Annotated in this window: 225 protein-coding genes, 6 pseudogenes and 1 riboswitch (1 of these 232 cut by a window edge); of the genes and pseudogenes, 98 read left to right on the top strand and 133 right to left on the bottom strand. The window is 66.5% G+C overall.

The window, feature by feature from the left end; all coding sequences use genetic code 11:
* Together AWC06_RS14280 and AWC06_RS14270 are read left to right on the top strand one after the other, a co-directional pair.
* Positions 1–1,547, top strand: the 3' portion of a protein-coding gene (locus AWC06_RS14280; protein WP_085198610.1) for an acetyl/propionyl/methylcrotonyl-CoA carboxylase subunit alpha. 244 nt of this gene lie to the left of the window's left edge; 1,547 of the gene's 1,791 nt are visible here — the last part of the coding sequence; its start codon lies off the left edge, out of view; the stop codon is at positions 1,545–1,547.
* Positions 1,548–1,928: 381 nt separating this feature from the next.
* Positions 1,929–2,384, top strand: coding sequence for an STAS domain-containing protein (locus AWC06_RS14270; RefSeq protein WP_085198606.1), 456 nt, complete (start codon positions 1,929–1,931; stop codon positions 2,382–2,384).
* Here the strand turns inward: AWC06_RS14270 and AWC06_RS14265 are convergent.
* Together AWC06_RS14265 and AWC06_RS14260 are read right to left on the bottom strand one after the other, a co-directional pair.
* Positions 2,355–3,143: an RNA polymerase sigma factor SigF gene (locus tag AWC06_RS14265; protein WP_085198603.1), complete on the bottom strand. Its 789-nt coding sequence runs from the start codon at positions 3,141–3,143 to the stop codon at positions 2,355–2,357. The two genes, AWC06_RS14270 and AWC06_RS14265, sit on opposite strands and share 30 nt — an antisense overlap.
* Positions 3,140–3,580, bottom strand: a complete 441-nt coding sequence (locus AWC06_RS14260; RefSeq protein WP_085198601.1) for an anti-sigma factor — start codon at positions 3,578–3,580, stop codon at positions 3,140–3,142. The genes AWC06_RS14265 and AWC06_RS14260 overlap by 4 nt, the downstream gene beginning before the upstream one ends.
* 336 nt (positions 3,581–3,916) lie before the next feature.
* Here AWC06_RS14260 and AWC06_RS14255 point away from each other — a divergent pair, with 336 nt between their 5' ends.
* The 3 genes from AWC06_RS14255 (at position 3,917) to usfY (ending at position 4,890) form a co-directional block, all read left to right on the top strand.
* Positions 3,917–4,114, top strand: a complete 198-nt coding sequence (locus tag AWC06_RS14255; protein ID WP_085198673.1) for a hypothetical protein — start codon at positions 3,917–3,919, stop codon at positions 4,112–4,114.
* Between the two features lie 9 nt (positions 4,115–4,123).
* Positions 4,124–4,513, top strand: a complete 390-nt coding sequence (locus AWC06_RS14250) for a phage holin family protein (protein WP_085198599.1) — start codon at positions 4,124–4,126, stop codon at positions 4,511–4,513.
* Positions 4,514–4,578: 65 nt separating this feature from the next.
* Complete coding sequence (usfY, locus tag AWC06_RS14245) at positions 4,579–4,890, top strand: protein UsfY (RefSeq protein WP_211281967.1); 312 nt, start codon at positions 4,579–4,581, stop codon at positions 4,888–4,890.
* A gap of 19 nt (positions 4,891–4,909) precedes the next feature.
* On the opposite strand, the gene AWC06_RS14240 is transcribed toward usfY, so the two are convergent.
* The 3 genes from AWC06_RS14240 to AWC06_RS14230 form a co-directional block, all read right to left on the bottom strand.
* Positions 4,910–5,296: a hypothetical protein gene (locus tag AWC06_RS14240; protein ID WP_085198597.1), complete on the bottom strand. Its 387-nt coding sequence runs from the start codon at positions 5,294–5,296 to the stop codon at positions 4,910–4,912.
* A gap of 78 nt (positions 5,297–5,374) precedes the next feature.
* Positions 5,375–6,715, bottom strand: coding sequence for an L-lysine 6-transaminase (gene lat / locus AWC06_RS14235; RefSeq protein WP_085198595.1), 1,341 nt, complete (start codon positions 6,713–6,715; stop codon positions 5,375–5,377).
* 51 nt (positions 6,716–6,766) lie between these two features.
* Positions 6,767–7,219 carry an Lrp/AsnC family transcriptional regulator gene (locus tag AWC06_RS14230; RefSeq protein ID WP_085198593.1) on the bottom strand — a complete coding sequence of 151 codons (453 nt, stop codon included), beginning with the start codon at positions 7,217–7,219 and terminating at the stop codon, positions 6,767–6,769.
* A gap of 30 nt (positions 7,220–7,249) precedes the next feature.
* Here AWC06_RS14230 and hglS point away from each other — a divergent pair, with 30 nt between their 5' ends.
* Both hglS and amaB read left to right on the top strand, forming a co-directional pair.
* Complete coding sequence (hglS, locus tag AWC06_RS14225) at positions 7,250–8,491, top strand: 2-oxoadipate dioxygenase/decarboxylase (RefSeq protein WP_085198591.1); 1,242 nt, start codon at positions 7,250–7,252, stop codon at positions 8,489–8,491.
* Positions 8,488–10,008, top strand: coding sequence for an L-piperidine-6-carboxylate dehydrogenase (amaB, locus tag AWC06_RS14220; RefSeq protein ID WP_085198589.1), 1,521 nt, complete (start codon positions 8,488–8,490; stop codon positions 10,006–10,008). Before hglS ends, amaB begins: the two co-directional genes overlap by 4 nt.
* Before the next feature lie 9 nt (positions 10,009–10,017).
* Here the strand turns inward: amaB and AWC06_RS14215 are convergent, their stop codons facing one another.
* On the bottom strand, positions 10,018–10,695 hold the full coding sequence (locus AWC06_RS14215) for a phosphodiesterase (RefSeq protein ID WP_211281966.1): 678 nt from the start codon (positions 10,693–10,695) through the stop codon (positions 10,018–10,020).
* A gap of 148 nt (positions 10,696–10,843) precedes the next feature.
* Between AWC06_RS14215 and AWC06_RS14210 the strand changes: the two genes are divergently transcribed.
* The 4 genes from AWC06_RS14210 to AWC06_RS14195 are packed head-to-tail and all read left to right on the top strand — an operon-like array spanning position 10,844 to position 17,190.
* The gene (locus tag AWC06_RS14210; RefSeq protein ID WP_085198587.1) at positions 10,844–11,503 is read left to right on the top strand and encodes a TetR/AcrR family transcriptional regulator; all 660 of its coding nucleotides are present in this window, start codon (positions 10,844–10,846) and stop codon (positions 11,501–11,503) included.
* A 34-nt stretch (positions 11,504–11,537) separates the two neighbouring features.
* Complete coding sequence (locus AWC06_RS14205; RefSeq protein WP_085198585.1) at positions 11,538–16,061, top strand: ATP-dependent helicase; 4,524 nt, start codon at positions 11,538–11,540, stop codon at positions 16,059–16,061.
* A gap of 4 nt (positions 16,062–16,065) precedes the next feature.
* Positions 16,066–16,815 (top strand): endonuclease VIII Nei2, encoded by a 750-nt coding sequence (gene nei2, locus AWC06_RS14200; protein ID WP_085198670.1) that lies wholly within the window; start codon positions 16,066–16,068, stop codon positions 16,813–16,815.
* Between the two features lie 45 nt (positions 16,816–16,860).
* Entirely contained in the window at positions 16,861–17,190 is a 330-nt protein-coding gene (locus AWC06_RS14195; protein WP_227370977.1) for a DUF732 domain-containing protein, read from the top strand.
* 360 nt (positions 17,191–17,550) lie between these two features.
* On the opposite strand, the gene AWC06_RS14190 is transcribed toward AWC06_RS14195, so the two are convergent.
* On the bottom strand, positions 17,551–17,940 hold the full coding sequence (locus AWC06_RS14190; RefSeq protein WP_085198581.1) for a hypothetical protein: 390 nt from the start codon (positions 17,938–17,940) through the stop codon (positions 17,551–17,553).
* A gap of 101 nt (positions 17,941–18,041) precedes the next feature.
* Here AWC06_RS14190 and AWC06_RS14185 point away from each other — a divergent pair, with 101 nt between their 5' ends.
* Positions 18,042–18,569, top strand: a complete 528-nt coding sequence (locus AWC06_RS14185; RefSeq protein ID WP_085198579.1) for a hypothetical protein — start codon at positions 18,042–18,044, stop codon at positions 18,567–18,569.
* A 14-nt stretch (positions 18,570–18,583) separates the two neighbouring features.
* On the opposite strand, the gene AWC06_RS14180 is transcribed toward AWC06_RS14185, so the two are convergent.
* The 6 genes from AWC06_RS14180 to AWC06_RS14155 all read right to left on the bottom strand — a co-directional run bounded on the left by AWC06_RS14180 (position 18,584) and on the right by AWC06_RS14155 (position 25,824).
* The gene (locus tag AWC06_RS14180; protein ID WP_244899092.1) at positions 18,584–18,865 is read right to left on the bottom strand and encodes a three-helix bundle dimerization domain-containing protein; all 282 of its coding nucleotides are present in this window, start codon (positions 18,863–18,865) and stop codon (positions 18,584–18,586) included.
* 63 nt (positions 18,866–18,928) lie between these two features.
* Positions 18,929–20,068, bottom strand: a complete 1,140-nt coding sequence (locus AWC06_RS14175; RefSeq protein ID WP_085198669.1) for a PPE family protein — start codon at positions 20,066–20,068, stop codon at positions 18,929–18,931.
* A 109-nt stretch (positions 20,069–20,177) separates the two neighbouring features.
* Entirely contained in the window at positions 20,178–21,290 is a 1,113-nt protein-coding gene (pstS, locus tag AWC06_RS14170; protein ID WP_085198577.1) for a phosphate ABC transporter substrate-binding protein PstS, read from the bottom strand.
* A gap of 462 nt (positions 21,291–21,752) precedes the next feature.
* Complete coding sequence (locus AWC06_RS14165) at positions 21,753–22,634, bottom strand: pseudouridine synthase (protein ID WP_227370982.1); 882 nt, start codon at positions 22,632–22,634, stop codon at positions 21,753–21,755.
* On the bottom strand, positions 22,630–24,363 hold the full coding sequence (locus AWC06_RS14160; protein WP_085198573.1) for a glycerol-3-phosphate dehydrogenase/oxidase: 1,734 nt from the start codon (positions 24,361–24,363) through the stop codon (positions 22,630–22,632). The genes AWC06_RS14165 and AWC06_RS14160 overlap by 5 nt, the downstream gene beginning before the upstream one ends.
* A 54-nt stretch (positions 24,364–24,417) precedes the next feature.
* The gene (locus AWC06_RS14155; protein ID WP_085198571.1) at positions 24,418–25,824 is read right to left on the bottom strand and encodes an NAD(P)H-quinone dehydrogenase; all 1,407 of its coding nucleotides are present in this window, start codon (positions 25,822–25,824) and stop codon (positions 24,418–24,420) included.
* A 65-nt stretch (positions 25,825–25,889) separates the two neighbouring features.
* On the opposite strand from AWC06_RS14155, the gene AWC06_RS14150 reads away from it, so the two are divergent.
* Positions 25,890–26,363: a gamma-glutamylcyclotransferase family protein gene (locus AWC06_RS14150; RefSeq protein ID WP_085198569.1), complete on the top strand. Its 474-nt coding sequence runs from the start codon at positions 25,890–25,892 to the stop codon at positions 26,361–26,363.
* Here the strand turns inward: AWC06_RS14150 and AWC06_RS14145 are convergent.
* The gene (locus tag AWC06_RS14145; protein ID WP_085198567.1) at positions 26,360–27,535 is read right to left on the bottom strand and encodes an amidohydrolase; all 1,176 of its coding nucleotides are present in this window, start codon (positions 27,533–27,535) and stop codon (positions 26,360–26,362) included. The genes AWC06_RS14150 and AWC06_RS14145 overlap by 4 nt on opposite strands.
* Positions 27,532–28,716 (bottom strand): M20 family metallopeptidase, encoded by a 1,185-nt coding sequence (locus AWC06_RS14140; RefSeq protein ID WP_085198565.1) that lies wholly within the window; start codon positions 28,714–28,716, stop codon positions 27,532–27,534. The genes AWC06_RS14145 and AWC06_RS14140 overlap by 4 nt, the downstream gene beginning before the upstream one ends.
* 34 nt (positions 28,717–28,750) lie before the next feature.
* On the opposite strand from AWC06_RS14140, the gene AWC06_RS14135 reads away from it, so the two are divergent.
* A complete protein-coding gene (locus AWC06_RS14135; RefSeq protein ID WP_085198563.1) occupies positions 28,751–29,554 on the top strand; it encodes a purine-nucleoside phosphorylase in 804 nt (267 codons plus the stop codon).
* Positions 29,551–31,122: a phospho-sugar mutase gene (locus tag AWC06_RS14130; protein WP_085198561.1), complete on the top strand. Its 1,572-nt coding sequence runs from the start codon at positions 29,551–29,553 to the stop codon at positions 31,120–31,122. The genes AWC06_RS14135 and AWC06_RS14130 overlap by 4 nt, the downstream gene beginning before the upstream one ends.
* A 1-nt stretch (position 31,123) precedes the next feature.
* Here AWC06_RS14130 and upp read toward each other — a convergent pair whose 3' ends face one another.
* The gene (gene upp / locus AWC06_RS14125; RefSeq protein WP_085198559.1) at positions 31,124–31,747 is read right to left on the bottom strand and encodes a uracil phosphoribosyltransferase; all 624 of its coding nucleotides are present in this window, start codon (positions 31,745–31,747) and stop codon (positions 31,124–31,126) included.
* Between the two features lie 93 nt (positions 31,748–31,840).
* On the opposite strand from upp, the gene AWC06_RS14120 reads away from it, so the two are divergent.
* Entirely contained in the window at positions 31,841–32,764 is a 924-nt protein-coding gene (locus AWC06_RS14120; RefSeq protein WP_169715357.1) for an alkaline phosphatase family protein, read from the top strand.
* A 49-nt stretch (positions 32,765–32,813) separates the two neighbouring features.
* Positions 32,814–34,067 (top strand): protein export chaperone SatS, encoded by a 1,254-nt coding sequence (satS, locus tag AWC06_RS14115; protein ID WP_085198555.1) that lies wholly within the window; start codon positions 32,814–32,816, stop codon positions 34,065–34,067.
* Here the strand turns inward: satS and AWC06_RS14110 are convergent.
* Together AWC06_RS14110 and AWC06_RS14105 are read right to left on the bottom strand one after the other, a co-directional pair.
* Positions 34,053–34,823: an ABC transporter permease gene (locus AWC06_RS14110; protein ID WP_085198553.1), complete on the bottom strand. Its 771-nt coding sequence runs from the start codon at positions 34,821–34,823 to the stop codon at positions 34,053–34,055. The genes satS and AWC06_RS14110 overlap by 15 nt on opposite strands.
* Positions 34,820–35,479, bottom strand: coding sequence for an ABC transporter ATP-binding protein (locus AWC06_RS14105; protein WP_085198668.1), 660 nt, complete (start codon positions 35,477–35,479; stop codon positions 34,820–34,822). Before AWC06_RS14105 ends, AWC06_RS14110 begins: the two co-directional genes overlap by 4 nt.
* Positions 35,480–35,534: 55 nt before the next feature.
* On the opposite strand from AWC06_RS14105, the gene AWC06_RS14100 reads away from it, so the two are divergent.
* Positions 35,535–37,004, top strand: coding sequence for a multicopper oxidase family protein (locus AWC06_RS14100; protein WP_085198551.1), 1,470 nt, complete (start codon positions 35,535–35,537; stop codon positions 37,002–37,004).
* Positions 37,005–37,026: 22 nt separating this feature from the next.
* On the opposite strand, the gene AWC06_RS14095 is transcribed toward AWC06_RS14100, so the two are convergent.
* Genes AWC06_RS14095 through AWC06_RS14085 form a run of 3 tightly spaced genes read right to left on the bottom strand, consistent with a single transcriptional unit; the run spans position 37,027 to position 39,778 of the window.
* Positions 37,027–38,115 (bottom strand): adenosine deaminase, encoded by a 1,089-nt coding sequence (locus AWC06_RS14095; RefSeq protein WP_085198549.1) that lies wholly within the window; start codon positions 38,113–38,115, stop codon positions 37,027–37,029.
* The gene (locus AWC06_RS14090; protein WP_085198547.1) at positions 38,112–39,389 is read right to left on the bottom strand and encodes a thymidine phosphorylase; all 1,278 of its coding nucleotides are present in this window, start codon (positions 39,387–39,389) and stop codon (positions 38,112–38,114) included. Before AWC06_RS14090 ends, AWC06_RS14095 begins: the two co-directional genes overlap by 4 nt.
* The gene (locus tag AWC06_RS14085; protein WP_085198545.1) at positions 39,386–39,778 is read right to left on the bottom strand and encodes a cytidine deaminase; all 393 of its coding nucleotides are present in this window, start codon (positions 39,776–39,778) and stop codon (positions 39,386–39,388) included. The genes AWC06_RS14090 and AWC06_RS14085 overlap by 4 nt, the downstream gene beginning before the upstream one ends.
* A gap of 186 nt (positions 39,779–39,964) precedes the next feature.
* On the opposite strand from AWC06_RS14085, the gene sdhC reads away from it, so the two are divergent.
* The 5 genes and pseudogenes from sdhC to AWC06_RS14060 all read left to right on the top strand — a co-directional run.
* Positions 39,965–40,378, top strand: a complete 414-nt coding sequence (gene sdhC, locus AWC06_RS14080) for a succinate dehydrogenase, cytochrome b556 subunit (RefSeq protein ID WP_085198667.1) — start codon at positions 39,965–39,967, stop codon at positions 40,376–40,378.
* Positions 40,375–40,815 carry a succinate dehydrogenase hydrophobic membrane anchor subunit gene (locus AWC06_RS14075; RefSeq protein ID WP_085198543.1) on the top strand — a complete coding sequence of 147 codons (441 nt, stop codon included), beginning with the start codon at positions 40,375–40,377 and terminating at the stop codon, positions 40,813–40,815. The genes sdhC and AWC06_RS14075 overlap by 4 nt, the downstream gene beginning before the upstream one ends.
* Positions 40,812–42,566, top strand: a complete 1,755-nt coding sequence (gene sdhA / locus AWC06_RS14070) for a succinate dehydrogenase flavoprotein subunit (RefSeq protein ID WP_085198541.1) — start codon at positions 40,812–40,814, stop codon at positions 42,564–42,566. Before AWC06_RS14075 ends, sdhA begins: the two co-directional genes overlap by 4 nt.
* Positions 42,566–43,336 (top strand): succinate dehydrogenase iron-sulfur subunit, encoded by a 771-nt coding sequence (locus AWC06_RS14065; RefSeq protein WP_085198539.1) that lies wholly within the window; start codon positions 42,566–42,568, stop codon positions 43,334–43,336. Before sdhA ends, AWC06_RS14065 begins: the two co-directional genes overlap by 1 nt.
* A pseudogene (locus AWC06_RS14060) lies at positions 43,332–43,997 on the top strand (carboxymuconolactone decarboxylase family protein); the annotation flags it as partial. The gene AWC06_RS14065 and the pseudogene AWC06_RS14060, both read left to right, overlap by 5 nt.
* On the opposite strand, the gene AWC06_RS14055 reads toward AWC06_RS14060, so the two are convergent.
* Positions 43,969–44,877 carry a sigma-70 family RNA polymerase sigma factor gene (locus AWC06_RS14055; RefSeq protein WP_085198535.1) on the bottom strand — a complete coding sequence of 303 codons (909 nt, stop codon included), beginning with the start codon at positions 44,875–44,877 and terminating at the stop codon, positions 43,969–43,971. The pseudogene AWC06_RS14060 and the gene AWC06_RS14055 sit on opposite strands and share 29 nt — an antisense overlap.
* Here AWC06_RS14055 and AWC06_RS14050 point away from each other — a divergent pair.
* The 6 genes from AWC06_RS14050 (at position 44,860) to nagA (ending at position 51,883) form a co-directional block, all read left to right on the top strand.
* Entirely contained in the window at positions 44,860–46,239 is a 1,380-nt protein-coding gene (locus AWC06_RS14050) for an aspartate aminotransferase family protein (RefSeq protein WP_227370981.1), read from the top strand. The two genes, AWC06_RS14055 and AWC06_RS14050, sit on opposite strands and share 18 nt — an antisense overlap.
* Positions 46,236–47,237, top strand: coding sequence for an SMP-30/gluconolactonase/LRE family protein (locus tag AWC06_RS14045; protein WP_085198531.1), 1,002 nt, complete (start codon positions 46,236–46,238; stop codon positions 47,235–47,237). The genes AWC06_RS14050 and AWC06_RS14045 overlap by 4 nt, the downstream gene beginning before the upstream one ends.
* An 83-nt stretch (positions 47,238–47,320) precedes the next feature.
* Positions 47,321–48,535, top strand: a complete 1,215-nt coding sequence (dacB1, locus tag AWC06_RS14040; RefSeq protein ID WP_085198529.1) for a D-alanyl-D-alanine carboxypeptidase DacB1 — start codon at positions 47,321–47,323, stop codon at positions 48,533–48,535.
* Positions 48,536–48,554: 19 nt separating this feature from the next.
* Positions 48,555–49,376, top strand: coding sequence for a DUF1707 SHOCT-like domain-containing protein (locus AWC06_RS14035; RefSeq protein WP_227370975.1), 822 nt, complete (start codon positions 48,555–48,557; stop codon positions 49,374–49,376).
* A 9-nt stretch (positions 49,377–49,385) separates the two neighbouring features.
* Positions 49,386–50,750, top strand: a complete 1,365-nt coding sequence (locus AWC06_RS14030; protein ID WP_085198525.1) for a sugar porter family MFS transporter — start codon at positions 49,386–49,388, stop codon at positions 50,748–50,750.
* Positions 50,747–51,883, top strand: coding sequence for an N-acetylglucosamine-6-phosphate deacetylase (gene nagA, locus AWC06_RS14025; RefSeq protein ID WP_085198523.1), 1,137 nt, complete (start codon positions 50,747–50,749; stop codon positions 51,881–51,883). Before AWC06_RS14030 ends, nagA begins: the two co-directional genes overlap by 4 nt.
* Here nagA and AWC06_RS14020 read toward each other — a convergent pair.
* Entirely contained in the window at positions 51,839–52,411 is a 573-nt protein-coding gene (locus tag AWC06_RS14020; RefSeq protein ID WP_085198521.1) for a methyltransferase family protein, read from the bottom strand. The two genes, nagA and AWC06_RS14020, sit on opposite strands and share 45 nt — an antisense overlap.
* A 95-nt stretch (positions 52,412–52,506) precedes the next feature.
* Here AWC06_RS14020 and AWC06_RS14015 point away from each other — a divergent pair, with 95 nt between their 5' ends.
* Positions 52,507–53,100 carry a TetR/AcrR family transcriptional regulator gene (locus AWC06_RS14015; RefSeq protein ID WP_085198519.1) on the top strand — a complete coding sequence of 198 codons (594 nt, stop codon included), beginning with the start codon at positions 52,507–52,509 and terminating at the stop codon, positions 53,098–53,100.
* Between the two features lie 74 nt (positions 53,101–53,174).
* The gene (locus tag AWC06_RS14010) at positions 53,175–53,558 is read left to right on the top strand and encodes a nuclear transport factor 2 family protein (RefSeq protein WP_085198517.1); all 384 of its coding nucleotides are present in this window, start codon (positions 53,175–53,177) and stop codon (positions 53,556–53,558) included.
* A gap of 42 nt (positions 53,559–53,600) precedes the next feature.
* Here AWC06_RS14010 and yhjD read toward each other — a convergent pair whose 3' ends face one another.
* Both yhjD and trpS read right to left on the bottom strand, forming a co-directional pair.
* Positions 53,601–54,629: an inner membrane protein YhjD gene (gene yhjD / locus AWC06_RS14005; RefSeq protein WP_085198515.1), complete on the bottom strand. Its 1,029-nt coding sequence runs from the start codon at positions 54,627–54,629 to the stop codon at positions 53,601–53,603.
* Positions 54,626–55,642 (bottom strand): tryptophan--tRNA ligase, encoded by a 1,017-nt coding sequence (gene trpS / locus AWC06_RS14000; protein ID WP_085198513.1) that lies wholly within the window; start codon positions 55,640–55,642, stop codon positions 54,626–54,628. Before trpS ends, yhjD begins: the two co-directional genes overlap by 4 nt.
* Positions 55,643–55,715: 73 nt before the next feature.
* On the opposite strand from trpS, the gene AWC06_RS13995 reads away from it, so the two are divergent.
* Complete coding sequence (locus AWC06_RS13995) at positions 55,716–56,558, top strand: alpha/beta fold hydrolase (RefSeq protein WP_139820056.1); 843 nt, start codon at positions 55,716–55,718, stop codon at positions 56,556–56,558.
* Here AWC06_RS13995 and AWC06_RS13990 read toward each other — a convergent pair.
* The 3 genes from AWC06_RS13990 to AWC06_RS13980 all read right to left on the bottom strand — a co-directional run bounded on the left by AWC06_RS13990 (position 56,555) and on the right by AWC06_RS13980 (position 60,850).
* Entirely contained in the window at positions 56,555–57,781 is a 1,227-nt protein-coding gene (locus tag AWC06_RS13990) for an NADP-dependent isocitrate dehydrogenase (protein ID WP_085198511.1), read from the bottom strand. The genes AWC06_RS13995 and AWC06_RS13990 overlap by 4 nt on opposite strands.
* A gap of 71 nt (positions 57,782–57,852) precedes the next feature.
* Complete coding sequence (locus AWC06_RS23030; RefSeq protein ID WP_139820055.1) at positions 57,853–58,476, bottom strand: hypothetical protein; 624 nt, start codon at positions 58,474–58,476, stop codon at positions 57,853–57,855.
* A 136-nt stretch (positions 58,477–58,612) separates the two neighbouring features.
* The gene (locus AWC06_RS13980; RefSeq protein WP_085198507.1) at positions 58,613–60,850 is read right to left on the bottom strand and encodes an NADP-dependent isocitrate dehydrogenase; all 2,238 of its coding nucleotides are present in this window, start codon (positions 60,848–60,850) and stop codon (positions 58,613–58,615) included.
* An 83-nt stretch (positions 60,851–60,933) separates the two neighbouring features.
* A riboswitch (SAM riboswitch) is annotated at positions 60,934–61,053 on the top strand.
* A gap of 223 nt (positions 61,054–61,276) precedes the next feature.
* Here AWC06_RS13980 and metX point away from each other — a divergent pair.
* Both metX and AWC06_RS13970 read left to right on the top strand, forming a co-directional pair.
* Positions 61,277–62,416, top strand: a complete 1,140-nt coding sequence (metX, locus tag AWC06_RS13975) for a homoserine O-acetyltransferase MetX (protein ID WP_085198505.1) — start codon at positions 61,277–61,279, stop codon at positions 62,414–62,416.
* Positions 62,413–63,144: a class I SAM-dependent methyltransferase gene (locus AWC06_RS13970; protein ID WP_085198503.1), complete on the top strand. Its 732-nt coding sequence runs from the start codon at positions 62,413–62,415 to the stop codon at positions 63,142–63,144. The genes metX and AWC06_RS13970 overlap by 4 nt, the downstream gene beginning before the upstream one ends.
* A 68-nt stretch (positions 63,145–63,212) precedes the next feature.
* On the opposite strand, the gene AWC06_RS13965 is transcribed toward AWC06_RS13970, so the two are convergent.
* The gene (locus AWC06_RS13965) at positions 63,213–64,652 is read right to left on the bottom strand and encodes an FAD-binding oxidoreductase (RefSeq protein WP_085198501.1); all 1,440 of its coding nucleotides are present in this window, start codon (positions 64,650–64,652) and stop codon (positions 63,213–63,215) included.
* A 134-nt stretch (positions 64,653–64,786) separates the two neighbouring features.
* On the opposite strand from AWC06_RS13965, the gene AWC06_RS13960 reads away from it, so the two are divergent.
* Positions 64,787–65,167, top strand: a complete 381-nt coding sequence (locus tag AWC06_RS13960) for a DUF732 domain-containing protein (RefSeq protein ID WP_085198499.1) — start codon at positions 64,787–64,789, stop codon at positions 65,165–65,167.
* 51 nt (positions 65,168–65,218) lie between these two features.
* Here AWC06_RS13960 and AWC06_RS13955 read toward each other — a convergent pair whose 3' ends face one another.
* Together AWC06_RS13955 and AWC06_RS13950 are read right to left on the bottom strand one after the other, a co-directional pair.
* Positions 65,219–65,512, bottom strand: coding sequence for a DUF3017 domain-containing protein (locus tag AWC06_RS13955; RefSeq protein WP_085198497.1), 294 nt, complete (start codon positions 65,510–65,512; stop codon positions 65,219–65,221).
* Positions 65,509–66,357 carry a bifunctional methylenetetrahydrofolate dehydrogenase/methenyltetrahydrofolate cyclohydrolase gene (locus tag AWC06_RS13950; protein ID WP_085198495.1) on the bottom strand — a complete coding sequence of 283 codons (849 nt, stop codon included), beginning with the start codon at positions 66,355–66,357 and terminating at the stop codon, positions 65,509–65,511. The genes AWC06_RS13955 and AWC06_RS13950 overlap by 4 nt, the downstream gene beginning before the upstream one ends.
* A gap of 37 nt (positions 66,358–66,394) precedes the next feature.
* On the opposite strand from AWC06_RS13950, the gene AWC06_RS13945 reads away from it, so the two are divergent.
* Together AWC06_RS13945 and AWC06_RS13940 are read left to right on the top strand one after the other, a co-directional pair.
* Positions 66,395–67,594, top strand: coding sequence for an NADH:flavin oxidoreductase (locus AWC06_RS13945; protein WP_085198493.1), 1,200 nt, complete (start codon positions 66,395–66,397; stop codon positions 67,592–67,594).
* Between the two features lie 59 nt (positions 67,595–67,653).
* On the top strand, positions 67,654–70,272 hold the full coding sequence (locus AWC06_RS13940) for an FHA domain-containing protein (RefSeq protein WP_085198492.1): 2,619 nt from the start codon (positions 67,654–67,656) through the stop codon (positions 70,270–70,272).
* 13 nt (positions 70,273–70,285) lie between these two features.
* Here the strand turns inward: AWC06_RS13940 and AWC06_RS13935 are convergent, their stop codons facing one another.
* Genes AWC06_RS13935 through AWC06_RS13920 form a run of 4 tightly spaced genes read right to left on the bottom strand, consistent with a single transcriptional unit; the run spans position 70,286 to position 74,479 of the window.
* Complete coding sequence (locus AWC06_RS13935; RefSeq protein WP_085198490.1) at positions 70,286–70,891, bottom strand: GTP-binding protein; 606 nt, start codon at positions 70,889–70,891, stop codon at positions 70,286–70,288.
* Positions 70,872–71,246: a DUF742 domain-containing protein gene (locus tag AWC06_RS13930; RefSeq protein ID WP_085198488.1), complete on the bottom strand. Its 375-nt coding sequence runs from the start codon at positions 71,244–71,246 to the stop codon at positions 70,872–70,874. The genes AWC06_RS13935 and AWC06_RS13930 overlap by 20 nt, the downstream gene beginning before the upstream one ends.
* A gap of 6 nt (positions 71,247–71,252) precedes the next feature.
* On the bottom strand, positions 71,253–71,672 hold the full coding sequence (locus AWC06_RS13925; RefSeq protein WP_085198486.1) for a roadblock/LC7 domain-containing protein: 420 nt from the start codon (positions 71,670–71,672) through the stop codon (positions 71,253–71,255).
* Positions 71,669–74,479, bottom strand: coding sequence for a sensor histidine kinase (locus tag AWC06_RS13920; RefSeq protein WP_085198484.1), 2,811 nt, complete (start codon positions 74,477–74,479; stop codon positions 71,669–71,671). Before AWC06_RS13920 ends, AWC06_RS13925 begins: the two co-directional genes overlap by 4 nt.
* Before the next feature lie 265 nt (positions 74,480–74,744).
* Here AWC06_RS13920 and AWC06_RS13915 point away from each other — a divergent pair, with 265 nt between their 5' ends.
* Positions 74,745–75,209, top strand: coding sequence for a tRNA (cytidine(34)-2'-O)-methyltransferase (locus AWC06_RS13915; RefSeq protein ID WP_085198482.1), 465 nt, complete (start codon positions 74,745–74,747; stop codon positions 75,207–75,209).
* Between the two features lie 38 nt (positions 75,210–75,247).
* Here AWC06_RS13915 and AWC06_RS13910 read toward each other — a convergent pair whose 3' ends face one another.
* Entirely contained in the window at positions 75,248–75,889 is a 642-nt protein-coding gene (locus tag AWC06_RS13910) for a nitroreductase family protein (protein WP_085198480.1), read from the bottom strand.
* A gap of 23 nt (positions 75,890–75,912) precedes the next feature.
* Between AWC06_RS13910 and AWC06_RS13905 the strand changes: the two genes are divergently transcribed.
* The gene (locus AWC06_RS13905) at positions 75,913–76,323 is read left to right on the top strand and encodes a TIGR03667 family PPOX class F420-dependent oxidoreductase (RefSeq protein ID WP_085198479.1); all 411 of its coding nucleotides are present in this window, start codon (positions 75,913–75,915) and stop codon (positions 76,321–76,323) included.
* Between the two features lie 37 nt (positions 76,324–76,360).
* Here AWC06_RS13905 and AWC06_RS13900 read toward each other — a convergent pair whose 3' ends face one another.
* Positions 76,361–76,834 carry a winged helix-turn-helix transcriptional regulator gene (locus AWC06_RS13900; protein ID WP_139820061.1) on the bottom strand — a complete coding sequence of 158 codons (474 nt, stop codon included), beginning with the start codon at positions 76,832–76,834 and terminating at the stop codon, positions 76,361–76,363.
* A gap of 96 nt (positions 76,835–76,930) precedes the next feature.
* Between AWC06_RS13900 and AWC06_RS13895 the strand changes: the two genes are divergently transcribed.
* Positions 76,931–77,632 carry an SDR family oxidoreductase gene (locus AWC06_RS13895; protein ID WP_085198475.1) on the top strand — a complete coding sequence of 234 codons (702 nt, stop codon included), beginning with the start codon at positions 76,931–76,933 and terminating at the stop codon, positions 77,630–77,632.
* A gap of 20 nt (positions 77,633–77,652) precedes the next feature.
* A complete protein-coding gene (locus AWC06_RS13890) occupies positions 77,653–78,078 on the top strand; it encodes a tautomerase family protein (RefSeq protein ID WP_085198473.1) in 426 nt (141 codons plus the stop codon).
* Positions 78,079–78,090: 12 nt separating this feature from the next.
* Here the strand turns inward: AWC06_RS13890 and AWC06_RS13885 are convergent, their stop codons facing one another.
* Positions 78,091–81,381, bottom strand: a complete 3,291-nt coding sequence (locus AWC06_RS13885) for an error-prone DNA polymerase (protein ID WP_085198471.1) — start codon at positions 81,379–81,381, stop codon at positions 78,091–78,093.
* 200 nt (positions 81,382–81,581) lie between these two features.
* On the opposite strand from AWC06_RS13885, the gene AWC06_RS13880 reads away from it, so the two are divergent.
* The gene (locus AWC06_RS13880; protein ID WP_085198469.1) at positions 81,582–82,970 is read left to right on the top strand and encodes a WS/DGAT/MGAT family O-acyltransferase; all 1,389 of its coding nucleotides are present in this window, start codon (positions 81,582–81,584) and stop codon (positions 82,968–82,970) included.
* An 89-nt stretch (positions 82,971–83,059) separates the two neighbouring features.
* Here the strand turns inward: AWC06_RS13880 and AWC06_RS13875 are convergent, their stop codons facing one another.
* Complete coding sequence (locus AWC06_RS13875; protein WP_085198467.1) at positions 83,060–83,947, bottom strand: universal stress protein; 888 nt, start codon at positions 83,945–83,947, stop codon at positions 83,060–83,062.
* 58 nt (positions 83,948–84,005) lie between these two features.
* On the opposite strand from AWC06_RS13875, the gene otsB reads away from it, so the two are divergent.
* Positions 84,006–85,121: a trehalose-phosphatase gene (gene otsB, locus AWC06_RS13870; protein WP_085198664.1), complete on the top strand. Its 1,116-nt coding sequence runs from the start codon at positions 84,006–84,008 to the stop codon at positions 85,119–85,121.
* 11 nt (positions 85,122–85,132) lie between these two features.
* On the opposite strand, the gene AWC06_RS13865 is transcribed toward otsB, so the two are convergent.
* Together AWC06_RS13865 and AWC06_RS13860 are read right to left on the bottom strand one after the other, a co-directional pair.
* Positions 85,133–85,438: a hypothetical protein gene (locus AWC06_RS13865; protein WP_085198465.1), complete on the bottom strand. Its 306-nt coding sequence runs from the start codon at positions 85,436–85,438 to the stop codon at positions 85,133–85,135.
* 29 nt (positions 85,439–85,467) lie between these two features.
* Positions 85,468–86,340 carry a MaoC/PaaZ C-terminal domain-containing protein gene (locus tag AWC06_RS13860; protein ID WP_085198662.1) on the bottom strand — a complete coding sequence of 291 codons (873 nt, stop codon included), beginning with the start codon at positions 86,338–86,340 and terminating at the stop codon, positions 85,468–85,470.
* Between the two features lie 131 nt (positions 86,341–86,471).
* Between AWC06_RS13860 and AWC06_RS13855 the strand changes: the two genes are divergently transcribed.
* Genes AWC06_RS13855 through AWC06_RS13840 form a run of 4 tightly spaced genes read left to right on the top strand, consistent with a single transcriptional unit; the run spans position 86,472 to position 90,913 of the window.
* Complete coding sequence (locus AWC06_RS13855; RefSeq protein WP_085198463.1) at positions 86,472–87,182, top strand: histidine phosphatase family protein; 711 nt, start codon at positions 86,472–86,474, stop codon at positions 87,180–87,182.
* A gap of 59 nt (positions 87,183–87,241) precedes the next feature.
* Entirely contained in the window at positions 87,242–89,263 is a 2,022-nt protein-coding gene (locus AWC06_RS13850) for an SDR family oxidoreductase (RefSeq protein WP_085198659.1), read from the top strand.
* 49 nt (positions 89,264–89,312) lie between these two features.
* Positions 89,313–89,957: a 2OG-Fe dioxygenase family protein gene (locus AWC06_RS13845; RefSeq protein ID WP_085198661.1), complete on the top strand. Its 645-nt coding sequence runs from the start codon at positions 89,313–89,315 to the stop codon at positions 89,955–89,957.
* Complete coding sequence (locus AWC06_RS13840) at positions 89,954–90,913, top strand: nucleoside hydrolase (RefSeq protein WP_085198461.1); 960 nt, start codon at positions 89,954–89,956, stop codon at positions 90,911–90,913. The genes AWC06_RS13845 and AWC06_RS13840 overlap by 4 nt, the downstream gene beginning before the upstream one ends.
* 74 nt (positions 90,914–90,987) lie before the next feature.
* Here the strand turns inward: AWC06_RS13840 and AWC06_RS13835 are convergent, their stop codons facing one another.
* From AWC06_RS13835 to AWC06_RS13810, 6 genes are all read right to left on the bottom strand, one after another.
* Positions 90,988–92,523, bottom strand: a complete 1,536-nt coding sequence (locus AWC06_RS13835) for a Y-family DNA polymerase (RefSeq protein WP_085198459.1) — start codon at positions 92,521–92,523, stop codon at positions 90,988–90,990.
* Positions 92,524–92,556: 33 nt separating this feature from the next.
* The gene (locus tag AWC06_RS13830) at positions 92,557–93,189 is read right to left on the bottom strand and encodes a hypothetical protein (RefSeq protein ID WP_085198457.1); all 633 of its coding nucleotides are present in this window, start codon (positions 93,187–93,189) and stop codon (positions 92,557–92,559) included.
* A 206-nt stretch (positions 93,190–93,395) separates the two neighbouring features.
* Entirely contained in the window at positions 93,396–94,982 is a 1,587-nt protein-coding gene (guaA, locus tag AWC06_RS13825; RefSeq protein ID WP_085198455.1) for a glutamine-hydrolyzing GMP synthase, read from the bottom strand.
* A gap of 5 nt (positions 94,983–94,987) precedes the next feature.
* Positions 94,988–95,368: an SRPBCC family protein gene (locus AWC06_RS13820; RefSeq protein WP_085198453.1), complete on the bottom strand. Its 381-nt coding sequence runs from the start codon at positions 95,366–95,368 to the stop codon at positions 94,988–94,990.
* The gene (locus tag AWC06_RS13815) at positions 95,365–98,202 is read right to left on the bottom strand and encodes an MMPL/RND family transporter (RefSeq protein ID WP_085198451.1); all 2,838 of its coding nucleotides are present in this window, start codon (positions 98,200–98,202) and stop codon (positions 95,365–95,367) included. The genes AWC06_RS13820 and AWC06_RS13815 overlap by 4 nt, the downstream gene beginning before the upstream one ends.
* Positions 98,202–98,630, bottom strand: coding sequence for an MmpS family transport accessory protein (locus tag AWC06_RS13810; protein WP_085198449.1), 429 nt, complete (start codon positions 98,628–98,630; stop codon positions 98,202–98,204). Before AWC06_RS13810 ends, AWC06_RS13815 begins: the two co-directional genes overlap by 1 nt.
* 261 nt (positions 98,631–98,891) lie before the next feature.
* Between AWC06_RS13810 and AWC06_RS13805 the strand changes: the two genes are divergently transcribed.
* Genes AWC06_RS13805 through AWC06_RS13795 form a run of 3 tightly spaced genes read left to right on the top strand, consistent with a single transcriptional unit; the run spans position 98,892 to position 101,161 of the window.
* Positions 98,892–99,695: an SDR family NAD(P)-dependent oxidoreductase gene (locus tag AWC06_RS13805; protein WP_169715354.1), complete on the top strand. Its 804-nt coding sequence runs from the start codon at positions 98,892–98,894 to the stop codon at positions 99,693–99,695.
* A 14-nt stretch (positions 99,696–99,709) separates the two neighbouring features.
* Positions 99,710–100,549 carry an SDR family oxidoreductase gene (locus AWC06_RS13800; RefSeq protein WP_085198445.1) on the top strand — a complete coding sequence of 280 codons (840 nt, stop codon included), beginning with the start codon at positions 99,710–99,712 and terminating at the stop codon, positions 100,547–100,549.
* A 12-nt stretch (positions 100,550–100,561) separates the two neighbouring features.
* Positions 100,562–101,161, top strand: coding sequence for a TetR/AcrR family transcriptional regulator (locus AWC06_RS13795; RefSeq protein ID WP_085198443.1), 600 nt, complete (start codon positions 100,562–100,564; stop codon positions 101,159–101,161).
* A gap of 10 nt (positions 101,162–101,171) precedes the next feature.
* On the opposite strand, the gene AWC06_RS13790 is transcribed toward AWC06_RS13795, so the two are convergent.
* On the bottom strand, positions 101,172–101,729 hold the full coding sequence (locus tag AWC06_RS13790; protein WP_085198441.1) for a TetR/AcrR family transcriptional regulator: 558 nt from the start codon (positions 101,727–101,729) through the stop codon (positions 101,172–101,174).
* Between the two features lie 18 nt (positions 101,730–101,747).
* On the opposite strand from AWC06_RS13790, the gene AWC06_RS13785 reads away from it, so the two are divergent.
* The 3 genes and pseudogenes from AWC06_RS13785 (at position 101,748) to AWC06_RS13775 (ending at position 105,877) form a co-directional block, all read left to right on the top strand.
* Positions 101,748–102,644: a TauD/TfdA dioxygenase family protein gene (locus AWC06_RS13785; RefSeq protein ID WP_085198439.1), complete on the top strand. Its 897-nt coding sequence runs from the start codon at positions 101,748–101,750 to the stop codon at positions 102,642–102,644.
* 60 nt (positions 102,645–102,704) lie between these two features.
* Positions 102,705–103,480, top strand: a pseudogene (locus AWC06_RS13780) (beta-phosphoglucomutase family hydrolase); the annotation flags it as partial.
* A gap of 9 nt (positions 103,481–103,489) precedes the next feature.
* A complete protein-coding gene (locus AWC06_RS13775) occupies positions 103,490–105,877 on the top strand; it encodes a glycoside hydrolase family 65 protein (protein WP_085198435.1) in 2,388 nt (795 codons plus the stop codon).
* A gap of 8 nt (positions 105,878–105,885) precedes the next feature.
* Here AWC06_RS13775 and AWC06_RS13770 read toward each other — a convergent pair whose 3' ends face one another.
* The 4 genes from AWC06_RS13770 to guaB form a co-directional block, all read right to left on the bottom strand.
* Positions 105,886–106,197, bottom strand: a complete 312-nt coding sequence (locus AWC06_RS13770) for a hypothetical protein (RefSeq protein WP_085198433.1) — start codon at positions 106,195–106,197, stop codon at positions 105,886–105,888.
* Positions 106,198–106,242: 45 nt separating this feature from the next.
* A complete protein-coding gene (locus tag AWC06_RS13765; RefSeq protein WP_085198430.1) occupies positions 106,243–107,979 on the bottom strand; it encodes a GMC oxidoreductase in 1,737 nt (578 codons plus the stop codon).
* Between the two features lie 16 nt (positions 107,980–107,995).
* Positions 107,996–109,123, bottom strand: a complete 1,128-nt coding sequence (locus AWC06_RS13760; RefSeq protein ID WP_211281969.1) for a GuaB3 family IMP dehydrogenase-related protein — start codon at positions 109,121–109,123, stop codon at positions 107,996–107,998.
* 131 nt (positions 109,124–109,254) lie between these two features.
* Positions 109,255–110,844, bottom strand: coding sequence for an IMP dehydrogenase (guaB, locus tag AWC06_RS13755; protein ID WP_085198424.1), 1,590 nt, complete (start codon positions 110,842–110,844; stop codon positions 109,255–109,257).
* A gap of 144 nt (positions 110,845–110,988) precedes the next feature.
* Here guaB and AWC06_RS13750 point away from each other — a divergent pair, with 144 nt between their 5' ends.
* Complete coding sequence (locus AWC06_RS13750) at positions 110,989–111,402, top strand: DUF5319 domain-containing protein (protein WP_045384891.1); 414 nt, start codon at positions 110,989–110,991, stop codon at positions 111,400–111,402.
* Between the two features lie 12 nt (positions 111,403–111,414).
* Here the strand turns inward: AWC06_RS13750 and AWC06_RS13745 are convergent, their stop codons facing one another.
* On the bottom strand, positions 111,415–112,239 hold the full coding sequence (locus tag AWC06_RS13745; RefSeq protein WP_085198421.1) for a hypothetical protein: 825 nt from the start codon (positions 112,237–112,239) through the stop codon (positions 111,415–111,417).
* A 341-nt stretch (positions 112,240–112,580) separates the two neighbouring features.
* On the opposite strand from AWC06_RS13745, the gene AWC06_RS13740 reads away from it, so the two are divergent.
* A complete protein-coding gene (locus AWC06_RS13740) occupies positions 112,581–112,889 on the top strand; it encodes a WhiB family transcriptional regulator (RefSeq protein WP_085198418.1) in 309 nt (102 codons plus the stop codon).
* A gap of 132 nt (positions 112,890–113,021) precedes the next feature.
* Here AWC06_RS13740 and AWC06_RS13735 read toward each other — a convergent pair whose 3' ends face one another.
* The 9 genes and pseudogenes from AWC06_RS13735 to AWC06_RS13700 form a co-directional block, all read right to left on the bottom strand.
* Positions 113,022–113,630 (bottom strand): Rv1733c family protein, encoded by a 609-nt coding sequence (locus AWC06_RS13735; RefSeq protein ID WP_085198416.1) that lies wholly within the window; start codon positions 113,628–113,630, stop codon positions 113,022–113,024.
* A gap of 118 nt (positions 113,631–113,748) precedes the next feature.
* Positions 113,749–115,272 carry a PucR family transcriptional regulator gene (locus AWC06_RS13730; protein ID WP_085198413.1) on the bottom strand — a complete coding sequence of 508 codons (1,524 nt, stop codon included), beginning with the start codon at positions 115,270–115,272 and terminating at the stop codon, positions 113,749–113,751.
* Positions 115,273–115,307: 35 nt separating this feature from the next.
* Positions 115,308–115,556, bottom strand: coding sequence for a CBS domain-containing protein (locus tag AWC06_RS23025; protein ID WP_139820054.1), 249 nt, complete (start codon positions 115,554–115,556; stop codon positions 115,308–115,310).
* 133 nt (positions 115,557–115,689) lie between these two features.
* Positions 115,690–116,070: pseudogene (locus tag AWC06_RS23660) on the bottom strand (DUF5994 family protein); the annotation flags it as partial.
* 473 nt (positions 116,071–116,543) lie between these two features.
* Complete coding sequence (locus tag AWC06_RS13720; RefSeq protein ID WP_085198410.1) at positions 116,544–117,023, bottom strand: STAS domain-containing protein; 480 nt, start codon at positions 117,021–117,023, stop codon at positions 116,544–116,546.
* Between the two features lie 58 nt (positions 117,024–117,081).
* Positions 117,082–117,549 (bottom strand): GreA/GreB family elongation factor, encoded by a 468-nt coding sequence (locus AWC06_RS13715; protein WP_085198407.1) that lies wholly within the window; start codon positions 117,547–117,549, stop codon positions 117,082–117,084.
* 14 nt (positions 117,550–117,563) lie between these two features.
* Positions 117,564–118,046: a GreA/GreB family elongation factor gene (locus AWC06_RS13710; protein WP_227370973.1), complete on the bottom strand. Its 483-nt coding sequence runs from the start codon at positions 118,044–118,046 to the stop codon at positions 117,564–117,566.
* Between the two features lie 99 nt (positions 118,047–118,145).
* On the bottom strand, positions 118,146–119,390 hold the full coding sequence (locus AWC06_RS13705; RefSeq protein WP_085198402.1) for an NAD(P)/FAD-dependent oxidoreductase: 1,245 nt from the start codon (positions 119,388–119,390) through the stop codon (positions 118,146–118,148).
* Positions 119,391–119,538: 148 nt separating this feature from the next.
* Positions 119,539–120,624, bottom strand: coding sequence for a calcium:cation antiporter (locus AWC06_RS13700; RefSeq protein WP_085198657.1), 1,086 nt, complete (start codon positions 120,622–120,624; stop codon positions 119,539–119,541).
* A 119-nt stretch (positions 120,625–120,743) separates the two neighbouring features.
* Here AWC06_RS13700 and AWC06_RS13695 point away from each other — a divergent pair, with 119 nt between their 5' ends.
* From AWC06_RS13695 to AWC06_RS13680, 4 genes are all read left to right on the top strand, one after another.
* The gene (locus AWC06_RS13695) at positions 120,744–121,604 is read left to right on the top strand and encodes a class I SAM-dependent methyltransferase (protein ID WP_169715353.1); all 861 of its coding nucleotides are present in this window, start codon (positions 120,744–120,746) and stop codon (positions 121,602–121,604) included.
* A gap of 49 nt (positions 121,605–121,653) precedes the next feature.
* Positions 121,654–122,415, top strand: a complete 762-nt coding sequence (locus AWC06_RS13690) for a superoxide dismutase family protein (protein WP_085198397.1) — start codon at positions 121,654–121,656, stop codon at positions 122,413–122,415.
* A 58-nt stretch (positions 122,416–122,473) separates the two neighbouring features.
* On the top strand, positions 122,474–123,109 hold the full coding sequence (locus AWC06_RS13685; RefSeq protein ID WP_085198394.1) for a DUF1345 domain-containing protein: 636 nt from the start codon (positions 122,474–122,476) through the stop codon (positions 123,107–123,109).
* 105 nt (positions 123,110–123,214) lie between these two features.
* Positions 123,215–124,735, top strand: coding sequence for an adenylate/guanylate cyclase domain-containing protein (locus AWC06_RS13680; protein ID WP_085198391.1), 1,521 nt, complete (start codon positions 123,215–123,217; stop codon positions 124,733–124,735).
* A gap of 159 nt (positions 124,736–124,894) precedes the next feature.
* Here the strand turns inward: AWC06_RS13680 and AWC06_RS23980 are convergent.
* From AWC06_RS23980 to groES, 4 genes and pseudogenes are all read right to left on the bottom strand, one after another.
* Positions 124,895–124,990: pseudogene (locus AWC06_RS23980) on the bottom strand (hypothetical protein); the annotation flags it as partial.
* Between the two features lie 17 nt (positions 124,991–125,007).
* Positions 125,008–126,537, bottom strand: coding sequence for an adenylate/guanylate cyclase domain-containing protein (locus AWC06_RS13675; protein WP_085198388.1), 1,530 nt, complete (start codon positions 126,535–126,537; stop codon positions 125,008–125,010).
* A 60-nt stretch (positions 126,538–126,597) separates the two neighbouring features.
* On the bottom strand, positions 126,598–128,217 hold the full coding sequence (gene groL, locus AWC06_RS13670) for a chaperonin GroEL (protein ID WP_085198385.1): 1,620 nt from the start codon (positions 128,215–128,217) through the stop codon (positions 126,598–126,600).
* 83 nt (positions 128,218–128,300) lie between these two features.
* Positions 128,301–128,603, bottom strand: coding sequence for a co-chaperone GroES (gene groES / locus AWC06_RS13665; protein WP_045384501.1), 303 nt, complete (start codon positions 128,601–128,603; stop codon positions 128,301–128,303).
* Between the two features lie 294 nt (positions 128,604–128,897).
* Between groES and AWC06_RS13660 the strand changes: the two genes are divergently transcribed.
* A complete protein-coding gene (locus AWC06_RS13660) occupies positions 128,898–129,539 on the top strand; it encodes a C39 family peptidase (protein WP_085198655.1) in 642 nt (213 codons plus the stop codon).
* Here AWC06_RS13660 and tsaD read toward each other — a convergent pair.
* The 8 genes and pseudogenes from tsaD to AWC06_RS13625 form a co-directional block, all read right to left on the bottom strand.
* A complete protein-coding gene (tsaD, locus tag AWC06_RS13655; RefSeq protein WP_085198382.1) occupies positions 129,536–130,564 on the bottom strand; it encodes a tRNA (adenosine(37)-N6)-threonylcarbamoyltransferase complex transferase subunit TsaD in 1,029 nt (342 codons plus the stop codon). The genes AWC06_RS13660 and tsaD overlap by 4 nt on opposite strands.
* Positions 130,561–130,992 (bottom strand): ribosomal protein S18-alanine N-acetyltransferase, encoded by a 432-nt coding sequence (gene rimI, locus AWC06_RS23655; protein ID WP_227370980.1) that lies wholly within the window; start codon positions 130,990–130,992, stop codon positions 130,561–130,563. Before rimI ends, tsaD begins: the two co-directional genes overlap by 4 nt.
* A gap of 21 nt (positions 130,993–131,013) precedes the next feature.
* A pseudogene (gene tsaB / locus AWC06_RS23650) lies at positions 131,014–131,619 on the bottom strand (tRNA (adenosine(37)-N6)-threonylcarbamoyltransferase complex dimerization subunit type 1 TsaB); the annotation flags it as partial.
* A complete protein-coding gene (gene tsaE, locus AWC06_RS13645) occupies positions 131,613–132,083 on the bottom strand; it encodes a tRNA (adenosine(37)-N6)-threonylcarbamoyltransferase complex ATPase subunit type 1 TsaE (RefSeq protein ID WP_085198377.1) in 471 nt (156 codons plus the stop codon). The gene tsaE and the pseudogene tsaB, both read right to left, overlap by 7 nt.
* Positions 132,076–133,188 (bottom strand): alpha/beta fold hydrolase, encoded by a 1,113-nt coding sequence (locus tag AWC06_RS13640; protein ID WP_085198374.1) that lies wholly within the window; start codon positions 133,186–133,188, stop codon positions 132,076–132,078. The genes tsaE and AWC06_RS13640 overlap by 8 nt, the downstream gene beginning before the upstream one ends.
* On the bottom strand, positions 133,185–134,348 hold the full coding sequence (alr, locus tag AWC06_RS13635) for an alanine racemase (RefSeq protein ID WP_085198371.1): 1,164 nt from the start codon (positions 134,346–134,348) through the stop codon (positions 133,185–133,187). Before alr ends, AWC06_RS13640 begins: the two co-directional genes overlap by 4 nt.
* A gap of 106 nt (positions 134,349–134,454) precedes the next feature.
* Positions 134,455–135,837: a glutamate decarboxylase gene (gene gad, locus AWC06_RS13630; RefSeq protein WP_085198369.1), complete on the bottom strand. Its 1,383-nt coding sequence runs from the start codon at positions 135,835–135,837 to the stop codon at positions 134,455–134,457.
* 28 nt (positions 135,838–135,865) lie between these two features.
* Positions 135,866–137,287 (bottom strand): NAD(P)H-hydrate dehydratase, encoded by a 1,422-nt coding sequence (locus AWC06_RS13625; protein ID WP_085198366.1) that lies wholly within the window; start codon positions 137,285–137,287, stop codon positions 135,866–135,868.
* A gap of 78 nt (positions 137,288–137,365) precedes the next feature.
* On the opposite strand from AWC06_RS13625, the gene AWC06_RS13620 reads away from it, so the two are divergent.
* Positions 137,366–138,292 carry a class I SAM-dependent methyltransferase gene (locus AWC06_RS13620; protein WP_085198363.1) on the top strand — a complete coding sequence of 309 codons (927 nt, stop codon included), beginning with the start codon at positions 137,366–137,368 and terminating at the stop codon, positions 138,290–138,292.
* An 86-nt stretch (positions 138,293–138,378) separates the two neighbouring features.
* Entirely contained in the window at positions 138,379–140,316 is a 1,938-nt protein-coding gene (locus AWC06_RS13615; RefSeq protein WP_085198360.1) for a flavin-containing monooxygenase, read from the top strand.
* Here AWC06_RS13615 and AWC06_RS13610 read toward each other — a convergent pair.
* From AWC06_RS13610 to AWC06_RS13600, 3 genes are all read right to left on the bottom strand, one after another.
* Entirely contained in the window at positions 140,291–140,917 is a 627-nt protein-coding gene (locus tag AWC06_RS13610) for a rhomboid-like protein (protein WP_085198653.1), read from the bottom strand. The genes AWC06_RS13615 and AWC06_RS13610 overlap by 26 nt on opposite strands.
* Before the next feature lie 93 nt (positions 140,918–141,010).
* Complete coding sequence (gene glmS, locus AWC06_RS13605; protein WP_085198357.1) at positions 141,011–142,876, bottom strand: glutamine--fructose-6-phosphate transaminase (isomerizing); 1,866 nt, start codon at positions 142,874–142,876, stop codon at positions 141,011–141,013.
* Between the two features lie 68 nt (positions 142,877–142,944).
* Positions 142,945–143,238 carry an Mtp family mycobacterial-type pilin gene (locus AWC06_RS13600; RefSeq protein ID WP_085198354.1) on the bottom strand — a complete coding sequence of 98 codons (294 nt, stop codon included), beginning with the start codon at positions 143,236–143,238 and terminating at the stop codon, positions 142,945–142,947.
* An 82-nt stretch (positions 143,239–143,320) separates the two neighbouring features.
* Here AWC06_RS13600 and AWC06_RS13595 point away from each other — a divergent pair, with 82 nt between their 5' ends.
* A complete protein-coding gene (locus AWC06_RS13595) occupies positions 143,321–144,163 on the top strand; it encodes a dienelactone hydrolase family protein (protein WP_085198352.1) in 843 nt (280 codons plus the stop codon).
* A gap of 37 nt (positions 144,164–144,200) precedes the next feature.
* Positions 144,201–145,244 carry an LLM class F420-dependent oxidoreductase gene (locus AWC06_RS13590; RefSeq protein WP_085198349.1) on the top strand — a complete coding sequence of 348 codons (1,044 nt, stop codon included), beginning with the start codon at positions 144,201–144,203 and terminating at the stop codon, positions 145,242–145,244.
* 6 nt (positions 145,245–145,250) lie between these two features.
* Here the strand turns inward: AWC06_RS13590 and AWC06_RS13585 are convergent, their stop codons facing one another.
* From AWC06_RS13585 to eccCa, 10 genes are all read right to left on the bottom strand, one after another.
* Positions 145,251–146,630 carry a hypothetical protein gene (locus AWC06_RS13585; RefSeq protein WP_085198347.1) on the bottom strand — a complete coding sequence of 460 codons (1,380 nt, stop codon included), beginning with the start codon at positions 146,628–146,630 and terminating at the stop codon, positions 145,251–145,253.
* Positions 146,631–146,633: 3 nt separating this feature from the next.
* Complete coding sequence (locus AWC06_RS13580) at positions 146,634–146,936, bottom strand: type VII secretion target (RefSeq protein ID WP_085198345.1); 303 nt, start codon at positions 146,934–146,936, stop codon at positions 146,634–146,636.
* A gap of 36 nt (positions 146,937–146,972) precedes the next feature.
* Positions 146,973–148,310, bottom strand: coding sequence for a phosphoglucosamine mutase (gene glmM, locus AWC06_RS13575; protein WP_085198651.1), 1,338 nt, complete (start codon positions 148,308–148,310; stop codon positions 146,973–146,975).
* A 130-nt stretch (positions 148,311–148,440) separates the two neighbouring features.
* Positions 148,441–148,959 carry a 30S ribosomal protein S9 gene (gene rpsI / locus AWC06_RS13570; protein ID WP_085198342.1) on the bottom strand — a complete coding sequence of 173 codons (519 nt, stop codon included), beginning with the start codon at positions 148,957–148,959 and terminating at the stop codon, positions 148,441–148,443.
* Positions 148,956–149,399, bottom strand: a complete 444-nt coding sequence (rplM, locus tag AWC06_RS13565) for a 50S ribosomal protein L13 (RefSeq protein WP_085198339.1) — start codon at positions 149,397–149,399, stop codon at positions 148,956–148,958. Before rplM ends, rpsI begins: the two co-directional genes overlap by 4 nt.
* Before the next feature lie 205 nt (positions 149,400–149,604).
* The gene (locus tag AWC06_RS23645; RefSeq protein ID WP_227370971.1) at positions 149,605–149,988 is read right to left on the bottom strand and encodes a hypothetical protein; all 384 of its coding nucleotides are present in this window, start codon (positions 149,986–149,988) and stop codon (positions 149,605–149,607) included.
* A gap of 446 nt (positions 149,989–150,434) precedes the next feature.
* On the bottom strand, positions 150,435–150,737 hold the full coding sequence (locus AWC06_RS13550; protein WP_139820058.1) for a WXG100 family type VII secretion target: 303 nt from the start codon (positions 150,735–150,737) through the stop codon (positions 150,435–150,437).
* A gap of 4 nt (positions 150,738–150,741) precedes the next feature.
* Positions 150,742–151,068 carry a WXG100 family type VII secretion target gene (locus AWC06_RS13545; protein ID WP_085198333.1) on the bottom strand — a complete coding sequence of 109 codons (327 nt, stop codon included), beginning with the start codon at positions 151,066–151,068 and terminating at the stop codon, positions 150,742–150,744.
* A 57-nt stretch (positions 151,069–151,125) separates the two neighbouring features.
* Positions 151,126–152,331 (bottom strand): type VII secretion-associated protein, encoded by a 1,206-nt coding sequence (locus tag AWC06_RS13540; protein WP_085198330.1) that lies wholly within the window; start codon positions 152,329–152,331, stop codon positions 151,126–151,128.
* On the bottom strand, positions 152,328–156,107 hold the full coding sequence (gene eccCa / locus AWC06_RS13535; protein WP_280522670.1) for a type VII secretion protein EccCa: 3,780 nt from the start codon (positions 156,105–156,107) through the stop codon (positions 152,328–152,330). The genes AWC06_RS13540 and eccCa overlap by 4 nt, the downstream gene beginning before the upstream one ends.
* 121 nt (positions 156,108–156,228) lie before the next feature.
* Between eccCa and eccD the strand changes: the two genes are divergently transcribed.
* Together eccD and mycP are read left to right on the top strand one after the other, a co-directional pair.
* A complete protein-coding gene (gene eccD, locus AWC06_RS23640) occupies positions 156,229–157,626 on the top strand; it encodes a type VII secretion integral membrane protein EccD (protein ID WP_227370970.1) in 1,398 nt (465 codons plus the stop codon).
* Positions 157,623–158,990 carry a type VII secretion-associated serine protease mycosin gene (gene mycP, locus AWC06_RS13525; RefSeq protein WP_280522669.1) on the top strand — a complete coding sequence of 456 codons (1,368 nt, stop codon included), beginning with the start codon at positions 157,623–157,625 and terminating at the stop codon, positions 158,988–158,990. The genes eccD and mycP overlap by 4 nt, the downstream gene beginning before the upstream one ends.
* On the opposite strand, the pseudogene eccB reads toward mycP, so the two are convergent.
* Positions 158,970–160,358, bottom strand: a pseudogene (eccB, locus tag AWC06_RS13520) (type VII secretion protein EccB); the annotation flags it as partial. The gene mycP and the pseudogene eccB overlap by 21 nt on opposite strands.
* Positions 160,359–160,535: 177 nt before the next feature.
* Here eccB and AWC06_RS13515 point away from each other — a divergent pair.
* Genes AWC06_RS13515 through AWC06_RS13505 form a run of 3 tightly spaced genes read left to right on the top strand, consistent with a single transcriptional unit; the run spans position 160,536 to position 162,688 of the window.
* A complete protein-coding gene (locus AWC06_RS13515; RefSeq protein ID WP_085198647.1) occupies positions 160,536–161,291 on the top strand; it encodes a cutinase family protein in 756 nt (251 codons plus the stop codon).
* 30 nt (positions 161,292–161,321) lie between these two features.
* The gene (locus tag AWC06_RS13510; RefSeq protein ID WP_085198322.1) at positions 161,322–162,056 is read left to right on the top strand and encodes a cutinase family protein; all 735 of its coding nucleotides are present in this window, start codon (positions 161,322–161,324) and stop codon (positions 162,054–162,056) included.
* Positions 162,057–162,064: 8 nt separating this feature from the next.
* A complete protein-coding gene (locus tag AWC06_RS13505) occupies positions 162,065–162,688 on the top strand; it encodes a cutinase family protein (protein ID WP_227370969.1) in 624 nt (207 codons plus the stop codon).
* A gap of 1 nt (position 162,689) precedes the next feature.
* Here the strand turns inward: AWC06_RS13505 and truA are convergent, their stop codons facing one another.
* The 8 genes from truA to infA form a co-directional block, all read right to left on the bottom strand.
* The gene (gene truA / locus AWC06_RS13500) at positions 162,690–163,544 is read right to left on the bottom strand and encodes a tRNA pseudouridine(38-40) synthase TruA (protein WP_085198316.1); all 855 of its coding nucleotides are present in this window, start codon (positions 163,542–163,544) and stop codon (positions 162,690–162,692) included.
* Positions 163,525–164,100: a 50S ribosomal protein L17 gene (gene rplQ / locus AWC06_RS13495; protein ID WP_085198313.1), complete on the bottom strand. Its 576-nt coding sequence runs from the start codon at positions 164,098–164,100 to the stop codon at positions 163,525–163,527. The genes truA and rplQ overlap by 20 nt, the downstream gene beginning before the upstream one ends.
* A gap of 27 nt (positions 164,101–164,127) precedes the next feature.
* Positions 164,128–165,171, bottom strand: a complete 1,044-nt coding sequence (locus tag AWC06_RS13490; protein ID WP_085198310.1) for a DNA-directed RNA polymerase subunit alpha — start codon at positions 165,169–165,171, stop codon at positions 164,128–164,130.
* Between the two features lie 72 nt (positions 165,172–165,243).
* Positions 165,244–165,849: a 30S ribosomal protein S4 gene (gene rpsD, locus AWC06_RS13485; protein ID WP_085198307.1), complete on the bottom strand. Its 606-nt coding sequence runs from the start codon at positions 165,847–165,849 to the stop codon at positions 165,244–165,246.
* Positions 165,850–165,858: 9 nt separating this feature from the next.
* Complete coding sequence (gene rpsK, locus AWC06_RS13480; protein ID WP_085198305.1) at positions 165,859–166,275, bottom strand: 30S ribosomal protein S11; 417 nt, start codon at positions 166,273–166,275, stop codon at positions 165,859–165,861.
* 3 nt (positions 166,276–166,278) lie between these two features.
* On the bottom strand, positions 166,279–166,653 hold the full coding sequence (gene rpsM / locus AWC06_RS13475) for a 30S ribosomal protein S13 (RefSeq protein ID WP_085198302.1): 375 nt from the start codon (positions 166,651–166,653) through the stop codon (positions 166,279–166,281).
* Between the two features lie 166 nt (positions 166,654–166,819).
* Positions 166,820–166,933, bottom strand: a complete 114-nt coding sequence (gene rpmJ, locus AWC06_RS13470) for a 50S ribosomal protein L36 (protein ID WP_003879483.1) — start codon at positions 166,931–166,933, stop codon at positions 166,820–166,822.
* Between the two features lie 25 nt (positions 166,934–166,958).
* Complete coding sequence (gene infA, locus AWC06_RS13465) at positions 166,959–167,180, bottom strand: translation initiation factor IF-1 (protein ID WP_003418601.1); 222 nt, start codon at positions 167,178–167,180, stop codon at positions 166,959–166,961.
* 280 nt (positions 167,181–167,460) lie between these two features.
* Here infA and AWC06_RS13460 point away from each other — a divergent pair, with 280 nt between their 5' ends.
* The 10 genes from AWC06_RS13460 (at position 167,461) to AWC06_RS13415 (ending at position 174,820) form a co-directional block, all read left to right on the top strand.
* Positions 167,461–168,318 (top strand): LLM class F420-dependent oxidoreductase, encoded by an 858-nt coding sequence (locus AWC06_RS13460; RefSeq protein ID WP_085198300.1) that lies wholly within the window; start codon positions 167,461–167,463, stop codon positions 168,316–168,318.
* Entirely contained in the window at positions 168,315–169,181 is an 867-nt protein-coding gene (locus tag AWC06_RS13455; RefSeq protein ID WP_085198297.1) for an LLM class F420-dependent oxidoreductase, read from the top strand. Before AWC06_RS13460 ends, AWC06_RS13455 begins: the two co-directional genes overlap by 4 nt.
* Positions 169,182–169,314: 133 nt before the next feature.
* On the top strand, positions 169,315–170,310 hold the full coding sequence (gene rfbB / locus AWC06_RS13450; RefSeq protein WP_085198294.1) for a dTDP-glucose 4,6-dehydratase: 996 nt from the start codon (positions 169,315–169,317) through the stop codon (positions 170,308–170,310).
* A 1-nt stretch (position 170,311) separates the two neighbouring features.
* Positions 170,312–170,914, top strand: coding sequence for a dTDP-4-dehydrorhamnose 3,5-epimerase (gene rfbC / locus AWC06_RS13445; RefSeq protein WP_085198291.1), 603 nt, complete (start codon positions 170,312–170,314; stop codon positions 170,912–170,914).
* 181 nt (positions 170,915–171,095) lie between these two features.
* Positions 171,096–171,656, top strand: coding sequence for an MPT63 family protein (locus AWC06_RS13440; protein WP_085198289.1), 561 nt, complete (start codon positions 171,096–171,098; stop codon positions 171,654–171,656).
* A 93-nt stretch (positions 171,657–171,749) separates the two neighbouring features.
* Positions 171,750–172,109, top strand: a complete 360-nt coding sequence (locus tag AWC06_RS13435; protein WP_085198286.1) for a hypothetical protein — start codon at positions 171,750–171,752, stop codon at positions 172,107–172,109.
* A gap of 47 nt (positions 172,110–172,156) precedes the next feature.
* Entirely contained in the window at positions 172,157–172,636 is a 480-nt protein-coding gene (locus AWC06_RS13430) for a hypothetical protein (RefSeq protein WP_139820051.1), read from the top strand.
* A gap of 36 nt (positions 172,637–172,672) precedes the next feature.
* The gene (locus AWC06_RS13425; RefSeq protein WP_085198282.1) at positions 172,673–173,578 is read left to right on the top strand and encodes an RNA polymerase sigma-70 factor; all 906 of its coding nucleotides are present in this window, start codon (positions 172,673–172,675) and stop codon (positions 173,576–173,578) included.
* A 4-nt stretch (positions 173,579–173,582) separates the two neighbouring features.
* Positions 173,583–174,389 carry an SDR family oxidoreductase gene (locus AWC06_RS13420; RefSeq protein ID WP_085198280.1) on the top strand — a complete coding sequence of 269 codons (807 nt, stop codon included), beginning with the start codon at positions 173,583–173,585 and terminating at the stop codon, positions 174,387–174,389.
* On the top strand, positions 174,386–174,820 hold the full coding sequence (locus AWC06_RS13415; RefSeq protein ID WP_085198277.1) for a hypothetical protein: 435 nt from the start codon (positions 174,386–174,388) through the stop codon (positions 174,818–174,820). The genes AWC06_RS13420 and AWC06_RS13415 overlap by 4 nt, the downstream gene beginning before the upstream one ends.
* Here AWC06_RS13415 and AWC06_RS13410 read toward each other — a convergent pair.
* From AWC06_RS13410 to AWC06_RS13390, 5 genes are all read right to left on the bottom strand, one after another.
* Entirely contained in the window at positions 174,813–175,259 is a 447-nt protein-coding gene (locus AWC06_RS13410) for a Rieske (2Fe-2S) protein (protein ID WP_085198275.1), read from the bottom strand. The genes AWC06_RS13415 and AWC06_RS13410 overlap by 8 nt on opposite strands.
* Positions 175,256–175,672 (bottom strand): hypothetical protein, encoded by a 417-nt coding sequence (locus tag AWC06_RS13405; protein ID WP_085198273.1) that lies wholly within the window; start codon positions 175,670–175,672, stop codon positions 175,256–175,258. Before AWC06_RS13405 ends, AWC06_RS13410 begins: the two co-directional genes overlap by 4 nt.
* On the bottom strand, positions 175,669–176,607 hold the full coding sequence (locus AWC06_RS13400; RefSeq protein ID WP_085198271.1) for a metallophosphoesterase family protein: 939 nt from the start codon (positions 176,605–176,607) through the stop codon (positions 175,669–175,671). The genes AWC06_RS13405 and AWC06_RS13400 overlap by 4 nt, the downstream gene beginning before the upstream one ends.
* Before the next feature lie 95 nt (positions 176,608–176,702).
* Complete coding sequence (locus AWC06_RS13395) at positions 176,703–177,395, bottom strand: Rieske (2Fe-2S) protein (protein ID WP_085198268.1); 693 nt, start codon at positions 177,393–177,395, stop codon at positions 176,703–176,705.
* The gene (locus AWC06_RS13390) at positions 177,392–177,934 is read right to left on the bottom strand and encodes an RNA polymerase sigma factor (RefSeq protein ID WP_085198266.1); all 543 of its coding nucleotides are present in this window, start codon (positions 177,932–177,934) and stop codon (positions 177,392–177,394) included. Before AWC06_RS13390 ends, AWC06_RS13395 begins: the two co-directional genes overlap by 4 nt.
* A 161-nt stretch (positions 177,935–178,095) precedes the next feature.
* Here AWC06_RS13390 and AWC06_RS13385 point away from each other — a divergent pair, with 161 nt between their 5' ends.
* The 4 genes from AWC06_RS13385 to mmsB all read left to right on the top strand — a co-directional run bounded on the left by AWC06_RS13385 (position 178,096) and on the right by mmsB (position 182,014).
* Complete coding sequence (locus tag AWC06_RS13385; RefSeq protein ID WP_085198264.1) at positions 178,096–178,323, top strand: deoxyribodipyrimidine photolyase; 228 nt, start codon at positions 178,096–178,098, stop codon at positions 178,321–178,323.
* An 89-nt stretch (positions 178,324–178,412) separates the two neighbouring features.
* Positions 178,413–179,945, top strand: coding sequence for a CoA-acylating methylmalonate-semialdehyde dehydrogenase (locus tag AWC06_RS13380; protein ID WP_085198261.1), 1,533 nt, complete (start codon positions 178,413–178,415; stop codon positions 179,943–179,945).
* Positions 179,946–179,952: 7 nt separating this feature from the next.
* The gene (locus AWC06_RS13375; protein WP_085198260.1) at positions 179,953–181,119 is read left to right on the top strand and encodes an acyl-CoA dehydrogenase family protein; all 1,167 of its coding nucleotides are present in this window, start codon (positions 179,953–179,955) and stop codon (positions 181,117–181,119) included.
* 10 nt (positions 181,120–181,129) lie between these two features.
* Positions 181,130–182,014: a 3-hydroxyisobutyrate dehydrogenase gene (gene mmsB / locus AWC06_RS13370; RefSeq protein WP_085198257.1), complete on the top strand. Its 885-nt coding sequence runs from the start codon at positions 181,130–181,132 to the stop codon at positions 182,012–182,014.
* Here the strand turns inward: mmsB and AWC06_RS13365 are convergent.
* Positions 182,011–182,541, bottom strand: a complete 531-nt coding sequence (locus AWC06_RS13365) for an HAD family hydrolase (protein ID WP_085198255.1) — start codon at positions 182,539–182,541, stop codon at positions 182,011–182,013. The genes mmsB and AWC06_RS13365 overlap by 4 nt on opposite strands.
* Positions 182,542–182,625: 84 nt before the next feature.
* Between AWC06_RS13365 and AWC06_RS13360 the strand changes: the two genes are divergently transcribed.
* Both AWC06_RS13360 and AWC06_RS13355 read left to right on the top strand, forming a co-directional pair.
* The gene (locus AWC06_RS13360; RefSeq protein ID WP_085198252.1) at positions 182,626–183,282 is read left to right on the top strand and encodes a response regulator; all 657 of its coding nucleotides are present in this window, start codon (positions 182,626–182,628) and stop codon (positions 183,280–183,282) included.
* Complete coding sequence (locus tag AWC06_RS13355) at positions 183,279–184,499, top strand: GAF domain-containing sensor histidine kinase (protein WP_085198250.1); 1,221 nt, start codon at positions 183,279–183,281, stop codon at positions 184,497–184,499. Before AWC06_RS13360 ends, AWC06_RS13355 begins: the two co-directional genes overlap by 4 nt.
* A 95-nt stretch (positions 184,500–184,594) precedes the next feature.
* On the opposite strand, the gene AWC06_RS13350 is transcribed toward AWC06_RS13355, so the two are convergent.
* From AWC06_RS13350 to AWC06_RS13330, 5 genes are read right to left on the bottom strand one after another with little or no spacing between them, the layout of a single operon-like run.
* Positions 184,595–185,101 carry a MarR family transcriptional regulator gene (locus tag AWC06_RS13350; protein ID WP_085198247.1) on the bottom strand — a complete coding sequence of 169 codons (507 nt, stop codon included), beginning with the start codon at positions 185,099–185,101 and terminating at the stop codon, positions 184,595–184,597.
* A gap of 45 nt (positions 185,102–185,146) precedes the next feature.
* Positions 185,147–186,217: a pyridoxal phosphate-dependent aminotransferase gene (locus tag AWC06_RS13345; RefSeq protein ID WP_085198244.1), complete on the bottom strand. Its 1,071-nt coding sequence runs from the start codon at positions 186,215–186,217 to the stop codon at positions 185,147–185,149.
* The gene (locus tag AWC06_RS13340) at positions 186,217–187,236 is read right to left on the bottom strand and encodes a 3-oxoacyl-ACP synthase III family protein (protein ID WP_085198241.1); all 1,020 of its coding nucleotides are present in this window, start codon (positions 187,234–187,236) and stop codon (positions 186,217–186,219) included. The genes AWC06_RS13345 and AWC06_RS13340 overlap by 1 nt, the downstream gene beginning before the upstream one ends.
* A gap of 7 nt (positions 187,237–187,243) precedes the next feature.
* Positions 187,244–187,909 carry an SRPBCC family protein gene (locus AWC06_RS13335; RefSeq protein WP_085198238.1) on the bottom strand — a complete coding sequence of 222 codons (666 nt, stop codon included), beginning with the start codon at positions 187,907–187,909 and terminating at the stop codon, positions 187,244–187,246.
* Complete coding sequence (locus AWC06_RS13330; RefSeq protein WP_085198236.1) at positions 187,890–189,641, bottom strand: thiamine pyrophosphate-binding protein; 1,752 nt, start codon at positions 189,639–189,641, stop codon at positions 187,890–187,892. Before AWC06_RS13330 ends, AWC06_RS13335 begins: the two co-directional genes overlap by 20 nt.
* 168 nt (positions 189,642–189,809) lie before the next feature.
* Here AWC06_RS13330 and AWC06_RS13325 point away from each other — a divergent pair, with 168 nt between their 5' ends.
* Both AWC06_RS13325 and AWC06_RS13320 read left to right on the top strand, forming a co-directional pair.
* The gene (locus AWC06_RS13325) at positions 189,810–191,018 is read left to right on the top strand and encodes a flavin-containing monooxygenase (protein WP_085198233.1); all 1,209 of its coding nucleotides are present in this window, start codon (positions 189,810–189,812) and stop codon (positions 191,016–191,018) included.
* Positions 190,978–192,318 carry an FAD-binding oxidoreductase gene (locus tag AWC06_RS13320; protein ID WP_085198230.1) on the top strand — a complete coding sequence of 447 codons (1,341 nt, stop codon included), beginning with the start codon at positions 190,978–190,980 and terminating at the stop codon, positions 192,316–192,318. The genes AWC06_RS13325 and AWC06_RS13320 overlap by 41 nt, the downstream gene beginning before the upstream one ends.
* Before the next feature lie 24 nt (positions 192,319–192,342).
* On the opposite strand, the gene AWC06_RS13315 is transcribed toward AWC06_RS13320, so the two are convergent.
* From AWC06_RS13315 to secY, 8 genes are all read right to left on the bottom strand, one after another.
* The gene (locus AWC06_RS13315; protein ID WP_085198228.1) at positions 192,343–193,083 is read right to left on the bottom strand and encodes an anti-sigma factor family protein; all 741 of its coding nucleotides are present in this window, start codon (positions 193,081–193,083) and stop codon (positions 192,343–192,345) included.
* On the bottom strand, positions 193,080–193,229 hold the full coding sequence (locus tag AWC06_RS23305) for a hypothetical protein (protein WP_169715352.1): 150 nt from the start codon (positions 193,227–193,229) through the stop codon (positions 193,080–193,082). Before AWC06_RS23305 ends, AWC06_RS13315 begins: the two co-directional genes overlap by 4 nt.
* A complete protein-coding gene (locus tag AWC06_RS13310; RefSeq protein ID WP_085198225.1) occupies positions 193,226–193,759 on the bottom strand; it encodes a sigma-70 family RNA polymerase sigma factor in 534 nt (177 codons plus the stop codon). Before AWC06_RS13310 ends, AWC06_RS23305 begins: the two co-directional genes overlap by 4 nt.
* 73 nt (positions 193,760–193,832) lie before the next feature.
* Positions 193,833–195,419 (bottom strand): carotenoid oxygenase family protein, encoded by a 1,587-nt coding sequence (locus tag AWC06_RS13305; protein WP_085198223.1) that lies wholly within the window; start codon positions 195,417–195,419, stop codon positions 193,833–193,835.
* Positions 195,416–195,895: a sigma factor-like helix-turn-helix DNA-binding protein gene (locus AWC06_RS13300; RefSeq protein ID WP_085198221.1), complete on the bottom strand. Its 480-nt coding sequence runs from the start codon at positions 195,893–195,895 to the stop codon at positions 195,416–195,418. The genes AWC06_RS13305 and AWC06_RS13300 overlap by 4 nt, the downstream gene beginning before the upstream one ends.
* Positions 195,896–195,961: 66 nt before the next feature.
* Complete coding sequence (map, locus tag AWC06_RS13295) at positions 195,962–196,762, bottom strand: type I methionyl aminopeptidase (RefSeq protein ID WP_085198218.1); 801 nt, start codon at positions 196,760–196,762, stop codon at positions 195,962–195,964.
* A 2-nt stretch (positions 196,763–196,764) separates the two neighbouring features.
* A complete protein-coding gene (locus AWC06_RS13290; protein WP_085198216.1) occupies positions 196,765–197,310 on the bottom strand; it encodes an adenylate kinase in 546 nt (181 codons plus the stop codon).
* On the bottom strand, positions 197,307–198,632 hold the full coding sequence (gene secY / locus AWC06_RS13285; protein ID WP_085198212.1) for a preprotein translocase subunit SecY: 1,326 nt from the start codon (positions 198,630–198,632) through the stop codon (positions 197,307–197,309). Before secY ends, AWC06_RS13290 begins: the two co-directional genes overlap by 4 nt.
* 199 nt (positions 198,633–198,831) lie before the next feature.
* Here secY and AWC06_RS13280 point away from each other — a divergent pair, with 199 nt between their 5' ends.
* Complete coding sequence (locus tag AWC06_RS13280; protein ID WP_085198210.1) at positions 198,832–199,737, top strand: class I SAM-dependent methyltransferase; 906 nt, start codon at positions 198,832–198,834, stop codon at positions 199,735–199,737.
* Here the strand turns inward: AWC06_RS13280 and AWC06_RS13275 are convergent.
* On the bottom strand, positions 199,721–201,070 hold the full coding sequence (locus tag AWC06_RS13275; protein ID WP_085198207.1) for a xylulokinase: 1,350 nt from the start codon (positions 201,068–201,070) through the stop codon (positions 199,721–199,723). The genes AWC06_RS13280 and AWC06_RS13275 overlap by 17 nt on opposite strands.
* A gap of 21 nt (positions 201,071–201,091) precedes the next feature.
* Here AWC06_RS13275 and AWC06_RS13270 point away from each other — a divergent pair, with 21 nt between their 5' ends.
* A complete protein-coding gene (locus tag AWC06_RS13270) occupies positions 201,092–202,072 on the top strand; it encodes an NAD(P)-dependent oxidoreductase (protein WP_139820050.1) in 981 nt (326 codons plus the stop codon).
* On the top strand, positions 202,069–202,725 hold the full coding sequence (locus tag AWC06_RS13265; protein ID WP_085198205.1) for an L-fuculose-phosphate aldolase: 657 nt from the start codon (positions 202,069–202,071) through the stop codon (positions 202,723–202,725). The genes AWC06_RS13270 and AWC06_RS13265 overlap by 4 nt, the downstream gene beginning before the upstream one ends.
* 20 nt (positions 202,726–202,745) lie before the next feature.
* Here the strand turns inward: AWC06_RS13265 and AWC06_RS13260 are convergent, their stop codons facing one another.
* The 3 genes from AWC06_RS13260 to AWC06_RS13250 all read right to left on the bottom strand — a co-directional run bounded on the left by AWC06_RS13260 (position 202,746) and on the right by AWC06_RS13250 (position 206,515).
* A complete protein-coding gene (locus AWC06_RS13260) occupies positions 202,746–203,135 on the bottom strand; it encodes a type II toxin-antitoxin system VapC family toxin (protein ID WP_085198203.1) in 390 nt (129 codons plus the stop codon).
* Positions 203,120–203,359 (bottom strand): hypothetical protein, encoded by a 240-nt coding sequence (locus AWC06_RS13255; protein WP_085198200.1) that lies wholly within the window; start codon positions 203,357–203,359, stop codon positions 203,120–203,122. Before AWC06_RS13255 ends, AWC06_RS13260 begins: the two co-directional genes overlap by 16 nt.
* 63 nt (positions 203,360–203,422) lie before the next feature.
* Positions 203,423–206,515, bottom strand: coding sequence for an ATP-binding protein (locus AWC06_RS13250; protein WP_372457999.1), 3,093 nt, complete (start codon positions 206,513–206,515; stop codon positions 203,423–203,425).
* Between the two features lie 133 nt (positions 206,516–206,648).
* Here AWC06_RS13250 and AWC06_RS13245 point away from each other — a divergent pair, with 133 nt between their 5' ends.
* From AWC06_RS13245 to AWC06_RS13235, 3 genes are read left to right on the top strand one after another with little or no spacing between them, the layout of a single operon-like run.
* A complete protein-coding gene (locus AWC06_RS13245; RefSeq protein WP_085198194.1) occupies positions 206,649–208,916 on the top strand; it encodes a winged helix-turn-helix domain-containing protein in 2,268 nt (755 codons plus the stop codon).
* Entirely contained in the window at positions 208,898–209,509 is a 612-nt protein-coding gene (locus AWC06_RS13240) for a hypothetical protein (RefSeq protein ID WP_085198191.1), read from the top strand. Before AWC06_RS13245 ends, AWC06_RS13240 begins: the two co-directional genes overlap by 19 nt.
* Before the next feature lie 17 nt (positions 209,510–209,526).
* On the top strand, positions 209,527–210,561 hold the full coding sequence (locus AWC06_RS13235; protein ID WP_085198188.1) for an NAD(P)H-dependent amine dehydrogenase family protein: 1,035 nt from the start codon (positions 209,527–209,529) through the stop codon (positions 210,559–210,561).
* Here AWC06_RS13235 and AWC06_RS13230 read toward each other — a convergent pair.
* On the bottom strand, positions 210,558–211,772 hold the full coding sequence (locus AWC06_RS13230; protein WP_085198184.1) for a zinc-dependent alcohol dehydrogenase: 1,215 nt from the start codon (positions 211,770–211,772) through the stop codon (positions 210,558–210,560). The genes AWC06_RS13235 and AWC06_RS13230 overlap by 4 nt on opposite strands.
* Entirely contained in the window at positions 211,769–212,545 is a 777-nt protein-coding gene (locus AWC06_RS13225) for an SDR family NAD(P)-dependent oxidoreductase (RefSeq protein ID WP_085198181.1), read from the bottom strand. The genes AWC06_RS13230 and AWC06_RS13225 overlap by 4 nt, the downstream gene beginning before the upstream one ends.
* Before the next feature lie 113 nt (positions 212,546–212,658).
* On the opposite strand from AWC06_RS13225, the gene AWC06_RS13220 reads away from it, so the two are divergent.
* From AWC06_RS13220 to AWC06_RS13210, 3 genes are read left to right on the top strand one after another with little or no spacing between them, the layout of a single operon-like run.
* Positions 212,659–213,594: a class I SAM-dependent methyltransferase gene (locus tag AWC06_RS13220; RefSeq protein ID WP_085198179.1), complete on the top strand. Its 936-nt coding sequence runs from the start codon at positions 212,659–212,661 to the stop codon at positions 213,592–213,594.
* A 12-nt stretch (positions 213,595–213,606) separates the two neighbouring features.
* Entirely contained in the window at positions 213,607–214,509 is a 903-nt protein-coding gene (locus AWC06_RS13215; RefSeq protein ID WP_169715351.1) for a class I SAM-dependent methyltransferase, read from the top strand.
* 7 nt (positions 214,510–214,516) lie between these two features.
* A complete protein-coding gene (locus AWC06_RS13210; protein ID WP_085198176.1) occupies positions 214,517–215,431 on the top strand; it encodes a class I SAM-dependent methyltransferase in 915 nt (304 codons plus the stop codon).
* On the opposite strand, the gene sppA is transcribed toward AWC06_RS13210, so the two are convergent.
* Entirely contained in the window at positions 215,428–217,221 is a 1,794-nt protein-coding gene (gene sppA, locus AWC06_RS13205; protein ID WP_085198641.1) for a signal peptide peptidase SppA, read from the bottom strand. The two genes, AWC06_RS13210 and sppA, sit on opposite strands and share 4 nt — an antisense overlap.
* Positions 217,222–217,285: 64 nt before the next feature.
* On the opposite strand from sppA, the gene AWC06_RS13200 reads away from it, so the two are divergent.
* Both AWC06_RS13200 and AWC06_RS13195 read left to right on the top strand, forming a co-directional pair.
* Positions 217,286–218,215: an LLM class flavin-dependent oxidoreductase gene (locus AWC06_RS13200; RefSeq protein ID WP_085198173.1), complete on the top strand. Its 930-nt coding sequence runs from the start codon at positions 217,286–217,288 to the stop codon at positions 218,213–218,215.
* 75 nt (positions 218,216–218,290) lie between these two features.
* The gene (locus AWC06_RS13195) at positions 218,291–219,490 is read left to right on the top strand and encodes a serine hydrolase domain-containing protein (protein WP_085198170.1); all 1,200 of its coding nucleotides are present in this window, start codon (positions 218,291–218,293) and stop codon (positions 219,488–219,490) included.
* Here AWC06_RS13195 and rplO read toward each other — a convergent pair.
* The 11 genes from rplO to AWC06_RS13140 form a co-directional block, all read right to left on the bottom strand.
* On the bottom strand, positions 219,487–219,927 hold the full coding sequence (gene rplO, locus AWC06_RS13190) for a 50S ribosomal protein L15 (protein WP_085198168.1): 441 nt from the start codon (positions 219,925–219,927) through the stop codon (positions 219,487–219,489). The two genes, AWC06_RS13195 and rplO, sit on opposite strands and share 4 nt — an antisense overlap.
* Positions 219,924–220,106, bottom strand: coding sequence for a 50S ribosomal protein L30 (rpmD, locus tag AWC06_RS13185; RefSeq protein ID WP_085198165.1), 183 nt, complete (start codon positions 220,104–220,106; stop codon positions 219,924–219,926). The genes rplO and rpmD overlap by 4 nt, the downstream gene beginning before the upstream one ends.
* 2 nt (positions 220,107–220,108) lie before the next feature.
* Positions 220,109–220,807, bottom strand: a complete 699-nt coding sequence (gene rpsE / locus AWC06_RS13180) for a 30S ribosomal protein S5 (protein ID WP_085198162.1) — start codon at positions 220,805–220,807, stop codon at positions 220,109–220,111.
* Between the two features lie 25 nt (positions 220,808–220,832).
* Complete coding sequence (gene rplR, locus AWC06_RS13175) at positions 220,833–221,204, bottom strand: 50S ribosomal protein L18 (protein ID WP_085198159.1); 372 nt, start codon at positions 221,202–221,204, stop codon at positions 220,833–220,835.
* Between the two features lie 2 nt (positions 221,205–221,206).
* Positions 221,207–221,746: a 50S ribosomal protein L6 gene (rplF, locus tag AWC06_RS13170; RefSeq protein ID WP_085198156.1), complete on the bottom strand. Its 540-nt coding sequence runs from the start codon at positions 221,744–221,746 to the stop codon at positions 221,207–221,209.
* 16 nt (positions 221,747–221,762) lie between these two features.
* Complete coding sequence (gene rpsH, locus AWC06_RS13165; RefSeq protein WP_085198153.1) at positions 221,763–222,161, bottom strand: 30S ribosomal protein S8; 399 nt, start codon at positions 222,159–222,161, stop codon at positions 221,763–221,765.
* A 20-nt stretch (positions 222,162–222,181) separates the two neighbouring features.
* The gene (locus tag AWC06_RS13160) at positions 222,182–222,367 is read right to left on the bottom strand and encodes a type Z 30S ribosomal protein S14 (RefSeq protein WP_085198151.1); all 186 of its coding nucleotides are present in this window, start codon (positions 222,365–222,367) and stop codon (positions 222,182–222,184) included.
* A 4-nt stretch (positions 222,368–222,371) separates the two neighbouring features.
* A complete protein-coding gene (gene rplE, locus AWC06_RS13155) occupies positions 222,372–222,935 on the bottom strand; it encodes a 50S ribosomal protein L5 (RefSeq protein WP_085198148.1) in 564 nt (187 codons plus the stop codon).
* 4 nt (positions 222,936–222,939) lie between these two features.
* Positions 222,940–223,257: a 50S ribosomal protein L24 gene (rplX, locus tag AWC06_RS13150; protein WP_085198145.1), complete on the bottom strand. Its 318-nt coding sequence runs from the start codon at positions 223,255–223,257 to the stop codon at positions 222,940–222,942.
* Positions 223,258–223,626, bottom strand: coding sequence for a 50S ribosomal protein L14 (gene rplN / locus AWC06_RS13145; protein WP_085198142.1), 369 nt, complete (start codon positions 223,624–223,626; stop codon positions 223,258–223,260).
* A 189-nt stretch (positions 223,627–223,815) separates the two neighbouring features.
* Positions 223,816–224,355, bottom strand: coding sequence for a DinB family protein (locus AWC06_RS13140; RefSeq protein WP_085198639.1), 540 nt, complete (start codon positions 224,353–224,355; stop codon positions 223,816–223,818).
* Positions 224,356–224,554: the final 199 nt, after the last annotated feature.

The raw sequence follows: 224,554 nt of genomic DNA, 5'->3' as shown, positions 1-224,554 counted from the left end.
CCAACGCCATTCACCCCGGCTACGGCTTTCTGTCCGAGAATGCCGACTTCGCCCAGGCGGTGATCGACGCCGGCTTGATCTGGATCGGGCCGAGTCCGCAGTCGATCCGCGACCTCGGCGACAAGGTCACCGCCCGCCATATCGCCGCCCGCGCGCAGGCCCCGCTGGTACCCGGTACGCCCGACCCGGTCAAGGGCGCCGACGAGGTGGTGGCCTTCGCCAAGGAATACGGCGTGCCGATCGCCATCAAGGCCGCGTTCGGCGGCGGCGGCAAAGGCATGAAAGTCGCCCGGACCCTCGAGGAGATCCCCGAGCTCTACGAGTCGGCGGTGCGCGAGGCGACTGCGGCGTTCGGCCGCGGCGAATGTTTTGTGGAGCGCTACCTGGACAAGCCCCGCCACGTCGAGGCTCAAGTGATCGCCGACCAGCACGGCAACGTCGTCGTCGCCGGCACCCGCGACTGCTCGCTGCAGCGGCGCTACCAGAAGCTGGTCGAGGAGGCGCCGGCGCCGTTCTTGACCGACGCGCAGCGCAAGGAGATCCACGAGTCGGCCAAGCGGATCTGCAAGGAAGCGCACTATTACGGCGCCGGCACCGTGGAGTTCCTGGTGGGCCAGGACGGGTTGATCTCGTTCCTCGAGGTGAACACCCGGTTGCAGGTGGAGCACCCGGTGACCGAGGAGACCGCGGGCGTCGACCTGGTGTTGCAGCAGTTCAGGATCGCCAACGGCGAGAAGCTGGACATCACTGAAGATCCCACGCCGCGCGGGCATGCCATCGAATTCCGGATCAACGGCGAGGATGCCGGACGCGGCTTCCTGCCGGCGCCGGGCCCGGTGAACAAATTCCACCCGCCGTCGGGCCCGGGGGTTCGGCTGGATGCCGGCGTGGAGACGGGCTCCGTGATCGGTGGTCAGTTCGACTCGATGCTGGCCAAGCTGATCGTGTATGGCGGCACCCGCCAGGAGGCGCTGGCGCGGGCCCGTCGCGCGCTGGAAGAGTTCGAGGTCGAGGGCCTGGCCACAGTCATCCCCTTCCACCGGGCCATCGTGCGCGACCCGGCGTTCATCGGCGACGAAAAGGGCTTCTCGGTGCACACCCGCTGGATCGAGACCGAGTGGAACAACACCATCGAGCCGTTCACCGGGGGTGAGCCGCTCGACGAGGACGCCCGGCCCCGGCAGAAGGTCGTCGTGGAAGTCGGTGGTCGACGGCTCGAGGTGTCCCTGCCGGCCGATCTCGCGTTGTCCAACGGCGGCGGCGACGCGGCCGGTGTCATCCGCAAAAAGCCCAAGCCACGCAAGCGCGGCGCGCTGGCCGGCGCGGCCGCCTCGGGTGACGCGGTGACCGCGCCCATGCAGGGCACTGTCGTGAAGGTCGCCGTCGAAGAGGGCCAAGAGGTCACCGCGGGGGACCTGGTGGTGGTCCTGGAGGCGATGAAGATGGAGAACCCGGTCACCGCGCACAAAGACGGCACCATCACCGGGCTCGCGGTCGAGTCCGGTGCGGCGATAACGCAGGGCACGGTGCTCGCCGAGATCAAGTAATTGGATCCCGTACAGATCAATGCGGGTGCGTGGTATTTACTCCCGCGCGACTGGTCATCCGAGCACGCCTACACCTGGGCGGTCTGCGAGGCAACGACGGGCGAGCAGGTCGGGAAGGTGACCCTCGATCCGGCAACCGGCGCCATAACCACGCAGGTCCGCGTGGGTCACGACCGTGCCGCGAGCGCCGCCGCGGCGTCCGTGCAGCGCTTCGCCGCAGTTGTCGGCCCAGCGGGGTCGGAGTAATGTTCACAGCAGGTTGAGTTCACAGCCGTCCGGATCATGCTCACTGACGTCGCGGAGGCTGTTGCTCCCGGCGCCCGGCTCTAGCCGCTGACGTGATCCTTCGCAACAACGCTCGTTGATTGATGGAGTCAGCTCATGTCTGGCAAGACACATTCAGAGTTTGCTTGCGCGGCCTTCGGAACAGACGCCGCAACTCCGCCCCAGCCGTGGGAGAGTCCGACTGTCCGATTCACTGCGCGCTGGGAATCGTCGGCCGCCGTAGTTAGCGCCCACGGCGAAATAGACGCATCCAACGCCAATCAGCTCGCCGAGTACGTGCAGCGCTGCACTGCTCACTCGGGGCCGGTGATCTTGGATTTGCGCGGGGTGGAATTCTTTGGGACTTCAGGCTTTTCGGCCCTGCACACCATCAACGTCCGGTGCGCCGGCGGTGGCGTGCAGTGGTCCGTGGTGCCGAGCAAGGCGGTTTCGCGGTTGCTCCGGATCTGCGATCCGGACAACACGCTGCCCATCGCTGAGTCGGTGGCGGCGGTCCGCGGCGAGGACCGCGAGCGGGCCCCGCTACTCCAGCTGGTCTCGCAGTCGCGCTAGCGACTTGGCGAGCAGACGCGACACGTGCATCTGTGAAATTCCGACCCGTTCGGCGATCTGCGTTTGCGTCATCGATTCGAAGAACCTGAGTACCAACACGGTTCTTTCGCGCTCCGGCAACGCATTGAGCAGCGGTCGTAACGCCTCGCGATTCTCGATCCGCTCGAGACTCGCGTCCACATCGCCCAGCGTGTCCGCGATGGCGCGTGCGTCGTCGTCACCGCTGCCGCCGCCGCTGTCGATGGACAGCGTGTTGTAAGAGCTGCCGGCCACCAGACCCTCGATCACCTCGACGCGGTCCATATCGAGTTCATCGGCCAGCTCGGTCGCGGTGGGTGCGCGGCCAAGCCGTTGCGAGAGATCGGCTGTCGCGGTGCCCAGCCGTAGATGCAGTTCTTTCAAACGCCGCGGGACCTTGACTGACCAGCTGTTGTCGCGGAAATGCCGACGGACCTCACCCATGATGGTGGGCACCGCAAAGGAGACGAAGTCCGAGCCAGCGTCGACGTCGAAGCGGGCGACCGCATTGACCAGTCCCACGCGGGCAACCTGCACCAGGTCGTCGCGTGGCTCGCCACGGCCCTCGAAGCGGCGGGCGATGTGATCGGCCAACGGCAGGCAGCGCTCGGTTATCTTGTCCCGCTGGCGCTGGAATTCCGGGGAGCCGCGGTCGAGACTCGCCAGCTCCCGAAACATGTCCGGAACGTCGGCATATTCGTTGGGACGTGACGCAGAACCGCCGACAGCACGAGCTGTCACCTGGCGGAGCTCCCCCGCCGGGTGGTCAAGGTGATGCCGAAGAGGCCGCCGAGCCCGTCGCCCGGGTCGCGACCGTCGTGGAACGTCTGTACATCGTCGGCCAGCGAAGTCAGCACGTGCCAACTGAAGCTGCCGGGCGTCACCACGTCGTAGTTCTCGCACATCGTTGACGCCTCTACAACAAGCTCGTCGTCTCGCGGATCGACGACGATCGCGAGCGCGGCATCCGGGGCGGCGGAGCGAATCAACCGGGTACACACCTCGTCCACCGCCAGGCGAAGATCAGCCACCGCGTCGAAATCAAGATCCTCGAAAGTGCCGACCGCGCCGACCAAGGTGCGCAGCATCGCCAGATTCTCCAACCGTGCGGCAACCCTGAGTTCGACCGCGCGGTCACCGCGCTGCAGGATTTTTCCTGGCTGTTCAGCAGCGGTCATGTGGCCTCCCAGCAATATTGGACCGAGACTACCCCTGCGCTCGACTGGGTTAGTCATGATGGCGACCGGGTATGCCACCCGCCATGGGTGGGAGTGAAACAACGGATGTCCAGCGCACGCGCCGAGTTCGGCGCACCGCGCTGATCGCCGTCACCACCCTGGTCGTCTTGGTCTTGGTCGCAGTAGGCGTCTATGTTATTGCCTTTGTGATTCTTTCCCCGATGCTCGGGTAGCGCGGCATAGTCGGCCGCCGTGAAACTCATCATGGTCTAGAGCAAGTACCCGCTAGCCTCGGCGGGTAAAACCCGGGGCCTGATCCAGGGGCAGGTGAGCATCATGCACGAGCGCGACAATATCTCCGATGAGATTCCCATTGCCGACGCCGTCGAGCAAGAGCAGGAAACCACGCCGGGAGAACCGTCGGTGGACCCGGTTGACCTGCCGGTCGAGCCTCCGATGGAGGCCAACGCGCCGGATTGGCGTGAACAGCGGCAAGAAGTCGCCGACGACGACCGCGACGAGTACCGGGAGTAACTTGTTGCCATGAACAGCGCCATCACACACGTTCTGCTGCGAGCAGTTGTGCTCATGGGATCGTGGGCGATCGGACTGCTGGTGGCGGCGTGGGTCGTTCCCCGCGTTTCGATGTCGCTCTCCGGGTTCATCGTCGCAGTCGTGGTGTTCTCGCTGGCACAAGCCATCCTGTCGCTGTTGATCCTGAGACTGCCTCATGCATATGCATCGCTGGTCTTCGGCGCCACCGGCCTGGCACTAACCGTCGTCGCATTGGGTCTCGCCGAGGGCTTGACAGACGGGTTCGACATCGACGGCGTTGCATCCTGGGTCGCCGCAACGGTTGTGGTGTGGCTGGTGACCACGATCGGGGCGGTTGTGCCCGCAATACTCGCCCACGATGAGGTCGGTTCGACCTGACGCGCCGAGTAGCATTTTGTTATCTCGGCCCGGGCACGGACGGACACGACACGGAGGGAGAAGTCGTGGGCGACAGGCATCAGGATCCGACCGATCATTTCCGGACGACGCAACCGCACGCCGGTATCACGATGAAGGACAACCTCTTTTGGCCCGGGTTCATCCTGCTGGCCGTCGCAGCGTCCGGCATGATCAGCACCGCGGCGGCCGCCGCCTATCAGCATTACGAGTGGCTTGCCACAACCGTGCTCGTCGCGGCGCTCGGCACGGCCGCCGGAGCGCTATGGCTGTTCGTGGAGCGGCGCCGGGTGATCCGGATCGACGAGCAGTGGCGCGCCGCGCATCCGGACAGTCGGCAGCGCCAGGACATTTCCTGATCGGTTAGACCGGCAGCCCTCAACCGGTCAGCGCGGGGCCGGCGATTGCCGGTGCCCCCATGGTGAGCGTCAGCAGCATCAGCATCAACAGAAACCAGCCGGCGCCTTGCCATGCCCACCAGGTGCCGTGGTCGCGCCAGACGCGATAGGTGCGCACGAATGCCCAACACCCCGCCGCCAGCAAGATCAGCGGGGCGCCCAGCGCCAGCATGGTTCGTTGGGGCGTCCCGCAGGCCACGGTGTCGAGGGCCATCGCGCCCTTGCAGGTGCTGGCCCACAACGCGGCCACAATCAGGAATGTCACCCCGGCGACGGCGGCCAGAACTGCGAACCGGACGGCGGCGTGGACCTCGTTGTCGTCCTGCCCGAGGCGATCGCCGCCTGAACGCTGACGTGATGTTTGCATCCTCAAAACCTCTATCCTGCGGTCTCCAGCCGCAGAGCCTCGACATTGTCGCGCGCCGCCGACGCGCGCGAGTCCCGGTTACCCCGTGGTCAGCGACGGTAAACCAACCTCCCGAACTGCGGCAACCGCCTCGTCGATCTCGGCGCGCGTGACGGTCAGCGCCGGCCGGAACCGCACACTGTCGTCGCCGCCGGCCAGCACGATCACCCCGCGTTGCCACAGCCGGCGGATCAACTCGTCACGCTCGGCGGTGGTCGGCAAGCTGAACGCGCACATCAGGCCGCGGCCGCGCACGTCGAGCACCACCGTGGGGAAATCGGCGGCGAGCTCGTCGAGCCGCGCACGTAGATAGCGACCCTTCACAGCGGCGTTGTCGAACAACTCCTCGACTTCGATGACCTCCAGGATGCGGCGGGCGCGGACCATATCGGTGAGGTTGCCGCCCCAGGTGGAGTTCAGCCGAGAAACCGTCGTGAACACATTGTCGGCGATCTCGTCGACCCGCCGTCCGGCCATCACCCCGCATACTTGCGTCTTCTTGCCGAACGCCACGACATCGGGTGCGACCCCCAATTGCTGGTAGGCCCAAGGGGTTCCGGTCAACCCGCAGCCGGTCTGAACTTCGTCGAAGATCATCAGCGCGTCGTATTCGTCGCACAGCGCTCGCATCGCGGCGAAGAACTGGGGCCGGAAGTGGCGGTCGCCGCCCTCGCCCTGGATGGGTTCGGCGACGAAGCAGGCGATGTCGTGCGGATGGGCCTCGAACGCTGCTCGCGCCTGGCGCAGCGACTCGGCCTCCAGCGCGTCGATGTCCGCACCGGGCCGCAGGTAAGGCGCGTCGATGCGTGGCCAGTCGAACTTCGGGAAGCGCTCAACGGCAACGGGATTGCTGTTGGTCAGCGATAGCGTGTAGCCGCTGCGCCCGTGAAAAGCCCCGCGCAGATGCAGCACGCGGGTGCCCAGCGTCGAGTCGATACCGTGCGCCTGGTTGTACCGGCTCCTCCAGTCGAATGCGACCTTCAGCGCGTTCTCCACCGCCAGCGCACCGCCGTCGACGAAGAACAAATGGGGCAGCGCCGGATCGCCCAGGACGCGGGCGAACGTCTCGACGAAGCGGGCCATCGGCACCGAGTACACGTCGGAGTTGCTGGGCTTGTTGACCGCGGCGTCGGTGAGCTCTTCGCGGAACGCGTCGTCATAGGCCAACGCCGGGTGGTTCATGCCCAGCGCCGACGACGCGAAGAACGTGAACATGTCGAGGTAGCGCCGGCCGTCGCGGGCGTCGACCAGATATGAGCCGGCCGAGCGATTCAGGTCGAGCACCAGATCCAGGCCGTCGATCAGCATGCTGCGGGCCAGCACCTCGTGGACCCGGTCCGGTTCGAGGCGCCGATCGGCGGCTGTCAGGGCGCTAGTCATGGGACAACAGTACCATAATTTTTATGGTATCTTGAATGCAATCAGTAATTATTACGGTATATACCGTCTATCGTCGTAAAAGGTCTGTAAGATAATCGTGCTGCGAGTCCGCACGTTGGCGGCGGTGCGGATCCGTTGCAGCAGCTCTTCGAGAGCTCGCGGCGACTCGACCCGCACCAGCAGGATGTAGCTCTCCTCACCGGCCACGGAGTGACACGACTCGATTGCCTCGATGTGTTGCAGGCGAGCCGGCGCATCATCGGGTTGAGACAGATCGAGAGGGGTGATGGCCACGAACGCCGACAGCAGGTGTCCGACCGCCTCGGGGTTGACCCGGGCCGAGTATCCGGTCACCACACCGCGGGATTCCAGCCTGCGCACCCGCGACTGCACCGCCGAGACGGACAAGCCGGCGCTCGCGGCCAACTCCGACAGCGTCGCGCGCCCGTCGGCGACCAGCTCACGCAACAAGATCCGGTCGATATCGTCGAGAGTGTCAGCCATGGCCGGAGACTATCGCAGCGGTGAGCACTGTTGAGCCGCGCGAAAAAGTTGCCGACCTGGCGGCTGCGGGAGCGATTTGCCGCGGGGCTGTCCGCCATGTACGCCCGCGAAGTACCGGCTTACAGCACGCTGCTCGAGGTAAGCGCGCAGGTCAATCGCGAGTATGCCGCGCGCAATCGGGATACTGCTCGGTTGGGGTCGTTGTCGCGGGTGAGTGCCGAACGGCACGGCGCGATCCGGGTCGGCACACCGGCGGAGCTCAACGCCGTGGCCGACCTGTTCTCGGCATTCGGCATGGTCCCGGTTGGCTACTACGACCTGCGAGACGCGGCTTCGCCGGTTCCGGTGATGTCGACCGCATTCCGGCCCGTCGATGCACAAGAGTTGGCGCGCAATCCCTTTCGAGTTTTCACCTCGATGCTGGCGCTTCGCGATCCGCGGTTTTTCGACACCGATCTGCGGGCCCGGGTGCAGACGTTCCTACAGCGCCGCCAGCTGTTCGATCCGGAATTGATCGCCCGCGCCCAGATGATCGCGGCCGATCAGGGCTGCGATGCCGACGAGGCCGACGACTTCGTCGGGCGTGCCGTGGCGGCGTTCGCGCTGTCCCGCGAACCGATCGAGAAGTCCTGGTACGAAGAGCTTTCAAAGGTGTCCGCGGTGGCAGCCGACATCGCCGGCGTCGGCTCCACCCACATCAACCACCTGACGCCGCGAGTGCTCGACATCGATGAGCTGTATCGCCGGATGGCCGCGCGCGGCATCACGATGATCGACACCATCCAGGGACCGCCCCGCTGGGAAGGACCCCAGGTGTTGTTGCGGCAGACGTCGTTTCGCGCACTCGCCGAACCGCGCCGGTTCCGCGACGACGACGGGAGGATCAGCGAGGGCACGCTGCGGGTACGCTTCGGCGAAGTCGAGGCCCGCGGTGTGGCGCTGACGCCGAAGGGCCGTGAGCGGTACGAGGCCGCGATGGCCGCCCCTGACCCGTCGACGGTCTGGGGCCGGTACTTTCCACGGACCGACGACGAGATGGCCGCGCAGGGCCTGGCCTACTACCGCGGCGGCGACGCGGCCAAACCCGTTGTCTACGAGGACTTCTTACCGGCATCGGCGGCCGGCATCTTTCGCTCCAACCTCGATCGCGACGCCGAGACCGGCGCGGAAGCCGACGACTCCGGTTACAGCGTGGAATGGATGGCGCAGGCAATCGGGCGCCACATCCACGACCCGTACGCACTCTACGAAGCCCAGGAGGCGATTGCATGAGACTGCCCACCGCCGAGGAACTGCGCTCCACGGTGAACACGGCGTTAGCGGCAATCGGCGCGTCGGTCACGTTGGGCGAGCCCGGTGAGCCCGGCCTACCGGCGAGCACACCGGTCACCGGTGACGTGCTGTTCACCGTCGAGCAGACCATGCCCGAGGACGTCGATCGAACCATCGCCCATGCCGCCCAAGCGTTTTCGCAGTGGCGGAACACACCCGCCCCGGTGCGCGGCGGATTGGTGGACCGGCTGGGCGAGCTGCTCGACGAGCACAAGCAAGACCTGGCCACGCTGGTCACCATCGAGGCCGGCAAAATCACCTCCGAGGCGCTGGGCGAAGTCCAGGAGATGATCGACGTCTGCCAGTTCGCCGTAGGCCTGTCGCGCCAGCTGTACGGGCGCACGATCGCCTCGGAGCGGCCGGGGCATCGATTGATGGAAACCTGGCATCCACTCGGTGTCGCGGGCGTGATCACCGCGTTCAACTTCCCGGTCGCGGTGTGGGCGTGGAACGCCGCGGTGGCGCTGGTCTGTGGGGACACCGTCGTGTGGAAACCCTCGGAGCTGACCCCGTTGACCGCGCTGGCCTGTCAGGCGCTGATCGATCGGGCCGCCTGTGATGTCAGTGCGCCGCGCGCGGTCAGTGGGCTGATCATCGGTGATCGCGAGGTCGGCGAGCTGCTCGTAGACGACGAGCGGATCGCACTGTTGTCCGCCACCGGCTCGGTGCGCATGGGCCTCGACGTCGGCCCCCGGGTGGCCCGGCGCTTCGGCCGGGCCCTGCTGGAACTCGGCGGCAACAACGCCGCCGTGGTGACACCGTCGGCCGACCTGGAGTTGGCGGTGCGCGCGATCGTGTTCGCCGCCGCCGGAACCGCGGGCCAGCGCTGCACCAGCCTGCGCCGGTTGATCGTGCATCGCTCGATCGCCGACGACGTGATGGGACGGGTCGCCGCGGCGTACAACCAGTTGCCGATCGGTGATCCGTCAGCCGAAGGCACACTGGTGGGGCCCCTCATCCACGAGACGGCCTACCGCGACATGGTGGGCGCATTGGAGCAGGCGCGTGCCGACGGTGGCGAAGTGATCGGCGGTGAGCGCCACGACGTCGGCCACCCCAGCGCCTACTACGTCGCGCCGGCGGTGGTGCGGATGCCGTCGCAGACAGCAATCGTGCACACCGAAACGTTTGCGCCGATCCTCTACCTGATGCCCTACGACGACCTCGATGACGCCATCGCCCTGAATAATGCTGTGCCGCAGGGTCTTTCGTCGGCGATCTTCACCACCGACATGCGGGAGGCGGAGCGCTTCATCGACGGCTCCGATTGCGGCATCGCCAACGTCAACATCGGCACCTCGGGAGCTGAGATCGGCGGCGCGTTCGGCGGCGAGAAACAGACCGGCGGCGGCCGGGAATCCGGCTCGGACGCCTGGAAGGCCTACATGCGACGCGCCACCAACACGATCAACTACTCCAGCGAGTTGCCGCTGGCCCAGGGCGTGCACTTCGGGTGAACGAGCCCGCTACCGGGCGTCGCGGTTTTGGCGGCTTCGGTAGTACGCCCGTCGACGTATATCCGTCAACCAGCCCGGCTCCAGCTGCACGTCGTCCGGTGTGCGGATGGTCGGGTCGAATGCAATGTCGTGCGACGCGTCGCCCGGCAGTGACCGGTTCAGAGTCAGCTGTGCGAGTAGTTCGAACGGCCCTGTGCCGCAAGCCTGATCGATGGCAAATTGAATTCCGCCGTCGTCGATGCGGTTTCTGATGCTGTCCAGCGACAGACCGGGGCCGGGTATCTCCGTGACGAACCGTGCCCGTATCCACCAGTGGTGCTCACCAAACCGATACGGCATCAGACTCGATAAGGAGGCACCGGACCAGGACGTGACCGGACGGATGGCGAACCGGGACAGCAGCCCGGAGCCGGCGGACGCCAACAGCAGATCCCATTCGTCGGCCGAGGACGCTGTGGGCGGCATCTTCCAGGCCAGCCCGATGATGTCAGGCAGCCGACCGGCGGTTCCGACGCCTTTGGAGACTCGACCCACCACCTCACCCGAGGCGATCGGTAGCCCCTGAGCCCTCGGCGCGAGCCTCTCGATCCAGCCTTCGGCAAGTACGCCGACGGGATGGAACACGCGGCGGCGGCGCAATGCAGATCCCCAGCCGATTGGCACCGCGACAATGTCCGAAAGCTTCACGGGCCGCCGTATTCCCCGCAGAGCGCGGAGGGAAACGGCCGCGTCGTGACGGGGCCACGTTATTGACGTTCGCGTAGCTGATAGCAAATTTACATGTACTTGCTGCACATTGGACCCGCGCCAAACATCGGCAAGTAACATCGGGTCCATGCGAACGCCCAGGCGTCGGCTGTCCCCTGACGATCGGCGCGCAGAGTTACTGGCTCTGGGCGCCGAAGTCTTCGGCAAACGACCCTACGACGAGGTCCGTATCGACGAGATCGCCGAGCGGGCCGGGGTGTCGCGCGCGCTGATGTATCACTACTTTCCCGACAAGCGGGCTTTCTTCGCCGCGGTGGTCAAGGGTCAGGCCGATCAGCTCTACGAGACCACCAGCAATCTGCCTGAAACCGGAGGGGAGTCGCTGTTCCGGGAGGTCCGGGCCGGGGTGCTGGCATATATGCAGTATCACAAGCAGCACCCGCACGCCGCATGGGCCGCCTATGTCGGTCTCGGTCGTTCCGACCCGGTGCTTCTCGGCATCGACGACGAAGCCAAAGACCGCCAGATGGAACACATCATGACCCGCATCAAGGAAGTCGATGGCCCCGAGCACGATCTCGATCCCGACGTCGAACGGGAGCTGCGGATCATGGTCCACGGCTGGCTGGCGCTGACCTTCGAGCTATGTCGGCAGCGGATCATGCACCCCTCGATGGACGCGAATCAGCTCGCCGATGGCTGCGCGAACGCGCTGCTGGACATCATCGCCCGGGTTCCCGGGATTCCTGAGCGACTGGCCAAAGCGGTGGCTCCCGAGCAGCGGTGAGCCGCTTGTCGGTGTCCGCATGCACGATGGGTAGGTGACTACCGCTCCCGCTGATCCCCTCGGCCGCTTCAGCACCGTCACCCGCGACTGGTTCGCCGGTACTTTCGCTGCGCCGACGCCAGCGCAGGCCGACGCCTGGGCGGCCATCGCCGATGGCCACAACACGCTGGTCATCGCGCCCACCGGCTCCGGTAAGACACTGGCGGCGTTTCTGTGGGCCATCGACAATCTGCTCGGTAACCACGGGGCCGGCACCAGGGTGCTCTACGTATCGCCGCTGAAGGCGCTGGCGGTCGACGTCGAGCGCAACCTGCGCACCCCGCTGGCCGGGATCGCCCGGATCACTCAGCGCCAGGGCCTGCCCGCGCCGGAGATCAGCGTCGGGGTGCGCTCCGGCGACACTCCCCCGGCGCGGCGTCGACAGCTCATCACCAGTCCGCCCGACGTGTTGATCACCACGCCGGAGTCGTTGTTCTTGATGCTGACCTCGGCGGCTCGCCAGACCCTGACCGGTGTGCAGACGGTGATAGTCGACGAGGTGCATGCCATCGCCGGGACCAAGCGCGGCGCTCATCTGGCGCTGTCGCTGGAGCGGCTTGACGATTTGTTGCCGCGGCCGGCGCAGCGGATAGGGTTGTCGGCCACCGTGCGCCCGCCCGAGGAAGTGGCCCGGTTTTTGTCCGGCAGCGCCCCGACAACGATCGTCGCTCCTCCGGCGGCCAAGACCTTCGAGCTGACCGTGCAGGTGCCGGTGCCGGATATGGCCAATCTGGCGAACAACACCATTTGGCCCGACGTGGAGGCGCAGCTGGTCGACCTGATCGAAGCCCATAATTCGACCATCGTGTTCGCCAACTCACGACGGTTGGCGGAACGGCTTACCGCCCGGCTCAATGAGATCCACGCCGAACGCTGCGGCGTCGAACTGGCGACGGAGGCCAATCCACAGGTCGCCGGCGGCGTCCCGGCACAGTTACTGGCCAGCGGCCAAACGTATTGCGCCCCAACACTGTTGGCTCGCGCCCACCACGGTTCGGTCAGTAAGGAACAGCGCGCCGTGGTCGAAGAAGAACTGAAGAGCGGACGGCTGAAGGCGGTGGTGGCGACCTCAAGCCTCGAGCTTGGCATCGACATGGGCGCGGTCGATCTGGTGATCCAGGTGGAGGCGCCGCCGTCGGTGGCCAGCGGTCTGCAACGCATCGGCCGGGCCGGGCACCAGGTCGGCGAGATTTCCCAGGGGGTGCTCTTTCCCAAGCACCGCACCGACCTGATCGGCTGCGCGGTTGCCGTGCAACGCATGCTCAGCGGTCAGATCGAGACGATGCGGGTGCCCGCCAACCCGCTCGACATCCTCGCGCAGCACACTGTGGCCGCGGCCGCGCTGGAGCCGCTGGACGCCGACCGCTGGTTTGACACCGTGCGGCGCAGTGCCCCGTTTGCGACGCTGCCGCACAGCGCATTCGAGGCAACCCTGGATCTGCTGTCGGGAAAGTATCCCTCCACCGAGTTCGCCGAGCTGCGACCGCGGCTGGTCTACGACCGCGACGCCGGCACCTTGACCGCGCGGCCGGGCGCGCAGCGGCTGGCGGTCACGTCGGGCGGCGCCATCCCGGACCGCGGCCTGTTCACGGTCTACCTGGCGACGGATTCCGAAAAGCCTTCCCGGGTAGGCGAACTCGACGAGGAGATGGTCTACGAGTCCCGCCCCGGCGACGTCATTTCGCTGGGCGCGACCAGTTGGCGGATCACCGACATCACCCATGACCGGGTGCTGGTGCTCCCCGCGCCCGGGCAGCCGGCCCGGTTGCCGTTCTGGCGCGGCGACGATGCCGGACGTCCTGCCGAGCTGGGCCGCGCGGTTGGCGCTTTCACCGGCGAACTCGCCGGCCTGGACCGCGATGCGTTCGAAAAGCGTTGTGCGAGCCTGGGTTTGAACGATTACGCAACGGACAACCTGTGGCGGCTGCTGGACGACCAGCGCGCCGCCACGGCGGTGGTCCCCACCGATACCACGTTGTTGGTGGAACGGTTCCGCGACGAGCTGGGCGACTGGAGGGTGATCCTGCACTCCCCCTACGGGCTGCGGGTGCACGGTCCGCTGGCGCTGGCGGTGAGCCGGCGGCTGCGGGAGCGCTACGGCATCGACGAGAAACCGACCGCCTCCGACGACGGCATCGTGGTGCGGCTGCCGGATGTCGACGCGGCGGACAAGCCTCCCGGCGCGGAGCTGTTCGTGTTCGACGCTGAGGAGATCGACCCGATCGTCACCGCCGAGGTCGGCGGCTCCGCGCTGTTCGCGTCACGGTTCCGGGAATGCTCCGCCCGTGCGCTGCTGCTGCCGCGGCGGCACCCCGGCCGCCGCTCGCCGCTGTGGCACCAGCGTCAGCGCGCCGCCCAACTGCTTGACGTGGCCCGTAAGTACCCGGATTTCCCCATCGTGCTGGAAGCCATCCGGGAGTGCCTGCAGGACGTCTACGACGTGCCGACGCTGGCCGGGCTGATGGGCGACATCGCTGCGCGCAAAGTGCGTGTGCTGGAAGCCGAGACCGCGACACCGTCGCCGTTCGCGGCGTCGCTGCTGTTCGGTTACGTCGGGGCGTTCATGTACGAGGGCGACAGTCCGCTGGCCGAGCGCCGCGCCGCCGCGCTGTCGCTGGACGCCACACTGCTGGCCGAACTGCTCGGCCGCGTGGAGCTGCGCGAACTGCTCGACCCCGACGTCGTTGCCGCCACCGGCCGGCAGCTGCAGCACCTGACGCCCGACCGGGCGGCCCGTGACGCCGAGGCAGTCGCGGATCTGCTGCGACTGCTGGGTCCGCTGACCGAAGACGAGGTCGCCGCTCGAGCCGGCGGAGCCGATGTCGGCGGCTGGCTGGAAGGTCTGCGCGCCGCCAAACGTGCGCTGACGGTCTCCTTCGCCGGACGGAGTTGGTGGGTGGCGGCCGAGGACATCGGGCGCCTGCGCGACGGTGTCGGGGTGGCCGTGCCGGTCGGTGTGCCGGCCAGCTTCACCGCGACCGTCACCGATCCGCTGGGTGAGCTGGTCGGCCGGTATGCCCGCACCCACGCGCCGTTCACCACCGACGATGTGGCCGCCCGGTTCGGGCTGGGCTTGCGGGTAGCCGCCGACGTGCTGGGCCGGCTGGCCGCCGACGGGCGGCTGGTGCGCGGCGATTTCAGCGCGGAGGCGGCCGGCGACCAGTGGTGCGACGCCGACGTGCTGCGGATGCTGCGCCGCCGGTCGCTGGCGGCGCTGCGTGCGCAGGTCGAGCCGGTCAGCACCGCCGCGTATGCGCGGTTCCTGCCGGCGTGGCATCAAGTCGGCTCTCCCACCAACGCGGGGCTCGACGGGTTGGCGTCCGCCATCGATCAGCTCGCCGGCGTGCTGCTGCCGGCCTCGGCGATCGAGCCGTTGGTGCTGGCGCCGCGGGTGCGCGACTACTCGCCGGCCATGCTCGACGAGCTGTTGGCCTCCGGCGAGGTCATCTGGTCGGGAGCCGGTTCGATATCCGGAGCTGACGGCTGGGTGGCCTTTCACACTGCCGACTCCGCGCCGTTGACGCAGGCCGCCCCCGCAGAGATCGAGTTCACCGAGGCCCACCGCGCGATCTTGGACACGCTGGCCGGCGGCGGAGCGTTTTTCTTCCGCCAACTCGCCCACGGCCAGATCACCGAGGCGGCGCTGAAAGCCGCGCTGTGGGAGCTGATTTGGGCCGGCTGGGTCACCGGCGACACGTTTGCGCCGGTACGCGCGATGATCAGCGGCGGCCCGGGTGCACGCGGCCGCGCCACTCCGGCGCATCGACTGGGTCGTGGGGCCCGACGGCCCCCTAGGCTCAGCCGCTACAGCGTCGCGCACGCCCAGACCCGGACCAGCGACCCGACTGTGGCCGGTCGCTGGTCTGCGCTGCCCGCACCCGAACCTGACTCCACACTGCGCGCCCACTATCAGGCCGAACTGCTGCTGAACCGGCACGGTGTGCTGACCCGCGGCGCGGTCGCGGCGGAAGGGGTGCCGGGCGGCTTCGCCACCCTGTACAAGGTGCTGACCGCATTCGAGGACGCCGGGCGCTGCCAACGCGGCTACTTCGTCGAGTCGCTGGGCGGTGCCCAGTTCGCAGTGGCATCAACGGTGGATCGGCTGCGCGGCTACCTCGACGATGTGGACCGGCAGCGACCGGAATACCGGGCGGTGGTGCTGGCCGCGGCCGACCCGGCCAACCCGTACGGCGCGGCACTGCCGTGGCCGTCGGCCGGCGAGGACTCCAGCCATCGGCCCGGCCGTAAGGCCGGCGCGCTCGTCGTCCTGGTGGACGGCGCGCTGGTTTGGTTCCTCGAGCGCGGCGGCCGGTCGCTGCTCAGTTTCACCGACGACTCGGACGCCAACCACGCCGCGGCCGTCGCACTGGCCGACCTGGTTGCGGCAGGGCGCGTCGATTCGCTGCTGGTGGAGCGGGTCAACGGGGTGCCGGCGCTGCAGCTGCACGATTCGCCGGTGCACGCCGCCCTGACCGACGCCGGCTTCGCCCGCACGCCGCGTGGGCTGCGGCTGCGGTAACACCATGCCCGAAGGCGATACCGTCTTTCACACCGCCGCCACGCTGCGCCGGGCGCTGGCCGGAAAGACGCTCACCCGCTGCGATGTCCGGGTGCCCCGGTTCGCCACCGTCGACCTCACCGGGCAAGTCGTCGACGACGTGCTCAGCCGCGGCAAGCACCTGTTCATCCGAGTCCGAGCCGCCAGCATCCACTCGCACCTGAAGATGGACGGCAGCTGGCGGGTGAGCAGCCGATCTGCCGATCACCGGACACGGATCATCCTGGAAGCCGGTGATGTGCGTGTCGTCGGCGTCGACCTCGGCCTGCTGGAAATCCTCGACCGCGCCGACGACCTCAGCGTGGTCGCCCACCTGGGACCCGACCTACTGGGCGACGACTGGGATGCCGGCGTCGCAACCAGAAACCTTTCCGCCGATCCCGACCGCCCCATCGGCGAGGCGCTGCTGGATCAGCGGGTGATGGCCGGGATTGGCAATGTCTATTGCAACGAATTGTGTTTTGTCAGCGGGTATCTCCCGACTACGCCGGTCGGCAAGGTCGGTGATCCGCTGCGGCTCGTCAGCCGCGCCCGGGATATGTTGTGGGCCAACAAATCCCGCTGGAACAGGTGCACCACCGGCGACACCCGGCCCGGCCGGCAATTGTGGGTCTATGGACGCGCCGGGCAAGCGTGCCGTCGCTGCGGCACCCTGATCGCGTCGGACAACACCGGTGAGCGGGTGGCGTACTGGTGCCCGGCCTGCCAACGCTGAGTTAACGACCGCATTGCGCGGACCTCGGCATGCAATGATCGCAATGTGCGGTCGGCCAGCCCTGTGCGATCACCGCTGACCGGCCTTGTCCTGGCGGTCGCGCTATTTGGCCTTGTGGAAGTAGCAGCCCCGAGCGCGGACGCCGACGCGGTCGACAACAATTTCTTGGCAGCGCTGAAATCCAAAGGCATCAACTTCGCGTCCGGGCAATCCGCGATCATTGCCGGCCATGAGGTCTGCGACGAACTCGATCTCGGTAGGCAACCGTCCGACGTCGCATCCGATGTGACGAAAAACAGCAATCTGGACGACTACCACGCCGGCTTCTTCGTCGGGGTCAGCATTGCTGCGTTCTGCCCGAGGCACAGCTCCTAGACATGCCGAATTATCTTCGAGTGGCCCGCGGGAGTCCCGATGCCTGGCTATTCGATGACGTTGCTGGTTTGGGACTGGTCTGGGATCCGACGAGCGGTGCGATTGACCAGGCCTCGGCTACGGCGAGTTTTCGACAAGACGATTTTAGGCTTCGCGTGTAAAACCGCATGGCCGATTTCCCGCACTTGAATCCGTAACAGCACAAGCGATCTCGCGAGCTCAAACATCAAACGTCACAAGATGAATGATGTCACAAAAACTCAGGGGGACCCAATTACACCCGCGGTTACCACCGCAACGTTGCGGTAACGACTGAGCGAAATATCAGTGCGACAGGTATCGGGTTGGTAGCGCCGCCGGTTATGCGTCACCCCGCCAGACGAATTCGCACGGCAACCAGTGCGGCTCCGTGAAAGGACCGGTGTCGTCGCGGGCGATGGGCAGCCGCAAGTTGGGCGGATACTCGGAAGGTCTGAGATGTATGGCCCGCTCGATTCGGACATTGGGATGACGGCGCAACCGCTCGGCGACCATCCAGAACAAACTCGACATGCCGACCCACGCGATTAAACATGTGTTCTGCCTGTAGATGTATGGCAGCTCTCCGGAGGTCGGGTAGCCATGGGATTTGAGCACGCCAGCCAAGTCGTCGAACGCGAGATAGCGGCGCTCCTTGAGCAACCGCAGAGCCAGGTTGAAGGCGGCAGGAAGGTCGTCGGACGGCGGCGGTGTTGTGGTGGACTCACTCATCCGTTGTTCTCCGCTGGCTAAGCAGCCGAAGCGTACGACAGTTGTGCGAACGCCCGGTGAACTCGCGAACGCTATCGGTCGGCCTTCTTAGCGTTGGTTGCGTGCAGATCACCGAGGATCAGTTTCAGAAATTCAGCAGCCACCTTGTCACCTGGCATGGGGCGCGGGCGCCGCAGGTTCTCATCTTCACCGTGGCCGCGCTGTTGGCGGACCCGGACGGCATCAAAGAGTCGCTGTGCTCCTACCAGCCAGGCCCTGACAGGACGGTGTGGATTGCTCACCTGCTGACCGGCGGGGCGCTGATCGTGGTCCACCTCGAGGTCGACGCTGAGCAGTATGACCGTCAGGCGGAATACCGGTACCAAGTGGGCGGCAATGCGCAGAATGCGCCCGGCTGCCAGATCAAGCAGGCATGGGCCCGACCGCTGGCCGATGTCACGTCCTACCAAGTCGACATCCAAGCGGTGCTCGGCTCCGATTGGTTCGGTGCTCGCGTGCAGCTGACGTTCTCCAACGCCCACGAGCCGGTCTCGCTACCGGCTCAACCATTCGACGGCGATCAGGAGGAGCGGGAGCGGTCGGACAACTTCCTAGAGGTGTTGCGCGATTCGATTAGCTGGCTGGGGTAATCCGGGTGGCTGACCTAGTCGACGGAAATGCGCCGCTTCGTCCGCAAGGCGGCCATCTGAGCTGTGGCCGCGCCCGCTGCGTGTCGTCTGCGGGCGTTCTCCCCCGTTGACCTAGCCAACTCCTCCCCCGCGCGGCGCTCTACCAGCGATGGAACGAACTCGCGCACCGTGCTCCGTTTGAACCGCGCATACACGCGCTGGACTACCGCTGCGACGTGATCGTGCGGAAATTCCGCGTACTTTTGGGCGAGCCGACGCTGTACCGCATCGATCTGTGCCCGCTCTTCTTGAGGCACGCCCGCCACCATAATCACGGCGCGGGGTACGTGCTGGCGTTATGTGATATTGCTGGCTGGTGCTCATCCCGCCGATGGCGGTCGGGGCATCACCGTCCCCTTGAGCTCGGCGCCGATTGCAATGTCGTCGTACTTCTGTTGCTTCCGTTTGCGCCACCCGCTGCCTGCCGAAATCGGCGGCGGCATTATCGGCGGCAAAAAGGGCAATCCGGATTCGCTCGCGGGGAGCGGCGACGCCGCGGACGCAAGTTGCACGGGCGCTTGCGAAGCGGGCAATAGTCCCACTACAGCAGGGGGTGCGGTCAGCTTGCCCATCGATACTCCAACACCTATTGCCGCCGTGGGCTCTGCTGAGAGTCCGGCAGCACCTAACGCACCCAACCCTCCGGGCGGTGCCAGGGCCGCCTCCCCCTCCGCCAAGCCCTGGCCGATTTGGCTGCCCACAGTCTGGAGTGCCTGGGCCGAAGAGTTCTGCGCCAGATAGCTGAGAAGGTTGATGGGAAATCCTGACGAGACGAACTGGTTGGCATAGGTGTTTGCCAGTCCAAACCAGCCGCTGTTCGGATCGAAGCTCGACATCGCCGCCAATGTCGAAGCCGCCGAAGAGGACCCCGCGGCAGCTGGCACCGCGGTCGTGGTGGCGGCGGACACCGCGCTGGCTTGCGCGGCCAGCCCTGTGGGATTGGTAACTAAGGGCGGCGACACGAACTGAGGCAGCGTCGTGGCTTGTGCCGAGGCAGCCTGGTAGCGACTCATCGCCGCCGAGTTGTTCGCCCACATGTCCTGGTATTGGTCTTCGGTTTCAGCGATAGCCGGAAGGTTGCTCCAGAACCGGTTGGTGGCCAACAACTGCGCCAGTCGTGCCCTATTGGCGGTCACTTGTGCGGTGGGAACCACGGCGGCACGGACGGAATTGAACGCCGCGGTGGCGGCTTGTGCCGAAGACGCCATCTGCTGACACTGCTGCGCAGTGCTGCGCAGCCAAGACAGATAGGGCTCAGCAGCCTGGGCCATCGCCACCGACGACGGACCATGCCACGCCTCGGTCAGTGACGACAATTCGGCGACATAGTTTTCAGCAGATTCTTCCAGGGTGGTGCCGAGCTGTTGCCATGCCTCGGAGGCCTCGATCAGTGATTCCGCACCGGGTCCCGAGTGGATCAGCGCAGAGGTTACCTCGGGGGCCACGGTAATGAACTCCATGACGCCGAACATCGACTACCGTGGGAAAACCTTTGGAACACCGCGTTGACTAAGTTGAAAAAAGCCCTGGAACATTGAGCATCGACGCTGCCATCGGGCCGACCTCAGCTCACGAGATGGCGTTGACCGCGGTCGTCAATCGCGACTTGAACTCGTCCGGAATGGGGATGTATCCGTGTTCGGCCAGACCGTTCTGGCCGGCACCAATCGAGCTTTGCAGGAACGCCTTTACGGCCATACCAACCTGCGAATCGGGATACCTCGAGCACACGATTTCGTAGGTCGCGAGCACGATCGGGTAGGAACCGGGCTGATTTGGCCGGTAAAACGAGATGGTGTCGAGGGCGAGGTCGTTGCCCTGCCTCATAAACCAGGCAGCGGAAATCGTCTTTCCCACCGACTCCGGGCTGATCGCTACCGGGTCTGGACCGGCCGACGTGACGACCTTGGCCATGCTCAGGTGTTGCTTTTGCGCAAACGACCATTCGAGATAGGTGATCGACCCTTCGGTGTTTTTGACGGCCGCGGCTGCGCCGTCGTTGCCGAGGGCGCCCTCACCAACACCGCCGTTGAACGTCTTCCCGGCCCCATTGCCCCACGCGCCGTTCGACGCGGTATCGAGATACCTCTGGAAATTGTCTGTGGTTCCGGACTCGTCGCTGCGGAACACAACACGAATCGGCTCAGCAGGCAAGGTGACACCTAAGTTCAGGACCTGGATCGCGGCATCGTTCCAGCTAGTAATTTGGCCGTTGAAGATCTGGGCTGCCGCCGGACCGTCGAGGTTCAACGAGGTCAGACCGTTAACGTGGTAGGCGAGGCCGATGGGGCCGAACACCAGCGGCAGGTTCCACACGGGCGAGCCGCACCGCTGGTCCGCCTTGGTGTACTCGTCCTTGCTCAGCGGTGAGTCGGAGCCACCGAAATCGGATTGCTTCCCCACAAATTGGCTAATCCCCGCGCCGGAACCAGCGGCCGTGTAATTCAAGGACTGCCCGGGGCAGGCTTGTTCGAAAACCTTTACAAATCGAGTCATTGCGTTTTCCTGGGCGGTGGAACCACTGGCCTTCAGAGTCGGCTTGCCCCCACAGGTCACCTTCGCCGAGGCTGCGCCGGTCGTTGTGCTTCCTCCAGTGACATTGTTGTCACCGCTACACGCCGACAACATCGCTGCAGCGGTGGCCAGAATACTCAGCGCAGCCCCAAATCGATTGATTTTCAATCCGATTCCCTTAACGCTAGGTCGCTGCCGACGTTGCCATGATGCATGTTAAGTGCGGCCAGACATCGCTGGACATCGCTGGATTCACAATTTCAGCCACAGTTTCCGACCCGTTCACGGTCGCGGTGTTCCAGGCAAGGTGCCGTGTCGTGCCAGCGCTAGGCACCGTGGGACACGTACCGTGGAATAGCAGCGACCCCCCGGTTGTTGGCAGGGCTAGTGATCTGGGTCGCATTTTCGGTGCGGATTGAGCCGACGACGGCCTCCCGATCGTTCAATGAATAAGGCCCGGACTAGCGAAGGACGGACAACGTGGAAGCTCTGCAGGACTTTGTCAGCACGCGGCTCGCCGATCTGCCCACCGTTGGCCGCCTGAACGATCACGCACGTCACGCTCTTCGCGCGGTCACCCGCGCCGCGGGGTCACGGCGAAGCACGCCGAGGGCTCGCCAGGATCTGCCGCTAATCCAGCCGGGCGTCGAGCGCTGCTGACGACAGCTGCCGGCGACTCACGAATTGCCGGCGGGCCCCGCTCACCGGATCGTCGAACTCGATGCTGTGCGCGAGCAGCTGCAACGGCGTGCTGAAGTCATCGACGGGCACGTCGATCACGTTGGGATACAACGGGTCTCCCTGAATCGGCAGGCCCAGCGCAGCCATGTGGACCCGCAGCTGGTGAGTGCGTCCGGTCCGTGGTGTCAGCCGGTACAGTCCGTCTGCCGACGCCAGCTCTACCAATGTCTCGGCGTTGGGTTCGCCCGGCTCACAGACGGCCTGCAATCGGCCGCGGCGCTTGACGATGCGGCTGCGCACCACGCGCGGCAATACCAAATCCGGTGTGACCGCGGCCCGCGCCAGATACGTTTTGTGCACCGCGCCACGGGCGAACAGGGTCTGGTAGGCCCCACGCAGCTCGCGGCGGGTGGTGAACAGCAGCACCCCCGCGGTCAACCGGTCCAGCCGATGCGCCGGCGAGAGCTCGGGCAGCCCGAGGTCTCGGCGCAGGCGCACCAGCGCGGTCTGCGCGACGTGCCGGCCCCGCGGCATGGTGGCCAAAAAGTGCGGCTTGTCGGCAACCACGATGTCGTCGTCGCGATAGAGCACCGGGATGTCGAACGGCACCGGCACCTCGTCGGGCAGGTCGCGGTAGAGGTAGACACACGAACCGGCCGGCAGCGCTGTCGTCTCGTCAACCGGCGTGCCGTCGGCCACGACGACCTCCCGGGCCTGCATGCCGAACCGGGCGTTCAACTCGGCCAGCACCGGTCCGCCGCGCACCCGCAGCCGCGCCGGGCCCAGTCCGTCGCGCACCGGCAAGGGCGCCGGTCTCACGGCTCGCTCAATTCAGTGGCACCGGCTCGAGGATCTCGGCGCGCGCCTCCGGGGCGCTGGCCCGAAGCGCGTCCGCCGACGCGTCGTCGGGCTGGGTCTGCGACAGCACTTCGGCCTCCACCCGCGCGGTGTAGGTCTTGACCTCCCGATCGATGTCGGCGGCGGTCCAGCCCAGCACCGGCGCGACGACTTCGGCCACCTCGCGTGCGCAGTCGACGCCTCGGTGCGGATACTCGATCGAGATCCGCATCCGGCGAGCCAGGATGTCCTCGAGATGCAGGGCGCCCTCGGCGGCCGCGGCGTACGCGGCTTCCACCTTCAGGTAGACCGGTGCCGCAGTGATCGGGTTCAGCAGGTCCGGACGGTCGTCGGCCAGCGCCAGCACCTCGCTGATCAGCGAGCCGTAGCGGTCCAGCAGGTGACGCACCCGGTAGGGATGCAGGCCTCGCGTCGCCCCGACGTGTTCGGTCTGGTTGATCAACGCGAAATAGCCGTCGGCGCCCAGCAGCCGCACCTTCTCGGTAATGGACGGCGCCACTCGAGCTGGAACGTATTGTGCCGCACTGTCTATCGCATCGGCCGCCATCACCCGGTAGGTGGTGTACTTGCCGCCGGCGATGGCGACCAATCCCGGGGCGGGCACCGCCACCGCGTGTTCCCGCGACAGCTTCGAGGTTTCGTCGCTCTCTCCGGCCAGCAGCGGACGCAGCCCGGCGTACACCCCGTCGATATCGGCGTGGGTCAGCGGGGTGGTCAGCACGGTGTTGACGGTGCCGAGGATGTAGTCGATGTCGGCCTTGGTGGCGGCGGGATGGGCCAGGTCGAGGTTCCAGTCGGTGTCGGTGGTCCCGATGATCCAGTGGCTGCCCCACGGGATGACGAACATCACCGACTTCTCGGTCCGCAGGATGATCGCGACGTCGCTGACGATGCGGTCACGCGGCACGACCACGTGCACGCCTTTGGAGGCGCGCACTTGAAACCGCCCGCGCTGCTTGGACAATGCCTGGATCTCGTCGGTCCACACCCCGGTCGCGTTGACCACGACATGGCCGTGCACGTCGGTGACGGTGCCGTCCTCGGAATCGCGGACTTGCACGCCGGTCACCCGGTCGCCTTCACGCAGCAGCGAGATCACCTGGGTGGACGAGCGCACCACCGCGCCGTAATGGGCGGCGGTCCGCGCGACGGTCATGGTGTGCCGGGCGTCGTCGACAACGGTGTCGTAGTAACGGATGCCACCGATCAGCGAAGTGCGCTTCAGGCCGGGGCAGAGCCGCAGCGCACCAGCGCGGGTGAAATGCCGTTGTGCCGGAACGGATTTCGCGCCACCAAGCTGGTCGTAAAGGAAGATGCCGGCTGCGACGTACGGCCGTTCCCACCACCGCTTGGTCAGCGGGTAGAGAAAGGGCAACGGCTTGACCAGATGCGGCGCCAACGTGGTCAGCGACAGTTCGCGCTCGTAGAGCGCCTCGCGCACGAGGCCGAATTCCAGCTGCTCGAGATAGCGCAGCCCGCCGTGGAACATCTTCGACGAGCGGCTCGAGGTGCCGGAGGCGAAGTCGCGCGCCTCGACCATCGCCACCTTCAACCCGCGGGTGGCGGCATCCAGCGCGCAACCGGAGCCCACCACGCCACCACCGATGACCACCACGTCGAACTGCTCGGCGCCGAGTCGCTCCCAGGCCGAGGCGCGTTGCTGTGGCCCCAGCGATGAGGCCGGCCAGAACTGATCGTTCACGGCGCTGGACTCCTGTTACTCGTCGGTAGGCACTGGCCCTAAGGCTACCGGCAGTTAATCCAGATCATCGTGTGCCATCAGGCGGCGGGCCGCCTCGGTGATCGAACCCGACAACGACGGGTAGACCACCAGCGTTTGCGCCAACTGGTTCACGGTGATGCGGTTCTGCACCGCCACCGCGATCGGCAGGATCAATTCCGAGGCGATGGGGGCGACCACCACGCCGCCGATGACCACCCCGGTGGCCTGCCGACAGAAGATTTTCACGAAGCCGTGGCGCAGCCCGGACATCTTGGCCCGCGCGTTGGTCCGCAAAGGCAGCATGATCGTGCGCGCCAGCACGGATCCGTTGTCAATGGCCGATTGCGGCACCCCGACTGCGGCGATCTCCGGCCGGGTGAACACCGCCGCGGCGACAGTGCGCAGCCGGATCGGTGTGACGGCCTCGCCCAGCGCGTGCCACATCGCGATCCGGCCCTGCATTGCGGCGACCGACGCCAGCGGCAGCAGCCCGGTGCAGTCGCCGGCGGCATAGATGCCGGGCACCGATGTTCGCGACACCCGGTCCACGGTCAGGTAGTTGCCGCGGCCCGGCTCGATGCCCACCCGCTCCAGTCCCAGGCCGCCGGTGTTGGGAATCGACCCGATCGTCATCAGGGCGTGGCTGCCCTCCACCGTGCGGCCATCGGTCATGGTGACCAGAACCCCGTCGTCAGTGCGGGTGACCGACTCGGCGCGCGCGTTTTTGACCAGCTTGACGCCGCGTTCGGCGAACGAATCTTCTAGCACCAGCGCGGCATCGGCGTCTTCGTACGGCAGCACCCGGTCGCGGCTGGCCACCACGGTGACGGCGACGCCGAGTTCGGTGTAGGCGTGGACGAATTCGGCCCCGGTGACGCCGGAACCCACCACGATGAGGTGGTCGGGCAGGGTGTCCAGATCGTAGAGCTGGCGCCAGGTCAGGATCCGTTCGCCGTCGGGCTGTGCAGAGGGCAGGATCCGCGGGCTGGCGCCGGTGGCGATCAGCACGACGTCGGCGTCGAGTTCGCTGGTGGCGCCGTCGCGGGCGGTTACCTTGATGCAGTGACGGGCCAGGCCGGGGCTGGTGTCGACCAGCTCGCCTTTGCCGGCGATCACCTCGACACCCATGCTGCGCAGCTGCGCGGTGATGTCTTCGGATTGTGCGGCGGCCAGCCTCTTGACCCGCTGGTGGATTTCCGGCAAGGAGATCTTGGCGTCGTCGATGTCGATGTCGAAACCCAGGTGCGGCGCCCGGCGCAGTTCGGTGCGCACACCGGTGGAGGCAATGAACGTCTTCGATGGCACGCAGTCGTAGAGTACGGCCGCGCCACCGATGCCATCGGAGTCGACGACGGTGACGTCAGCATCGCGGGCGGCGGCGACGAGTGCCGCCTCATACCCGGCCGGCCCTCCCCCGATGATCACGATGCGGGTTGCCACAGCCCCTAACCTATCCCGGCGTTTAGATCACTGCTCAGCCAGCAACTGTTGTCTAAGCTTTCTGCGTGCCGCTCTACGCCGCCTACGGCTCGAACATGCATCCCGAGCAGATGATGCAGCGCGCACCCCATTCGCCGATGGCCGGGACGGGCTGGCTACACGGCTGGCGGCTGACCTTCGCGGGCGAGGACATCGGTTGGGAGGGTGCACTGGCGACGCTCGTCGAGGATCCGGCATCGAAGGTGTTCGTCGTGCTCTACGACGTGACGCCGGCCGACGAGGTGAACCTGGACCGCTGGGAGGGGGCGGAGCTGGGCATTCACAAGAAGATTCGCTGTCGGGTTGAGCGGTTGTCGTCGGACACCACAACCGATCCGGTGTTGGCGTGGCTGTACGTGGTGGACGCCTGGGAAGGTGGTCTGCCGTCGGCGCGCTATCTCGGTGTGATGGCCGACGCCGCCGAAATCGCAGGCGCGCCAGCCGAATATGTGCACAACCTGCGCACCCGTCCGGCACGCAACGTCGGCCCGGGGCATTAGATTGCGGCGGTCGCGGCCTGCTCGACGATGTTGACCAGCAGCCGCACCCCGATGGCCAACGCGCGCTCGTCGAGGTCGAACGTCGGCTGATGGAGGTCGAGCTGGGGCCCGTGACCCGACCAAACCCCGAGCCGCGCCATGGCGCCGGGTACTTCCTCCAGATACCAGGAGAAGTCCTCGCCGCCGCCGGATTGTCGCGTGTCGGCCAGCACATCCGGGCCGATCGCCTCGATGGCGTGCACGATGATCCGAGTCGAGACTTCCTCGTTGACCACCGGCGGAACACCGCGGCTATATAGCAGCGTGTGCTCGACGCCCAACGGAGACAGCAGCGCGGCCACCGCCTGGCGCACGATGTCCTCGAGGCTGACCCACGTTTCCCGGCTGGCCGTGCGGATAGTGCCGGCCAACGTCCCGGTTTGCGGGATCGCGTTGGCGGCCGCACCCGAATTGACTGCGCCCCACACCATTACGGTGCCGTTGCGCGGGTCGACACGGCGGGACAGGACACCGGGCAGCCCGGTGATCAGGGTGCCCAGCCCATAGACGAGGTCGGCGGTCAGGTGTGGCCGCGACGTGTGTCCGCCCGGCGAATACAGCGTGATCTCCAACCGGTCGGCAGCCGAGGTGATCGGCCCGGCTTTCACCGCGACCTTGCCGACCGCCAGTCGGGGATCGCAGTGCAGCGCGAAGATCCGGCTGACCCCGGAGAGCGCACCGGCGGCGATCGCATCGATCGCGCCGCCGGGCATCAGCTCCTCGGCCGGCTGGAAGATCAGCCGTAAGGCGATCGGCAGCTCGGGCACCGCCGCCAACGCCAGCGCGGTGCCCAGCAGGATCGCGGTATGCGCGTCGTGACCGCAGGCGTGCGCGACGTTGGGCATCGTCGATTCGTAGAGGGCGCCGGTGCGCTCCGCCATCGGCAACGCATCCATGTCGGCCCGCAGCGCGATCCGGGATTCCTGTTCGGGACCGAAATCGCAGGTCAGGCCGGTTCCACCGGGTAGCACCTTCGGGTTGAGCCCGGCGTCGGCCAGCCGCTCGGCGACGAACTGTGTGGTGGCGTATTCCTGGCGGCCCAGCTCCGGGTAGCGGTGGATGTGGCGCCGCCATTCGATCAGCTCGTCGTAGTGTGCGGTCAGCCACGATTCGGCACTGTCCACGAGGCTCATGATGCCGCCCGCTGGTCACGAGCGACGAGCACCCGGTCACGCTCATCCGGTGCTTCCGCAAGGTGAACGACAGTGCGCGCCAACATGATTGCGCCGTCGACTACTGCGCTGTCGGCGCTGGGACCGGCGGCCGCGGTGGTGAATTCGGGCTGGTGCAGTGACGCGCCGCCGGCGTCGACGGCGACCATCGGATGGATCCCGGGCAGAACTTGGGTGATGTTGCCCATGTCGGTGCTGCCCAGCGGATACCTTGCCTCGAACTCGGTGTCGACGGGTATGCGGCCGAGACGCACCATCTCGGCGCGCACAGTGTCGGCCAGCCACGGGTCGGGCTTGAGCGGGTCATAGGTCGGTTCGGTGTACTCCACGCTGTAGTCACAGCCGGTGGCGATCGCACCGGCCAAAAAACAGTCGCGCACTTTGGCTTCCAGATCTGCCAGCGACGACGCCTCAGCGGCGCGCATCGTGTACCGCAGTTCGGTGTGGCCGGGGATGACGTTGGCGGCCTGCCCGCCATCGCTGACAATGCCGTGCACCTGCTGGCCAGGGGCCAACTGTTGACGCAGCAACCCGATCGCCACCTGCGCGACGGTGGCGGCGTCGGCGGCGTTGACACCCAGATACGGCGAAGCCGAGGCATGGGCTTCTCGTCCGCAGTAGTCGACGCGTACCGCGGACAGCGTCAGCGAGCGGGCGGCCGCGATATCCACCGGGCCTGGATGAACCATCACGGCCGCCGCCAGGTCGTCGAACACTCCGGCGCCCAGCAGCAAGACCTTTCCGCCGCCGAATTCCTCTGCCGGGGTGCCGATCAGCGCAACGGTCAGGCCCAACTCGTCGGCCACATCGGCCAGCGCCAGCGCCGTACCCACCGCGGCCGCGGCGATGATGTTGTGGCCGCATGCATGACCGATTCCGGGCAGCGCGTCGTATTCGGCGCACACGCCGACGGTCAGCGGTCCGCTGCCGAAGTCGGCGCGGAACGCGGTTCCCAAACCACCGGCCGCCGCGGTGATCTCGAAACCCCGCTCCGCGACCAGCGCCTGCGTCTTCGCGCAACTGCGGTGCTCGGCGAACGCCAGCTCCGGTTCGGCGTGGATCGCATGCGACAGCTCGACGAGGTCGGTGCCGCGGCGCCGAACCGTGTCCTCGACGCGGTCCAGCACCGTGGTTGTTGGCATTCTCGCAGTATCTCACCAGCTAGGCTGCCCCACTGTGACTGGTCCACCGGATCCCAGCGCACTCGCCGCGCGGGCGGCGCAGTTCATCGCCGAGGGCACCGGGATCGCAGAACATGATGTCGCGATCGTTTTGGGCTCGGGTTGGGCGCCCGCCGTTGCCGCGTTGGGCCCGGCGACCGCCGAGCTGCCGATGGCCGAGTTGCCCGGTTTCACTCCGCCGACCGCCGCCGGGCACACCGGCCAGGTGTTGTCGGTGGCCATCGGTGAGCACCGGGTGCTGGTGCTGGCCGGTCGGGTCCACGCCTACGAAGGCCATGACCTGTTGCACGTCGTGCACCCGGTGCGGGCGGCCTGCGCAGCGGGGGCGGGTGTCGTGGTGCTGACCAACGCCGCCGGCGCAGTGCGACCGGACTTCGAGGTGGGCCAGCCGGTGCTGATCAGCGATCAGCTGAACCTGACGTTTCGATCGCCGTTGGTCGGCCCGCAGTTCGCGGACATGGTCGACGCGTACGCGCCGCGCCTGCGCGCCCTGGCCCGCGAGGTGGATCCGGCGCTGGCCGAAGGGGTGTACGCCGGGCTGCTCGGGCCGCAGTATGAGACGCCCGCCGAAATCCGGATGTTGCGGATGCTGGGCGCCGACCTGGTGGGCATGTCCACCGTGCACGAGGCAATCGCCGCGCGGGCGGCGGGCGCCGAGGTGCTGGGGGTGTCGCTGGTGACGAACCTGGCGGCCGGGATCACCGGCGAGCCGTTGAGCCACGTCGAGGTGCTGGCGGCCGGGGCGGCGTCGGCGACGCGGATGGGTTCATTGCTGGCCGATGTGGTCGCCCGGCTGTGACGCCCCAGGAGTGGATTGCGCACGACCCCGACCCGGCGACGGCCGCCGAACTTGCCGCCTGCAACCCACAGGAACTGTCTGCCCGATTCGCTCGGCCCTTGACGTTCGGCACCGCTGGGCTGCGCGGGCCGATGCGCGGTGGCCCAGACGCGATGAACCTCGCGGTGGTGCTGCGCGCAACGTGGGCGGTGGCGACCGTGCTCGCCGGCCGTGGCCTTGCCGGTTCGCAGGTGATCGTCGGCCGCGACGCGCGGCACGGCTCGGCTGAATTCGCTACTGCCACCGCCGAAGTGCTTGCAGCCGCGGGCTTTTCGGTGATCCAGTTTCCCGATCCGGTGCCCACCCCAGTGGTGGCGTTCGCGGTGCGGCACACCGGCGCGCCGGCCGGCATCCAGATCACCGCATCGCATAACCCGCCGGGAGACAACGGCTACAAGGTGTACCTCGGCGGCGGAATGCAGATCGTCGCTCCCGCCGACCGCGAGATCGAAACCGCGATGGCCGCTGCGCCTTTCGCCGACGAGATCGCCAGGACGGCCGTCGAACCCGCCGACACCGCGCTGGTCGACCGCTATATCGAGCGGGCCACAAAGGTGCGACGGTCATCGGGTTCGGTCCGCGTGGCGCTGACCGCACTGCACGGGGTGGGCGGCGCGGTGGCCGTCAAGACACTGCGCCGGGCCGGCTTCGACGACCTCCACATCGTCGAGGCACAGTTCGCCCCGGACCCCGACTTCCCCACGGTCAGGTTTCCCAACCCCGAAGAGCCCGGCGCCACCGACGCGCTGCTGGCCCTGGCCGCAGTCGTCGACGCCGACGTCGCGATCGCGCTCGATGCCGACGCCGACCGCTGTGCGGTCGGGATAACCACGCCGACGGGGTGGCGGATGCTTTCCGGCGACGAAACAGGATGGCTCCTCGGCGATTTCATTCTTTCGCACGCCGATACTCCGGCGACCAGCGTGGTGGCCAGCACCGTGGTGTCGTCGCGGATGCTGGCCGCGATCGCCGCACACTGGGGCGCACGCCACGTCGAGACCCTCACCGGTTTCAAGTGGCTGGCCCGCGCCGATGCCGACCTTCCCGGCCGCACGTTGATCTACGCCTACGAGGAGGCGATCGGCCACTGTGTCGACCCGGCCGCGGTCCGGGACAAGGACGGTATCAGCGCCGCGGTGCTGGCCTGTGACCTCGTGGCGGAGCTCAAAAGCGCACGCCGCTCGGTGCTCGACGCGCTCGACGACCTCGCCCGTCGATTCGGCGTGCATGTCGGTGCCGCCGTGTCACGCCCGGTCGCCGACGCGGACGAGGCGACCGCACTGATGGGCCGGCTGCGGGCCCGGCCACCACGCCAACTCGCCGGATTTTCCGCCAGCACAACCGATCTACAGCCACGCACCGACGCGTTGGTCTTCGCCGGCGGCGACGGCGACACATCGGCGCGGGTCGTGGTCCGCCCGTCGGGCACCGAACCGAAGGTCAAGTGCTACATCGAGGTTCGCTGCGCTGATCACGCTCGGGCGACCGGGCTGCTCGACGAGCTCGTGGACCAGGTACGCAGCTGGTGACTCAGCGCGGCCCGAATTGGCGGTCCCCGGCGTCGCCGAGGCCCGGCATGATATAGGCGACGTCGTTGAGGCCGTCATCGACGGCCGCCGTGAACACCCGCACGTTGGGCGCCGCTTTTTCAAGCGCCGCAATGCCTTCCGGTGCCGCGACCGCACACAGCACGGTGATGTCGTCGGCGCCGCGGCGATGCAGCAACCCGATCGTGTGGGTCATCGATCCGCCGGTGGCCAGCATCGGGTCAAGGACCATCACCGGCTGGCCGCGCAGATCGTCGGGCAGCGACTCCAAATACGGTATGGGAGAGAAGGTCTCCTCGTCGCGGACGATCCCGACGAACCCCACCAGGGCTTCCGGTAACAGCGCATGCGCCTGGTCGACCATGCCCAGCCCGGCCCGCAATACCGGCACCAGCAATGGCGGTTTCGCCAACCGGGTGCCGACGGTTTCCGCCAGGGGGGTACGCACCGTGACGGTCTCGCGAGGCGCATCGCGGGTGGCCTCGTAGACCAGCATCAGCGTCAGATCACGCAGCGCGGCCCGAAACGCGACATTGTCCGTGTGTTCGTCGCGCAGGGTGGTCAGCCGCGCCGCCGCGAGCGGGTGGTTGACGACACGCACCTCCATGAAAGTGACCCTAGCCCGCTACGCGGTTGCCTGGTGCGGCAAATTAGTACGGACACGCCGACTTCATTACCCACGACAAGAAACCGCGTTTCTATACTTCGCGGCATGCGACGCCGCATCCGGCGAAAAGGCAAGGGATACCGAAGGGCTTGCCTATTGGGCGTGCTGGCCATCGCCGCGGAAACCGTGTCTCCGCCCGCGCATCTCGCCCCGACAACCGCTCCGGTGAACTTCGCGGCAGCCGTGGTCCCGACTCCCGCACACATCGTGATTGTGGTGGAGGAGAATCGCTCTCAATCCAACATCATCGGAAACAAGTCGGCCCCGTTCATCAACCAACTGGCCGCCAACGGCGCAATGATGGCGCAGTCCTACGCCGAGGTTCATCCCAGCGAGCCGAACTACTACGCCTTGTTCGCCGGCAGCACGCTCGGGGTCAAGGACAACATCTGTCCCGTCAACGGCGGCAACACACCCAATCTCGGGTCTGAATTGCTCGCGGCCGGTTACACATTCGCGGGATACGCCGAAAGCCTGCCGGCGGTGGGCTCAACGGCATGCGGTGCGGGTAAGTACGCGCGTAAACATGTGCCCTGGGCCAGCTTCACCAACATCGGTGGCTCGCACTCGCTTCCGTTCTCCGCATTTCCGTCACCGCAGAACTACGCCAGCCTGCCGACGGTGTCGTTCGTCATCCCCAACCTCGACAACGACATGCACGACGGCTCAATCGGTCAAGGCGACAGTTGGCTGTATCAAAACCTGTCGCCGTACGCCGCCTGGGCGAAGGCCAATAACAGCCTGCTGATCCTGACCTGGGACGAGGACGACAACTCGTCGCGCAATCAAATACCGACCGTCTTCTATGGAGCGAACGTCAAGCCCGGAACGTACAGCGAGCCGATCAGCCACTACAACGTGCTATCGACGGTGGAGCAGATGTACGGGTTACCCAAGCTTGGTTACGCGACCAGAGCGCCTGCCATCACCGATATTTGGCTCACCTCGGCCGGCTAACGCCTGCCTCGGTCCGGTGGCCGGGCCACCCGTCGCTATTCTGTGCCGCATGGCTGCTGACCTCGTGCCCGTCCGCCTGAGCCTGACCGCCGGTGATCGCTACACCGTGTGGGCGCCTCGCTGGCGCGACGCCGGCGACGAGTGGGAGGCGTTTTTGGGCAAGGACGAAGACCTGTACGGCTTCGAAACGGCAGCTGACCTGGTCGCATTCGTGCGCAGCAACAAAGACCACGATCTGGTTGACCACCCTGGGTGGCACGCGCTGACCGAGGCCAATGCCCATAAGCTCGAGCCCGCCGCGGACCGGCAATTCGACCTCGTCGCGGTGGAGGAACTGGTCGCCGAGAAGCCGACCGAGGAGTCGGTCACCGCGCTGGCCAACACATTGGCGATCGTCTCGTCCATCGGATCGGTGTGCGAGCTTGCGGCGGTGACGAAGTTCTTCAACGGCAACCCGAGCCTGGGCACGCTGGGCGGCGGTATCGGCCACTTCACCGGCAGAGCCGGACTCAAACGCTGGCATGCGATCGCCGATGTCATCGCGCGCGGCTGGGACGACGTGCTCGCCGCCATCGACGCCATCGTCACGATTCCCGAGGTGGACGCCGCGGCCTCGGCCAGGGCCGCCGACGAACTGTCGGAACCGCCCGAAGAGGACGAGCCGGAAAGCGCCGACGAGGAAGGTGTCACCGAGGTCAGCGACGAAGCGGAAACCGAGTCGGAGGCCGCCCACGACGAGATGGTGTTGGGCGGCGACGAAGACTTCTGGTTGAAGGTCGGCATCGACCCGATCCAGATCATGACCGGCACAGGCACGTTCTACACACTGCGCTGCTATTTCGACGATCGCCCGATCTTCTTGGGGCGCAACGGCCGAATCAGCGTATTCAGCTCGGAGCGGGCCCTGGCCCGCTATCTTGCCGACGAGCACGACCATGACTTGTCCGACCTGAGCACCTATGACGACATCCGCACCGCCGCAACCGACGGCTCGCTGCAGGTCGACATCACCGACGACAACATCTATGTGCTGACCGGGCTGGCCGACGACTTGGCCGACGGGCCCGATGCGGTGGACCGCGACCAGCTCGACTTGGTCGTCGAGCTGCTTCGCGATGTCGGCGAGTACGCGGAGGACAACACCGTCGACAAGGCGCTCGCGACCGAGCGTCCGCTGGGCAAGCTGACGACCTATGTCCTCGAGCCCGACTCCGCACCCAAGCCCGAGCCCCCGTATGCCGAGGTGGTGCGGGAATGGGAGGCGCTGGAGCGGTTCGTGGAGTCGCGGCTACGGCGCGAGTAGCACCAGCCGGTGGTCGCGGGTGAACACCCGCCGCACCAGCCCGAGGGCAACCACCACCGTGGTGACCGCGACCGAAGCCAGGACGAGAAACATCACGACCGCCTGCACCAGCACGGCTTGGACCGGGGAGACGCCGGCGAGGATGAGCCCGGTCATGGCGCCGGGCAAAAATACCAGCCCGGTGGCCTTGGTGGTTTCGATCTGGGGGGACACCGCCGATCGCAACGCGATTCGCAGGTAGGGAGTGGCCGCTTGGCGGTAGGGCTGGCCCAGCGCCAGTCGCGCTTCGACCTCGTCGCGTTTGTCGCGCAGCTCGTCGACCAGGCGCCGCGCCACCAGCACTGTGGCCGTCATCGAGTTGCCGATCATCATCCCGGCGATCGGCACCAGGGTGCGGGGCTGCAGCGGGAAAACCCGCAACCCGAATATCACTCCGAGGGTGACCACCGCCGCTGCGGCGAAAGCAGCGACAGCCAGCGGGCCAAGTCGCGGTACCTCCGGCGCGCGCCTGCGCGCGACGTCGCCGGCGTAGGCGATCATGCCTGCGGTCCACGCCCACGACCACCACAGCGAACGACCCGGGGCAAACAGCAGCGTCAACAGACCGCCCACCAGCAGCAACTGGACCAGCGCGCGGGCCGCTGCCCACACCACCTGCCCTTCCAGACCCAACCGCTGCCAGAGCGAGATCCCCGCCGCGAACGCCACCAATGCAAGCGACGTCGCCAGCCCGATCCAGCCCACCTGACCGTTCACCGCGTCACCTCCCGACCGTGCTCGATACGCAAGACCCGATCCGCGATCCGATCGACCTGTGCAGCATCGTGGGTGACCCACAGCGCGGGGATCCCGTCGTTCTGCGCCAGTTCGCGCACCGCCTGTTCGATCACACCCGCCGCGGCGGCGTCGACCGCGGACGTGGGTTCGTCCAGCAACAGCACCTGGGGCCGGGCGACCAGGGTGCGGGCCAGACACACCCGCTGCGCCTCCCCGCCGGACAGCGCGGTCGCGTCGCGGTCCAGCCATGATCCGGTCAGTGCCACCCTGGTAAGCGTTTCGGTCATCCGCGATTCGGTTACGTCCGGGTCGGCGACGCGCAGGTTGTCGGCCACTGTGCCGCGAAACGGGGTCGGACGCTGGAAACACATACCCACCCGGCGGCGTAACCACAACGGGTCGATCTCCGCGATGTCCTTGCCGCAGAACAATACTCGTCCACTTGTTGCCACCTCGAGGCGATTGCACAGGCGAAGCAGCGTCGATTTGCCCGATCCCGAGGGGCCGAACACCACTGTCACCCCCCGCTCCGGAACAGCGGCGGTAAACCCATCTAGCGCCCGGATCCCGTTCCGCTCCACCACAACGTCGTCGAAGTCGAACACCGAGTCCTCAGCCACCACCTGACCGACCATATCGGCATCCTCGGCGTTTGTTAGCGTCTGTTCGGCAGTCAGACTGTAGATAGGCATCGGCGTGTCGGTTGATCGACGTGACTTCCTCAAGTGGAGCAGCCTGGCAATGCTCAGTGGCGGTGGTTTGGCTGTCGGAGCATCCGCGGGCTGTTCGCGTCCTCCCGGAAGGGCCGACTACACGTTGCGCATCGGTAAGACCGACGTGGAGGTGGCGCCGGGCAAATTCATTTCGACAACCACCTACAATGGCCAATTTCCCGGCCCGCTATTGCGATTCACCGAGGGCCGACGGACTCGAGTCGATGTGTACAACGACACCGATCTTCCCCAACAGCTGCACTGGCATGGGCAACGGGTGCCGGTTGACGTCGACGGTTCCTCGGAAGAAGGCACCCCGTTCATTCCCGCCCATGGCATGCGCCAGATCTCGTTTGTCCCGGGCCCGTCGGGTTTCCGCTTCTACCACACTCATCTCACCCCTGGCGCCGACCTGACCGGCGGCCAGTACAGCGGTCTGGTCGGCCCGGTGTACATCGAGCCCAAAAACGAACGCGGTGCCTACGACCGCGAAGTGTTCCTGACGCTCAAGGAATTCGAGCCGACCCTCAACCAGAGCGAAGAGATGTCCAGCGACTTCCTGGCCGGCGAGCCGGTTGCGGAACTGAAGAACATCGGCGAACGGGAGAGCGCCGCATCGGCGGCCGCGGGGATGCCCCGCGGGTACGAGATCGGATACGACACCTTCACCATCAACGGCCGCGCACTCGGCCACGGCGATCCGATTCGGGTGAACACCGGTGACCGAGTACTGTTTCACGTGCTCAACGGCAGCGCGACCGAAACCCGCAGCCTCGCCCTGCCCGGTCACAGCTTCACCGTCGTCGCGCTCGACGGCAACCCTGTGTCCAAACCCGTTGCGGTGCCGGTGTTGTGGCTGGGCGCCGGCGAGCGTGTCTCGGCGATCGTGGAGATGACCCGCCCTGGTGTCTGGATCCTCGGCGACCTGTCCGACGACGACCGGGAAGCCGGAATGGGTGTCGTCGTTGAATACGCCCGGCGCACCGGCAGCCCGCAATGGGTGTCACCATCACCGTTTCGGTGGGACTACCGCCTGTTCACCACCGCTGACCAGAGTGCCCCTGCCGTCGATCACACCATCGACATGCTGATCGAGAAACGCAACGCCGCTCACAACGGATTCAACGTTTGGACGATCAACGGCACCGCCTTCGCGATGGATAACATGCGAGCGATCCTCGATATCGGCTACGGCAAGCGGTACCGGCTGCGATTTCGCAACGCCAGCGACGACGCCCACCCCATGCACCTGCATCGTCACACCTTCGAAATCACCCACATCGCAGGCACACCAACCGCCGGCATCCACAAGGACGTTGCCATCCTCGGGGGTTACCAGACCATGGACGTCGACTTCGTCGCGGACCAACCCGGCCTTTCGCTGCTGCACTGCCACCAGCAACTTCACATGGACTTTGGATTTATGACCTTGCTGCGCTGTTCATGACATTCCAAGCGGCTTGGCGGCCCTAGCCGATCAGCACCGCGAACCGCGGCTTGATGACTTCGTCGATGATCGCCAGCCGTTCGTCGAACGGAATGAATGCCGACTTCATCGCATTGATCGTGAACCGCTCGAGATCACTCCAGCCGTAGCCGAATGCCTCGACGAGCCGCTGCATTTCGCGGCTCATCGTGGTATCGCTCATCAGCCGGTTGTCGGTGTTGATCGTCACCCGAAACCTGGCCCGCGCCAACAGATCGAACGGATGGCTGGCGATGCTGTCAACGGCGCCGGTCTGCACGTTGGAGCTGGGACACATCTCGAACGGGATTCGCTTGTCCCGCAGGATCGATGCCAGCCGCCCCAAGCGAACGCGGCCATCGGGCTCGACGTCGATGTCGTCGACGATCCGCACACCGTGGCCCAGCCGGTCGGCACCGCAGAACGCGATCGCCTCGTGGATGGACGGCAAGCCGAACGCTTCACCGGCATGAATCGTGAAGCGGGCATTGTGGTTTCGCATGTACTCAAATGCGTCCAGGTGACGGGTTGGGGGGTATCCCGCCTCCGCGCCGGCGATGTCGAATCCGACCACGCCCTTGTCCCGGAACCGGATCGCCAGCTCGGCGATCTCGCGGGACAGCGCGGCGTGGCGCATCGCGGTGACCAGACAGCGCACAGTGATGGCGCGACCCTCTGCCGCGGCGGCCTTCTCGCCATCGGCGAATCCCGCCAGCACGGCATCGGTGACCTCGTCGAACGACAGCCCGCGGTTGATGTGCAGTTCGGGGGCGAACCGCACCTCGGCGTACACCACCGAGTCGGCAGCCAGGTCTTCAACGCACTCGAAGGCGACCCGGTGCAGCGCGTCGGGGGTCTGCATCACCGCCACGGTGTGCGAGAAAGGTTCGAGGTAGCGCTCCAGCGATCCGCTGTGCGATGAGGTTTGGAACCACTTGGTCAGTTCGTCGACCTCGGTGGCGGGCAGGTCGTCGTAGCCGGTTTTTCCGGCGATGTCGATCACGGTCGCCGGGCGCAGGCCGCCGTCGAGGTGATCGTGCAACAGCGCCTTGGGTGCCCGCTGGATCATCTCCAGGTTCAGCGGTGTGGTCATGATGTGATCCGATCGACGATCAATGGCCGCGGGGCAGGCGCAGTGTCCCCTATACTCCAGCCGCCGTCCAGCTCCGCCAGCGCGGCCCCGAACCGTTCCGGGGTGTCGGTGTACAGCGTGAACAGCGGCTCGCCGGCGGTCACCGGCTCGCCGGGACGGCGGTGGATGCGCAGGCCGGCGCCGGGCTGCACCTGCTCGCCCGGCCGGGACCTGCCCGCGCCGAGCCGCCATACCGTCAGCCCAACCGCCATCGCGTCGATGTCGCCCATTGTGCCGTCCCGGCTGGCGGTGACCGTCTCCGAACACGCACCAAGGGGCAATGGTACGGACAAGTCACCGCCCTGCGCGGCGACCAGGGCCCGGAACCGGTCCATGGCGGTGCCGTCGCGCAGCGTCTGGACAGGGTCTTGGCCGTCGATCCCGGCGAGCTGCAGCATCTCGGCGGCCAGGGTTACCGTCAGCTCCACCACGTCGGCCGGCCCGCCGCCGGCCAACACATCCAGTGCCTCGGCCACCTCGAGCGCGTTGCCGACGGCGTGGCCCAGCGGACGGTTCATATCGGTCAGCAGCGCGCGGGTGGGCACGCCGTGCGCGGTGCCCAGCCGCACCATGGTGCGGGCCAGCTCGCGGCATTGAGATTCCGCGTGCAGCAGCGCGCCGGAACCGACCTTGACGTCGAGCACCAGCGCGCCGGCGCCCTCCGCGAGTTTCTTGCTCATCACCGAGCTGGCGATCAGCGGCAGCGATTCGACGGTGCCGGTGACGTCGCGCAGCGCGTACAGTTTGGCGTCGGCGGGTGCCAGCCGCCCGGCCGCGAAGATGGCCGCGCCGAGGTCCCGAAGTTGTTGGCGCACTTGGTCTTTCGACAGGTCAGCGGTGAACCCGGCGATGGATTCCAGCTTGTCCAAGGTGCCACCGGTGTGTCCCAGCCCGCGCCCGGAAGCCTGCGGCACGGCCGCGCCGCAGGCCGCGACCACCGCCACCAACGGCAGGGTGATCTTGTCGCCGACCCCGCCGGTGGAGTGCTTGTCGACGGTCGGGCGCGCCAGGTCGCTGAAATCCATCCGTTCACCGGAGGCCACCATCGCGGCCGTCCACCGTGCGATCTCGTCGGTGTCCATGCCGCGCAGGAAGACCGCCATCAGCAGCGCCGACATCTGCTCCTCGGCGATACGCCCGTCGGTGTAGGCCTCGATGACCCAGTCGATCGCGGCGTCGGAGAGCCGACCGCCGTCGCGCTTGATCCGGATGAGCGTCGGCGCGTCGAAAATCACGGGAGTGCGTCGCTGCCGAAGGCGTCGGGCAGCAGGTCGCCCAGCCGGCGGGGGCCGTCGCGATGGTCGATCAGCAGCTCCGGTCCACCGTGCTCCAACAGCACCTGCCGGCAGCGTCCGCACGGCGTCAGCAGGGATCCCTTCGCGTCGACGCAGGCCAGCGCGAGCAGCCGACCGCCACCGGTCGAGTGCAGCGCGCAGACCACCGCGCACTCGGCACAGAGACCTAGGCCATATGAGACATTCTCCACATTGCAGCCGGTGACCACACGGCGATCGTCGACCAGCGCCGCCGCACCCACCCGAAGCCGCGAATACGGTGCATAAGCGTGATGCGCAGCCTGGATGGCCTTGTCCCGCAGCAAATTCCAGTCAACCGGATTGTTCATGGTCGCACTGCCTTGTCGGTGGACTCCACCGGGCCGGGCTCGGGCCCTGTCGCTGAAATCACAACGCCAGCCTAGATTTGCCGCCGGGGCAAGCGTCGGCGGCTCCGAAGCGGTTCGTCCGCCAGCACAAATGGGGCTAAATTGCGAATGTCCCACACGACGGTCCCAACAGATCCGGAGGCGGTGATGACGACGGCGACGTCCGCGCCAGGATCGCGTGCACGACCCCCGCGTCGAACCCTGTACCGCGGCGATCCGGGCATGTGGTCGTGGGTGCTGCACCGCATCACCGGTGCCACTATCTTCTTCTTCCTGTTCGTGCACGTGCTGGACACCGCACTGGTTCGGGCGGGTCCACAGACCTACGACGAAGTCATCGAGACCTACAAGACACCGATCGTCGGCCTGATGGAATTCGGGCTGGTGGCCGCCGTGCTGTATCACGCGCTGAACGGTGTGCGGATCATCTTGATCGACTTCTGGTCGCAGGGTCCGCGTTATCAACGGCTGATGTTGTGGGTGGTCGGCGTCGTCTGGCTGCTGGTGATGGTTCCGACGACGGTGGTGCTCGGCATCCACTTCCTGGGACGGTTCGGATGAGCACGCGGGCACCCGTGCAGCAGCGCAGCCACGACCGCCCGGCCGGCCTGGACAATCCGCGGGCGCCGCGACGCCGCGCAGGAATGCCCAACTTCGAGAAATACGCCTGGCTGTTCATGCGGTTCTCCGGTGTCGTGCTGGTGTTTTTGGCGCTCGGGCACCTGTTCGTGATGCTGATGTGGGACGACGGCGTGTACCGCATCGACTTCAACTACGTTGCGCAGCGCTGGCATTCGCCGTTCTGGCAGACCTGGGATCTGTTGCTGCTATGGCTGGCCCAGTTGCACGGAGGCAACGGCCTGCGCACCATCATCGACGACTACAGCCGCAAGGACTCCACCCGGTTCTGGCTGAACACCCTGCTGGCGTTGTCGATGGCATTCACGCTGGTGCTGGGCAGCTACGTACTGCTGACGTTCGACCCCAACATGTCATGATCGCCCAACATCGATACGACGTGGTGATCGTCGGCGCGGGCGGCGCAGGCATGCGGGCCGCGGTCGAGGCGGGTCCGCGGGTTCGTACCGCAGTGCTGACCAAGCTGTACCCCACCCGCAGCCACACCGGCGCCGCCCAGGGCGGCATGTGCGCCGCGCTGGCCAACGTCGAAGACGACAACTGGGAATGGCATACCTTCGACACCGTCAAGGGCGGCGACTATCTGGCCGACCAGGACGCCGTGGAGATCATGTGCAAGGAAGCCATCGACGCGGTGCTCGACCTGGAGAAAATGGGGATGCCGTTCAACCGCACCCCCGAGGGCCGTATCGACCAGCGCCGCTTCGGCGGGCACACCCGCGATCACGGCAAGGCCCCGGTGCGGCGATCCTGCTATGCCGCCGACCGCACCGGCCACATGATTTTGCAGACGCTGTATCAGAACTGCGTCAAGCACGATGTGCAGTTCTTCAACGAGTTCTACGTCCTCGACCTGGTGCTGACCCAAACCGGCAGCGGCCCGGTGACCTCCGGCGTGGTCGCCTACGAACTGGCCACCGGCGACATCCACGTCTTCCACGCCAAGGCCGTGGTGATTGCCACCGGCGGCTCGGGCCGCATGTACAAGACCACCTCCAACGCCCACACATTGACCGGCGACGGCATCGGCATTGTGTTCCGTAAGGGACTCCCGTTGGAGGACATGGAGTTTCACCAATTCCACCCGACGGGCTTAGCGGGCCTGGGCATCCTGATCTCCGAGGCCGTGCGCGGTGAGGGCGGCCGGCTGCTCAACGGCGCGGGCGAGCGCTTCATGGAGCGCTACGCGCCGACGATCGTCGACTTGGCGCCCCGCGACATCGTGGCCCGCTCGATGGTGCGCGAAGTGCTGGAGGGCCGTGGCGCGGGGCCGCAGAAGGATTACGTCTACATCGACGTGCGCCACCTTGGCGAGGACGTGCTGGCGGCGAAGCTGCCCGATATCACCGAGTTCGCCCGCACCTACCTTGGCGTGGACCCGGTCACCGAATTGGTCCCGGTCTACCCGACGTGTCACTACCTGATGGGCGGCATACCCACGACGGTCACCGGTCAGGTGTTGCGGGACAACGCCGCTACGGTGCCGGGCCTGTACGCGGCCGGTGAATGCGCATGCGTGTCGGTGCACGGCGCCAACCGGCTGGGCACCAATTCGCTGTTGGATATCAACGTGTTCGGTCGCCGAGCCGGGATTGCGGCGGCAAACTACGCCCTTGGCCACGACTTCGTCGACATGCCGCCGGAGCCCGAGGCGATGGTCGTCGGCTGGGTGGCCGATATCCTTTCCGAGCACGGCAACGAGCGGGTCGCCGACATCCGCGGCGCTTTGCAGCAGACGATGGACAACAACGCCGCTGTGTTCCGCACCGAGGAGACGCTGAAGCAGGCGCTCACCGACATCCACGCTCTCAAAGAGCGCTATTCCCGAATCACGGTGCACGACAAGGGAAAACGGTTCAACAGTGATCTGCTGGAAGCGATCGAGCTCGGTTTCCTGCTGGAACTGGCCGAGGTCACCGTGGTAGGCGCGTTGAGCCGCAAGGAATCCCGTGGCGGGCACGCCCGCGAGGACTACCCGAACCGCGACGACACCAACTACATGCGCCACACCATGGCCTACAAGCAGGGCAGCAACCTGCTCTCCGACATCCGACTGGATTTCAAGCCGGTGGTGCAGACCCGCTATGAGCCCAAGGAACGGAAGTACTGATGAGCGCCGACCCGCCGTTGCCGCCGATCCCCGATGGCGCGGTGATGGTGACGCTGAAAATCGCCCGGTTCAATCCGGAAAACCCCGATCAGTACGCCGATTCCGGCGGCTGGCAGAGCTTCCGCGTGCCATGCCTGCCCAGTGACCGGCTGCTCAACCTGTTGATCTACATCAAGAGCTACCTCGACGGCACGCTGACCTTCCGGCGGTCCTGCGCACACGGCGTGTGCGGGTCCGACGCCATGCGGATCAACGGTGTCAACCGGCTGGCCTGCAAGGTGCTGATGCGCGACCTGCTGCCCAGCAAGCCCGGCAAGCAGCTGACCATCACGGTCGAGCCGATCCGCGGTTTGCCGGTCGAGAAGGATCTCGTCGTCGACATGGAGCCGTTCTTCGACGCCTACCGCGCGGTGAAGCCATATTTGATCACCAGCGGGAATCCGCCGACGCGGGAGCGGATCCAAAGCCAGACCGACCGCGCCCGCTACGACGACACCACGAAATGCATTCTGTGCGCGGCCTGCACCACCAGCTGCCCGGTGTTTTGGCATGAGGGCAGTTATTTCGGGCCGGCGGCGATCGTCAACGCACACCGTTTCATCTTCGACAGCCGCGACGAGGCGGCTGCAGAGCGCCTCGACATCCTCAACGAGGTCGACGGGGTGTGGCGCTGCCGGACGACGTTCAACTGCACCGAATCCTGCCCGCGCGGCATCGAGGTCACCAAGGCGATCCAGGAGGTCAAGCGGGCGCTGATGTTTGCGCGCTAACCGGCGCGAACGACGCTCGTCACACTTTCGTGGGCTGCCTCGTCTGAGGGGTATGACACAGAAAACCCGTATCGAACCCCTGCCCCCGAAGAGGGCGAACCTGCTGACCCGCGTCATGTACCGCATCGCCAAGCGGCGCTTCGGGGAGGTGCCCGAGCCGTTCACCGTCGCCGCGCATCACCCGCGGCTGCTGGTCGCCAACGCGATCCACGAGACCATGCTGGAACGCGGCTCGAAAGCCCTGCCTGCCAGCGTGCGCGAGTTGGCGGTGTTCTGGACGGCCCGCACGATCGGCTGCTCCTGGTGCGTGGACTTCGGTGCGATGCTGCAGCGCCTCGACGGCCTCGACGTGGAACGACTGAAGGACATCGACAACTACGCCACCTCCCCGCAGTACACCGACGACGAGCGCGCCGCCATCGCCTACGCCGACGCGATGACCACCGACCCGCACACCGTCACCGACGAGCAGGTCGCTGACCTGAAGGCTCGCTTCGGCGACGCCGGCGTGATCGAGCTGACGTATCAGATCGGCGTGGAGAACATGCGGGCCCGGATGTACTCGGCGCTGGGCATCACCGAGCAGGGCTTCAATTCCGGCGATGCCTGCCGCGTCCCCTGGGCAGACAGGCCTACCGAGTCCGTAGCGGAGAACCGGTGAACTTGTCGGGATTGGCGACATCCCATAGCGCGCAGACCTTTCCGTCGCGCACCGTCATCGCGAGGATGCGCGGCATCATCGGCTGATACCCGTCGTCACCCGGTGATCCCGCGGTGTAGGCACCGAGCTCACCGTTCACCAGCGCCAGCTGATTCGCCGTGGCGAAAGACGGTCCATAACGTTGAGCGAGTCCGAAGATGAAGCGCGCCACCTTGTCCGGCCCGTGGACAACTCGCATAGCGGTCGGTGCCCTGCGGTTGGAGTCGCCGGTGAACGTCACGTCCGGGTGCAGTAGCGCGACCGTGGCGGCCATGTCCCCAGTCGCAATGGCCGCCATAAGTTTGCCCACCACTTCGTTGTGGGCGGGGTCTGGCTTCGGTGGCGGTTCGGCGGCGACGGCCTTGCGGGCTCGCGATGCCAGCTGGCGGGCGGCCGCCTCGGTGGTCCCCAGCACATCGGCCACATCGGCGAACGGCACCGCGAAGCCGTCGTGCAGCACGAACGCCACCCGCTGATCAGGAGAGAGCCGCTCCAGCACCACCATCGCCGCAAACCGGGCATCCTCGTTGGCCACGACCACCGAGAGTGGATCGTCACCGTCGAAGCCGGTCACCACCGGCTCCGGCAACCATTGGCCCACATAGCTTTCCCGCCGATACGCGGCCGAGCGCAGCCTGTCCAAAGCGAGCCGGCTGACCACCGTCGTCAGCCAGGCCCGCAGATCGGCGATCTCATCGCGGGCGTCGGCAGCGTCCCAGCGCAGCCAGGCTTCCTGCACCATGTCCTCGGCGTCGGCCATCGTGCCGGTCAGCCGATAAGCGACCGCCAACAGCTGCGGACGCAACGCCTCGAACTCGCTGACCTGCTCCGTGGAGGTCATGGCCCGAGCGTAACGCCGCCGACTACGCTCACGGACACCATGACCGACAACCTCTGGCTGCACTTCGCCCGGCACGGCCCGGGCATCACCGCGCCGGTCATCGCGCGCGGCGAGGGCGTGACGATCTGGGACGACCGCGGCAAGAGCTACCTCGACGGGCTCTCCGGGTTATTCGTGGTGCAGGTCGGACACGGGCGAGCGGAGCTCGCCGAGGCCGCCGCCCGCCAGGCGAGCACACTGGCGTACTTCCCGCTGTGGTCGTATGCCACGCCCACCGCAATCGAGCTGGCCAAGCGGATCGCCCGGTATGCGCCGGGTGATCTGAACCGGGTGTTCTTCACCACCGGCGGCGGCGAGGCCGTCGAAACCGCGTGGAAACTGGCCAAGCACTATTTCAAGCTCACCGGCAAACCCGGGAAGTACAAGGTGATTTCACGGGCCGTCGCCTACCACGGCACCCCGCAGGGCGCGCTGGCCATCACGGGCGTGCCGGCGCAGAAGGCCCCGTTCGAGCCGCTGACCCCCGGTGCGGTGAAAGTGCCCAACACCAACTTCTACCGCGCGCCCGAACCGTTCAACGCCGACGCCAAGGCGTTCGGGCAGTGGGCCGCCGACCGCATCGCCGAGGCGATCGAATTCGAAGGCGCCGACACCGTCGCCGCGGTGTTCCTGGAACCGGTGCAAAACGCCGGCGGTAGCATTCCGCCGCCCCCCGGCTACTTCGAACGGGTCCGGCAGATCTGTGACGACTACGACGTGCTGCTGGTGTCCGACGAAGTGATCTGCGCATTCGGCCGGATCGGGTCGATGTTCGCCTGTGACGACTTCGGCTACCAGCCCGACATGATCGCCTGCGCCAAGGGCATGACGTCGGGGTACTCGCCGATCGGCGCGATGATCGCCAGCGACCGGCTGTTCGAGCCGTTCAACGACGGAACGACGATGTTCCCGCACGGCTATACCTTCGGCGGTCATCCGGTGTCGGCAGCCGTCGCCCTGGCCAACCTCGACATCTTCGAGCGCGAGGGCCTCAACGACCGCGTCAAACAGCACGGGCCGGCGTTACGCGCCACCCTGGAGCGGCTCTACGACCTGCCCATCGTCGGCGATGTCCGCGGCGAGGGCTACTTCTACTCCCTCGAACTGGTCAAGGACCAGGCCAGCCGCCAGACCTTCACGGCCGAGGAACGCGGCCGGCTGGTACCCGCCATCTCGTCGGCGCTCTACGACGCCGGGCTGTACTGCCGCATCGACGAGCGCGGCGACCCCGCGATTCAAATTGCGCCCCCGCTGATTTGCGGTCAAGCCGAGTTCGACCAGATCGAATCCATCCTGCGCGCAGTCCTGACGGAGGCCGCATGACCAAGCCGCGCATCAACCCGGTCCGTTGGCAGCCGCCGCCCGTCGATCCGCTACCAGACGTCCCGTCGGCGGACGTCACCGTCGTGCCGCTGCCCGGCAACGGGCCCGAGGACGTCGTCGTCGACGCCACCGGCCACGTGTGGACCGGGCTGGAAGACGGCCGCATCGTGCGGATACCAACCAACGGCGGCGAACCCGTGGTCGTCGCCGACACCGGCGGCCGGCCGCTGGGCCTACACGTCGCGCGCGACGGCCGGGTGCTCATCTGCGACAGCTACCGAGGCCTGCTTGCGCTGGACCCGGACGGCCGCACGCTGGAGACGCTGGCCGAATCGGTGGCCGGCCGACCGCTGATGTTCTGTTCCAATATCACCGAAACATCCGACGGCACAATCTATTTCACCGAGTCGACATGCGACTACCGATACGAGCACTTTCAGGCAGCGGTCCTCGAGGGGCGGGGACGCGGCGGCCTGTTCAAGCTCGCCACTGACGGCACGGTCACCCAACTGCTCGACGGACTCTACTTCGCGAACGGGGTCACGACGACGGCTGACGAATCGGCGCTGGTCTTCGCCGAAAGCCAAGCGCGGCAGCTGTCGAAATACTGGCTGACCGGCCCGCAGGCGGGGTCGGTGACACCGCTGGCGGTGCACCTGGCGGGCATGCCGGACAACCTGTCCACCGGCGCCGGCGGGCGAATCTGGGGGGCGATGGTGACCGAGGCCAGTACCGCGCTGGAATGGCTGATGCCGCGGGCGCCGATCCTGCGCAAAATCGCGTGGCGATTGCCCGATCGGCTGCGACCGCAGATCAAGGAGGAGGTCTGGGCGGTCGCGTTCGACGCCGAGACCGGGGAACCCGTGGCCGGCGTGCGCACCGCCCATCCCGACTTCGGCGCCGTCACCGGTCTCGTCGAAGCCGCCGGCAAGCTGTGGATGGGCACGATCAACCACCCCGCCGTCGCACATGTGGACCTGAGCGCCACGACGTTGTGAACTGCTCGCCTTTAACTTCTGCAACACTGGTCACAGCGCGGCTCCCCACAATCGGGCGGCGGATCGCCTACTCTGCACAAACGATGGTCTTCGTACGTTCTGCATCGTGCCTGGCAGGGGCGGTTTTCCTGCTCGCCGCTCCCGCCATGCCGGCCGCGTTCGCCGAGCCCGATGCGGCGCACACCTGTCCGTACAAGGTCTCCACTCCGCCCGCGGTGGACTCGTCCGAGGTCCCGCAGGCCGGCGACCCGCCGCTTCCGCTGCCGGTGCCCTCTTCGCCGGTCGGCGGTAACGCGCTGGGCGGTTGCGGTGTCGTCGCCGCGGCCAACACACCGCCGGTGCCCGGCGACGTCTCCGCCGAGGCGTGGGTGGTGGCCGACCTGGACAGCGGTGCGGTCATCGCGGCCCGCGACCCGCACGGGCGTCACCGCCCAGCCAGCGTCATCAAGGTGCTCGTCGCGATGGCATCGATCAACGAGCTCAACCTCAACAAGACCGTCGACGGCACCGCGGAGGACGCCGCCGCCGAGGGCACCAAGGTCGGCGTCGCGCCCGGCGGCAGGTACACCGTCAACCAGTTACTGCACGGGTTGTTGATGCACTCCGGCAACGACGCCGCCCATGCGCTGGCCATGCAACTCGGCGGCATGCAGGCCGCATTGGACAAAATCAACATGCTGGCCGCCAAGCTCGGTGGGCGCGACACGCGGGTCGCGACGCCGTCCGGGCTGGACGGGCCGGGCATGAGCACGTCGGCGTATGACATCGGCCTGTTCTACCGATATGCCTGGGGGAACCCGACATTCGCGAACATCGTCAACACGCGGACCTTCGACTTCCCGGGTCACGCGGACCATCCGGGCTACCAGCTGGAAAACGACGACCAGCTGCTCTACAACTACCCCGGCGCCATCGGCGGCAAGACCGGCTACACCGACGACGCGGGCCAGACGTTCGTCGGCGCGGCCAACCGGGACGGGCGCCGGCTGATGGCAGTGCTATTGCACGGGACCCGGGCGCCGATTCCGCCCTGGCAGCAAGCCGCGCGCCTGCTGGACTACGGGTTCGCCACCGCTCCGGGCACCCGGGTGGGGACCTTGATCGAGCCCGACCCGTCGCTGGTGGCCGCCAAGCCCGACGGCGACACCGCTTCGGACGCCGCGGCAAACGCCGCCGCGATCGTGTCGCCCGCAGACGCGCTGCCGGTACGAGTCGGCGTGGCGGTGATCGGCGCCATCGTCGTCTTCGGGTTGATCATGGTTGCGCGCTCGATGAACCGTCGCCCGCAACGAAGTTGACCATCGTACGATCTTCGATGTGGTCACCCCAGGCACCCGGGCTACCGACAGCGATCGCAACGAAACCTGTCAGGCGCTCGACGCGGCGCTGGGCGAGGGCCAGCTGTCGATGGAGGAACACCGCGAACGGGTGAGCGCCGCGACCAAGGCCACCACCCTCGGCGAGCTGCAGGCGCTGGTGTCGGACTTGCAGATCCACCAAGCCCCGGCGCAGTTGAAATCGCCGTCGAGCAGCCGTCTGGGCATCTGGATCGCCGCCGCCGCGGTGCTGCTGGTACTGGGCCTCGGTATCGGCTGGGGGATGTCCAGCAACGGCTCTTCCCCGCCGACCCGCGCCAACACCGGCGGCAGCCCGGCGGCGGCCTTACCGAGCACAGCACCCAGCCCGACACCGGCGCCGGAACAACTGCAGTCAGCCGGCGGGCTGACCAACCTGCTGACGCAAATCCGCGAAAAGTTCGGCGACACGAACGGTTACCAGCTGCTGGTCTACCCCGACTACGCGGTGATCTTCCGGGTCGACCCGCGAAACGACCGCCGCGCCGTGAGTTATGACTTCCAGAACGGCGGCTGGATCCAGATACCCAGCGGCATGATCCCCACCGACACCGCCGTCGCCGATCTCGGCAAGTTCAGCGTTGCCGCGGTGGTCGGCGCTATGCGGGACGCGCCGCAGACCCTCAAGATCGCCGACCCAAAGGTCACCTATCTGATCATCCAGGGAAAGCCCGGCGGCAACCTGGACATGTCGATCTACGTCGGCGACACCGCCGAGCACACCGGCTACATCAAAATCGCGCCGGACGGAGCCGTCACGGCCATCTACCCGCCGGACTACTGAGCCTGCGGTATGCGCCGTAAGGGACTGCTGGTCGGCCTCACCGCAGCGAGCCTGGGCATCGTGTACGGCTACGACGTGTCCAACATCGCCGGCGCGATGCTGTTCGTCACCGACGAATTCGGGCTGACAACGGCCCAGCAGGAACTGGTGACGACGGCGGTGGTGCTCGGCGAGATCGCCGGCGCGCTGACGGCCGGCGTGCTGGCCAACGCGATCGGGCGCCGGCGATCCTTGCTGTCGGTGGCGGCCGGCTACGCGGTGTTCGCGCTTTTGGGCGCGACGTCGGTTTCGGTGCCGATGCTGCTGGTGGCCCGGCTACTGCTGGGCCTGACCATCGGGGTGTCGGTGGTGGTGGTCCCGGTGTTCGTGGCCGAGTCGGCGCCGGCGCGAGTGCGCGGTTCGCTGTTGGTTGCCTACCAGGTCGCGACGGTGCTCGGAATCATGACGGGCTACCTGGTCGCCTACCTGCTGGCCGATTCGCATGCCTGGCGCTGGATGCTGGGGCTGGCCGCGGCCCCGGCCGCGCTGGTGCTGATGCTGTTGCTGCAAATGCCCGACACCGCACGGTGGTATCTGTTCAAGGGCCGAGTCGCAGACGCCCGGCGGGCGCTGCAGCGGGTGGAACCGGACCGTGATGTGGAGCGTGAACTCGCCGAAATCAGCGATGCGCTACAGGAAGAGAGCGGCGGCAGGTTCGCCGAGATGCTGCGGCGGCCATACCTGCGCGCCACCGTCTTCGTGATCGCGCTGGGTTTCTTCATCCAAATCACCGGGATCAACGCGATCGTCTTCTACGGCCCGCGACTGTTCGCGGCGATGGGATTCACCGGCAACTTCGGGCTGCTGGTTCTTCCGGCGCTGGTGCAGGTCGCCGGATTGGCCGCGGTGCTGGTTTCGCTGATACTCGTCGACCGGCTGGGCCGGCGCCCAATTCTGTTGTCCGGCATCGGGACGATGATCGCCGCCGACGTGCTACTCATCGCGGTGTTCGCCATGCATTCCGCCGCGATGTTCGGGTTCATCGGCGTGCTGCTGTTCATCATGGGGTTCGATTTCGGCTTCGGCGCGCTGGTATGGGTGTACGCGGGCGAGAGCTTCCCGTCCCGGTTGCGGTCGATGGGCTCGAGCGCGATGCTCGCCACCAACCTGCTGGCCAATTCGCTGGTTACCGGTTTTTCTCTGACGATGCTGCATTCGTTCGGGGGCGCAGGCACTTTCGGTGTGTTCGGTGTTCTCGCCGTGGCGGCGTTCGCCGTGTTCTATCGGCTCGCCCCGGAGACCAAGGGCCGCCAGCTCGAGGAGATCCGGCACTTCTGGGAGAACGACGGGCGCTGGCCGGAAGAATCGCCCACCGCTGCGGGTGTGCGGCCATGACGCTGATCGCCGCCGGCGCCGTCGCCCTGGAGCGAGGGATCTGCCGGCCGGGTTGGGTAGCGACCGACGGTGACCGGATCGGTGCATGCGGCGCCGGTCCGCCGCCCCGCCCGGCCGATGTCGACATGCCCGGCGCGCTGGTCGTGCCGGGCTCTGTCGACATGCATGCACACGGCGGGGGCGGCGGCTCGTACACCGGCGGCGACGTGGCAGACATCTCGCGGGCGGCCGAGTTTCACCGTCGGCACGGCACCACCACCACGCTGGCCAGCCTGGTCACAGCACCGCCCGACAATCTGCTCACGGCGGTGGCGGCGCTGGCCGAGTCGACCCGGGTGGGCACCGTCGCCGGTATTCATCTGGAGGGACCGTGGTTGAGCGCCTCGTACTGCGGAGCACACGATCGTGAACAGCTGCGCAACCCCGAGCCCGCCGAGATCGACGCCTTGCTCGCCGCGGGCGACGGCGCCATCCGGATGGTCACCCTGGCACCGGAGCTGCCCGGAAGCCATGCAGCGATCGCCCGGTTCGTCGAGGCGGGAGTGGTTGTCGCCGTTGGACATACGGATGCCGGCTACGAGCAGACCTGCCAGGCCATCGCACTCGGTGCGACGGTCGGTACCCATCTGTTCAACGCGATGCGGCCACTGCATCACCGCGAGCCCGGGCCCGCGCTCGCACTGTTACAGGATCCCCGGGTGACCGTGGAATTGATCGCCGACGGTGTTCACGTCCACCCCGCGATGCTCCGGGCGGTGATCGAGGCGGCAGGAATCGGCCGGGTTGCGTTGGTCACCGACGCCACCGCGGCAGCGGGCTTGGGCGACGGCGAATTCCGGCTCGGCACAATGCAGATCGAGGTCGTCGACCAGGTAGCGCGAGTGCGTGGCACGTCGACGATCGCGGGCAGCACCGCCACCATGGATCAGCTCTTCCGCGCGGCGGCGGGGCTCGGCTCGAACTCCGACGCGGCGCTGGCCGCTGCGGTGCAGATGACGTCGACGACCCCGGCCCGCGCGGTGGGACTTGACCATGTCGGTATCCTGCGGGCCGGTTTTGCCGCCAATCTCGTTGTCCTGGACCAGGATCTACAGGTTGCCCGCGTCATGGCCGACGGCCAGTGGTGGGTTTGACGGTTCCCACGCCGAGATGCGGGGAATCCAGCGCGGAACGTTATCGCGGTAGGTGAGGTATTCACGGCCGTACCGCTCGATGAGATGAGGTTCTTCCCAGAACCGGATTGCTGTCGCCTGGAATGCCAAGAAGATCGCAAACCACGCGAGCAGCGAACCGGACGCCGTGACGGCCGCTTCCCCGAGCAGGATGCACAGCACCCCGCTGATCATCGGGTTGCGTACATGCCGGTACGGCCCGTGCACCACGAGGTGCACCGGCTCCCCCATCACGTTGCCCAGCCCGAGCGTCCCCTCGCCCACTCGGTGAAACAGCGTCACCGTCCAGACGACCAGGCCCAGGCCAACGGCCATCAGCAGGGTGCCGGCTACGGCGAGGGTGACCGCAAGCGCGAAACCGAGGTCCGACGGCCACACACCGGGCCATCGCACCAGTAGCGCCGGAACCACCAACGTCACAGTGACCGGGAACAGCAGGACCGAGATGAGATGACGCCACCAGAGGCGCCGTCCGCGTGTATCAGCCATGACAGCCTCCTAATTAATACTTCATCCTGCGTTGAACAATGACGTTACGCCCGAGAGGCCCCTAGGTCAACAAGCGTTGAAGTATGCTTCGGTGCATGCCGGAAGCCCGCCGCGCGGGCCGGTGGCGTACCGGTCAGCAGAACAGGCAGCGGATCATCGACGTGGCGCGTGACCGTTTCATGCGCGACGGGTACGAGCGAGCCACCGTCCGCGCGATCGCCGCCGACGCCGGTGTCGATGTCGCGATGGTCTACTACTTTTTCGGCAGCAAGGAGGGCCTGTTCACCGCGTCGGCGCTGACCGGTCCCGAGCACCCGCTGCACCAGTTGGACGCGCTGCTCGACGACGGACCCGATGACATCGGCCCGCGACTCGTGCGCCGTTTTCTTGAGCACTGGGAAGAAGGTGGCGTGTTCGAGCCGTTCCTGACGCTGTGGCGATCTGCGGCGATCCAGCCGCAGGCGCGAAAGGTCTTGCACGACACCATCGCCGGTCCCACGGCCGAGCGCGTCGCCGCCGAATTCGGGGTCGCCGATGCCGAGCTGCGTGTCGAATTGGTGGCCAGTCACCTCGCCGGGCTGGCGTTCGCGCGTTACCAGCTCAGGCTCGAGCCGATCGCATCCACCCCCGTCGAGGATGTAGTGGCCTGGATCGGGCCGACGGTGCAGCGCTATCTGACCGAATCCTGACGGCCGGGATGTCACATCCGGTAGCGGTGCGGCGTCATAGCTGTGAACCACTTTTCATCCGGAGGTCAGCAGACATGAATGCGTTTCGCGCGGCCGTCGAAGCACGCCGATTCGACACCATTGGCGGTATTTTCGCCGAGGACGTGGTGCTGCACAGTCCGGTCGCGCACCGCCCTTATCGGGGTCGAGAGATGGTTGCGGCCATCGTCGGCGCGGTAGCGCGGGTTTTGGAAGGCTTTCGTTTCGAGAACGAGATCGGCGATCAGGAAACCGGCGGTAGTCGTGCGCTGATGTTCATGGCCACCGTGAGCGACCTGGAAATTCAGGGCTGCGATTTTGTGCACACCCGAGACGACGGCCTGATCGACGAGATCACCGTCATGCTTCGCCCCCTCAAGGCGACGGCGGTGTTCGCGGAGCGGATGCGTGAAGAGTTCGAAAAAGCCTTGCAGCAGTGACTTTGCTACCGTCAACCCGATGGCCCTGGCTCGTCTAGCTCCTTAGCTCTTGTTGCGCCGGACGAGCCGGGAAAGACCAAGTGCCCCAACAGCGCCAACCACCGCGGCGGTCAACGCCTGCCGCGCGCTCAGACCCTCGTCCAGCTGCACGCGGGGCGTGATGACCGCGGGCGCGGGCGGTTCCACCGGCGCCGCGCGCAGGTTCTCCGCCGACGTCGCCGCCCACGCGGTGGCGAACAGCAGCAGCCGCGCAGTGATGTAGGCGAACACCATCAGACCCAGCACCGGCCCGAACGTCGCGCTGGCGGGGCTTCGGAGCACCGACTGCAGGAAGATCGATGCGATCTGCTTGAACACTTCGAATCCGACCGCCGCCAGCAGCCCCGCCCGGACCGAGCTGGCGAAGCTGACCGATTCCCTCGGAAGCCGCGCGATCATCCAAGTGAACACAAGCCACGACACCAGCAGCGACACCAGCAGCGACACACCACGAAGAATCCCATCGAGCACCGGGGCGTTGTGAATACCCAACCAGCCCAACATTTTCGCCATCGGTGCGGCACCGACCAGTGCACTGAACACGAGGGTGGCGAGGATAGCCACGAACGACGACAGCATCGCCACGAGATCGGATAGCTTGGTCCGAACGAAGCCCGCGGGCTCCGCGCGCTGCTGCCACATGCCGCTCAGCGCCTCGCGAAGATTGGCCATCCAGCTCAGGCCGGCCCATCCCGCGGTGGCCAGGCCGATGATCCCCACCGACGCGCGCGAATCGATCGCCGAGTTCATCAGATCGATGACCTGCTGTCCGAGATTGCCGGGGACGGTGGCTCTGACCTTGTTGTCGATCTCGTTCAGCAGGTCGGGTCGACGCGACAGCACGAACCCACCGATCCCGAAACCGACCATCAGCAAAGGGAATAACGCGAAGATCGTGTAGTAGGTGAGACCGGCCGCGAAGTAGTTCCCGCGGCATTCTTTGAATCGCTCGTTCGCACGCATCGCGTGGTCGAACCATCCGAACCGCGCCCGCAGCCGATCGACAAGTCCAGGTTTGGCCGATTCGCTCATCGATGTGGCAGGAACCCGAGCCGGTCATAGACTCGATCCACCGTCTTGGACGCCACGTCGTCGGCCCGCGCCGCGCCGGCCGCCAGCACCGACTCCAATTCGACCGGGTCCGCGAGCAACTCGTCGACCCGGGCCTTGATCGGCGTCACGAATTCGACGACGGCCTCGGCGGTGTCCTTCTTCAGGTCGCCGTAGCCATGCCCCGCGTAACGCTGTACCAGGGTCTCGACGGCGTCCCCGGTTACGGCGGATTGGATGCTGAGCAGGTTCGACACCCCGGGCTTGGCGTTCGGGTCGTAGCGGATCTCGCGTTCGCTGTCCGTCACGGCGGAGCGAATCTTCTTGGCGGACAACGCAGGATCATCGAGCAGGTTGATCAGCCCGGCATCGGTGGCCGCCGACTTGCTCATCTTCGACGACGGGTCTTGCAGGTCGTAGATCTTGGCGGTGATTTTGGGGATGAGCAGGTCGGGTACCACGAAGGTGTCCGGAAACCGGCTGTTAAACCGTTGCGCGACATCGCGTGCGAGTTCCAGGTGCTGACGCTGGTCCTCCCCGACCGGCACCAGCTCGGCGTCGTAGGCCAGCACATCGGCGGCCTGCAGCACGGGATAGGTGAACAGGCCGACTGTCGTCGATTCACCGCCCTGACGCGTCGATTTGTCCTTGAACTGCGTCATCCGCGAAGCCTGGCCGAAACCGGTGAAACAGCCCAGCACCCAGGCCAGCTGGGTGTGTGCGGGCACATGACTTTGCACGAAGATGGTGCTGCGGGCGGGATCGATGCCCAGCGCCAGGTATTGGGCGGCGGTAATCAGGGTGCGGCGCCGCAGTACTTCGGGATCCTGCGCGATGGTGATCGCGTGCAGGTCGACGACACAGAAGAACGCGTCGTGGTCGTCCTGCAACTCAGCCCAGTGTGTGACCGCACCCAGCGCATTTCCGAGGTGCAGGGAGTCGGAGGTGGGCTGCACGCCGGAGAAGACCCGGCGCGATCCGGTGGCGGTGCTCATGATGCTTCGATCTTTTCACGGCGGCGCACGGCCGCCTTGCGGTACCGGCGGTATCACCTTTACTGTCGGCAGCATGACGTCTCGCGAGCCGATTCATCTCGGATCCGGCGAACCCGTGGTTCTGCTGCACCCGTTCCTGATCTCCCAGCTGGTCTGGCAGACCGTGGCCCAGCAGCTGGCCGACACCGGCCGCTATGAGGTGTTCGCGCCGACGATGGCCGGCCACAACGGCGGCCCGTACGCCGGCACCTGGTTCCTCAGCTCGTCGGTGTTGGCCGACCACGTCGAGCGGCAGATGGACCAACTCGGCTGGAACACCGCGCACATCGTCGGTAACTCGTTGGGGGGGTGGGTCGCCTTCGAACTGGAAAGCCGCGGCCGAGCCCGCACGGTCACCGGCATCGCCCCGGCCGGCGGCTGGACCCGATGGAGCCCGGCCAAATTCGAGGTGATCGCGAAGTTCGTCCTGGGCATGCCGGCCTGGGCGCTGGCGCGCTGGCTCGGCCCGCGCGTACTACACCTGCCGCTGTCCCGCCGACTGGCCACCCTGCCGGTCAGCGGATCACCCGACGGGGTCAGCGACAGCGAGCTGATCGCGATCATCGACGATGTGGCGCACTGCCCGGCCTACTTCCAGTTGCTGATCAAGGCGCTGCTGCTGCCCGGCCTGGTGGACTTGGCGCACACCGCCGTCCCCGCGCACCTGGTGATCTGCGAGAAGGATCGGGTGTTTCCCGGGCCAAGATCCCACCGGTACTTCCGGGCCCAACTTCCCGAGGGCACGCAGGTGACCGAGCTCGACGGGCTCGGGCACATCCCGATGTTCGAAGCGCCGGGACGGATCACCGAAGTCATCACCGACTTCCTCGACCAATACAGCCGGCCGGACCGGGCGCTGCAGCCGCCGGCGAGTTAGTCGAGCGCCTTCTTCAAGTTGTCGGCGATCGCGCCGAGGAATTCCTCGCTGGTCTGCCACTCCTGATCGTCGCCGATCAGCAGCGCGAGGTCCTTGGTCATCTGACCACCCTCGACCGTGGACACGACGACGTCCTCCAGCTTCTGCGCGAACTCGCTCACCTCAGGTGTGTTGTCCAGCTTGCCGCGGTGCTGCAACCCGCGGGTCCAGGCGAAGATCGAGGCGATCGGGTTGGTCGAGGTCGGCTTGCCTTCCTGGTACTGGCGGAAATGCCGGGTGACGGTGCCGTGGGCGGCTTCGGCCTCCACCGTCTTACCGTCGGCGGTCATCAGCACCGATGTCATCAGCCCCAGCGAGCCGTAACCCTGGGCGACCGCGTCGGATTGCACGTCGCCGTCGTAGTTCTTGCACGCCCACACATAGCCGCCCTCCCACTTCAGAGCGGCAGCGACCATGTCGTCGATCAGCCGGTGCTCGTAGGTCAGTCCCGCTTCCTCGAACTTGTCCTTGAACTCCTCGTCGTAGATGCGCTGGAACTCGTCTTTGAACATGCCGTCGTAGGTCTTGAGGATGGTGTTCTTCGTCGAGAGATACACCGGGAAGTTCTCTTGCAGCCCATAGGCGAAGGAGGCGCGCGCGAAATCCTGAATGGATTCCTTGAAGTTGTACATCCCCATCACGACGCCACCCTCTTCGGGGATGCTCACCATCTCATGCACGATCGGCTCGCCCTCGTCGTTGGGCGTGAAGGTCAGGGTGACGGTCCCGGGCCGGTCGACTTTGAAGTTCGTCGCGCGGTACTGATCACCAAAAGCGTGGCGGCCGATGATAATCGGCTTCTTCCACCCGGGCACCAGGCGCGGGATGTTCGAGATGATGATCGGCTCGCGAAAGATCGTGCCGCCCAGGATGTTTCGAATCGTGCCATTGGGTGACGACCACATGTGCTTGAGGTTGAACTCCTCGACGCGGGCCTCGTCGGGGGTGATGGTGGCGCATTTGACGCCCACACCGTGCTTTTTGATCGCGTACGCCGAGTCGATCGTCACCTGGTCGTCGGTGTCGTCGCGGTGCTCGATGCCCAGGTCGTAGTAGTCCAGATTGATGTCGAGGTGCGGCAGGATCAGCATGTCCTTGATCCACTGCCAGATGACGCGGGTCATCTCGTCGCCGTCGAGCTCTACGACCGTGCCTTCGACTTTGATCTTGTGTCCGCCAGACATGTCCCAACCCTACAAGGGGCGCCCGTTTGGCCTGGTCACAGTCACAGCCCGCCAATTGGTTTGAGTTCGAGTTATACGGCCCTTGGTTGCGCCTTTGACCGATTGATCCAGAAAAAGATGATGCGCGCCGCCAAGAAACCGACTGCCGCCGTGTACAGCAGGATCCCAACCGCAGGCGACACGTTCAGACCTCCCAAGTCCCCGACTTGCTTCGCTGCCGAATCCAGGTCGAACCAATCAGTGATCATGTCAATGACCAGAAGGCCGATCAGAACAGTCAGCACGATGGGTGCCCAGCGTTGCGCCTGAGGTCGGGTAAACGTTACCCATACCAATACCGCGCTCCCGGCGATTAATACGAAGGCTCCGAACATATCGACGCCGCCCAGGGAAAAGGTCTCCCCCAACCCCTCGGCGCTGACGCTGGCCCACGGCAGGAAGATCGAGATCAGGGCAACGGCAAGTCCGCCATAGAGCAGCCACGCAGGAAGCGGGAGCTTTGCGGCGACACTCGTGAATGCTGCTGACCCGCTACCGAGATTTTGACCGCCAGGGGCCGAGTACTGGGGATAGGCACCAGGAGCAGACGACGATTGCGGCGGGGGCGGCGCCGCGTAGTTAGGGTGCTGCTCCGGTGGATACCAGTTGCCGTCTGATGCCTGCCACCATCCAGGGCCCTGCGCTGCGCTATTCATCGATATCCCCTTTTCACTGTGTGGACGAAAGAGCTGAGGTCGTTGGAGCGCTTCGTGTGACAATGCTGGGGCGGACGTCTTGACGAATCCTAAAAGGATTCTTGCCGAAATATTGGGGCCTTCGCAGTTACCGCGGTCAGCCTTGCGCAGCTGCGAGCGCAGCATTGAATGTTTTGCTCGGCCGCATCACCGCGGTGGTCATGGCGGGGTCCGGCGCGTAGTAGCCACCGATGTCCACCGGGTTGCCCTGTGCCTCGTTGAGTTCGGTGACGATGGCATCCTCGGCCTCGGCCAGCGCATCGGCGAGTGCGGCGAAGTGCTTGCGCAGTTCCTGGTCGTCGTTCTGTGCGGCGAGTTCTTGCGCCCAGTACATGGCGAGGTAGAACTGGCTTCCCCGGTTGTCCAGCTCGCCGGTCTTGCGCGACGGGCTCTTCTTGTTGTCCAGCAGCTTGCCGATCGCGGCGTCCAGCGTCTTGGCCAGAATCTCGGCCCGCGCGTTGCTGGTCTTGATGCCCATATCTTCGAAACAAGCGCCCAGAGCGAGGAACTCGCCGAGCGAATCCCAGCGCAGATGGTTTTCCTCCACCAGTTGGTGGACGTGCTTGGGCGCCGAGCCGCCGGCCCCGGTTTCGTACATTCCGCCGCCGGCCATCAGCGGCACGATGGACAGCATCTTGGCGCTGGTCCCCAGTTCCAGGATCGGGAACAGGTCGGTGAGGTAGTCGCGCAGGATGTTGCCGGTGGCGGCGATGGTATCCAGCCCGCGGATCAGGCGCTCCAGCGTGTACCGCATGGCGCGCACCTGGGACATGATCTGGATGTCGAGGCCGCTGGTGTACTGATCGTTCAGGTATGCCTTGACCTTCTTGATCATCTCGTTCTCATGCGGACGGTACGGGTCCAGCCAGAACACCACCGGCATACCGGAGTTCCGCGCACGGGTGACGGCCAGCTTGACCCAGTCGCGAATCGCTGCGTCCTTGGCTATGCACATCCGCCAGATGTCGCCGGCTTCCACGTTCTGGGTCAGCAAGACTTCACCGGTGGCCAGGTCGACGATGTTGGCCACACCGTCCTCGGGCACCTCGAAGGTCTTGTCGTGCGAGCCGTACTCCTCGGCCTGCTGCGCCATCAGGCCGACATTGGGGACGGTGCCCATCGTGGTCGGATCGAACGCGCCGTTGGTCTTACAGAAGTTGATGATCTCCTGGTAGATGCGCGAGAAAGTGGACTCGGGGTTCACCGCCTTGGTGTCCTTGGGCCGCCCGTCGGCGCCGTACATCTTGCCGCCGGCGCGGATCATCGCGGGCATCGAGGCGTCCACGATCACGTCGCTGGGCGAATGGAAGTTCGAGATTCCCTTGGCCGAATCGACCATCGCCAACTCGGGGCGGTGCTCATGGCAGGCGTGCAGGTCACGGATGATCTCGTCGTGCTGGGATGCCGGCAGCGACTCGATCTTGCTGTACAGGTCGACCAACCCGTTGTTGACGTTGACGCCCAGTTCGTCGAAGAGTTTCTGGTGCTTGGCGAAGGCGTCCTTGTAGAAGGTCTTCACCGCGTGGCCGAACACGATGGGGTGGCTGACCTTCATCATCGTGGCCTTGACGTGCAAAGAGAACATCACGCCGGTCTTGCGCGCATCCTCCATCTGCTCTTCGTAGAACTCACACAAGGCCTTCTTGCTCATGAACATGCTGTCGATGATGTCGCCGTCGCCCAGCGACACCTTCGGCTTGAGCACCATCGTCTTGCCGCTTTTGGTCAGCAGTTCCATCTTCACGTCGCGGGCGCGGTCCAGCGTCATCGACTTCTCGCCGTGATAGAAGTCGCCGTGCCGCATGGTCGCCACGTGGGTGCGCGAGGCCATCGACCACTCGCCCATGCTGTGCGGGTTCTTGCGCGCGTACTCCTTGACCGCCTTGGGTGCCCGGCGGTCCGAGTTGCCCTCCCGCAGCACCGGGTTCACCGCGCTGCCAAGGCATTTGGCGTAGCGGTTACGGATGTCTTTTTCCTCATCGGTCGTGGGGTTCACCGGATAGTCCGGAAGCTTGTAGCCCTTTGCCTGCAGTTCCCGGATAGCGGCCACCAGCTGCGGCACCGAGGCGCTGATGTTCGGCAGCTTGATGATGTTGGTGTCGGGCAGCTGCGTCAGGCGGCCCAGTTCAGCCAGGTTGTCCGAAACCCGCTGCTCTTCGGTGAGGTAGTCGGGAAATTCGGCCAGGATGCGGGTGGCCACCGAGATGTCGCTGGTCTTCACCTTGATGCCGGCCGGCTCGGTGAAGGCGCGCACTACCGGCAGAAAGGCGTAGGTCGCCAGCAGCGGCGCCTCATCGGTCAGCGTGTAGATGATGGTCGGCTGCTCGGCGTTCATGGCGTTCAGTATCGCGTACCCGGATAGCCTGCGCGGGCGCACCTGCTGGCACGGGGTCGGCGTGGTGCGATAGGCTGCAGATCGGTCATGAGCGCCAGCGTCAAGCCCCGGCTTGCTGGTCGGCAACCCTCCAACCGCGGTGGGGTGCCCCGGGTGATGACCAGGTTGAGTAGCCACAACCGGCTACGCGGCAAGCGCGGGTCCGCCGTGACGGGCCCCCCGAGTAGACAGGGAAACCTGATGCGCGCCTATTTGGGCTGGCCCATCGTGTCTCGCCGTTGCTGAACGCATGGCCGCCGGTTGACGTCGTCTCGAGATGGCGTCCGCAGTCCTGCGAGCAACGAACCTTCCAGCAGAAAGCATGCTTGTGAGCACTGGTAACGACATCGAGGCCGATCCGTCGGGGCACCAGCGAGGAGGCCCGAGGTGACGATCTTCGACGTGCCCACCCAGGCCCTGCCCGCCGAAGGCGAGACCGGGATCGTCGACATCGGCTCGCTGACGTTGGAAAACGGCGAGGTGATCCACGACGTCTGTATCGCTGTCCAGCGGTGGGGCAAGCTGTCGCCTGCCCGCGACAACGTCGTGGTGGTGTTGCACGCGCTGACCGGCGATTCGCACATCACCGGACCCGCCGGGCCCGGCCACCCGACACCTGGATGGTGGGACGGGGTGGCCGGACCGGGCGCACCGATCGACACCGATCGGTGGTGCGCGGTGGCCACCAATGTGCTGGGCGGCTGCCGCGGCTCGACCGGACCGAGCTCACTGGCCCGGGACGGAAAGCCCTGGGGCTCCCGGTTTCCGGTGATCTCGGTGCGGGATCAGGTCGAGGCCGACGTGGCGGCGCTGGCGGCGCTGGGCATCAGCGAGGTCGCCGCCGTGGTCGGCGGGTCGATGGGCGGCGCGCGGGCGCTGGAGTGGGTCGTCAGCCATCCCGACCGGGTCGGCTCGGGGCTGCTGCTGGCGGTGGGTGCGCGCGCGACCGCCGACCAGATCGGCACGCAGAGCACCCAGGTCGCGGTCATCAAGGCCGACCCGGACTGGCAGGGCGGCGACTACTACGACACCGGGCGCAGTCCCGACGCCGGCCTGCAGATCGCCCGCCGCTTCGCGCATCTGACCTATCGCGGCGAGGTCGAGCTGGACACCCGCTTCGCCAACGACGCCCAGGGCACCGAGGATCCGGTCAGGGGTGGTCGCTACGCGGTGCAGAGCTACCTGGAGCATCAGGGCAGCAAGCTGGTGACCCGCTTCGATGCCGGCAGCTACGTGACCCTCACCGATGCACTGTCCCGCCACGACGTCGGCCGGGGCCGCGGCGGGGTCAGCGCGGCGCTTCGCGGCTGCCCCGTACCGGTGGTGGTCGCCGGAATCACCTCGGACCGGCTTTACCCGCTGCGGCTGCAGGAGGAGCTGGCCGAGCTGATGCCCGGCTGTAGCGAGCTGCAGATTGTGGACTCGATCTACGGGCATGACGGCTTTCTGCTGGAAACCGAGGCCGTCGGTGACCTCATCCGACAGACCCTCGAATTGGCCGCCGCGGAAGGTGCGCGCCCGCGGTGACTCGCTCCGAGCGGGCCGCCTCGCTGTCGTTCGGCGCCGAAGCCGCCGCATACGAGCGTGGCCGCCCGTCGTACCCGCCGGAGGCGATCGACTGGCTGCTCCCGACGGAAGCGCGCGACGTACTCGACCTCGGCGCGGGCACCGGCAAGCTGACCACCCGGCTGGTGGAACGCGGGCTGGACGTGGTAGCCGTCGACCCGATCCCCGAGATGCTCGACGTACTGCGCAGATCGCTGCCCGATACCCCGGCATTACTGGGCACCGCGGAGGAGATTCCCTTGGCGGACAACAGCGTCGACGCGGTGCTCGTGGCGCAGGCCTGGCACTGGTTCAACCCGGAGCAGGCCATTCCCGAACTGGCCCGGGTACTGCGGCCGGGCGGGCGGTTGGGCCTGGTGTGGAACACCCGCGACGAGCGGCTCGGCTGGGTGCGTGAGCTGGGCCGCATCATCGGGCGCGACGGCGACCCGGTGCGCGACAGGGTCACCCTGCCCGAACCGTTCACCGGGTTGGCGCGTCACCAGGTCGAGTGGACGAATTACCTGACGCCGCAGGCATTGATCGACCTAGTGGCGTCCCGCACCTACTGCATCACCTCACCGGCCGAAGTGCGCACCAAGACGCTGGAGCAGGTGCGCGAGTTGCTGGCCACTCATCCGGCGTTGGCCAACAAAGAAGGCCTTGCGCTGCCGTATGTCACGGTCTGCGTACGGGCAACGCTGTCTTAAGCCACGCCGAATGTGGAGTTGTTGCACGGTTTTTCGCGATTTGCGTGCAACAAGTCCACACTCGGCACTCAGAAGTTGAGCCCGGAGAACATGACCCGGCCGGGATCATACCGCTGCCGTACGGCGCTCAGCCGGCCCAGATTCGTGCCGAAGTATCGCGACGGCGGGTCGTTGGCCTCCAGATAGTTCACATAGCCGCCGACCGAATACTGTCGCACGGCTTGATGTGCCGTGTGCAGCCAGCCGGTGGCCGCCGCTGGTGAACCGGCTGTTTCGACGTACCACTGCACCACCGACCCCTGCCGACGCCACGGAAAGGCCGAGGCTCCCGGGGCCACATCGGCGAGGGCGCCGTCGAGCGCATGCATGATCACCAGCGCACGACCCGCCCCACGCGGGAAAGCGTCGAATGCCGAGGCGATCCCCTGAGCCACGGGCGCGGTCATCGTCGGCAAGACATCGGATCCGCCGACATATCCGAGCGGCGACGGGTTGAGGTTGCCGACGGCGAGATAACGGACCAGGTCCAAGTAATTGAACGTGTGGTTTTCGGTCCCGGTCGGTTGCATCCCAACGGCTTTGGTGATCGCGCCCGCCACGCCGTTACCCGAGCCGGCCGGGCAGGTGGCGAGGATTCGACAATGCGGACCCATCGGGTCGGCGGTGGCGTCGGCCAGCGCCCAGCTGCCGCGGTCGGCGGTGCGCAGCCAGTTCTGCCAGCCGACCAGAACTTGAGCGAATGACTGCGGCGGGAAATTGAGGTTCACCACGTCGACGTCGCCGGTGCGGAACGTGGCGAAGGTCAGCGAGGTCGTCACCCCGAAGTTCCCGCCCCCGCCGCCGCGCAACGCCCAGAACAGGTCGGGTTGGCTGTTGGCAGAGGCGGTGACCGCCTGGCCGCCGGGCAGCACCACCGATGCCGCGGTCAACGCGTCACACATCAGGCCTGCGTGCCGGGACTGGGCGCCCAGCCCGCCGCCCAGGGCGTGCCCGGCAGTACCGACCGACGGGCAGGTGCCCGTCGGGATCCCCCGCCCGGCCGCGGCCAACGCCTGGTGTAGCGCATACAGACTGGTCGCGGGCGTCACGGTCACGTATCCGGTCGCGGGGTCGAGATTGATGTCGCCAGGCAGCTGGCGCAGGTCGAGCACCATGGTGCCGTTCGCCGTGGACGCGCCCACATACGAGTGTCCGCCCCCGCGCGGCGCGACCTTGAGATGGTTGGCGGCGGCGAATGCCATCGCCTTCTGCACGTCCGCCGCCGACGTCGGGGTGACAACAGCCGCCGGCGTCAAGTCGCTGTAGTTGGTGTTGAAAACCTGTTTGGCCGAGGCGAATTGGGGACCATCGCCCGGCGTCAGCACGTGTCCGCCGATGGTGGCCGAAAGACCTTCCCAGCCGGTGGGATTCGGGTCTGCGGTGGCCCGGATCGAGCCGAACACCGTGCCGGCGGCCAACGCTCCAGCCGCGCCACGCAGAAAGGTCTGGCGTGAGAATTCACGTGCCACCGCCGCAGTCTTAACCACAGGACGGCAAAAACCGCGGCACCGCAGGACGTGTCGCTCGCGTGACCACCGAAACGTGCGCGAACCTTTACCGCTTCGTGTTGTAGCCGTGACGGCGGTAACGCAGACTTCCGGGAATGCGTCGCAACCCGATTTCATTGGCGGCCGCGGCCGCGCTGGCCACTGCCGTCACCGCATTGGCGGCGCCGGCGCACGCAGACGCGATCGACGATTCTTTTCTCTCGGCGCTCAGCGGCGCCGGCGTCCACTACCAAGATCCGGCCGGCACGGCTGCGCTCGGCCAGTCCGTTTGCCCGATGCTGTCAAAGCCCGGCGGGTCGTTCGCGTCCGCCGCATCGAGCGTGGTCGGCAACACCGGCATGTCGCCGGCCATGGCGCAGATGTTCACCAGCATTGCGATTTCGATGTACTGCCCGTCGATGATGGCGTCGATCGAGAACGGCCAGATGCCCAACCTGCCCGCGGTGCCGGGCATGCCGGGCGTGCCCGGTCTGTAGCCGGATGGTGGCGACCCGCAGCGCCCGGCTTCGCCGCGCTCGCGATCGCCACTAACGCGTTCCCAACGGGTCGATCGTCGACGCGATGTAGACCATCGCCGCCGCCACGAGCGCGGTGGTAGCGAAGTCGATCGCCTTGCTGCGCACCACCAGAAGGCCGGCGTGCTCGTCGGGCAACACCAGCCGCAGCACCGCGGCCACGCCCACGCCGATGCCGATCAACAATGCGCCACGGCGCCAGAACTCTGCCGCCGCCAACGCGAATGCCACCACGAAGACCAGCTCCACCATCACGATCGGCCATTGGGCGGCGAAGATCCTGCGGGTCTGCTCTGTCACAGTCATCGCGCGGCCTCGGCCAATTCGACGACGTTGGTCAGCAGGAACGCCCGCGTCAGCGGGCCGACACCGCCGGGGTTCGGCGACACGTGACCGGCGACCTCCCACACATCGGGATGCACGTCGCCGACCAGCCCGTCGTCGGTCCGGCTGACGCCGACGTCCACCACCGCCGCGCCCGGCCGCACCATGTCGGCGGTCAGCAGGTGCGGGACACCCACGGCAGCCACGATGATGTCGGCCTGACGGGTCAGCGCGGCGAGGTTACGAGTTCCGGTGTGGCACAACGTCGCCGTGGCATTCTCCGAGCGGCGGGTCAGCAGTAGGCCCAACGGACGCCCAACCGTCACGCCCCGGCCGATGACGACCACGTGGGCGCCGGCGATTTCGACGTCGTAGCGGCGCAGCAGGTGCACGATGCCGCGCGCCGTGCAGGGCAGCGGTGCGGGGGTGCCCAGCACCAGCCGCCCCAGGTTCGTCGGGTGCAGGCCGTCGACGTCCTTGGTCGGGTCGACCCGCTCCAGGGCGGCGTTCTCATCCAGGTGCTTGGGCAGCGGCAGCTGCACGATGTAGCCCGTGCACTCGGGGTTGGCGTTGAGCTCGTCGATGGTCTCGTCGAGTTTGGCCTGGCTGACGTCGGCCGGCAGGTCGCGGCGAATCGACGTGATACCGACCTTGGCGGAGTCGGAATGCTTGCCACGGACGTAGGCCTGTGATCCGGGATCGTCGCCCACCAGGATTGTGCCCAGTCCGGGTGTGCGGCCCGATGCGGTCAATGCGGCCACTCGCTGCTTGAGGTCGACGAAGATCTCGTCGCGCGTGGCCTTGCCGTCCAACGTGATCGCACCCACGCCTGACAGTCTGGCACGCCCGCGTACGCTCCCCGGTATGCCCACCCTGGACGTGTTCGCCCCGGCCAAGCTCGGTCCGGTGACGCTGCGCAACCGGATCATCAAGGCCGCCACCTTCGAAGCCCGCACACCGGACGCACTGGTCACCGACGACCTGATCGAATATCACCGGCTGCCGGCCGCCGGCGGGGTCGGCATGACGACCGTGGCGTACTGCGCGGTCTCCCAGGGTGGACGCACCGAAGGCAACGGAATCTGGATGCGTCCGGAAGCGGTGCCTGGGTTTCGCCGGCTCACCGACGCGATCCACGCCGAGGGCTCGGCCGTCAGCGCTCAGATCGGCCACGCCGGTCCCGTGGCCAACGCCAAAACCAACAAGGCCACGGCGCTGGCGCCGGTGCGGTTCTTCAACCCGATCGGAATGCGCTTCGCCAAGAAGGCGACCCGCGAGGACATCGACGACGTGATAGCCGCGCACGCCAACGCGGCCCGGCTTGCCATCGAAGCGGGTTTCGACGCGGTCGAAATCCATTTGGGTCATAACTATTTCGCGAGTTCCTTTCTTTCTCCGTTGATCAATCGTCGCAACGACGAGTTCGGCGGATCGCTGGAGAACCGAGCCAAGGTGGCCCGCGGGATGGTGATGGCCGTGCGACGCGCGGTGGAGAAGGAGGGCACCCCGATCGCGGTCACGGCCAAACTCAACATGGCCGACGGGGTACGCGGCGGCATCTCCACCGAAGAGGCGTTGACCACCGCCAAGTGGTTGCAGGACGACGGCGGGCTGGACGCGATCGAACTCACGGCGGGCAGCTCGCTGGTCAACCCGATGTATCTGTTCCGCGGTGACGCGCCGGTCAAGGAGTTCGCCGGCGCGTTCAAGCCGCCGGTGCGCTGGGGCATGCGCATGACCGGCAAGAAGTTCCTGCGCGAGTACCCCTACCGAGACGCGTACTTGTTGCGTGACGCCAAGCTGTTCCGCGCCGAGCTGTCGATGCCGCTCATTCTGCTGGGCGGCATCACCAACCGGGAGACGATGGACCTGGCGATGGCGGAGGGATTCCAGTTTGTCGCGATGGCCCGGGCGCTGCTGGCCGAGCCGGACTTGGTCAACCGGCTGGCGACCGAAGGCGACCGGGTGCATTCGGCGTGTACGCACTGCAACCAATGCATGCCGACGATCTACAGCCGCACCCGCTGCGTGGTGACCGGCGCCCCGGACGCTCTCGCCCCTTAGCCGACTGGGACACAACCGATACAGTCGATCCGGTGAATCAAGCAGCTACAGTTGGGTCGATGAGTCAAGCAGCACCGCCCGCGCTGACAGTTCGGTACGACGGGTCTCAACGAACCTTCGCAGCGGGTCATGACGTAGTAGTCGGACGCGACCTCCGCGCCGACATGCGCGTCACCCATCCGCTGATCTCGCGCGCGCATCTGCTGCTGCGCTTCGAGCAGGGCCGCTGGCTGGCCATCGACAACGGTTCGTTGAACGGGACGTACGTGAACGGGCGCCGAGTGCCTGTGGTCGACATTCACGACGGTCAGACCATCAACATCGGCAACCCCGACGGGCCGCAGCTGACGTTCGAAATCGGACACCACGCGGGGATGGCCGGCCGCCCACCGCAGACCGCGTCGATGCGTATTGCGCAACCCTCCGGAGCCCCGCGGGCGTACGCCCAGCCGGCCCGCCAGCCGAGCGGACCCCCGCCCGGGTTGGCGCCGTCGCGACCGCAGCCCGGAGCCCCGCCGCGCATCGCGCCGGGACCACCGCCGCAGCCGGCCTATCCGAGCGGCGGCCAGCGGCCACCGGCCTATCCGCCCAGGCAGCCCGCGGCCCCTGTGGGCGGGTCCGGCGCACAGCCCCCGGCCGACTACCACCCAGAAACCCGGATGGCACCGCCGGCCAGCAAGCCGCCCGAAGTGGGGAACTTGGCGACGAAGATGTTCCAGGCCATCCTGCCCGGAGCAGCGGCACCGGAGAAGCCGCCGGGATCCGCGACGATCGGCCGCGCCAACGACAACGACATCGTGATCCAGGATGTGCTGGCGTCGCGCCATCACGCGTTTCTCGTTCAAACGCCACTGGGCACCGAAATCCGCGACGCCCGCAGCATCAACGGGACATTCGTCAACGGCGTACGCGTGGGCTCGGCGGTGCTCAACGAGGGCGACGTGGTCACGATCGGCAACATCGACCTGGTTTTCTCCGATGGCAACCTGGTTCGCCGCACCGAAGCGGCGACCCGAAGCGGCGGTCTGGAGGTGAAGGGGGCGTACTTCAAGATCGACGGCAAGCAACTGCTGGACAACATTTCCCTGACTGCCCGACCGGGCACCCTCACCGCGATCATCGGCGGGTCCGGCGCGGGCAAGACGACGTTGTCCCGGCTGATCGCCGGCTACACCCGTCCCAGCGGAGGGTCGGTCACCTTCGAGGGCCACGACATCCACGCCGAGTACGCGACGATGCGCAGCCGGATCGGGATGGTCCCGCAGGACGACGTGGTGCACCGCCAGCTGACCGTCAACCAGGCGTTGGGTTATGCCGCCGAGCTGCGGCTCCCGCCCGACACCAGCAAGCAGGAGCGCGCCCAGGTGGTGGCGCAGGTGCTCGAGGAACTGGACCTGACCAAGCATGCCGACACCCGGGTGGACAAGCTCTCCGGCGGCCAGCGCAAGCGCGCCTCGGTGGCGTTGGAGCTACTCACCCAACCGTCGTTGCTGCTGCTCGACGAGCCGACGTCGGGTCTGGATCCGGCGCTGGACCGTCAGGTCATGCTCATGCTGCGTCAGCTCGCCGACGCAGGCCGCGTGGTGCTGGTGGTGACGCACTCGGTGTCTTACCTCGACGTCTGTGACCAGCTGCTGCTGATGGCCCCCGGCGGCAAGACGGCGTTCAACGGTCCGCCCGACCAGGTCGAGGCGGCCATGGGGACCCGTAACTGGGCCGACATTTTCGCTAAGGTCGGCGCCGACCCGGACGAAGCCAATCGCCGCTTCCTGGAAAGGAAGGGCGACAGACAGGCCGAGCAGGTACCGGCCAAGGAAAGCCCGGCAGACCTGGGCGAGCCGGTGCACACGAACCTGCTGCGTCAGCTTTCGACGATTGCGCGTCGCCAGGTTCGGCTCGTCGTCTCCGACCGCGGCTATACCGTGTTCCTTGCGGTGTTGCCTTTCCTCATGGGCGCGCTGGCGCTGACCGTGAAAGGCCCGAAACCCGGTCTCGGTCCTGCTTCCCCGACTGGGCCGGCGCCCACAGAGCCGCAGTACATCATGGTGCTGCTGTGTATTGGTGCTGTTTTCATGGGTACCGCGCTGACCATCCGCGACCTGATCGGCGAGCGCCCGATCTTCCGCCGAGAACAGGCGGTGGGCCTGTCCACCACGGCTTACCTGCTGGCCAAAGTCGCGGTGTTCTCCGCTTTCGCGACTCTGCAGGCAGCGATCTCAACCGCAATCGTGAGACTCGGCAAGGGGGCACCGACCGCGGATCCGCCGTTCTTGGGCAGCGCCACGCTCTCGCTGTTTTTCACCGTCGCGGCCACCTGTGTCGCCTCGGCGATGCTCGGCCTGCTGCTGTCGGCGATCGCGCAATCCAACGAGCAGATCATGCCGTTGCTGGTGGTCTCGATCATGTCCCAGCTGGTGCTCTGCGGCGGGATGGGGATCCCGGTGACCGGCCGGTTCGGTCTCAACCAGCTGTCCTTTGTGACGCCCGGTCGCTGGGGATTCGCGGCCGGCGCGTCGTCGGTCGACTTCCCGCACCTGGTGAAGGTTCCGCAAGTCCCAACGGACGACCGGTGGTGGCAACACTCGAAGCACATCTACCTGTTCGACATGGGCATGCTCGCGCTGTTGTCCGTGGCGTACGTCGTCTACATCCGGTGGCACATCCGGCTCAAGCGCTGAGCCGCAACCACTTTCAGCTTCCCGTCGGTGTCAGGCTGGCCAGCGCGTACTCGCTGACCGCGATCAGCGCATCGGTCGCCGACTTGCGATCGCGCGCATCTACCGTGATGACCGGGATTTGCTCGGGCAGGGTCAGCGCCTTGCGCACCTCTTCGACCGGATACCTTGGCGCACCTTCGAATTCGTTGATCGCGATGAGGAACGGCAGGTTGCGGTGCTCGAAGAAGTCGACCGCCGCGAAGCTGTCCTGCAGCCGCCGGCAGTCCACCAGGATGATCGCGCCGATCGCGCCGCGCACCAAGTCGTCCCACATGAACCAGAAGCGGCGCTGACCCGGAGTGCCGAACAGGTAGAGCACCAAGTCTTCTTCCAACGTGATCCGGCCGAAGTCCATCGCCACTGTGGTGGTCCGCTTGTCTGGGGTGGCCTCCAGCATGTCCACGCCTTCGGAAGCATCGGTGACCATCGCCTCGGTTCGCAGCGGCATGATCTCTGACACCGCGCCGACAAAAGTCGTCTTACCGGCACCGAAACCGCCCGAGATCACGATCTTCGTCGAGGCGGTGTCCCGCGCGCCCGGGCGCGGGTGCTGCCCCGACTTAGAGTGCTCGTAGGCCACGGAGCGTCCTTCCTATCAGTTCGCGGCGTTCGTCGCGGGTCGAAAGCTCAGTCAAGGTCCGGTTCACCCGAAGGTAGCCGGAGGTCACCAGATCGCCGACCAACACGCGGGCCACACCGAGCGGCAGATCCAGCCGAGCCGAGATCTCCGCGACGGATGGGCTCTTGATACACAGTTGGACGATCTTGCCTCGCATGTCATCGGTTGGCCATCGGTGAAACAGTGCCGACTGCGTCGCCTGTACCGGCGCTTCCAGCGGAAGCTCGACGCTGGTGTGGGTGCGTCCGGCCGTCAGAGTGTACGGGCGGACCAGGCTCGCCTCAGCTGCGGGTGTCGGCGGCTCGCGGCTGTCCATCGCGGCTCACGAGTGTGAAGGAGCGCGTCGCGACGACTGCACGACGCCGCCCACCCGTTCAACAAGGACGGCCATCTCGTAACCGATCTGGCCGATATCACAGGACGTCGCGGCCAGCGTCGCCAGATGCGAGCCGTCACCGACCCGCATCAGCAACAAATAGCCGTTTTCCATCTCCACCACGGACTGCAGCACCTGGCCGCCGTCGAACAGCTGCGCGGCGCCGGTGGCCAGGCTGGCCAGTCCGGACGACACCGCGGCCAGCTGGTCCGCCCGTTCCGGCGGCAGGTGCTCACTGGCCGCGATCAACAGCCCGTCGACGGATACCAGGATCGCGTGTGACACCCCTGGAACCTCGCGGGCGAAATTCGATACCAGCCAGTCCAGGGAATTGTCGGAACGCGACTGCTCGGAAGCGAACGTCATTCGTCATCCTGTCCTTGATCTGTCTCGCGGGCATGCGATCGTCCCGCCCGCACCCCGCCGAAATGGCTGCTGATGGAAGCGCGGATCGCGTCGGGGTCTCGCGCCGGCGCCTGATGCCGAGACTTCTGCTCCGGCATCGAGGCGGAATGTAATCCGCCGTTGGATGCTACCCCGTTGCGCTCTTCGGCCCGGTGATGACCGACTCCATTGAGCGGCGCCTCTGCCTCCGGGATGGCCGCACCCGGCACCAGGCGGGCACCGGGCTCGCGCACGGGCAGACCGTGGTCGGTGTGGGCGTGTACCGGCGCGTTCTCGACCTCCGCGGCCGCCGACCAGCCGCGGTCCCAAACCGACTTCCAATCCAGGTCGGCGCTGTGCGCCAACTCGTGCGGGTCGACCAGCCACTCGGAAAGCATCCGTTGGTAGATCAGATCGGTCTCGGGGGCCTCGTCCTCGTCCGACGGTGCGGCCACGTCGAGGGGCCAACCGTCATCGGTTTCCTGCTCATCGGGCTGCTCTTCTTGTTGGGCTCGCCTGCGTGAGCTGAAGAACGAGGCGGTGTTCGACACCGGTTGGGCCGCAGGGGGTTCCGGCGTCGGCTCAACCGTGTCCTCGCGCCGAGGCGGCGGTGGCTCGCGGCGCGGCGGCGGTGGTGGCTCGCGCCGGGGCGGGGCACCGGTGATGCCGCTGGACCCGGGGCTGCGGCGCGGCAAGAGGCTGATCGGTGCTTCACCCGGGTGGGAGCCGTTGCGCTCCGCCGTGTCCGCCGCGGCGGCAAGGTCGTTCGCTTCCCGGGAATCCGGGTAATCCGGTGCGGCCACTGGCTGCTCGGCCCTGACCGGCGCGCCGGGCCGCGGGGCGGCGGCGGGCCGCGGCGCAGCGTATCCGTCGTCCGCTCCGACCAGCAGCCTGGGCGGCAGATAGATCTCGGCCGTCGTACCCGATCGCCGTTGCTCTGTCGACGAGCCGCGCAGGCGCACCCGGATCCCGTGCCGGTCGGCCAGCCGGCCGACCACGAAAAGACCCATGTGGCGGGCATTCTCCGGGGTGACCTCGCCGCCCGAGCGCAGCCGCATGTTGGCGATGCGCCGGTCGCCGTCGGTCATGCCCAGCCCGACGTCGATGACCTCCAGCAGAATCCCGGCGTCGCGGCGGCGTGCGGCCGAGACCCGTACCGGTGAGGCGGGCGGCGAGTAGCGCAGTGCATTGTCGATCAGCTCCGCGAGCAGATGAACGATGTCGCCGGCCGCGGCGCCGGTGACCATGCCGTCGGGCACCATCGACGTCTCCACGCGGCGATAGTCCTCGACCTCGGAGGCCGCCGCATTGATCACCGCTGACAACGGCACCGGTCCCCGCTGTTCGCCCCGTGCGCTCTGCGCGCCCGCCAGCACCAGCAGGTTGGCGCCGTTGCGTCGCATCCGGGCGGCGAGGTGGTCGAGGCGGAACAGGCTTTCCAGCCGATCGGGGTCCTCTTCGTTGCGTTCCAGCCGGTCGATGAGCGAGAGCTGCTGATCGACCAGCGAACGGTTGCGCCGCGACATGGTCTCGAACATGTCGTTGACCAGGAGCCGCAGCCGGGCCTCATCACCGGCCAACAGCAGTGCCTGGGTGTGCAGCTCGTCGACCGCGTGCGCGACCTGGCCGATCTCTTCGGTGGTGTACACCGGCAGCGGCTCGGGGGCCCTGTCGTCGCCGGCGCGGACCCGGGTGATCTCACGCTCGAGATCATCGTGGGCGACCTTCAACGCGCTGTCCCGCAGAAGGCGCAGCGGCTGGATCAGCGAGCGCGCCACCAGCAGCACGATGACCAGTGCGGCGACGATGGCGGCCAGGACCAAGACACTGTCGCGGATCGCGGCGTGGCGCCGATCGTTGGCCCGATTCTCCACCGACTTCGTCACCGACGCGGTGGTGTCCTTGATCACCTGCGCGGCGATCGTGTCCGTCACGTGAATCGACCGCAGCAGCGCCGGGTTGTTGACGAGCAGGCTTCGCGGATCGGACATGACCGCCATCCGGGTCACCATCTGCTGCTGCAGCTGCTTGGCTTCCGGCGAGCCGACGCCGAGCACCTCGGCCAGCGCGAACAGCGTCGACGGCTCGGTGCCGGCCAGCGTCATCATCGACGTGCGCAATTCCGGCTCGGGCAGGTCGCCGCCGCGGGTGATCAGCAGCTGCTGCATCTGCATCTGCCCGCGGGCCCCGATCGCGCGGCTCAACCCCTGGGCCGCAGCCCGAAGCTTCTCGTCGTCGACGCGCACCGATCCGTCGATCGCGTTCTCGGCCGTCAACAGGATCGGGGCGTACGTGGTCACCTGGTCGCGCACACCGATCTGGTTCGACGCCACCCTGTCCAGCAGGGCCTGGCCGCCGTTCAGCAGGACGCCGACGCCGGAGCGCACATCGGCCGCGACGTCGGTGTCGGCCAGCCGCGCCTCCAGTTCGCTTTTGCGGGCCTGGTAATTCTTCTTCGCACCCTCGACGTCGCCGCCGGTGGAATTCGCCAGCCAGGCGGTGTCGAGTGCGGACATGTATTTGGTAATCGCCGGAACCATCTCGGCGCGGTCAGCGGCCAATCGCAGCTTGCCGGCATCGCTCAGCGCACCGTAGATACGCAATCCGCCGAAAACCATCGCCAGCACCAGCGGGAGGGCGACGATCGCAACGACTTTCCACCGGACCGGCCAGTTTCGCAGTGCCCAGGAGGCCGGACGTTTCGCGGGGGCGGACTCGTGGACGTTGCCGTCCGCAGGATCATCTATGGCTGGCGCGGCCGCCCGAGCCGGGCGGGCAAACATCGTCACCGGACCGCGGCCGTGCTACCGACCGCTCCGCTGGTTTGCATTGTTCGATCCAGTGTTTGCGCCATCGTCTTTGGGACTTCCTGCTAAATCCACCCGCCCTGATCAGGCGGGCGAGCGATATACGCCTGGCAATTCGACGAGTATGCCAGCCAGCGGCTACGGTGACCACAATTCTTACTGAACAGACAGAGTTCGCCGACCTGCGCCAGACTGCGCAAAGGATAGCTGAGCAAATTGCCGACGGCCAAACTGCCATGATCGATCGATGTTCCGGCTGCTGTTCTACTCCCCGCGTATCGCACCCAACACGGGCAATGCAATTCGGACCGCAGCTGCCACCGGCAGCGAATTGCACCTCGTCGAACCGCTCGGCTTTGATCTGTCCGAACCGAAACTGCGGCGGGCCGGGTTGGACTACCACGACCTGGCGTCGGTCACCGTGCATGCGTCACTGGATGCGGCGTGGAAAGCGCTGTCGCCGGGGCGGGTGTTCGCCTTCACCGCGCGGGCGCCGTCACTTTTCACCGACGTGCGCTATCAGCCCGGCGACGTGTTGATGTTCGGGCCGGAGCCCACCGGACTGGACGCGACGACGCTGGCCGACGTGCACATCACCGACCGCGTGCGGATTCCGATGCTGAGCGGACGGCGCTCACTGAATTTGTCCAACGCCGCCGCAGTCGCCGTCTACGAGGCGTGGCGTCAGCATGGATTCCCCGGAGCGGTATGAAGGGTCGATCGCCGAGTCGCCACTTCGGCGCGGTCTGGTTACCAGGTGTTCCAGTGGGTGACGGCCTCGGCGGGTAGCCGCTTGGCCGGTTTGAAGTTCGTGCCCTTGGTATAGGCGATCGGAAACAGCCCGCCCTGGCTGTATTCGTCGTAGGGAATGCCGAGCAGCTCGGCGGCTTGCTTTTCGCCGTCGCCGATCAGATGCAGTGTGGTCCAGGCCGACCCAAGGCCGCGCGAACGCAGCGCCAGCATGAAACTCCACACCGCCGGAAGAAGCGATCCCCAGAACGACGCGCTCATTCCGGCGGGTGCGTTGTCCGGACGTCCCTGCAGACACGGAACCAACAGCACCGGCACCTCGTGGAAATGCTCGATCAGAAACTTTGCGGAGTCTCTGACCAATCCCATGCGCTCGTCGCGCATGTCGCCGTAGGCCGGCCTCGGCTGGTCGACGTAGGGCTTCGCGTTGGCGTTGTAGATATCGGCGAGCGCCTTCTTTTTGTCGGGGTCCTCGACGAATACCCACTGCCAACCCTGTGAGTTGGAACCGGTCGGTGCCTGTAGCGCCAACTCGAGGCACTCGGTGATGACCTCGCGAGGTACCGGCTTGTCCAGGTCGAGGCGCTTGCGCACCGATCGGGTGGTGGTGAGGACTTCGTCGACGGACAGGTTCAGGGTCATGGGCGAAGACTACATTTACGCGCATGACTGTCGAACTCACGCAAGAGGTTTCCAGCAGGCTGGAATCGGACCATTACGGCTGGCTCACAACCGTCGCGAAATCGGGGCAGCCGGTGCCACGGCTGGTCTGGTTCTATTTTGACGGCGCCGACCTGACCATGTATTCCATGCCGCAAGCGGCCAAGGTTGCCCATATCAAGGCGCGTCCACAGGTGAGCCTGAACCTGGATTCCGACGGCAACGGCGGAGGCATCATCGTGGTCGGGGGAACCGCAAGGGTGGACGCGACAGACGTCGACGGCCGCGAGGACGGGCCGTATTGGGCCAAGTACAGCGAGGACGCCGCGGCGTTCGGCTTGACCGATGCACTCGGCGCCTACAGCACCCGCCTGAAGATCACCCCGACCCGGGTGTGGACGACGCCGACCGGCTGACCTGTTCGTCGCAAAACATCACCGGAAGTCGCGGGAATCACTTCCGGGCGTTGGCCCGGATCTCGATGTCGCTCGATCGTGACGGCGCGCGATCACCGTCGGCGGTGACGCAGACGCGGACCTCACGGCCGCTGTCCGCGTCGACGAATGCCAGTGGGCCGCGGCCGTTTTGCAGGTGAGTGTCCCCCCATTGCACCAGGGCGAGGAAGATTGGCAATAGATCCTCGCCCGCCGCGGTCAACCTGTACTCGTCGCGCGCCCGCCGGCCCGGTTCTCGATACGGCAGGCGGCTGATGATCCCGGCCGACTCCAGCTGCTTGAGTGCCCGCGAGATCGCGGGCGCCGACGCCCCGACCCGATCGACGAAATCCTCGAAGCGAGCCGTGCCGTAGAAGCACTCGCGGACGACCAAGAAACTCGTTTTGGTACTGAGCAGGTCCAAGACCTTTGCCGCGGAGCAGGCGTCCGGCTTCCACCTGCCGCGGTCCTGTAACCGCTCCTCGAACTGCATCGCCACCCCGCCAGCATAACTAACGTTTGCATTACTCAGCTAGCCGTGCTTTGATCTAGCTAACGTTGTCGTTAGTCAGAGGAAAGGGTCGGAGGAATGGTTGCGGTTGCGGACAAGGTGGTGGTGGTGACCGGCGGCCGGCGCGGTCTGGGCTCGGCGCTGGTCGACGAGGTGCTCCAACGAGGTGTCCGGAAAGTGTATTCGACTGCGCGGCAAGCGTATTCGGATACGCGTCCGGGTGTGGTGACGCGCGAGCTCGAAGTGCGCTCGCAGGATTCTGTCACAGCGCTTGCCGACGAGGCGGGCGATGCGGAGATCGTGATCAACAATGCCGGCATCCTGTTGCCCGACTCGCTGCTGACCGGACGCATGGACGACGTTGACGCCACGTTCGACGTCAACGTGTTCGGCCCGCTTCGGGTCGTGCGCGCGTTCGCCCCGATCCTGGCCCGCAACGGCGGTGGCGCGATCGTCAACGTCCACTCCGTGCTGTCCTGGCTCGGCGGCAGCGGCGCCTACGGCGCCTCCAAGGCGGCGGCGTGGTCGCTCACCAACTCGTTGCGTGCCGAGCTGCAGCAGCAGAACACCCAGGTGCTCGGGGTTCACGCGGGTTTTATCGACACCGCCATGGTGGCCGACATCAACCTGCCGAAGACGCCACCGCACGTGGTGGCCAAGCGCATCGTCGACGCGTTGGAAGACGGCGCCGTCGAGGTGCTCGCCGACGATGTCACCGTGGCGGCAAAAGCGGCACTGTCGGGTCCGGTGGAAAACCTGACCTTCGCGCTGGCCCGCTGACAGACAGGAGCGTTATCACCGTGCCGCTCTGGACGATTTACCACACACCCGGAACCTTTACCGGCGAGGAGAAGCGTCAACTGGCCGCCTGGATCACCGAACACTATGAGCGGGTGGGGCTTCCGCGGTTTTATGTCGTAACGGTGTTCAACGAGACCCGGGCCGAGGACTTTTATGTGGGCGGCGAGCAGGCCCAGGTCGGCGTTCGCATCGTCATCGATCACATCGCGCGGCACAATCCCGACCAGGCCAGTCGACGGCGCACCGCGCGATGGATCAACGACATGCTGCAGCCGTATCTGAAAGAGAAGGTCGATCTGCATTGGGAGTTTCACGTCGACGAGACCAGCGAAGATCTGTGGATGATCAACGGGTTGATCCCGCCGCCGGCAAAATCCGAGGCGGAGCTGGCCTGGGCCAAAGCAAACGCGGCCGCCCCGTATTGAGCTGCGATGGCGTCAGCGGAAGTCGCGAGACTTCGAGCCGACCTTGAGGGTGAGCCTTTCCAACCGCTCGGCCACGACAGTGACAGCGCCACTTGCGTTTTGGACCTGGCCGCGGATCAACAGCGCCGACGCCGTCTGCGCCAGCTTGCGGTGTCGGGCCCACACTCCCGGCGTGCAGAGCACGTTGACCATCCCGGTCTCGTCCTCGAGGTTGACAAACGTCGCACCCTGGGCCGTCGCCGGGCGCTGACGATGGGTCACCGCCCCGGCGATCAGCACCCGGTCACCGTCGGGCACGCTCAACAGCTGCTCGGCGGGCAGCACCCCCAGCGCATCCAGATCCGCTCGCAGGAACTGCGTGGGGTAGCTGTCCGGGGAGATGCCGGTGGCCCACACGTCGGCGGCGGCCAGTTCCAGCTCGCTCATCCCCGGCAGCGCCGGGATGTGCGACGACGAGCCCACCCCGGGCAGCCGGTCGGGCCGCTGGGTGGCGGCGGCCCCGGCCGCCCACAGCGCCTCTCGCCGGGAGAGCCCGAAGCAGCTCAGGGCTCCCGCGGTGGCCAGCGCTTCGGTCTGCGGCACGCTCAATTGCACCCGCGACGTCACGTCTAGCAGAGAAGCAAACGGCCCGTTGGCTTTTCGCTCCTCGACCAGCTTCTCGGCCAAGTCGTCGCCGATATGGCGCACGCCGCCCAGCCCCAGCCGCACCTCCGTTCCGGCGTTCTCCAGCGTGGCGTGGGCCAGGCTGGCGTTGACGTCGGGACCGTGCACCGCCACGCCGTGCCTGCGCGCGTCGGCCACCAGCGACTGTGGCGAGTAGAAGCCCATCGGCTGCGCGCGCAGCAGCGCCGCGCAGAAAGCGGCCGGATGATGCAACTTGAACCACGACGAGTAGAACACCAGTGACGCGAAGCTCAGCGCGTGGCTTTCCGGAAAGCCGAAATTGGCGAAGGCCTCCAGTTTTTCGTACACCCGGTCGATCACCTCGTCGGCGGCGCCGTGCAGCGCGCGCATGCCGTCGTAGAACCGGCCGCGCAGCCGTCGCATGCGTTCCGCGGACCGTTTGGATCCCATCGCGCGCCGCAGCTGATCGGCCTCGGCGGCGGAGAAGCCGGCGCAGTCCACCGCGAGCTGCATCAGCTGTTCCTGGAACAGCGGCACTCCCAACGTTTTCCGTAGTGCCGACTCCATCGACGGATGGTCGTAGACAACCGGGTCGACGCCGTTACGCCGTCGGATGTACGGGTGCACCGAGCCGCCTTGGATGGGTCCCGGACGGATCAGCGCGACCTCGACCACCAGGTCGTAGAACATGCGCGGCTTGAGTCTCGGCAGAGTGGCCATCTGTGCGCGTGACTCCACCTGGAATACCCCTACGGAGTCGGCGCGCGCCAGCATTTCGTACACCGCCTGCTCGGAGAGGTCGAGTTCGGCCAGGTCGACCTGGATGCCCTTGTGTTCGGCCACCAGGTCGATGGCGTAATGCAGCGCCGAGAGCATACCCAGCCCGAGGAGGTCGAACTTCACCAAACCGATTGCCGCGCAGTCGTCTTTGTCCCACTGCAAGACGCTGCGGTTTTCCATGCGCGCCCACTCCACCGGGCAGACATCGGCGATGGGGCGGTCGCAGATCACCATGCCGCCCGAGTGGATGCCCATGTGCCGCGGCAGGTTCTGGATCTGGGTCGCCAGCTCGATAACCTGCGGCGGGATGCCCTCGGTATCGGCTGACTCGGCCAGCCCGCTCCAGCTGCTGATCTGCTTGCTCCACGCGTCCTGCTGCCCCTGCGAGAATCCGAGGGCACGAGCCATGTCGCGCACCGCGATTCGCCCCCGGTAGGTGATGACGTTGGCTACCTGAGCGGCGTAGTCGCGGCCGTATTTGTCGTAGACGTATTGGATGACTTTTTCCCGCTCATCCGACTCGATGTCGATGTCGATGTCGGGCGGCCCGTCGCGGACCGGTGACAGGAAACGCTCGAACAACAACTCGTTGGCCACCGGATCGACTGCGGTGACGCCGAGGGCATAACAGACCGCCGAGTTGGCCGCCGATCCCCTGCCCTGGCACAAGATGTTGTTCTCCCGGCAGAATCGGGTGATGTCGTAGACGACCAGGAAATAACCGGGAAACCCCAGCTGCGCAATGACTTCCAGCTCGTGTTCGATCTGCGCATACGCTTGGCGCGCCCGTGCGCGCGGCCCGTAGCGGCGCTCCGCCCCCGTCATCGCCAGCTCGCGCAGCCAGCTGTCCTCGGTTGAGCCGGGCGGTACATCTGGGAACGGCGGCAGCTGCGGGGCGATGAGCGCCAGACCGAAGGCACACTGCTCGCCGAGTTCGGCGGCGGCGGTGACCGCTTCAGGGTGCTGCGCGAACAGCCGTGCCATCTCTTCACCCGACCGCAGATGCGAGCCGCCCAGCGGGGCCAGCCAGCCGGCCGCCTCGTCCAGCGACTGGCGGGCGCGTATCGCGCCCATTGCCATCGCCAGCCGGCGCCGCGACGGCGCGGCGAAATGCGCGCCGGTGGTGGCAACCGTGCGAAGATCGAATCGTGTTGCCAGTTCGGCTAATTGAGCGTTGGTTTCGTCGTCGAGCGGCTGGCCGTGGTGAGTCAACTCGACGCTGACCCGGTTGGCGCCGAACCGGTCCACCAGGTCTGCCAACGCGGCCGCGGCCGCTTCCGGGCCGCCGGCGGCCAGCGCGCGGCGGACATGGCCTTTACGGCAACCGGTCAAGATGTGCCAGTGCCCACCCGCCGCATCGGTGAGCGCATCGAAGTCGAATCGCAGCTTGCCCTTTTCACCGCCGGCTAGATGTGCGGCGGCCAGCTGCCGAGACAACCGTCGATAGCCCTCCGAACCGCGGGCCAACACCAGCAGATGCGGGCCCGCCGGATCCGGCTCGTCGGTGCGGGCGCCGGGCCCCAGTGACAGCTCGGCGCCGAACATGGTGTGCATGTCCAATTCCGCGGCCGCTTCGGCGAACCGCACCGCTCCGTAAAGACCGTTGTGGTCGGTCAGCGCGATGGCGCGCAGATCCAGCCGCACCGCCTCCTCGACCAGTTCCTCCGGCGTGCTGGCTCCGTCGAGAAAGCTGTACGCGGAATGCGCATGCAACTCGGCATACGGGACGGACGAGCGAACCTTCCGGTTGTCGTCGGGCGGCTGGTAGGTCCCGCGCTTGTGAGACCAGGGGCCGTCATCCACCGGCTCGGTTGCCAACGGCACGCCGGAGCGACGGGGCTTACCGTCCAGCACCCGCTCCATCTCCGCCCAGGTCGGCGGTCCGTTGCCCCAGCCCACGCCGCCAGTCTATCGAATGTATGTTCGATTGGCGAGTGAGGGGCCGAGCCGCACCTAAAGCCGGTGAATTCTCGTGAACTTCGTTGCTACACAACCGACCACAGTTGTTTACACGAATTAATGCTGCGGCCACCTGCCGGGGGTGGCCCGCAGCGGATACTCGTACGAAGTCCCCCAGCAGCGAATGGCGGTGACGACTCATGGAGCAACTCAACGCGCTCGACGCGGGTTTCCTCATGGCCGAAGATTCCGACCGCAACGTCAGCTTGGCGATCGGCGGGATCGCCATCATCGACGGCTCTGCCCCCAATTACGGCCAGTTCAAAGACATCCTGGCAGAACGGATCCGCGCGATACCGCGGTGCACGCAACTGCTGCGAACCCAACCCTTCGACCTCGGTCCACCGATATGGGTCGACGATCCTGGGTTCGACCTCGGCCGCCACGTGCGCCGATTGGCGCTTCCCCGGCCAGGCGACGACGCCGAACTGTTCCGAGTCGTCGCCGATGTGTTGGAGCACCGCCTGGACCGCGATCGCCCGTTATGGGAATGCTGGGTCATCGAGGGTTTGAAGGGCAATCGCTGGGCGATCCTGATGAAGATCCACCACTGCATGGCCGACGGGGTCTCAGCGACCCGCATCCTTACTAGGCTCTGCGATGACGTCGACGGCGACGCGTTCACCCGAGTCGTCGCCGCCAAAAAGACGGTCGCCGCGCACCCGCATCTGAAACCGGTGCCCGATCTCATCCCGCGCAGCAACCCGTTCGACGACATCTGGCAGGCGGCGACCAACATCACCGCCGCGGCGGCGCGAACGGTCACCGGGGCCGCCGAAATCGCCGCCGGCTTGCTCCGACCGGCCACCCGATCCTCGCTGGTAGGACCGGTTACCGCGATGCGGCGCTATCGCGCGGTACGTGTCCCGCTCGCCGACGTCGAACAGGTATGTCGCAAGTTCGACGTGACCATCAACGATGTTGCGCTCACCGCGATCACCGAGGGCTTTCGCGCGGTGTTGCTGCACCGCGGCGAGCAGCCCCGCCCGGACTCGCTGCGCACCCTGGTGCCAGTGTCGGTGCGCTCGCCCGACGCGCTCGACAAGCCTGGCAATCGCCTTTCGGTGATGCTTCCCTATCTCCCGGTCGAGCAGGACGATCCGATTCAGCAGTTGCGCGCGGTGCACAGCCGATTGACCCGCGCCAAAGACGGCGGGCAGCGGCAAGCCGGCAACGTTGCCGTCTCGGCCGCCAACTACATCCCATTTATGTTGTCCTCGTGGGTGATTCGTTTTCTGACGCGACTGCCGCAACGCGGCATCGTCACGCTGGCAACCAATGTCCCTGGACCACGTCGCCAGTTAGAGATGATGGGGCGCAAGGTCGCGCGCTTGCTGCCGATACCGCCGATCGCGCTGCGATTGCGTACCGGTGTCGCAGTGCTGAGCTATGCCGACGACCTGGTGTTCGGTATCACCGCCGACTATGACGCCGGAGCCGATGTCGAGGAACTGGCCAACGGCATCGAAATGGCCGTGGGGCGTTTGGAAATGCTCAGCCAAGACTCCGTCTTGCTGTTCGCCAAGTGACATCGAGATCGACGCCAGAGCAGAAATTCGGCAGAATCGCGACATTTACGTCGATCTCGGTGATTTCGCGACTGGATCCGCCCCGACTTTCAGGAGCGGCGCGCCACGATCACCGGGATCCGGGCCGACTGCACCACCGCCACACTGACCGAGCCCAGCAACATGCCGGCGAAGCCGCCGCGGCCGTGGCTGCCCACGACCACCAGCTGCGCGTTGTGTGACTGCTCGATCAACTGATCGGCGGGCCGGTCACAGACCACCACGCGACGAACCTTGACGTCGGGATAGCGCTCCCGCCAACCGGCCAGCTGCTCGGCGAGCACCCGCTCCCCGTCGACCTGCATGGCGGCGAAGTCGATTCCGGGCACGTCGTACACGTTCGCGTCATGCCAGGCGTACACGGCAATGAGTTCCACACCGCGAAACGAGGCCTCTTCGAAGGCAACCGCGGTGGCGGTGTCCGAGACCGGCGATCCGTCGACACCGACGACCACCGGGGCCCCGCTCGGATGCGGCATCGAGGGGCCCGCCTCATGGATGACGGCCACCGGACAGTGCGCATGCCGGACCAGATTGGAACTGACCGACCCCATCAGACTGCGACGCAGCCATCCGTGCCCGCGGGATCCGACCACCAACATCACACTTTCTTTGCTCAGATCAACCAGCATGGGAACGGTGGGCCCCACCACGGTCTCCGTGCTGATGTGTGGCGGACCGGTCGCACCGGTGCACTGCTCGACGATCTTGACGGCGTCGTGAATGTGGTGCTTGCCCTGCTCTTCCTGCCATTCCATGTAACCGGGTGGCATCGGGGTTTCGGGAAATGTCATCGCCACCGGCGGGGGAAGCACGTGGACCAAGGTCAGCGGAGCGCCACGCATAGCGGCATCGTGTGCGGCCCAGGCGACCGCCGCTTTCGACGACGCGGATCCGTCGACTCCGACCAGGATTCCGTTGTGTACCGGCGCCGACATGTCCCTGCCTCCTTACCTGCTACCACGCTAGATCGGCGACGCACCTAATGTCATGGGCATGTCGGTCACCATCGACCCGCGCCGCCACGACGCGGTGCTTTTCGACGTGGGTGACCTGACCACCGACGCCACGCTGCTGACCCGGCTGAAGCAGGCCGGTGTGGTCACCAAGCCCATCGAGGCGGCGAACCGGCTGGCGGTGCAGCCGGGCCGGTGTGCCGTCGTCACCTCTACCGCGGACGGCGTCGCGGCTGGCCGGGCCGGCGGATTCGCGCTGGTGATCGGTGTCGACGCGACCGGGCACGGCGACGAGCTGCGCCGCCGGGGCGCCGACGCCGTCGTCGCCGGTCTGGGTGAAATCGCTGTGCGCACAGGCGACCGCCGGATGTCCGAGCTGCCCGACGCGCTGGCGGTCCTCGATGTGGTGAGCGGGCAACACCCCGCGGTGTTCTTCGACTTCGACGGGACGCTCTCCGAGATCGTCAACGACCCCGACGCTGCTCGGCTCTTCGAGGGCGCCGCCGATGCGTTGACGACGTTGGCTTCCCGGTGCCCGGTCGCAATTTTGTCCGGCCGCGATCTCGCCGACGTACGGCAGCGCGTCGACCTACCCGGCATCTGGTATGCCGGCAGCCATGGTTTCGAGCTGATCGGGTCTGACGGCGCACACCACCAGAATCCGGAGGCGGCGGCAAGCATTCCGGTGCTGGAGCAGGCGGCCGCGGAACTCGCCGACCAGCTCGGCGGCATCCCGGGTGTGGCAGTGGAGCACAAGCGGTTTGGCGTTGCCGTGCATTACCGCAACGCCGGCCGTGACCGCGTCGGCGAGGTGACTGCGGCGGTGCGCGCCGCCGGGCAGCGCACGGCGCTGCGGGTCACGACGGGGCGCGAGGTCATCGAGCTGCGCCCAAACGTGGACTGGGACAAGGGAAAAGCTCTTCATTGGGTGCTCGATCACATTCGTGACGCCGGAGCCGGTCCCATGCTGCCGATCTATCTCGGCGATGACATCACCGACGAGGACGCGTTCGACGCAGTGCACGACGACGGCATCGGGATCCTGGTGCGGCACGGCGACGACGGCGACCGCGCTACCGCCGCGCGGTATGCGTTGGACAACCCCGAACGGGTGCGCGACTTCACCGAGCAGCTGGCGCGCCGGCTCGGCGGCTGAGCACGGGATCGTCAGTCGCCTTTGTTCTTGTCCTTGTCCTTCTCTTGATCCTCGTCTTTGCCTTTGTCTTCGTCCTTGGCCTTGTCTTCGTCCTTGGCCTTGTCTTCGTCCTTGCCTTCCTCGTCGCTTCCCTCGCGGTCTTCGCCTTTGCCTTTATCCGCGGTCAGCTCGAGGGTGGCCCAATGACTCGGGGAGAGGAACACCGTCCACTTCCCCGCCTCGCGTCCCAACTTGACGACCCCGTTTTCGACTTCCCATTTGGTGTTGTCGTCGTAGTCGGTCTCTTGCCCGTCGCTGTAAGTGAGTTTGAATGCCATGGCCGCAGGCTGCCACGCGGACGGCCCCGCTAAACCTCGGTGTATTCCGCGGCGCCATCGTCCAACACCACCCGCACATCGCTGCCGTCGGGTGCGGAGGCTTCGGTGCGGAACACCGCCTGGCCGGCCTCGGTACACCAGATCGACGTGGTCAGGGTCTCGCCCGGGAAGCACGGCGACGAGAACCTTGCGGCGATCGACGTGATCGCGCTGGCGTCGCCCTTGCCGAGCTCGGCGACCAACGCCCGGCCCGCGAAACCATATGTGCACAGCCCGTGCATGATCGGCTTGGGGAAGCCGGCCATCTCCTTGGCGAACCACGGGTCGCTGTGCAGTGGATTGCGGTCGCCGGAGAGCCGGTAAATCAGGGCCTGATCCTCCCGGGTGGGCAACGCGATGCGGGCGTCGGGCTCCCGGTCGGGGATCTCCGGAGCCGGCGGGCGCTTACCCGGTTCGCCCCCGAAGCCGCCGGCCCCGCGCACCACGAAGGTCGTCAGCGTCTCCGCAACCAGCGCTCCCGATTCGGGATCGTTACCCTGCGCGCGCAGCACGACGATCGCGTTCTTGCCCTCGCCCTTGTCCTGGATGTCGGCGACCTCGGAAACCACCGACAACTTTCCAGCGACCGGAAGCGGTGCATGCAGCCGGATGCCCTGCGAACCGTGTAAAAGCATGGCCCAGTTGAACTTTCCGACCTTCGACGCCGCCGCAAAGCCCGGGCAACAGATCACCGCGTAGGTCGGCAGCACCTGTTGGGTGATGCCGTGGCTGTTGTCGGTGGTGAAGGACAAATCATCGACTCCGGCGCCGACACCGAGGGCGTAGAGCATGGTGTCGCGGTCGGTCCACTCGAACAGGATCGGGTCGGCTTTGGCGCCGATGGCCTTCGGATCGATCGCCATGCGTGTCTCCTCTCGATCGTTTTTCGGGCGTCCCGGCCAGTCCCGCCATTTCATCACTCGAGGTGGTTTTTCTTGACCCCAACCCCGGCAAACGCTTCACACCGACGCCCTCGACAGGGCAGGCTATCCGCATGCCCAACCGCACCCGCACCGTCATCGTCAAGGCGGCTGCCGCATTGGCCGCGGTCATAGCCATCGGCGCCTGCTCGGGAACACCGCATGTTCGCAGCATCACCTTGACCTTCGTCCGGCACGCCCAGTCCGAGAGCAACGCCCAAGGGATGATCAACACCGACGTTCCCGGTCCTGGCCTCACCGAGGAGGGCCGGGGGCAAGCCCAGCAGCTCGCCCATCAGCTCGTGCGCTACAAGTACGACGGCGTCTACGCCTCCGACATGGTCCGCACCTCGCAGACCGCTGAGCCACTGGCCCACGAACTCGGCAAGCAGGTCATAATCCTGCCGGGTCTGCGGGAAATCGACGCCGGCTGGTACAACGACACCTCGAGAAAGACGGAGGACTTGACCTACCTCCTCGCGCCGGCGCAGTGGCTCAACGGCGACCTCAAGGACGCCATCCCGGGCTCGATCAGCGGTAAGCAGTTCAACGACCAGTTCACCGCTGCCGTGCAAAAGATCTACGACAGCGGCAACAGCAAACCGGTGGCCTTCTCGCACGGCGAGGCGATCATGTATTGGACGTTGCTGAACGTCAAGAACCCCAAGGACAGCCTGGCGAAAACCCATCGGCTGCCCAACGGCGGCCGGGTGGTGATCAGTGGCAGCCCGTCGACCGGATGGACGTTAGAGGACTGGGACGGCATCCGCGACTTCAGCTACTGAGCGGCGATCGCGTCACACTTCGTTGACTGACGCTGGTGACAGCGGTCACCATGGTTCGCATGCGCTATGTCGTTACCGGCGGTACCGGGTTTATCGGGCGTCGAGTCGTGTCCCGGCTGCTGGACGTCCGCCCGGACGCCGAGGTGTGGGTGCTGGTACGCCGCGCGTCGCTGGGCCGTTTCGAGCGGTTGGCGGGCGATTGGGGTGAGCGGGTAAAACCAGTGGTCGGCGATCTGGCCGAGGCGGATCTCGGGTTGACCGGAGAGACCATCGCCCAGCTGGAGAACGTCGACCACGTGGTGCACTGTGCGGCGATCTATGACATCACCGCATCCGATGCTGAGCAGCGCGCCGCCAACGTGCACGGCACCCGCGCGGTGATCGATCTGGCGCGTCGGCTCGACGCGACGCTGCATCACGTGTCGTCGATCGCGGTGGCCGGAGACTTCCGCGGCGAGTACACCGAGGCGGATTTCGACGTCGGCCAACAGCTGCCGACGCCGTATCACCAGACGAAGTTCGAAGCCGAGTCGCTGGTGCGCTCGATGCCAGGACTGCGCTATCGGATCTACCGGCCGGCGGTGGTGGTCGGTGATTCGCGCACCGGCGAGATGGACAAAATCGACGGCCCGTACTACTTCTTTCCCGTCTTGGCCAAGCTGGCGGTGCTGCCGCGGTTTACCCCGATCATGCTGCCCGACACCGGGCGCACCAACATCGTGCCGGTCGACTACGTCGTCGATGCCCTGGTCGCATTGCTGCACGCCGACGGACGAGATGGGCAAACGTTCCATCTGACCGCGCCGAAAACCATTGGGCTGCGGGGCATTTACCGCAGCATCGCCGCCGAGGCCGGGCTGCCGCCGCTGCGCGGGTCGCTGCCGCGCTCGGTGGCAGCGCCGGTGCTCAAGGTACGCGGCCGGCCCAAGGTGTGGCGCAATATGGCGGCCACCCAACTCGGCATCCCCGCCGAGGTTCTCGACGTCGTCGACCTCGCCCCCACCTTCACCTCCGAGGAGACGCGGAAAGCGTTGCAGGGGACGGGCATCCCCAACATCCGAGTTCCCGAGTTCGCTTCCTACGCGCCGAAGCTGTGGCGGTACTGGGCCGAACACCTCGACCCGGACCGGGCCCGTCGCGACGACCCGGCAGGCCCGCTGGTCGGTCGGCACGTGGTCATCACCGGCGCCTCCAGCGGCATCGGCCGGGCGTCGGCCATCGCAGTCGCCGAGCGCGGCGCCACCGTGTTCGCACTGGCCCGCAACGGGGAGGCGCTCGACGATCTGGTCGCCGAGATCCGCGCCGCCGGCGGCAAGGCCTATGCCTTCACCTGCGATGTCACCGACTCTGGGTCGGTGGAACACACTGTCAAGGACATCCTGGGCCGCTTCGATCATGTCGACTACCTGGTGAACAACGCCGGTCGGTCGATCCGCCGGTCGGTGGTCAATTCGACCGAGCGGCTGCACGACTACGAGCGGGTGATGGCGGTCAACTATTTCGGCGCCGTGCGCATGGTGCTGGCATTGCTGCCGCACTGGCGTGAACGCCGATTCGGGCACGTCGTCAACGTGTCCAGTGCCGGGGTGCAGGCGCGCAGCCCGAAGTACAGCTCGTATCTGCCCACCAAGGCGGCGCTGGATGCGTTCGCCGAAGTGGTGTCATCGGAGACACTGTCCGACCACATCACGTTCACCAACATCCACATGCCGCTGGTGGCCACACCGATGATCGTGCCGTCGCGGCGGCTCAACCCGATGCGGGCCATCAGCCCGGAGCACGCCGCGGCGATGGTGGTGCGCGGCTTGATAGAGAAGCCGGCGCGCATCGACACCCCGCTGGGCACGCTGGCCGAGGCCGGCAACTACTTCACCCCTAAGCTGTCGCGACGGATTCTGCATCAGCTCTATCTGGGCTACCCCGACTCGGCGGCCGCGCGCGGGCTGGAGCCGTCAGAACCTGTTGCGCCGCAGCGGTCGTCACGGCGTCGGCCGAAGCGCCCGGTCCGTGCCGTCGCCCGGATGCGGGTTCCGGGCCCGGTAAAGCGGGCAGTGCGTTTGGTCCCGGGCGTGCATTGGTAATCCGATTGGCGTGAATGCCGCTCTGCTCGCCGCGACGGGCGTGTTGTTGATGCCGCCGGCCGACCTGGCGCGCAATCTCGGCGTGTCCGACGACGTGTGGGCGCGGTTCGCCGCGCACTGGGATGAACTGGCGCCGGACCCCTACGCGGCCGAGCTGGGCATGCAACGGTTGCGCCGCTACGGCCATTACACGTTTCGCGACGGGGTCGCCACGCCGATGCCCAACGGCGCATTCGTGCAGCCGCAAGACTCCAACCCGCTCTACATCGAGCGGGATCGCCACTTCGAGCCGCTGACTGACGCGTTCGCCGGCGATCCGCTGCTGCCCGAGTTGCTCACGCTGCTCGGTCGGTTCGCGACGACGCTCGACGACGCCGCCGAATGGACCGTCAAGGTACATCCGTTCCGAGTCCTGGCCTCGGCGAACGGGGAGGGCCGGCCGACGCCGGAGGGTCTGCATCGCGACGGTGTCACGTTGGTGACCTCGCTGCTGATCGCTCGACGCAACGCGGTCGGCGGCGAAAGCACGGTGTTCGACCTTGGGGGCCGGCAACTGCTGAGCACCACACTCGATGAGCCTGGAACGCTGTTGCTCGGCGACGACCGTCGCACCGTGCACGGCGTTTCACCCATTCGCCCGGTCGACGACTCGACGCCCGCACTGCGCGACGTCCTGGTAATAACGTTTGCGTGAACGCATCACCGGTTTTCGCTGACGTCGACACCGGTGTCGACGATGCGCTGGCGTTGGTGTACATGCTGGGCCATGCGCAGGCCGAGCTGGTCGGCATCGCCTCGACCGGCGGCAATGTGGCAGTCGAGCAGGTCTGCGAAAACAACCTCGGCCTGCTGGAGCTCTGCCGGGTCGGCGACATTCCGGTGTCCAAGGGCGCCGATCAGCCGCTGAGCTGCCCGATGTGTCCCCCGGGAAAAGCGCACGGCCCCAAGGGTTTAGGGTATGCCGAGCTGCCGTCGACGGACCGCCGGCTCACCGCCCACGACGCCGCGACGGCCTGGGTCGAGGCGGCACATGCCCATCCCGGAGAGTTGATCGGCGTGGCCACCGGCCCGTTGACCAACCTGGCGCTGGCGTTGCGTGCCGAGCCGACGCTGCCCACCCTGCTGCGCCGGCTGGTGATCATGGGCGGGGCCTACGACTATCGCGGCAACACCAATCCGGTTGCCGAATGGAACATCAGCGTCGATCCCGAGGCGGCCGCCGAGGTGTTCGCGGGATGGGTTGGCGCCGAGCGTCTTCCAATACTCTGCGGGCTGGAGTTGACCCAACGCATTGCGATGACGCCAGAGCATCTGGCGCGGTTGGGGACAACGGGTCGTCTGGTGCGGTTCATCGAAGACGCGATGCGGTTCTACTTCGAGGCCCACCGCGACGCCGGCTACGGGTATCTGGCGCACTTGCATGACCCGTTGGCGGCGGCGGTTGCACTGGATCCCCAGCTGGTAACGACTCGGCCGGCGACGGTGGATGTGGAGTTGGCCGGCACGCTGACCCGCGGTATGACGGTAACCGACTGGTCGGGCCGCTGGGGCCGAGAACCCAACGCGCTCATCGGAGTTGGCGTTGACCCAACGGTGTTCTTCGACCAATTCATCGACCGGGTGGGCGCGTTCGCGCGGCGGCTGGGCTAGTTCGCCGAACGTGTAATCAGGGCGGGATTCTCGCGATTTTTTCGCCGTGGCTACACGCTCGGCGCAAAGCCGGGTTACTCATAGATTCCTTCCAGATACCATCGCCGCTGGCGATAGCACAGCAGCAGCGCCTTGCCGGGATCGCCGTCCAGCAGCACCTGGGCCCGGGCGGTGCGACCTTTGGCTTGCTCCGGATTCCACCACCGTTCGTCGACCGACCATGGGCCGGCCCACCAACTCAGCCGGTCGTCATGATCACGGGCGGTCAGCCGCGCCGGGTCGGCAGAGAACAGCCCCCGGCTGGTCACGCGTATCGAATTGCCTTGGGCATCAAGTAATTCCACCGGATCGTCGAGCAGCACCGTCGGCGACGGCTCAGGCAGCTGACCCGGCCATGGCCGATTCGGGTCGGCCTGTGGCACCGGTTCGTCGCCCAGCGGTGTCAGCGTGATGCGCTCGGCCGGCCCACGACCGCCGGACAGCACCGGCACTTGCACCGCCTCCGGGCCGAGCAGGCCCTGCACCCGCACCAGCGCCCGACGGGCCCGCATCCTGTCCTCCTCGCCAAGACCGCCCCACAGCGGTAGCTGCAGCGCCCCGGCCGACACCACCTCTATCGCCTCCAGCCGCAGCAGCGTCACCGGGGCAGTCGGCCGGTCTTCGGCGGTCCGCTTGTTCAGCCATCCGTCCAGCTGCCAGCGCACCCGATCGGCCGTGGCATCCTCGGTCAACGGCTCGGCGCATCGCCACACCCGGCTCAGCTCTTCACCGTTGGCGGTCACGGCGTGGATGGCCAGCCGGGTGCATCCCACTCCGGCGGCCATCAACGTCTGATGCAATGTGCTGGCCAGCGAGCGGCCGGCAAATGCGGCGGCGTCGACCCGGTCGATCGGCGGGTCGCAGTCCAGCACGGCATCGAGTTCGGCCGGCAGCTCACGCCCGGATGGCCCGCGTTCCGGCTCACCGCGGGCGAACCGGTGTGCGCTTACCGCGTCGGCGCCGAACCGGGAAGCGACGTCGGTGCGCGGCAGCGTGGCGAACTGCCCGATGGTGCGAATCCCCATCCGCCACAACAGATCCACCAGATCGTCTCGCCCCGGACCGGACAGACTGGGCTCGGTGGCCAGTTGGCGGATCGACAGCACCGACAGAAACCGGGCGTCTTCTCCCGGCTGCACGACACGACCCGCGCGGGCGGCGAACACCGCGGTGGACAACCGGTCGGCGATCCCGACCTGACACTCGGCGCCGGCCGCGGCCACCGCGTCGATCAGCCGTTCGGCCGCCTGCTGCTCGGAACCGAAAAACCGGGCCGCCCCGCGCACCGGCAACGCCGCCAGGCCGGGTCGTAGCACCTCGGCGCGGGGCGCCACATCGTCCACCGCCGCGACCACCCCTTCGAAGAACCGGGCGTCGCGGTCGGCGTCCGCGGTCACGACGTGCAGTTGTGGGCAGCAGGCCGCCGCCTCCCGTCGTCGTAGCCCTCGCCGCACCCCAGCCGAACGAGCGGCCGACGAGCAGGCGATCACCCGGTTGGCCAGCGTGACGGCGACCGGAGCCGTCGCGGGCAGGCCGGCGGCCGCCGCGGCGGCGACCGCCGGCCAGTCCATACACCAGATCGCCAGCACCCGGGAGGACACCGACTACCCCGCCCGTATCCGCCTGATCGCCCGGCCCCGGGCGCACACGTCGAGCCGCACCTGACGGATCCGCCCAAAGCCGGGCGCGCCGGTCTCGTAACCGCAGACCCGGGCCTCCAGCCGCATCGACGCCCCCTGCCAGTCACCGTCGGTGACCAGCAGGGTGCAGCCCTTCTGATGCGCGCGGGCCACCACCGCCCGCGCCCGGGTCATTGGCACCGTGCGCCCGCCCAGACCGAGCAGCACCAGATCCATCCCGTCCATGAGTACCGCGGCCACCTCCACGGGATCGGTTCCGGCATCGGGTATCACCGCGAGCCGACTCAGGTCCGCCCCCATCTCCACGGCGGCCAGCAACCCGACATCCGGCTGGCCGACGATCGCCGCGTTACCGCCGGCGGCCGTCACCGCGGCCACCATGCTCAGCGGCAGCGACCGGGCTCCCGACAGCACCGCCACGGTTCCCCGGGGCAACGCCTCGGGCAACACATCGGCCAGCATCGGCGGGATCGGCAGCCGGGCTTCCAGCTGGGGCGACGGGCTCTGGGAGCCCACCGCCCCGGACACCGCCGCCATCTGCCGGCGCAGCCGTTTCAGCTGCTCAGCACGGTTCTCCTGGACTACGGCCGCCGTCATATGCCTTCTCACTATGTTCGAATATATGTTCGATACCAGTGAGTCAACACCTGCCCACCGACAACCGTCAAGCGATGGGTACAGCTGTGGCAAATGGTGTTTCTGTGGGTCCGGACGGGCACCGGGATTCGCCCAGACTTAAACCAGTGCGACTCCCTGCGGCGTGTTGTCGCAACCGATTAAGTGTCGCAAAAGAGGGCGAAAACCTACTCCCATTCGATGGTCCCGGGCGGCTTGCTGGTGACATCCAGCACCACCCGATTGACCTCGACGACCTCGTTGGTGATCCGCGTCGAGATGCGCTCGAGCACCTCGTAGGGCACCCGGGTCCAGTCGGCGGTCATGGCGTCCTCGCTGGACACCGGTCGCAGCACGATCGGGTGCCCGTAGGTTCGGCCGTCGCCCTGCACGCCCACCGAGCGAATGTCGGCCAAAAGCACGACCGGGCACTGCCAGATCTGGTTGTCCAGTCCGGCCACCGTCAGCTCCTCGCGCGCGATCGCATCGGCGCGCCGCAGCGTTTCCAATCGCGCCGCAGTGACCTCGCCGACAATCCGGATGGCCAACCCCGGACCCGGAAACGGCTGGCGCGCAACGATTTCCTCCGGGAGGCCCAACTCCCGGCCCACCGCGCGCACCTCGTCCTTGAACAGCAGCCGCAACGGCTCGACGAGTTTGAACTTCAGGTCACCGGGCAGGCCGCCGACATTGTGGTGGCTTTTGATGTTCGCCGCCCCGGCGCCGCCACCGGACTCCACCACGTCCGGGTACAGCGTGCCCTGGACCAAAAAGTCAATCGTCTTGTCCCCCTGGTCTTTTAGGACATCCCGCACTGCACCCTCGAACGCCCGGATGAACTGGCGACCGATGATCTTGCGCTTGCCCTCCGGATTGGTCACCCCGGACAGCGCCTCGAGGAATCTGTCCGCGGCGTCGACGGTGACCAGATTGGCGCCGGTGGCGGCCACGAAATCGCGCTGCACCTGCGCGCGCTCGCCGGCGCGCAGCAGTCCGTGGTCGACGAACACACACGTCAGCCGGTCCCCGATGGCACGCTGCACCAGCGCCGCGGCGACCGCAGAATCCACCCCGCCGGACAACCCGCAGATCGTGTGACCGTCGCCGACCTGGTTACGCACCTGCTCGACCAGCACACCGGCGATGCCGGCCGGCGTCCAATCCGGGCCGATGCCGGCGAAGTCATGCAGGAACCTGCTGAGCACCTGCTGCCCATGCGGGGTGTGCATCACCTCCGGGTGGTACTGCACACCGGCCAACCGCCGGGACCGGTTCTCGAAGGCGGCGACCGGGGAACCCGCGCTGGTGGCCACCACGTCGAACCCCTCCGGCGCCGACGTGACGGCGTCACCATGGCTCATCCACACCGGCTGAACGGCGGGCAGGTCCGAATGCAGCTCACCGCCAAGGACTTTCAGTTCGGTCCGGCCGTATTCACTGGTCTCGGTGTGCGCGACGGCGCCGCCGAGCGCCTGCGCCATGGCCTGGAACCCGTAGCAGATACCGAACACCGGCAGACCCAGCTCGAACAACGCCGGGTCGAGTTGCGGCGCGCCCTCGGCGTACACGCTGGCCGGGCCGCCGGAAAGCACCACCGCCTGCGGGTCACGGGCCTTGATGTCTTCGATCGAGGCGGTGTGCGGGATCACCTCCGAGAACACCCGGGCCTCGCGCACCCGCCGAGCGATCAACTGCGCATACTGCGCGCCGAAATCGACCACCAGCACGGGACGGCTGGGCGCTCTGGCCGCATCGGGATCGGCAGGTCCGGCCATGGCAGTCAGCTTAGTGGCTGCGGCTCGACCCAGGTTCTGGTGTGGTTCAGCAGCGTGGTTTCTTCGGTGAGGTGGACCAGATCGAACTCGACCGACATGGTGGGCAGGTTTTCCGCGTACTGCAGCCAGCACAACCGCCGCGGTGCTTCTACTGAGATCACGCGACAGAGCGCGATGTCGTCGTGGCCGACACGGTGCCGGATTAGCCGAAACGACGTGCCTACCTGAAGCCGTTCCTCGTCGCCGGCAGATTCCACGGCGTCCCAGGCGTCGTACCACTCGGTGATACTGGCGACGGTGGTGATCAGTTCCCACACCCTGGCGGGCGGTGCGGCGAGGCGTATCGACTTCGACAGTGTGCGGTTGCTGGCGCGCCGGAACATCATGAACGCGCGCTTTCGGCGACGTCCTTGCTTGAAATGGATTCGGGCACGGAGTGTCTCGCGATGCGAGGCCGGGTGCCCACCCGTTGAGGCCACCAGAACCAGCGTCCGAGCAGGGCGGCGATCGACGGTGTCATGAGTGATCGCACGATCAACGTGTCGAAGAGCAATCCAATGCCGACGGTTGTGCCGAACTGGCCGATCATCCGCAGATCGCTGAATACAAAGGAAGACATCGTGAATGCGAACACCAGACCGGCAGAGGTCACCACCGCTCCCGTTCCCGCCATGGCGCGGATGATTCCGGTCTTGATTCCGGCGCCGATTTCCTCTTTGAACCGTGAGACCAGCAATAGGTTGTAGTCCGACCCAACCGCCAACAGGACGATCAGTGCCATCGCGATCACCAGCCAGTGCAAGGGGACGCCAAGGATGACTTGCCAGATGAGCACCGATAGTCCGAACGATGATCCCAGCGACAGCAACACAGTACCGATGATCACCAGGGCGGCAATCATACTGCGGGTGATGATCAGCATGATGGCCAGAATCAGGCAGGCCGCGGCGATCCCGGCTATCAGCAAATCGAATCTGGCCGCGTCACTCATGTCCTTGTAGGTCGCGGCGGTGCCGCCAAGAGAGACCTTGGCATCCTCCAAGGGAGTTCCCTTGACGGCGTGACGAGCGGCTTTTTTGATTGCCTCGACATGCGAAATACCTTGCGGGGTAGCTGGATCCCCGTCGTGGGTGACGATGAATCGTGCGGCCTTGCCGTCAGGCGTGAGGAACATCGCCAGACCGCGTTTGAAGTCGGGGTTGGCGAACACTTCCGGCGGTAGGTAGAAGGAGTCATCGTCTTTCGCCGCGTCGAAGGCTTTCCCCATCGCCGACGCGTTCTGCTGTGCAGCATCCATCTGATCGAGCAGGCCGGCGAAAGTGCTGTACATGGTCATCGTCATGGTGCGCATAGTGGTGGTGGCGTCGATGATCGGCGGCAGCAGCGAGATCAGCTGCGGCATCAGGGCATCCAGCTTGTCGGTGTCTTTGACCAGACCGCCCAGATCGTCGGTGAGCTGGTCAACGCCGTCGAGCGAGTCGAATACTGATCGCAGCGCCCAGCAGATAGGGATGTCGAAGCAGTGCTTCTCCCAAGAAAAGTAGCCGCGCAGCGGCCTGAAAAAGTCGTCGAAATCGGCAATGCGATCGCGCACGTCGTTGGTGTCGGCGACGATCTGCCTGGTTTGTCCCGCGACATCGTGCGTAGTGTCAGCCAGTTGGCGCATCATGGTCAGCATGCGTTGCATGGTGTCGATGACGCCCGTCATCTGATCAGCGATCGCCCGCATGTCGGCCATGCGGTCGTGCATGTACTTCATGTTCTCGGTCAACGTGGTGCCTTGCATGCTGATCTGAAATGGAATGGAAGTGTGTGCGATTGGCGTGCCCAACGGTCTGGTGATGGCCTGAACGCGAGCGACGCCGTCTGCCCCGAAGATGCTCCTGGCCACCCTGTCGAGGACGAGCATGTCGGCGGGATTGCGCATGTCGTGGTCGGTCTCGATCAACAGCAGGTCGGGATTTAACCGCGCCGGCGAGAAGTGCCGGTCCGCTGCCGCGTAGCCGATGTTGGACGGGGTGCTCGCGGGTAGGTACTTGCCGTCGTTGTAACTGGTCGTGAATGACGGCAGGGCAAGCAGCCCGACGAGAGCCGTCGCGCATGTCGCCGCGAGTATCGGCGCGGGCCAACGGACGACAGCCGTACCTACCCGTCGCCATCCCCGCGTCTTGATTTTCCGTTTCGGATCGAACAGCCCGAATCGGCTGCCAAGGGTGAGGATGGCCGGACCCAACGTCAGCGCGCCCGCCACCATGATGAGCATCCCGATCGCACATGGCGCGCCGAGGGTTTGAAAATAGGGCAGCCTCGTGAAGCTGAGACAGAACATCGCGCCGGCGATGGTCAGCCCCGAGCCCAGAACCACATGGGCGCTGCCACGAAACATGGTGTAGTAAGCGTCTTCCGGGTTCTGCCCGAGTTGACGGGCCTCTTGATATCGGCCGACGACGAAGATCGCGTAGTCGGTGCCAGCGGCGATGGCAAGTACCGGAAGGAGTTGAACCGCGAACGTCGAAAGCGCGATGATGCCGTGGCTGCCGAGGAACGCGATCAGCCCTTGCATAGCAGGTAATTCGACGAAGACCATCAGCAGCGTCAGTAGGACGGTGACCAAGGAGCGGTAGACGATCAGCAGCATCACGACGATGACCCCGACCGTCACCACCATCACCTTGGGCGCACTCTTGTTGCCGAACTCCAACTGATCCGTAGTGACCGCCGCTGGGCCGGCGACATATGCCCTGACTCCGTCGGGCGGCGGCGCGGTGGACACGATGCGCCGGACGGCGTCGACGGACTCGTTGGCCAGTGTCTCGCCTTGCCGACCGGCAAGGAAGACCTGGACGTAGGCGGCCTTTCCGTCGGCGCTTTGCGACCCAGCCGCAGTGAGCGGGTCGCCCCAGAAGTCTTGGATGTGCTCGACGTGCTTGTGGTCTTGTGACAGTTTGCGAATCAGCTCGTGGTAAAACTGATGCGCCGCAACGTCTAGCGGGGTCCGGCCCTCCAAGACGACCATGACCGCGCTGTCGGTATCGAATTCTCTGAACACATGGCCGATGCGCTTCATGGCTTGTACCGCCGGTGCGTCCTCGGGGCTCATCGACACGGCGCGAGCTTCTCCGACCGCTTCCAGTTGCGGGACAACAATATTGGTTACCGCGGCAAGTCCCAGCCAGAACAACAGGATCGGCGCCGAAAGCCAGCGAACCATTCGCGCCATCACGCGGATTTGACCAGGCAGAAGGTTTGCGGGTGGATTCCCGCGACGGTCCGTTGATCCTTGATATGGCCGTTTACCGTGATTCGGCAGCCGATGACCGCACCATCACCCTGTGCAACAACATTGACGCTGACCGCCGGGGCCGTAGTGGCCACGCTGTACGTCCACGGTAGCCGCCTACCGTCCACACGCTGGGGCGTGGCGTCGACGTCGAGGTAATTGATGTCGGCCACGCTGCCGGCCGCGCCGAAGACCTCCAGCATCACGTGCTTGGGGTTGAACGGCCTGATGTCGTCGGCCTGGGCGCGCACGGCGGACGTCGCACCACGCTCGGTGAACGCCCCGTGCAGTCGGTAGACGGCGAAACCCGCGATGACGAACAAGACCGTGATGACGAGAGGAACCCACGCGCGCTTGACGATCACCATTCGCTGTCGCCCATCCCTTCCCGACGATATTGGTCAGATAACCAACTAGGTGGAGTGTAACCATGCCGGTGCGATCGAACAACCGTTAGCAATTCACCTTTACAAAACTGCTGTAAAGAGGCGAGATTGGCCTCATCCGGCCTGCTACGAGCCAGCCGCGAAACTACGCGGGGTCGGGAGACCTTGCCAGCGGGGCCACTTCTGCAGTAAGTTGTGTAACTAACTACATCTCCCAACGAATGACGAATGAGGAGTCAAACCATGCGTGTCAGTGCAGATCAGTTCGGCCCGTGGGCGGTCGTGACGGGCGCATCATCGGGAATCGGGCGTGAATTCGCCCATCAGCTTGCCGCGGCAGGCATCAACGTGGTACTGGTCGCGCGGCGGCTAGCCATGCTGGAGGACTTGGCCGCTACGCTGGCCGAGCACTATGACGTGGGCAGTCGCGTCATTGACGTCGACCTGGCCGACCCGGGCATGCTGACCCCAATCGCCGAGGCCACCAACGACCTCGACGTCGGGTTGCTGGTGTCGAAGGCGGGCGCGCTCCTGCCCGGCCCATTCGTGGACTCCGACCTCCAGGCGCAGCGCGCGGTCCTGAGGCTCAACACCGCCGCGCATTTGGGGTTGAGCCACCACTTCGGCGGACGACTAGCCCGCCGTGGCCGCGGCGGGATCGTGCTGGTGTCCGCGCTGGGAGCTATCCATGGGGTGCCCTACCTCGCGCACACCGCGGCGACCAAGGCCTACGTGGCCAGCCTCGGCGCCGGCCTGCACGGCGAGCTGGCCAAGCACGGAGTGCACGTGACTGTGCTGCACCCGGGACCCACCCGCACCCCGGCGCTGGCCGAGTTCGGTCTGGACCCCGACAAAATGCCGATCCCGCCCATGGCGCCACATGACTGTGTCCGCGAGGCGCTTCGTGCGCTGGAGCGCAACCGCGCCCGCTGCATCCCGGGCCGAATCAACCGGGTTACCACCGCGCTGGTGCCACCGGCGCTGACCCGCTCGATGATGTCACGCATGTTGTTGAGGCCCGCAACCGTCGGTGCCGCAGCCGAATAGGCATCGCAGCGCTCATGGACAAGCCAGTCTGCCTCATCACCGGCGCCACCGACGGCATCGGCAAGGTCACCGCGACAGCGCTTGCAAGACAGGGCTATGCCGTCGTGCTGGCCGCACGCAACGAAGCCAAAGCCGCAACCGTCACAAGGGAAATCGCCGTGGCGACCGGCAACCACGATGTCGACTACCTCATCGCCGACCTCAGGTCCCTGGTCGAACTGCACCGGCTGGCCGATACGTTCACAGTCCGCTACCCGCGCCTGGACGTTCTGATCAACAACGCCGCCACCGTCATGCCGGGACGCGAGCTGACCGGGGACGGCTACGAGACGACCTTCCAGGTCAACTACCTCTCACAGTTCTACCTCACCCACTTGCTGCTCGACGAACTGAAGAGGAGCCCGCAGGGCAGGATCGTCAACCTGAGCTCGAGCGTGTACCGCGTGGGCAAGTTCGAACCGGACAACCTGCAAGGCGAGCAACGATTTTCGACCATCGGCGCATATGCGGCCTCCAAGCTTCTCGTGCTGCTGTTCACCATCGAGTTGGCGCACCGGCTGGCGTCCACGCGGGTCACCGCGAACGCCGTGCATCCAGGGATCGTCAGGACACCGATGATGCTGGATGCCCCGAAAGTCCTCCTCCGAGCGATCTCCTATGCGGCGCTGCCGTTTTCGCTCTCCCCGGACAAGGGCGCCGCCACCTCGGTCTTCCTTGCCTCTTCCGCAGAACCAGCGCAGCTCTCCGGCCAATACTTCGCGCGCGCAAAATCCAAGCCTGTGAAGACCTCCTACAACACATCGGAGAACAGGAACTTGTTGTGGGCCCTCAGCATGGATGCGTGCCGTCTATAGTCCGTGAGTGATATGGCTGACTCAACCGACGCCGACGAAGCCGCCGCGCCCAAGCCTCCGGGCAAGCGGGAGCGACTGATCGCCGCCGCGTGCGACCTGTTCTACCGCCAGGGCATAGCCGGCACCACACTGGCGCACATCGCGGAGGCCGCCGAGGTGCCGCTGGGCAACATGTACTACTACTTCAAGAGCAAAGACGACATCGTGGCCGCCGTCGTCGAGACGCGGACCGAGGAAATCCGATCCGCAACCGCCGCCCTGCAGCGCCGCCACGGCAGCCCCAAGGCTCGGCTCAAGGCGCTCGTGGGCGTGCTGGCCGAGTCACGCGACACAATCGCCGACCACGGCTGTCCGTACGGGACCCTCTGTACCGACCTCGCGAACCAGCCGGGCCAATCGCCTGCACTGACCGCTCCGCTGATGCAGACCCTGCTGGACTGGACCGAGCAGCAATTCCACGCTATGGGCCGTCGCGACGCCCACGACCTTGCGCTCGAACTCGTGATCGCGTACCAGGGCAGCGCGGTCCTCACGAATGCCTTGGCCCAGCCCGAACTCATGGCCCATGAGGCCCGGCGCCTCGAAAAGTGGATCAACGCAATCCAGGTGTGATCGCCCCGACTCAGTGCGGCTCGACGATCCGGGCCACCTCGGCGGCCACCGCCTGCCGCAGCTCCGCGTCCGTCAGCTCCTCGATCCCGGCGGCCGACCGCAAAAACGGCGCGAACAACCTCCAGCCCAGTTGCAGAGCAACGGCATTGGCGACGGCCAGCCGGGCATCAAGGTCGCTGTCATGTCGCGGCCGGACCTGGTCGAGTAGCAACGCCATGGTGGGAAATCGCGTCTGCAGCTCACCCGCGGGATAACCGTCGAGCAGCGTTCGGGCCATCACCCGCATGTGCCGGTCGAGCGCGCGTTCGACCTCGTCGTCGGGCGCACCGGCGTCCAGCAGCTCGATCATGCGCACACCCATGTAGTCGAGCACCGCCCCGACCAACTGCTCCTTGGTGCCGAAGTGGCGAAACACCAGCCCGTGGTTCACCTTGGAGCGCGCAGCCACGTCGCGGATGGATGTCGCGGCCGGACCGCGCTCGGCGAACAGCTCCACCGCCGCAGCCAGGACGGCCGCCGCGACCTGTTCTCGGCCGACCGGCTTCCGCGTTGACGCGTGTGTAGTCATGTGACTACAGTAGCGGACATGACCACGACGCAACTGGCTGTCACGAAATTGGGCAGCCGTATCGGCGCACGCATCGATGGCGTGCGGCTTTCCGGGCAGCTCGACCCGGACACGGTCGCCGAGATCCGCAGCGCGCTGCTGCGCCACAAGGTGATCTTCTTCCGGGGCCAGTACCACCTCGACGATGCCGCCCAGCACGCCTTCGCCAAACTGCTTGGCACTCCGATCGCTCACCCGACCATCCAGCAGGACGACGCGCCGATCATCACGCCGATCGACTCCGAATACGGCTCGGCCAACCGCTGGCACACCGACGTCACGTTCGTCGCGAACTATCCCGCCGCGTCGATCCTGCGCGCGGTCAGCCTGCCGAGCTATGGCGGATCGACGCTGTGGGCGTCCACCGCGGCGGGCTACCAGGAGTTGCCGGAGCCGTTCAAGCACCTCGCCGAGAATCTCTGGGCGTTGCACAGCAACCGCTACGACTATGTGGTCGTATCTCGGCCGGAGACCGACGGGCAAAAAGCGCATCGGGCGACGTTCGAAAAACCGGACTTCCGCACCGAACATCCGGTAGTGCGGGTGCACCCTGAGACCGGTGAACGCACGCTGGTGGCCGGGTATTTCGTGCGCGGTTTCATCGGTCTCGACGACTACGAGTCCCACGTGCTGCTCGAGCTGCTGCAGCGGCGAATCACCCAGCCCGAGAACACCATCCGCTGGAACTGGGAGGCAGGCGATGTTGCCATTTGGGACAACCGCGCAACCCAGCATCGGGCCATCGACGACTACGACGACCAGCGTCGGCTCATGCACCGGGTTACGGTGATGGGCGACGTGCCCGTCGACGTGCACGGCCAACGCAGCCGAGTGATCAGCGGCGCGCCGTTGCAGGCACTCAAGAGCCCGGCGTAGCCGAATCGTCACAGCGGCGGGAAAATACCGTCACCCCGGCAGCGGACATGGTGAAGTGGTAACTGGTCACGCCCGAACGACCCCTGAAAGCGAGGTCCGCTGTGCTGGGTCTGCCCGAGACGGTGCATGCCTGTCTGTTTGATCTCGACGGTGTGCTCACCGACACCGCAAGCGTCCACACCAAGGCCTGGAAGGCCATGTTCGACGACTTTCTCCAAAAACGGGCCGAGCGCACCGGCGAGAAATTCGTCCCCTTCGACCCGGCCAGCGACTACCGGCAATATGTGGACGGCAAGAAACGCGAAGACGGGGTCCGGTCGTTTCTGGCCAGCCGCGGCATCGAACTGCCAGAGGGCAGCCCCGACGATCCGCCGGACGCCGAGACCGTGTACGGCCTGGGCAACCGCAAAAACGACGCGTTCCAGGAGACGCTGCACCGCGACGGTGTCGAGGTTTTCGACGGGTCTCGGCGCTACCTGGAAAAGGTTGCCGCCGCAGGTCTTGCCACGGCGGTGGTGTCCTCCAGCGCCAACACCCGCGACGTGCTGGAGATCACCGGCCTGGACCGATTCATCCAACAACGGGTGGACGGCGTGACGCTGCGAGAGGAACACATCGCGGGCAAGCCGGCGCCCGACTCGTTTCTGCGGGCGGCGCAACTGCTCAAGGTCGACGCGGGCGCGGCGGCGGTCTTCGAGGACGCGCTGTCCGGTGTCGAGGCCGGTCGGGCCGGAAACTTCGGATTCGTGGTCGGCGTCGACCGGGTCGGCCAAGCCGAGGATCTGCGGCGCAATGGCGCCGACGTGGTCGTCACCGATCTCGCCGAACTGCTCTAGGACGCCAACATGATCACTGAAGAGGCCTTCCCCGTCGAACCCTGGCAGGTGCGCGAAACCCGCCTCGACTTGAACCTGTTGGCCCAATCGGAGTCGCTGTTCGCCCTGTCCAACGGACACATCGGACTGCGCGGCAACTTCGACGAGGGTGAGCCGCACGGCCTACCCGGCACATACCTCAACTCGTTCTACGAAGTCCGGCCGCTGCCGTATGCGGAAGCCGGTTTCGGCTATCCGGAAGCCGGCCAGACCGTCGTCGACGTCTCCAACGGCAAGCTGTTGCGCCTCATGGTCGATGACGAGCTGTTCGATGTCCGCTACGGCGAGCTGATCCACCATGAGCGCATCCTCGACCTGCGCGCCGGAACACTGGTCCGCCACGCGCACTGGCGTTCGCCCGCCGGCAAGCAGGTGAAAATCGAGTCGACTCGGTTGGTGTCGTTGTCGCAGCGCAGCGTTGCCGCCATCGAGTACGTGGTGGAGGCACTCGACGAATTCGTCCGGATCACCGTGCAATCCGAGCTCGTCACCAACGAGGACCAGCCAGAGATCTCCAAGGATCCACGGGTGTCGGCCGTCTTGGACAAGCCGCTGGAGGCCGTCGACCACGAGACGACCGAAAACCGAGCCATGCTGATGCACCGCACCCGGGCCAGCGGACTGATGATGTCCGCCGTGATGGACCATGAGATCGAGGTCCCGGGGCGGGTCGAGGTCAACACCGAGGCGCGTCCCGACTTGGCCCGCACCACGGTGATCTGCGGACTGCGCCCCGGGCAGAAGCTGCGGATCGTGAAGTATCTGGCCTACGGATGGTCGAGCCTGCGCTCCCGTCCCGCCCTGCGCGATCAGGCCGCCGGCGCGCTGACCGGTGCCCGCTACAGCGGATGGCAGGGCCTGTTGGATGCCCAGCGCGAATACCTCGACAAATTCTGGGACGCCGCAGATGTCGAAGTCGAAGGCGATCCGGTTGTCCAACAGGCGGTGCGGTTCGGGCTCTTCCACCTGCTGCAGGCGAGCGCGCGCGCCGAACGACGCGGGATCGCCAGCAAGGGACTGACCGGCACCGGTTACGACGGCCACGTCTTTTGGGACACCGAGGGATACGTGTTGCCCGTCCTCACCTACACCGCGCCGCATGCGGCGGCCGATGCGCTGCGGTGGCGGGCGTCGACGCTCGACCTGGCCAAGGACCGGGCCGCCGAACTGGGTCTGGAAGGGGCGGCATTTCCCTGGCGGACGATCCGCGGCCAGGAGTGCTCAGGCTATTGGCCGGCCGGCACGGCAGCTTTCCACATCAACGCCGACATCGCGATGGCGTTCGAGCGGTATCGCATCGTCACCGGCGACGAGTCGCTCGAAGAGGACTGCGGGCTTGAGGTGCTCATCGAAACCGCCCGGCTGTGGCATTCGCTCGGACACCACGACCGCCACGGCGTCTGGCACCTCGACGGCGTCACCGGGCCTGACGAATACACCGCGATCGTCCGCGACAACGTGTTCACGAATTTGATGGCGGCGCACAATCTGCGAGTGGCCGCCGAGGCGTGCGCCCGCCATCCGGAAAAGGCTCACGCGATGGGTGTCAGCACCGAGGAGACCGCCGCGTGGCGCGATGCGGCCAACGCGGCTCACATCCCATACGACGAAGAGCTGGGGGTGCACCAGCAGAACGAAGGCTTCACCACCTATGCGGAGTGGGACTTCGACAAAAACACCACCTATCCGCTGTTGCTGCACGAGCCCTACGTGCGGCTCTACCCCTCTCAGGTGATCAAGCAGGCCGACCTGGTGTTGGCAATGCAGTGGCAAAGTCATGCGTTCACCCCCGAACAGAAGGCCCGCAACGTCGACTACTACGAGCGGCGCATGGTGCGTGACTCGTCGCTGTCGGCGTGCACCCAAGCGGTGATGTGCGCCGAGGTCGGGCACATGGAGCTGGCCCACGACTACACCTATGAGGCGGCGCTGATCGACCTGCGCGACCTGCACGCCAACACTCGCGACGGCTTGCACATGGCGTCGCTGGCCGGAGCGTGGACCGCGCTGGTGGCCGGTTTCGGTGGCCTGCGCGACGACGAGGGCATCCTGTCGCTCGACCCGCATCTGCCGGATTCCTTCGCGTGCCTGCGGTTTCGGTTGATGTGGCAGGAATACCGGTTGACCGTCTGCGCCACCCACGACGACGTCACCTACACCCTGCGCGACGGGCCCGACGGTGAGCTGACGATCCGCCACGCCGGCGAAGAGCTGAAGCTGAGTACGGAGGAGCCGACGACGGTTGCCGTACGGGTTCGCGAGCCGCTGCTACCGCCGCCGTCGCAGCCGCCAGGGCGGGAGCCGGTACACCGGCGCGCCGTCGCATCCAAGAGGTTTCCGGTCAGCCAGCCGAGCTGATCAGGAAATCACACGAGCCCGGTGATCACGGCAAGGATCGCGGCAAACCACGCCAACACAGCGGCCAGCACACACAACGACCCCAACGCCATCAACTTGTCGCTGCGCGGGGCCTGCTGATTCATCATGACTTTGGGGCTTCGTGGCATGCGGCGAAACACGTCCCCCCACTCCACCCGTGACGTGGCCCGCTTGAATCCGGTGGGATCACCCGCCACGCGGTCGGTCGGCGCCACCCCGGCGCCGTTCGCGAAGAGCACCAGTCCAACCACAAACATCACTGCGCCGACGATGAAGCACACCAAGGCGAGCCAAAACATGCATTCAGCGTTGCCCCCGATGTGCTGTCTTCAAACACCGGCAGGCTAACCAGCCGAGCTGACCGGCTCGATCGGCAGCCACCGCAACGCCCCGGGAGCGTCGGCGGGCACCACCGGCTGCTTCGGTGCGATCGGGTCGAGCCGGCGATACGGCTCGCCCTGGCGCGGCCGCAGGTCCTCCTGGCCCTTGTTCGGCCACAGCGAGGCAGCGCGTTCGGCTTGCGCGGTGATCGAAAGTGACGGATTGACACCGAGATTCGCCGAAACCGCGGCGCCGTCGTGCACCGACAGGGTCGGATATCCGTACACCCGCTGATACGGGTCGATCACCCCGTGCTCGGGGCTGTCGCCGATGACCGCACCGCCGAGGAAATGCGCGGTCAGCGGGATGTTGAACAGCTCACCCCACGTTCCGCCCGCCACGCCGTCGATCTTCTTGGCGATACGGCGCGTGACCTCGTTGCCGACCGGAATCCAGGTCGGGTTCGGTTCACCGTGTCCCTGCTTGCTGTAGTAGCGGCGGAAACCGAGCCTGCTGCGTTTGGTGAACGTGGTGATCGAGTTGTCCAAGTGTTGCATCACCAGCGCGATCATCGTGCGCTCGCTCCAGTGCCGGGGATTGAGCAGCCGCAGCGTTCCCCGCGGGTCCTCGCCGGCGTTGTGCAACAGCTGCTTCCAGCGCGGCACATCGGTGCCCTCGGGGCCGGGTCCGTCGGTCATCAACGTCTGCAACAACCCCATGGCGTTGGAGCCCTTGCCGTAGCGAACCGGTTCGATGTGGGTGTCCGACGTCGGGTGGATCGACGACGTGATCGCCACCCCGTGGGTGAGGTCGAGATCCGGTGAGACTTCGAGCTTTCCGGCGCCGACGATCGACTCGGAATTGGTGCGGGTCAACACCCCGAGCTTTTCGGACAACTTGGGGAGCTTGCCCTTGTCGCGCATCTTGAACAGCAGCTTCTGGGTGTTGAACGTCCCGGCCGCCAGCACCAAATGCTGGGCGGTGAAGGTGCGCCGTTTCCTGCGCAGCCAACGTCCGGTGCGCACGGTATGTACCTGCCAGAGGCCGTCGGCCCGCTGCTCGAAGCCGGTGACCGTAGTCATCGGATGTACTTGTGCCCCTGCGGATTCCGCGAGGTAGAGGTAATTCTTGACCAGTGTGTTCTTGGCGTTGTGGCGACAGCCGGTCATGCACTCGCCGACTTCGCGGCAGCCGGTGCGCGCCGGCCCCGCCCCGCCGAAGTACGGGTCCGGCACGGTCTTGCCGGGCGCCTTCTGCCCGTCCGGGCCGAAGAACACCCCGACCGGGGTGGGCACGAACGTATCGCCGACGCCCATCTCCTCGGCGACCTCCTTGACGATGCGGTCGGCGTCGGTGAACGTCGGGTTCTTGACCACGCCGAGCATTCGCTGCGCCTGGTCGTAGTGCGGCATCAGCTCGGCGCGCCAGTCGGTAATGTGCGACCACTGCCTGTCGGCGAAGAACGGCTGTGGCGGCACGTAGAGCGTGTTGGCGTAGTTCAGCGATCCGCCGCCGACACCCGCGCCGGCCAGGATCATGACGTTGCGCAGCAGGTGGATTCGCTGAATGCCGTAGCAGCCAAGTTTCGGCGCCCACAGAAACTTGCGCAGATTCCACGAAGTCTTGGCGAAGTCCTCGTCGGAGAAGCGGCGGCCGGCCTCGAGCACTCCGACGCGATAGCCCTTTTCCGTCAGCCGCAACGCGGTGACGCTGCCCCCGAAACCCGACCCGATGATGAGGACGTCGTAATCCGGTTCCATCGGACCAGCCTATCGCTCAGCTGCCGACGGTCAGACCGACCTTCTGGAATTCCTTGAGGTCGCAGTAGCCGGCCTTGGCCATCGACCGGCGCAGCCCGCCGACCAGGTTCAGGGAGCCGAACGGGTCGTCGGACGGGCCGCCCAGCACCTGCCGCAGCGGGGCCCGCTCCCCGACGGCGACTTGCAGCAGAGCACCGCGCGGCAGCGACGGGTGCGCGGCCGCGGCGGGCCAGAACCATCCGTCGCCGAGCGCCTCGGCGGCTTCGGCGAGGGGCGTGCCCAGCACCACCGCGTCGGCGCCGCAGGCGATCGCCTTGGCCAGGTCGCCGGAGGTGTGGATGTCGCCGTCGGCGAGCACGTGCACGTAGCGGCCGCCGGTTTCGTCGAGGTATTCGCGGCGCGCGGCTGCGGCGTCGGCGATCGCGGTGGCCATCGGCACGCTTATCCCGAGCACCTCGTCGCTGGTGGTCACGCCGCTGGTGGACCCGTAGCCGACGATGACGCCGGCCGCCCCGGTGCGCATCAGGTGCAGGGCGGTGCGATGGTCGAGCACGCCGCCGGCCACCACCGGGACGTCAAGCTCCGCGATGAACGTCTTCAGATTCAGCGGTTCGCCATCGGTGGCAACCCGCTCAGCGGACACGATTGTGCCCTGGATGACCAGCAGGTCAATTCCGGCAGCCACCAACGCCGGCGTGAGCGCCTGTGCGTTCTGCGGGCTGACGCGGACCGCGGTGATCACGCCCGCCTCCCGGATGCGCGCCACCGCGGCGGCCAGCAGCTCGGAATCCAGCGGGGCGGCATGCAGCTGCTGCAACAGCCGAATGGCCGCCGACGGCTCGGGCTCTTTGGCGGCCGCCTCTACTACTTGAGCGATCTTGGCCTGATAGTCGGCGTGGCGGCCGATCAACCCTTCGCCGTTGAGCACCGCCAGGCCGCCGAGCCGGCCGAGCTCGACAGCGAACTCCGGTGACACCAGCGCATCGGTCGGATGGGCCACAACGGGGATCTCGAACCGGTAGGCGTCGAGTTGCCACGTGGTCGACACGTCCTGCGACGAGCGGGTGCGCCGCGAGGGCACGATGTTGATGTCGTCGAGTTCGTAGGTACGACGGGCGGTTCGGCCCATGCCGATCTCGACCATGTCACGCATGAAAGGTCAGCCTCGTTTCCCTGCGAGATCGACGTTTTGCAGCAAAAGACCGAGAAGCGACCTGCAAAACGTCGATCTCGGCGCGCTGAGCGGCGCGTTGAGGTGAGGCACAAGCGTCTCCCTCACCGGACGTAGTAGTTGGGCGCTTCGGCCGTCATGGTGATGTCGTGCGGGTGGCTTTCCTTGAGACCCGCCGCCGTGATCCGGACGAATTGCGCCCGCTGCAGCGCCTCGATGGTGGGCGACCCGGTGTAGCCCATCGCGGCACGCAGCCCGCCGGTGAGCTGATGGATCACCGACGACAACGGCCCGCGGAACGGCACCCGGCCCTCGATGCCCTCGGGCACCAGCTTGTCCTCGGAGAGCGCGTCGTCGGCGAAGTACCGGTCCTTGGAGTACGACTTCGCTTCACCGCGACCCTGCATGGCGGCCAGGGACCCCATGCCGCGGTAGCTCTTGTACTGCTTGCCGTTGACGAAGATCAGCTCACCGGGCGCCTCGCCGGTGCCCGCCAGGAGTGATCCCAGCATGGTCGTCGACGCGCCCGCGGCCAGCGCCTTGGCGATGTCGCCGGAGTACTGCAGCCCGCCGTCGGCGATCACCGGCACACCAGCCGGGCCGCACACCGCGACGGCCTCGAGGATCGCGGTGATCTGCGGCGCCCCCACCCCGGCGACCACCCGGGTGGTGCAGATCGACCCGGGACCCACACCGACCTTGACCGCATCGGCGCCGGCCTCGACCAGCGCCGCGGCGCCCGATCTGGTGGCGACGTTGCCGCCGACGACCTCGATGCGGTCGCCGACCTCGGCCTTGAGCTTGCCGACCATGTCGAGCACCAGCCGGTTGTGCGCGTGCGCGGTGTCCACGACCAGCACGTCGGCACCGGCGTCCACCAGGGACATGGCCCGAACCCAGGCGTCGTCGCCGACCCCGACGGCCGCGCCGACCAACAGCCGGCCGTCGCTGTCCTTGGTGGCCAGCGGGTGTTGTTCGGTCTTGACGAAGTCCTTGACGGTGATCAGCCCGGTCAGCCGTCCGCGGCCGTCGACGATCGGCAACTTCTCGATCTTGTGCCGGCGCAGCAGGCCCAGCGCCGCGTCGGCGCTGACACCCTCCTGGGCGGTGATCAGCGGGGCTTTGGTCATCACCTCGGCGACCTGCTTGGACTGGTCGACTTCGAAGCGCATGTCGCGGTTGGTGATGATGCCCACCAGCCCGCCCGCGTCGTCGACCACCGGCAGCCCCGAGATGCGGAACCGGGCGCACAGCGCGTCTACCTCGGCCAGCGTGTTGTCCGGTCGGCAGGTGACCGGGTCGGTGACCATACCGGCCTCCGACCGCTTCACCGTTTCCACCTGTCCGGCCTGTTCGTCGACGGGCAGATTACGGTGCAGCACGCCCATGCCGCCGGCCCGGGCCATTGCGATCGCCATCCGTGACTCGGTGACGGTGTCCATCGCGGAGCTGACCAGCGGCACCTTGAGGCGGATCTTCTTGGTCAGCTGGCTGGAGGTGTCCGCTGCGGCGGGCACCACGTCGGAGGCGGCCGGCAGGAGCAGGACGTCGTCGAAGGTCAATCCCAGCATCGCGACCTTGTGCGGATCGTCACCCCCGGTGGGGACCGCATCCTCGCCGAGGCCACCCGGGCGCCCGTAGAGGGTGGCAATCATGTCGCCGTTGCCTTCAAGGCGGGACAAGCCGGATGACATCGCTGAGGCCCTCCAACCGCATGCGGAGTGAGAAGCCCATCCTATCGGCTCACGCCGACGCTGCGACGACGCGCGCCGCATGCGGCGCGTGGGCCGCAACCTGTGCGCTGGCGCGATGCCCGCAAGGCTGCGTAATGTGGAGCCGTGCGCGACTACCTCCCGCCGGGATTGCCGCCCGACCCGTTTGCCGACGACCCATGCGATCCGTCGGCGGCTCTGGACGCCGTCGAGCCCGGTCAGCCGCTGGACCCTCAGGAGCGGATGGCCGTCGAGGCCGACCTGGCCGATCTGGCCGTGTACGAAGCTCTCTTGGCGCACAAGGGTATTCGCGGCCTGGTGGTGTGTTGCGACGAATGTCAGCAGGACCACTACCACGACTGGGATATGTTGCGCGCCAACCTGCTCCAGCTCTTGGTCGACGGCACAGTCCGTCCTCACGAGCCGGCGTATGACCCCGAGCCCGATGCCTACGTCACCTGGGACTACTGCCGCGGCTACGCCGACGCCTCGCTGAACGAGGCGACCTCGGATACCGAGGGCTTTCACGGGCGCCGCTGAGCAGACACCCGTTTAGCGCTCGCACCAATTTCCGCCCGCGTTGCGCACTTTTTCGGCGCACACGTCGCGGATCTCGCTCAGCTCTTCGACCGTGCGGTTTGCGCTTCCGATATCGACGAGCAGGCAAGCCAGCGCCCAGCGCAACGGCACCAACCCCAAGCGGCCCGTGAGCTCCAGCGCCGCATCACCGACGGCTCTGGCCCGATCGAGGGCAGCGGCGCTGCATAACGCCGCGGCCAACACCATTTCGCTTTTGGCTACATGTCGCGCCGACACCTGGCCCGGGTCAGCCGCCAACTCAACCGCGGCCTCGGCGTGCCGGACGGCGCTCGCCCCATCGCCGGACGCCATCGCCAACTCGGCGGCGACCCACGCTCGGCGCACCGAGAGTCGATGCACCGCCGCTGTGGCCAGTATCCGGTCGGCCCGGGCGAGGAGTGTCGCGGACGCGGCCAAGCGACCGATCCCGAGCGCGTCGGCAGCCAGTCCGATCAGCGCATCGGCCCGGGCCTCAACGTCGGCGCCGGCCAATGCCAATGCCCTGCCATCGCAGCCGCGGGCCAGCGTGTGCCAGCCCAGCTGACGCAGGAATGAACCGTGTGTGCTGTGCGCCAGCGAGGCAAGCCGATCGGGCGGCGCACTCCGCAGCAGGGTCGCGAGGTCGTTAAGCGCGCTGCCGTAGCGGCCCTGGCCGCCGCCGGCGACCGCCCGCAGCCATAGCTGACGCGGTGTGTGTGCCGTCGGCAGCGGCCAGCGGCCCGGCTGGTCTCCGAACGCGACAGCGGTAAGGTTGGTCTCGATCGTTGCCTCGCAACGCATATCAATCACGGTGAGCATTAGTTAAATGTTCATGGTTTCTGCGTTACGCCGATATTAACCACTGCGGCGACACTGGTATTTGCCACGTCCATCCCACTGCCGTGCGAGCAGGCAAATCACGAGATAGAACCACTTCGAGGTAGCACCGGGGCGGTAGGCGAATAGATCTCGGCGATGAACGAGAAGTAAATTCTCAAGGCACAGTTGGGCATTCGGCAATAAATACCCAAGTTGACGGAAATTTGTCAGCTCCCCTACCTTTAGTGCCGACGAGTTGTCACCGCTGACACGCTCGAATCAGTTGACGACTTAGCGGTTTGGAAACTGGCCTTCTGATGGGCGTGTAGAGAGGGACTTCAATGCCACAGCCGGAGCAACTACCAGGCCCCAACGCCGATATCTGGGAATGGCAATTGCAGGGCCTATGCCGGGGCGTGGATTCGTCGGTGTTCTTCCATCCCGACGGCGAGCGCGGCCGGGCCCGTCTGCAGCGTGAGCGACGGGCCAAGGAGTTCTGCCGCCAATGCCCGGTGATGGCGCAGTGCCGCGCCCATGCGCTGGAAGTCGGTGAGCCGTACGGGATCTGGGGCGGTCTGTCGGAATCCGAGCGCGATCTGCTGCTCAAACGCGATATACGGCGGACGCGCATGATCCCGCGCACCGCCTAGTTGCCTTTCGTATCGAATTGGGTGTCGTCAGGGGCGGGCCGGAAAAGGCAACCACCCCTGACGACTTGGTGGCCCTCGGTGGGCGAGCTTCACCGCGACGACGAGCGTTGTTGTACGACAACGCCGCCCGGTTTATCGGCCCCCCTCGCCGTCGCTGACCAGGTTGTCGAAATCGTGTTGCCACCGCGTGTGGCGGGCGCGGTTTAGGACTGTCCGGGTGCCGGCGAACAATGCCATCGCGGCGCCGGTCACGCCTAACCACGTTGCCAATGCGGCCGCGACGGCTTCGTCCACGGCGGTCCTCGTCGGCGGAGCGACTTGGAAACCGTTCTGGTCCACCCAGATATCGATCGAATCACCAGATTTGACCGGCTGACGCGTCTTGACTGCGCCGGTGTGTTCGGCCCCGGCAGCAAACCACCGGGCACGCACCGCCATCGTCTTGCTCCGCCAGATTTGCGTAGGGCTGTCGTCGATGACCGTCCCGCTGATCATCTGCCGACTCTGGGCTTGCTCGGCGTAAACGCTCTGGCGGGAGTCGTAAACGGCAGTGCCCACGGCGGCGGCGACCGGGATGGCCAGCAGCGACAAGGCAACGGCGAACACCAACACCAGGGCCTCGACCCGGTCGCTGAGGCGGATCAGGGGGTTGCGCCCAAACAACCGCACAAACCGCCACCGCGGCAGCCGCACGCTGAACGTGTCGATCTCGGCGTAATAGTCAGGTTGCTGGGTAGTCATCGAAGAGTCCTGGTAGCGGTCGCTATGACTCCATAGTCGTAGGTAAGCCCGCTGCGAGCTTTGACCCAGCCAGACAACGAAACCCCCGGGATTTGTCGCGCCTCGACAACGCTGCTGGTTAATCGGTGTCGGTGGCCGCCAGTTCGATCATCATGGCCAGCCGCTTTTTGGCGTCGTCCAACGCCAGGGGCGTGATCTCGGTCATCTTGCGCAGCCGGTAACGCACAGTGTTCTCGTGCACCCCGAGATGCTCACCCGCCTCGACCGGATCGCCCTGCGCCTCCAGCCAGGCCCGCAGCGTCGCCACGTACTCGGTCCCGTTGGCCTGGTCATGGCGACGCAGCGCCGCCACCGGTCCCCGGTCTGGAGATCGACCCGAGTGCGCCGCGGTGCGCAATCGCTGCAGCAGGATGTCATCCCACGCCTCGTCGTAGGCCGGCGGCGCGGACCTTGGCGACGCCTCCTGTAGCGCCAGGCACTCATCTGCCTCCTGGCGGGCGGACGGCAGCTCCGCCACCTCGGCGGGCCCACTGATGCCGGCTAGCAGCGTCACCCGGTCAGGCAGTGCCGCCCGCAAACCGGTGATCCAGCGCCGCGCCGTCGCCGCCTCTTCGGCGGGAATCAAGGTGTAGACGGTGTTGCCGGCCAACGCGCTGCGGCCCGGCCGAGACCACCCGAAACCGGTGGTGGCGCGCTCGAACGCCAACAGCAGCGCGGCATCGCGGTCGGTGCCGATGAGCGCTTGCACCGCGATCACCCGCAGCTCGCTACGCGGCAGGCCCAGCCTGCTAACCGCCGTCGCGGCGTCGGCGCTGCCCTCAAGCAACCGGATTACCAGTTCGGATTCGACCTGACGCTCCAGGTCCGCGCTCGCTCGTGACCGCAGCAAATGTAGGGCCACGGTATGGGCGCCCTCGGCCAAGGCGGTGCGCGCGGTGCCGTCGAGCGGCGCCGAACACGCCACCCACACCGACCCCATCAGTTCTCGTCCCGAGCGCACCGCCACCACCATGCGCCCGGTCACGCCATGTTCGGCGTCCTCGTCGACAAACAGTGGATCGTCGGACGCCGCCAGGTGCGCGAATACCCCACGGGCCTCGAACAATGCCCGTAGCTGCTCTGGCGTCTGTCGTCCCAGGATCGTCTCCACCCGAGCCGCATCAGCGTGCTGCTGCGACCTCGAATACGCCAGCACCCGCAACTGCTGATCGTGAATGACGACGGCGCCGCCGACTGCGTCAGCAAGACTGTCGGCGAGCGCGAACAAATCCGTTGGGCCACGGCCAGATTCGGTCTCTCGGCCTTCCAGCACCAGCCCGTAGACCACCGCAGCCAACTCGCTCCACGACAGCGTCTCGTCGACCACCATCACCGCGCCGGCATCGGAATCACCGTCGAACGCGATCGGCTCCTCCCCGCCGCGCGTCAACACCACAACGGCACGTGCCGACGCCGCCCACTGCACCGCTTCGCTGACCGAGTCGGCACCGATCGCCAGCAATACATCGCCCACCACCGAGCGGCCGCGGGCGACTTCGTGGATCACTACACTGCGCAGTTCAGTTGACCTGGGAACCGAGCAAAACCGTAACCGGACCCCATAGCCGCCAAGCACGTTGACGAGGCGGTCCAGCGTGATCACTATTCGCCTCCCCTAACCGGATCGGTTTGCCCAGCTTAGTCAAGGTCGAGTTCGCCTAGCGACGACCGCGGCCGAGCGGACTCGGCGCTGGCAACGGCGCCGGTGCCGAACTGCACCCCTAGGCCGTGTAGTGCCCCCGCGCGGCTGATGTCGCTGGGCGAGACGATGCCGAGCAGCTCGCCGTCGCGGAGCACCACTGCGCGGCCGTCCGAGCATCCCGCCCGGGTTGCCACCACCGACCCCCAGTCGCCAGCGTGCATGTGGTCGCGATGGCGCAAGGCCACGGAGGGCGCCACCTTCAGATTCCCATCGCTGCAACGCGATGCGACTGTGGTGGCCATTTGTGTCGCTGTGGTCACTGATTCCCAGTAATTGGCTGGGCGTTGACGCATCGCCGACGCTGACCGCGGTTGTCATCGCTATGTGCGCGTCGCTGGGGCTGGTGTATGGGGGCACCACCAACAGAGCCAGTCTTCCGAACTCCTTACCGAACACTGTTATGACGTTTGGCGAGCCTTGGCTGGCGTCGAGGACCACGTCGCCGCCCAGATGTTTGAGGCTCGAAGGTGCTGAGGACCAATCGCTTTGGTGATAACGGACCCGATCAATCACACCAAGCCGTAGCGACAGCGCCGCGAGCAGTGACGGAAGTTCCGCGGCAAGCCTCGTTGATCGTGGCCACCAGGCCCCCTGGACAAAACCGCAGGACCGGTGTGCGGGTTTGAAACGCAAGCGCAAGGTCCCGATTGCCGATCGGTGTTCTAATGCGGCGCTCGTTTGTTCAGTGGTTGTGGACATATGTGGCTTTGCCTTCCTTACCGTTTTTGGAAACGATGTTCTTCGCGCAGGGTTTGTCATGGGCCCCGCGCGTGAAACCGCTGACCTAACTTCCATGGTGGAATGAATCCCGGCGGTCGGCTTGCCATAACGCGACAACACGAGTGCCCGTTTTTGTCGCTACGCCACATCGCGAATTGCGCCGCGTTTAGACACGACTTGTCTCCGGGCTCAACCGGGCGATACGACTGCCATGATCAGGAAGAACACCGCCATGCCGAGTAGTACCAACGCCACCGGCTCAATCAGGTCAAGCATTTTGCGGTCACCTCCTCTTCCCGGGATTCTTTACCAGCAGCGTTCAACCCATGGCGCACGCCATCTAACCGACGTAGCGCGTTGTGCTGCAGGAGGTCTCGGGCCGGCTGTGCCACATGCCGACTTATCTGATCCCCACTGATTCGCGATGGTCTGCGCAGACCGGTGCGCGTCCCTTAGCATCTCGACTCCTCGGGTGGCGTGACGCGAGGTGGTAGAGACCATGCAGTGTCAGAAGATGTCAATCGCAACAGGGCCCCCTCAACTGAGGCTGCGATAGGCAGCCGGTAGTTGCTATCGGTGATATGCAGGAGTCGGTCGACCGCTTCGCTGGGTACCAGCACCCATCGCACACCTGTCCGCTGCGCTTTTTCGGCGATCCTGACCAACGCGCGGAAGCCGTCGCCGCTGACGAAATCGACACCGCGAAGGTCGAGGATTAAGGGCCGACCCGGATTAGCCACGTCGTCGACGTAATCGCTCAGCCGGGCGGCATTGCCGGCGTCGACCGCACCGCACGCCTGGATAATCGTTGCGCCCGGCTGGAAATGGGTGCGCAGTGACATGCTGGAGTAATCGGTCGCAACACGACAATCGCGCGCAGGTAGCCGTTCGGAGGCGTCGGTGCGCGAACGCTCGTTAATGGTCGAAATCATCACAAATATTCCTGATTGCCTTGTGCTGGTGACTATCCGGGTTCCCTACGTCGAGCCATCAAATCGCGTCAGCGGTGTGCAAGCCGTATGGCACGGCTTTGAGCAGTACGACGGTGAGGCTGGCGCCACTGGGCAGCGTGTAGGTCCGCCGCTCCCCGGGGCGTGCGCCCGCGATTGCGGCGCCCAGCGGCAATTGGTTGGAGTACACCTCCATGTCGCCGTATTCGGCGCCGCGCGCGCCCAGCAGGAAAGTTTCGGTTTCACCGGTGTCGTCGTAGCGGACCGTCAAAACCATGCCGGGTTCGGCGACCCCATCGTCTGGTGGGTCCTCGCCGACGACAGCATTGACCAACAGATCGTGAATCTGGTGGATCCGTGTCTGCCAGGAGCGCTGGACCGCGGTCGCGTTTTCGTCGGTATCAACGTCAGCGCCTGCGGCGGCAGACAACTCACGAAGCGTGGCCAGTTCCCGTTGTAGTCGCTCGTAGGCCGACGGCGAGATCCAGGCGGGTTGCGTGCTGGTCATATTCGTTCCTCCATTTATCCCCCTGCGCCCTTGTAAGCAGCTTGTAGCCCAGGGCTTTTCGCCACATATCTCCCGTAGGGCACCGCGTCTAGCAGCGTCACGAGCCGCCCTCTTTCATGTGGGATTGCATAGATGCGCTGGTCGCCAGGTCTGGCGCCGGCGATCGACCGGCCCAGCGGCGACGCCATCGAGTAGGCCGTGATATCGGTGTCTTCGACGTCGGCCCTGCCCAGGAGAAATGTTTCGGTTTCGCCAGTGTCGTCGTAGCGAATGGTCAAAACCATGCCCGGTTCGGCGATGAGCTCGCCAACTGGTTTCCCATCTACGATCGCATTGGCCAGCAGATCTTCGATGTCACGGATGCGTGCTTGTCGCGCTGAGTGGCGCGCAAGGAGACTCGCGTCGTAATCCATTAAATCGTCGGGAACCTCGATGCTGCGCCGCGAGCGCAGGGCGAAACTTTCGTTCTGCAGCTCGATGTAGTGCTGCCGCGTCATCCAGCGTGGGGTGCTGGTCATTTGCTTAAAGTCCTTTCGTATCAGGTGGGTTGTCGCCAGAGCGGGTCGATGCAACCGCTCCTAAACGACTCGGGCGCCTTAGTGGGCGAAATTTCGCTGCGATCTACGCCCGCGGGTATCGGGGTACCTACGACCGTTGCGGCGCAGCGGATCGAACTCGGCCAGGGCTTGGGGTTGCTTGCCGGTGGTGATCTGTTCGGCCAACAGTCGGCCGGTAACCGGGCCGTGCGCCAATCCCCACATGCCATGCCCGCCTGCCACATAGATCCCCGGTGACACCTCACCGATCAGCGGACGGCCATCTGAGGTGACCGAGTAGGCACCAATCCATACAGCGCTGTGCTCGGCCCAGCGCATCCCATCCAGCAATGGACTGGCTGAGGCGATGATGGCCTCTACCCGTTGCGGTAGGACAGGCTCATGCCGGTGGCGGAATTCCATTGTGCCCGAAACGCGTACCGCGCCCTGGTAGGGCGTACACGCCAACCGCGCGCTCGGCAAGTAGATAGGGCTCGGTATCGGGCGGTCCGCGGGCACCGTAAACGAGTAGCCGCAACTGGCTTGCACCGGGACGCACAGCCAGCGGCCCGCCAGCGCCGACAACCGGGCGCCGGTGGCGATTACCGCAACGTCGCCGGTCAATGCCTCGCGGTGCGCGCGCAGGGTGACACCGGCGCCCGAGCTAACGACCTCGCTGATTTCCAGTCTGCGCATAGTCGCACCGCGTTCCACTACGCTGCGGCCCAGGGCCTCGACGAACCGGTGCGGGTCGACGAAGCGCTGACCGTTGATGTTCAGTCCCGCAGTGACGGTCGGCGACGCCAGGGGCACTTGCTCGCTCAACGCCTCGCCGGACAGCGCCGTGACATACATTTTTTGGCCCGCATTTTCGAGTTGGCGTAGTTGCCATAGCATGTGCTCCGCCTCTGCGGTGCTCCGAAACACCGCGGTGATCGGTGCGTCGGTCACCGGCGCGTCGACCCCATTGGCGAGAAGCACGTCGAAAGCTTCGATGCAATCCTCGTTGAGGGCCGCGTTGGCCCGCATCGCCCGCCTCCACGACGATCGCCAGGGCGCGCTCGGCGTGCGCAATGCGCGCAGCCCGTGGCGGAGAACGCCCGGGGAGTTCGGGGGAAAGGTTAACCCTGGGGCAATCCATCCGCCGTTGCCCCAGGAGGCACCGGCGGCAACGCCGGTGCGGTCCACCACCGTGACTTCGACGCCGCGCTCTTGCAAGAACCACGCCGTCGACAATCCGACGATGCCAGCACCGACGACGATCGCCGATCGGGGTCCTTCGTCGATTCGCTCGACGCCGACCATCAAACACCTCCACAGCTGGGATTTCGACTGGTAATCCCATGGTGGCGTAGGTCAGGGCGGCAGTGTTTGCTGTAACTGGACAACGGCGCGGTGGGTCATTGTCGCCCTCCGACAACGCTGTCCCGTGACCGCGACTTGCGTGGCGAAGTCAAGGATTCACAGCAAGAAACACGTACGCGGCGAACAGGACTAGATGAACTGCGCCCTGCAGCCTGGTCGCACGGCCGGGTACCACGGTAAGCACGCTGACCACGACGGTCAGCGTGAGAAGCACGAGCTGCATGCCTCCGAGGCCAAGAATCAGTGGACCCGGCAGCCACACCGACGCGACTGCAAGAGCCGGGATGGTCAGCCCGATGCTCGCCATCGCCGAGCCGTAGGCCAGGTTCAGGCTGATCTGGACGCGCCCGCGCCACGCCGCGCGCGCCGCGGCCAACGTCTCCGGCAGCAGCACCAGCAACGCGATCACCACGCCGACGAACGACTGCGGGAATCCGACCGCCGCAACCGCGGTCTCGATCGGCTGCGACTCGATCTTGGCCAGGCCCACGACCGCGACCAGCGCGGCCAGCAGCATCGCAAGGCTCCTCAGCGCGGAACGTGTGCTCGGCGGCGGCGCGTGCTCATCGTCGTCTATGACCACGTCCTCCTGGGTCACCGGCAGAAAGAAGTCCCGGTGGCGCACGGTCTGGGTGAACACGAACACGACATACAGTCCGAGCGACGCGAGGGCGGCGAAGGCCAGCTGGCCGGGCGTGAACTCCGGACCCGGGTGGCTGGTGGTGAACGTCGGCAATACCAGGCTGAGCGTGGCGAGCGTGGTGACGGTGGCCAGCGCGGCGCCGCTGCCTTCGGCGTTGAACAGCGTGACGCCGTAGCGCAGAGAGCCGATCAGCACAGACACTCCGACGATGCCCGTCGTCGTGATCATCGCGGCGGCGAACACGGTGTCGCGGGCAAGCGTGGCCGAGCCCTCACCACCCGACACCATCAGCGTGACGATCAGGGCCACCTCGATGACGGTCACCGCGATGGCGAGCACCAGCGACCCGAACGGCTCGCCCACGCGGTGGGCGACGACCTCGGCGTGCTCCACCGCGGCGAGCACGGCGCCGCCAAGCAACACGGCCACCAAAACCGCAGGCGCCGAACCGATCTCACGACCCCACGTCAGCGCCAGCGCCACGAGCGCGAGAAACGGCACCACCATGGTCCATGACAGGCCGTTCAGCATCACGCGCACGCGACTTGGCAATACCACGCGATTCAACATATAGGCGGTCTGCACGGCAAACCGGGGCGGGACATCCAGCGCCCTTGTGTGCAGCTGAACAATCCGAATACGGTCGCGATGTGGTCGATCGGATTGGTGCCGGTGAGGGAAGGGCACAGCCGCCGACAGGCAGGTATGTGCTGGGCCACTCCTACGGCGAGCTTGATCGGCTGATCATCCAGGCGCGCTTGATCGGGCCGATCACGCGCCGGTTCTTCGCGGCGGCCGGGATCGCACGCGGGATGCGGGTACTCGACATCGGCAGCGGAGTCGGGGACGTCGCGTTCCTGGCCGCTGAATTGGTCGGTGACGTCGGCGAGGTCATCGGTGTCGATCGCGCTTCCGCCGCGCTCGAGGTTGCCCGACGACGAGCGGACTCGCTGGCTGTGTCCAATGTGACGTTCCTCGAGGGCGACCCGGCGCAATTGAGCTTTGACCGCCCATTCGATGCGATCGTCGGCCGCTATGTGCTGATGTTCCAACCCGATCCTGCGGTGTGGCTGCGCGGCCTGCTGCGGCACGTGGGCCCTGGCGGCATCGTCGTGTTCCAGGAACCAGAGTGGGCGCGCGCACGCTCTGCTCCGCATGTGCCCAGCTGGCAGCAATGCTGCCGCCTTGTGGTCGAGGGTTTCATCGCGGGGGGCGCCGACCCGGAGATGGGCACCAAGCTGCCGGCCGTCTACGCCGCCGCTGGTCTTCTCGCGCCGAAGCTCGCCATGGAGACGGCGATCGGCGCCGGCGCGGGCGGCGCCGAACAGGTGCATTTGACGACCGATGTCCTGGTGACCCTGCTACCCGAGCTTGAAAGGCTCGGTTGCGTCGCACCGGGCGAGGTGGATCCCGCCACTGTTGCTGATCGAGTCCTCGCCGACATCGCCGCTTGCGGCAGCGTCTTCGTCGGCCGCTCTGAAATCGGCGCCTGGTCTAGAAAGCCGACCTGAAGCCGGCCGCACCCGTTTCCGCATTCGCTGATCGGGGTAGGCCCCGCCCATGAAAAAGGGCCCAGCCATTGCGGCCGCGGTGCTTACCGCGGCCATCGCACCGTTAGGCGCATGCGCCAAGCAGAACAGCACCCAGCCCAATACGTCACCGCTCACCTCCGCGCCACCTGGCGCGCAAAAGATGACCACGCAGTTGAAGAGCGCCGACGGGACTCCGGTAGCCAAAGCCACGTTCGATTTCGCGAACGGCTACGCGACGGTGACCGTGGAGGCCGGTCCCAACCAAGTCCTGACCCCCGGTTTCCACGGGCTCCATATCCACTCGGTGGGCAAATGCGAGGCCAATTCGGTTGCGCCCACGGGAGGCCCGGCCGGGGACTTCAACTCTGCTGGAGGCCACTACCAGGCGCCGGGCCACACCGGTTACCCCGCCAGCGGCGACCTGACGTCATTGGAAGTGCGCCCGGACGGCTCGGCGAAACTCGTCACTACGAGCAGCTCGTTCACCGCCGCGGACCTGAGAAATAGCTCGGGTACCGCGCTGATAATTCACCAGGACCCGGGCAACCTCGGCAATATGCCCGCTGACGAATCGGGTAAGCGGGTGGCTTGCGGTGTAATTTCCGCGGCGGCCACCACGACGACCTCGTCCACTACGGCGACAACTACCGTCACGACGATCACGACCACGACCGCCGTGCCGCCGCCGTCTACAAGCACGAGCACGAGCACCGTCACAGTCACCAGCACCCCCACCGTCACGTCCACGCCGAGCACGACAACGACTCCCAGCCTGCCTCCCGGCACCTAGTGCGAGCGCGGCACTCAGTGAGCGTGGTGCTTAGCTCGGGATTGTGAAATCCCTCGTTATGTTGCTCCGCGAGACGGTCGCGGTTCGGATAGTGATCGCCGCGGTGCTCGGAATCGCCGTCGCTGTGGCGGTGGGTAACACCGTCGGCTGGCGATTCGCGATCACCGGCTGGGTCGTTAGCGCCGGTGTCTATGTAGTGTGGACGCGGCTCATCCTGGGCGGAATGGATGCCGATCAAACCTGCGAATATGCGACCAGGGAGGACCCCACCCGGTGGGCGGCCGACGCGGTCATCGTGTCGGCGAGCGTCGCGAGCCTCGGCGGGGTCGGTTACGTGGTGGCCGCCGCGTCGCGTTCAGGCCCCGGAGCCATAGAAGCCGCGGTCGTCGGCGTTCTGACCGTCGCCGCATCCTGGTTTGCCGTGCACACGTTGTTCACGGTGCACTACGCGCGGCTCTATTACTCAGATGAGCCGGGTGGAATCAACTTCCACGACCCGGAGCCACCCCGCTTCCGCGACTTCGCGTATGTCGCCTTCACCGTAGGTATGACGTTTCAGGTGTCGGACACCGAGATCGGGCTGACGTCCATCAGGGCGACGGTGTTGCGCCATGCGCTGCTGTCCTATCTTCTCGGCGCCGTCGTTTTGGCGGTCACCGTCAACCTGATCGCGGGATTGGGTTCCAAGGTGTGATCGAGTCGCGGCGGCGACCCTTTGCTGAGCCGCATTTGTGGCTTAGCTCTGTGCGAGGGCCGCGGCAGACGATGCGTGACCGGCTAACCGTTTTAGTCTCCCTGCATGGATCGTATCTGGCAGTGGGTGTGGGATAGGTATGGAGCGAGGTACTCGTGGGCAATCTGGGTAGGCCTGTTCGCCTCGTTGCTGCCGGCCAACCTCGTTTGGTCGATTGTCGTTGTCGCTTACGAGAAATCGAGTCACTTCGCCGAGGCGGCCATCGTCACCGGTGTCGCCGTGGCGGTGTTGTCTTTCGTGGTGACTCTTCCCGGGAGCCGACGTTTCCGTCTTGCGGAAGGGTGGGCAGATGGCCGCGAGGTCGATCGTGCAAGGGCACTGCAAGACACTTACACCTGGGCTCATGCAACGGGTGTGCGAGGGTTGGGGTTCATGCCCGTTTCGGGCTTTCTGCTTTTGGTGGTTGTCGGTGCGATTGCCGGAGCGAGCGAGTCGCGGCTCGTCCAGTACGGGACCTTGGGATTCAGCTCAGGAATTGCCATAAATCTGATCGGTATGCACGCGTTTGTGGAAGGAGCATTGCGACCGGCCAGGGCCGCCCTCGACGGGGACACGGGGATCGGCGACGCCCTGCCCCGTTCTCGCCCGACTTTTGCCGCGTGGTCGACCATCTCGTGGCTTGCCTCCGTGTTCGCGTTCTCCGCCGGGGGCGCGCTGCTAGCGGTCGTGCTGGACCGCCCCGGTGAGGTCCCGGTGCTTGCCGTTGTGATCGGGGGTGCGTTGACGCTCGGCTTCGCGCCGATCATCGTCGGTGTGATGCTCTCGCCGTCCTTGCGTCCCATCCGCGACCTTGCCGAGGCAACCGCACGGGTGGGAGCCGGCGACTACACCCAGCGATTGTCGGTCGTTCAGGACGATGACCTCGGTGCGCTGGCGGCGTCGTTCAACCGCATGCAGGCGGGATTGGCTGAGCGGCAACGACTTCAGGCCGCGTTCGGCACCTACGTCGACCCCGCCCTCGCGGCGCGGCTACTGCAGCAGGGCGACGACGTCTTCACCGGTGAGCGCCGCCAGGTGACCGTGATGTTCGTCGATATTCGCGATTTCACCCCGTTTGCCGAGGCCAACACTGCCGAGGACACCGTCGCACGCCTCAATGCCCTGTTCGAGATCGTGGTGCCCGCCGTCGTCGAGGCGGGTGGTCATGTCAATAAGTTTCTCGGCGACGGCGCGCTAGCGGTCTTCGGCGCCCCCAACGAGCTTGCAGATCATGCCGACGCGGCTGTGGCCGCCGCCCTTCTAATTCACCGCCTCGTCGCCGAGCGATTCGGCGGTGCGCTTCGGATTGGCATTGGGATCAACACCGGTGTAGTGATCGCTGGCACGATCGGCGGGGGAGGCAAGCTGGAGTTCACGTTGATCGGCGACACAGTCAATGTCGCCTCCCGTGTCGAGCAGCTGACCAAGACCACCGGTGACGCGGTCCTTCTCACCGGCCACTGCGTCGACGCCCTGGCTGCTCGACCGCCCGGACTCATCGACCGGGGATCGCACGCACTCAAGGGAAAGTCGGCCGCCGTGCAGGTGTTTGGCCTCGACCCAGGGACCGACGCCAGCCCGAGCTGAAGTCGGTCCGATTGGCCGATTGACGTGCGCCTTTTGTGACATCCTGTGCGGGTGGCCGCGTCGGGACCGCCTTCGGGTGTAGTGACCTTCCTGGTCACCGATGTAGAGGGTTCGACGCGTCGGTGGGAAGCCGACGCGGATGCAATGCAGATCGCCCTGGTGAGCGTGGCCTTGGTGATGACCCTCGTGCTCGTCATTAGGTGGTACAACCTCCACAATTGCCGTCTCGGTGGTCAGCACCATCCGGGCGACCGACGGGAGGTGAGCATTAGTCAGCCGAGGCGATCCAAACGATTCACCGCTCGGTCAAGGCCGAAAACCTTTGTGGCGCCTGACTTGCCCTTCAGGGCGTGAGGCCCGCGGTCAGTGAGTCCGGGCGGTCGAGAAACCAGAGCATCAACGGTCTGCTGGGTGAGAAGGATCGCGTCACCGGTCGTCTTTGTGAGCTGCTCGACCCGGGCCGCGACATTGACGGTGTCGCCGATCAGTGTGAATTCCAGCTTGCTCCCGCCGCCGATGGTGCCTGCGATCACCACACCGGTATTGATGCCGATGCCGATCCGAAGCTCCCCGCCGAATCGCTCGGCGACTAGACGATGAATCAGCACGGCGGCGCTCACTGCGGCGTCGGCGTGATCCGCGAGGTCATTGGGAGCGCCGAGCACTGCCAGAGCGCCGTCGCCGAGGAACTTGTTGACATGCCCACCCGCATCCACAATAGCGGGCACGACGATCTCGAACAGAGCGTTGAGCCGGGCGACAGTGTCCTCAGCCGTGTTGGTCTCGGCGAAGGGCGTGAAGTCACGCACGTCAACAAACATCACCGTCACCTCGCGGCGTTCACCAGTGAACACGTCATCGCCCTGCTCAAGTAAGCGTGACGCGAGGACGGGGTCGACGTACGTGCCGAACGCAGCCTGAAGCCGTTGGCGCTCAGCCAAACCCGTCTGCATACGATTGAATGACGCTGCCAACGCACCAAGATCATCGTCCTGCACCACTGGCAGGCGTTGCGAGTAGTCCCCAGCCGCAACACGTTCCGTTCCTTCTGCAAGGTCGCGGATGGGGCGAAGCGACGGTGCGAACCCGGCGCTGACGGTGATTGGCAGCGCGAAGCCTAACGCCACCGCACACCCGATCACCACGGCAAGCACCGGCACTTCACGGACCTGGTCGGCCACGGCCCCCAGCATCACGCCCGTGACGACGTACACGAACGCCGTCGTCAGCATGGCCACGTTGGACCACGCGGCGAAAGTCGGGCGAGAGCGGGGCAGCGAATCACCGATCCCCGTGCCCCCGGCGATCGCGATCCTGGCCGGCCGCATCGCTGCTTCCGCCAAGCTGTGGCCGGCGATCAGCACCGTGGAAATACCTACGGAAGCGCCCCAGATCCCATATTGAACTAGCCGCGGCCCCGTCGCTCCGGCGATCGCACCGACAACAACCGCTAGCAGAGCGGCTGAAGCCGTTAGACCTGCGAACGCTCGGACAAAGAAGCTGCGAGCCCAGGTGTAGGTGGCCTCCAATGCTTCCGTGCGATCGGCCGCGTCGCCGGTTGCCCACCGCTCCACACGGCGGCTGCCACCCAGACCGGGAAGAAAACTCGTGTATGCAAAAACCGCCACGACGGCAACCGTGATGGCGGCCGCCTCTACATAGCGATGAGACTGCTCGAAGGCGACGAGGAGAAACGACAGAAACAGGTAGATCGGCAGCGCAGCGAGAGACGACATCGCCCACATCGCCCACGAATACCTCGGTCCGTACCGATCCCACGCCCATTGCCAGATGCGGTCCATGCCGAAAACAAAACACCCCCGGCCTGGTGACCGGGGGTGTTTCGTATTACCTCTAGTGCTCTAGTGAGCGTGACCGTGGTGATGGCCGGCGTGCTCGTCTTCCTCCTCCGGCTTCTCCACGACGGCCGTCTCGGTGGTCAGCACCATCCGCGCCACCGACGCCGCGTTGAGCACCGCGGAGCGAGTGACCTTGACCGGGTCGACCACGCCGTCTGAGGCCAGGTCGCCATACGTCAAGGTGTTCGCGTTCAGCCCATGCCCGGCGGGCAGCTCGCTGACCTTGTTGACGACGACCGAGCCGTCCAGCCCGGCGTTCGCGGCGATCCAGTACAACGGCGCGCTGAGCGCCTCGGAGAACACGTCAACACCGAGGGCCTCGTCGCCGCTCAGCGACGACCGCAACTCGGCCAGGGCCCTGCGGGCCTGGATCAACGACGTACCCCCGCCGGCGATGATGCCCTCTTCGACGGCGGCCTTGGCAGCGGCGACCGCGTCCTCCACGCTTTCCTTGCGCTCCTTGAGCGCGGTCTCCGTGGCGGCGCCCACCTTGATGACGGCAACGCCCCCGGAAAGCTTGGCCAGCCGCTCCTCGAGCTTCTCGCGATCCCAGTCGGAGTCGGTGGTCTCGATCTCCGAGCGCAGCTGCTTGGCCCGCTCGGCGATGGCCTCGGCGCTCCCGCCGCCTTCGACGATCACGGTGTCGTCCTTGCTGACCACCACCCGGCGCGCCGACCCGAGCACCTCGAGGCCGACCTCACGCAGCGCCAGCCCGACGTCCGGGTTGACCACCTGTCCGCCGGTGACGACCGCGAGGTCCTCCAGGAACGCCTTGCGGCGGTCCCCGAAGTACGGCGCCTTGACCGCGACGGCCTTCAGCGTCTTGCGGATGGCGTTGACCACCAGCGTCGACAGCGGCTCGCCCTCGACGTCCTCAGCGATGACCAGTAGCGGCTTACCCGCCTCGGCCACCTTCTCCAGCAGCGGCAGGAAGTCGGGCAGCGAGCTGATCTTGTCGCGGTGCAACAGGACCAGCGCGTCTTCCAGCACAGCCTCCTGCGCGTCGAAGTCGGTGACGAAGTACGCCGAGATGAACCCCTTGTCGAAGCCGACGCCCTCGGTGAACTCCAGCTCGGTCGAAAGCGTCGAGGACTCCTCGACGCTGACCACGCCGTCGTGGCCGACCTTGGTCATCGCCTCGCCGACCAGCTCGCCGATCTGCTCGTCGCGCGACGACACCGTGGCCACCTGCGCGATGCCGGTCTTTCCGGAGACCGGGGTGGCCGAGGCCAGCAGCGCCTCGGACACCGCGTCGGCGGCCTTGCCGATCCCCGACCCGAGCGCGATCGGGTTGGCGCCGGCCGCGACGAGGCGCAGCCCGCCCTTGATCAGCGCCTGCGCCAGCACGGTCGCGGTGGTGGTGCCGTCGCCGGCGATGTCGTTGGTCTTGGTGGCCACCGACTTGACCAGCTGGGCGCCCAGGTTCTCGAACGGGTCTTCCAGGTCGATCTCCCGCGCGACGGTGACGCCGTCGTTGGTGACGGCAGGACCACCGAATGCCTTGGCCAGCACCACATGTCGGCCGCGCGGACCCAGCGTCACCCGCACCGCGTCGGCGAGCTTGTCCACCCCGGTTTCCATGGCACGCCGCGCGGTTTCGTTGAACTCAATCTGCTTGCTCATAGGTCTTTCCTGTCGCTCTAAAGCGGTCCGCCCCGGAAATCACCCGCATGGCAGCGGGGATCGCCGGGGCGGACATGCCTGTGCTACTTGGACACGACGGCCAGCACGTCGCGGGCCGACAGGATCAGGTATTCCTCGCCGTTGTACTTGATCTCGGTGCCGCCGTACTTGCTGTAGATGACGGTGTCACCCTCCGACACGTCCAGCGGGATCCGCTTTTCGCCGTCCTCGTCCCACCGGCCGGGGCCGACTGCGACGACGGTGCCTTCCTGCGGCTTCTCCTTGGCGGTGTCGGGAATGACCAGACCGGACGCGGTCGTGGTCTCGGCCTCGTTGGCCTGTACGAGGATCTTGTCCTCGAGTGGCTTGATGTTCACGCTCGCCACGATTGGAGCCCTCCACTAGTTGGATGGGGCCCGGGGCCTTCGCCCCGGACCGGTTTGGTTGGAGGTCCGGGGCTGTTGCCCCGGACTGTCCGAGTTACCAGGTGCTTCGGCATTCGTCCGCGCCCTCGCGTCGTCGTCGCGGGTGCCGACGCAGGGCTTGTCCGATTGCCACCTAGCACTCTATACACGAGAGTGCTAGCACTCAAGGTCGGCCCGCTGCTTCTGTCGGCAGAGCCCGTCGAGGCGTGCCGTTTCCAAGAATCCGTCAAGGGCAAGCGGCTAATAATGAGCCCCATGTTCACCGGCATCCTCAAAACGGCCCGCGCCGCCGGCGTGGCAGCACTGGTCGCGGCGGCGGCCGTCGGCTTGGCTGGGGTCGCGCACGCCGACCCGAACGGCCAAATGTACGGCGACCCCGCAGCCGCTGCGCCCTACTGGCGCTACCAGCACGGGGAGGACTGCGGCCTGATGTCCGCCGCCGACGTGATCGGCCAGCTCACCGGCAAGGAGCCGCACGAAATCACCATGGTGCTGCGCGGGGTGTTCACCAAAAGCCAAGTCCACCAAGGCGATATCTATCACTTCGACGGGACCTCCCCCGGCGACCTGGTCGTGTTGTTGGGCAAATACGACATCCAGTCCGACCTCACGACCGGCAACACCATGCAGACGCTGGAGCAGGACCTCGCCGCCGGCCACAAGGTGATCGCCGGGCTCAACGCCGAAACCATCTGGAACTATCCCCCAGGCCAGGGCCAACGCACCGACGCCGACCACGCCGTCGTCGTCACCGGAGTCGACACCCGCTCCAACATCGTGCACCTCAACGACAGCGGAACGCCTAACGGCCGCGACGAACAGATCCCGATGGACACGTTCACTCAGGCCTGGGCGACCAGCAACAACATGCTGATCGTCACCCAGCAAACCGGCTAGCCGCTCACCTGGCCTTTCACCACCGGCAGACCGGGATCGCTGGTCACGTCCAGCGGCGACGGCGGCGCCCCCGCGGCTACCAGATGCGCGGCGAAGGAGGCGATCATCGCGCCGTTGTCGGTGCACAGTCGTGGTGGCGGGATGCGCAGCGTCAGGCCCGCCTCCGCGCAGCGCTGCGCGGCCAGTTCGCGCAGCCGCGAGTTCGCGGCTACTCCCCCTGCGATGAGCAGGGTGGATACCCCGAGCCCGGTGGCCGCGCGTACCGCCTTCATGGTCAGCACGTCGGCCACCGCTTCCTGGAAGCCGGCGGCGATGTCGGCGGTCGACGCCTCGGGGTGGCTCTCCACGTAGCGGGCGACGGCGGTCTTGAGGCCCGAGAAGCTGAACGCATGCGGATCGTCGCGCGGGCCGGTCATGCCTCGGGGGAAGACGATGGCCTCGCGGTCACCGGTGCGGGCCAGGTCGTCGAGCACCTTGCCGCCCGGATAGCCCAGCCCCAGCAGCCGGGCCACCTTGTCGTAGGCCTCCCCGGCCGCGTCGTCGACGGTGCTGCCCAGTTCGACGATCGGCTCGCCCAGCGAGCGCACATGCAACAGATGCGTGTGTCCGCCGGACACCAGCAGGGCCACGCACTCGGGTAGTGGGCCGTGTTCGTAGACGTCGGCGGCCAGGTGCCCGCCGAGGTGGTTGACGGCGTAGAACGGAACCCCCCACGCGGCCGAATAGGCTTTGGCCGCAGCCACTCCCACCAACAGCGCCCCGGCCAGCCCCGGACCGATGGTGGCGGCGACGACGTCGGGACGGCTGATGCCCGCGGTGTCCAGGGCGCGACGCATCGTTGGGCCGAGCGCCTCCAGATGCGCCCGCGACGCGATCTCGGGGACGACGCCGCCGAACCGGACGTGCTCATCGACGCTGGACGCCACTTCGTCGGCGAGCAGCGTCACCGTGCCGTCGGCGTCGAGCCGGGTGATGCCGACACCGGTTTCGTCGCAAGAGGTTTCGATCGCGAGGATGGTCGTCATGCGGGATCTCTTCGCATGGTATACGCGTCGGCGCCGCTGACCCGGTAGTAGCGCCGGCGAACGCCGACATCGGTGAATCCGGCGCTGCGGTACAACGCGATCGCCGCCTCGTTGTCGGTGCGGACCTCCAAATGGACGACGCCGCCATCGGCGAACTGCAGCAGTTCGTTGAGCAGCCGGCGGCCGATGCCGCGGCCCTGGTAGGTCGGGTCGACGCCGATGGTGTGCACTTCGTATTCGAACGGTGGTTTGCGGCCCAGCCGGGAGATTCCGCCGTAGCCGACCAGGATGTCGTCGACGCGCGCGGCGACGTAGTGGTTGTGCTTGGCGGCCAGCTCGCGCAGGAATGCGGCCTTCGGCCATGGGTCGTCGCCGGGAAACAGCATGGCCTCCAGCTCCGCGCATCGCTTGGCGTCGGCGGGAGTCAGGGGCCCGAAAGTGACCGAATCCGCCCGGGGCTTGGCGTCGGGCCGGCGCAGGTACAGCGGCACCAGTGGCGCGGGAGCCTGCGCCCAGTCGGTCACCGCGGCCACCAGTCCGCGCGGCGTGGGGTAGGCCGGTTCGCGGGGCGGCAGGTCGAACAGCGCCGTGTGCTCGGGTGAGCCGGCCACTGCCCGCGCCGAGCCGGGGTCCACATCGGCCGGGGCATCGACTCCGGGTCCGGCGATGCGAACGCCGTCGCGGTAACGGGCCCAATAGATCTCGCGCCGCCGCGCGTCGGTGACGACGAGCGTCTCACCGGTGGTCTGTCCGCCGATGGCGTCGAGGCTGCACACGCCGTAGACGGGAACGGAGAGCGCATCCCCGTAGGCCGCCGCGGTCGCCATGCCCACCCGAAGCCCCGTGAACGGGCCGGGACCGCAACCCACCACCACGGCGTCCAGGTCGCCCATCGTCTTCCCGGCATCGGCCAACGCGGCCAACACATTCGGGGTGATGCGTTCGGCGTGCGCCCGGGAGTCGACGGTGATCCGTTCGGCGAGCACGTCAAGCCCGTCGGTCACCACACCCGCCGTGACCGCCGGGGTGGCGGTGTCGATGGCCAGAATCAGCATGAGCAGTCCCAGCGCCAGGTGGCCGTCCGCACGTCGGAGTCGGTGACCCGCTCGAGCCGGATGTCGAGGTGACGCTCGGAAAGCCGCTCGGCGAGCCCCTCACCCCACTCGACCACTACGACGGCGGCCTCGAGATCGGTGTCGAGATCCAGCGAGTCGAGCTCGCCCAGCAGGTCGGCGCCGCTATGGTCCAGCAGTCGGTAGAAGTCGACGTGAATCATGGCCGGCGCGCCGGCGCGGCGTGCCGGATGCACTCGCGCCAGCACGAACGTCGGTGACGTGATCGGTCCTTCGACATCCATCGCCTCCGCAATCCCCTTGGCCAGCACCGTTTTTCCGGCACCGAGCGGACCCGAGAGCACCACCACGTCGCCGGCGCGCAGCTGCTTGCCCAGCCGCGACCCAAGCGCGATGGTGTCCTCGACGCGTGGCAGTGTCGCCGTGCCGGACCTCTGATCAGCCACGGCGCCAGCCTCTTTCCCGCCACCGCCGGGTCAGTGCTGCCCACTTACGTTGCGGGGTGGCCCGCCTGACCAGGCGCACCAGCCCGTCGTTGATCGGGTCGGGCTTACCCAGCAGCACCAAATGACCGGCCCGGCTGATGATGTGCAACTCGGATTGCGACAGCGCCGCCGACAGCTGGCGCGAGTAGTCAGCCGGGGTGAGCAGATCGTGATCGCCGCAGGCGATCAGCGTCGGGATCTTCGACAGCGTGGGCAGGGCCGCGGTTTCATCGTGTGTTTCCAACGCGTGCAGGAATTCCACCATCGTCTGAACCGGCGTTTCGAGCATCATCTTCTGCGAGAACGCCACCACGCTCGGGCTGACATTGAAATCGCCGTAGGACGCCGCCCGCAGGATCGGGCCGAGGACCGAACGCGCCGCGTTGCGCCCCCGGTGTACCAGCTTAGGGGCGGACCGGGCCGTGAACCGGACGGCGTTCAATGCCGGGTTGTTGAGGATCTCGCCAAGCGGCGACTTCGAAACACCTTCCGCTGCAGAGGAAATCAGCGCAGCTCCGATGATTCGGCTGCCATAGTGCTGCGGATGCTGGCGGGCATGCGACAACACCGTCATGCCGCCCATCGAGTGACCGACCAGCACGACCGGACTACCCGGGGCGATCACCTGCAGCACGGTCTCCAGGTCCAGGCCCAGTTGGGCCACCGTGTAAGTGTCTGGTGCGGCTTCGCCGGATTGTCCGTGCCCACGCTGGTCATAGAAAATCATCCGGACCTGCGAACCCCATACTTCGCTCAGGCGCATGCGCTGAAAGTGGAAGGCGCCCATGCGAAGACAGAACCCATGCGCGAAGACCACAGTCAGCGGTGCGTCGGGAGGCCCGACCTCGCGCACCGCCAAAGGCACGCCGTCGGGTGTCGTCACCACGTAGCTGCGGTCCCCATCGAGGGTTTCGAAGTTCTCGTTGACGTAAGGATCCTCGACCACCGCGCGACGCGTCATCGACCGGGCGACCGAGACACCGGCGATCGTGCCCACCGCGCCCAGGCCCGCCGCACCTGCCAACCAGCCCGCCCTCCGTCTGTGCGCGTCGTCGTCAGCGCTCAACGATTTTCGGCCTCGCGGTAAGTTCTGCCGATGCGCCCGCGCGGGCTCGTCACCACTTCGTAATGGATGGTCCCCAGCAAATCGGCCCACTCCTGGGCGGTGGGTTCGCCTGTGGTGCCGGGGCCGAACAGGATCGCCTCGTCGCCCTCGGCGACGTCGGGAGCTCCGGGGCCCAGGTCGACAACGAACTGGTCCATGCAGATTCGCCCCACGCAGCGCCGGCGTCTGCCGTTGATCATCACGTCGAGGCGTCCGCTCAGCGCCCGGAACACCCCGTCGGCATAGCCAATCGGCATCAGTCCCAAATTGGTGTCGCGGTCGGCGATCCAGTCATGCCCGTACGACACGCCTTCGCCGGCTCGAACCGGCCTCACCAGCGCGACAGGGCATTTCACTGTCATCGCCGGTATCAATCCAAGATCGCCGCGCTGCGGGATGGGGCTGAGCCCGTAAACCGCGATGCCGGGCCGCACCATGTCCAAGGCCATGTCTGGGCGGGTCAGCGTGGCCGACGAATTCGACAGATGCGCCACCTCATACTGCACGCCGTCCTGGCGAGCCTGGGCCAAAAAGTCGGAAAACCGTTGGGCTTGCAGGTTATTGGTGGGGTTATCCGGCTCGTCGGCGTAGACCAGATGCGACATGAATCCCCGCATCCGGATCGCGTCGTCGGCAATGGCTCCCCGCAACGCCCTCAGCATCGACGGGTATTCCGCTGCGCGCACGCCGTTGCGGTTCAATCCGGTGTCGACCTTGACGGTCACCGTCGCCGTCTCACCGGTGCGGCGCACCGCGTCGAGCAGCTCGTCGAGTTGGCGCACCGAGGACACCGCGATCTGAATGCCGGCCGTCAACGCCGGGGCGAAGTCGGTGCCGGGGCGGTGCAGCCACGCCAGCACCGGTGCGGTGATGCCGTCGGCCCGCAACGCCAGCGCCTCGTCGACGGTGGCGACACCGAGTTCGGCGGCGCCCGCAGCCAACGCGGTGCGAGCCACCGGCGTGGCCCCGTGCCCGTATCCATCGGCCTTGACGACGACCATCAGCTGCGCGGCGCCGGCATGCTCGCCCAGCACCCGCACGTTGTGCGCAATGGCGCCGAGGTCGACCACCGCCTCGGCGATCACACCGGGCGTCTGGGAAATCCGGGATGTCACAGTCATCTTCCGGTCATTGTCCCAGAGCGCAGTTGAGCCGCCGAACGTGCGGTTTCATACGGCCGCATCGGCATGTCGCGTATGAAACCGCACGGTCGGCGCAATGGAGAGCTCAGTGGGCGAAGTGTTGCTCGTCGAAGTGGCCGCCCGGCTTGGTCTTGTCGAGGTTGCCCAGCGCGGTGACCGTGTCGTCGTGCAGTGCCCGAGCCAGATCGGCGGAGAGTCCTTCCCGCACCACGATGCGCAGCACGGCGACATCGGTGGCGTTGTCCGGCATGGTGTAGGCCGGCACCTGCCAGCCGAATGTGCGCAGCTCATGGGAGACGTCGAACTCGGTGTAGCCGCGGTCCCCTTTCAGCCGAGCGGCAACGACCGGGATCGCCGACCCGTCGGAGATCACCTCGAAATGTTCGCCGGCGGCCAGTTCCCCGGCCAGCCACCGCGCGGTCTGCGACAGCGACTGCATCACCTGGGTGTAGCCCTCGCGGCCCAGCCGCAGGAAGTTGTAGTACTGGCCGACGACCTGGTTACCCGGGCGGGAGAAGTTCAGCGTGAAGGTCGGCATGTCGCCGCCCAGGTAGTTGACCCGGAACACCAGCTCCTCGGGCAGATGCTCACGGCTGCGCCACACCACGAACCCGATCCCGGGATACGTCAGCCCGTATTTGTGGCCGCTGACGTTGATCGACACCACCCGCCGCAGCCGGAAATCCCACTTCAGGCCGGGATGCAGAAACGGCACCACGAAGCCGCCGCTGGCCGCGTCGACATGCACCGGGACGTCCACACCGCCGCCGGCGGCCAGTTTGTCCAGCGCCCTGCAGATCGGGGCGATCGGTTCGAGCTCGCCGGTGTAGGTGGTGCCCAGGATCGCCACCACACCGATGGTGTCCTCGTCGACGGCGTCGACGACCTGCTCGGGGGTGATGACGTAACGGCCTTCCTCCATCGGCAGATAGCGGGGCTCGACGTCGAAATAGCGGCAGAACTTCTCCCACACCACCTGCACGTTGGAGCCCATCACCAGGTTGGGGGTGCGCTTCTTCCAGTCCCGGCCGACCCGCTGACGCCAGCGCCACTTCAATGCCAGCCCCCCGAGCATCACCGCCTCGGACGAGCCGATCGTCGATACCCCGATCGCACTGGAGGGGTCGTCGTCGCGCAGATCCTCAGCATGGAAAAGGTCGGCGACCATGCATACGCAGCGCTGCTCGATCGCCGCGGTCGCCGGGTATTCGTCCTTGTCGATCATGTTCTTGTCGAACGTCTCGGCCATCAACTGGCCGGCTTCGGGATCCATCCAGGTCGTCACGAACGTCGCCAGGTTCAGCCGCGAGCTGCCGTCGAGCATCAACTCGTCGTGGATGAAGCGGTAGGCGGCCTGGGGATCCATCGACTCATCGGGTAGCCGCAACGCCGGCACCGGCGCGGTGAACAGCCGGTTGGTGTAGGCGGGGGCAATCGAGTGCGCGGGCACTGACGGATGACGAGGCACGACGGATCCTTTCGGTAGATCGCTGGAACTACAGGCCGGCCAGGGCGGTGCGGATGTGCGGGATGATGCGCGACGCCGACGTGGGCGCGTCGCCCGGACCGGGATCGCCGGCCGACAGCGCTGCCGCGCGCGCATGCACGAACGCCGCCGCGGCCGCCGCCTCGGGTGCAGGCAGGCCCGCGGCCAGCAGCGCGCCGATCATGCCGGACAGCACGTCACCGGATCCGGCGGTCGCCGCCCAGGACTGCCCCGCCGGGTTGAGGTAGACCACCCCGCCGGGTTCGGCGATCACCGTGACGTTGCCCTTCAGCAGCACGGTGACGCCCAACGCATCGGCGAGCTTCCGGGTGGCGGCCACCCGGTCGTCGCCGGGTGGTCCTCCGGCCAGCCGGGCGAATTCGCCGGCGTGCGGCGTCAGTACGGTCGGGGCGCGACGCGACTCGACCATGTCCGGGTGGGCCGCAAGGATGGTCAGCGCGTCGGCGTCGACCATCACCGGCAGATCGGTGTCCAGCGCGAACCACAGCGCGGCGGCCCCGGTGTCCTCGGTGCCCAAACCGGGGCCGACGACCCAGGACTGCACCCGCCCGGCAGCGGCGGCTGTGGGCGAGGCGATGACTTCAGGCCAGTGCGAGAGCACCTCATCCTTGGCGCTGCCGGCGTAGCGGACCATGCCGGAGGTGGCCGCCACCGCCGCGCCGGTGCACAGCACCGCCGCGCCCGGATACGTCGACGAGCCAGCCAGGATGCCGGTGACGCCCTGGGTGTATTTGTCGTCGTTGGGACCGGGCACCGGCCAGCGCGCCCGCACGTCGGCGGCTTCGAACCCCAGCACATCGGCGTGGGGCAGATCCAGGCCGATGTCGACCAATCGCACACGGCCGCAATCGGCAAGGGCGTGTACGGGTTTGAGCCCGCCGAAGGTGACGGTCAGCGCGGCGTGCACGGCCGGCCCGGTGATTGCTCCGGTCGCCACGTCGATGCCGCTGGGGATGTCGACGGCGACCACCGGGATTCCGGCGGCATCGACGGCGGCGAACACCTCGGCCGCTCCGGGCCGCAGTGGTCCGGAGCCGGAGATGCCCACCACGCCGTCGATGACCAGGTCGGTGCTCGGCGCGACGGAATCAACAATGCGGCCGCCGGCTTTGGTGAACGCCGCCAACCCTCTGCGGTGGGTGCGCTCTGGCTTGAGCAGGATCGCGTCGGCGGCCGCGCCGCGACGGCGCAGGAATGTCGCGGCCCACAGCGCGTCGCCGCCGTTGTCGCCGGAGCCGACGACCGCGCATACCCGCCGACCCACCACCGCGCCGGTGCGGGCCGTCAATTCGCCGATGATCGAGTTGGCCAATCCGTAAGCCGCGCGTCGCATCAACGCCCCGTCGGGCAGGCTGGCCAGCAGCGGCGCTTCGGCCTCGCGGATGGTCTCAGCCGAGTAGTAGTGCCGCATTTGCCTTAGATTACGTTGCCCGGCCGGCCGGGTAGCCTCGATTAAGTGAGCTAAGTATCGATGACGAGAGGGGCGAATATGGCACGAACCGACGACGACACCTGGGATCTGGCCAGCAGCGTGGGCGCCACCGCGACCGGTGTGGCGGTAGGTCGCGCGTTGGCCAGCCGCGCCGCCAGCCCGCTGATCAACGACCCCTTCGCCGAACCGCTGGTGCGTGCGGTCGGCGTGGAATTCTTCACCCGCCTGGCCAGCGGCGAGCTCAACCCCGCCGAGGTCGACGACAACGGTGAGTGGGGCATGCAGCGGATGCGCGACATAATGGCGGTGCGGACCCGCTTCTTCGACGACTTCTTCGTCGACGCGGCCAACAGTGGAATCCGTCAGGCGGTGATCCTGGCGTCGGGACTGGACGCCCGCGCCTACCGGCTGTCCTGGCCGCCCGGAACCGTCGTCTACGAAATCGATCAGCCGCGCGTCATCGAGTTCAAGACGACCACACTGGCCGATTTGGGCGCTGCCCCCACCGCCGACCGTCGTTCGGTGGCTGTCGACCTGCGCCACGACTGGCCGACCGCGCTGCGCGGCGCCGGTTTCGACCCCACCGAACCGACCGCCTGGAGCGCAGAAGGGCTGATGCCGTTCCTACCGCCCGAGGCCCAGGATGCGCTGTTGGACAACATCACCACGCTGAGCGCCGCCGGGAGCCGGCTGGCCACCGAGAACATGCCCGACGCCAGCCGGAGCGTGCCGGTGATGGCCGATCGGATAAGAGAGGCCACCGAACGCTGGCGCGATCACGGCTTCGACGTCGAGATGACCGACCTGTGGTATGGCGGCGACCGCCACGACATCGTCGAATACCTGGCCGGCCACGGCTGGGACGTCACCCTCACTCGTGTTGCGGATTTATTTGCCGCTCACGGCATTTCGGTCCAGACCAACGACGAGGTGGAGGCGGCGGCGTTCTCCGGGCTGGGCTACGTCAGCGCTACTCGGAACTAGGCGGTTGATGTATCGCGCGACCCCCGCGTATCGTATCGGCCATTACGAAACCAGGAGTAGCGTAATCGCGCGAAAGGATCTGCTTGATGCGCAGCCGCTATGCCGGCCGGCCTTTCACCACCTCCATACCCGAGATCGCCGCCGCGCTGGAACAGGTCAGCATCCCGACATTGCTGCTTTCGCTCGTGCACATCACCGGCGATCCCCGATTCATTCGCGACTTCAAGCCCGCGGGGATCTTTCTCAATGAGGTCCAGGGATTCATGTCCGAGGAGGACAAAGCGCGCGCCCGCGCGGCGGCCCTGCCTGTGATCACCGACTACCGCGACCGCGGCTGCCCCGAGCCCGCGCCGCTGGCCCGCGAACTGATCAAGGAAATGATGGACTGGGCGGTCTGTGAGGCCGTGCCCGACGACTACGTGCCGCTGCTGCTCGAAGAGATCGACCTCGACGGCGTTGATCCGCGTCGGCCCACGCCGCTGGATCCGGAACACGCCGCGCGGCTTCCCGTCGTCGTCATCGGCTGCGGCGAATCGGGCATCCTTGCCGGAATCCGGCTGAAGCAGGCCAACATTCCGTTCACCATCGTGGAGAAGAATGCCGGCCCCGGCGGAACCTGGTGGGAAAACACCTATCCCGGCGCCCGCGTCGACGTCGCCAACCATTTTTATTGCTACAGCTTCGAGCCGAGCAACGACTGGACGCACTTCTTTGCCGAACAGCCCGAACTGCAGGCGTATTTCATCGGGCTGATCGACAAACACGGCCTAGGTGAGCACATCAGCTGGCGTACCGAGGTGACCGCCGCGAAGTGGGACGACCACGACGGCATGTGGACGGTCACCGCCCGGACCGCGGATGGCCGGACCACCACGATGCGGGCGCGGGCAGTGATTACCGCGGTCGGCCAACTCAACCGCCCGTTCATTCCGGAGTTCGACGGCGCCGACACGTTTGGCGGACCGTCGTTTCATTCCGCAGCCTGGGACCACTCGGTCGACCTGCGCGGCAAGCGTGTCGCGCTGATCGGCGCGGGCGCCAGCGGTTTTCAGATCGCGCCGGCAATCGCCTGCGATGTCGAGCAGCTCACCGTCTTTCAGCGCACGGCGCAGTGGATGTTTCCGAATCCGATGTATCACGAGTGCGTCGGCGACGGTGTGCGCTGGGCGATGGACCACTTGCCGTTTTACGGCCGCTGGTATCGGTTCCTGGTGCTGTGGCCCGGCGCCGACAAAGGCCTCGACGCCGCACGCGTCGATCCCGACTACCCCGACCAGGATTACGCGGTCAGCGAGATCAACCCCGCCGCCCGGCTGATGTTCACCGACTGGATCACCAATCAGGTTGACGGAGACCAGGATCTGCTCGCCAAGGTGTTGCCGGACTACCCGGCCACCGGCAAACGGACCCTGCAGGACAACGGCACTTGGCTGCGCACGCTGCGCCGGGACAACGTCGAGCTGGTTCGCACCCCCATCCAGCGGATCACCCCTACCGGCGTGGTGACCACCGACGGCGTCAGTCACGACGTGGACGTCATCATCTACGCCACCGGGTTTCGGCACACCGACGTGCTGTGGCCGATGACGATCAGCGGCCGCGACGGCGTCGACCTGCGCAGCGTGTGGGGTCAGCGCCCGTACGCATATCTGGGAATCACCGTTCCCGGATTCCCGAACTTTTTCATCATCTACGGACCGGGCGCGCATCTCGCACACGGCGGAAGCCTGATCTTCAACTCTGAGCTGCAGATGCGCTACATCAACCACTGCCTGGCCGAACTAGCCGACGGCGACACGCATTCCGTCGAGCCGACCGCCGAGGCGGCCACCGCGTGGCATCAACGCACCCAGACCGAGATCAAGAAGATGGTGTGGTCGCATCCGGCGGTGAAGCACTCCTACTTCAAAAACGCCGACGGGGAGATTCACACCGTCAGCCCCTGGCGGCTCAACGAATACTGGTCGGCGGTGCGTGAACCGGATTGGTCACAGTTCGTCATCCGGAAGGTAGCCCAGCAGTAGCGCGGGTTCGGGCCATCGGATAGAAGCAGAGCCCGATGAAGATCGAGGCGAGATGCCCGATCGCGGTGAAGTTCACGTGAATGATCAGCGGGACGATGAAGACGACGGTCAGTATTGCCAGATAGCCCCATCGCCAGGGCACCGCGATGCGGTAGGTCAACACCGCCATCACGCCGACCATGAAGTAGCTGACCCCGATGTCTCGGGCGTGTACCAGCTTCTCCGGCTCCAGGTGATACTGGATCGCCAAGTACAGCAGGCCCTCGCTGATATAGGTGGCAACGACGTGTGCGGTCAATCCAACCGTGAGCCAACGTAATTGGCCGAGCCACCGTTCGGCCGGGGCGAGAAACAGGGTGAACAACACCAGGTACGGTGTCCAGTACCGGCCGTCGATCCACAGCAGGCTGGTGAACAGCACCTCCAGTGGGTCCCGGGCCAGGTGGTAAAGGTTGGTGGAGCCGTGCACCAGCACGGAATGCAGCTGTCGCCTGCCCAGATGATGTTGAATGATCGTGGTGATCAGCAAGACGGTCAGCCACACATAGGTCAACGGTGCGGTGCTCACCCACCGCCATATAGCGGCGAGCCAGCGTTGCAAACGGGACACACCTACATCTCAGTTCGCCGACACTGCAACCACGTACACGACACGCCGACGAACTGCGCAGTGGTTGCAGACTCGGCGCGGGAACTACTCGACGGTGACGGACTTGGCCAGGTTGCGCGGCTTGTCGACGTCGTAACCGCGGGCCTGCGCCACTGACGCGGCGAACACCTGCAACGGAATGGTCGACAGCAGCGGCTGGAAAAGCGTTGACACCGCGGGGATTTCGATCAGGTGATCCGCATAGGGCCGCACGGTGTCGTCGCCCTCCTCGGCGATGACGATGGTCACCGCGCCGCGGGTCTGAACCTCGCGGATGTTCGACAGCAGCTTGGCGTGCAGCGTGGCGGCGCTCTTGGGCGAGGGCATCACGACGATGACCGGCATGTCGTCCTCGATCAGCGCGATCGGGCCGTGCTTGAGCTCACCGGCCGCGAAGCCCTCGGCGTGCATGTAGGCCAATTCCTTGAGTTTCAGCGCACCTTCCAGCGCGACCGGATAGCCGACGTGACGACCCAGAAAGAGCACGGTCGACGACTGAGCGAACCGGCGGGCCAACGCGGCCACCGGCTCGATCCCTGAGATCACCCGGGCCACCAGATCCGGCATGGATTCCAGCTCGCGGTACTCGCGTTCGACCTCGTCGGGGTATTTGGTGCCCCGGGCCTGCGCCAACGCCAGCCCGACGAGATAGTTGGCGGCGATCTGCGCCAGAAATGTCTTCGTCGACGCCACCCCGATCTCCGGCCCCGCGCGGGTGTACAGCACCGCGTCGCACTCTCGCGGGATCTGCGAGCCGTTGGTGTTGCAGATGGCCAGCACCTTGGCCTTCTGCTGCTTGGCGTGCCGAACCGCCTCCAGGGTGTCGGCCGTCTCGCCGGACTGGCTGATCGCCACGACCAATGTGCTGCGGTCCAGCACCGGGTCGCGGTAGCGAAACTCGCTGGCCAACTCCACCTCGACGGGCAGCCGGGTCCAGTGTTCAATCGCATACTTGGCCAGCAGCCCGGAGTGATACGCCGTACCACAGGCGACCACGAACACCTTGTCGATCTCGCGCAGTTCCTGATCGGAGAGCCGCTGCTCGTCGAGCACAATCCGGCCGTCGACGAAATGCCCGAGCAACGTGTCAGCGACGGCGATGGGCTGCTCGACGATCTCCTTGAGCATGAAGAACTCGTAGCCGCCCTTCTCGGCGGCGTCCAGGTCCCAGTCGATATGAAACCTCCGGGCACTGCCGGCGCCGTCGTTGCCGTCGAAGTCGGTGATCCGGTAGCCGTCGGGGGTGATCACCACGGCTTGGTCCTGGCCGAGTTCCACTGCCTCTCGGGTGTATTCGATGAAGGCGGCAACATCGGAGCTGACGAACATCTCACCGTCGCCGATCCCGACCACCAACGGCGTGGAACGGCGCGCAGCGACGATGGTGCCGGGCTCGTCGGCGTTGGCGAACACCACGGTGAAGTGGCCCTCCAGTCGGCGCAACACCGCCAGCACCGAGCCGACGAAATCGCCGGCGGTGTCGCCGTGGCGGTACGCCTGCGACACCAGGTGCACGGCGACCTCGGTGTCGGTGTCGCTGGCGAACTCCACACCGGCGACCTCCAGCTCACGGCGCAGGATCGCGAAGTTCTCGATGATGCCGTTGTGGACGACGGCGATCTTGCCCGCCGCGTCGCGGTGCGGGTGCGCGTTGCGGTCGGTGGGGCGCCCGTGGGTGGCCCAGCGGGTGTGTCCGAGGCCGGTGCTGCCGGCCAGCGCGGCCGGATCGGTGTGCTCGAGCGCCGTCTGCAGGTTGGACAGCCGGCCGGCGCGTCGGCGCACCGTCAGCTTGCCGCCGTCGACCAGCGCGATGCCGGCCGAGTCGTAACCGCGGTACTCCATCCGGCGCAGCGCGTCGACGACGATGTCACCGGCGGGCCGGTGCCCGACATAGCCGACGATTCCGCACATAGCTGACCAGGGTAGTGCAGTGCGGGTCGAACACTATGAATCCAGCAGGTCAGTCCGCTGCCGACCGGTCACCAGGGGCCGACCCCGGGGCTGCCGGGGACTCCGGGGCCGCCGGGATACCCTTCGGGACCGTGCCAATGGCTGAGGTCGTGCGGATCGCCGTCGAGCCAGTGGTCGTCGTGGCAGCGGTCCGGGTCCCAGTTGTCGCCCCATCCAGGATCCCAGTACTCACCGGGGCACCAGTGGTAGTCCGGGAAAGGCGCGGGTTGTGCGTGCGCGACGGCAGCCGCGCCCAAACCGGCGAGCCCCAAACCGGCCGTCAGCGCGACCGCCGATCCCAACACACGCACGAAATTCTTCATGTGTGTCTGATGACCAAAGCACTGTCCGCGCAAACCTGAGACGCAGGCGGAAAGGCTTCATCGGTGCGCTACCGTCAAACGCGTGGCAAGCACCAAAAAGCTTTTCGCCGCGCTCACCCGACGGGGGCCACACCGCGTTCTGCGCGGCGACTTGGCCTTTGCCGGCCTACCCGGCGTCGTCTATACCCCCGAAGCGGGGCTGAATCTGCCCGCCGTGGCCTTCGGCCACGACTGGCTCACGGGCGTCGAACGCTATTCGCGGCTGCTGGAACATCTGGCGTCGTGGGGCATCGTCGCGGCGGCTCCCGACACCGAGCGGCGGCTGGCGCCGTCGGTGTTGAACCTGGCCTTCGATATGGGCACCGCCCTGGACATCGCCGCGGGAGTGCGGCTGGGACCGGGCAAGATCAGCGTCCACCCCGACAAACTCGGCCTGGCCGGCCACGGATTCGGCGGGTCGGCCGCGGTGTTCGCGGCGGCCGGGATGCCGGTCAAGCCCAAGGCGGTGGCGGCGATTTTCCCGGCAGTCACCAATCCGCCGGCCGAGGAACCGGCCGCAACCCTCGGCGTCCCCGGTGTGGTGTTCGGCGCCCCTGGGGATGCTAAAGCGTTGCGTTCCAACGCCATCGGGCTTTGGCAGGCCTGGGATGCGGCGACTCTGCGGGTGATCAGCAAGGCCCAGCCCGGCGGCCTCGTCGAGGGCCGGCGATTGGCGAAGGTGTTCGGGCTGCCCGGGGCAAACCGCAAGACACACAAGGCCGTTCGTGCGCTGCTGACCGGCTACCTGCTCTACGCGCTGGGCGGCGACAAGGCCTACCGCGAATTCGCCGATCCGGACGCGCAGCTGCCCAAGACGGAGGCCTTGGACCCTGAGGCCGCGGCGATGACGCCGGAAGAAAAGATCGTCGCGATGCTCAAGGGCTGATCGAACCAACCAACCGGTTGGGTGCTATAAAGTCGCAATGAGAATCGGGATCTCGCTGAACTACTCCGGCGGCTTCAAGGAGGCCGCCGACCACGTGGTCGAGCTTGAGAAGGTCGGCGTCGATATCGCGCTGGTCGCCGAGGCGTATTCCTACGACGCGGTCAGCCAGCTCGGCTATTTGGCCGCCAAGACCAGCACCATCCAGCTGGGCTCGGGCGTGTTTCCGATCTACACCCGCACCCCGTCGCTGCTGGCCATGACGGCCGCCGGCCTCGACTACGTGTCCGACGGCCGATTCCAGCTGGGGATCGGCACCTCGGGCCCGCAGGTCGTGGAGGGATTCCACGGTGTTCCGTTCGACGCCCCGCTGGGCCGCACCCGCGAGGTGGTCGACATCTGCCGGCAGGTGTGGCGCCGCGAGCGAGTCAACTACACCGGCAAGCACTACCAGCTTCCGCTACCGGCCGATCGCGGCACCGGTTTGGGTAAGCCGTTGCAGCTCATCAATCACCCAGTGCGGGAACGAATTCCGATATCGATCGCGGCACTGGGGCCCAAGAACGTCGAGCTGACGGCGGAGATCGCCGAGGGCTGGCAGCCGGTTTTCTTCTATCCGGAGAAGGCCCGGTCGGTGTGGGGCGAGGCGCTCGAAGCCGGGCAAGCCAAACGCGATTCCGAGCTGGGCCCGCTGGATGTGATGGTCGGCGCCTCGTTGGCGATCGGCGACGACGTCGAGGAACGGCTCGCGTGGGTGAAACCGCAACTGGGCCTCTACATCGGCGGCATGGGCGCAAAAGGCCGCAACTTCTACCACAATTTGGCGACTCGCTACGGGTTCGGCGAAGTGGCGGACCGGATTCAGGAGCTCTATCTGAGCGGGCGCAAAGACGAAGCGATCGCCGCGGTGCCCGACGAGCTGGTGCGGTCGATCTCGCTGATAGGCCCGCGTGGATTCGTGGCCGAGCGGGTGGCGGCCTTCGCCGACGCCGGTGTGACAACACTGTTGGTGATGCCGGCGAGCACCGACCGCCGTGAATCCCTGCGCCATGTCGAGGAGTTACGCGGGCTGCTACCCGGCTGAACCTTGTCACTGCCCAGCCTGGGGCAGTTCCTCCGCGGCGATCTCACAGGGAGTCGATCCCTCGGCCGCTGGTTCGGGCGTGGACGCCGACGGGTCGGCGGCCGGTGGCTCGACGGGCACAGGCTCGGCGGGCGGTGGCGGGTCCGGCGGTGGCGGTATGGCCTCCTGGGCCGCCGGCTCGTCGGCGGCATCGTCTGCCGGCGGAGAATTCTCGTCGTCCGTTTCGGAAGTGGCGTCATCCGCCTCGGCATCGTCGGCTTCGTCGGGCTCGTCGTCTTTCCCGTCAGGCTCGACGTCCTTGTCGTCGAGTTCGTCAGGTTCGTCGGCTTCGTCGGCGTCGAGCGGATCCCCGGCCAGATCGCCGAACCCGTCCGCCAGCGAACCGATCAGACCTCCGATACCGTCGACGATCTTGCCGACGACTCCACCGATATTGCCGGCCAGACCGCCCAGGCCGCCCGAGCCGCCGAGAGTGCCTGCGCCGGTGGACAAACCGGCAGCATCGCCAAGCGGCGCCGCAAGTTCCGGCGGCACGGGCGGCAACGCCGCGAGCGGGTCGGCCGGAAGTGTCGGCGGTGCAACGGTTGTCGGGGGTGGCGGGGCCGACACGGCTGCGGGCATCGTGGACACAGCAGGCGCCGCGTCGAGAGGCGCCGAGTCCGCGACCGGCTCGTCGACCACCGGCTGCCAACTCGGCCCCAACTCACCCGGAAGCTCGAAACATGCCTCGGCTACGTGCGTCAGGGCACCGGTGGCCCCCTCGTAGGCCGCCGCAACCGACGCCATCGTTGAACGCATGGCGGTGAGCCAGTCAACGCGAATGTCATTGTCTACATATGGATTAACCTGTCGGCGAACCAGCTCTTCGGCCGACGCATCGCCGGCTCCGGTGGTCACCGTGTGCGCGGCGGCCAGCCAGGCCGAGCGCTCCGCGACCCTGCGATCGTCGATCGCGATGGCCGTCGCAGCCTTGCCGTCGATCAGTTGCCACAGCTCGTCCCGCAGCGCCCCGCAACGCTCGGCGGCCGTGCGGACATGCGCGGCGACTGTGGCAGCGGTGTCGCAATGGCGCCGCAGAAACCGCGTCGCGGAGTCGGCACTCGGGCCTCGCCAGGCCGCCGCGAGTTCGTCCAACTGCGTGCGCTGCACGTTCAGCGCCTCGTCGATCGCGTTGACCGCGGCCCAAAGCTCGGCGGTGTCGTGGTCGAGCACTCGCAGGTCGAGTCCGGCCTCAGTGTCATACCAGTCGCAGACCTGCGAATCGTGCGCGGTCAGGTCGGGATGCTGATAGTCGAGCACGTGACACGCACGCACGTAGGTCTGCGTGTGCTCAACCGCGAGGCGACCTTCCGCAAGCCGTGCTGCGACGTCCAACCGGTCGGCCATGATTCAGCCGATCCGCGCCGCCGCGCTCAGGTCGGCCTCGGCGTAGTGCTCGGCGCCGCCCCGCAGCGCGGTGGCAATTTCCGCGGTTGCCCGTGCCCACTGCGCAAGCTCCTGGCTCAGCCGATCCAGCGCGAGCCGCAGCGCATCACCGTGCGCGGCGTGCGCCTGCCCGGCGGTGGCGCCGTCGAAGGCCAACCTCCGCAACTGGATGCGCGCCGCACTGTCGATGAGATCCGCGGTGCCGTCGAACCGACGCGCGACCGCCCGCACCGACGCGGCATCGACGAACGCATCTCGTTGTCCCATACCGGCTTTGACGCATCAGGCCGCGTCCAGGTTCCACTACTGCTGAGCGCGCACCGTCTCCGCGACCCGGGTGGCCAGCCGGCGGGCGATGTCCTCGTCGGCCGCTTCCACCATGACGCGAATCAACTGTTCGGTTCCCGAGGGCCGCAACAGGATTCGTCCGGTATCGCCGAGCTCGTCCTCAGTCTGCTGGACCGCGGTGCGAACCGCGGGCGCGGCGACGGCGGCGGCCTTGTCGGCGACTCCGACGTTGATCAGCACCTGCGGCAAGGTGTGCATCGCGGACGCCAGGTCGGCCAGCGACGAGCCGGTTTGCGCCATGCGCGACATCAGCCGCAGGCCGGTGAGAATGCCATCGCCGGTGGTGGCCAGCGCCGGCATCACGATGTGCCCGGATTGTTCGCCACCGAGTCGGTAGTCGCCAGAGCGCAGCTCCTCCAGCACGTAGCGGTCGCCGACGCCGGTGGTGCGAACGGCGACACCGGCCGAGCGCATCGCCAGGTGCAGGCCAAGGTTGCTCATCACGGTGGCCACCAACGTGTTGGAGACCAGTTCGCCGGCTTCCTGCATCGCCAGCGCCAGGATCACCATGATCGCATCGCCGTCGACGACCTCACCGGCGGCATCGATCGCCAGGCACCGGTCGGCGTCGCCGTCGTGCGCCAGGCCGAGGTCGGCGCCGTGGGCCAGCACCGCCGAGCGCAGTGCATCCAGGTGGGTCGACCCGCAGCGGTCGTTGATGTTCAGCCCGTTGGGTTCTGCGTTGATGGCGATGACGCGCGCACCGGCGGCGCGATAGGCGCTTGGTGCGGCCACCGACGCGGCGCCGTGCGCACAGTCGACGACGACGGTCAGCCCGTCCAGGGCGGCGGTGGCGGCCTTGTCGAGGTGGCGCAGGTAGCGTTCCAGCGCGTCCTCGGCGTCGATCACGCGTCCGAGGCCCGTGCCGACGGGACGCAGCCCCGGTCCGGCCGCGACCAAGTCCTCGATCTGGTCTTCCGTGGCATCGTCGAGTTTGTGCCCGCCCGGCCCGAAGATTTTGATGCCGTTGTCGGGCATCGGGTTGTGCGACGCCGAGATCATCACCCCGAAGTCGGCGTCGTAGGCGCTGGTCAGATAGGCCACCGCCGGCGTCGGCAGCACGCCTGCCCGCAGCGCGTCGACGCCTTCGCTGGTCAGCCCGGCGATCACCGCAGCTTCCAGCATCTCGCCGCTGGCGCGCGGATCGCGGCCAACCACCGCGACGCGGCGCCGGGGCCCGTCCGGGGTGCTCAGTTGCCGGGCGGCGGCGGCGCCCAAGGCCAGCGCGAGCTCACCGGTGAGCTCTCGATTGGCGACTCCGCGGACGCCGTCGGTGCCGAACAGTCGACCCATGCGGACAAACCTCTCACAATTGACGGCCTGGTACATACCCACTTTTTGGCGCGAGCGTGCGTGTTTGTACGGCGACACGCCGAAAAATGCGTACAACGATGCACGCTCGCGGCCGGAAAGTGATCGCCGATCAGCGCTTGCTGTACTGCGGCGCCTTGCGGGCCTTCTTCAGGCCGTACTTCTTGCGCTCGGTGGAGCGCGGGTCGCGGGTCAGGAAGCCGGCCTTCTTCAGCGCGGGCCGGTCCTCGGGCGTGACCAGGATCAATGCCCTGGCGATGGCCAGGCGCAGTGCGCCGGCCTGGCCGGACGGGCCGCCACCGTCGAGGTGCGCATAGATGTCGAAGCTCTCCACCCGGTCGACGGTCACCAGCGGCGCCTTGATGAGCTGCTGGTGCACCTTGTTCGGGAAGTAATCCTCCAAGCTGCGGCCGTCGAGGTCGAACTTGCCGCTACCGGGAACCAGGCGCACCCGCACCACGGCCTCCTTGCGACGCCCGACCGTCTGGATCGGGCGCTCGATCACGAAGGAATCGGAACGCTTGCGCGACGTCGGCGCGGCGGAGGTCTCGCTGGCCGCCGTGTCGCCGGTCTCCTCGACGGGTGCTTCGGTGGTCTCTTCGGCGGTCTCGGTGCCTGCCGCTTCTGTCATTGGGTCACCTGCTTGATCTCGAACGGAACCGGCTGCTGGGCGGTGTGCGGGTGCTCCGGACCGGCGTAGACGCGCAGCTTGCGCTTGATCTGGCGGCCGAGCTTGTTCTTCGGGAGCATCCCGACGATGGCCTTCTCGACGACGCGGTCCGGATGCTTTTGCATCAGGTCACCGATCGTGCGCTTGCGTAGACCGCCGGGATAACCCGAGTGGCGGTAGGCCAGCTTGTTTTGCAGTTTGTCGCCGCTGATGGCGACTTTGTCGGCGTTGACGATGACGACGAAGTCGCCGCCGTCGACGTTGGGGGTGAATGTCGGCTTGTGCTTGCCGCGCAGCAGGTTGGCTGCCGCGACGGCGAGGCGGCCGAGCACCACGTCCGTGGCGTCGATGACGTACCACGCCCGCGTGGTGTCACCCGCCTTCGGCGCGTATGTAGGCACAGCGCTTACCTTCTTCTCTCGGGTTGAATCCCGGTGTGACCCGGGTGCCGGTCAGGGCGTCCACGGCACGGGAGTGTCTCGGCGACCGACATTGACCCGAGTCCCTGCGTACCGCACGCCAACGGTGCAGCTTACCGGGGGTCATCCACGCAGGTCAAAACGCCGCATTGGCTCCGGAAGGGATCCCGCCGAACATCGAATCCCATCATCTTGGCAGCGCCGACTTGATCCGTCGCGCCCGTGGCCGCACCTCGGCCTCAGCCAACTCCGCGACGGCCTCCCGTGCGCGGTCAAGATTCCCGAGGGCCGCCCGCAGGAGGCTGAGGTTCCCAGCGGGCTCATCGGCGGTGATGAGCTGCAGCAACTGCCCACGGGCAATCGTGGACACCGGGAGTTGGCGACGTTCGGCGATGCGTTCCAGCGCTTCAAACTCGTCGGGGTTGAGGCGGACCTGCAGCACCTTGCTGCGAGCGCGACCTGGCCGACTGACCTTGACGTGAGGCGGCAGCGGTCGGTCGTTTTGATGGTCTTCGGCGGCTTCGATTTCGTCGGCCTCGGTGATTGCTTCTTCGAGCTTGCGCTTGCTCATTGGAGGCCTCCTTCCCGATATTTGCGTTGGTCCCTTGGATTTGACGGCCAGGCGTTGACTCCGAAGATGACGCCGCCCTCCTCGACAGTGATGACGCTGAGCAGCTCATCCCGACTAGCGCAGTAGCCGATGGTGCGTACACCGACACCGGAGCGGCTCGCGGGTCTGGATCGAGGACAAGCCGGTCGGGGTCATTGAGCGCTTCGTCGGCCTGCGTCGGTGTGACCTGGTGTTTTGTGGCGATGTAGCCGCCCCCTCCAGTCGACCGTCACCTTGAGTGTACTACGATTGTATTACAAATCTCAGCTCGGTGCCCGGCGGCCGCAGCCAACTCGAACTAGTCATTGTCCGCGCCGCCGGCTCGCGGGTGTCCGGCTATGACTGCGCGGTCCCAACGTCTCTCCCCTACGTTGGGACCGCGCAGAGTCTCTAGGCGATTGCCATCGCTATCGCGTCCACACGCGGGCCGCCCGATGATCGGCGGCCGCGACGTCATCGGAGCCGTCGCGCACTGCATTTCCGAGGTCGACCAGAATTTCGTTGAGCGCAGTGGCCGCCTGATGCCACCTCAGTTGCTCGGCGCCGTATGCACTCGCGGCTTCCCGGGTCCACATTTCCCGCAGCGGTGCGACTTGAGACCGCAGCTCCTGCAATGCGGCATTGAAGCGGCCAGACGTGGTGTGGATCTCCTGGCGAATGGAGCATTCGATCTCGTCGAAGTTGTACGACAACAACGGGTCCATGGCTATCGCCTCACAGATTCCCGCCGGCGGTGGCGATATGGTGCGCGTGGCTGTCGGCCGCTTCCCGCAGCGCGGCCTCGTTGTGGCGAATTGTCTCCGCGATGCCATGCAGGGCGCGGTGCAGTTTCATCGACTCGGCGTTCCACCGATCCACCACATCCTTGAAGCGCGCTGCCGCTGCCCCACCCCACACCGACGCCGGCACACTACTCATCCGACCGATGAACGCGTGCAGCATTGTTCGGATTTCCTCGTTGCGGTTATCGATAGTTGCCGCGACTGAGCGCATCAGCTCGAAGTCGGTACTGAGTGTGTTGCCGCCCGCAGGTGCGCTCATGTTATGTAGGACTGCGACCGGCGCCCTCAGGTTCCCACCACTTCGGCAACCGATAACTCAACTAAGCGCGCGCGCCGAGCGCACCGCTTGCTCACACACATCGCGCACGACGTCGTCGTGGCCGAGGCGGCTTTGACATCCGATGCTGATCCGGACCGCACGGTCTAGCAGCACAGTCCAGCGGATGTCATGGGCGGCCCGGACTTCCCGATAGGTCACCGCCGGGCGACCTGCGCTGCGACCGGCCGGGTTGAAGTCGACGAAGACGCCGGGCGGCTCGGCATCGATCGCCTGCTTCAGCGACTCGGCGGCGTCGTCCAAAGTCGCTGCGGCAACCCAAGATTGCGTAACGTGCAGCGCGACCTCCGGATCCGACGGCGAGGTGACCTGTACCCGCGCCGAACCAGGTCCCGCGATCACTCGCTGCATCGGCCATTGCGCCGGAACCTCCAGGGCAACCCGACCTTCCACCAGAAACGTCGTCGGCGCCCGCTCGACCGGAGCGACGGCGTGGTGACGCAATGCGCCGACCGCGAGGACCACAGTGACCAACAAGATCACCACTGCGATGATCCGGTGGCCTCGACGACCACCGTCCGCCGCATCAGTGGACGGCGACTCGCAAGCGGCGTCCTCGCTCGGAACGGCCGCTGCGCCAAGCTCTCTCAGCGCGGCATCGTCGACCAGCACAACCTTCATCGCATCGCACGCTCGCACTCCGTCGGCGATCATGGTCGCCAAACCGTCGGCCCCGTCGACTGTGCCCGGTGCATCGATTACCACCACCGCTGTGGCATCGGCTGTCATTTCGACAATCGCATGCACGATTGCCTCGGCGGTGCGCTGCGGATCACTACGACGCTCGGCCACTACCGCTGCGCCGGTCACCACCACGAATTGGTCGGCGATCTCCACGACCACCGCCGGGTGAGGCGCTGCGGCCCGAGCCAGCAGCCACGACCGGGGTCGCATCTCGACGTCGTCGGCGAGAACCTCTGCGGCCGTGCGGACCCGGTCGACGCGCGTCGTCGTCCACCACGACGGGTGGACGACGATCACGAGCTCTGGCCTTCCGCTGTGCACCGATCGCAGTGCTTCGCGCCACAGCGAATCGACGGAGACCGGACGCAGCTCCACCAGGACTGCCGGATCGTCGATACCGTCAAGTGCGGCTCTGATCACCTCGCCGTCTGCGACTTCGCCATCGCCGCAGCACAATTGGCGGATCGTATTCGGGCCGGCCTCGATGACGTGTGCAGTCACGGCGGCGGGCTCCAGGCCACCTGCACCAGCTGTTGGCCACCGCGACGCGTGATCAGGGTGCCGCGCCCGGGCGGCAACGGCGACAGGCGTACGGATCCGATCAGTGGGCCGTCATCCGGACTTCCGCTCATGATCAGCGCCATACAGCCCAGGTCGTGCAGCTCGGCGAGCAGTGGCTCGAACATGGCTCGTGCGGTGCCTGCGCTGCGGCGCGCCACGATCAGGTGCAGTCCGAGGTCTCCGGCGTGCGGCAGGAATCCCAGGAGTGGCGCCAACGGATTGCCGGCAGCGGTCGCGACCAGGTCATAATCGTCGACCACGAGATAGATCTCTGGCCCAGACCACCAGGATCTGGCGCGCAACTGTTCGTGTGACGCGTTGGAAGGGGGCATGCGCCGGCGCAGCACGTCGATCAGGCTCGGCAGCTGCTCGCCGAGCGCCGCCGCCGAGATGAAGTACCCGCCAAGATGTTCGGACTCGACGATGCCGAGCAGCGTGCGCCGGAAGTCGACGATCAAAAGTTGCGCTTGCGCCGCGGTCGCTGTCCGCGCGATCTCACGGCAGACGGTGCGCAGCACGGCGGTCTTTCCGCACTCGCCGTCCCCGAGAACCAGTAGGTGCGGTTGTATTGCGAAATCGATTGCCGCCGGTCGTAATCGAGTCTCCTCAACTCCGATCAAGATGCCCGTGCCCATCCGATCGGCCTCCCGCTCGACGACGGTGTGGTGCTCGACGCACCTGGGCAGGAGCGGTATCGGAGGCGCATCGTATCCGCCGTGGCGGTGCCTCAACATCTCCGCTACCCGCGTGCCGGCTTCGGGCAGGGCGATGATCATGTGCAGTCCGTCGGCGGAAAGTCCCCGTCCAGGTCTATTTTTGGGTACCTGCTGCGCCCGTCGGCGGTCCAACTCGGAGTCGGCCGGATCACCAAGCCGCAACTCGATGCGGGTCCCGAGCTGATCCTTCAGCGCGGGCCGAATCTCCGCCCAACGCGATGCAGAGACCGCGACATGCACACCGAATGACAATCCTTGAGCGGCAATGGCGGTGATCGACGTCTCGAGGGTCTCGAACTCGCGGCGCAGGCTGGCCCACCCGTCTACAACCAAGAAGATGTCGCCGAATCGGTCGCATAGCGGATGCTGCTGCGCCTTGAGCCGGCGATAGTGTGCCATCGAATCGATGCCGTGGTCGCGGAATACCGTCTCCCTGGACCGGATTATCGCCTCCAGCTCGGTGATCGTACGACCGACCAACTCGCGGTCTGCTCTACCGGCGACCGACCCGACGTGCGGCCAGGACCGCAGCGACGCCAGCGCGCCACCACCAAAGTCCAGGCAGTAGAACTGCACCCGGTCCGGATCGTGGGTGAGGGCGAGCGCCGTGATCAGAGTGCGCAACGCCGTCGACTTGCCGGCCTGAGGTGCCCCGACGACCGCGACATTGCCGGCAGCCCCGGACAAATCGACGGCTAATGGCGTGCGGCGCTGCTCAAACGGGCGATCGACAACGCCGATGGAAACTCTCAGCACCTCATCTGGTGCGGATCCGTCGTCGTCGAGCAGGGTGCGCAGAGCCGGTGCCGCGCCCAGCGGCGGCAGCCATACCTGGCGCGCTGGCGGGCCAAGCCCGGCCACCCGATCCACGACCGTCTCCAGGACAGTGCGCCGAGCCGCAGCATCAGCCGGCGCGTTGCTAGGGGTCGTGACGGGTCCGATCGGCGCAGCGGTGAATACTCGCACCGGCGGCGTCGCCTCACCGAACTGTGACAGCCTGGAAACGGCGGAGTGATTGCGGAATTCGGAGACATATGCAGTCTGGAAGCGAATCAATTGCTCCGCTCCCGCCCGCAAGTAGCCGGCGCCGGGTGTGTTCGGCAATTCAAAGGCGTCGGACGTTCCGAGGACGATCCGCGATTCGTGGGCGGATAGTGTTTTCAGGCATACCCGGTAAGACAGATGCGACTCCAACCCGCGCAGCCTGCCCTCGTCCAGACGTTGGCTGGCCAACAGCAGATGCATGGCCAGGGATCGGCCCAGTCGGCCGATCGCCACGAAAACGTCGGCGAAATCCGGGTGCTGGCTGAGCAGTTCGGAGAACTCGTCGACGACCACAAACAACGCAGGCAGCGGCGCCAACTGCGGATTCGTGCGCCGCGCGCGCTGGTAGGCTGCGACGCTGTCGAGATTGCCCGCCGCGCGGAGTACTTCCTGGCGGCGGTTCATCTCGCCGGTCAATGCATCTCGCATTCGAGCCACCAGCGGCGCATCATCGGACAGGTTGGTGATGATCGCCGCGGCATGCGGAGCCCGCTCCAAGCCGAGAAACGTCGCACCGCCCTTGAAGTCGACCAAAACCAAGTTGAGCACGTCCGGCGAATGGCGTGCGATCATTCCGAGTGCGACGGTGCGCAGGAACTCCGACTTGCCCGAGCCGGTGGCTCCGATGCAAAGCCCGTGCGGCCCCACGCCTTGCTCGGCGGCTTCCTTGATGTCGAGCTGCAGCGGTGCTCCCGTCATCGTCGTGCCGATTGGAACAGAGAGCAGCTCACGGTGCGTTCTGTTGTCCCACCAGGTTTTCGGATTTGTGGACGCGATATCGCCGATGCCCAGAAGATCTTCCCAACGCGGACAAGCTGATCGGGCATCCGGGCCGCCACAACGGTATGCGGCCAGCCGACGCGCGCACGTCGACGCGGCGGAGTAGCTCATCCGGTCCGGGAGCACGAAAACGTCGTCACGGCCAGATTGGCGGGTCACCAACTCTTTCTCGCTGACCTGCAGCCTCAACCCGTCGCCCGCTGGCGGGCCATGAACGATCTGCAGCAGGGACGCGCTGCCGATGCTGCCGAGGCTTACGTCACCGTCGGCGACGACTATCAACTGCGGAAAGCTCGACAGGCCAGCGAGCGCACGTTCGGCCGCGGCCAGCGTCGGGTACATCAGCCGGGCAGAACCGACGGCGTCGCGAGATTTCGGATGTTGATGGTGCGGCAGCCATTTCAGCCAGCCCCAGTGGACTCGGTTGCGCTCGCTGATCGCGCCGACGACAAGCAGCTGGCTTGGGCTGTGCAGGACGGCCAGCTGGCAGATCATCGCACGCACCAAACCGCGCGTGTGCGTTGTGTCACCGCAGACCGTCACGACGGCTTGCCCGCGTAACTCAATCGCGATCGGCGCGCTGCGGATCGTCGAATGTGCTTTCAGAAACCGGCGTAACGCCGTCACGGTCACGGGATCGCAGCGCTCAGCCGGTCCGATCTGTGGGGAGACCAAACGGGTGGCAAGACGCCGTGTTCCGACACCGATCCTTACTTCGCAGAAATCCGGATCACCCGCTCGGCGCTCCCACATCCGGCTAGTGCCCACCAGAGTCCACAACGTGTCGGGCTCGGGATGGCACCAGACCAGCGACGAGTGCTGCGCGGCGGCGGTCTGCACGACGGAACGCCGCAGATCGCAGAGATAGCCGAGATAGCCTGCGCGGTCGGCATCGATCTCGCCGCGCTGCCGATCCCATCCGGTAATCACCGTCGCAACCGCCGAGACCAGCATCATCAACGGGAATGTCATGAACATGGGACTGCGCGCCATGGCCGACCGCGAGGACACGACCACCGCGATCATCACCACCGTCGCGATAGCCATGGCGACCGGCAGCAGGCGTGCCGCCACGTTGGTCTGCGCCGGCCGCGACACCTCTGGGGGCGCCGCAACCGCGATGTCAGCGGTTGCGAACGCCGGGGGCGGCTGCCGTGGTGGCGGCACGAAATCCACAGTCGCAGCACCGTAAGTGGCCACGCATCCGACCGCAACTCAGTTGTGGATCGGTGCATACGCGATACCGCCCGGCTGGCTAGCGTCCAGATCAGCGCCTGCATCGGCGAGAGGAGGTCGGGTGCATCAAGCTGTGGAGGTACCGGCCACAGGCGCGGAATTGCGCCGGGTATCGGTATGCGCAGACGCCGTCAGCGTGGACTTGGCGCTGCCCGCGGCGGTCCCCGTCGCATCGCTGATGCCGGCGATCGTTGACATCCTGGCCACGGAATACCGTCACCGCGGAGAATCGGTGCCGGCCTGGCACCGGCTTTCCCTTCCGGGCGACGCCCCGCTGGATATGTCGAAGACGTTGGCGCAGCTGGGAATCCGAGACGGCAGCATACTCGTATTCACCGGACCGTCAACCGAGCTGACGGCGCCGCGTTTCGACGACGTCGCGGAGGCGGTATCGATGTCGCTCGCCGAAAGAGCGCGGCCATGGACTCGGCGGACGGCCCGGCTCGCCGGCGCGATCACGGCCAGCTGGCTAGCCGGCGCGGGCGCACTGGTGCTGATCCGAGCGGCGTTTGATACCGCCGATGCCCGGCGCGTCAGCGCCGGTGTTGCCGCAGCGATCGGCTGCATCGCGCTGCTGGCGTCGGGGGTCGCGTATCGCGGGTTTCGCGACGTGATCGCCGGGCTGACGCTCGGTCTGCTGGCGAGCGGATTCGCCTCGCTCGCGGGCCTGCTGGCGGTTCCCGGCGGCCCCGGCGCACCGAATGCACTCCTGGCCGCGATGGCCGGTGCCGCCATGTCCGCACTCGTAATGGGCGTAACAGGCTGCGGCACAACCGTGTTCATAGCGTTGTCCTGTCTCGCAATGGTGGCGGCAGCAGCTGCGCTGGTAGGCGCTCTCACTGCTGGATCACCGCAGGCTATCGCCGCGGCGTCTGCGGCGATATCGCTGGCGCTTCTCGAGCTTTCAGCGCGCGTCTCGATTCTGTTCGCCGGATTGTCTCCGGAGGGGGACGCCGATGAGCCGGCGGATCCGCATCGCTTGAAAGCCAAAGCTCTCCGCGCCGATAGCTTGTTGAGCAGTCTGGTTGCGGCGTTTGCTGCCGCGGCCGCGCTCGGGGCCATCGGCACCGCGGTCGCTGCTCACTGCGCCGGTGGGACGCGGCTGCTCGGGATCGCATTCGCCACGGTCGTCGGCGGCGTGCTGCTGCTGCGGGCCCGCGCGCACGGCGATCAGGCGAGATCTGTGCCGCTCGTGGTGAGCGGAACGGCCACGCTCAGCGTCACTTTCGTGGTCGCGGCAATCGCCGGCCCACTTCAACCGCCATGGGTGGCTGGGGTGGCCGCGACGCTGGCCACCGCAGCCCTGTGCCTTGGTTTCATCGCCCCAGCGCTGACGTTCTCACCGGTCCTACGACGAGGTGTCGACCTACTGGAATATCTCGCGCTGGCCGCTATCGTGCCGCTGGTCTGCTGGATCTGTGGCCTTTATGGCGCCGCCCGCGGCTTGAGCCTGTCGTGATCGCAACGACATCCAAGGCGCTGCGTTGCGCCGCCGCAGCGATACTGGCCGCGCTATACCAATGTGGAGTGCCCTGCGCGCATGCGGTCACACCGCCGCCGATCGAGAGCAACCGGCTGCCCGAGCCCGCACCGCCGTCGCCCCCGCAGCCCACCGTGCAACGAGAGATATGCGCGGTGGCGTCGATGGCTCCCGGATCGAGCGGCACCAATAGCCAACTCGCCCCGCTTGACCTACCACAGGTTTGGCAGCTCACACGTGGCTCGGGCCAACGGGTCGCGGTCATCGACACCGGAGTGTCGCCGCACCCACGGCTGCCGGACACAGTGCCCGGCGGTGACTACGTGTTCACCGGCGACGGCACCCAGGATTGCGATGGACACGGCACCGTGGTAGCGGGAATCATCGCCGCCGCACCGGATCCCGAGCATACGGATGATTTCAGCGGAGTCGCCCCGGCGGTGCGGTTGATCAGTATCCGGCAGTCCAGCACCAAGTTCGGTGCGTCGGCGAATCCGCCCGTCTCAGGATTCGGTGACGTCGACACGATGGCCAAAGCCGTCCGGACGGCCGCCGACCTGGGCGCTTCGGTAATCAACATCTCCTCGGTTGCCTGCGTCCCAGTTGATTCGCGGCTCGACGACCGCGCGCTCGGCGCCGCACTCTCTTACGCCGTCGACGTCAAGAACGCCGTGGTGGTCGCTGCCGCCGGGAACACCGCGGACGCCGGCCAGTGCCCGGCTCAGCAACCCGAAGCAACGTGGGACAACGCAACAGTGGTGGTCAGTCCGGCCTGGTATGACGACTACGTGCTGACCGTGGGTTCGGTGAACGCGCATGGTGAACCGTCCTCCTTCACCCTGGCCGGACCGTGGGTGGATGTCGCTGCCCCCGGCGAGGCCGCGGTTTCGCTCAGCCCACAGGGACAAGGGCTAGCGAATACTGTTGAGGGACAGACTGGTCCGGCGCCGCTGTCGGGCACCAGTTACGCAGCTCCGGTCGTCAGCGGGCTGGCGGCACTGATCCGCGCCCGGTTTCCGACGATGACCGCCCGGCAGGTGATGCACCGCATCGAGGCGACTGCGCATCACCCGCCCGGTGGTTGGGATCCGCTCGTCGGCGCGGGCCTCGTCGACTTTCCGGCCGCAGTCAGCACCGACGCGCCGGCGACCCCGGCACCGCGGCCACCGGCCAAACCGGTGCCGATTCCACCGCCCGCGCCTCCCGTGCGGCCGAACCGGAATGCGCGAGACATGGCGATCGCCGGCGCGGCGGTGTGCCTCGCCGTGCTGGCGGCGGTGCTCAGCGCCGGTGCGGTGAGGGGGCGGCTGCGACGGGATGCCGACCGTGTCGCGGGCGACTAACGCGTTCGCGCGGCTCAGCTCCGGCCCCGACGGCAGCGTTGCCAGCAGCGGCCACGGCGCCGGGGCGGCGGTATTCGGCAGGCCTAGATCGTGTGCCGCATCATCGTCGTGGACGGCGAACCGCACTCCGGTGTCGGTTACCAAGTATCGTGTGCCGGCGCTGGCGTTGTCTCCGGACAGGCCGCTGGATCGCACATACGCGCTGCGGCCGGGCGGAAGGTAGACGGCGTCGACCGCGGCCCCATTTCCGTCAGCCTGCGACAAGGTCACTGGCTGCTGGCCCGGCGGAACGGGCACGCCACCGGTCAAAAACGAGATGTCGGCTCGACCCGAGGCTGTGGGTGCCCAGCTCACACAGAGTGTTGTGACAGTGGTGTCCAGCGCTGCGGGAGCACGCTCGGGGAAGCTGGCCACTGGCAGCTGGGCCGCGGCCGGAGCGGTGCGGACCAGGTCGGGTGCCACCGAGATCACCGTGCGGCTGCCTTGCGAGTCGCTGAAACGCACCAGATCCGCTGCGATCTGACCGACGCGCTGCACTCCCCGTTCGAGTACTACGTAATACTCGTCGCGGTCAGCGCGGTTTACCTGCAGCACACTGCCGACCAGAAACCCGCGGAGTGCAGCCGGTCTGCCGGCGCCGGGGATCCGGGGCGCGGTGATCGGCGGCACCTCCGGGACGGCATTCAGTAACGCCCTTGAGACCGTCAGCGGCACAAGACCTTCCAACCTCAACGCGTGCACGACGGCGGGTTCGCTCAGGTCGACCACCGCGCGACGCCCCTCATACAGCAGATAGGTCGATCCGCCGGAGTCGGGCGTGACAAGCACGGCCTGTTCGGGTGCCAGGCGACGCGAAAGCCGTCCCTCTGCGGGCCCGACAATGACTGTCGTGTTCACTGTGTCGTTGTCGGTATCACAGATCGTCCAGTGCGTTTCGTCGTCGGCCAGTGGCTCGGCCAGAGATTGCGGGGCGCCGGGGATGCCCAGCAGCGGACCCCTTTTGCTGTGGCGCAATTCGGGCTCTGGTACCGGGCGCGGGTTGACGTTTGTTTTGGCGATCAGCCGGGCCGATGCCAGGTTCAGCACCGGATGCAGGGTTTCGCCCACTCGCACGTAGAGCGCGCCGGAGGGCTCGCTCATCAGGATCGGCGCATTTCCCAATGATGGTTGGGGGCGCAGCACCGCCAACCCTGCGCACCCAGCCAGCACGACGACCGCCAGCAGAGATCCGGCCATGAGCGAATGAAGGGGCGCGCGGATCGGTTCGTTGACCGCGCGGATGTCCCTGCCCAACAACGCGCACTCGATGCGGCGTAGCAGAAATCGATGCCCGCTGACGTGCAGCCGGGTCGTCGGTTGCCGTCCCATGACCCCCCCGACTCCGCCCGTCCCACCATATGCCCTGGTCAAGCGGTGCTCTGCCGTCCATCCACAGCAGGGCCCGACGAGCGCCGATGTGAGCATCCGTCGCGTTCTCGGTAATATCGCGTCGTGCTCACCGACCACCTGAACCGTTTGGTGTCCCGTCGTCTCTGGTCGCGCGGTTTGCGCTGCGCCGGTCTGGGTGCTGCCGCGGTCCTTGCCGCCGGCGTGCTGCTGGTGGCGCCCAGCGCCGCTCCCCGCGCCGTCCCGTCGGCCGCCGCCTTCGACTGCCCGGACGTGGAATTCATCTTCGCCCGCGGCACCAGCGAGCCCGCCGGGGTGGGCCGCGTCGGCCAGGCGTTGGTCGACTCGCTGCGCCAGCAGACCGGAAAGAACATCGACGTCTACGGCGTGAACTATCCAGCGGGCAAGCTCCAGCTGGGCGGCGGTGATGGTGCCAACGACACCATCAAACGCGTCAAAGACGCTGTCCAACAGTGCCCGAACACCGATATCGTGCTGGGCGGCTACTCCCAGGGCGCATCGGTGATCGACATCGTTTCCGGCGTGCCGGTGGGCGGCGTGTCGTGGGGCAGCCCGCTGCCCGCCGAATACGCCGACCACATCAAGGCCGTTGCAACGTTCGGCAATATCGTTGGTCGGTCGGGCAGTTCGCTTTCCACCCAGAGCAAGCTCTTGGGGTCCAAGACGATCGACCTGTGCAACCCCGAGGACCCGATCTGTCACGCCGGCCCCGGCAATGAGTGGAGCGGGCACACCGAGGGTTACGTGCCCGTCTACACGACCCAGGCGGCGACTTTCATCGCGGCCAGGCTTTCGTCGTCCGGCCCTTCCGCGGTGCCCGGATTCCCTGAGCTGCCCGGATATCCCGTGGCGCCCGGCTCCCCCACCTCCGATCCTTCGATGCAAGTTCACTAACGAGGCTGCTCGGCCCGCTAATATCGGGCCATGAACCTCCGTCCGATTGACCCACCGGCGCAGGCGCGTTCGGGCGACGGGTCAAATGCGGCAAACCGCGTCGCTCGGCTTGCGGCAGCTGGATTGCTCGCCGTGGCGTTGGTGATCGCCCCGGCACTCGCGCCCCTTCCGGCGACGACCCCTATTCCGACGGCATCGGCGGCTTGTCCGGACGCCGAGGTGGTGTTCGCCCGGGGACGTCTGGAACCGCCCGGCCCCGGTGCGGTGGGTAACGCGTTCGTCAGCGCACTGCGGTCCAGGGTCAACAAGAACATCAGCCTCTACTCGGTGCGCTACCCCGCCGACAACCAGGTCGACGTCGGCGCCAACGACATGAGCGCGCACGTCCAGTCCATGATCAACAGTTGCCCCGACACCCGCCTGGTGTTGGGCGGCTACTCGCTCGGCGCGGCGGTCGCCGACGTGGTGATGGCGGCCCCCGGCCCCTTGTTCGGTTTCACCAATCCCCTGCCGGCGGGCGCCGATCAGCACATCGCGGCCGTCGCGCTGTTCGGCAACGGAAGCCAATGGGTCGGTCCGATCACGAATTTCAACCCGGCCTACAACGACCGGACAATCGACTTGTGCCACGGCGCCGACCCCATCTGTAACCCGGCCGACCCGAACACCTGGGAAGCCAACTGGCCGCAACACGCGGCCAGCGGGTACATCCAGTCCGGGATGGTCAATCAGGCCGCCGACTTCGTCGCGGGCAAGCTGCAGTAATTCCCGATGTGAGTGCTCTCAGCGCAATCCGCGCCGCCAGGTTTGCAGCCGCCGCATCGGTCGCCGCGGGGCTGCTGATCGCGCCAGCGGTAGCACCCATTCCGGCGCCGCCGATTCCGGTGGCGTCAGCGGACTGCCCGGGTGCGGAGGTCGTTTTCGCCCGCGGGCGAGAGGAGCCACCCGGACTCGGCGCGGTCGGCGACGCGTTGCTCAATTCGCTGCGCGCAAAGGTACCGAACATGTCGATCGGGGCCTATGGCGTCAACTATCCGGCGAATATCAGCGTCAGCAGCGGCGCCAGCGATATGGGCGCCCACGTTCAATCCATGGCCGGAAGTTGCCCGAACACCCGCGAGGTGCTCGGCGGCTATTCCCTGGGTGCCGAGGTGGCTGACCTCGCGACGTGGGGCCGTATACCGCCTGGTGTGGATCAGCACGTCGCAGCCGTCGCCTTGTTCGGCAATGGCACCCGGCGCATCGCCCCCGCCTTCGTCGGTAAGACGATCGACCAGTGCGCGCAAGGCGATCCGATCTGTGGGAGAGGCACGAACTGGTCCTCGCATCTGCAGCCCGCCTACATCAACTCCGGGCTGGTCGATCAGGCCGCCGGCTTTGTCGCCGGCAAGCTCTAAATCAGCTGCGCGAGCGCAGATCGCGGGTGATCACCGTCCGCGCCTGCAGTTCGCTGTCGGGCGGATAGTCCACGCCGACCAGCGTCAGACCGTGGGCCGGAGCGGCGGTGAAGTCGCTGGACCGGCTTGTGGCGCTGAGCAACTCGCGGCACCAGTCAGCGGGGCGGCGGCGTTCGCCGACGGCGAGCAGGGCCCCGACCAATGAGCGCACCATCGACCAGCAGAACGCGTCCGCGGTGACGTATGCGGTGACAAGATCGCCCTCACGTGACCAGTCCAGCCGCTGCAGCTCGCGAATGGTGGTGGCACCGTCGCGGTGTCGGCAGAACGCGGCGAAGTCGTGCAATCCCAACAGGTCTCGTGACGCCAACGCCATCGCGTCCACATCCAGCTCGCGCGGCCAGCCGGTGACGTAGCGGGCCTGGTGCGGCTCAACCCCGTAGGGCGCAGTCGACAGCCGGTAGATGTAGTGGCGGCGCAGCGCCGAGAATCGCGCATCGAAACCCGCTGGCGCGCGGACAATTTGGCGGATCCTGACATCCTCGGGCAGGAAGCGGCCCAGCCGCCTTAGCAGCGGTAGGAATTCCGGGTCAGCCGGGCGGCGCGAACGAGGATAGGCATAACGCAAGGCGTCGGCCGGCACATCCACGTGAGCCACCTGCCCGGCGGCGTGCACGCCGGTGTCGGTGCGCCCAGCAGCGCGTAGCCGCACCGGCGTGCGAAACACCGTCGAGAGCGCCTCGTCGAGCACACCGGCAACGGTCCGTCGCCCCGCCTGCACTGCCCAACCGGCGAACTCCGTTCCGTCGTAGGCAATGTCGAGCCGAAGACGAACCTCAGGACTCGTCGGAGTCAGCCTCTTCTTCGGGTTGGGGCGCCGCGGCCGCGGCTTCGGGCGCGGCTGCCTCCGGGGCCTCCTCGGCGTCCGGGCCGACCGCAGCCTCCGGTTCGACAGCGGCCTGCGGGGCGGCCGCCGCAGCCTCCGGGGCAGCCTTCTTGGCCGCCGCCTGCGAGGCGGCAGCGCGGCGTGCCCGGTTGGCCTCCGAGGTGACCGTCTTCTCCTGCACCAGCTCGATCACGGCCATCGGAGCGTTATCTCCCTTGCGCGACTCCACCTTGATGATGCGGGTATAGCCGCCGTCGCGGTCGGCGAAGAACGGCCCGATCTCGGCGAACAGGGCATGCACCACGTCCTTGTCGCGGATCTTCTTGAGCACCTCGCGCCGGTTGTGCAGCGTGCCCTTCTTGGCGTGGGTGATCAGCTTCTCCGCGTAGGGCCGCAGTGCCCGGGCCTTCGGCTCGGTGGTCTTGATCCGACCATGCTCGAACAGCGCCGTGGCCAGATTGGCCAGGATCGCCTTCTGATGCGACGACGACCCGCCGAGGCGACGGCCCTTGGTGGGCTTGGGCATTGCAGACGCTCCTGTCTTGACTCGCTCTTAGAGCTGTTCGGTTTCGGCGTAGTCCTGATCGTCGTAGCCGCCGTCGCTGGACCAGGTGCCGGTGGCGACGTCGTAACCCGCGACCTCCGACGGGTCGAAGCTGGCCGGGCTGTCCTTGAGCGACAGACCGAGCTGGTGCAGCTTGACCTTCACCTCGTCGATGGACTTCTGGCCGAAGTTGCGGATGTCGAGCAGGTCGGACTCGGTGCGCGACACCAGCTCACCGACGGTGTGCACACCCTCGCGCTTGAGGCAGTTGTACGAGCGCACGGTCAGATCCAGGTCGTCGATCGGCAGCGCGAACGACGCGATGTGGTCGGCCTCGGCGGGCGACGGCCCGATCTCGATGCCCTCGGCCTCCACGTTGAGTTCGCGTGCCAGCCCGAACAATTCGACCAGGGTCTTACCCGCCGACGCCAGCGCGTCCCGCGGAGTGATCGAGCTCTTGGTCTCGACGTCGAGGATCAGCTTGTCGAAGTCGGTGCGCTGCTCGACACGGGTGGCGTCCACCTTGTAGGTGACCTTCAGCACCGGCGAGTAGATGGAATCCACTGGGATACGCCCGATTTCGGCGCCCGACGCCTTGTTCTGCACGGCCGGCACGTAGCCGCGGCCACGCTCGACGACCAGCTCGACCTCGAGCTTGCCCTTGTCGTTCAGCGTCGCGATGTGCATGTCCGGGTTGTGCACGGTGACGCCGGCAGGCGGCACGATGTCACCTGCGGTGACCTCGCCCGGGCCCTGCTTGCGCAGGTACATGGTGACCGGCTCGTCTTCCTCGGAGGACACCACCAGGCTCTTCAGATTCAGGATGATGTCGGTGACGTCTTCCTTGACGCCGGGCACGGTGGTGAACTCGTGCAGCACACCGTCGATGCGAATGCTGGTGACCGCCGCGCCGGGTATCGACGACAGCAGCGTGCGGCGGAGCGAATTGCCAAGCGTGTAGCCGAATCCCGGTTCCAGCGGTTCGATGACGAACTGCGACCGGGTATCGGTGACGGCCTCTTCGGACAGTGTGGGTCGCTGTGAGATCAGCATGGTGTTTCTTCTCCTTCTCGGCACCCGCTATTTGATGCCGCTTAGGTGTCCTGCACCGGCGGTGCAGGGGTACTACTTCGAGTAGAACTCGACGATCAGCTGCTCGGCGAGCGGCACGTCGATCTGCGCCCGCTCGGGCAGTTGGTGGATCAGGATGCGCTGACGCTCGCCGACCACCTGCAACCAGCTGGGGATCGGGCGATCGCCCGCGGTTTCGCGCGCAATCTGGAACGGCACCGTGTTCAGCGACTTCTCCTGCACGTCGATGATGTCGTGCTGCGACACCCGATAGCTCGGGATGTTCACCTTGACACCGTTGACGGTGAAGTGGCCGTGGCTGACCAGCTGACGGGCCATCCGACGGGTGCGGGCGATACCGGCCCGGTAGACCACGTTGTCCAGCCGGCTCTCCAGGATCTGCAACAGCTCCTCACCGGTCTTGCCGGGACGGCGCACGGCTTCCTCGTAGTAACGGCGGAACTGCTTTTCCATCACGCCGTAGGTGAAGCGCGCCTTCTGCTTCTCCTGCAGCTGCAGCAGGTACTCGCTCTCCTTGATCCGCGCGCGGCCGTGCTGGCCGGGCGGGTAAGGACGCTTCTCGAACGCTTGGTCGGCGCCGACGAGGTCGGTGCGCAGCCGGCGCGATTTGCGAGTGACGGGTCCGGTGTAACGAGCCATTGCTATCTCCTAAACCCTGCGGCGCTTGGGTGGGCGGACACCGTTGTGCGGCTGCGGGGTGACATCGGAGATCGCCCCGACCTCCAGCCCGGCGGCCTGCAGCGACCGGATGGCGGTCTCGCGGCCCGAACCCGGACCCTTGACGAACACGTCGACCTTGCGCACGCCGTGCTCCTGCGCTTTGCGCGCGGCATTTTCGGCGGCCAGCTGCGCGGCGAACGGCGTCGACTTGCGGGAACCCTTGAACCCGACGTGCCCCGACGAGGCCCAGGCAATGACGTTGCCCTGCAGGTCGGTGATCGTCACGATCGTGTTGTTGAACGTGCTCTTGATGTGGGCGGCGCCGTGCGGAACGTTCTTCTTTTCCCGCCGCCGGGTCTTCTGACCCCGCTTGGGCGCGGCGGCTGCCTTCTTGGCTGGTGGCATGACTTACCTGGCCTTCTTCTTGCCTGCGATGGTGCGCTTGGGACCCTTGCGGGTGCGCGCGTTGGTCTTGGTGCGCTGACCGCGCACAGGCAGGCCGCGGCGATGCCGTAGCCCTTGGTAGCAGCCGATCTCGATCTTGCGGCGAATGTCGGCCTGCACCTCACGGCGCAAGTCACCCTCGACCTTCAGATTGGCCTCGATGTAGTCGCGCAAGTGGGTCACCTGGTCGTCGGTGAGGTCCTTGGTGCGCAGATCCTTGTCGATCCCGGTGGCGGCCAGGATTTCGTTCGAAAGGCTACGGCCGACGCCGTAGATGTAGGTCAACGCGACCTCCATGCGCTTGTCGCGCGGCAGGTCGACGCCCACAAGTCGAGCCATGGGTGGCATTCCTTCTCTTCGCGGAGGTCTGGTCCCAGTCCGTTCCCGGCTGACTGCTCCGGGGTCCGGCCTCCGTTCCGGACGTGGATGAGCTGGCCCATCTCTACAGATGCCAGCCGCTCAGTGGTACTGGGAGGTCTGCATTCAGTTGTTTGTCTGCGTCAGGTCAGCCCTGGCGCTGCTTGTGGCGCGGATCTGAGCAGATCACCATGACCCGCCCATGCCGGCGGATCACCCTGCACTTGTCGCAGATCGGCTTGACGCTCGGGTTCACCTTCACGGCTGTTGTGATCCTGTTCTGTTCGCTACTTGTACCGGTACACGATGCGGCCCCGCGACAGGTCGTAGGGCGACAGCTCCACCACGACGCGGTCCTCGGGCAGGATGCGGATGTAGTGCTGCCGCATCTTGCCGCTGATGTGGGCAAGCACCTTGTGGCCGTTCTCCAGCTCAATGCGGAACATCGCATTGGGCAGGGGCTCGACCACGCGGCCCTCGACCTCTATGGCGCCGTCCTTCTTGGCCATAACTTCGGTAAATCCTCGTTTCGTATGGTTCGCAGCTGCGCCCGCTTCGGCGCAGCATTCGCCCGACTTGAAACGTGAGCCGGTGCTAGAAAAATTCCGGGAATTCCGCGAATTCCTAGGGACTGGGCACGCAAAAGTCGGCGCGGATGACGCACCGTTGCTCCACGATACCCGGTCATTCGCCCTGGTCAAAATCGCTGTGAGAGGAATTTCGGGCGGTCGTCGGCGGTCGATGACGGCCTGCCGGAATAGCGGCACCACCCGGCGGGTTGGAGACACCATGACTGATGCTGCTGCAAGTTCCCAAGCGAGCAAGCCCAACCTTGGCCGGTTCGGATCATTCGGCCGCGGCGTCACGCCCCAACAGGCCAAAGAGATCGAAGCCCTGGGCTATGGGGCGGTCTGGGTGGGCGGCTCACCGCCTGCCGAGCTGGAGTGGGTCGAGCCGATCCTCGAGCAGACCACCACGCTGCAGGTGGCCACCGGCATCGTCAATATCTGGTCGGCGCCGGCAAAACCGGTCGCCGAGTCGTTTCACCGCATCGACCGGGCCTACCCGGGCCGCTTCCTGCTGGGCATCGGCGTCGGCCATCCCGAGGCGATCAGCGAATACCGCAAGCCCTACAACGCGCTGGTGGAGTACCTCGATCAGCTCGACGACTACGGCGTGCCCGCCCACCGTCGGGTGGTTGCGGCGCTGGGTCCACGAGTGCTCCAACTATCGGCGGAGCGCAGCGCCGGGGCGCACCCCTACCTGACCACGCCCGAGCACACCGCACATGCCCGCGAGCTGATCGGCCCATCGGCGTTTCTGGCGCCCGAGCACAAGGTGGTGCTGACCACCGATGCGGACCACGCCCGCGCCGTCGGCCGCAAGGCGCTTGACATTTACCTCAACCTTGCCAATTACCTGAACAACTGGCGACGGCTCGGATTCACCGACGAGGACGTCACCCGCCCCGGTAGCGACCGCCTCGTCGACGCACTCGTCGCCTACGGCAGCACCGATGCGATCGCTGCACGGCTGAACGAGCACCTCGACGCCGGGGCGGACCATGTGGCTGTCCAAGTCCTGACCCGACCTGAAAAGCTGGTCCCGGTGCTGGCCGAGCTGGCCGGACCACTCCGACTCCAATGACCGACGCCGTTCCACTCAAGCCTGACCTGGGGTCCTATGGCGTGTGGCTGGGAGCTCGCTCCATCACTCCCGGTCTCGCCAAGCAGATCGAATCGCTCGGCTATGGCGCGGTGTGGGTGGGCGGATCACCCGATGCCGATCTGTCATGGGTCGAGCCCGCTCTGGCGCAAACCTCGTCGCTGCAGCTGGCCACCGGGATCATCAACATCTGGTCGTCGCCGGCCGACACCGTTGCCGAATCGTTCCACCGCATCGAAAAGGATTACCCGGGACGGTTTTTGCTGGGGATCGGGGTAGGCCATCGCGAGCACACCCAGGAATACCGCAAACCGTACGACGCTCTCGTCAGCTATCTCGACGAACTCGACGCCGCATCGGTGCCGACCAGCCGGCGGGTGCTCGCGGCGCTGGGGCCCAAAGTGCTGGCCCTGTCCGCGGAGCGCAGCGCCGGCGCCCACCCGTATCTGACCACACCCGAACACACCGCACAGGCCCGCGAACTGGTGGGCAACACGGTGTTCCTGGCGCCCGAACACAAGGTGGTTCTCAACGTTGATGCCGGAGAAGCGCGCGAGGTCGGCCGTCAAAGCGTCGGTTTCTATTTCGACCTGAGCAATTATGTCAACAACTGGCGCCGGCTGGGATTCACTGCGAACGATGTTCGTAAACCCGGCAGCGACAAGCTGATCGACGCCGTGGTGGCCCACGGCACGCCGGAGGCCGTCGTTGCGCGACTCAATGAGCATCTGGATGCCGGGGCCGACCACGTGGCGATCCAAGTTCTGGGCGCCTGGGCCGAAGACAAACTGCTGGCCGCGCTGACCGAACTGGCAGGTCCGCTGGGCCTGACGCCCACCAGCTGAACCCGTCCCGCCCGTCGAGCGTGCGTCCACGGCGGAAAAGTCGCCGGATTTCCGCCCTCAGCGCACAGCCAAAGCCATGCGCGCACACTCAAGTGCCCGGAGCGAACAGTCGACACTCGGTTAGGGTTGGCCCATGCGACTGCTGGTCACCGGTGGCGCCGGTTTCATCGGCGCCAATTTCGTGCACACGACGGTGCGCGACCACCCGGAAGACTCGGTGACGGTGCTGGACGCCATGACATACGCCGGCAGCCGCGAATCACTCGCGCCGGTCGAAAACGACATCAGGCTGGTGCAGGGCGATATCACCGACGCCGACCTGCTCGCCCGGCTGGTCGCCGACGCCGACGCCGTGGTGCACTTCGCAGCCGAAACCCACGTCGACAACGCGTTGGCCGACCCGGCGCCGTTCCTGCACGCCAACGTGATGGGCACATTCGCCGTTCTGGAAGCGGTACGGCGGCATGGGGTGCGGCTGCATCACGTCTCCACCGACGAGGTCTACGGCGAGCTTGCGCTCGACGATCCGCGGCGGTTCACCGACGCCACGCCATATAACCCGTCGAGTCCCTACTCGTCGACCAAGGCCGCCGCCGACATGCTGGTGCGGGCCTGGGTGCGCTCCTACGGCGTGCGCGCAACCATCTCGAACTGCTCCAACAACTATGGGCCGTATCAGCATGTGGAGAAGTTCATCCCGCGCCAGATCACCAACGTGCTCACCGGACGGCGGCCCAAGCTGTACGGCAGCGGGTCCAATGTCCGGGACTGGATCCATGTCAGCGACCACAACGACGCGGTCCGTCGGATCCTCGAGGCCGGGGAGGCCGGCCGGACCTATCTGATCGGCGCCGAGGGCGAGCGCAATAACCTATCCGTGCTGCGGATGCTGTTGGAGATGATGGACCGTGATCCCGATGACTTCGACTACGTTGTCGACCGCGCCGGCCACGACCTGCGCTACGCCATCGATCCTACCCCGCTGTGCAACGAATTGGGTTGGGCGCCAAAGCATACCGACTTCGCAGAAGGCCTGCGAGCCACGATCGACTGGTATCGCGAGAACGAGTCATGGTGGGGTCCGTTGAAGGATGCCGTCGAGGCCCGCTACGAAGCGCGCGGTCAGTGACATGGACGTGCGTGAACTTGCCATCCCCGGCGCGTGGCAGATCGTTCCGCAGCTGCACTCCGATTCGCGGGGGCTGTTCTTCGAGTGGCTCACCGACCGGGGTTTCACCGCGTTCGCCGGTCACCGGCTGGATGTTCGGCAGGCCAACTGCTCGGTTTCGGCGGCCGGTGTGCTGCGCGGCCTGCACTTCGCACAGCTACCCCCAAGCCAGGCCAAATACGTGACATGCCTTGCCGGTTCGGTGTTCGACGTCGTCGTCGACATCCGAGTGGGCTCACCGACATTCGGCCGTTGGGACTCGGTGCTGCTCGATGATCGCGACCGCAGGTCCGTATACATCTCCGAGGGCCTCGCGCACGGTTTCGTTGCGCTAGAGGACAATTCGACCGTGACGTATCTGTGCTCGGCTGAATACGATCCACAGCGCGAGCACACGATCTGCGCCACCGATCCGGCGTTGGCGATCGACTGGCCGCGCGGTCACGAACTGGTGTTGTCGGATCGCGACGCCGCCGCGCCACCTCTGGACGAGGTCCGCGCCGCCGGATTGCTGCCGGCCTGGGATGAGACCCGCGCGTTCGTGGACAGCTTGCGCCGCCGCTAGGTCGATGGCGGCCCGACTTTCGCGATAATCTCGGACCGTTTGCGCAGGTAGCGGGGCCGGACATGGCATTTCGCCATGCCGTCATGTTTGAGGTTCCCAGCGATTGGTTATGTCAGTTCAATGCGTCAGCAGCCCATTGGGTAGCGCGCGGACGACATCGAAAAGATTGAAGGAGCCCATCGTGAAGTTCACAACGACCACAGCCAAGACGGCCGTCGGTGCCGCGGCAATAGCTGCGGCAAGCGTTTTCGCAGTCGCGCCGGCTTCGGCCGCACCGCCAAACGTCCAGGGGTTCGGTTCTAGCGAACAGCTGATCGACGGGCCGATGGTTACCACCTATACGGTGAGCAACCTGCAGCCCAGCAACGTGTCGATTCCCGGCTACACCCCTAAAGGAACGCTCTACCAGGCAGACATCACCGCCAGGTCGGACGGCGGAACCGTCACCCCGATGGTGAGAAACTTCAGTGCCCGCGGGCCCAACGGTCAGACCTACAAGCTGATCGACAAGGTTGAGGTCCCGAATGGCCTTAACCCGGCGCCTATCCCCCAAGGCAGCGAATCGAGGGGCACCCTGTACTTCGACGCGACGGGCGCACCGCCGAATGGGGTCGTCTACAACGACGGACTGCAAGACATTCTGATCTGGACGTCGAACGTGCCGGGGGCCGCGGCGCCTGGCGCACCGCCGAACACTGGTCCGGCACCGGGTGCGCCCCCTGCCCCGGCGACACACACCTGATCCGGTTGCAAATACCTCCCCGCGCCCTAGGGGCGCGAGGAGGTATTGCCGTTTTCGAGTCCTCCCAGGTCATGCGGGAATAACCTGCGGACTATGAAACGAGGCATCGTTGCATTAGCAACGATCGCGCTGATGTCGGGCGGTTTGGGCCTGGTCGGTTTGGAACTCGGTCCCGGCACCGCCCATGCCTACACCTATGGCCCATTCCAATGGTGCCCAGGGCAACCCATGCCGAATGATCCACCGCGGTCGGATGCCGATCTGGTGTGGGACATGAATGTGTGCCACACCTACTACTTCGACTACGACGTGCGGACTAAGGCTCCTGCTCACTACTGGGAGGGGCCCAACCTCTTCCCGACACCGATTCCGCCGCCTCCGCCGCAGCCTTTACCGCCGGATTGCCCCCCGTGGTCTCCCATCTTGGCGCCCTCGCGGTGCGGCGGCCTCTGACAATCGCGTTGCTTGTGCGCCCGTCATCGGCGGACAAGACTGTGGTGATGACCGATCGAGTCAACGCCACCGATGACGAAGCCGTGCGCCTGTGGGTGGAGTCTTACCAGGGCGAAGTGTTGGGCGAGTTGTACTTTGCCCACGTGGCGAAGCGCTTAACGGACCCGGCGCAGCGCGCGAAGATCGACCTTTTGACCTGCCTCGAGCGCAGCACCAAGGAGCTGCTGGAGCCGGTGATCAGGCGCCTCGGGGTGGATGCGCAGCCCGACCAGGCCACCGTCGACGCCGTGGGCAACGTCACCGACGTCGACTACCTGCCCATGTTGGAGAGCTTCGTCGGGGCCGCCGCCCAGTACCTCCCTCGGTACGCGCGGCTTCGCTCGTTGGTCGAGCCTGCCGACGCCTCGATCGTCGACCAGCTCATCGCCCACGAGCTCGCGTTCGAGTTGTTCGCTCGCCGCGAATTGGCCGGTGAGAACGAGACGTCGACCGAGCCGATCCACGCGCTCAGCCACGTGACCTGCTGATAGCGGCCGGTCTGCCGGCCATGGCAGGCTGGCCAGATGACCGCGGTCGCCGAAGAGTTCGAAGCTCAGCGATCGCATCTGTTCGGACTCGCCTACCGCCTCCTCGGGTCGGCGACCGAAGCCGAAGACGCGGTACAAGACGCGTATCTGCGGTTACACAACGCGGACCGGGCCGCGATCGCGTCGCTGCCGGCCTGGCTCACCAAGGTCGTCACGAATTTGTGCCTCAATCGTTTGACGTCGGCTCGCGCGCGCCGCGAGGTCTACGTCGGGCCCTGGCTGCCCGAGCCCGTGCTCACCGACCACGGTGCGCTCGGGCCGCTGGACACCGTGGAGCAACGCGAGTCGGTGTCGATCGCGCTGCTCACCCTGATGGAGCAGCTCGGCCCCGCTGAACGGGCCGCGTTCGTGCTCCGGGAAGCATTCGGATACAGCCACCGCGACATCGCGGAGATGCTGGGAACCTCCGAGGCCAATGCGCGCCAGCTCCATCGCCGGGCCCACCAACGGCTCGGTCGACCGGCGCCCCGCTTTCAACCGGACCCCGCGCGGTGGCGCACAACCGTCGACCGGTTCTTCACCGCGACCCGCAGCGGCGATGTGGCGACGCTCGTCACGATGCTGACCTCCGACGTGACCTCCACCGCCGACGGCGGCGGGAAGGTGAGCGCCGCTCGGCGCCCCGTGACCGGCCGCGACCGGGTGTCCCGCTACGTCGCGGGCGCCTTCGGCCGCCCGTCGGTGCCGTCCATACGTCTGGATGTCGCCGAGGTCAACGGCGAGCCCGCGCTGCTGGGATTCGTCGAGGCGACGCTGGCCGGTGTGCTGTTCTTCGAGGTCGACGACGGCCGGATAGCCGCCTTGCGGATTGTGGCCAACCCCGACAAGCTTCGGTTCGTGGCCGCTCAGTTGTCACAAACCACGGGCCGATCCGGTTCATGAGGACGTGAGCACAGTTCTGGTAACCGGCGGCACCGGCACCCTGGGCCGCGTCGTCGTCGAGCAACTCGTGGCCGCCAACGCAAACGTGCGCATCCTCAGCCGCGGACGACGCCCTCGCCTCGCCGACGTCGAGCATGTCACCGGCGACTTGCGCACCGGCGCCGGGCTGGAGGCCGCCATCAATGGCGTCGACACCATCGTGCAGTGCACCGAACATGTGGATCGCCTGGTCGCGGCGGCGAAACAGGTCGGCGCCCCGCATCTGGTGTACACCTCGATCGTCGGCATCGACCGTGTCCCGTTCGGTTTCTACCGGCGAAAACTGGCCGACGAAGAGTTGATCGCGACGTCCGGGCTCCCCTGGACCGTGTTGCGGGCGACGCAGTTTCACGATTTGATCGCTGTGTTGCTGCGCATGGTGGCGAAGTCGCCGGTGATGCCGCTGCCCGCAGGCTGGAGTTTCCAACCGGTCGATGTGCGAGAGGTGGGCAAGCAGCTGGCCACCCTCGCGCTGGCCGAACCAGCCGGGCGCGCACCGGATTTCGCCGGCCCACAAATCCGGGCGCTCGACGACCTCGCCCGAACCTACCTGGCGATTGTCGGCAAGCGACGGGCTCTGCTCCCGGTGTGGCTGCCGGGCAAGGTATTCCGTGCGTTTCGCGCCGGCCGCCACCTGGCACCCGAGCACGCGGTCGGCAGCGTGACCTTCGAGCAGTACCTCACCGAGCAGCTCGCGACGGGCCAGCTCCCCTACGACGACGCCCTGCGCGCTTACCTGCCTCTGCGACGACCGAAGAAGGAGCGGCGATGAAGCTCACCAATGTGCCGCTGCGAGTTGGCATGTGGTTCCTCGTCTTCGTCGAGCTTGCCGTCGGGGTGGTCGCGACACTGACCCCACGGGTCTTCTACGACGACGTCCCGTGGGTGAGCCTCGCGCCGCCGTTTTCCGAACACCTGATGCGCGACTACGGTGCTATGAACCTGGCGCTGGGTGTGGTGTCGCTGGTTGCCGCGATTACCATGGAACAGCTGATGGTCCGCGTCGCGCTGGTCGCCTACCTGGTATTCGCCGTCCCCCACCTGGTGTTTCACGTAACCCACCACCAGCACTACACGGCGACGGAGGCGATCACTGAAACCACGGCCCTCGTGATCGCGGCGCTGCTTCCGGTGGTCCTGCTCGCGCTCACCGGTGAGCGGCCGCGCGTCGGCGGCCGAGCAGATAGGCCAAGCGTTAGCTGATTGTCAGGATGTCCCCGTTGAGGGTCACGGTCTTCTCTGGCAGTGGCTTGGTCGTCGGGCCGTGGGCGACCGAGCCGTCGGTGATGCTGTATTTACTGCCGTGGCAGGGACATTGGATGGTGTCATCTTTGACGGTGTCTACCTGACAGCCCAGGTGCGTGCACGTCGCGCTGAAGGCTTTGAATTCGCCGGGTCGCGGCTGGGTGATCACGGTGTTCTGGTCTTCGAGGATTGTGCCGCCGCCCACCGGTACGTCGCTGGCCTTCAGCGGTCCCGACCTTGTCGGCACGCTCTCTTCGGTGCCCGCCGTGCTGGTCGATGTGGATTCCGGCTGGTTGCCACCGCATGCCGCAAGGAATGCTCCCGCACCCAAGGCACCGGCGCCGAGCAGCACGTCGCGCCGGGTGGCCATGGGGTGTCCCGGTGGAGTTTCGGTCATTTTGCACTTCCTTGAGCAGCGTTCGCGTTTGTCTGTTTCGCGCTGAGGAAGACAGCAGCGGCGACCAGCACCACGGTGAGCCCCTCGGTGATGGCGCTGAGCGCCGCTTGAGGTGCCGGGTCCCATCCGCTCTCGGTGAACCCGAACAGCCCGACGGTGCGCGAGAGCGCAAACGCGATCAGGGTGCCGACCGACAACACCGCGCCGATCCACGACAACCAAGCGGGCGCGCCAACCAGGATCAACACGGCAAGTGCGCAAAAGGTACTGGCCTGAAACAAAAATGCCGCGCCGACGGTAGGAATGTTGCGGTAGCCGTCAATATACAGATCGGCGTGGATAACCCCGCTGACCGCCAGGCTGGCACTGATGGCGACCCTGACGGCCCATTGAATGGCAGTTCTGTATTTCATTGCAGTTTGTCCTCTTTCAGCGCCAGAGTCCGATGGCCCTTGGTATAACCGACCTCGCGGACTCCTAGCGCGTCGCGCAGCTTGCCGGCGGGCAGCGTGACGGGCCTTGGTCCCGGGCCGTCACCGGGGTGCGGCAACGGATAAGCCGTAGTGGTACCGCTGTAGAACGTCACATTGCCTTCAGTCTTGGTAAACAGTTGGTGCACATGGCCATTGAGGCACGTGACCGACGAGAACCGCTTCAGGTAGCTCAGCGCCCGGACGGCGTCATCGGTGCCCCAGCCCCAAGCGGGGTACATCGCGAACAGCGGGATATGGCTGAACACGACGATCGGGGTATCGGCAGGCAGGCCCGCGACGTCCTTTTCGATGAACTCCAGCTGATCGTTGCCCAGGTGACCAAGTTTCTCGAGATTCAGCGTGTTAACCAGCCCGATGAAGTGCACGCCGCCGGTGTCGAAGCTGTACCAGCCCTCGCCGCGGGTTCCCGCGCCGAAGGTTTTGCGGTACCTCTGGCCGGCGTCGTCGCTCGAGTCATGCTCGCCGGGCACCGTGAACACGTGCGGGGTTTTCAGACCGGTCATCATTTGCTTGACCTGATCGAACTGCTCAGGGGTGGCCAGATGAGTGAGGTCGCCCGTGTGGATCACAAAGTCCGGGGTGTAGCCCAGACCGTTGACCTGATTGATGGCGTCGCTGAAGGTGTCAGCGACATTCCGGTTGGCGGCGCCCTGAAACCCGATGTGGCTGTCGCTGATCTGCACGAACCGCAGCGTCGGGCGCGACACCGGCGGGGCACCACCGCCAGTGCCCGCGACATGGGAGATGACCTCGCCGCCAGCCACGGTGAGCACCACGGCAGCGCCGAACCACGCGCTGTGACGCATCAGCTCACGCCTGGTCATCGTGTGCGGATCACGCTGTTCACCCGTCATGCGGTCACCACCACGGCGTTTACTCCTCCTAGCTCATTGACGGCGCCCGCTCCGCGGACGTCACCACAAGATAGGGAATTGGGTTACACCGTGGGTTACACCGGCTTGGCGTGCGGCGCCGGAGCGAACACCTCGATCACGCCGTCGTGTTCGCGAACCATCAAGGCGGGCAACGGTTTGGGTGCGATCGGCAATTGATGGGTAAGCACCTGGCCGGCGGGTGAAAACGACGTCGAATGGCATGGGCAGCGCAGCCGGTCATCGGGTGCGTCGAACCATAGCCGGCAGCCCTGATGGGTGCATACGCCCGACACGGCCTCCGGTTTGCCGTTCACACGGCGGACGAATCCGACGACCGAGCCAAGGTCGAACCCCCGCATGCCGCCGTCGGGCAGCTCCGCGCTGGCCGCCACCCGCGCCCACCGACCGGCATTGGGGGTGAGCTCGCCGGAATCATCGCCACCGGGGATCCCGGGCGACACGGCGCGATCGATAGATACCGCCGCCACCGCGCCGACGGCGGCCGCGGACGTGCCGACGATCACCTGCCTGCGCGTGGCGTTGGGTTGCTGCACCGGCTGTGCGCTGGCGCCGTCTAGCTGTGCCGCCAAACGGCGATGCAGATCGGTGAGGAACTCCTGGCTCGGCGCGTCACTGCCCAGCCGCGCCGCGCGCAGATCGATGGCCGTGCGGAGCTGCGCCGCGTCGAAGTCGTCGGGCCGAAAAGGCTTGGGGCGACGGCCCCGCAGCAGGTCGTCGACGTATCTGCGCAATGCACGCGCGTTCATGATTTGCCCTTCTCGTTGACCTGTGCGGCCAGCCGTAGCGCTCGATGCTGGAGCACCTTGGCGTTGGCGACGCTGACCCCGAGTTCTGCGGCCGATTCCTTGATCGAATTGCCTTGCAGAAACCGCAGTTCCAGAATCCGGCGGTACTGGTCGGGCAACCGCTCGAGAACCTCGGCCACGCGTTGCGGGGCGGTGCTGATCGCTTCCTCGCTGTCGGGCGGTTGCTCGATGTCGTCGTCGATCGAGGTGATCTCTCGTCCCATCGTCTCGCGCCAGTGTGCAGCCAGCACCGTTCGTGCGGTGGCCCGTAGGTAACCGCGAACCTCGCCGACACTGGCCGTCAAGCGCAGCGGGCGTAGCGCGGCCAAAAACACCTCGGCGGTGAGGTCCTCGGCGTCGGCACGGTTGCCGACCCGCGCGAAGATGGTGCGGTATACCCATGTCGCGTTGTCCTGATACACCGCCTCCCAGTCCGGGTAGCCGCCGTCGGGCACCGCGCGCAGCGGCCGCGGGTCGACCGGTTCGCCGTGTGCGGTCACATATCGCCTGCCTGTCCGGAGTCGAGTGCAGAGAGAATGCTGAGAATAGTTGCCGCGTCACCGTTCCATATCGGTTCGGGTTACAGCCGCTTAGCTTCGTCTCGGCCCGGGTACCCGCATCCGGACCGGCGCCCATCACCACAGGACACGAGGAGGTCCGCATGCTGCATCAGTTGGTGCTAGCAGCACAAAGCCAGCCGGAGGCCGCGGGTCTCATCCTGCGTGGAATCAAGGGGATCTTCGTCGCGATCGGCAGCGTCATCGCCGCGATCGTTTGCGCCGCGATCGCTGCGATGAAGGGCCGCAACCCGCTCGGTTGGGGCATCCTTGGGCTGTTTTTCAGCATCCTGACCCTGATCGTGGTGATCGTGATCCCGTCCAAGAAGTAATCGCGACCAGCGTTCGCACTGGCTTGCCACCAAGCCGCTCTGCTTACTAGGATGTCCTAGTATCCGTTTTCACATGTTCAGAGGGCCCCATGACCACACAGATTCCGCATTTCATCGATGGCCGGCGCACCGCCGGGCAGTCCGGTCGCACCGCTGAGGTGTTCGATCCGAACACCGGCCAAGTGCAATCGCTCGTGCCCATGGCAAACAACAGCGAGATCGACGCCGCGGTGGCCTCGGCGGCGCAGGCGCAACGGGAGTGGGCGGCGTTCAACCCGCAGCGCCGGGCGCGGGTGATGATGCGATTCATCGAATTGGTCAACGAGCATACGGATGAGTTGGCCGAACTGCTTTCTCTGGAGCACGGCAAGACGCTGGCCGACTCCCGCGGCGACATTCAGCGCGGCATCGAGGTGATCGAGTTCTGCATCGGCATCCCGCATCTGCTCAAGGGCGAATACAGCGAAGGCGCCGGTCCGGGCATCGACGTCTATTCGTTGCGTCAGCCATTGGGAGTGGTGGCCGGTATCACACCGTTCAACTTCCCGGCGATGATCCCGTTGTGGAAGGCCGGCCCGGCGCTGGCATGCGGAAATGCGTTTGTGCTCAAGCCTTCTGAGCGAGACCCGTCGGTGCCGGTGCGCCTGGCCGAGCTGTTCATCGAGGCTGGCCTGCCGCCCGGGGTGTTCCAGGTCGTGCACGGCGACAAGGAGGCCGTCGACGCGATCCTGACCCACCCGGATATTGCCGGCGTCGGTTTTGTCGGCAGCTCGGATATCGCCCAGTACATCTATGCGACGGCGACGAGCACCGGCAAGCGTGCTCAGTGCTTCGGCGGCGCGAAAAACCACATGATCGTGATGCCCGACGCCGACCTGGACCAGGCCGTCGACGCGTTGATCGGCGCCGGATACGGTAGCGCCGGGGAGCGCTGCATGGCGATCAGCGTTGCGGTGCCGGTCGGCGAGCAGACCGCCGACCGCTTGCGCGCCAGGCTGATTGAGCGCATCAACAACCTGCGGGTCGGCCACAGCCTGGACCCCAAGGCCGACTATGGACCGCTGGTCACCGGCGCTGCCCTGAACCGGGTGCGCGACTACATCGGCCAGGGCGCGGCCGCCGGTGCCGACCTCGTGGTCGACGGGCGCGAGCGCGCCAGCGACGACTTAACATTCGGTTTGAAAGAAGGCGAAGCCAATCTGGAGAGCGGATTCTTTATCGGGCCCACACTGTTCGACCACGTCACCCCCGACATGTCGATCTACACCGACGAGATCTTCGGGCCGGTGCTGTGCATGGTGCGCGCCCACGACTATGAAGAGGCGCTGCGGCTGCCCACCGAGCACGAGTACGGCAACGGCGTGGCGATTTTCACCCGCGACGGCGACACCGCGCGCGACTTCACCTCACGGGTACAGGTCGGCATGGTCGGAGTCAACGTGCCCATCCCGGTCCCGGTGGCGTACCACACCTTCGGCGGATGGAAGCGCTCCGGTTTCGGCGATCTCAATCAGCACGGCCCGGCGTCGATCCAGTTCTACACCAAGGTCAAGACCGTCACCTCACGCTGGCCGTCCGGCATCAAGGACGGCGCCGAATTCGTCATCCCGACAATGAAGTAGCTCCACGATGCAATTCTTTGGTCTGGACGACGACGAGCGGGTGATCACCGAGACGGCGGCCGCGTTCGCCGACAAGCGGCTCGCACCGCACGCCCTGGAATGGGATGCCACCCAACATTTCCCGGTCGACGTGCTGCGCGAGGCCGCGCAGCTGGGCATGGCTGCCATCTACTGCCGCGACGACGTGGGCGGCAGCGCACTGCGCCGCCTCGATGGCGTGCGGATCTTCGAACAGCTGGCCATGGCCGACCCGACCACGGCCGCATTCCTGTCCATCCACAACATGTGCGCCTGGATGATCGACAGTTTCGGCACCGAGGAACAGCGCAAGCTCTGGGTGCCGCGGCTGGCGTCGATGGACGTCATCGCCAGCTACTGTCTCACCGAACCAGGTGCCGGCTCGGACGCCAGCGCTCTGCGCACCCGCGCGGTCAAGCAGGGCGGCGATTACGTGCTCGACGGCGTCAAGCAGTTCATCTCCGGCGCGGGAGCCTCCGATGTCTACGTGGTGATGGCACGCACGGGAGGCGACGGCCCGCGCGGCATATCGGCCTTCATCGTCGAAAAGGATAGTCCCGGGCTGAGTTTCGGCGCCCACGAGGAGAAGATGGGCTGGAACGCGCAGCCGACCGCGCAGGTGATTCTGGAAGGGGTGCGGGTTCCTTCCGAGGCGATGTTGGGCGGCGCCGACGGCGAAGGCTCCGGTTTCGGCATTGCGATGAACGGGCTCAACGGCGGGCGGATCAACATCGCCGCGTGCTCGCTTGGCGGGGCGCAGGCCGCGTTCGACAAGACGTCGTCGTATCTATCCCAGCGCGAGGCGTTCGGCGCGGCTCTGCTCGACGAGCCGACCATCCGGTTCACCTTGGCCGATATGGCCACCGCGCTGGAAACGTCGCGAATGTTGTTGTGGCGGGCTGCAACCGCGTTGGACACCGACGCCGAGGACAAGGTCGAGTTGTGCGCGATGGCCAAGCTCTACGTCACCGACGCGTGTTTCGACGTCGCGGACAAAGCCCTGCAGTTGCACGGCGGCTACGGTTATCTGCGCGAGTACGGTTTGGAAAAGATCGTCCGCGATCTGCGAGTGCACCGCATCCTGGAGGGGACCAACGAAATCATGCGGGTGGTCATCGGCCGTGCTGAAGCGGCCCGGGTTCGCGCCAGCGCGTAGGCTACGACGAATGGCTGAGCCTTTATCGGTCGCGTTTTTGGGGTTGGGCCACATGGGCGGTCCGATGTCTGCGAATCTGGTCGCCGCTGGCCATACCGTGCGGGGCTTCGACCCGGTGCCCGCGGCAGTAGCGGCCGCAGCCAATAACGGTGTGGCGGTGGCCGACAGCGCTGCCGCCGCGGTGGCGGAGGCCGAGGTCGTCATCACGATGCTGCCCCACGGTGATGCGGTCAAGCGCTGCTATGCCGAAATTCTGCCCGCCGCCGCAAAGGGTGCGCTGTTCATCGACAGCTCGACGATCTCGGTCGACGATGCCCGGGAGGTGAACGCTTCGGCGGCCGCACACGGCTTGCCCCAGCTCGACGCACCGGTGTCGGGCGGGGTGAAGGGCGCGGTCGCCGGCACCCTGGCCTTCATGGTCGGCGGCGAGCAGGAGGTATTGGACAAAGCGCGGCCCGTGCTGGAACCCATGGCGGGCAAGATCATTCACTGCGGCGCGGCCGGCGCCGGTCAGGCCGCGAAGGTGTGCAACAACATGGTGCTCGCCGTGCAGCAGATCGCGATCGCAGAGGCGTTCGTGCTGGCCGAGCGGCTCGGGCTGTCGGCGCAGTCACTCTTCGACGTCATCACCGGCGCCACCGGAAACTGCTGGGCCGTGCACACCAACTGCCCGGTGCCCGGCCCGGTACCGACATCGCCCGCCAACCACGACTTCAAACCGGGCTTTGCCACCGCGCTGATGAACAAAGACCTGGGCCTGGCGATGGATGCGGTGGCCTCGACCGGCACGGCAGCGCCACTGGGCAGCCACGCCGCCGAGATCTACGCGAAATTCGCCGATGGCAACGCCGACAAGGACTTCAGTGCGGTGATCGAGATGCTGCGCGGGAGTTAGGCAGCCCGACAGCGCCGCTGCCGAATCCGCCAACGCCGGTGCAGCTGCTGGCATTCGGCCGCCAGCAGACCGTCGTATCCGTCGCGCAGGTCGGCAGGCAGTTCCAGAGCAGCCGCAGCGCGGAGGCCGCGCCCCGAACCTGTGATGGCCAACGCGTCATGGGGCGTTATTCCCAACTCCCACAACGCCAGTCGATACAGTTCGGCGTCGCACCCGGGTGAGTCGGTGTCGGGCAGGTCGTCGATGGTCACGATCGTCTCGACAAGTCCGTCACCGACAAGTTGTCGGACTAACGTCTCCGTCCACCCTCGGCGACGGGTGCTGACCACACCCACCCAGACGCCAGCGACGAACAGACTCATCACCAGGTCGATCAGGCCACTCCGAGGCGCCAGCTCGCCGTCGCGTTCGGCTAGGGCGTCGGCGTCGAAGATCACCGCGCGGAGTGGCGAGACGTCGGCGTGGGTGGGCTGTGCGCGCTCCCACCAGAAGGTCCGGGCTGGACGGGTCTGACCTGTGGTACGCATCACCCTTAGCCTGCCTGGACGTCACTCGGTGAGGCGTCCCCCATTAGGGGGATTGGCGTGGCCATCTCCCTCTAGGGTGGGGCCATGGCGGAGCCCGTTCGGCTTGTTCTCGTCGATGACCACGAGATGGTCATCGAGGGACTCAAGGCGATGCTGGCCGCGTTCAAGGACCGCGTGCAGGTGGTCGGGCAGGCGGTGGGTGCGGAACGCGCGGTCAGCGTCATCGACGAGCTGCAACCCGACATCGTATTGTGCGATGTGCGCATGCAGGGCTCCAGCGGATTGGACTTGTGCGCGGAGCTGCGCGAACGCGATCCGGACCGCAAGATCGTGATGCTGTCGGTTTACGACGACGAGCAATACCTGTTCCAGGCGTTGCGGGTTGGGGCGCGCGGCTATCTGCTGAAAAGCATCAACAGCGATGAGTTGGTGCGTCAGCTGGAATTGGCGCACAACGGGGAAACGGTGATCGACCCCGGGATGGCGGCCCGGGCAGCGGACACTGCTGCGCGCATGCAGCGCGACGAGTTCTGGCCGGGCGCTCGGCAGGGGTTGACGCAGCGGGAGAGCGAGATCCTGTCCTACATGGTCACCGGCTTGTCCAACCGCGGGATCGCCAACAAACTCGTCATCGGCGAGGAAACGGTCAAGAGCCACCTGCGGTCGATCTACCGCAAGCTCGGGGTCAGCGACCGTACCGGCGCGGTGGCCACCGCCCTGCGTGAGGGCATCTACAAATGAGCGAGCCGACCCGTCCGTCGAACGCGGTGCGTGATCTGGTCGACGCCGACCGGGAACTGGTCTTGCTGCGCGAGCTCATCCAGGCCGCCTCCAGCGGCCCGGGTGTGGAACCGCTTGCCGCCGCCGCAGCGCGGATGATCACCGCGGCCACCGGAACCGACGTGTGCTTCGTGCATGTGCTCGACGACAGCGACCGCTCACTCACCCTGGCCGGCGCGACACCGCCGTTCGACAACCAAGTGGGAAAGATCCGGCTGCCGTTGGGATCCGGAGTTTCCGGCTGGGTGGCCCGCCATCGCGAACCCGTCGTCATCACCCACGACAAGGAGGCCGACCCCCGCTACCTGCCGATCGAGTCGCTGCGCGGCCGCGATTTCACCTCGATGGTGTCGGTGCCGATGGAAACCGATCCGGGCGGATTGGTCGGCGTGCTGAACGTGCACACCGTCGCGCGCCGCGAATTCACCGACGGTGACGTCGAACTGTTGCGTGTCATCGGCCGGCTGATCGCCGGGGCCATGCACCAGGCCCGGTTGCATCGGCAGCTGGTGGCTCGGGAACGCGCGCACGAGCTGTTCGTCGAGCAGGTGATCGAGGCGCAGGAAATCGAACGGCACCGGCTGGCCGGCGATATCCACGACGGCATTTCGCAGCGGCTGATCACCCTGTCGTATCGGCTCCACGCTGCGGCGAGGGCCGTCAGCGGTGATCCTGCGGAAGCCTCCCAACAGCTCGACCAGGCCCGCGAACTGGCCGGGTTGACGTTGCAGGAGGCGCGGGCGGCGATCAGCGGACTGCGGCCACTGGTCCTCGATGATCTGGGGTTGGCCGGCGGGCTGGCCAGCCTGGCCCGGTCGATACCCGAGCTGGATCTGGAGCTCGACCTGTCCGATGTCCGGCTACCCGAACACATCGAGCTGGCGCTGTACCGCATCGCGCAGGAAGGTTTGCAAAACATCGTCAAGCACGCCAACGCATCAGTGGCCCGGCTGCGCTTCGGAGTGGACGAAGACATCGCACGGCTGGAAATCGTCGACAACGGAGTGGGTTTCGATACTTTCGAGAACCCGCTGGGCGGCGACGAGATGGGCGGCTACGGTGTGTTGTCGATGGCGGAGCGCGCCGAGCTGGTCGGCGGGCGGCTGAACATCCGGTCACGGCCGGGCGCCGGCACAGCGGTCACGGCGACCATCCCGCTGCCGCCGATCCTGGACTAGCGGCACCCTCATAAGCATTCGCGAATGTGCGGATTCATACGCCGGCCTCGGCGTGTCCCGTATGAAACCGCACAATCGGGGCAAGTGCTTAGCGCTCAGAAGTCGCCTGCGCCTCGCCGCAACGTCTCGATCGACGACACCAGCGCGCGCGATTCTTCGTCGGACATGCCGATATCGCAGAACACCTGCTCGTTCAGCGTCACCGTGGCGTCCTCGACCGTCGAGCGGCCCAGGTCGGTGATCTGCACCAGTGTGGTGCGCCCGTCGGTGGGGTGCGGCACGCGTTGCACCAGCCCATTGGCTTCCAGCCGGCGAATCGCATGAGTGACGCTGGTGACGTGCACCTGCAGTAGGTCGGACGCCTTGGTGATCGGCAACGCCCCGCTGCGGCTGAACGCCAGCAGGCGCAGCAGCTCGAACCGGGAAAAGCTCAAATCATATGGACGCAAGGCGTTCTCGACGCGGGCGAGCATGATCTGGTGGGCCCGCATCACCGATGTCACCGCGACCATGCCCTGCGCGACGTCACCCCATCCGGCGCGTTCCCAGTTCGCCCGCGCGATGGCGATCGGGTCGGGGTTCTCGGAGTTCGAGGCGGCCACGGCCCTTTCTTACCGCATTTTCGGCGTCGCGCCCGGCAATCGCGCTCAGCGCGGCGAAATGCAGCGCGGCGTCCTGCCCAACGACTTCTCCACGGCGGCCAGCACCGCCAGGCTGGAGGCGCGGCTGCCGACCGTCACCCGCGCGCCGCCGCGCGCGTAGTGGCGGACTTGCAGCCCGCTCCCAGCCAGCACCTCGTGCCACGGCCGACCCCTCGGCGGCAGATACACGAAGTTCGCGTGGGCGTCCGTGCTGTATATCCCCATCGCCGCCAGGTGCTTTTGCAAATACTGCCGTTCGGCGGTGATCAGCCGGACCCGTTTCAGCAGTTGGCTTTCTGCGGCATAGGAGGCCGCGACCGCCAGCAGCCCGGTGCTGGCCATCCCGAACGGCACCTGCTTGGTCCAAAGCGACTTGCTCAGCTCCGCCGAGCCCAGCCCGTAGCCGATCCGCAACCCAGCCAGCCCGTAGGCCTTCGAGAAAGTGCGGATCACCACCACGTTGGGAAAGCGGTCGACCAACGCCGCCGCATCGATGCGGTGCTCGGGCGCAACGAATTCGACATACGCCTCGTCCAGCAACACGATGGTCTCTTGCGGTATCCGGCGCAGAAATCGCACCACCTCGGCGATGGATTCCAATGTGCCGGTGGGATTATGCGGGCGGCACAACACGACGACCCGGGCGTTCGCGGCGGCGTCGGCCAGCCCGTCCAGGTCGTGGTGACCGTCGTCGGTGAGTGGAACGATCTCCGGGATCAGCCGCGCTATCTGCGCGATGATCGGATACCCGTCGAATGTCGGTGATGTCATGGCGATGCTGTCACCGAGATAGGCCATTTCCTGCAATACCTGCATCACCACACCGGTCGCACCGGCACCCAGTATCACCCGATCCTCGGGCACGCCGATGTGGCCGGCGATCAGGCGCCGCAACCGCTCGGGCAGGAACTCGGGGTAACGGTTAGCCGAGCCGATCGACTTGATCAACGCCTTGCGCACCGCGCGCAGCGGCGGGAACGGATTCTCGTTGAGCGCCAACGCCAGCGGGTCGACCGCGTTCGGCAGCCCCCCGAGGATCTCCGCGGCATCGGAGGTCGCCAGCGCCGGCTCGGCCATCAGCCGCGTCCACCCCAGCGGACCGCTGCCGCGCCGGCGAAGTCGCCGGCGTGCGCGAACGCGGCCATCAGGACCGTGTCACCGGCCTGCACCCGACCGTCAGATATGGCGCGATCCAGGTTGACCGGGATACCGGCACCGAACAGGTTGCCGCACTCGTCAAAGGTGTCGCAGTGGCGTTCGGCGGGAAGCTCGAGCGCCTCTCGCCAATTGCGCAAAAACACCCGGTTGGGCTGGTTGGTGACAAGCAGATCAATGTCCTTGGAGCTCAGTCCGATTCGGTCACAAACCGCCAGCGCCACCTCGGGAACCTGACGGTTGCCGCGGGCCAGCACCTTGGCGATCTTGGTTTCGGTGAAGCCGATGGAGCCCTCGCCGGGGCCGGGCTGCCAGTACTTGCGGGGCGGGTCTATCGCGATGGCCATATCGCCCGCGTATTCACCGTAGGTGCGGCATTCGACATCGAGAATCGGTGACGCGTCCGACAGTGTCACCAGGCCCACGGCGGCGCCGTCGCCAGGCACGGCCGACTGCGCTTTCTGCCGTACGCCGGGCTGGTCGAAAACCTGCCCCGCGGTATTCTGCGCGATCGCGATCAGCGCGGTGCGACCTTGTCCCGAGGCCAACAGTTGACGGGCTACGTTGAGCCCCAACACAAACGCCGCGCACCCACCGTTATGCAGGTCGAGCACCCACGACGGGCGCATCCCCAAACGGTGAGCCATGCCGCCGCCCGCGCCGTAAAACGGAACGTCCGGCAACTGGGTGTGGGTGATCAGCACGTCGATGTTGGAGATGACGTCCTGGCCGTGCCTCTCGATCAGGCCTGCCGCCGCGCGCTCGACCATGTCGATCGCGGTCTCGTCCTCTGCGACGTGATGGCGAAACTTGGGCGCGCGGAACATCAGGTTTTCCCGTAACTCGTCGGACCCGGCGAATTGCGCGTAGTAGTCGGCGCTGATCGCCTCCCCGGGTAGGTAGGTGGAGACGTCGGTCAGGCTAACGGCGGGCTGGCTCACGATCGGCTCATCTCATCCAGGCGGGAGTGACCGGCAGGCCGTTGCGGTGGCGATATTCGGCGATGGTCTTGAGGTTGTTCAATTCCAGTCCGTGACCGACGCCGAACAGGTCCCAAAAGTCGCCCACCCAGCCCGTGCGCCCCGCGGGGGCGGCCTCTGGGTAGCCGTTGTGGTCATAGAACGGGTGGCGGCAATTCGTCCACAGCACAACCGAACCGGGCTTGTCGAGCACCACCTGAGCGTCGAGGACGCGCATCAGATAGATCATCCACAGGTGCTTGCCCTGGTCCCAGGCGCAGTGGTAGTCGACGGTGCGCGCCTCGGCGTTGGCGACGGTGCGGGTGAAGATCTTGGTGTCAGGAAGCAGCCGGTCGTAGGCCAGCCAGAGGCCGGGCTCCTCGGTGGGGGTGAACCCGCGCAGGGTGTAGGTCCACTCCTCCAGGCTTCTGGTGTCGGACAGGTAGTCGAACAGCTCGTCGGGCGGGCAGTCCACATAGTCGTTGACCGTGCAGTATTGGCCGAAGACCTCGTTGTGCGGATACACCGAGCGCATCTTCGCCATGAGAATCGGCGCGGTCTTCTCCAGCGGCGCGGTCTCGATACGGACCACTCCGTCGATGGGCTCGGTGCTGCCGGTGTGAGCGGCGATATCGTCAAGCGCTGGCAGCGACATCTGTGCGTTCCTTCTGTGCGAACGAGATTTGTTGATTGACGGTCTTCTTGGCTACCTTCGCGCCGAGAAACGGTGCAAAGGGCGGGATTTCGTCAGCGGCGCATTCGACGCTGACTACCGACGGGCCGTCGACGTCCAGCGCGGCGCGTAACGCGGAGGTGAAACCGTCGGCGTCGCTGACATCGACCGATGTCAGCCCGGGGAACATGGCGGCCAGACCGGCCCCGAGCCGGCTCGGGGCAAACCTGTTGTAGCTGTACAGGTCGTCGTAGTAGAGCTGCTCGCGGGTCACACACATGGCGTGGGCGTTGTTGTTCAACAACACGAACGTGACCGGAAGCCGGTAGTGCAGCGCGGTGTGCACCTCCATGCCGTGCATGAAGAACGCGCCGTCGCCGGCAATCACCACCACACGACCGCCCGGCCGCTGGGCCTTCGCGCGCCCGAACGCCATGCCGATACCGGCTCCAAAGCTGTAGCCCATGCCGCCCATACCGAGCGCGACGGCGAATCGGCCCTTCCGCCGCACCGGCAGGTAGTGGACGGCAGCGGCGCCAGTGTTCCCGGCATCGACGACGATATCCACGGAGTCCGGCAATGCCTGGTCGAGCGCGGCCATGGCATCGCGGTAGCGCACGCCCGGACCGTCGAATGCCGGCGGGGTCAGCTCGGTGCGGGCCACCACATCCGGTACCCGCACCCCGGTGGGACGACCCCGGCCCGTGAGCGCGCTGGTCAGCATCCGCAGCGATGCCCGCAGGTCGTCGGTGTGGACGTGGGTGCAGGGGAAGTACGGTGGCGCCGACCCGATGGATATCGTCGGCACCGACGCCAAAGCGTCGTCCAGGCCGGTGCGCGCGGTAACCGAGAGCCGGGTGCCGACCACCAGGCACAGCCCGCTGGCAGCCACCGCGTCCACCACTCCGGGGTGACCCATGACCCCGGTCACCCCTAGGGCGGAGGACGAACCAAGTCCCGGTGTTCCCGCCACGTCCTTGCCGTCCGGCACGCATGCCACCCGCGCGCGCAGCACCGCGCGCAGCGCCGCCAGCTCGGCTCGGGCATCGTCGCGGGCAACCTGCTCGCCCGCGATGATCGTGACCGGCCCGGTCACTTTCTGCAACGCATGCACGATCGGATGCGGGTCGCCGATGGCGCGTTGCGGCTCGAGAGCATCGCGATCACCGGCGTAACCGTTGATGTGTAGATCGGACTGCTGAATGTCCTTGGGCAGCAACAGAACCGCTGGGCCGCCTGTCCGCGCCGCCGCCAACGCCGCCGGCAACGCCGAAACGATGTCGGCGGCTGTGGAGACCCGGCGACAGAACACCGACACCGCGGAGAACAACGCCTCGGCGTTCAGCGAACCATTGCGACCGCTGGTGTCCTGAAAACTGCCCCGGCCATCCATCCCCGTAGCCGGTTGGCCGACCAGCGCCAACACCGGCACCCGGCTGGCTAACGATTCGCCAAGGCCGGGAACGAGATTGAGTGCGCCCCCACCAGATGTCGCCGCCACCACACCCAACCCGGCCCCGCTGCGGCTGTAGCCGTCGGCCATTGTGGCGGCGGAGAACTCATGTTTGGCCAACACGGCGGTGATGTCCGAGCGGAAATACGCCGCGTCGTAGAGGTCTTCGATGTTGGCTCCGTCGACCCCGAAGATGTAGTCGACTCCGATCCCGGCGAGGTGCCCGACGATGTGGTCGACCACCCGGTGCTTCCTCGGCATCTGCTCACCTAAATCCAACTGCCCTCGACAGGGCTCCGCGTAGCGAATATGTAGCGATATGAGGTACACGACTCGCGAGTGACCTGGGTTCACGGCGTCGGAAATTCACAACCGGGCCCTGTAGGAAAACATGAACCACATGCCCCCGCGGACCGTGGTTAAGGAATCATGGCGCGCGCCGACGTCGTAATCATTGGAGCGGGACCCTCGGGTCTCGCGGTCGCACGTGAGCTCGGACACCGGCATGGGGTGCGGGCTCTTGTCGTCGACAGGGCCACCGTCCCGGCGGTTTCGTGGCGCACGCGCTATGACAACTTCCGCCTCAACACCAACGGGTTCTTGTCGCATCTTCCCGGACAACGGATTTCCCTGACCGCAGGCCGGTGGCCGACTAAGGAAGACATGGTGCGGTATTTCGACCGCTACGTGCGCCGCCAGGACATCAGTTTGCAGCTCGGATGCGTGGTCAACCGCATCGACCGAACGGCAGACGGCTGGCAGCTCGATACATCGTCGGGAGAAATCAGCGCGCATGCCGTCGTTTTGGCCACCGGCAGGTATCGCACGCCCGTCATCCCGCCATGGCCGGGGCTCGATGACTTCACCGGCGAGCTGGTGCACTCCGGCGACTTTCGCAACGCGTGGCCGTTTCGAGGCCTCGACGTTCTCGTTGTCGGCGCGGGTAATTCGGCCGCCGACATCGCCGTGCAGCTCGCCGACAACGGCGCGCGCAAGGTCTGGCTCGCGGTGCGCACGCCACCGCATCTCGTCCGGCGCGCCATCGGGCCGGTTCCATCCGACATCTTCCTCGAGTTGTTCGCTCGGGTGCCGGCGCACCTGGTTGATCCGTTGGTCGGGCGTTTCAATCGCCTGCTGTGGGGCGATCTGTCGCGCTACGGTTTCCACCGCCCGCCGCTGGGACTGAAGGCGACCGTGGAGCAGCGAGGCCGCATCCCGACCCTGGCCGATGAACTGGTCGACGGTGTGCGGGCCGGGCGTATCGAGGTGGTCGCCGCGGTCCGGGCCGTCGAATCCGATCGCGTGATCCTCACCGACGGAACGTCCGTCGCGCCGCAGGCGATGATCGCCGCCACCGGGTTCAGCACCGATCTCGACAGTCTCGTGGGACATCTCGGTGTCCTCGACGAGCACGGCAGCCCTCGCGGCGGTTTCGCCTCACACCTCGGCGACGGCATGTTCGCGATCGGCTACGGCATTCCGCCCAATGGGCCACTGCGGGCGATCCGCCTGCACGCCACGCCGTTGGCGCATGAGGTGGCGGCGTACCTGGCGGCCACCATAGATCCAGCGGCCGAACGGAAACCAAGGAAAATCAATGGCTTTACTCTCCGCCGAGCGGATCTTCTACCGCGGTGAAGACGGGTACGAAACGGCCCGTCGACAAAGTGTATGGAACAGCCTTCTGCCAGAACGCTTTCCCGATCTGATCGTTCAAGCGACTGACGCCGACGACGTTGTCGAGGCGGTGCGCTACGCCCGGGCCAACGGTCACCAGATCGGGATCCGTTCGGGTGGGCACAGCTGGGTGGCCAGTCATCTGCGCGACGGCGGACTGCTGCTCGACGTCAGCCGCCTCGATCACTGCAGCGTCGACCCGGATCGGATGACCGCGCGCGTCGGGCCCGGCAAGGTGGCCAGCGTCTTCGCCACCGAGCTCGACTCTGCGGGCCTGTTCTTTCCCTCCGGCCATTGCGAGGGCATCCGCCTCGGCGGCTATCTGCTGCAAGGCGGGTACGGCTGGAACAGCAAGGTGGTCGGCCCGGCCTGCGAGAGCGTGCTCGGCGTGGAGGTCGTCACCGCCGACGGTGAAAAGCTCTACTGCGACCCCGACCACCACCCGGATCTGTATTGGGCCGCCCGCGGCTCCGGGCCGGGCTTCTTCGGGGTGGTCACATCGTTCACGTTGCGGATTCACCGACGCCCGGCCGTCTTGGGCACGTGTTTGTACATGTATCCGATCGAGGTCGCAGACGAGGTATTCAGCTGGGGGCGTTCAATCGTTCCCGAAATCGACGACCGGGTCGAACTGCAAATCCTCACGTCGCGCAACGCCCCGGAAATGGGGCCCGACCAACCCGGCATCGCCATCGCCGCGCCGGTGTTTGCCGATTCGGAGGAAGAGGCGGTGAAAGCCCTTGCCGCACTGGGCAGCTGCCCGGTGGTCGACCGGGCGACCGTCAGCCTGCCCTATGCGCCGACGACCCTTGCCAACTGGTATGCCGCTGTGATGAGCAAGTACCCAGAGGGTCACCGCTATGTCGTCGACAACATGTTCACCTCGGCCGCGGCCGAAGACCTGCTGCCGGGGATCCGCAAAATCATCGAGACGATGCCACCGCACCCGTCGCACTTCGTTTTCGCCGGCTGGAAACCGTCCAGCGACCGCGCCGAGATGGTGTACGGCGTGGAGGACGAGATCTACTTGGCGCTCTACACCGCCTGGCACGATCCGGCCGACGACGAGCGGTACGGCGACTGGGCCCCGTCCAACATGGCGGCGATGTCGCACCTGGCGACCGGAATCTCGCTCGCCGACGAGAATCTCGGCAGACGCCCGGCGAAGTTCATCACCGACGCGAACATGGCGCGCCTGGACAAGGTGCGCTCGGCCTACGACCCCGACGGTCGATTCCACAGCTGGTTGACGTCCCGGTAGGGATGCGCGGCGAGCGCTCCAGATTTACAGGGAGCGCTCGAGCAGCACGTGGCCGTTGTCGGCCAGAACCACCTGCACCGCGGAGATCTGGTCAACTGGCGTCGAGATGCTGGCGGCCGGCGTCGCAGTGTGGCCGGGCTCTGCCACCCAGGTCGCCAGTTGGGTGTGGCTGCCGTCGCGGCCCACCACCACCATCGCCAGCCGGTCGTGGGGGGCATAGACCGGCGCAAGGCAGACGCACTTCATGTTGATGTAGGTCCCCCAGCGCTCGGGGTTGACCGACACCGTCGATGCCAGCGCCTTCGTCCCGACCTGAGACATCTCCACTGCAGACGCGGTCACCTGCGGGGGCGCAGGCGTCGGCGAGTGACCCGAGACGCCGACGAACACCCCGATCGCCACCACGGCGGCCGCGGCGGCCGACGCCGCCCATGCCAGGACGCGGGTGCGGCGACGGCGCCAACGCACGGCGGCCAGCAACGACGGCAGCAAATCCGGAGGTGCGGGCTCGGAGCGCTGGTCACCTTCGTTGATTTCGGCCACCACATCGCGATCCAGCTTGGCCAGCAGCGCCGGCATGCCGCTGAGTTCAGCTACCGCCGCAGCGCAGGACGGGCAGCCGCTGAGGTGTGCCTCGTACTCTCGCCGATCGGCCGGTGACAGCGATCCCAGCACGTAGGCGGCGTCCCACATCGCGTACTCATGGTTGTCATCCGCGGGAAGATTGCTGCCTCCCGGCGGGCCCAGCCCCCGGATCGCCCTCATCGTGTCACCTCATCTTCTACTACCAAGTATTCGGTGCCGACGGCCGCGCGGATGGTCCGCAGCGTCGTGGCGGTGCCGTGCCGATCGGCTGTCACAGTCAGGTATTCGGGGCCGATCAGCGTCCGGATGGTCGGTAGCGCCGTCATCGTGTCACCCCCATCTCCTGCAGAGTGAGTCGCAATGCCCGCAGGGCATAGTGTAGTCGCGATTTCACTGTGCCTTCTGCGATATCAAGATCAGCGGCGATCTGTGCGGTGCTCCACCCCCGGTAATACGACCGCTCGACGACGGCCCGATGTTCGGCCGACATCTGGGCCATGGCGTCGGCGATCAGCAGCCGGTCCAGCGCCGAGTCCACCTCGTCCGGAGCAGACTGCTCGGGTGTGCTCGAATCGTCCAGCGAGCCAACGACATTGCGGAATCGTGCACTGCGGCGCTCGTCGATGATCATGTTGCGCGCGACGGTGAACAACCATGCACGTGCCGGGCGTTCAGTGTCTTCGATGACCTCTGGGTGCTGCCAGGCCCGCATCAGCGTCTCTTGGACCACGTCTTCGGCGCGACTGGCGTCACCGGTCAGCCGAACCGCGTAACGCCACAGGGCGCCGGCGTGCTCGTCGTAGAGCGCCTTCATCAAAGCGGCTTCGGCGTCGGCCGCCCTGGGGACACGGGGCACTGGATTTCACCTCCCGATAGTTATACGAGCTGAGCACCCCTAAAGTTCGCGCGATATGCAGTGCGATCGGCACTCAATCGGGGATCCAATTGCCGTGGAATCCGTGCGGGACCCGACGCGGCAGCCGGATCCGCGCGACGGGTCCGCCCTCGAAGTCTGACGCGTCGATGACGACGAGGTCGCTGCCGTCGCGTGCCGGGTCGTAGACGTACGTCAAATACCAGCCGGCCGATTCATCCGACTGCCCGGACGCGGGCGCGAATATCGCCTCGCCCGGCGCCCCACCATCGCCGAACCGGTGCTCGGACGCGCTATCCCGCTCGAGGTCATAGCGGATCAGCGCGCCGCTGCCCACGGCCACCGAGTACCGGGCGGCCGCGCCCGTAAGCCGGTCGTCGATGCGCGGGAATTCCACGCCCCGGTCGTCGATCTGGCTTTCCTCGACCGCCCCGGTGTCCAGATCGAGCTTCCACCGCCACAGCGCCGCGTCGACCCCGAACTCGCTGTTGTCACGCCACATCTCCGGATAGCGGACAACCTCCAGTACAACGGAATTTCCGCTGTCGTAAGCGTTTGCGATGTGAAAGACGTAGCACGGCTCGATGTCGAACCAACGCAGCGGACCATAGGGGTCATCACGACGCAGCACGCCCAGGCGGGCCCCGTAGCGGTCGTCCCAACGGTATGGCAAGTCCCGGTCGTCTCGTTGGGTCAGTGCAAGGCGGAGATCGAAAAGCAATGGCAGGTCGAGGAATACGACATGCTCGGTGGTCAGCGCGAAGTCGTGCATCAACGTCAGCGCGGGAACGTCGATGGGCCGGCTGATCGTCAATCGTCCGTCGGCGTCCGCGCGGTAATAGCTGACGTGCGGCTCGAAGATGTTGCCGCATCCGAAGAAATGCAGTTCACCGGTAACCGGGCAGATCTTCGGGTGGGCGTTCATCGAGTCCAGCAACTTGCCGGCGAAGTCGTAGGCGCCCAGCGTGTCCAGGTCGTTGCTGATCTGGTAGGGAAGCGAAAACTCCATCAGCGCAAGTGTTTTGCCGGCATGACGAACGACGTGGGTGTTGGCGATGCTGGCGTGCAGGTTTCGGGTTCCATCGTCGTTATACAGGTCGTTGTACAGCGGTGAGGAACGCTCGAAACTTTCGGTGCGCACCCAGCGGTTGCGATACCACGCGGCACGGCCGTTCTCCAGCCGCACCCCGTGCACCATCCCGTCACCGACGCACCAGTGGCCGGTGGCCACCCGCGGGTTGGGGCCGTTCCGCAGATACCAGCCGTTCAAATCGGCCGGGATGCTGCCCTCGACGGGTAGATCGAAGGCGGTCAGCTCGTCGTGCACCGGGGCGTAGTTGCCGGTGCGAAAGATCGGGAAAACCGTCCGTGGGTCCACAGCCGCCGGCTGGTCCGCCTTGGCCAGCAGTGCGGCCAGGACCTCGGACGGCGGCGCCGCCGCCGGATCGGCTGCGTCGAAAGCCATGACTTGTTCGTAGTCGAACAGCGACAGCAGCGGCGACATGCCGGCCAAGTCGCTGACGGCCTCCCGACAGGCGGTGCAGCCGCGCATGTGCCCCTCGAATTCGCGCCGGTCGGCATCCGACAGCGCGCCCACCACATACGCGGCATCCCACGTCGCGTAGTCGTGGCCGCTGTTCATTGTGCGACTCCCATCTCCTGCAGGGCCTGGCGCAGCGCTCGCAGCGCGTAATGCAATTGCGACTTCACCAGCCCTTCCGCAATCCCGAGATCGGCGGCAATCTGCGCGGTCGTCCAGCCCTGGTAGTACGAGCGTCCGACCACCGCCCGGTATTCGGCGGACAGCTGCCCCAGCGCGTCACCGACCAACGCCCGGTTCAGCGCCCCGTTCAGCGCACCCGGTTGCGTCGACTCCGGCGGACCCCAGCCGTCGGCGATCAGATCCCTGGCGATGCGCAGCAGCCGGGCACGGTCGGACTGGCCGTTGCTGACGACCGGCGGCTGTTGCCATGCCCGCAGCAAGGTCTCCTGGACCACGTCCGCGGCCCGCGTCTGGTCTCCGGTCAGGCGCCACGTAAAGCGCCACAAAGCAGCGGCATGCTGATCCCACAGCCGCTGCAGTGCATTGCCATCGGCGCCGGCGTCCGGTTTGTCCATCACCAGCCTCTCGGTGATGACACGGTTGGCGCGCCGGATCGGTTCACGACCGACACGCCGCCTCGGCTATCCGAGGGTCAAGATACGGGGCCCGTCTTCGGTAACCGCGACCGTGTGCTCCCAGTGTGCAGCACGTGAACCGTCGGCGGTAGTGACGGTCCAATGGTCGCTGAGCACCACGGTTTTGCCGGTCCCAAGCGTCAGCATGGGCTCGATGGCCAGCACCGATCCCGGCGCCAGCAGCGGGCCTCGGCCCGGAGCACCCTCGTTGGGCAAGAACGGATCCATGTGCATGTGTCGGCCGATTCCGTGGCCGCCATAGCCCTCGACGATGCCGAACGCGCGACCATAGCGGCCCTCGGCAGCGTGGGTCGCGGTTTCGATGGCGTGCGAGACGTCGGTCAACCGATTGCCGGGAGTCATCGCGGCGATGCCGGCTTCCAGTGACTGCTTGGTAGCCTGCGACAGCGCTTCGTCGGCGGGAATGAGCGGCCCGACGCCGAAGGTGATCGCCGCATCGCCATGCCAGCCGTCCAGGATGGCGCCGCAGTCGATCGACACCAGGTCGCCGGCTGCCAGGATCTCGTTGGCGGACGGGATGCCGTGCACCACATGCTCGTTGACCGATGCGCAGATCGACGCCGGGTAGCCGTGATAACCCAAAAACGACGGCGTCGCAGCGGCGTCGCGGATCACCGACTCCGCGATCTCGTCGAGGGTTTGCGTGGAGGCGCCGGGGACTGCGGTCGCCCGCACCGCCGCCAGCGCGGCGGCGACCACGGCCCCGGCGGCGGCCATCGCGTCGAGTTCATCGGCGCTGCGCTGCGGCACGACCTTGCGGCTGCGCAGCCCAGCCAGCGCGATCATGGTTACTTTCCCAGGGCCCGAAGCGCGCGGGCGAACACTTCGTCGACGGTGCCGACGGCGTCGACGGTTTTCAGTTCGCCTTGGTAGTACTCCAGCAGCGGCGCGGTTTGATCGCGGTAGATCTTCATCCGGTTGCGAATGACCTCGTCGTTGTCGTCGTCGCGGCCCCGCCCCTTGAGGCGCAGGAACAGCTCGTCCTCCGGCACCCGAAACTCGAGCACGTTATCGATATCGGTTCCTCGCCGAGCGAGCATGTCGTGCAGCGCTTTGGCCTGCTCCAGCGAGCGCGGATAGCCGTCCAGGATGAAGCCTGCTGCCGCGTCCGGTTCGTCGAGGCGCTCGTCAACGAGCGCGTTGGTCAGATCGGACGGCACCAGATCGCCGGCGTCGAGGTAGCGCTGGGCCTCCAGGCCGAGTGTGGTGCCGGCGTCGATGTTGCGGCGGAAAAGCTCCCCGGTGGAGATCTGCGGGATCTCGAGCTTCTCGGCCAGCTTGACCGCCTGGGTGCCTTTGCCCGCGCCGGGCGGCCCAAGCAAAACGACTCTCACTTCAGGAACCCTTCGTAGTTGCGCTGCATGAGCTGGCTCTCGATCTGTTTGACCGTATCCAAACCCACCCCGATCATGATCAGCACCGCAGTGCCGCCGAACGGCAGGTTCTGCACCTGCCCGGTGTTGCCGATCTGTAGGAACAGGTTGGGCAGCACCGAGATGATGCCCAGGTAGATCGAGCCGGGCAAGGTGATGCGGCTCAGCACAAAGCGCAGGTAGTCAGCGGTCGGCCCGCCCGGTCGAATGCCGGGAATGAATCCGCCGAACTTCTTCATCTCGTCGGCGCGCTCGTCGGGATTGAACGTGATCGAGACGTAGAAGTACGTGAAGAAGATGATCAGCCCGAAGTAAATGCCGATATACACCGGGTCGGCCGGGTTCGAAAGATAGTTGCCGACGAACTTGTCCCACCAACTGTTGCCCGAACCGCCTGTGCCGCTGCGGATCAGCTGGGTGATCAGATGCGGAATGTAGATCAGCGACGACGCGAAGATGACCGGGATGACACCGGCCTGGTTGACCTTCAGCGGCAGATACGTCGAGGTGCCGCCGTACATGCGCCGGCCCACCATGCGCTTGGCGTACTGCACCGGGATACGACGTTGGCCCTGCTCGACGAACACCACGCCGACGATGATGACCAGTGCGGCCACCAAGACGGCAGCGAAAATCGGGCCGCCGCGGCTGTCCAGGATCGATTTGCCTTCCGCCGGGATCCGGGCGGCGATGCCCACGAAGATCAGCAGCGACATGCCGTTGCCGATACCCCGCTCGGTGATCACCTCACCCATCCACATCACCAGCCCGGCACCGGCGGTCATCACCAAGACGATGACGACCAGGGTGAAGATGCTCTGGTCGGCGATGATGTCCAGGCTGCAGCCCTGCAGCAGCCCGCCGTTGGCCGCCAGCGCGACGATGCTGGTGGCCTGCAGGATGGCCAGCGCGATCGCCAGATAGCGGGTGTACTGCGTCATCTTGGCCTGGCCGGACTGGCCTTCCTTGCGCAGCTCCTCAAATCGCGGGATGACCACGGTGAGCAGCTGCACGATGATGCTCGCGGTGATGTAGGGCATCACCCCGACCGCGAACACCGTCAGCTGCAGCAGCGCCCCACCGGAGAACAGGTTGATTAGCGAGTAGATCTGGGCCGCTTCCCCGCCGCTGACCTGCGCGATGCACTTCTGCACATTCGGGTAGTTGACGCCGGGCGACGGGATGGACGCGCCGACCCGGTAGAGGATGACGATGCCCAGCGTGAACAGGATCTTCCGTCTCAGGTCGACTGTCCGCAGCGATGAGATGAAAGCCGAAAGCACTCTTTCCTCCTGCGCAGCCAGGCGCGTCGGGTGATCCTGTATTACGCGCCGAGCACCCGCAGGCCAGGATGTGCGGAGTCGCGCGTCGAACAGTCTACGAGAGTAACAGCGCAGGCAGCGGGCCACCCAAACGCAGGCGTACAGTTACCTTGCCTAAATATCAAAAGGGGTTGCAGATGACGCATGCGGAGCTGAAGCCATGACGCGTTCGGAACGCGACACCTGGGATCTGGCATCCAGTGTGGGCGCGACGGCGACGATGGTCGCCGCGGCGCGGGCGCTGGCCACCGAGGACGCCGACCCGCTCATCAACGACCCGTTCGCCGCGGATCTGGTGCGGGCGGTGGGAATCGACTTTTTCACCCGCGTGGTCGACGGAGAGATCCGCCCAACGGCGGAAAACGGCCGGACACCGGAACTGCAACGGGAAACCGACTCGCTGGCGGTGCGCACGCGGTTTTTCGACGACTTCTTCGCCGACGCGTCAGCGGCGGGCATCGGCCAGGCGGTGATTCTGGCGGCCGGCCTGGATGCCCGGGCCTACCGCCTGAAGTGGCCGCCCGGCAGCGTCGTCTATGAGGTCGACCAGCCCAGGGTCGTCGAATTCAAGACGGCCACCATGGCGCGGCTGGGCGCGCAACCGACGGCCGAGCGCCGCACGGTCAGCATCGATTTGCGCGAAGACTGGCCAACAGTGTTGCGCAGCAGCGGGTTTGACGACACCAAGCCCGCGGCCTGGAGCGCCGAAGGGTTGTTGATGTACCTGCCGCCAGAAGCGCAGGATCGGCTATTCGACCACATCACCGCGCTCAGCGCGCCCGGCAGCCGACTGGCCACCGAGTACCATCCCGCGGACGGGCCCACGATGGCCGAACGCGCCCAGTTGCTCAACGATCGGTGGGCCAACCTCGGCTGCGACGTCGACTTGTCGGGGCTGTTCTACGAGGGCGAGCGCAGCAATGTCGTGGACTATCTGAGCGATCGCGGCTGGCAGGTGACCACCAGGACGCGGCGGGAGTTGTTCGGTGACTACGGTCGCACGTTCCCCGAGGACGACGCGGTCGCCGCGTTCCGCAACATCGTCTCCGTCACTGCGGTCCGGTAGCCCTGGACGGAAGCTCGGCGAGTTCCAGGAAGCGCTGGTATCGGTCGGCTGTCGCGCTCTTCCAGATGGGATCGGGTTCGACGATGCGCGCAACGGAAGCCCAGCGGGCAGCGTCGGTCAGCGACGACTCGAGCCCGACCGCCATCCGGGCGAGATAGGCCGCGCCCAGCGCCGCGCCCTCTGACACGGCCGACACTTCCACCGGCCGACCGATAGCGTCGGCGATGGCCTGTATCCATGGCTGGACCCGGGTGCCGCCGCCAGCGGCAACCACGCGCGACACCGGTGCGCCGCTCAGCTCGATGAGCCGGCGGACGACGAAGCCCGACGCCTCGTAGGCGGCCCGCCGCAGTGACGCCGCATCCTGGGTGAGGTCCAGCGCGTCGAGCATTCCGCGACGGTCGGGATCGTGAAACGGTGTGCGTTCGCCGCGCAGGTACGGCGACCACACCGGCACCCGACGCGGATCCGCTGCCGCCGGGTCGCCCGGCTGCAGCAGCCGGTCGACCCAGCCCAGGAAAAGGCCGCCGGCGTTGCTTGCCCCGCCGATCTGGCTCTTTCCGGTCATGTGCGGGATGGTCCACAGGCCGGGCACCTGCCGCGGCTCGGGGATGGTCGCCCAGACGATCAGCGTCGTGCCGCAGAGCACCAGCACGTCGCCGTCGTCGTCGGCGCCGGCCACCATCTGCTCGCACAGGGCGTCGATCGCACCGGCGGCCAGGATCGCGCCGGTTTCGCGGACCCGTCCGGCGGCCGCGCCCGGCGCCTCGACCCGGGGCATCCGGTCGACCGTCACGCCGCACTCGGCGCATGCGTCGACCTTCCAGCCGGTGCCGTCGAACAGCGGATGGGCGGTGTAGGCGGTGGGAAAGTCGACGATCGCCTCGCCGGCCAGGGCATAGTTGGCCACCGCGGGCGCCGGCCAGTATCCGGCCGCATCGGGCGCCTCGGCGGCCGTCCAGCGCAGGAACTCGGCGGCCTCGCCCGTGGGAAAGGGTTGGTCGCTGCCGGCGCTGGGAACCCGGCCTCGACTGTCGCCGTAGAGCAACCCCGGCGTGATCGGACGGCCGTCGCCATCGACGGCGGTCAGCGACGGCACCATCGCGGACACGGCCACCGCGCTGGCTTTGCTTTGGGCCAGCTGCTGCAGCGCCGTCAACGGCCCCCGCCGCCACGCCTCATCGGCGTTGTGCTCCAGCCGGTCCGGGGCCGGAACGCGTAGCTCGTGCGGAATGCGGGCCCGCGCGGTCACCCGACCATTCGCGTCGGCGGCCACCGCCTTGACGGCAGTGGTGCCGATGTCGATGCCGATTGTGACGTCTGTGCGTGACACGGGCGTCACCGTACGCCAGCATTGGCAGTCGTGACGCGTGCTTTGGTTACCGCCCCGCTGCGCGGGGACGGGTTCGAAAAGCTGCGGCGCCTGGCCGACGTGGTTTATGACCCGTGGATCGAGCAGACGCCGTTGCGCATCTACACCGCCGAACAACTGGCCGAGCGGATTTCGGCGGCCGACGCCGATGTCGTTGTGGTGGAAAGTGATTCGGTGAGCGGGCCCGTCTTCGAGCTGGGCCTGCGCGCGATCGCCTCCACCCGCGGGGATCCGAACAACGTCGACGTCGCCGGCGCCACCGCGGCCGGTATTCCGGTGCTGTTCACGCCGGGCCGCAACGCCGATGCGGTCGCCGAGATGACGCTGGCATTGCTCTTCGCTTGTACGCGGCATGTGCTCGGCGCCGACGCCGACGTGCGGTCCGGGGAGGTGTTTCGCGACGGAACCATTCCGTACCAGCGTTTCCGGGCATGGGAACTGGCCGGTTTGACGGCGGGGTTGGTCGGTCTGGGCGCGGTCGGCCGCGCGGTGAAGTGGCGGCTGGCCGGACTGGGCTTGCGGGTGATCGCCTACGACCCGTACAACGACGACGCTCGGCACAGCCTCGACGAGCTGCTGGCCGAGGCCGACGTCGTCTCGCTGCATGCGCCGGTCACGGAAGAGACCGCCGGGCTGATCGACGCCAAGCAGTTCGCGGCGATGCGCGACGGTGTGGTGTATGTGAACACTGCGCGCGCCCAGCTGCATGACACCGACGCGCTGGTCGAGGCGCTGCGCAGCGGCAAGGTGGCCGCCGCGGGCCTGGATCACTTTGTCGGGGAATGGCTACCCGTCGACCATCCGCTGGTGGGCATGTCCAATGTGGTGCTCACCCCGCACATCGGCGGGGCCACGTGGAACACTGAGGCGCGGCAGGCGCAGATGGTGGCCGACGACCTGGAAGCGCTGCTGTCGGGCCGCAGGCCCGCGCACATCGTCAACCCGGAGGTGTTGACCTCATGAGATTCGTTGAGAGGCCGGAGGCCGCGGTGCTGGCTGCGGCCAAGGACATGCTGCGCCGCGGCCTTGTCGAGGGAACCGCGGGCAACATCTCGGCGCGACGGGAGGACGGCAATCTGGTCATCACGCCATCGTCTGTCGACTATGCCGACATGACGCTCGACGACCTGGTGGTGGTCGACCGTGACGGGGGGGTGCTGCAGGCGGCCGACGGCCGGTCGCCATCCACCGAGATGAAGTTGCACCTGGCCTGTTACGCGGCATTCGACGACATCGGCAGCGTCATCCACAGCCATCCGGTGTGGGCCACCATGTTCGCGATTGCGCACCAGTCGATTCCGGCCTGCATCGACGAGTTCGCCGTCTACTGCGGCGGCGAGATCCGCTGTACCGAGTACGCCGCGTCAGGCACACCCGAAGTCGGCAGCAACGCGGTGAAGGCGCTGGAGGGCCGGGCGGCGGCGTTGATCGCCAACCATGGCCTGGTAGCGGTCGGCCCGCGACCCGACAAGGTCCTACACGTCACCGCGCTGGTGGAGCGCACCGCTCAAATCGTCTGGGGTGCACGGGCTCTCGGCGGACCTGTACCCATTCCCGAGGAGGTCAACGCCGGCTTCGCCGGCATCTACGGCTACCTGCGCACCAACCCGATGTAGCGCGCGCACCTCAGCACAGGTCAGTCGACGTCAAACAACCGCAAACCCTCCACCCGATCGAAGTGCTTGCGGTTGCGCGTAGCGAAAGGCAGGTCGAAGTTCAAACAGATCCCGGCCTGCAAGCAATCCGCCATGCCGATGTCCTTGCCGGCCGCCCGCAGCGTCGCAGCCACATCTCCTGCGCGCAATGCACTACTCGGATCAAGCGGGAAAGTCCGCGAACGCACAAGGCGAAGAATGTCGTCGCGACGACCCAAGAAATCCGTGCCAACACGCAATTCGAACGCGGTTATCGCGGTGACCCGGAGGCGGTGGCCGGCGACTAACTCGCGCACCAGCCGCACACCGGACCCTTTGCCGCGGAGAAAGTCGACTAAAAGGTCGGTGTCGACAATTACGAGGCCCGCCATCTAGCCCTTGCATCATCGATGCGTGATCGCACCTCTCGTGACTCGGACTCGGTGAGCATGCCTTCGAGTCCCAACAGGAGGTCTGTCTCATCGCTGGTCAAACTCGTCAGATATGCGTCCAGCGCCTCCTGGACGAGCGCGGAGAACCCCCGTACGCCGCGGCGCTGAGCGATCGCACTCAGCGCGCGATGCTGCTCATCAGTTATCTCCACCGTTGTCCGCATGCATGCATGCTAACACATGCCGAATTTGCGAAGACGGCGCGGTTCGACGACCCCGTCGTGGCGTCAGGGTCGCGGCGAGCTCTCCTGGCGTGTTGCTTCCTGCGCGAGTTGCACGCGTGGACCGAGGCCGCGTTGCGCGTAGGCAATCGCCTCATCGGTCGATAGTGCTGCCCCCTCTGCCCATGCGGCCTTGAAGTCGCTGTCCCCCATGGCATTACGAAGCGCCGCGACGGACGCCTGGTACCCACTTTGGTAGATCTGAAAGCGGATTTCGCCGGTGCGCTCCCGGATAGCCTCTGCGGCGCCGAAAAGCCGTGCGGCTTCCGCACGACGGCCGGCATCGGTGGCCACAGCTGCGAGGCACTCGAGATTGTGCGGAACGCCTAGATACGCTTTAGCCCTGACGGCCGCCGCAAGAGCTTCATGGGCGTCACGTTCGGCCTCATCCGGCGCCCCCCGCGCGATCGCCACGCGGGCCCGGATGGCCAGCGCATAAGCCAGCCAGTATCCGGTCATTGTGGCGACAGCCTCATCCGCAAACCGTTGGGCCGCAGTGAGGTCACCGCGCGCCATTGCTGCCTGGGCGTGGTACGTCATGTTTATTGCCGCGGCCTCGCGCAAGCCGCCCATGCAGGACCAGGCGGCGTCAGCCGCCTCCGCCGCCAGTGCGACGTCGCCGGCGGCCAGGGCGACCACGACCAATGCGGTGTAACTGGCACCCATGTAAAGATCGCCGAGGCCCGCGGCGGCCTCGATGGCCGCATCGGCCGCGCGCCGAGCCTCGTGAGCCTCACCGTGGTATGCCAGCCAGTGGGGCAGGATGAATAGGATGGTGACCCGCAACATCTCGTCGTGATCGGCCTCGGCTGCAGCCAACAAGTCGCGTAACTCTGCGATCGCTTCAACCAGATCGCCTTGCATGAACTGTGCCGCGGAGAGCCGCCACCGACACTGCCGCGATTCGAACCGGTCACCGATCGCGTCGGCGAGTTGGCGCCCTTCTTCAGCGGTCGCGCGGACCTCGACAGGGTCACCTGCGACGAACGCCATGTGTGCCTGCCGGGCGAGGATCTGGCTCAGCCTCCAGCGGTCACCCAGGGCGCGGGCCAGTCCGATCGCCTCGGCGAAGTACGGTCGGGCCACTTCGGCTTGGAAAACCGAGGCGCTGCCGTACGCATACAACGCTCGGGCCAGTAGCGCCGGATCATCGAGTTGACGCGCGACGGCCAGCGCCTGTTCAGCCTCAGCCATGTTGTAGATGCCTACCCATCCGTCGAGCACAACCTTGTCGGCGAGCGCACGCACGCACACCGGGGAGATCACCTCTTGGTCAGACGTCGCGTTCGGGTGGACGGCATTAAACCAGCTCAACCCTTCCTGAATCCGGCCACGTGCGAGCCAGAGCGGCTGCAGTGATGACACGAGCTGCAATGCCTGTTCCGCATCGCCGTTTTCGCGACTCCACGCGAAAGCGGCGCGAAGGTTGTCGATCTCGATTTCGGCTTGCTCCAGGCGCCGCTCGTATTCGGTACGGGCTGGGTCGTCGAGCAAAGCCGCCACCGAAACGTAGTGGTCACGGTGGCGGCTGCGAACTTCGTCGGCTTCGCCGGACTCCCCGAGCTTCTCCAACGCATACTGGCGCACCGTCTCGAGGAACCGGTATCGGGTTGCGCCACCGGTGCTTTCGACTACGACGAGTGACTTGTCGACAAGCGAGGCGAGCTGGTCGAGGATCTGATAGTGCTCCACGTCTGCGCCGCCGGCGATGGCTTCGGCCGCGTCAAGGTCGAACCCACCCATAAACACCGCTAGTCGGCGGAACAGGATGCGCTCGGGTTCGGTCAGCAATGCATGCGACCACTCCACCGATGCTCGCAGCGTCTGCTGTCGACGCACCGCGGTACGCGCACCACCGGTCAAAAGGCGGAACCGGTCGTGCAGACCGCTGACTATCTCATTCAACGACAATGCGCGCACTCGCGCCGCCGCCAACTCAATGGCCAATGGCATGCCGTCCAGACGCCGGCAGATCTCCGTCAGTGCGGCGACGTTGTCATCGGTCACCGTGAAGTCCGGCCGGACGCGACGGGCGCGGTCGGCGAACAACTCGATGGCTTCGTCGGCCAGCGACAGCGACGGCACCAGGAACGTCACTTCACCGGCAACCCCAGTGGGCTCGCGACTAGTCGCCAGCAGCCTCAAACCCGCGCATGCACCCAACAGCTCAACCGTCAGCGATGACGTTGCGTCGAGCAGATGTTCGCAGTTGTCGAGCACGATCAGCAGCTGGCGATCGCCGATGAACCGGACCAGGGTGTCCGTTGTCGAGCGGCCGGGCTGATCGGGTAGCCCAAGGGCACGAGCCACCGCGACCGGCACAACTGCCGGATGGGTGATCGGCGCCAAGTCGACATACCGCACACCATCGCGGAAATCGGCCGCGAAACGCGCTGCAATCTCGACCGCGAGTCGCGTCTTGCCGGCGCCACCCGCACCCGTCAACGTCACAAGCCGGTTATCGGCCAAAAGCTTTCGTACCTCACTGATCTGCGCGTCGCGGCCAACGAAGCTGGTTAGTTGCGCCGGAAGGTTAACCACCTCAATGCTTTTGCCCGTACGCAAGGGCGGGAACTCGTTGCGAAGATCGGGATGGCAGAGCTGCACGACCCGTTCCGGCCGGGGCAGGTCACGCAGCGGATGGGTACCCAGGTCAGTCAACCAAGCATCAGCGGGCAGCCAGTCGACAACCAGCTGCTCAGTCGCGCCGGACAGCACAGTCTGGCCGCCGTGCGCCAGATCGCGCAGCCGTGCGGTCCTGTTGATGGTCGGCCCGGCGTAGTTGCCTTCGTCGCGCAATTGCACCTGGCCGGTATGCACGCCGATGCGCAGCCTTATCGGCGCCAGCGGCGCCCGCTGCAACTCGAGGGCGCACTCCACCGCATCAGACGCTTGGGCGAACGCGAGCACAAAGCTGTCGCCCTCGCCCTGTTCGACCGGCCGCACTCCGTGATGGGCGGCGACGCTCTCCGCGAGCGCGTGATCCAGGCGCGCAAGTGCGGCGGTCATCTGCTCGGGTTCGGTCTCCCACAGGCGCGTGGAGCCCTCGACGTCGGCCAGAAGCAACGTCACGGTTCCCGTTGGCAGCAAATCGCTCACGCCTAGGTCGCTCCAGTTCACCGGCGGCGTGTCCGCGCGTTCGCTCATGCTAGCCAGCATTGGCGACTCGGTAGGGCAAATCATCAGCGAAAGCACGTATAGCGCGGTGGCCCCACCCGTACGCTCGGAGCTCATGGCCCGGCAGCTTCCATCGGGCACGGTGACCTTCCTGCTCACCGACCTCGAAGGGTCCACCCGCTCGTGGGAACAGGCCCCCGAGGCGATGAAGGTGGCCATGATCCGCCACGACGAGCTCCTCGAGAAAGCCATTGCGTCAAGCCAGGGTTATGTGTTCGCCCGGATGGGCGACGGGATGGCGGCCGCGTTCGCGACGGCGAGGGACGCCATCTCGGCGGCAGCTGCGATCCAACGGGCACTTTGCGACGAGCCTTGGCGCACGCCCAAACCGCTGAGGGCGCGGATCGGGCTGCATACCGACGAGGCGGTCATCGTCGACGACGGCGGTTACGCCAGCCTGCCGATCAACCGTTGCTCGCGGTTGATGACCGCCGCCCACGGTGGCCAGGTCGTCATCTCGGGCGCCACCGAAGTGCTGGTGCGGGATCAATTGCCCGAGGGCATGACACTGATCGATCTCGGTGAACATCGCCTGCGCGACCTAGGCCGTCCCACAAGGGTTTTCCAGCTTGTCCGCGAGGGTGCCGAAGAGGAGTTCCCGCCGCTGCGAAGTCTGGACGCGTTTCCCGGGAACCTCCCGGTTCAGGTCAGCTCGTTCATCGGGCGCAAATCCGAAGTGGCCAAGGTCATTTCCGCGCTAGACGAGTCGCGCGTGGTGACGATTACCGGAGTGGGTGGCGTGGGCAAGACCCGCCTGGCACTCCAGGTTGCCGCAGACCTGCTGCCGCGCTACCGCGATGGCTCATGGGTGGTCGAACTGGCGCCGGTACGCGATCCCGACGGCGTGATCGAGGCGATCGCAGCGGTGTTCAACCTGACCAACCGTGGCGGGCCGTCCCTGGAAGACTCTCTCATCGAGATGCTGGCGCAAAAGCGGCTGCTCTTTGTGCTCGACAACTGCGAACATCTGCTGGGCGCGGTTGCCCGACTGGCAACGCGCATAGAACGCGCGTGCCCTGGCGTGGTGGTGCTGGCAACGAGTCGGGAAGGGATGGCGATCGACGGCGAGCAGCTGATCGCGCTGCCTCCCCTGGCAACAGGCGAGCCGGACGAGGACCTCGAGCGCCTGATGAGCACGGACGCCGTCAGCCTGTTCGTCGAGAGGGCGCGGCACGTCAAGGCCGACTTCGTGCTGACGCAAGGCAATGCGCGGGCGGTGGTGGAGATTTGTCAGCGCCTCGACGGTGTCCCGCTGGCCATCGAGCTGGCCGCGGCAAGGATCATCGCGTTGAGCCCCGCCGAGCTCGTCCTGCGCTTGAATCGACGGTTCCAGGTGCTTGCAGGTGGGCGGCGCGGCGCGGTCGAACGGCACGCGACGCTGCGCGCGGCCATCGACTGGTCATACGAGCTTCTCGACACCGCGGAGCAGCGCCTGCTGGCACGCATGGCCGTGTTCACGGGCGGCTGCGCGCTCGAGGCGATCGAGCAGGTCTGCAGCGGCGGCCCCGTCGAGCGGGAGGCAGTCATAGATCTGGTCGCCGGTCTGGTGGCCCGTTCGCTCGTCGTCGCGGAGGACGACGGCCACGGCACCCGATATCGCCTGCTGGAAACGATCCGGCAGTACGGCGAGGAACGGCTGGCCGCCTGCGGCGAGACCGACGCGCTGCTCATGCGGCATGGCCGCTATTACGCCGCGCTGTCGGCGCGAGCGGCCGAACGCTACTACGGCCCCGAACAGATTTTGTGGGCCAGCCAGGTCGTCCGCGAGCGGGACAACGTCCGCGCAGCCCTCGCCAATGCCATCGACGCCGGCGACGCCGCGCTGGCCGTGCGGTTAGTGGCCGACCAAACGCATCAGCAGGTGACGGCAAGCGCAATCGGCGAAGTGCTGTGGATCCCCGCGTCGCGAGTGCTCGACCTGCCCGGCGCCGATCAAGAACCCGGGTATCCACGCGTGCTTGTCGTGGCGGCGTATAACGCGTACACCGCCGGCGACTGGGACGCCGTCGACGAGTTGTGCCGCCAGGCACTCGAGGCCGAGCGCCGTCTCGGGGCGCCGCAAGGTCCTCGGATCGAGATGGATGTCCCCCACGTGCAGGGAATGGTGTCGCTGGCGGCTGGTGCCTACGCCGACGCAGTAGCGGGTTTCGCTGACGCCGCGGAGCTGGCCAATGCCGACGGATATCCCGGGCTTGCCGCCACTTACCTCGCTAACAGCGTGAACAGCGCTCTGCTGGGGGCGATCGGAGCCTGGAGACAACGACAAGAGCCGAGCAAGCCGTCGCCATGGCGCGACGATCGGGTATGCCCGGGGCCATCGTGATGAGCCTGAACTCGCTCGCACTTGCCGTGGCCGAACATGATCCGCAACGGGCGAGAGACCTGCTGAACGAGAGCCTGCACCTCAGCGGCAAACCGGGCGAAGAGATCTCTTCGGGTCTGCTTACCGCCTGCCTGGTAGCCGGCCGCCTCCGGGATTGGCAGCTCACGCTGACCTTGACTGCCCGGACGATGTACGTGTGGCGGTGGTATGTGACTCCACTGCAGGCCGCGCCCTGCTTCGCGCTCTGCGCAAGGGCTTTCGCCGAGAATCGGCCCGAGGTGGCCGGCGTCTTACAGGGCGCGGCCTATGCCATCTTCCGTTACGCCAGCCGTATGCCCCAGGGCGCTTCGCCCTCAGAGCGCGCGCCGGCCGATATCAACGACAACTTCGTGCTGGCGGCCTTGCGCGAAACCGGTCATCTCGTCGCAGCCGCGCTCGGCGAGCAGCGCGCACGCGAGCTTCGCGGTGAGGGAGCCGCAATGACCATGGATGAAGCGACGTCCTATGCGCTCGCCAACATCGACCGAAAACTCCTCGCGGGTCCTGTCATTGATCAGGTGCGACGGACTGCCTCTTGTCCAACACCCGATTAGCGGTACGAAGGAGCAGCATGGCGCCCTACCGCGTGGTTCAGTGGTCAACCGGCAATATCGGAAAGCGCGCGCTCGGCATCCTGCTTGACCGTGACGACTTTGACGTCGTCGGCGTCTACGCATTCGGTTCGGAGAAGGTGGGGCGCGATGCGGGCATACTCGCGGACCGATCCGAGATCGGAGTCGCCGCGACCACCGATGTCGATGCGCTGCTCGACCTGGCGCCGGACTGCGTGAACTACATGCCCCGCGCCATCGACTACGACCTGGTGGAAAGGATGCTGCGCCGCGGCATCAACGTGGTGACCACGGGCGACTTCCTGACCGGCACGCATCACCAGGCCGAACTCCCCGCACTCGAGGAGGCGGCGCAACAGGGACGGGCGACCTTCCTGGGCACGGGATTCGAGCCCGGCTTCATCAACGTCGTCGCCGGCTTTCTCACCGGTGCGTGCCGAAAGGTGCACAGCGTCAAGCTCGTCGAAACATTGGACTGCACCACCTATCCCGTACAAGACGTGTGGAAGGTCCTCGGATTCGGCAAACCGCCCCGTCAGCGGGTGACGCAGCTCGACCCGGAGAAGCAACGATACGGCCTCGGCTACTTCGAGACGCTGGACATGATCGCCACGATGCTGGGCATCGAACTCGACTCCAAGGAGGCGTTCGTCGAGCCCGCCATACTGACCCGGGATCTGAATCTGGGCTGGGTGGATTACGCCGTCGGCACCGCCGGGGGCCAGCGCCGCACCTATCGCGGCTATCGCGACGGCCGCCCAGTGGTCGAGCTCGCCATCTGCTGGACCATGAGCGACGACGCGCTCGACCCACAATGGACCGACCCCAAGGGTTTCAGCATGGTGATCGAAGGTGAACCACACGTGGACGCGACGATCCGGTTCGGCCACCCCGGCGAGGACGTGATGACCGTGTTGATGGACAGCACCGCCGTCGCGGCCGTCAACGCCATCCCGTTCCTGTGCGACACTCAACCGGGCGTCATCACCCCAATTGATCTGCCCATCATCGGATCCCGAGGCGCGCTGGCCTAGCGCTGATCGAACGCCACCTTGACGGCACCGCTCGTACCCTGGCCGGCGATCGCGAGGAAGGCGTCGCGCCACTGCTCCAGCCTAAAGGTGTGAGTCAGCATGGGCCGCAAGTCGATTCGACCGTCGTCAACTATGTCGAGATAGTGGGCGATCGCATGTTTGCGCTCCCCCGCCACGTCCTCGACCCCGAAGGCGTTGGAGCCCACCCAACTGATCTCCTTGAAATACAACGGACTCCACTCCCAGCGGCCAGGCGCGTGGACACCTGCCTTCACCAACGTGCCGCGAGCCCTGAGTACCCGGACTCCGACTTCGAAGGTCTCGGGCTTGCCGACGGTGTCGTAGACGATGTCGACGGCGCCGGGATGCGCCATCGGCAGACCCTGCAGCGGCTGGTGTAGCCGTCCACCGCCCCAGGCAACCAGCTCTTCGATGACGGCCAGCCGGGGCTCGTGCGCCAGCACCTTGGCGGCGCCGAACCGGCGGGCCAAATCGGCCTGCGCGTCGAAACGTGCGATCACCGCCACCGCTACGTCCGGGTAAAGCGCCCGCAGGATCGCCAGCGCGCACAACCCGAGCGAGCCGGCCCCGTACACCAGTACCCGGCCCGATCGCGGTGGCGGGTGGCGGGTGATCGCGTGCAGCGACACCGAAAACGGATCGGCGAACACCGCTGACTCGTCGGACACCGACTCGGGTACCGCAAACAACATGCTGTCGTGAGCGGACATCAGCTCCGCGTATCCGCCGGTCACGTCGGCCGACACCCCGGTGTGAATACCGGGTTTGATGTCGCCGTCGCAAAAGCTCCAGCACAGGCTGTAATCGCCGTTTTGGCAAGCGGGGCAAGGCGGTTCGATGCCGCGCGGCCCGCAGGACAGCCAGGGGTTGAGCACCACGCGCTGACCGACCTCCAGTCCGCGCGCCTTCGGGCCCACCGCGACCACGTCGGCCACCACCTCGTGACCCATGACTTGAGGAAACGAGCAGAATGCGGCCATGGCGTTGTCGGTGTCGCCCTCGCCGAAATCCATCAGGATCTGCTTGGAGTCCGACCCGCAGATGCCGGTCAGCCGGGGCCGGGTGATCACCCAATCGTCGTGCAGCAGCTGCGGTTCCGGCACCTGCTGCAGCGCGACGGGACTGTACTTGAGCGCGTCGTCGGGACGGTCGACCGACTCCGGTGGCACCCCGTAGACCAGCGCCCTCATCGCGGTGCCATGGCCGCTGCGCCGGCGATATACGCGTCGAGGTCGGCGTTTTTCGCGTCGACGACTGCTTTCATGTCGGGCACATAATGCTCGAAGCCTTCGCTGCCCAGCGCCGCGATTATGCCGGAGGCCACTTCGTCCGCCGGCACCTTCGGTCCCTGGTAGAGCGGTTCCTCGTTACCGGGCTGGTCCCAGATCTCGGTGTCGACAGGGCCCGGCTCGATCAGCTTCACCGAGATCCCGGTGCCGTGCAGGTCCACAGCGATCGACTCGCTCCAGCCGCACAGCGCGAATTTGCTTGCACAGTACGCTGTTTCGTGGATTATTCCGAGCCGCCCGCCGACACTGGACACGTTGACGATCATGCCCGATCCACGTGCCAGCATCCGCGGCAACAGCGCCAGGGTCAGCCGCATCGGGGCGAAGAAGTTGACTCGCATGACGGTTTCGACCTCGTCGGGCTTCAACTCGGCGACCGGCCGGCGTTTCGGGATCGCGGCGTTGTTGACCAGGACGTCGATGCCGCCGAGGACGTCCCACACCTGCAAGGCCAGCTCACCGACCGCCGGGGTGTCGCCCAGATCGGCAACCCACATCTTCGAATCCGGGGAGGTCCGCCGACAGTCGGCCAGCACTTCAGCCAGACGATCCGGCCGGCGGGCGACCAGGCCCACCCTCGCACCGCCGGCGGCCAGCTGCCTGGCCAGGGCGGCACCCAGTCCCGACGAGGCGCCGGTGATGAGCACCCGCTGTCCTGCTGCCGAGTAGGCCATGGCTCAAGGTTGCCGCCCCGGCCCGCGTGAGACACGCGTTTGGCGGAAAGTGGCCAGGGCTTGTTATATTGGCTAAGTATCAATCTGGCTTCCGCCGCGTGAAGGGGCTAGCAATGGCACGCACTGATGACGACACCTGGGATCTGGCATCGAGCGTCGGCGTCACCGCCACGATGGTCGCCGCCGCCCGCGCGATGGCGACCAAATCCGAGCGTCCCCTGATCAACGATCCGTTCGCCGAACCGCTGGTTCGGGCGGTCGGCGTGGACCTGTTCGCTCGGCTGGTCAGCGGCGAGTTGTCCCCCGCCGACCTCGACGAGGACGGTGATGCCGCGTCCGCGAACATGCGCCGGATGACCGACAACATGGCCGTGCGCACCAAATTCTTCGACGAGTTCTTCCTCGACGCGATGCAGGCCGGTATCCGCCAAGCGGTGATCCTCGCGTCGGGCCTGGATTCACGCGCCTACCGCTTGCCGTGGCCGGCCGACACCACGGTTTACGAGATCGACCAGCCGCAGGTCATCGAATTCAAATCACGCACTCTGGCCGAGCTCGGCGCCCAACCCGCCGTGGACCGGCGCACGGTTGCCATCGATTTGCGCGACGACTGGCCGGCCGCGCTGCGCGCCGCGGGCTTCGACCCCGATAAGCCCACCGCCTGGAGCGCCGAGGGCCTGTTGGGCTACCTGCCACCGGAAGCGCAGGACCGTCTGCTCGACACCGTCACCGCGCTCAGCGCGCCGGGCAGCCGGTTCGCCACCGAAAGCGCGCCCAACCGCGATCCCGCCCACCAGGAGCGTCTCAAGGAAAACATGCGGATCTCGGCCGAGCGCTGGCGCAGGCACGGCCTCGATCTCGACATGACCGAGCTGATCTACTTCGGCGACCGTAACGTGGCAGCTCACTATCTTTCCGACCACGGGTGGCAGATGTCCGGCAGCACCATCCGAGAGCTGTTCGCGGCCAACGGACTTCCGCCCATCGAAGACGACTTCCCATTCGCTGACCGCCTCTACGTCAGCGGCGTATTGACCGAAAAGAAATAGGAGCTATCGCAGATGCCACGTACCCATGACGACAGCTGGGATCTGGCCAACAGCGTCGGAGCGACCGCGACGATGGTCGCGGCCTCCCGCGCACTGGCGTCGCAGGGCCCCGATGCCCTGCTCGACGATCCGTTGGCCGAACCGCTGGTCCGGGCGGTGGGCCTGATGCCGTTTGTGCGGCTGATCGACGGAGAGATCAACCTGGACGACGACCCGCTGCTGAATCGCAAAAAGCGCGCCGAGCAGATCACAGTCCGCACACGGTTTTTCGACGACTTCTTCACCGCTGCTGCCGACGCCGGCGTGCGGCAGGCGGTGATCCTGGCCTCCGGCTTGGACACCAGGGCCTACCGGCTGCCATGGCCGGCCGGCACCACGGTTTACGAGATCGACCAGCCGCAGGTGATCGATTTCAAGACGGAGACGCTGGCCGACCTCGGCGCCGCACCGACCGCGCAGCGCCGAGCGATCGGCATCGATCTGCGCGACGACTGGCCAGCCGCCCTGCGAGCGGGCGGATTTGACGCCGATCAGCCCACCGCGTGGAGTGCCGAGGGATTGTTACCCTATCTGCCGCCAAAGGCGCAGGACCAGCTGTTCGACAACATCACCGCGCTCAGCGCGCCGGGCAGCCGGCTTGCCACCGAGCATGTCCCAGACCCAGACGCCTTCTCCGATGAACGAATACAGCAGATCAGCGAGCGCTGGCGCCGCTACGGTTTCGACCTCAACGCCGCCGATCTGTTCTATCAAGGCGAACGCAGCGTCGTGATCGACTACCTCATCAGCCACGGCTGGCAGGTGACCGCCCACCCTGCCAAAGAACTCTGGGAACGCAACGGATTTGAGTTCCCGGAAGACGAGATGATGGCCGTCTTCGCCGAGATGAGCTACGTCGCGGCGACTCTCGGATAGCACGGGCATGGCACGCACGCATGACGACACCTGGGATCTGGCGTCCAGCGTCGGCGCAACGGCGACCATGATCGCCGCCGGCCGAGCAATGGCGACGAAGGATCCCCGTGTGCTGATCACCGATCCATTCGCCGAGCCGCTGGTCCGCGCCGTGGGTCTGGACTTCTTCACCAAGATGATCGACGGCGAGGTCGACTTCTCGACCATCCCGAACGCCTCGCCCGAACGGCTGCAGGCAACGATCGACGGAGTCGCGGTGCGCACCAAGTACTTCGACGACTACCTGCTCGCCGCCGTCGACAAGGGCGTGCGACAAGTGGTGATTTTGGCGGCCGGGCTGGACTCTCGCGCCTACCGGTTGGATTGGCCGGCAGAGACAGCCGTCTACGAGATCGATCAGCCGCAGGTAATCGAGTTCAAGACGTCCACGCTGGCCGGCATCGGCGCCCGGCCCACCGCGGATCGGCGCACGATCCCTATCGACCTGCGCTCGGACTGGCCGGCGGCGCTTCGGTCCGCCGGTTTTGACGCCAGCGCACCGACGGCTTGGCTGGCCGAGGGCCTGCTGATTTACCTGCCTCCCGAAGCCCAGGATCGGTTGTTCGACAACATCACCGCGCTGAGCGTGCCAGGCAGCGCGATCGCCACCGAATACGTCCCGGGTATCAAGGATTTCGATGCCGATCGAGCCCGTGAGCTTTCCGCGCCGCTCCGCGAACTAGGTGTGGACATCGATATGCCGTCGTTGGTGTACGCCGGTGAGCGCAGCCACGTGATCGAGTATCTGCGCGCCAAGGGATGGGACGTCGTGGGCGTTCCCCGTGCTGACCTGTTCACCCGCAACGGGCTCGAGGTTCCTGCGCCCGACGACGACGATCCGCTCGGCGAAATCATCTTCGTCAGCGGCACATTCGGAAGCTAGAGACGAGTCTCGCCCAGCCACAGCGCGCTGACACCGGTGAACGTGCGCTCGGCCTGGTCGATCACTGCGGCGATCGACTGACCGATCAACGCGCCCACTGCATCCGGCACAGACGCGGCCGCCGGTTGCGATGACGGACGCGGACGCAGCAGGTCCCACAGCGACGAGTGCGGGTAGCTGACGATGCGGACTTCGGCGTCTTCGTCCACGCCGGCGAGCAGCTTGGCCCGCCGCACCGCGGTGCGCAACCCGCCGAGTTCGTCGACCAGTCCCCGCTCGAGGGCATCCGCACCGGTCCAGATCCGGCCCTTCGCGACCTTTTCCGCCGCCTCCATGCTCATGTTGCGTGCCTCGGCGACGCGCTGCACGAAGTCGGTGTAGAGCAGGTCCGCCTCCGCCTCGATCCAGGCGTGTTGCTCGGGAGTGAACGGCACGTCGATCGACCAGGCATCGGCATTTGCGTTGGTGCGCACCGTATCCGAGCCGACGCCCAGTCGTTCCTTCAGATTGCGGGCGACCAGTTTACCGGCCAACACCCCGATCGAGCCGGTGATGGTGCCCGGGTTGGCCACGATCGCGTCGGCGCCCATCGAGATGTAGTAGCCGCCCGAGGCGGCAACCGCGCCCATCGACGCGACCACGGGCTTGCCCCGCTCGCGTGCCTTTTGGACTTCGCGCCAGATCGTTTCCGACGCGCCGATCTCCCCGCCCCGCGAGTCGACCCGCAGCACGATCGCCGATACCGAGTTGTCGGCGGCGGCCTCCCGCAGTCCCGCCGCGATGGTGTCGGCGCCGGCACCGGAGTTGCCGAACGGCAGCAAGTGCGGACCGCCCCGGCCGCTGACGATCAGACCGGCCACGGCGACAATGGCGACTGTCGGCCTGGGCCTGCGCACGGGTAGCGACGGCAGCGGCCTGTTCCCCGGTGCGGTCGCGCGGGCGTAGCGAGCCAGATACAGACGCGGCGGCGCGCTCTCGGCATCGGCGTCCCCGGTTTCCGGCGAAACCCCCTCGGCGCCAACAAGTTCTGCAATTCGTGCGTATGCCTCGTCTCGATAGCCGATGCGGTCGATCAACCCCGACGTCACGGCATCCTCGCGCAGCAGGGGCGCGCGGTCGGCCAGTGCGTCGACGGTTTCATGGCTGATCTTGCGCGACTCGCTGACCGCCTGCCACACCTGGCTGCGAATGCTCTCCAGCAGCCGGGCGTCGGCCTCGCGGTGCGCATCCGTGTAGCGGTCCTGGGTGAAACGATTTGCCGCAGACTTGTATTCACCCCGGGCGACCAACTGGGCCTCGATGCCGGCCTTGTCGAGCGCGTCACGCAGGAACATGGCGTTGGTGGCGAACCCGATCAGCCCGACTGTTCCCGACGGCTGCATCCACACCTCGCTGAACGCGGATGCCAGGTAATACGACAGCGTCCCGGGATATGTTTCGGCCCATGCCAGCGATGGCTTGGCGGCGGTGAACGCGGCAATCGCGGCACGCAATTCCTGAATCGGTCCCGGCGCGGCCGCGGGAAACTGGACGCGGGCAATCAGCCCGGCCACCCGCGGATCGTCGGCGGCGCGGTAGATTGCGGACACGGCTTCGCGCAGCACCAGCGGCCGGCCGCCGCCGCTGATGATCGCGAGCGGATCCAAGCCGCCGGTCTCCGGCGGCGCAGCGCGCACGTCGACTTCGAGCACGCAGCCTTTGGGTACGCCGTGGTGGCGGGCGGTGTCGACCCGGCGAGCCAACATCCGTACATCGTCGACACCGGGCGGCTTGGGCAGAAACACGAACATGTGCTGAGCGTACCGACGAGCCGCGCCGCCGGGCGACGGCCGCAGCGGACCGTACGGTAGTGGGGTGCGGTTCGCCATCTCGATCCCCCAGCTCGACTCGACCGGTTTCGACGCCTCGGGGATGCGCTCCTACCTCGCCCGCGCCGAAGAACTCGGGTTCGAAGGCGGGTGGGTGTTCGACCAGATCGTCGGCGAGGCGCCGATGTTGGCTCCGATGGAGCTGCTGGCGTATGCCGCGGCGTGCACCGAGCGGCTGCGCTTGGGCGTCGGGGTGCTGGTCTTGTCGTTGCACGATCCGCTGCAGCTGGCCGCCGCGGTGACCGCCGTCGACCGTCTCAGCCACGGCCGACTCGACGTCGGCGTGGCATCCGGTGGCGGCTCCCACCAATTCTCTGCATTCGGCGTGGACAAGGCCACCTACATCAGCAGCTTCACCGAAGGGCTGGAGTTGATGAAGACAGCGTGGTCCGACGAACCACGGCTGACATTTGAGGGCCGGTTCCGCCAGGTCAGCGACTTGCCCATCCAGCCCAAGCCCGTCCAGCGGCCACATCCGCCGATCTGGTTCGGTGGGCAGGCGCCCAAGGCGCTGGCCCGGGCGGTCCGCCAAGGCGATGCGTTTCTGGGCGCAGGTTCGTCGACCACCGCCAACTTCGCCGACGCGGTGCAGACCGTGCGCCGCGAGCTGGCCGAGCAAGGCAAGGATCCCGCGCGGTTCAGCATCGGCAAGCGGGTTTATCTGATGATCGACGACGACCGGGCTCGGGCCCGCGACCGAGTGCTTGCCGGGTTGCGCCGCATCTACGGGACGATGCCTGGCATCGAAGCCGTACCGGTGTCCGGCACACCCGACGACGTCGCAGGTGGGTTGGCCGAGGTAATCGATGCCGGTGCGGAAATGCTGCTGCTCAATCCCGTCGGCGACGACGTCATGCAGGACCGCGAGCAGATGGAACGCCTTGCCGCAGAAGTGATTCCACGGCTGCGTCAGTAGCGTGAGCAGACGTGAAGTCCTCAGAGAATGACCGTTTTGGGGGCCTTTTGCGTCTGCTCGCGGTATAACGGCCCAATGGATGGAGACGTCGACGAAGGTTATGGCAAAGTCGCCGACGCATTTCGCGCCAATTTCGCGCAGGGCCGTGAGATCGGGGCCGCCGTCGCGGTCTATCGCGACGGCGCCAAGGTAGTCGACTTGTGGGGCGGCTATCGCAACGGCATCACCGGCGAACCCTGGCAGCGCGACACGATGGTCAACATGTTCTCGACGACGAAAGGCGTTGCGTCCCTGGCCGTCGCCGTCGCCGCCTCGCGCGGCCTCGTCGCCTATGACGCCAAGGTCGCCGATTACTGGCCGGAGTTCGCGCAAGCCGGCAAGGCCGAGGTGACGGTGCGCCAACTGCTGTCCCATCAAGCCGGGCTGCCCGTGCTGGATGCAGGGCTGCGGCTGCGCGATCTTGGCGACCCCGACAAGCTGTCGGCGATCCTGGCGGCGCAAGCCCCGGTGTGGCCGCCCGGAACCCGGCACGGCTATCACACGCTCACCCTGGGCTGGTATGAGTCCGAGCTCATCCGGCACGCCGATCCGGCGGGCCGGACACTGGGCCGGTTCTTCGCCGATGAGGTCGCTGCTCCGCTCGATCTGGACCTGTATATCGGACTGCCAGCCTCGGTCGACCGTGACCGAGTCGCATACTTGCACGGCTGGCGACGCGCCGAGGCCCTGCTGCATCTGCATGCGATGCCGTGGAGATTAGCGCTGTCGCTGTTGAATCCGTCCGCCTTGATCAGCAAAAGCGCCAAGCTGCCTAGCGACGTTGACGTATTGGGCGGCGACTACAACCTCGAAGAGGTGCGCACCGTCGAAATGCCCGCTGCCAACGGAATTGGGACGGCCCGCTCGGTGGCCAAGGCCTACAGCTGTGTGGCCGCCGGCGGCAGTGACATCGGCTTGACGCCAGCTACTCTCGACGCACTGACTGAGCCTGCGGTCACACCCGCCAGGGGCCTACGTGACAAGGTGCTGCACGTCGATTCGGTGTTCTCGCTGGGCTACTGTAAGCCGGTGCCGCACTTCTGCTTCGGCTCCTCGGACAAGGCATTCGGCACGCCCGGATATGGCGGGTCATTCGGATTCGCCGACCCCGACACGAGTATCGGGTTCGCCTACGTGATGAACCGGTTGGGATTTCACCTTTACAGCGACCCGCGGGAAGTGGCGCTACGCCAAGCCCTGTTCCGCGACGTCTTGGGTGCGCGGCCGCAGACCTAGAGTTCGGTGACCGAACCGCCCGCGGCGGTGATCTTCTCCCGCGCGCTCCCGCTGAACTTGTGCGCAGTCACGTCGGCTTTGACCGTCAGCTTGCCGTCGCCGAGCACTTTGACCAGAGAGTTCTTGCGGACAGCGCCCTTGGCCACCAATTCGTCAACGCCGATCGAACCGCCTTGCGGGAACAGCCGATTGATGTCGCCGACGTTGACGATTTCGTATTCGGTGCGGAAGCGGTTGCGGAAGCCCTTGAGCTTGGGCAGCCGCATGTGGATCGGCATCTGCCCGCCCTCGAAGGTCACCGGCACCTTCTTGCGGGCCTTGGTGCCCTTGGTGCCGCGGCCGGCGGTCTTGCCTTTGGAACCGTCTCCGCGACCAACGCGGGTCCGTTTGGTTTTCGACCCGGGCGCGGGCCGCAGGTCGTGAAGTTTGATCGTCATGAGACCTCCTCGACGTCCACAAGGTGACGCACGACGGCGATCAGGCCGCGAGTCTGGGGGTTGTCCTCACGGACCACCGACTGGCGAATCTTGCGCAATCCCAAGGTGCGCAGGCTCTCCCGCTGCTTCCAGCGGGCGCCGATTGTGCTGCGCACCTGGGTGATCTTGAGCTCTGCCATAGTTACGCAGTTCCTTCACGTGCGGCGTTCGCACTCGCGGCCAGCCGGTCGCTTTCCCGTCGTGCCTTGAGCATGCCGGCCGGAGCGACGTCCTCGATGGGCAGTCCACGCCGGGCCGCCACCTCCTCGGGCCGCTGCAACAGCTTGAGCGCAGCCACCGTGGCGTGTACCACGTTGATCGCGTTATCGCTGCCCAGCGACTTGGCCAGAATGTCATGCACGCCAGCACATTCCAGCACCGCTCGCGCGGCGCCGCCGGCGATCACACCGGTACCGGGGCTGGCCGGACGCAACAGCACCACGCCGGCGGCGGCCTCGCCCTGCACCGGATGGGTGATGGTGCCGCCGATCAGCGGGACCCGGAAGAAGCCCTTACGCGCCTCTTCGACGCCTTTCGCGATCGCGGCCGGGACTTCCTTGGCCTTGCCGTAGCCGACGCCGACCATTCCATTGCCGTCGCCGACGATGACCAACGCGGTGAAGCTGAATCGCCGACCACCCTTGACCACCTTGGAGACGCGGTTGATGGCGACCACCCGCTCCAGGTAATTGCTCTTGTCGCCGTCGCGGTCGCGACCACCGCGGCGATCGTCGCGGCGACCCCGGCTCTCCCGGGTGTCACGGCCCTCGGCGCGTCCTTCACTGCGGGGGGCGCTGCCGGTGTCCGGAGCAGCGGCCCCTGAGGTCGGCTGCTCCGTCATGATGCAGTCCTTCCGTTGTCAGTCATCAGAATTTCAATCCGCTCTCGCGGGCGGCGTCGGCCAGTGCCGCGATCCGCCCGCCGTAGGTGTAGCCGCCGCGGTCGAACACCACCGTGTCGATCCCGGCGGCCTTGGCCCGCTCGGCGATCAGCTGGCCGACCCGCACGCTGTGGGCCTTCTTGTCGCCCTCCACGCCCCGCACGTCGGCCTCGATCGACGAGGCGGCGGCCAGCGTGGTGCCGTTGAGGTCGTTGACCAGCTGCACGTGGATGTGGCGCGACGACCGGTGCACCACCAGCCGCGGGCGCTCCGCGGTGCCCGAGATCTTCTTGCGCAGCCGTGCATGCCTGCGCAGCCGCGCCGCCCGCCGGGCCGCGGAAATGCTCGTTGGGGCCATGACTACTTACCTGTCTTTCCGACCTTGCGGCGGATCTGCTCGCCCTCGTAGCGCACGCCCTTCCCCTTGTACGGGTCGGGACGGCGCAGGCGGCGGATATTCGCCGAGATCTGGCCGACCTTCTGCTTGTCGATGCCGGAGATCGAGAACTTCGTCGGCGTCTCAACCGAGAACGTGATGCCGTCCGGCGCCTCGACGACCACGGGATGGCTGTATCCCAGCGCGAACTCCAGGTTGGAACCCTTCAGCTGCACGCGGTAGCCGACGCCGAAGATCTCCATCTTCGTGGTGTAGCCCTGCGTCACGCCGGTGACAAGGTTGGACACCAGGGTGCGCGACAAGCCGTGCAGCGAACGGCTGCGCCGCTCGTCGTCGGGCCGGGTTACCACGATGGCGCCGTCGTCGTCGCGGGACACGGTGATCGGTTCGGAAACCGTCAGTCCCAGTGTGCCTTTGGGCCCCTTCACCGAGACGTTCTGGCCGTCGATCGTCACCTCGACTCCGGTGGGGACCGGAATCGGCTGCTTACCAATGCGCGACATCGTTAAGTCCCCTCACTCACCACACGTACGCGAGGACTTCGCCGCCCACGCCCTGTCTGGCTGCCTGACGGTCGGTCAGCAGGCCCGAGGAGGTGGAGATGATCGCCACGCCCAGGCCGCCGAGCACTCGCGGCAGGTTGGTGGATTTCGCGTAGACCCGCAGCCCGGGCTTGGACACCCGCCGCAGACCGGCGATGCTGCGTTCCCGGCTGGGGCCGTACTTGAGCTGGATGACCAGCGACTTGCCGACCCGCGCATCTTCGGTGCGGTAGTCGCTGATGTAACCCTCCCGCTTGAGGATCTCGGCGATGTTGGCCTTGATCTTCGAATGCGGCAGCGTCACCTCGTCGTGGTACGCCGAATTGGCGTTGCGCAGACGTGTCAAGAAGTCCGCGATCGGGTCCGTCATCGTCATGGTCTAGTCCTGATGTCCTGTCACCAACTGCTCTTCTGCACTCCGGGCAGCTCGCCGGCATGCGCCATCTCGCGCAGGCAAATCCTGCACAGCCCGAACTTGCGGTAGACCGCATGCGGGCGGCCGCACTTACTGCAGCGGGTGTACGCGCGCACCTTGAACTTGGGTTTGCGCTGAGCCTTGTTGATCAGTGCCTTCTTCGCCATCTGGTCAGTTCTCCTTGAACGGAAAGCCGAGGGCCCGCAACAGCGCTCGTCCTTCGTCGTCGGTCGCCGCCGAGGTGACGACGGTGATGTCCATGCCACGGGTCCGGTCGATCTTGTCCACGTCGATCTCGTGGAACACCGACTGCTCGTTCAGCCCGAAGGTGTAGTTGCCGGCACCGTCGAACTGTTTGGGCGAGAGCCCGCGGAAGTCGCGGATACGCGGCAGCGCAATCGAAGTGAGCCGGTCGAGGAACTCCCACATCCGATCGCCGCGCAGCGTCGCGCGCACCCCGATCGGCATGCCCTCGCGCAGCTTGAACTGCGCGATCGATTTGCGGGCTCGCCGGATCTCCGGCCGCTGTCCGGTGATCAGCGCGAGGTCGTTGACCGCGCCGTTGATCAGCTTGGCGTCGCGGGCGGCGTCCCCGACGCCCATGTTGACGACGACCTTGACCACGGTCGGGATCTGCATCACGTTGCCGTAGCCAAACTGTTTGTTGAGCGCGTCACGGATCTCTTCGCGGTAGCGCACTTTCAGCCGGGGCTGAACCTTTTCTGCAGTCGTCATCGCCTCAGATGTCCTTGCCGTTGCGCTTGGAGATGCGGACCTTCTTGCCGGTCTCCTCGTCAAACCGGTACCCGACCCGGGTCGGTTTGCCGTCGGAGTCGACCACCATCACGTTGGAGACGTGGATCGGGGCTTCCTGCGTGACGATCCCACCCGAGCGCGAGCCGCGCTGATTGGTCGAGATCGGGGTGTGCTTCTTGATCCGGTTGACGCCCTCGACGAGCACCTTGTTGCGGGCCGGGTAGGCCTGCAGCACCTTTCCCTTGGCGCCCTTGTCCTTGCCGGAAATGACGAGCACGGTGTCGCCTTTGTGGATCTTCACCTACAACACCTCCGGGGCCAGCGAGATGATCTTCATGAAGCGCTTCTCCCGCAGTTCGCGGCCGACCGGCCCGAAGATGCGGGTGCCACGCGGGTCGTTGTCGGGCTTGATGATGACGGCCGCGTTCTCGTCGAACTTGATGTAGCTGCCGTCGGCGCGGCGGCGCTCCTTGACGGTGCGCACCACCACGGCCTTGACGATTTCACCACGCTTGACGTTGCCGCCGGGGATGGCGTCTTTTACCGTCGCCACGATGACGTCGCCGATACCGGCATACCGCCGCGACGAGCCGCCGAGCACGCGGATGCACAAGATCTCCTTGGCGCCGGTGTTGTCGGCGACCTTCAGCCGCGATTCCTGCTGAATCACTAGATCTCCTCGGCGTGCATGTGAACGTGTGCACGGCAGACGGGTGCCGCCTTGGCCTGACGTGCGGTCTTCATCGCCGACAGGCACGCGGGGCCGACGACATCCTGCTTGTACGCGCCGGCCGAGGTCTGCCCACGGCAACCCCTAGAGTCTAGGTGAAGACCTGCTCAGCGCCAAATTTCTGGCTGGTCAGCGGCTTATACCGCCGATCCTGCGGATATCGCCGAGATGGTGAACACCTTCGTGCATCGCCTGGCGGACGAGCCACCGCGCTGTGCGCTGCTCGCCCGGCAACCGGGTCGCGACGCGGTCCCAGTCCTGTTCTTCCATCCGGGCGGCCTCGTCACCGAAGCCCAACGCCGCCGCGGCCAGCTCGTCAAGCACGGCGGCGAGGTCACATTCGTTGTAGCGGAATCGGCGCGCACGCAGGTCATTGAACATCGGCTCCAGCGCCGGCCGGTCCTCCTTGCGAGTGCGGTGCAGCCGGATCGTGAAGGTCATATAGACGTCGCGCAGGTGGCAGAGATACTCGGCAACCGACCACACCTGCGGGCCCGGGCGCCGCCGCAGCGCCTGGGGTGGGATGGCACGGACGGCATCGCGCACCGCAGCAGGCAGGTCACCGATGGCCCGGACGGCGTCCTCGATACTGACCTCCGAATAGACCAGCGGGCAGACATCGCAGACGTGGTCTTCAGCAGCCAGCGGCGGTAGCTCCTCAGAGCTCACGTGAATATCCTCCACCCGCGCCTACTCAGAAGGGTGGGGGGTCGTCGTCGCTGTCGGGTGGGGCCGGGCCGACGTAGCTCATGTATTCGGCCTGTCGGGCCATGCGGGCGTCGTGGTTTTGGCGGCGTTCGGTGGCGATGCGGTGGGCGCGGTTTTGCGCGCGGGTGCGACGGCGTTTGGGCATCATCGCACTCCGCTC

Origin of the sequence: Mycobacterium fragae (assembly GCF_002102185.1) — a bacterium.
Classification (GTDB): domain Bacteria; phylum Actinomycetota; class Actinomycetes; order Mycobacteriales; family Mycobacteriaceae; genus Mycobacterium; species Mycobacterium fragae.
This window is presented reverse-complemented; position numbering and strand designations above follow the sequence as displayed.

What these genes read in the sequence shown, in the direction of transcription:
- rplO (WP_085198168.1), bottom strand. Translation starts at nt 219,927, where the DNA reads ATGACGATCAAACTTCACGACCTGCGGCCCGCGCCCGGGTCGAAAACC.
- AWC06_RS13355 (WP_085198250.1), top strand. Translation starts at nt 183,279, where the DNA reads ATGAGCGAGCCGACCCGTCCGTCGAACGCGGTGCGTGATCTGGTCGAC.
- AWC06_RS13580 (WP_085198345.1), bottom strand. Translation starts at nt 146,936, where the DNA reads ATGGGACAACGAGATGCGTTCGTCGATGCCGCGTCGGTGCGGGCGGTC.
- amaB (WP_085198589.1), top strand. Translation starts at nt 8,488, where the DNA reads ATGAGACTGCCCACCGCCGAGGAACTGCGCTCCACGGTGAACACGGCG.
- sppA (WP_085198641.1), bottom strand. Translation starts at nt 217,221, where the DNA reads ATGTTCGTGTTTCTGCCCAAGCCGCCCGGTGTCGACGATGTACGGATG.
- AWC06_RS14085 (WP_085198545.1), bottom strand. Translation starts at nt 39,778, where the DNA reads ATGAACAATCCGGTTGACTGGAATTTGCTGCGGGACAAGGCCATCCAG.
- guaA (WP_085198455.1), bottom strand. Translation starts at nt 94,982, where the DNA reads ATGGCCGGACCTGCCGATCCCGATGCGGCCAGAGCGCCCAGCCGTCCC.
- AWC06_RS13720 (WP_085198410.1), bottom strand. Translation starts at nt 117,023, where the DNA reads ATGATTTCGACCATTAACGAGCGTTCGCGCACCGACGCCTCCGAACGG.
- AWC06_RS13320 (WP_085198230.1), top strand. Translation starts at nt 190,978, where the DNA reads ATGGCTTTACTCTCCGCCGAGCGGATCTTCTACCGCGGTGAAGACGGG.
- AWC06_RS13375 (WP_085198260.1), top strand. Translation starts at nt 179,953, where the DNA reads ATGCAATTCTTTGGTCTGGACGACGACGAGCGGGTGATCACCGAGACG.
- rplE (WP_085198148.1), bottom strand. Translation starts at nt 222,935, where the DNA reads ATGACGACTGCAGAAAAGGTTCAGCCCCGGCTGAAAGTGCGCTACCGC.
- AWC06_RS13235 (WP_085198188.1), top strand. Translation starts at nt 209,527, where the DNA reads ATGGCGCCCTACCGCGTGGTTCAGTGGTCAACCGGCAATATCGGAAAG.
- upp (WP_085198559.1), bottom strand. Translation starts at nt 31,747, where the DNA reads ATGGAGGTGCGTGTCGTCAACCACCCGCTCGCGGCGGCGCGGCTGACC.
- AWC06_RS13940 (WP_085198492.1), top strand. Translation starts at nt 67,654, where the DNA reads ATGAGTCAAGCAGCACCGCCCGCGCTGACAGTTCGGTACGACGGGTCT.
- AWC06_RS14250 (WP_085198599.1), top strand. Translation starts at nt 4,124, where the DNA reads ATGAACAGCGCCATCACACACGTTCTGCTGCGAGCAGTTGTGCTCATG.
- AWC06_RS13765 (WP_085198430.1), bottom strand. Translation starts at nt 107,979, where the DNA reads ATGGAACCGGATTACGACGTCCTCATCATCGGGTCGGGTTTCGGGGGC.
- map (WP_085198218.1), bottom strand. Translation starts at nt 196,762, where the DNA reads ATGATCGCGCTGGCTGGGCTGCGCAGCCGCAAGGTCGTGCCGCAGCGC.
- AWC06_RS13305 (WP_085198223.1), bottom strand. Translation starts at nt 195,419, where the DNA reads ATGAACAGCGGCCACGACTACGCGACGTGGGATGCCGCGTATGTGGTG.
- AWC06_RS13815 (WP_085198451.1), bottom strand. Translation starts at nt 98,202, where the DNA reads ATGGCGCGAATGGTTCGCTGGCTTTCGGCGCCGATCCTGTTGTTCTGG.
- AWC06_RS13225 (WP_085198181.1), bottom strand. Translation starts at nt 212,545, where the DNA reads ATGGCCTACTCGGCAGCAGGACAGCGGGTGCTCATCACCGGCGCCTCG.
- AWC06_RS14175 (WP_085198669.1), bottom strand. Translation starts at nt 20,068, where the DNA reads ATGGAGTTCATTACCGTGGCCCCCGAGGTAACCTCTGCGCTGATCCAC.
- AWC06_RS13410 (WP_085198275.1), bottom strand. Translation starts at nt 175,259, where the DNA reads ATGACCGAAACTCCACCGGGACACCCCATGGCCACCCGGCGCGACGTG.
- AWC06_RS13905 (WP_085198479.1), top strand. Translation starts at nt 75,913, where the DNA reads ATGACTGTCGAACTCACGCAAGAGGTTTCCAGCAGGCTGGAATCGGAC.
- AWC06_RS23645 (WP_227370971.1), bottom strand. Translation starts at nt 149,988, where the DNA reads ATGAGCAAGCGCAAGCTCGAAGAAGCAATCACCGAGGCCGACGAAATC.
- AWC06_RS14145 (WP_085198567.1), bottom strand. Translation starts at nt 27,535, where the DNA reads ATGAGCCTCGTGGACAGTGCCGAATCGTGGCTGACCGCACACTACGAC.
- AWC06_RS13960 (WP_085198499.1), top strand. Translation starts at nt 64,787, where the DNA reads ATGCGTCGCAACCCGATTTCATTGGCGGCCGCGGCCGCGCTGGCCACT.
- AWC06_RS13980 (WP_085198507.1), bottom strand. Translation starts at nt 60,850, where the DNA reads ATGAACGCCGAGCAGCCGACCATCATCTACACGCTGACCGATGAGGCG.
- AWC06_RS13710 (WP_227370973.1), bottom strand. Translation starts at nt 118,046, where the DNA reads ATGACGCGGCAGCACTACATCGAGCTGCAGAACGAAAGTTTCGCCCTG.
- rplR (WP_085198159.1), bottom strand. Translation starts at nt 221,204, where the DNA reads ATGGCCCCAACGAGCATTTCCGCGGCCCGGCGGGCGGCGCGGCTGCGC.
- AWC06_RS13925 (WP_085198486.1), bottom strand. Translation starts at nt 71,672, where the DNA reads ATGACGTTCGCTTCCGAGCAGTCGCGTTCCGACAATTCCCTGGACTGG.
- AWC06_RS13405 (WP_085198273.1), bottom strand. Translation starts at nt 175,672, where the DNA reads ATGAAATACAGAACTGCCATTCAATGGGCCGTCAGGGTCGCCATCAGT.
- AWC06_RS13195 (WP_085198170.1), top strand. Translation starts at nt 218,291, where the DNA reads ATGGATGGAGACGTCGACGAAGGTTATGGCAAAGTCGCCGACGCATTT.
- AWC06_RS14075 (WP_085198543.1), top strand. Translation starts at nt 40,375, where the DNA reads ATGAGCACGCGGGCACCCGTGCAGCAGCGCAGCCACGACCGCCCGGCC.
- AWC06_RS13745 (WP_085198421.1), bottom strand. Translation starts at nt 112,239, where the DNA reads ATGCTCACCGTGATTGATATGCGTTGCGAGGCAACGATCGAGACCAAC.
- AWC06_RS13795 (WP_085198443.1), top strand. Translation starts at nt 100,562, where the DNA reads ATGGCTGACTCAACCGACGCCGACGAAGCCGCCGCGCCCAAGCCTCCG.
- AWC06_RS13365 (WP_085198255.1), bottom strand. Translation starts at nt 182,541, where the DNA reads ATGCGTACCACAGGTCAGACCCGTCCAGCCCGGACCTTCTGGTGGGAG.
- AWC06_RS14260 (WP_085198601.1), bottom strand. Translation starts at nt 3,580, where the DNA reads ATGACCGCTGCTGAACAGCCAGGAAAAATCCTGCAGCGCGGTGACCGC.
- AWC06_RS13240 (WP_085198191.1), top strand. Translation starts at nt 208,898, where the DNA reads ATGCCCGGGGCCATCGTGATGAGCCTGAACTCGCTCGCACTTGCCGTG.
- AWC06_RS13425 (WP_085198282.1), top strand. Translation starts at nt 172,673, where the DNA reads ATGACCGCGGTCGCCGAAGAGTTCGAAGCTCAGCGATCGCATCTGTTC.
- AWC06_RS13345 (WP_085198244.1), bottom strand. Translation starts at nt 186,217, where the DNA reads ATGGCCGAGCCGGCGCTGGCGACCTCCGATGCCGCGGAGATCCTCGGG.
- rpsM (WP_085198302.1), bottom strand. Translation starts at nt 166,653, where the DNA reads ATGGCTCGACTTGTGGGCGTCGACCTGCCGCGCGACAAGCGCATGGAG.
- AWC06_RS23305 (WP_169715352.1), bottom strand. Translation starts at nt 193,229, where the DNA reads ATGACGGCGCTACCGACCATCCGGACGCTGATCGGCCCCGAATACCTG.
- AWC06_RS13835 (WP_085198459.1), bottom strand. Translation starts at nt 92,523, where the DNA reads ATGGACTGGCCGGCGGTCGCCGCCGCGGCGGCCGCCGGCCTGCCCGCG.
- AWC06_RS13715 (WP_085198407.1), bottom strand. Translation starts at nt 117,549, where the DNA reads ATGACCAGCACGCAACCCGCCTGGATCTCGCCGTCGGCCTACGAGCGA.
- rpmD (WP_085198165.1), bottom strand. Translation starts at nt 220,106, where the DNA reads ATGGCAGAGCTCAAGATCACCCAGGTGCGCAGCACAATCGGCGCCCGC.
- infA (WP_003418601.1), bottom strand. Translation starts at nt 167,180, where the DNA reads ATGGCCAAGAAGGACGGCGCCATAGAGGTCGAGGGCCGCGTGGTCGAG.
- alr (WP_085198371.1), bottom strand. Translation starts at nt 134,348, where the DNA reads ATGACTGTGACATCCCGGATTTCCCAGACGCCCGGTGTGATCGCCGAG.
- AWC06_RS13990 (WP_085198511.1), bottom strand. Translation starts at nt 57,781, where the DNA reads ATGTCTGGCGGACACAAGATCAAAGTCGAAGGCACGGTCGTAGAGCTC.
- AWC06_RS13760 (WP_211281969.1), bottom strand. Translation starts at nt 109,123, where the DNA reads ATGGTCGAGATCGGCATGGGCCGAACCGCCCGTCGTACCTACGAACTC.
- AWC06_RS14095 (WP_085198549.1), bottom strand. Translation starts at nt 38,115, where the DNA reads ATGACCACACCGCTGAACCTGGAGATGATCCAGCGGGCACCCAAGGCG.
- AWC06_RS13215 (WP_169715351.1), top strand. Translation starts at nt 213,607, where the DNA reads ATGCCACGTACCCATGACGACAGCTGGGATCTGGCCAACAGCGTCGGA.
- rpsD (WP_085198307.1), bottom strand. Translation starts at nt 165,849, where the DNA reads ATGGCTCGTTACACCGGACCCGTCACTCGCAAATCGCGCCGGCTGCGC.
- AWC06_RS13740 (WP_085198418.1), top strand. Translation starts at nt 112,581, where the DNA reads ATGCCACAGCCGGAGCAACTACCAGGCCCCAACGCCGATATCTGGGAA.
- AWC06_RS23030 (WP_139820055.1), bottom strand. Translation starts at nt 58,476, where the DNA reads ATGAATAGCGCAGCGCAGGGCCCTGGATGGTGGCAGGCATCAGACGGC.
- AWC06_RS13335 (WP_085198238.1), bottom strand. Translation starts at nt 187,909, where the DNA reads ATGTCGCTGCCAGCGCTTGACGATATCGCCGCTCACACCGGCAGCACC.
- AWC06_RS13775 (WP_085198435.1), top strand. Translation starts at nt 103,490, where the DNA reads ATGATCACTGAAGAGGCCTTCCCCGTCGAACCCTGGCAGGTGCGCGAA.
- AWC06_RS13400 (WP_085198271.1), bottom strand. Translation starts at nt 176,607, where the DNA reads ATGACGGGTGAACAGCGTGATCCGCACACGATGACCAGGCGTGAGCTG.
- nagA (WP_085198523.1), top strand. Translation starts at nt 50,747, where the DNA reads ATGACGCTGATCGCCGCCGGCGCCGTCGCCCTGGAGCGAGGGATCTGC.
- rpsK (WP_085198305.1), bottom strand. Translation starts at nt 166,275, where the DNA reads ATGCCACCAGCCAAGAAGGCAGCCGCCGCGCCCAAGCGGGGTCAGAAG.
- AWC06_RS14020 (WP_085198521.1), bottom strand. Translation starts at nt 52,411, where the DNA reads ATGGCTGATACACGCGGACGGCGCCTCTGGTGGCGTCATCTCATCTCG.
- AWC06_RS13690 (WP_085198397.1), top strand. Translation starts at nt 121,654, where the DNA reads ATGAAAAAGGGCCCAGCCATTGCGGCCGCGGTGCTTACCGCGGCCATC.
- AWC06_RS13160 (WP_085198151.1), bottom strand. Translation starts at nt 222,367, where the DNA reads ATGGCGAAGAAGGCACTGATCAACAAGGCTCAGCGCAAACCCAAGTTC.
- AWC06_RS14190 (WP_085198581.1), bottom strand. Translation starts at nt 17,940, where the DNA reads ATGAGTGAGTCCACCACAACACCGCCGCCGTCCGACGACCTTCCTGCC.
- AWC06_RS13625 (WP_085198366.1), bottom strand. Translation starts at nt 137,287, where the DNA reads ATGCGGCACTACTACTCGGCTGAGACCATCCGCGAGGCCGAAGCGCCG.
- rpsI (WP_085198342.1), bottom strand. Translation starts at nt 148,959, where the DNA reads ATGACAGAAGCGGCAGGCACCGAGACCGCCGAAGAGACCACCGAAGCA.
- sdhC (WP_085198667.1), top strand. Translation starts at nt 39,965, where the DNA reads ATGACGACGGCGACGTCCGCGCCAGGATCGCGTGCACGACCCCCGCGT.
- AWC06_RS13220 (WP_085198179.1), top strand. Translation starts at nt 212,659, where the DNA reads ATGGCACGCACTGATGACGACACCTGGGATCTGGCATCGAGCGTCGGC.
- AWC06_RS13705 (WP_085198402.1), bottom strand. Translation starts at nt 119,390, where the DNA reads ATGGTCGGCGTCGAGCGAATCGACGAAGGACCCCGATCGGCGATCGTC.
- AWC06_RS13590 (WP_085198349.1), top strand. Translation starts at nt 144,201, where the DNA reads ATGAGAATCGGGATCTCGCTGAACTACTCCGGCGGCTTCAAGGAGGCC.
- AWC06_RS13330 (WP_085198236.1), bottom strand. Translation starts at nt 189,641, where the DNA reads ATGCCGAGGAAGCACCGGGTGGTCGACCACATCGTCGGGCACCTCGCC.
- AWC06_RS13460 (WP_085198300.1), top strand. Translation starts at nt 167,461, where the DNA reads ATGACTGATGCTGCTGCAAGTTCCCAAGCGAGCAAGCCCAACCTTGGC.
- AWC06_RS14045 (WP_085198531.1), top strand. Translation starts at nt 46,236, where the DNA reads ATGACCAAGCCGCGCATCAACCCGGTCCGTTGGCAGCCGCCGCCCGTC.
- AWC06_RS13490 (WP_085198310.1), bottom strand. Translation starts at nt 165,171, where the DNA reads ATGCTGATCTCACAGCGACCCACACTGTCCGAAGAGGCCGTCACCGAT.
- AWC06_RS13280 (WP_085198210.1), top strand. Translation starts at nt 198,832, where the DNA reads ATGACGCGTTCGGAACGCGACACCTGGGATCTGGCATCCAGTGTGGGC.
- groL (WP_085198385.1), bottom strand. Translation starts at nt 128,217, where the DNA reads ATGAGCAAGCAGATTGAGTTCAACGAAACCGCGCGGCGTGCCATGGAA.
- glmS (WP_085198357.1), bottom strand. Translation starts at nt 142,876, where the DNA reads ATGTGCGGAATCGTCGGCTATGTCGGGCACCGGCCCGCCGGTGACATC.
- mmsB (WP_085198257.1), top strand. Translation starts at nt 181,130, where the DNA reads ATGGCTGAGCCTTTATCGGTCGCGTTTTTGGGGTTGGGCCACATGGGC.
- AWC06_RS14010 (WP_085198517.1), top strand. Translation starts at nt 53,175, where the DNA reads ATGAATGCGTTTCGCGCGGCCGTCGAAGCACGCCGATTCGACACCATT.
- AWC06_RS13315 (WP_085198228.1), bottom strand. Translation starts at nt 193,083, where the DNA reads ATGAGGGCGATCCGGGGGCTGGGCCCGCCGGGAGGCAGCAATCTTCCC.
- AWC06_RS13685 (WP_085198394.1), top strand. Translation starts at nt 122,474, where the DNA reads ATGTTGCTCCGCGAGACGGTCGCGGTTCGGATAGTGATCGCCGCGGTG.
- AWC06_RS13855 (WP_085198463.1), top strand. Translation starts at nt 86,472, where the DNA reads ATGCCCAACCGCACCCGCACCGTCATCGTCAAGGCGGCTGCCGCATTG.
- AWC06_RS14255 (WP_085198673.1), top strand. Translation starts at nt 3,917, where the DNA reads ATGCACGAGCGCGACAATATCTCCGATGAGATTCCCATTGCCGACGCC.
- AWC06_RS13660 (WP_085198655.1), top strand. Translation starts at nt 128,898, where the DNA reads ATGTTCACCGGCATCCTCAAAACGGCCCGCGCCGCCGGCGTGGCAGCA.
- AWC06_RS13955 (WP_085198497.1), bottom strand. Translation starts at nt 65,512, where the DNA reads ATGACTGTGACAGAGCAGACCCGCAGGATCTTCGCCGCCCAATGGCCG.
- AWC06_RS14270 (WP_085198606.1), top strand. Translation starts at nt 1,929, where the DNA reads ATGTCTGGCAAGACACATTCAGAGTTTGCTTGCGCGGCCTTCGGAACA.
- AWC06_RS14065 (WP_085198539.1), top strand. Translation starts at nt 42,566, where the DNA reads ATGAGCGCCGACCCGCCGTTGCCGCCGATCCCCGATGGCGCGGTGATG.
- AWC06_RS13860 (WP_085198662.1), bottom strand. Translation starts at nt 86,340, where the DNA reads ATGGCGATCGATCCGAAGGCCATCGGCGCCAAAGCCGACCCGATCCTG.
- AWC06_RS13845 (WP_085198661.1), top strand. Translation starts at nt 89,313, where the DNA reads ATGCCGCCGGCCGACCTGGCGCGCAATCTCGGCGTGTCCGACGACGTG.
- AWC06_RS13245 (WP_085198194.1), top strand. Translation starts at nt 206,649, where the DNA reads ATGGCCCGGCAGCTTCCATCGGGCACGGTGACCTTCCTGCTCACCGAC.
- AWC06_RS13995 (WP_139820056.1), top strand. Translation starts at nt 55,716, where the DNA reads ATGACGTCTCGCGAGCCGATTCATCTCGGATCCGGCGAACCCGTGGTT.
- nei2 (WP_085198670.1), top strand. Translation starts at nt 16,066, where the DNA reads ATGCCCGAAGGCGATACCGTCTTTCACACCGCCGCCACGCTGCGCCGG.
- AWC06_RS13930 (WP_085198488.1), bottom strand. Translation starts at nt 71,246, where the DNA reads ATGGACAGCCGCGAGCCGCCGACACCCGCAGCTGAGGCGAGCCTGGTC.
- rpsH (WP_085198153.1), bottom strand. Translation starts at nt 222,161, where the DNA reads ATGACGATGACGGACCCGATCGCGGACTTCTTGACACGTCTGCGCAAC.
- AWC06_RS13680 (WP_085198391.1), top strand. Translation starts at nt 123,215, where the DNA reads ATGGATCGTATCTGGCAGTGGGTGTGGGATAGGTATGGAGCGAGGTAC.
- AWC06_RS13700 (WP_085198657.1), bottom strand. Translation starts at nt 120,624, where the DNA reads ATGCTGAACGGCCTGTCATGGACCATGGTGGTGCCGTTTCTCGCGCTC.
- rplQ (WP_085198313.1), bottom strand. Translation starts at nt 164,100, where the DNA reads ATGCCCAAGCCCACCAAGGGCCGTCGCCTCGGCGGGTCGTCGTCGCAT.
- AWC06_RS13430 (WP_139820051.1), top strand. Translation starts at nt 172,157, where the DNA reads ATGACCGATCGAGTCAACGCCACCGATGACGAAGCCGTGCGCCTGTGG.
- rplF (WP_085198156.1), bottom strand. Translation starts at nt 221,746, where the DNA reads ATGTCGCGCATTGGTAAGCAGCCGATTCCGGTCCCCACCGGAGTCGAG.
- AWC06_RS13675 (WP_085198388.1), bottom strand. Translation starts at nt 126,537, where the DNA reads ATGGACCGCATCTGGCAATGGGCGTGGGATCGGTACGGACCGAGGTAT.
- AWC06_RS13895 (WP_085198475.1), top strand. Translation starts at nt 76,931, where the DNA reads ATGGTTGCGGTTGCGGACAAGGTGGTGGTGGTGACCGGCGGCCGGCGC.
- AWC06_RS13790 (WP_085198441.1), bottom strand. Translation starts at nt 101,729, where the DNA reads ATGACTACACACGCGTCAACGCGGAAGCCGGTCGGCCGAGAACAGGTC.
- AWC06_RS13455 (WP_085198297.1), top strand. Translation starts at nt 168,315, where the DNA reads ATGACCGACGCCGTTCCACTCAAGCCTGACCTGGGGTCCTATGGCGTG.
- lat (WP_085198595.1), bottom strand. Translation starts at nt 6,715, where the DNA reads ATGACTAGCGCCCTGACAGCCGCCGATCGGCGCCTCGAACCGGACCGG.
- AWC06_RS14105 (WP_085198668.1), bottom strand. Translation starts at nt 35,479, where the DNA reads ATGGTCGGTCAGGTGGTGGCTGAGGACTCGGTGTTCGACTTCGACGAC.
- AWC06_RS13360 (WP_085198252.1), top strand. Translation starts at nt 182,626, where the DNA reads ATGGCGGAGCCCGTTCGGCTTGTTCTCGTCGATGACCACGAGATGGTC.
- AWC06_RS14015 (WP_085198519.1), top strand. Translation starts at nt 52,507, where the DNA reads ATGCCGGAAGCCCGCCGCGCGGGCCGGTGGCGTACCGGTCAGCAGAAC.
- rfbB (WP_085198294.1), top strand. Translation starts at nt 169,315, where the DNA reads ATGCGACTGCTGGTCACCGGTGGCGCCGGTTTCATCGGCGCCAATTTC.
- AWC06_RS13260 (WP_085198203.1), bottom strand. Translation starts at nt 203,135, where the DNA reads ATGGCGGGCCTCGTAATTGTCGACACCGACCTTTTAGTCGACTTTCTC.
- AWC06_RS14240 (WP_085198597.1), bottom strand. Translation starts at nt 5,296, where the DNA reads ATGCAAACATCACGTCAGCGTTCAGGCGGCGATCGCCTCGGGCAGGAC.
- trpS (WP_085198513.1), bottom strand. Translation starts at nt 55,642, where the DNA reads ATGAGCACCGCCACCGGATCGCGCCGGGTCTTCTCCGGCGTGCAGCCC.
- AWC06_RS13600 (WP_085198354.1), bottom strand. Translation starts at nt 143,238, where the DNA reads ATGAAGAATTTCGTGCGTGTGTTGGGATCGGCGGTCGCGCTGACGGCC.
- AWC06_RS13300 (WP_085198221.1), bottom strand. Translation starts at nt 195,895, where the DNA reads ATGGACAAACCGGACGCCGGCGCCGATGGCAATGCACTGCAGCGGCTG.
- AWC06_RS13380 (WP_085198261.1), top strand. Translation starts at nt 178,413, where the DNA reads ATGACCACACAGATTCCGCATTTCATCGATGGCCGGCGCACCGCCGGG.
- AWC06_RS13820 (WP_085198453.1), bottom strand. Translation starts at nt 95,368, where the DNA reads ATGATGTTCCGGCGCGCCAGCAACCGCACACTGTCGAAGTCGATACGC.
- AWC06_RS13875 (WP_085198467.1), bottom strand. Translation starts at nt 83,947, where the DNA reads ATGTCGGCGCCGGTACACAACGGAATCCTGGTCGGAGTCGACGGATCC.
- AWC06_RS13785 (WP_085198439.1), top strand. Translation starts at nt 101,748, where the DNA reads ATGACCACGACGCAACTGGCTGTCACGAAATTGGGCAGCCGTATCGGC.
- AWC06_RS13385 (WP_085198264.1), top strand. Translation starts at nt 178,096, where the DNA reads ATGCTGCATCAGTTGGTGCTAGCAGCACAAAGCCAGCCGGAGGCCGCG.
- sdhA (WP_085198541.1), top strand. Translation starts at nt 40,812, where the DNA reads ATGATCGCCCAACATCGATACGACGTGGTGATCGTCGGCGCGGGCGGC.
- AWC06_RS13325 (WP_085198233.1), top strand. Translation starts at nt 189,810, where the DNA reads ATGGCGCGCGCCGACGTCGTAATCATTGGAGCGGGACCCTCGGGTCTC.
- AWC06_RS13395 (WP_085198268.1), bottom strand. Translation starts at nt 177,395, where the DNA reads ATGAACGCGCGTGCATTGCGCAGATACGTCGACGACCTGCTGCGGGGC.
- otsB (WP_085198664.1), top strand. Translation starts at nt 84,006, where the DNA reads ATGTCGGTCACCATCGACCCGCGCCGCCACGACGCGGTGCTTTTCGAC.
- AWC06_RS13915 (WP_085198482.1), top strand. Translation starts at nt 74,745, where the DNA reads ATGTTCCGGCTGCTGTTCTACTCCCCGCGTATCGCACCCAACACGGGC.
- AWC06_RS13865 (WP_085198465.1), bottom strand. Translation starts at nt 85,438, where the DNA reads ATGGCATTCAAACTCACTTACAGCGACGGGCAAGAGACCGACTACGAC.
- AWC06_RS13620 (WP_085198363.1), top strand. Translation starts at nt 137,366, where the DNA reads ATGGCACGAACCGACGACGACACCTGGGATCTGGCCAGCAGCGTGGGC.
- AWC06_RS13770 (WP_085198433.1), bottom strand. Translation starts at nt 106,197, where the DNA reads ATGTTTTGGCTCGCCTTGGTGTGCTTCATCGTCGGCGCAGTGATGTTT.
- AWC06_RS13880 (WP_085198469.1), top strand. Translation starts at nt 81,582, where the DNA reads ATGGAGCAACTCAACGCGCTCGACGCGGGTTTCCTCATGGCCGAAGAT.
- satS (WP_085198555.1), top strand. Translation starts at nt 32,814, where the DNA reads ATGGCTGCTGACCTCGTGCCCGTCCGCCTGAGCCTGACCGCCGGTGAT.
- AWC06_RS13850 (WP_085198659.1), top strand. Translation starts at nt 87,242, where the DNA reads ATGCGCTATGTCGTTACCGGCGGTACCGGGTTTATCGGGCGTCGAGTC.
- AWC06_RS13585 (WP_085198347.1), bottom strand. Translation starts at nt 146,630, where the DNA reads ATGGCCGACCGGTTGGACGTCGCAGCACGGCTTGCGGAAGGTCGCCTC.
- AWC06_RS13735 (WP_085198416.1), bottom strand. Translation starts at nt 113,630, where the DNA reads ATGACTACCCAGCAACCTGACTATTACGCCGAGATCGACACGTTCAGC.
- AWC06_RS13230 (WP_085198184.1), bottom strand. Translation starts at nt 211,772, where the DNA reads ATGAGGGCGCTGGTCTACGGGGTGCCACCGGAGTCGGTCGACCGTCCC.
- AWC06_RS14140 (WP_085198565.1), bottom strand. Translation starts at nt 28,716, where the DNA reads ATGCCAACAACCACGGTGCTGGACCGCGTCGAGGACACGGTTCGGCGC.
- AWC06_RS13510 (WP_085198322.1), top strand. Translation starts at nt 161,322, where the DNA reads ATGAACCTCCGTCCGATTGACCCACCGGCGCAGGCGCGTTCGGGCGAC.
- rpsE (WP_085198162.1), bottom strand. Translation starts at nt 220,807, where the DNA reads ATGACGGAGCAGCCGACCTCAGGGGCCGCTGCTCCGGACACCGGCAGC.
- AWC06_RS13805 (WP_169715354.1), top strand. Translation starts at nt 98,892, where the DNA reads ATGCGTGTCAGTGCAGATCAGTTCGGCCCGTGGGCGGTCGTGACGGGC.
- AWC06_RS13265 (WP_085198205.1), top strand. Translation starts at nt 202,069, where the DNA reads ATGAGATTCGTTGAGAGGCCGGAGGCCGCGGTGCTGGCTGCGGCCAAG.
- AWC06_RS14055 (WP_085198535.1), bottom strand. Translation starts at nt 44,877, where the DNA reads ATGACCTCCACGGAGCAGGTCAGCGAGTTCGAGGCGTTGCGTCCGCAG.
- guaB (WP_085198424.1), bottom strand. Translation starts at nt 110,844, where the DNA reads ATGTCATCCGGCTTGTCCCGCCTTGAAGGCAACGGCGACATGATTGCC.
- AWC06_RS13900 (WP_139820061.1), bottom strand. Translation starts at nt 76,834, where the DNA reads ATGCAGTTCGAGGAGCGGTTACAGGACCGCGGCAGGTGGAAGCCGGAC.
- AWC06_RS13415 (WP_085198277.1), top strand. Translation starts at nt 174,386, where the DNA reads ATGAAGCTCACCAATGTGCCGCTGCGAGTTGGCATGTGGTTCCTCGTC.
- AWC06_RS13910 (WP_085198480.1), bottom strand. Translation starts at nt 75,889, where the DNA reads ATGACCCTGAACCTGTCCGTCGACGAAGTCCTCACCACCACCCGATCG.
- AWC06_RS14210 (WP_085198587.1), top strand. Translation starts at nt 10,844, where the DNA reads ATGCGAACGCCCAGGCGTCGGCTGTCCCCTGACGATCGGCGCGCAGAG.
- yhjD (WP_085198515.1), bottom strand. Translation starts at nt 54,629, where the DNA reads ATGAGCGAATCGGCCAAACCTGGACTTGTCGATCGGCTGCGGGCGCGG.
- dacB1 (WP_085198529.1), top strand. Translation starts at nt 47,321, where the DNA reads ATGGTCTTCGTACGTTCTGCATCGTGCCTGGCAGGGGCGGTTTTCCTG.
- AWC06_RS13210 (WP_085198176.1), top strand. Translation starts at nt 214,517, where the DNA reads ATGGCACGCACGCATGACGACACCTGGGATCTGGCGTCCAGCGTCGGC.
- glmM (WP_085198651.1), bottom strand. Translation starts at nt 148,310, where the DNA reads ATGGGTCGACTGTTCGGCACCGACGGCGTCCGCGGAGTCGCCAATCGA.
- AWC06_RS13615 (WP_085198360.1), top strand. Translation starts at nt 138,379, where the DNA reads ATGCGCAGCCGCTATGCCGGCCGGCCTTTCACCACCTCCATACCCGAG.
- rfbC (WP_085198291.1), top strand. Translation starts at nt 170,312, where the DNA reads ATGGACGTGCGTGAACTTGCCATCCCCGGCGCGTGGCAGATCGTTCCG.
- AWC06_RS14230 (WP_085198593.1), bottom strand. Translation starts at nt 7,219, where the DNA reads ATGGCTGACACTCTCGACGATATCGACCGGATCTTGTTGCGTGAGCTG.
- AWC06_RS13945 (WP_085198493.1), top strand. Translation starts at nt 66,395, where the DNA reads ATGCCCACCCTGGACGTGTTCGCCCCGGCCAAGCTCGGTCCGGTGACG.
- AWC06_RS13830 (WP_085198457.1), bottom strand. Translation starts at nt 93,189, where the DNA reads ATGACGGCGGCCGTAGTCCAGGAGAACCGTGCTGAGCAGCTGAAACGG.
- AWC06_RS13810 (WP_085198449.1), bottom strand. Translation starts at nt 98,630, where the DNA reads ATGGTGATCGTCAAGCGCGCGTGGGTTCCTCTCGTCATCACGGTCTTG.
- AWC06_RS14030 (WP_085198525.1), top strand. Translation starts at nt 49,386, where the DNA reads ATGCGCCGTAAGGGACTGCTGGTCGGCCTCACCGCAGCGAGCCTGGGC.
- AWC06_RS13545 (WP_085198333.1), bottom strand. Translation starts at nt 151,068, where the DNA reads ATGAGCGCACCTGCGGGCGGCAACACACTCAGTACCGACTTCGAGCTG.
- AWC06_RS13800 (WP_085198445.1), top strand. Translation starts at nt 99,710, where the DNA reads ATGGACAAGCCAGTCTGCCTCATCACCGGCGCCACCGACGGCATCGGC.
- AWC06_RS13255 (WP_085198200.1), bottom strand. Translation starts at nt 203,359, where the DNA reads ATGCGGACAACGGTGGAGATAACTGATGAGCAGCATCGCGCGCTGAGT.
- tsaD (WP_085198382.1), bottom strand. Translation starts at nt 130,564, where the DNA reads ATGACGACCATCCTCGCGATCGAAACCTCTTGCGACGAAACCGGTGTC.
- AWC06_RS13435 (WP_085198286.1), top strand. Translation starts at nt 171,750, where the DNA reads ATGAAACGAGGCATCGTTGCATTAGCAACGATCGCGCTGATGTCGGGC.